Here is a 228263-nt window from a genome sequence, read left to right as displayed (position 1 = left end):
GGCCGCCGTCGGCCGCAGGCCGGGCCGGTACCGCGCCATCAGCAGGGACAGTTCTTGCACGCTCTCCGGTGGCTGCTCCGCGCCCAGCGCGCGGGCGACGCGCGCCGTGTCGGCGAGGTAGGCGTCGCAGCCCGCGGAGTCCAACGGGCGCCTGCCGTAGCGCTGGTGGGCCCGCAGGAAGCAGTCCGCCTCGGCGATGTGCACCCAGGTCAGCAGCTCCGGATCGTCGGCCCGGTACGGCACGCCGTCGGCCGTCCGGCCCCGGATGCGGCCGTGCACCTCGCGCACGCGGGCCACGGCTGCCTCGGCATCGGCGCTGGTGCCGAAGGTGGTGACGGCCAGGAAGGTGCTGGTCCGGTGCAGTCGGCCCCACGGGTCGCCCCGGTAGCCCGAGTGGGCGGCCACTGCGGCCATCGCGAGGGGGTGCAGGGACTGGAGCAGCAGGGCGGCGAGTCCCCCGATGAACATCGAGGCGTCCCCGTGCACCCGCCGGATCGGCCGCTGCGGGGCGAACCAGCGAGGTCCCGGGGTCGTGTGGATCCGCGCCCTGTTCTCGGGCCCGTCGGGCCCGGCCACGCGCAGGAAGACCACTTCTCCGGCGTGGCGTCTGATCCGCCGGACGGTCGTCGTCGCCCTTGCCATGCGCCCAGTATGGGCCGCTCCGGGCGCACGGCGCAGGGGGTGGTGTTCAGATGATGTGGATGCGTTCCAGGGCGCCGGACGCGTCGCGGACCATCAGGTCGTTGCCCTTGGCGCGTTCGCGCTCGATGAACCCGAGCAGGAGCACCGCCCGGTTGATCACGTCGGACTTGCTGACGCCGGTCGCGGCGGTCAGCTCGGAGACGATGGTGACGGCCGGAGGGCACAGGGTGACGGAGTACCGCTCGCTGTCGGGGTGAGGGGGAAGCTGTTCCATGGCGAAGCCCTTCCTGTCGATGAAGAGGTGCACCATAGTTGCATCAATACTGCGCGATTTCGCACCGATTATTGACTGCCGGGCTCGGCGGACCGGCCACCCCCGGGGCGCCGGGCCGATGCCGTGGCCCGGCGCCCCGGGTGGCAAGGCGTGCGCTGCGGCCGAGTCTCACAGCCAGCGGGGCGGGAAGAACCCGTAGTAGCCGCCGAGTGCCTCGCGGTAGTCGGCGTCCTGCAGGTGCACGTCCCGAACGAACTCGGGGGCGTTCTTGATCTGTTCCTTGGTCAGTCCGACCTGGATGCTCTCCTGCTCCACATCGATACCGGTGACGGTGCCCGCCGGGAGGAGGACCTCCTTGCCGAAGATCCATGGGCCGGTGTCCACGACCAGGTAGGCGGATCCGACCTCGTCGGAGTGCTTGTCGACCTTTCCGATGGTGCCGTCGGTCGCCTCCACCTTGTAGCCGGACAGGTCCACATCCGCGAGGCGGCCAATGGTGAGGCGGTAGGCCCAGACGTTCTCTGACATGGGGGAACAGCTCCCTTCATCGATCCGTGTCCGTCACGGCGCGCCTGCCCCGGGGTGTCCCGGCTACACCTCCGCCCGCGATTCCCTTCGGGGCGGCCCGGGCTGACGGCGCGTAAGGCGGTCAGACGAGCTCGATCTCGAAGACGCCGACCGCGACGAAGGCGGCCGCGGCGAGCACCAGGAGCGCGAGGCGGCAGGCCGAGAGCCGCAGGGCGCGCCGGCGGGAGCGATCGGTCCTGGCCCGTGCGAGCAGGGTCGCCGTCACGGCCAGGGACGAGATCAGTGCGAGGGCGGTCGCCAGGACGGCGAGCGCCTTCTTCGACGTGGGCACGGTGGTGGGTCCGTAGTCCTCCGTGATCCCGGGCAGCAGGAGGCCGACGGCGCACAGGCCGAGGGAGGTCAGGAGGGTGGCCAGCAGGTCGAAGGCAAGGGTGGCGGACCAGCCGAGGGGCAACCGCCGCACCGGCCGCGGCCGGCGGCCCTGCCGACGGGTGCCCGGGCTCTTTCGAACGTTCACTGCTTCACTGCTTCCCCAAGGAGAAAATCCCCACGCGATGGCTGGAAGTCGCCGGTGTGGATCAGAACCTAGCGGCAGTCATGGGCGTCAAAACGGTACAGAACAGCCCATGCGGCATGTGTGCCTGACCAAGAGTTACCGAACGGTGAGGAAGCGGAAGCGGTCTATGCAGATTCTGCGCGGGGTTCTCGGGCCCGCTCAAGCTGTGGGCGAGCCGAACCACTCGGCCAGCCGGTCGAGCAGATCCTGCTGGTCATCACCGACCCACACCACGTGCCCGTCGGGCCGCAGCAGTACCGCGGGCACGTTCAGTTCCTCCGGTTCTGCCGGCCTCTCGCTGACGTCGACGACGTCGACGACGTGGTCGACGCGGTCCGCCCAGCCCGCCACCGAGAGCCGGCCGGTCCCGTCCAGCAGCAGCCCGCGGCCGCCGTGCATCAGCTCGTAGAGGCGACCCTTCTCGAGCGCGATGTCCCGCATCCGCCGGCCGAGCAGTGGGTGGCCCTCGCCGAAGTCGTAGCGCACCCCGATGGCGGTGATCTTCTCGATCAGGTACCGGTTCACGTTCTCGAACTCCATCAGCTCGGACAGCAGCCGGCGCACCGCCCGGGCGCCGGGCTCCGTGGACATCAGCTCCATCTGCGCGCGGGTGTTGTCCAGCACGTCGGCCGCCACCGCGTGCCGTTCGGCCTCGTAGCTGTCCAGCAGTCCCTCCGGAGCCCAGCCCCGTACCTCGGCCGCCAGCTTCCAGCCGAGGTTGAAGGCGTCCTGGATGCCGAGGTTGAGGCCCTGCCCGCCGGTCGGCGGATGGATGTGCGCCGCGTCGCCCGCCAGTAGCACCCGGCCGACCCGGTAGCGCTCGGCCTGCCGGGTGGCGTCACCGAACCGCGACAGCCAGCGCGGTGAGTGCACGCCGAAGTCGGTGCCGGCGACGGCCCGCAGTCGCTCCTTGAACTCCTCGAAGGTCGGCGGGACCGCGCGGTCCTCCGCCACCCCCTCGGCGGGCACGACGACGCGGTACACCCCGTCCCCGAAGGGCGCCGCGCCGAACCGCTTCTGCGTCGTGCGCACCTCGGCCATCACGGCGGCCAGCGTCTGCGGCTCCGCCGCCAGCTCCATCTCGCCCAGCAGGGTCTCGACCCGGGACGGCTCGCCGGGGAAGCCGACGCCGAGCAGCCTGCGCACGGTACTGCGGCCGCCGTCGCAGCCGACGAGATGGCGCGAGCGCAGCTGCGTACCGTCGGCCAGCACGGCGGTCACCCCCTCCTCGTCCTGGCTCAGCCCGACGAGTCGGCAGCCGCGCCGGATCTCGGCGCCGAGCTCGGTGGCGTGCTCGGCCAGCAGGCGATCGGTGACGGGCTGCGGGATGCCGAGGACGTACGAGTGGGCGGTGTCGAGCCCGTCGGGCCACGAGGTGCCGAGGCCGGCGAAGAAGCCGCCCACCTAGAACTGCTTGCCGTGCGCGAGGAATCGTTCCAGCAGGCCGCGCTGGGCCATCACCTCGATGCTGCGCACGTGCAGGCCGAGCGCGCGGACGTACCGGGCCGGCTCCGCCTCCTTCTCCAGTACGACGGTCCGCACACCGTGCAACCTCAACTCGGCGGCCAGCATCAGCCCGGTCGGTCCGCCGCCGACAATCATCACGTCGATCAACAAGGTCCCCCATACTCCGCGAAACCCTGATTTCGTCAGGTTCCGGCTTCGAACGGAGATTGTGCAGGACTGCAGGGGCCTTGCCGCAAGGCCCCCGGTGCGCTATATGTTGAGAGTGGCAAGGAGTGGTTACCTCCTTGCCCTTTCGTTTTTGTCGCCCGGGTCCGGGGCGCGGGGCTACGCTCCGCAGATGGAACGCGCAGAGGTACTCAAGCGGGTCGTCGGCATCCTCACCGACGCCCAGGACATCCGCCGGGCCGCCGAAGCCGGGGAGGACGCGGACGAAGCCGAGCTCCCCGAGCCGACGGCGGGCGTGGCCACTCTGCTCCTGAACGAGATGCTGCCGTCGATCCGCGTCCCGGCCGACGCGTCTCCGCAGCAAGTGGCGGCGCTGGTCGCGGAAGCGCTCGGTCCGGCCCTGCACACCATGGTCTCCGGCTTCAGCCTGGCGTTCACCAGCCTCGCGATGGTGCACGACAGCGGGCGGACGGACATCTCCTCGATCGGCGTCCTCCAGCAGCTCGCCCTGGAAATCGAGGCAGGGACCTACGACGAGGGCCAATAGAGCCCCGCCGACGGTCCCTGCCCGTTCGACCTACGACCGGACGCCGTTACTCCGCGTCGTCGTCGCCCGTTCGGGTCATCTTCCGCTCCTGCAGCCGCCTCAGTTCCTCCGGAGTCTTGCCGCTGACGCGCTTGCTGGCCTCCGGGTGGACCGGGTCCGGACCGGGGTGCTCCTGCACCTGCTCCTCACGACCCTTACCCGGCTTCTGACGCTTGCTCTCCATACCGCTCATGGCTGCCGCTCCCTCGCAGATCTGATGGACACCGGATCCGGACACCGTCCGCCTACCCGCGAACGGCCCGGTCACCCTCCTCTCACGACCCATCCTGAAGCCCTCGGACCCCGTCGGCCACGCCATGCGTCATCCGGCCCAGCAGCGGGAAGGCGCCCCGCATGACGGAAACGATCAGTAGTCTCGCCACCCGTTTCGTACGCCGTCGCCGCGAGCCGGTCGCCGTCCAGGCCCTGCGTTCCACCGCGGCGGCCGTGATCAGCTACGTCGTCGCGCTCCGCCTGAGCAGCGAGCCGAATCCACTGACCGCCCCGCTGACGGCCCTGCTCGTCGTCCAGGTCACCCTGTACTCCACGCTGACCACCAGCATCCGCCGGGTGAACTCGGTGGTCGTCGGCGTGCTGATCGCGATCGGCTTCAGCGCCCTGGTGGGTCTGACCTGGTGGAGCCTCGGCCTGTTGATCCTCGCCTCCCTGGTCGTGGGCCACCTGGTGCGCGTGGACGAGTTCGTCCCCGAGGTCGCGATCAGCGCCATGCTCGTCCTCGGCGTCACCCAGGTCACGGACACCGCCTGGGACCGGGTCCTGGAGACGATCATCGGCGCGGTGGTCGGACTGCTGGTCAACCTGCTCCTGGCACCCCCGCTGTGGGTCGGCCCCGCGGGCGCCGCCATCACCGACCTCGCCCAGCGCATGAGCCGGCTGCTCGACCACCTCGGCGAGGACCCCGCCGGCCCGGCGCGGGTCGAGCAGGCCGCGGCCCGGCTGCACGAGGCACGCCGCCTCGACAACGACATCGCGCAGGTCGACGCCGCCCTCCGGCAGGCCGAGGACAGCCTCCGGCTCAACCCGCGCGTCAAGGAGGGGCTGCTCTTCCGGCTGGTCCTGCGCACCGGCCTGGACACGCTGGAGATCTGCGCGGTGGTGCTCCGCGTCGCCTCCCGGACCCTGACCGACCTGGCCAAGGCCCGCCCCGACGGCCCGCTGTTCGACCCGGCGACGGCGGCCGCGCTGCGGCAGGTGCGGCGCCACACGGCCATCGCGGTGGAGAGCTTCGCCCAGTTGATCACCGCGCAGGTCAGCGCCAACGCGGAGGAGGCGGAGGCCCGCCTGACGGGGGAACTCGCCATTGCCCGGACGTACCGCGACCGGCTCGCGGAACTGCTGCTCGCCTCCGCCCGCGAGGATCCGGAGCACTGGCAGCTGCGCGGCGCGCTGCTCACCGAGATCGACCGGGTGCTCGACGAGCTGGGCGTGGACAAACGCTCCCAGCGCCTGCTGGAGGAACTCGACCGGCACGCCCGCACCCGGCGCGGGAGCTGGAAGCCGCTGAAGCGGTCCCGGCAGGACTCCGTGTGAGGGAAGGTGGAGCCATGGTGCACGTACTGGGCAGCAGGATGCTGCTGCGACCGACGGATCCCGAACGCTCGCGCGCCTTCTACGGCGACACCCTGGGGCTGGCGGTCTACCGCGAGTTCGGCATGGGCCCCGAGCGCGGCACGGTCTACTTCCTCGGCGGCGGCTTCCTCGAGGTGTCGGGGCGTGCCGACGAGCCGCCCGCACCGGGGCTGCGGCTGTGGCTCCAGGTCGCGGACGTCCACGCGGCGTACGAGGACCTGCGCAGCCGGGACGCGGAGGTCCTGCGCCCTCCCCGCCGCGAACCGTGGGGCCTGATCGAAATGTGGATCGCCGACCCCGACGGCGTCCACATCGCCGTGGTGGAGGTCCCCCCGGACCACCCCCTGCGCTTCCGCCCCTGACCGCCCGCCAGGACGTGATCGGAGCCTGGAGGGTCGCCTTCTCTTCGGGGGTGCTCGCCAGGACGTCCGTCCAGTACGGGTGCGCTTCATTCCTGGTGCTAGCCATCGTCGTTCGTCCAGGACACGGACACCTGCAGATGACAGTTCGCCTTGCTCTTGGTGATCACCGCGCCGGCCTCGACGGCGAGTTCCACGCCGAACTCCACGGTGATCTGGTCGGGTCGGGCCTTGCGCAGCTGCTCGAGGGCTGCCTGCGCGACCTGGGTGACCGACTCCAGGGCTTCCTGCAAGGTCTGCGGTACCTCACGGATGACGTCCCCGATGCGACCGGCTTTCACCGGTCCCTCGAGGCCGTCTGTCGACTCCACCAGTACGGAGCCCCCGCCCTCCAGTGGAATCCGGGCCAGAGATGTCAACGTGGCTCCTCGGTCACTCGCGGGCACATCAGGGATCCCGTCCAGCATCCGGTGGTCCGGGTCCGGGCCGCAGCTCGGAGTGAGCCGTACGAGGAGGCATGTCCACATCCGAAACGCCACACGAGGTGGTCCCGTGAACGGCCGGACACGCCCTAGCGGGCGCTGCCGAGGTCGCGGTCGGCGGCGGAGCCCCGGAGCATCAAGGTGGTCTCCTCGATACGGCTGAAGCGGCCGTCGGCGGCGAACTCGCCGAACAGGTAGACCTCCATGCTCACCGTCGAAGCGTCCGTCTTCGTGATGTGGACGGTGTGCCGGTCGGCGTACTTGCTGCCGTCGTAGAGCTCTTCGTGCACCTGGACGCTGCCGTGGTCGACGACGCCGCGCAGGTGGGTGATGTGCTCGATGAAGCCCGCCCGGTCGGCCCATTCCCCGTCCGTGCGCTGGCGGTACTCCGGCGCGAAGTGCCGGTCGGCGGCCTCCTCGACGGTGAGGTCGCGGCTCAGGAGCAGGTCGGTGAGGGCGGCGGAGATACCGGTGCGGGTCATGGGGCTGCCTTTCGATGCGGGAGGGGATGCGTTTCGCAATGCGTGCGCTGCGCACGCTCTTTCGTCACCGTAACACCGATGCGTGCGCTGCGCACGCTATTCTCTTCTCGTGGACAACGAGATCGGGCATGAGATCGCAGACGCGCTGGGCATCCTGCTCAAGCGCACCACCCGCACGCACCTGCACCAGCAGCTCACGGAGGGCATGGGGGAGGCGGTGGACGAACTGACGTACCCCGTGCTCAGCGCCCTGGCCCGGACCGGCCCGCGCAGTGCGGCCGACCTGGCTCAGATCGCCGGGGTCGACCGCTCGGGCGTCACCCGTCGGGCCTCCCGGCTGGAGGCCGCCGGCCTCATCCGCCGCGAACCGGACCCCACCGACCGGCGCGCCCACCTCCTCGTACTGACCGACGGGGGACAGCTCGTCGTGACGGAGCTGCGTGCGCGCCTGGCCGCCCGCATCACCGCGAGCCTGGCCTCGTGGCCCCCCGGCGAGGCCGAGGCGTTCGCCCGCCACCTGCGCCGCTTCATGACGGAAGGCCCCTTCGCCTAGGCCGTCTCTTCCGGATCTTGCCGGGCCCCGGTACTGCTGCTCACGGAGATCTGAGTACCTGCGCCCAGGCGCAGCCGCTCCCCGCCCGACTAGCCTGCGGGCCATGAGCTTTGTGAAGCAGGAGACGGAAGAGAGCCAGCAGCGAGCACCGGAGACGGGCCCGCGGCCGAGCGGCTGGGTGCCTCTCGTTACGGGCGCCGCAACCGTCGCGATGATCGGCTGCCCCTTCCTGCCCGAGGGACTCCCGGCGTGGCTCCGCTTCGGGCCCGTCTACTTCGTTCTCCCCGTGGCGATCCTCGCGGTCGTCCTCGGTCTGCTCGACCTGCGGCACCTGCGGGGCCCGCAGGACGACGGGGGAACGGCCCGCCGCCGGGCGCGGACCGGGGTCGTGCTCGGCGCGGTGGCCACGATGCTGCCGCTGGTGGCCGTGTGGTTCGCCTCGGCACTCCTGGGGTGATGACGACCGCGGCCGATTCGTCAGAGCGTCAGACCGACACGGGAACCCTGGCGCCGGCCAGTTCCGCCAGCGCCTCCAGCCGTTCCCGCGTCTCCTCGTCCAGCGGCACGTACGTCACGAGCCTCGGCCCGGTCCTCGGGCCGAGCCACAGGTTGGTGTGCTCCACGTGCAGCATGCCCACGTGCGCGTTGCGGATGTACTTCGCCTTCGAGACCTGCCCCCCGACCACCTCGTGCCGCGCCCACACCTCCCGGAACTCCGCCGACGCCCCCTCCAGCCGGGCCAGCAGCGTCGTCCACGCCGGCTCCGCCAGGTGCTCGGCCATCGCCGCCCGGAACCTCGCCGCCATGATCCGGTGCGTACTCGGCAGATCGACCACCGCCTCCCGCCATTCGGGATCCGTGAAGGCGAGCCACATGCAGTTGCGGTCCTCCGGCGGCCTGCTGTCCAGATCGCAGAGCAGCCGACCGTACGTGGCGTTGTACGCCACGGCGTCGTAGCGGCTGTTCTGGACGCACGCCGGGATGGGGCCCAACTGGTCGAGCAACGCCCGCACCGCCGGCGTCACACTGGGGCAGGCCGCGGGCGGCGCCGGGTCCAGGCTCCCGGCCAGCGCGAACAGGTGCTCGCGCTCGCTCACGTCGAGCAGCAGCGCCCGCGCGACCGAGTCCAGCACCTGCGCCGACACCTGGATGTCGCGCGCCTGCTCCAGCCACGTGTACCAGGTCACGCCCACCGACGACAGGTGCGCGACCTCCTCGCGGCGCAGCCCCGGCGTACGCCGGCGCGGTCCGCGTACGAGTCCGACCTGCTCGGGGGTGATCCGCTCACGGCGGGTGCGCAGGAACTCGGCCAGTTCGTGCCGGCGGACGTCGCTTCCAGGAGCCACAGTGGTCATGCCTCCAGCCTGCCGCACCGCTCATCCTGTTGCCAGGTAGTCCTGGTACCCGGATAAGCGCACTCTGGTACCCGCCAGGCAGGTGCACGACTGTCGGAGGGTGACCCAAACTCCTGTAGGCGACACGCCTGTACGCAGCACTCCTGCGCGCTCCACCCCTGCACGCAGCACCCCCGCACACACCGCCGCGGCGCCCCACCTGGGCGGCCTGGGCCTGTTCACCGTGCTCCTGGGCGCGGCCCTGCCCCTGATCGACTTCTTCATCGTCAACGTCGCGCTGCCCTCCATCGAGCACGACCTCTCGGCCGGCCCGGCCCTCCTGGAACTGGTCATCGGCGGCTACGGCGTCGCGTACGCCGTCCTGCTGGTCCTCGGCGGGCGTGTCGGCGACAGCCTCGGCCGGCGCCGGCTCTTCCTCGTCGGCATGGCCGCCTTCGGCGTCACCTCGCTCGCCTGCGGCCTCGCCCCGAACGCCTGGACCCTGGTCGCCGCCCGCGTGGCGCAGGGCGCGGCCTCCGCGCTCATGCTGCCGCAGGTGCTCGCCACCATCCAGGCCACCACCGAGGGCCCGCGCCGGGCCCGGGCCATGAGCCTGTACGGAGCCACCGGCGGCCTGTCCATGGTCGCCGGGCAGATCCTGGGCGGCGTCCTGGTCGCCGCGGACCTCGGTGGCACCGGGTGGCGCGCGGTGTTCCTGGTCAACGTACCGGTGGTGATCCTGGGACTGGTCCTGGCCGTGCGCTCGGTCCCGGACACCCGCGCGGGCCGGCCCGCCGCCGTGGACGTGCCGGGCACCCTGCTGCTCGCGCTGTCCCTGGTTTCGCTGCTGCTGCCGCTGACCGAGGGGCGGGCCGCGGGCTGGCCGCTGTGGACCTGGATCTCGCTCGGGGTGTTCCCGGTCGCGGCCGCCGCGTTCTACTTCACCGAGCGCCGGGCCGACCGCCTCGGCCGTATCCCGCTGGTGCCGCCGAGCCTGCTGAGGCTGGAGTCGCTGCGGCGCGGCCTGATGCTGCTGCTGCCGTTCTCGATCGGGTTCGGCGGCTTCATGTTCGTCCTCGCCGTGACCCTCCAACAGGGCCTGGGCATGGGCCCGGTGCAGGCCGGACTGGCGCTGGCGCCGATGGCGGTGGCCTTCTTCGGGGCCGCGCTCGCCGGGCCGCGCCTGATCACCCGCTTCGGCAGCCGGATCGTCACCGCCGGCGGTGTCATCCAGGCGGCCGGGATCGCTCTCCTGCTGGTCACCCTCCGCCAGGGCTGGCCGGACCTCGGCCCGGCCGCGCTCACTCCGGGCGTTGCCCTGGCAGGACTGGGCCAGGGCTTCCAAATGCCCGTGCTGATGCGCCTGATGCTCTCGGACGTGCCCGCCGACCGGGCGGGGGCGGGCGGCGGTGTCATGATCACCGCCCAGCAGTCCGCCGTGGCGATCGGCGTCGCCACGCTGGGAAGTCTCTTCCTCGCACTGGTCCCGACGGCGGGTGTGCGCGAGGCCGTGTCCACCACCCTGCTCGTACAGCTCGGCCTCATCGCGCTGACCGTTCTGCTCAGCCTCCGCCTGCCCCGCATGCGCTGAGCGCGCAGCATGAGTACGGAAGCCCGGGCGGGCCGAGTACGTACGCCGAGGCGCCGCGCGCGGCCGGTCGGTTCACTGTGACCATGACCGAGACCAACCGCGCGCAGGCGCCGGGCCGGCCCGCACGGCGCACGAAGCCGTGCCAGTGGTGCGGGCGTCCCGTACCGCAGCCCTTCCCGGTGGTGCGCAAGCTGCACTGCAACACCCGCCACTGGATCAGCGACGTGCGCGCCAACTTCTGGCACAGGATCTGGGACAACCTCTGAACCGCCCGGCCCGGGGCCGCCCGCACATCGACTCGCGGATCGACTCGCGGATCGACTCGCGGATCGACTCGCGGGTCGACTCGCGGATCGGCCCGAGGTTCAACCGGAGGTTCAACCGGCGGTTCAGCCGGCGGCGAGGAGGGTGAGCGTGTCGATCACGCGGTTCGAGAAGCCCCACTCGTTGTCGTACCAGGCGACCACCTTGACGTGGCGGCCGTCGACGCGGGTGAGCTCCGAGTCGAAGATCGACGATGCGGGGTTGCCCGTGATGTCGGAGGACACCAGCGGGTCCTCGGAGTACTCCAGTACGCCGGCCAGCGGCCCCTGAGCCGCGGCGCGGTACGCCTCGAGGATCTCCTCGCGCGTCACCTCGCGGGCGACGGTGGTGTTGAGCTCGACGATCGAACCCACCGGGACCGGCACCCGGATCGAGTCCCCCGACAGCTTGCCGTCGAGCTGCGGCAGCACCAGGCCGATCGCCTTCGCGGCTCCGGTCGAGGTCGGCACGATGTTGACGCCGGCGGCGCGGGCGCGACGCGGGTCGCGGTGCGGGCCGTCCTGCAGGTTCTGCTCCTGCGTGTAGGCGTGCACTGTGGTCATGAAGCCGTGCTCGATGCCGGCGAGGTCGTCCAGTACGGCGGCCAGCGGGGCCAGCGCGTTGGTCGTGCAGGACGCGTTCGAGACGATCGTGTGCAGCGCCGGGTCGTAGGCGTCGGTGTTCACACCGAACGCGAGCGTCACGTCGGCGCCGTCGGACGGCGCGCTGACCAGTACCTTCCGCGCACCCGCCTTGATGTGGCCACGGGCGGCCTCGGCCGAGGTGAAGCGACCGGTCGCCTCCAGGACGAGGTCGACACCGAGCTCGGCCCAGGGCAGCTGCTCCGGCTCCCGCTCGGCGAGCACCGTGATGCGGTGGCCGTCGACGACGAGCACGTTGCCCTCGACGGTCACCGGGCGGCCGAGCCGGCCGGAGGTGGTGTCGAAGGCCAGCAGCCGCGCGAGGGTGGCGGGCTCCGTCAGGTCGTTGACGGCGACGACCTCGAGGTCCGTCTCGCGCTCCAGGAGCGCGCGCAGCACGTTGCGTCCGATGCGGCCGAATCCGTTGATGGCAATGCGAGTCATGAGCGATGTCCCTTTCGTTCGCCACCAGGTTCGCCCCCGCTCCGTGTCCCCGACAGCGGCGAGATCGCCATGGTTCGTAAGGATCTCGCCACGTCCGAGAGGCGAGCCCCCTCGGGCCGGTGCGGGCTATACGCCCTGGGTGAAGGTGCGCCGGTACTCCGTCGGAGTGGTGCCCAGGATGCGGTGGAAGTGCAGGCGCAGATTCGCGCCGGTGCCGAGGCCGACATCGTCGGCGATCTGCTCGACACTGCGCTCCGAGCGCTCCAGCAGCTCACGCGCCACGTCGATGCGGGCCCGCATGACCCACTGCATCGGCGTGTACCCGGTGTCCTCGGCGAAGCGCCGCGAGAACGTACGGGGCGATACGCCCGCGTGCTGGGCGAGCGCCTCCAGGGTGAGCGGCTCGCCCAGCCGGTGCAGCGCCCACTCACGGGTTGCGGCGAACCGCTCGCCGAGCGGCTCGGGGACGCTGCGCGGCACGTACTGCGCCTGGCCGCCGCTGCGGTACGGGGCCGCGACCAGGCGCCGGGCCGCGTGGTTCGAGGCGGCCACCCCGAGGTCGCGGCGCAGGATGTGCAGGCACAGGTCGATGCCCGAGGCGGCGCCGGCCGACGTCAGTACGCTGCCCTCGTCGACGAACAGGACGTTCTCGTCGAGGCGGATGTGCGGATGCTTCGCCGCCAGCGCCCGCGCGTAGTGCCAGTGGGTCGTGGCCCGCTTGCCGTCGAGCAGGCCCGTGGCGGCGAGCGCGAAGGCACCCGTCGAGATGGCGGCGAGCCGCGCGCCCCGCTCGTGGGCGGCGATCAGCGCGTCGATCACCGCCCGCGGCGGGTCCTCGCGGTCGGGGAAGCGGTAGCCGGGTACGAAGACGATGTCGGCCCAGGCCAGCGTGTCGAGCCCGTGCGTGACGTGGTACGAGAGCCCGTCGCCGCCGGTCACGAGACCGGGCGCCGCCCCGCACACCCGCACCTCGTACGGCATGCTGGCGCGCGTCGTGAACACCTGCGCGGGGATACCGACGTCGAGCGGCTTGGCGCCCTCGAGGACGAGGACGGCGACACGGTGGAGGCGGGAGCGCGGCACGGGCTTCAGGGTACGGCGGGTTCGCCGAACGCACGGCCGTGCCGGCCCCTGTGCGGGAGCGCGGCGGTGGATGTGCGGTACTGCGGTGACCCGCCGGGACGCGGTGCGGGACGCGATCCGGCGGGTCGGACCCGGACCGTGGCGGCGGCAGCAGGGCCTCGGGTCCCCGGCGCGTGCCGCTCCGCTATGTCGGGTCGGTGAACCGGCGGACGAAGGCGAGGGCGGCGTCGGCGACCTCGCGCCAGCCGTGGTCGATGGTCAGGGAGTGGCCGCGGCCGGGAACCTCGGTGATCTCCGTGACCGCGTGCGCGTTGTGGGCCTGCTTCTTGTAGGAGGCATGGGCGATGGCCCAGGGGACGGTGTGGTCCTTCTCGCCGGAGATGATCAGCAGCGGTCCGCGGTCCGCGGTCCGCGGTCCGCGGTCGGCGGAGGCGGTGTCGAGGTCCGGTCGATGACGTCGTGCTTGGGGAAGACCTCGCGCAGCTGCGGCAGGATCGGTCCGGAGAAGGACTCGGCGGCCACGGTGGACAGTACGACGGGTACGTCGAAGACCCGGGCGGCCTTGGCCAGGCCCACCGTCGCGTTGATGACGGCGACGCGGTCGGTGCTGGCGGCGCCGAAGAACATCTGCGGCTGGTGGTCGACGAACAGCATCATCGCGTTGTCGGGGGTGAGCAGATCGCGGCTGGGCGCGGCGGTGACGGCGTCGAGGTCGAAGTTGAAGTCGGACATGAGGGGTTCCTCTCGGAGGCGAACGGTGTGGGAAGCGGAAGGGACCGGGTATGTGGGCGGGTGTGCGGGCGGGTCAGAGGACGAAGCACGGATCGAGGAAGGCGGGCGGCTCCTCCGGGGCGAAGCCGCGCGCGGCCCTCCAACGGCGGTGCTGCTCGGAGGCGGCGACCGCCTCCGCCAGCAGATCGGCCTGGCGGGCGCCGGCCACCGAGGGCGGCGGCGAAGCCTGGTAGCCGCCGAGGTGTGCAACCGGGCCCCACTCGGGGCTGACCGGCGGAAGGGTCTCGTCCAGGCCCTCGTACTCACCGGCGGCATACACGATCCGGCCGCCGGCCACGGTCAGCAGGGACTCGATGTGCGGGATGTCATCGGCCGGAACGGCGAAGTAGTCGTGGGACAGGACGGCGAAATCCGCGAACCGGTCTTCGCCGAGGACGCCCTTGTGTTCTTCCTCGCCAGTGAGCCGCGCCCCGCCGAGGGTGTACAGCTCCAGGGCCTGTTCGCGCGAGACCCGTTGCCCGGCCGGGCGCAGGGTCGCACCGCCGACGGTCCGACCGGTGACCAGCCAGTGCAGGGCCACCCACGGGTTGTACGAGGAGACGCGCGTGGCGTCGGTGCCCGCTGCGACGGGCAGACCGTGTCGCAGCATGTCGGTGACGGGCGGGGCGAGAGCGGCGGCCTCGGCCCCGTAGCGCTGTGCGAAGGCCGTGCCCTGGAACGGCATCCGGTTCTGCACGCTGATCCCGCCGCCCAGCGCCGCGATCCGCTCCAGGTTCCCGGCGGATACGGTCTCGGCGTGGTCGAACAACCAGTTGTTGCCGGCCGGGAAGAGTCCATCGGCAGCCAGTCTCTCGCAGCCACAGTCCCGAAAAACAGGCCATGAGCGTCGCCGCCAGCACATCGCGGGCACCGAACGCCAAGTAGCTCAACAGCAGTTGCAGGACGACATCGTTCACGAAGAGCCCGAAGCGGGGATGCGCGCCCGGATCGAAGGATGGCGGGTGGGCGGGCTGGACCTCTTCGACGTGCGGTGCTCGGGCTTCGAGGTCCGGCGGACGGCGCGGCACGTGCGCGGGCACCGGGAGCGTCCGGTGGTCTCGGTCTCCCTCCAGACCAGGGGCGTCCACCGAGCCGAGCAGGCGGGCGGGCGGTTCGTCCTGGGGCCGGAGGACATCTGTGTGTTCCACGAGCTCGCGCCGCGCGCCTACGGCTGGTCCGGTTACGGTGCCTCGCAGGCCATCACCATGGACATGGAGTATCTGGGGTGCCGGTCGACACAGTGCTGCGGGCTTCCGTTCAGCTGCGGGCCAGCCCCTTGCACGACCTGCTCCTGGGGCACCTGCGAGCGCTCTGGCGGGATCCGGGCCGACTGGAGGAGGACCCCGGAGCCGCTGCCCTTGCGAACGCCACCACCGAGCTCGTGCGGGCCCTCCTGACGTCGGCGGCGCACGACGAGCGGGACCGGCGTACCAGAGCGGCCATGGACAGTTCCCTGGTGGCCCGGATCATGGCCTACGCGCGTCGCCACCTCGCCGATCCCGATCTCGGCCCCGAACGCATCGCGGTGGAACACGCCATATCCAAGCGGCAGTTGTACGTGGTGCTCGGTCGCGCGGGAATCCGTCTCGAACAGTGGCTCATCGGGGAGCGATTGGAGGCCGCGTGCCGATTGCTGGCTTCGCCCCGCCACGCGGCACTGCCCGTTTCCGCCGTGGCAAGCCGTTGCGGCTTCATCAGCCCCAGTCACTTCACCAGGCGCTTCCGGGCGGCCTACGGGGTCACCCCGAGCGAGTGGCGGCGCCACCGGGTGCGCCCCACCGTCCCGGCCGTCGGCGGGGACGCCTGAGCGTACGGGGCAGGCTCACCGCGCCGCGGCGTGCAGGTCCCGCCAGTCGCTCGTGGTGAGGCCGTAGGCGTGTCTGAGATGCGGCTGAAGTGGGCGGCGTTCGGGAAGCCCCAGCGCCGGGCGACGGCGGAGATCGGTCGGTGGCGTGCGGCGGGTGCCGCGAGTTCGTCACGGCAGCGTTCCAGGCGCTGCGTCCGGATCCAGTCGCCCAGGCAGACGCCGCCCCGCGACAGGGTGTTGTACAGACAGCGACGCGAGATGTGGTGATGGGCCGCGATGCGTGCCGGGGTCAGGTCGTGGTCGCCCAAGTGGGTGCGGGCGTATTCCAGAATGCGCAGGTGAAGGGTGTCGTGCAGGGGTTCGGAGGCGCTCCGGTGGTCGCCGAGCCGGGCCGTGATGAGGGCACGCAGCAGCTCGATGCCCGGCCGGCCCGCCGCGTCCATGCCGTGCACGGAGGAGGGGGCGGGGTGGGCCTGGAGACGGGCGATGCGCCGTAGGCAGGTGGCGGTGAGGTCGGCCAGCGGGTCTCGACGACTGAGGCGGACCGCGGTGGCACGGTGCAACACGGCTGCCGGCAGAGCCAGTTCAGCACGCGGAATGCGGAAGAAGTGCTGGTGGATCCCGTCCCTGTTGAGCAGGGTGTAGGGGCGGGTGGTGTCGTAGAGCGCCAGATCGCCGGGTTCCAGGAGAGCCTCCCGGCCGTCCTGGACCACCATGCTGCTACCGGTGACCTGCAGCCCGACGAACACGCTCGGTTCCAGGTCGTCGCGGGCGAGTGAGGGGGTGCGGCGGATGGTGGTGGCATTGGCACGCACCGAGCAGACCTTCAGCGGTCCGACGGCGCTGATCGCACCCACGGTGCGGATCAGGCGGGGGTCCGGCTGATGCGTGATCTCCACCCGTACGACGCTGTCCCAAATGGCCTCGCGGATCGCCTCGGCCCGCTCGGCGGGGGCCATGGCCGCACTGTCGATCAACATCTGTCGGTTCCCCCCGCCCTGGGCGCCGCTCGGCCCATTTTGCGTCAGGAGAACGAGAAGGCGGATTTCGAGGTGTCGGGGTGCCGCAGCGCCCCGTCCGTCGCACGCTGGATGTATGGCGGACCAAACGGAGATCGTGATCCACCCCGTGTCGCCGCAGGGCGGGCGCAAGGTCACGGTGCACGCGCTCGGCGTGGACGCGGACCTCGGCCGGGCGTTCACGCCCGGAGACGTGTCGGAGTTCCTGCGCCGGGCCGGTCTGGAGGATGTGCAGCTGTCCGAGGACGGGCCGATCCGGTGGGAGGGCGGCGGGCCAGAGGTGTGGACCGGCGGCACCTGACGCTGCCGGGAGCCCTGGGCAGCCGGGGCAAGGGGGAAGCCGGCGGACGCCGCAGGGGCGGGGTCGGGGGACGCGAAGGCCGGTGAGGACCCGCTCGGGCAGTGGCCTTCCCGGACGGCTCGGGCGCGCACTCCCGAGCCCTCTCCCGGCGTCCGTCCCGCTCACACCGGATGCACCTGGACGAATCGGATGGCGCCCGACTCCCGGCCGGGCGCGCACGGCACCCGTGCCCGGGCGGGCCGGGGCAGCACCGGCTCAGGCGAAACGGACAATGGCGCAGGTCGTGGTTCCATGGGCGTAGAGCTTCCCGTCGTGCGTTCCGGTGACGCGTGCTTCGGCGGTCGCCGTCCTGCGACCCACGTGCAGGGCAATGCCCTCACAACGCAGGGCTGGAGTGTCAGCGAGAACGGGCCGAACCATGTGCACCCCGAGCTGCACCGTCGTGTACGACGTGGCAGCCGGCAGCTTGCTCATCACTGCGGAGCCGAGAGCAGAGTCGAGCAGTGTGGCCAGGAAGCCTCCGTGCACAGTGCCCATGGGGTTCAGGAGGTGATCGCCGGGATCTCCCTCGAACACCACACAGCCGTCACCGACCTCGAGGAGGCGGAAACCCATCGTGCTCATGATCGATGAGGGTGGGAACTGCCCGTTGACGGCTCCCTGCAGGATCTCCCGGCCGGTCAACCGCAGGAGGTCGGGCGTTGGCTCGGGGCGGGGTTCCCAGGTGTGTGTGCGCGAACGGGGGGCTGTGGCAGCGCTGTTCGTTGTCATGCCGCGAATCTAGGCCGAGCCGCCAGTGCCCGCCAGTGTCGGATCCGACATCATGAGTATCGTTTCCGACATGAAGACAGCTGTGCTGGCGCTGGATGGCGTCTTTGACTCGGGCCTCGCCGCCATCCTTGACGTGCTTCAAGCGGCCAATGCGCTCCGGAGCGAAGTGGAGAACCCGCCCCAGCCCTGGGACGTCCGAACGGTGGGGGTGCGCCGGCGCATACGTACGGGCCAAGGGCATCACGTGGATACGGAGTCGATCGAATCAGGGCAGGCATTCGACTTCCTCGTACTCCCGGCCCTCGCGGAGCGCGCACCGCGTGCACTCCTCGAGCTCGTCGCGTCCCCGCTGCACCGGCCCGCCCGGCGGCTGATTGCCGAGGCGCGTGAGCAGGGCACCGCGCTCGCTTCCTCTTGCACCGGTACTTTCCTACTGGCCGAATCGGGTGTGCTGAACGGCTTGCAGGCCACGACGAGCTGGTGGCTGTCACCGGTATTCCGCCAGAACTATCCGGCCGTGACTCTCGACGAGACTCGCCTGGTCACAACCTCCGACGGCATCACGACGGCGGGAGCCGCCTTCAGTCACCTCGACCTGGCCCTCGCCCTCGTGAGGATGCGCAGTCCCGTACTGGCCGACCTGGTGCGACGGTTCATGGTGATGGACGACCGGGAGTCGCAGGCTGCCTATGCGATTCCCAGCGCTCTGGCCCAATGCGATCCGCTTGTTTCGGCGTTCGAGACATGGGTGCGCGGTCGCCTGGGCCAACCACTGTCCGTCTCCGAGGCGGCGCGGGATCTGGGGGTGAGCGAGCGAACCCTGCAGCGGACGATGGCTCGAACGCTGGGCTGTACGCCTGTCCGTTTCATCCAGGATCTCCGCATCGAACGCGCCACCTTCCTGTTGCGAACGACTCGACTACCCCTCTCGGAAATAGCCGGTCGGGTGGGTTATGAAAGTTCGGGCGCCCTGCGTTCTGTGCTGCGCAGACGTGGGACCGGTTCCCGCGATCAGCGTCCATGACCGACGCAGCTCCCGGTCGGCCTGCCCGGTCGAAGCAGCCGTCCCCGTGCATCGGCTACCGGGCGTCGACGAGGGCGACGGCCTCGGCGAAGTCGGCGAACGCGGGTTCGAAGGTGCGGGCGGCGACGAGGAACATCGAGCGGTCCGTCAAGGCTCGGGCGAGGCGGGCGGGGTCGTCGGGCAGGCGGCGGGCGAGTGCTACGCCTTCGTCGAAGTGCGGCTTGAACCTTTCACCGAAACGATAGGGGTGGTCGCCCTCGCGGAGGGCCGCGCGGATGCTGATTCTGCGCTGGACGTCGACCAGTTCAGGCAGCCGGCCGGCCTCCCGCAGTCCTGCCGCCTTCGTTTCGAGCGCTGGCACGGCGCCGAGGAAGGCATCCCGCGTGTCCCTCGACCATCTGAGGTCGGTGCCGAACGGCGGCATCGGGGACTCGGCGCTCGCAGCCGGTTCGTCGGCCCGCCCCGACAGGGCGAACAGGGTGACCCACCACCCGAGGATGCAGCTCCAGTTCTTCGGCTCGCCCGTCGTCGCCAGTTCCTCCAGGGCGGCCAGCGCCTCCCGCCGGGTGGCCGCGGCGTCGGCCCGCCGCCCGGCGGCATCGCGCATCCGGGAGAGGTGCACCAGCTCCCAGGTGAGGATGGCCAGCGCCGTGCTCTGCTCGGCGGCCTCGCGCCGGGTCTGGTCGAGGAGCTCGCAGAAGACGGCCGATGCGGCGTCGTGCAGTCCGGCGCCCTCCAGGTTCGCCGCCCACTCGACCATGTTCCAGAAGGAGTGCTCCGGTATGCCGTTCCGGGCTGCCTTCTCGTTGAGCTCCGCGGCCTCCTGGAACCGCCCCTCCTCGGCCAGGACGTTCGCCAGCTGCCCGCTCTGTCCGGCCTCGGCCATTTCCTCGCAGGCCGCGTACCCCTCGGGTCGGCGCCCGAGGGCGAACAGGGTCGCCCGGTAGACATTCAGGGCCCTGCACAGCCGTTCCGCCCGCGACGGCGCCCCGGCCTCGATCCTCCGCGCGGCCTCGACCGCTTCGGAGGCCGGCGTCAGGTTCACCTCCGGGTCCCGGCTGCGGTAGCTCATCGAGACCAGCGCGTCGACCAGCTTCGGCAGATACGCCTGCGGGCTCACCTCCGCCAGAACCCGGTACGCATGCACCTCTTCGTGCAGGTCCAACCGGCCGGAACCCAGCAGCAGCACGCGTGCCCGCAGCACCGCGTCGTGATCGATCTTCCCCATGTTCCCCCTGTTCTCCGGATGATCCACAAAGGAGATTCTGGGAGTTGGGGAGCGGACCGGACAAGGCTCGCGAACTGTGCGTTCCGTCCTACGCAAAACGGCGCTGACCTGTCATGATGGACACATCCTCGTACTGGTCACGGGATATGTGGCCGCCAGGGGGACGGGACCTGCCGACCAACACCTCGGCCTCCCTGCATGAGGACGAGCAGCCGCCGGGCTCCCGCAACGAACTCTCCGTCGAAGATGCCCGAGCGATCGGCTGAAGGTGAGCGGCACGCGGGGCTGCCGGGCAGACTGCCTCCGGCCGAGCCCCGACGTCCCGTGACCTCGGCGGACCGATGTCACGGGACGTCCTCGGATCGGCCTTCCGGACCGCTTCCGGCTTACCGGCTGAGTGACTTGAGCGCCGCCGCGTCGTACGCCTTCAGCTCGTCGAAGCGGTTGCCGAGGACCTTCGCCGCCCACTGGGGGTCCTGGAGCAGTGCCCGGCCGACGGCGACCATGTCGAACTCGTCGCGTTCCATGCGGTCCAGGAGGTTGTCGATGTCGCCGAGTGCCGCACCCTCGCCCGCGAAGGCGCGGATGAAGTCGCCGTCGAGGCCGACCGAACCGACGGTGATGGTCGGCCGGCCGGTGAGCTTCTTGGTCCAGCCCGCCAGGTTCAGGTCCGAGCCCTCGAACTCCGGGAGCCAGTAGCGCCGGGTGGAGGCGTGGAAGACGTCCACGCCCGCCGTCGCCAGCGGGGCCAGGATCGCCTCCAGCTCCTCCGGGGTCTGCGCGAGCCGGGCGTCGTAGGCCTCCTGCTTCCACTGGGAGTAGCGGAAGATCACCGGGAAGTCGGCCGCGACGCGTTCGCGGACCGCCTTGACGATCTCCGCGGCGAACTTCGTACGGGCCACCGAGCTGCCGCCGTAGGCGTCGGTGCGGCGGTTGGTCCGCTCCCACAGGAACTGGTCGAGCAGGTAACCGTGGGCGCCGTGCAGTTCGACGCCGTCGAAGCCGATCCGCTCGGCCTCCGCGGCGGCGTCGGCGAAGGCACCGATGACGTCGTCGAGGTCGGCACGGGTCATCGCCCTGCCGGTTCCCTCGGTGCCGTCGACGCGGATGCCGGAGGGGCCGACGGCGGGGGCGTCGGTGTACGGCGCCTCGCCCTGCTTGCGCACCATGCCTATGTGCCAGAGCTGCGGCACGATCGTGCCGCCCGCCTCGTGCACGGCCGCGGCGACCTTGGCCCACCCCGCCAGCTGGTCCTCGCCGTGGAACCGCGGCACCCGGTCGCTCTGCCCGGCGGAGTCGTGACCGACGTAGGTGCCCTCGGTGACGATCAGGCCCACACCCGCGGCGGCCCGGCCGGCGTAGTACGCCTGCACGTCCTCGCCGGGCACGCCGCCGGGGGAGAACATCCGCGTCATCGGGGCCATCACGATGCGGTTGGGGACGGTCAGGCCGTTCAGCTTGACGGGCCGGGACAGGATCTCGGCCGCGCGGGAGGCGGTGGACGTGGTGACGGTCATGCGGGTCCTCCGGATTGAGGCTGTGGCTCGTCGGATGGCAACGAGAAGTGCATAGTACACACGCTATGTATCATGCATATTGCCGTGTCCGGCCGTCGCGCTGCGTCGCCGGCAGACCGAGCCGTGCAGGGGTCCGCCGGTCCCCGGGTTCACAGGTCCGCAATAATGGAGCGCCGGAAGGAGCGGGAGGTGCAGTGCTTGAGAAACTGGAGCGGGAGCTGATGCTGCTCTCGCGGCACCAGGTGCTTGCCCGGCGCGAGCGCGACCCCGAACGCCTGGAGCGGTCGGCGTACCTGCTGCTCAGCCGGATCGACACACAAGGCCCCATGTCCATCGGACAGTTGGCGGAGGCCTTCGGGCTCGACACCTCGACCGTGAACCGCCAGACGGCCGCGCTGCTGCGCTGCGGACTGGCCGAGCGCGTTGCGGACCCGGACGGCGGCATGGCCCGCAAGCTGTGCATCACCGCTGAGGGCGGGCGCCGGCTCGCCGAAGACCGTGAGGTCAACCGGTCCTGCCTGGCCCGGGTGGTCGCCGACTGGTCTCCTGAGCAGGTGAAGGAGCTCGAGGACGTCCTGATCCGGCTCAACCGCAGCGCCGAGGCCCTCGAAGGACGCTACTGGCCGCGCACGGAGGAAGACGACACCCGCGCCGCAGGTCACCCGTCGGTCCCGCACGAATCCCCGACTCCTGCTCCGCAGACACCCGCGACTCCCGCGCCGTAGGTACGCCCGCGGCCTGCCCCGTGGAAACGCCTGCGCATCGGGCGAGGCCCGGACCCGGCAGTGGTGGAGCGGCGGGTGTGGCTGGTGAGGGGGACCCTGTCCGCTCAGCCCGGCGAGGCGAGGCTCGGGCTGGAGCGGGCCTGTTTCGTTCAGCGCGGGCGGGAGGCTCTGGTGTGCCCCTCGGCCGCGTCGCCGGGCTGCAGGCGTGGCCCGGAGCCGCACGGGCCTGCCCGCACAGCCGGGTGTGGGGGGTGTACCTGGATACACCCCCTTCCGGCACCCACGTGCAAGGACGGCCCCGGCCCCGACCGGCAGAGTCGAACACGGGGCGTGACCGTCGCGCCGCCAGCGATCCGCGGGGAGGCCGGGCATCATGCCGGACCACAAGCAGGGCCAGAAGCAGAAGCAGAAGCAGAAGCAGAAGCCGGAGCAGGAGCACGAGCAGGGGCAGCGGCGAGCGCAGCGCAGCGGATGGGCGGCGCAGACAGGGGTGTTCCTCGCCGTCGCCCTCGTGGCTGCGGGACTGTGCGGAGCCCTCCAGCCCGCGACCGGCATACCGCCCGAGGTGCTGCAACTGACCCAGTTCGGCCCCGTCCTCGCAGTGGCTGCCGTTGCGCTGCTGTGGCCCGGACGGATCAGGGACCGGCTCGTGGGGACCCTGCCCGCCCGCAGCAACGGACCGGCAGACCACGAGGCCCGGCTGCCCTCCGGCAACCGGGCCGCCCTCCTCCTCACCGCCGCCCTGATCACCGCACTGTCCGCCGGCGGCGCCCTCCTCACCTCCGGCTCCCTCCCCGTCACCAGCCCCCGAGCCCTCGCACACCCCCTCACCCTGCTCGTGACCGCCCAACTCGTCGGAGCCTGCGCCGAGGAGATCGGATGGCGCTGCTACCTCCAGCCACTGCTGCGCACCCGCTTCGGCCCGGTGACAGCCTCCGTCCTGGTCGGGACGGCCTGGGGCCTGTGGCACGTACCGGCCCTCACCCAGGGGCCGGCCTACGCGGCCGGATTCCTGACCGCCACCGTCGCGATGTCCGTGATCCTCGGCCTGGCCCTGGAACGCGTACGGAGCAACCGGCTGCTGCTCGCGGGCGGCTTCCACACCCTGGTCAACCTCGGCATGCTGTTCGTGACGGACGAGACGTCCCCGGCAACAGCGCCGATGGCGGTCTTCGGCGCCGCCTGCCTGGTCGCAGCACTCCCGTGGATCACCTCCGCCCGCCGGGCGGCGGCCACGCCGGATAGGATCACCGCCGCAACAGCGAACGGAACGCGCTGACATGACGGAACCACAGGTGGGCATGGCACAGGCAGACAGACGCCCTGGCATCAGCCTCAGGGGTGCCCTCGCCGACATCGGTCGCTGCCAGCTGCTCTCGCTCGCCGCGCTCGCCGTCTTCGGAGCCGGCACCCTCGTGGTCGGTGCGCTGCTCCTCCTGCCCGTCGGTATCGGCCTCCTCCTGCTCCCGCCCGCCGCAGCGGCCCTGCGCCGCACCTCCGACCGCTACCGCGGCTGGGCCGTCCGCTGGACGGGAACCGTGATCAGCCCACCGCAACCGCTCCCACCCCGTCCGACCCCACCCGAGGACACCACCGGCCGTCACCGACAGGCCCGGGCCCTCCTCGGCGACGACGGGTTCTGGCACGATCTGCGCTGGGCCTGGGCGGAGCCGTGGACAGGCGCACTGCTCGCCGCCGTGCCCCTGGCCCTCGTCGAGTACGGTCTCTTCGGCGCGGCCGTGCAACCCTTCACCTGGCGGATCCTGGGCGACGGCAACTGGTACGCCTTCATCCTCGTCGACTCCACCCCGACGATGCTCGCCGCGCTCCTGCTCGGCCTCGGATTCATCGCCGCGGGACTCAAAGCGGCCCCTGCCACCCTGCGGCTCCACGCACGCTGGAGCAGACGCCTGCTCGCCGCCCCGCACACCACCGAACTCGTCCGCCGCATCGAACACCTCGCAGGATCCCGCGCCGACATCCTCGACGTCCAGGCCGCCGAACTGCGCCGCATCGAGCGGGACCTGCACGACGGGGCACAGGCACGCCTCGTCGCCATGGGCATGACCCTCGACGAAGCCACCCGGCTCCTCGACCGCGACCCCCCGGCCGCCCGCGCACTCCTGCACGAGGTACGCGCCACCTCCCAGCGGGCTCTCCAGGACCTCCGCGAACTCGTCCACGGCGTCCTGCCCCCGATACTCGCCGACCGCGGGCTCGGCGACGCGGTCCGCTCGCTGGCCCTCGACAGCCACCTCGACGTGCACATCGAGGTGGCCCTGCCCGGCCGGCTCCCGGCCCCCGTGGAATCAGCCGGCTACTTCGCCGTCGCGGAACTCCTCGCCAACGCCGCCAAACACTCCGGCGCCCCCGAGGTCCGTATCCGCCTCAGCCACACCGCCGGCGCCCTGCGCGCCACGGTCACCGACGAAGGCCGCGGTGGCGCCGACCCCGACGGAAGCGGACTGCAAGGCGTACGCCGCCGCCTCGACCCCTTCGACGGAACCCTCGTCCTGCACAGCCCGCCGGGCGGCCCGACCACCGCGACCTTGGAGATACCGTGCGCGTCGTCCTCGCCGAAGACCTCTTCCTCCTCCGGGACGGACTGACCCGTACCCTCCAGGAACACGGATTCGAGGTGATCGCCGCTGTCGACAACGGCCCCGCCCTGCTCAAAACACTCCTCGAAGAACAACCGGACGTCGCCGTCGTCGACATCCGCCTGCCCCCCACCTTCACCGACGAGGGCCTTCAAGCCGCCCTCGAAGCACGCCGATCCCGGCCGGCGCTCCCGGTCCTCGTACTCTCCCAGTACGTCGACCAGCTCTACGCACACGAACTCCTCGCCGGAGGCCAAGGCGCCATCGGCTACCTCCTCAAGGACCGGATCACGCACACCACCCAGTTCATCGACGCGGTACGCACCGTCGCCGCAGGCGGTACGGTCATGGACCCGCAGGTCATCGCACGGCTACTGGTCCGTAGCGACGCCCGGGGCACCACCGCGCAGCTGACCCCGCGCGAACTGGACGTACTGGCCCTGATGGCCGAGGGCCGCTCCAACGCGGCCGTGGCGCAAACCCTGTTCATCAGTGAGAGCGCCGTCGCCAAACACACCGCCGCCATCTTCACCAAACTCCGGATCGAACCATCCGCGGACGACAACCGCCGGGTACTGGCCGTCCTGGCCTACCTCAAACGGTAGGCGGCGGGGAGCCGGTCCGGATCGCCCAGGTGGCCGACCGGGGCCGCAGGCCGGCCCTGCGCCGGCTTCGCCCTGCCCTCCCGGCCCCCGGGTGGGCGCCCCGCCACGGTGAGGAAGTTCCGGCAAGTCGTGGCCCAGAAGCTGAATAGGGCCGCCGGTACCGGCCAGGAGCGGGGGAAAGGGTTTGGACGAAGTGAATGGAGGCACGACGATGAACTGGCGCCAGGAGGCCGCCTGCCGGTGGGAAGATCCCGATCTCTTCTTCCCCGTGGGCTCCAGCGGCCCGGCCGTCATCCAGATCGAGGAAGCCAAGGCGGTGTGCCACCGTTGCCCGGTCATGGAGAGCTGTCTTCAGTGGGCGCTCGAGGGAGGCCAGGACCTCGGTGTGTGCGGCGGCATGAGCGAGGACGAACGACGTGTGGTCAAGCGGCGGGCGGCTCGGGCCCGCGCACGATCGGCGGACTGAGCCCGGCAGGCAGCTGCGGTGCGCCATGTTCCTGCCTGCCTGCCTGCCTGCCTGCCTGCGTGGGGCGGGGCGACCGCATGGATGCCGAGCGGGAACGGCTCCGGCTGTTCCTGCCGATCAAGGCCGACGATGTGGCAGCAGGACGAGGCACCGTGGCAGATCCGTCCGGCCCGCTCGGAGGAGGCGGTGGAGGACGTGAGGGCAGCCCGGTACGCCCGCAGGGCGTGCCACCCCGGCCCCGCGCCCGGAAAACCGCGGGCCGCCCGGGGACACGGCCCACTACGATCGGGCCCGCGCGCACCCCACCATCTCACCCACCTCGGCCGTCCCACGGAGGCACCGATGACACTGGCCCCCACGCGGACGCCCGCCCACCCCGAACGGCTGGACCGGGGACATCCGTTCCGCCAGTGGAAGACCTGGCGGATACCCGGGACCGAGCTCACCCTCACCGGGTACTCGCGCGCCAACGACAAGACGTTCTTCCACATCCCGGAGCTGCGCTGCGCGCTCGACGCCGGACTCGCGGAAGGGCGTCAGCCGGAGACCGTCTTCCTCACCCACACCCACCACGACCACTCCAAGGACCTCGACTACCTCGCGGCCCGGCCCGACGGGGTCGACATTCACCTGCCCGCCGCCGCGGCGCCGTACGTGGAGACCTTCCTGCGGGCCTCCGCCGAACTGAACCACGGCACCGCCTATGATCCGGCCCTCGCCGCGAACTGCCGCCTGCACGGCGTCCGCGGCGGCGACGAGTTCACCTTCGGGCGTCGTGGCCACCACGTACGGGTGGTGGAGTGCGTGCACAAGGTGCCCTGCGTGGGATATGCGTTCTCCGAACGCCGCAAGGCGCTGCTGCCCGAATACGAGGAACTGCGGCGCGACCTGGCCGAACAGGGCCGGGGCGGTGAGTTCGGACGCGTCCTCGCCCAGCGTCGCAAGGAGGGCGCCGAGGTCGAACAAGAGGTGCGCAGGCCGCTGTTCGCCTTCCTCGGAGACACCCACGTGAGCGTCTTCGAGGACAATCCCTGGCTCTTCGAGTACCCGGTGCTCATCACCGAGTGCACCTTTCTCGACGACGCCGAGCTGGAGCGGGCCGACCGGGTCGGACACACTGTCTGGAGCCGGCTGAAGCCCGTCGTCGAGGCCCACCCCGAGACCCTCTTCGTCCTCACCCACTTCAGCCTGCGCCACTCGGACCAGGACGTCCTCGACTTCTTCGGCGACGAGCGGCCCGGCAACGTACTGCTGTGGGCGCACCCGGACAGCCGACTGCCCGAACAGCACCAGCACGGCTGACCCGCACCGGCTCCCGGTCGTCCGGCTCCCGGTCGTCCGGCTCCCTGTCCGGCCCCCGTCCGGTCACAGCCTCACAGTCCGGCCAGCACATCACGCAACCGGCGGGCCTGTACGAGTAGTTGGGACGAACCCGGTCGCTGCGCCAGCGCCGTCACCTCGGGCAGCTCGCCGCGCGCACCCGACAGCCGCGCGCAGTCCGCCGCGACGGCCAGGAGCGCCCCGTGCACCTGCGGCCGGGTGTGGGCCAGCAGGCCCGGGAGCGTGCCGGTCAGGACCGCCCAGACCGCACCGGCGCCCTGCGGCGCGGCGGCCGCGGCCCGCAGTGACGCGATCAGGAGGGTCACCTTCAGTGTGCCCAGCCCCACGAGTTCGGTGAGCTCACGGCCGAGCAGCTCCCCGTCGAGCCTGCCCCGCGAAGCCAGCAGTACCAGCGCCCGCACGGCGGCCTCCCGGTCCTGCTCGGGGACGGAGGCGAGCCCATAGGCGACGGCCAGATGCACGGCGGGTCCGGCCGGGCCGTCGGTCGCGGCGAGCGCCTCCAGAAAGGCGGGGGCGCCGCTGCCGTCCTGGTCGGCCGCCGATGCGACGCCCGTCAGCAGCCGGGCCGCCGCCGTCTCCGGGTGCCAGGGGAGGGTCGCGACCGTATGGGCGTCCCGGCGGTCCGGGAGCGACCAGTGCGGACAGGACAGGTGCGGCTCGAACTTGCGGAACAGCGACCAGAAACGCCGGGGGAACGCGCCTCGGCCCTCGATCGCCTCGTGCCCCACCAGGATCCGGCGGCCTGTCCGTGCTCCCCGGCGCCTGCTGGGACGTTCGGGCACGCCGGCCTCACGCTCCCGCCACCACGCCGGCCGGGGCAGACCGCCCTGCCGGAGCCAGTCGGCCACGCGGACGCCCTCCGCCAGCCGCAACCCCTCGGCGGCGCGTACGGCGTCCGGATCGACCGGGCCGCCGATGCGCAGCAGTGCCTGCCCCAGGTCCGCAGGCCCGGGCCGGACGCCGAGACGCTCGTACTCCGCGAGACGCGCGACCAGGTCGTACGGCGCCACCGCACCGGTCGGCCAGCTCGGCGTGGACAGCAGGAACGGGACGGGATCACCGGCGCGCAACCGTGCGGCGACCTCGGCGGTCCGCGCCCCGGCCACGTAGTCCAGGGCCACGTGCTGGCACAGTTCGAGCCAGCCCGCCGCCCCGGCGTTCTCCCAGGACTCCGCCGCCCGGACCGGGCCCACGGAGGCGCCGACGATGCTCGCGATGCACCCCACCTGTGGGTGCGGCTTCATCCGGGACTCGCGCGGTACGGAGCCCAGCGCGGCGACGAGTGCGTCCCTGTCCCGGAAGCTGTGACTCACGACGCCGCCCAGCACACGCTCGAACGACTGCACGCCGGGATCGCGGCGGTCGGCCAGTACCGCAGCGACCTCGTCGGCGAGCGCACCCACTGTTGGTGCGGCGAATTCCCCATCGATCATGTGACGCAGGCTAGACCGCCCCACCGACAGCGCCGCCCGGGGGCCACGGGCGCGGAGCTACCGGTCCTGGGAGAGGCGCACGAGCTCGGCGAAGGAGCCGTTCAGCCGCACCAGTAGGTGGAGAGCGGCCAGTACCCGTACGACTGCGTCCGGGGGCGGAGCAGCCGGATCTGGCCGACCACGTGGCGGCGGCTCCCCAGCGGTGGCGCTGATCGCGTGCGCGTGCCGCAGCGCTCCCGGGGGCAGCAGGAAGGGAGGTCGGCCGGATCCGGCCGGTACGGGGGTCGGCCCCCGGAAATCGATTGCGGGGAGGCCGTGGATGATGCCGATGGCTCGTGCGTCGAGGTACGTGCTGCCCGGAGTCGTGTCGGCGTCCGGCCCTACCGCTGCTGACGGGCGGGCAGGGCCGGCAGGGCGGGCGGTGGGCGCGCCCGGGTGGGTGAACCGGGCGGTGGGATGCGACGACGTTGCCGTATCCGCCGTGACATGGTGGTGCCATGGTCATCAGCGTTCGTCCGGCTTCGGTCTTCGAAGACGTCCGTGCCGTCCTCGGACCGAAGTCACCCGGGGCCAACGTCTGCTGGTGCCTGAGCTACAGGATCCCGTCCGCGCTCAACAACGAGCTGCGCGGGCCGGCCCGCGGGGACTACGTGGCCGAGCTGTGCCGTGGCGAACCCCCTCCCGGGGTAATCGCCCACGACGGTGGCGAGCCGGTCGGCTGGGCCGCCGTAGCGCCGCGTGCGGATACGTCGTTCGCACGCAGCCGCACGATCCCACAGGTCGACGACCTCCCGGTCTGGTCGCTGTGGTGCGTCCGCGTACGCCCCGGCCACCGCGGCAGGGGGATCTCGCACGCCCTCATCTCCGGCGCGGTCGAATTCGCCCGTGCTCGGGGCGCACCGGTGATCGAGGCCTACCCGCTGGACAACGGTGGGGCCAAGGTCGACCTGACGATGGCGTACGCCGGGATCCGCAAGAATTTCGAGCGCGCCGGGTTCGTCCACGCCGCGGACACCACCTCGGTGCTGGCCGGTCATCCCCGGATCCTGATGCGGCTCGACCTGCGCTGACGCGGAGCGTCTCCGTCCGGAGCCTGCGTCTGTGTCCGTGCCTGTCTACGCCTGCGGGGAGGTGCGGGTGCGGACGTCGAGGGCGTTCAGGGCGGCGGGCCACGGGAAGTGGAGCGGGGCGTCGGGGTCGGCGGGGTCGGGGGAGTAGCCGGCTTCGCCGTGGAGGAGTTCGACTCCGGCGTTGCGCAGGGTGTTCAGGGAGACCTCGAACTGCGGGTGCGCGGCGAGTGCGGTGTTGGTGCAGGGCATCGCGACCACGGGCATGCGCTTTCCGGTTGCCTCGGCGGCCAGACCGATGACGAGGTTGTTGGTCAGACCGAGGGCCCAGGAGTTCATGCTGTTGAAGGTGGCGGGTGCGAAGAGGAGGGCGTCGGCTGCCGGCCATACATCGGGTTGGCCGGGGAATTTGTACTGCCAGCGGACCGGGTGGCCGGTGAGGGCGGCGAGACCGTCGAGGCTTTCGGACAGCCAGTGCGCAGCGGTGGGGGTGAGGCCGAGGCACACGTCCCAGCCGCGGGTCTGGGCGTCCTCGATGACATGGGCGATGTCGAAGACGGGCGGGGCGGCGGAACAGAGCAGGTGAAGAGTCCTCGTGGTCATGCGGCCATATGATCACATTGTTTGACCTTGATCGCGCTATCCGGAACGGCCACCTTTCCCGCGGACGTACTCGGTCGGGTACGGGCGCCGCCCGAACCGGACCGTACCGGTCTCCTCGGCCGACAGCGGCGTGGGATGCCGGCCCGCACCGCTGTCGGGCGGTGCGGGCCTCGCAGCCGTGGGGTCAGGGCCGCCGACCGCCTCGGCGGAACTCGTGGACGACCTGGATCTCACCGACGATGTGGGCGTTGAACTCGTCGAGCTCCTCGGCCGGCACCCAGAGCCGAACAGTTCAGTGACGCGTTCCTCCTGGAGGCGGAACGGCACGCGGCCTGGGGCGCCGCACAACTGGAGGCCCTGACCCGGTTCATGCCGGAGGGCCCCTGGACGGCCGACCTTCCGTCCTGCCTGTACCGGCAGGGCGGCCTGGAGCTCCGGATAGCCGTCCTCGGCACGTACGACATCAACGAGCATTCCTGGATGTGGGGGTGGGCCAACCCGGGGCTGCGCGGCAGCGAGGTCGTGGCGCTGACCGGCGCGGTCGAGCGCTACGGACGGGCCCACGGGATTCCCGAGTTCACCCGGGAGACCGAGGCGCCGGGGTACCTGGGCCTTTCCGCGGGGCCGGACACACGGGTGTACTTCCTGCCGGACGACCCGCGGGTCCCCCGGGCGGCGCTGGACACGGTCGCGCTGCCGCGGGAACTGGTCACCGGGGCGAGCCTGATCGGCCGCTCGGCCCGCCGGGTCGTCACCGGCTACCTGGAGTACCACGCGCTGCCCTGGCGGGAGGACGGGAACCGCATCCTCACCGATCTCCCGGGCGGTGGCGGGGCGGGAATCGCCTTCGACGCCGCGGGTCGCATCTCCGGGGTGCGCCTGACCATGACCTGAGCGACCCGCCACGCACGCTCGCCGAGACCGGGTCGAGTCAGGTCCGGTTCGGGGTCAGGGGCAGCCGGGCGACGCGCTGGTCGCCGGCGAGTTCGCCGGTGGGGTGGAAGCCGAGGCCGAGGTAGAAGGGCTCGGGGCTGTTCGCGCCGGTGTTCCAGCTGACGTACGCGTGGTCGACGCCGCGGGCGCGGATCTCCTCGGTCACGGCATGCACGGCGAAGCGGCCGTACCCCTTGCCCTGGTGGCCTGCGTCGATGTTGAGGCGCCAGAGCCCGCTGCGCCGGTCGTCGGGGTCGGCGGCCGGGTCCCACACGATGTCGTGGAAGGCCATCACGAAGCCGACGACCTCGTCGCCGTCGACGATGGCACGCGGCCAGGCGGTGGCGCTGTGCACGTAGGCCTCGGCGAGGGACTTCACCACGGGGGAGACCAGGTGCGCCTGGTCGGCACGTACCTGTATCGCGCAGACCGCGTCGAAGTTGTCGGCGGTGACGGGTTCCAGGCGCAGCGCGCCCGGTGCGGGGGAGTTCAGGGCTGGCATGCCCCTCAGCGTATCCCCGGCCCCGCCCGGCCCGGCCCGGCCCCGCAAGGCCCGGCCAGGTCCCACCCGGACCAGCTTCGCACCGTGAAAACCGGGTGCGGCCGCTCGCCCCGCCCTGGGATCATCCCGGGATGGTCCACCGACTCGAATCCCTGGTCATCCGGCACGCCCACCGCATCCCCTGCCCCGCAGGACCCGTCGGGGAAGGCACAGGCGCGGCGCAGCAGTTCGACGCCGCGCTGATGTCCGTGGGCTTCAAGCTCTCGGCCGAGTTGCTCGCGCACCTGTCGGGCCTCTCCGAGGGCGCGGTCGTCGAGACCGCCGTACGGACGCTGGGCACCGTCCGGGAGATGGTCGGCGACCACGTACGGCACAACGCGTACTTCATCGACTTCCCCGCCAACGTCCCGGACACCTTCGACTTCTGGATGAGCTGCATCGCCGACGCGCTCGCCGACGACGAGACGCGCACGAGCACGCTGGACCGGCTGAGCACCGGTGTGGTGGACCTGCTCACCCTCCCGTCGTACGGCAACTACCGCCACACCTACGCAGAGATGCTGACCCACCACGACGAGCTGATCGCCGCGGCGGGAGACCGTATGACGGTCCTGCACCCGGGCGGCGCCCTCGACGACGAAATCACCGCCCTCTACCTGGCGTTGGCCGGCAGCACCACCCCTCTCGGCGAGGACGGCCTGAGCGACCTGCAGGACCTCGCCGGCCACTGCGCCGACGGGCCGCAGCCCGAGGACATCCCCGTACGGGAGAACCGGGCGGTGGTCAACCGGGCCCGGCTGATGGCGGGTGCGGGACTGCTGCTGGACACGGTCACCGATGTGCTCCGTCTGGCCTGCTCGCTCGTGGGCGGCGACGTGACCCTGCAGGAGCCGACGCGGCTGCGCACCCTGCCGCGGTCGGTACGCCGGGCGCTGCTCGCGGGCCTCGACGCGGTCGTCGCCGCGGCGCCGGCCAAGCTCGCCGACGTGCACGCGCACCGCGAGATGTGGAAGCGGCTCGGGGAGCGGCTGCACCCGCACGAGTACCCGCAGTGGCCGCACGCGGCCGATGTGTTCGCCGTCGCCCGCGGCGACAAGAAGGCGCGCTCCCTGGACAGCCGGGTCGAGGAGCTGCTCGCCCGCGGCGACACCACCGCGGCGGTCGAACTGCTCAAGGCCGCTCCCGGCAAGCTCTTCCGCTCCCTGGACCAGCTGCTGCGCGACTCCTCCACACAAGAGGAGCGCGACGTCGTCGTGGCCGCCGCCGAGCAGGTCGTCCGCGATGTCTCCGGCCGGGTCGTGCTGTCGGTGCGTCAGCACCTGCACAACCGTGAGCAGGAGACCGGCGAGCAGCGCGTGTTCGTCAACCGCCTCGGCCGGGCCTGGGTCACCGACGACACCCGCCGGCCGGTGTTCGCGCCCGAGCGCAAGCGGCTGATCGCCGCGCTCGATGCGGAGCTGCGCCGCCGGCTGCCCGCCGAGGCCCACCTGCTGATCGACCCGGACGTCCTGGACGTGGCGCTGCCGCTCAGCGGCAAGGCCACCGCGTCAGGGCTCGGTGTGCTGCCGCGCGGCTCGGTGTCGCGCATCGACGGAGAACTGCTGCGCTTCTTCGTGTACTGGAAGCAGAGCGAGCACTCCACCGACTACGACCTGTCGGCAGCGCTGCTGAACGCCGACTACTCGACCGCCTCCTGGCTGTCGTACACCAACCTGCGCGGTGTCGAGGGAGCGCACTCCGGCGACATCACGAACGCCCCCGACGGGGCATCGGAGTTCATCAACCTGCGCCTGGGCGCTGTGCGCGCCGCCTGCATCGTGCCGCAGATCAACATCTACTCCGGAGAGGGCTTCGAGGAGGTGGCGGAGTCGTTCTTCGGGTTCATGCTGCGCGAGGGCGAGCAGCAGGGACGCCCGTTCGAGCCGCGCACGGTACGCGCGAAGTCCGAGCTGCGCGGTCCCGGCCGGGTCGCCCTGCCGCTGGTCTTCCTGCGCGGTTCGGACGGCCGGTGGCGCGCCAAGTGGCTGCACCTCTACCTGAAGGGGGCTCCGTCGTCGAACAGGGTCGAGGGCAACCGGGCCACGGTCGCGACGCTGCTGCGCGGCATCGTGGAGCGCGAGCAGCTCACCGTGCGCCACCTCACCGAACTGATGACCGGCAGCACGACGACGGTCACCCTGTGGGACGGCAAGACGGTTCCGGCGGAGCCCGTCACCTACATCGGCCTGGAGCGCCCCGCCGGGCTGCACCCGCAGTCGCGGATCGTCACTCCCGAAAACCTGCGTGACCTGATCCCCGCCTGACTGTTAACGTGGCCGTGGCGAGGCCATGAAGGGGCTTCCTTCTCAAAACTCCTTGAAACTAGTCCCTTCGCTTTCCTCGCCGCCGACTTGAGGCCTTCGGCCGCCCCGCCTGAACGCGGGACGGCCGGAGGCCTTTCGCATGGCCGCCGGCCCCGCTACCCCGTCAGGCCAGGAAATCGGCGACCAGCTCGGCGAAGGCCTCCGGAGCGAGGACCTCGACGCCGAGTTCGGCCGCCTTGACCGCCTTCGAGCTCGGCTTGCCCCCGGCCGACGGTGCGGAGACCAGGATCGAGGTCTTCGGGCTGACGCTGCTGCCCGCGCGCCCGCCCGCCTTCTCGATCAGGACGTTCATGGCGTCCCGCCCCCGGCCCTCCAGGGCACCGGTCATCTTGCCGGTCACCACCACGACCTTGCCCGCGAGCGGCCCCGACTCCTTTGCCGCAGACGTGTCCTGGGGCTCGGTCATGTTGACCCCCGCCGCGGCGAGCTTGTCGATCACCGGGGCCAGCGCGGCGATCTGCTCGACGATCACCGGCGCCTTCTCCGGTCCGATGCCGTCCACCGCCTGCATCGCCAGGGCATCGGCCCCGCGGACGGCCTCCATCGTGCCGAAGTGCCGGGCGATACGGCGCGAGATGCTGCGTCCGGTCCCCAGAACGCCCAGTGCGCAGACCACCCGGTTCAGCGGCCGGGCCTTCGCCGCCTCGATCTGCTCCGCGAGCTTCGCGGCCCGCTTGGAGCTCCCGGAGGCGGTGGTGAGCTGCTCCAGGGACAGGCCGAACAGGTCGGCGACGTCCGTGACGTCACCGGCATCGACCAGGGCCTTGACGTACGTTCTGCCGAGCCCGTCGATGTCGAGCATCTCGCGCCCGGCGGCGTACTCGATGAGCGCAGGGAGGGCGCAGGCCGCGCCCTTGGCGCAGCGCCACCGCTCCTGCGTCTTGTTGATCTCCCCGCCGCAGCTCGGGCACTCCTGAGGAAGCGGTACCTCCACCGCTCCCGCCGGGCGGAGCGGCACCACGGCCGCCTGGACGCGCGGGATGATGTCGCCCGCCTTGTAGACCGTCACCGTGTCGCCCAGGTGGAGGTCCCGGCGCCGGATGTCGGCCGGGTTGTGCAGCGTGGCCCGGGTCACCGTGGACCCGTCGATCAGCACCGGGGCGAGTATCGCGGTCGGGGCGAGCACTCCGGTCCGGCCGACCTCCCACACCACGTCCTCCAGGACGGTCTGCCGTTCGACGGCAGGGAGCTTGAAGGCGACGGCGAAGTAGGGGAAGCGATTGCCCAGGCCCGCCGCCTCCTGCTCGGCCGCGTCGTTGACCTTGATGACGACCCCGTCGATCCCGAACGGCAGCCCGGGGCGCAGAGCGGCGATCTCGTCCACCCGCTGCTGGGCCTCGGCGAGTGTGGCGACCACGTGCAGCCCGGCCGGGGTGTCCGCGGTCGTCCGTACGCCCGCCCGCGCGACCGCGGCCAGCACCTCGGCGTGCGTGGCTCCGGCGGGCAGGAACGCTTCCCCGTCCAGTTCGACCGCGCCGTACGTCCGACACGTCATCATCAGCCGGTACGGGCGGTCCTTCGCCCTCAGCGTGCCGGCCGTGCCGTTGCGGGGGTTGGCGAAGACCTGCGCGCCGTGTGCGGTGCGGACCTCGTTCGCCGCCTCGAACTGCTCCTGGGTGAACAGCACCTCGCCGCGCACCTCGAAGGTGGCCGCCACCGGCAGTTGCTCGGGCAGGCCCTCGATCTGCCCGATGACGTGGCTGACGTCCTCACCGCTGCTGCCGTCGCCCCGGGTGATGATCTGCACCAGCCGCCCGGCCTGGTAGCGGGCCGCCACGGCCGCGCCGTCCAGCTTCGGCTCGACGGTGAACCCGCCGACCGGCTCATGGCCCAGCCGGCGCTGCAGGGACTCGCCCCACGCCACCAGGCCGTCGGCGTTGAACACGTTGTCCAGGCTGAGCAGCCGGGTGGTGTGCGCGATGTCCCCGACCGGGGCCGCGCCGTCACCGACCTGCCCGGTGGGGGAGTCGGCGACGACCTCGTCGGGGTGCTCCGTCTCCCATGCCAGCACGGCGAGCCGCAGCTGGTCGTACGTCGCATCGTCCATCGCGCTGTCGCCGTCGGCGTAGTACGCCCCCGAGGCCGCGCGCAGGCGCTCGAGCGCGGCCTCGTAGTCGGAGCGGCCGGACAGGACGGGGAGGCCGGGCATGCTGGACAGCGCCTGAACGGCGGAAAGGTTCGTCATGTCAGTGATCCTCTCGCGAGGCACTGACAATCGGGCCGGGCACCGCGCACACCTCCCGCCCGCCCGAGGTCGTACGGTCCGCGGGCCCCTCGTCCGCGGTCGGGCGCTCGGCCCAGAACGCCCCCGGACGCCGCGCGCCGGGCGAGCATCACCGGCACGAGGACGTTCTGCAGTCGCGCCGCGGCCTGCGTGTCCCGGACGCACGGCGCCGCCCTCATCACGATCACCAGCACGGTGAGCGACTGGCGGACCAGCGTGTTCGCGGTCGGATCAGCGGCGCCGGCCCGTGCCCCCGCCGCCGGCACCCGCCGTGCCGCCGGAGCCCCCGGCCGCGTCCGCCAGCTGCCGCTCGGCGGTGTCCAGCAGCATCTCCAGCGCGACCGGGTACGCGCTGTGCGGCATCCGGGCGGCGAGCAGCCCGGCCGTGGCCGCGATGTTCGGGTACGCGTCGGCCGGCAGCCGGGCGTACGTCGACTCCCACCGCTCCTCGTCCGACTCGCGCGCCTTGTCGGTCAGTGCGAGGGAGCCCGCGTCGAGCGCGGCGAAGGCCAGGGCCTGGTCGATGTAGGCGTGGTAGATCCGCACCGCGTCCGCATCGGGGAACCCCGCGCCGCGCAGGCTGCCGAGGATCGCCTCGTCGGTCGCGATCTCCCGCGGCCGGCCGGTCACCCGGCTCGCGGTCAGCAGTGCGGCCTGGGGGTGGGCGAGGTAGGCGCCGTGAATGCGGAGCCCGAGCGAGCGGAGGTCGTCGCGCCACCGCCCGGTGGGGGCCCAACCCGCGAGCGCCCGCCCGATCAGCTCCTCGCCGATGGCCAGGGTCAGTCCGTCCATGCCGTCGAAGTACCGGTACAGGGTGCTGGGGTCCGCCCCCAGAGCGGCGCCCAGTCGCCGGGCGGACAGGCCCGCACTCCCGTGCTCGCGCACCATCCGCAGGGCCGTCTCGACGATCAGCCGCTCGGAGAGCACCGTCCCCTGCCGGGTCGGGCGCCGCCGCCTGCGGGCCTCCTCCGGAACCACGTCCTTCGCCATCGCCCGACCTCCCATCCTTATGCCAACAGCATTGACCTTAACTCGGGACGGCGGGTTGCATCAGCCCCCTGAGGCGCACGCCTCACAGAGAAAGGACCTCGCCATGCGTGTTCTGCTTGTGGGAGCCGGCGGTGTCGGGAGCGCGATCACCAAGATCGCCGCCCGCCGCGACTTCTTCGACCACTTCGTCGTCGCCGACTACGACCCGGCCCGCGCCGAGGCCGCCGTCGCGGCCCTCCGCGGCGAGGAGCAGCGCTTCAGCGCCTGCCGCATCGACGCCTCCGACGAAGCGGCCGTCACGAGCCTGCTCGCCGAGCGCGGCTGCGACGTCCTGATGAACGCCACCGACCCGCGGTTCGTGATGCCGCTGTTCAACGCCGCACTGGCGGCGGGCAGCCACTACGTCGACATGGCCATGTCCCTCTCCCGCCCGCACGCCGACCACCCGCACCGCGAATGCGGGGTGAAGCTCGGTGACGAGCAGTTCGAACGGGCCGAGGAATGGGAGAAGTCGGGCCGTCTCGCCCTCGTCGGCATGGGCGTCGAGCCCGGCCTCTCGGACGTCTTCGCCCGCTACGCGGCGGACCGGCTCTTCGACGAGATCGAGGAGATCGGCATCCGCGACGGCGCCGACCTGACCGTCGAGGGCTATGACTTCGCCCCCTCCTTCAACATCTGGACCACGATCGAGGAGTGCCTCAACCCACCCGTGGTCTACGAGCGCGAGCGCGGCTGGTTCACCACCGAGCCCTTCAGCGAGCCGGAGGTCTTCGACTTCCCCGAGGGCATCGGCCCCGTCGAGTGCGTCAACGTCGAACACGAGGAAGTCCTGTTGATCCCGCGCTGGGTCGGGGCACGCCGGGTCACCTTCAAGTACGGCCTCGGCGACGACTTCATCGGCAAGCTCAAGACCCTGCACGCCCTGGGCCTGGACTCCACCGACCGGGTCGCGGTCCGAGGCGAGGACGGCAGCGAGGTCCGCATCTCGCCCCGCGACGTGGTCGCCGCCTGCCTGCCCGACCCGGCGACGCTCGGGGACCGCATGACCGGCAAGACCTGCGCCGGCACCTGGGTCAAGGGCACCAAGGACGGCCTGCCCCGCGAGGTCTACCTCTACCACGTGGTCGACAACCAGTGGTCGATGGCCGAGTACGGCTCCCAGGCCGTCGTCTGGCAGACCGCCGTCAACCCGGTGGTGGCCCTCGAACTCCTCGCCACCGGCGTGTGGGCGCAGTCCGGCGTCCTGGGCCCCGAGGCACTGCCGCCGCAGCCCTTCCTCGACCTGCTCACCGCGTACGGTTCCCCGTGGGGCATGCGCGAACAGGGCAACGGGGCCGGGGCCGCGGGCCGCTGACCACCGGGCGCTCCGCAGGGGCGGCAACACGGCGTGCACGCCGTCCCTCAGGCCGCCGGTGCGTCCGTCATCCCTCGTAGGGGTCCTCCAGTACGGGGATGCACGGCGACATCGCCGACTCGGTGTGCCGGGTGACGATCCCGCGGACCATCCGAAGCACCCGGACCTCGTTCTCGTGCCCGGGATCCTCGTCGTCGCGCACGTGAAGCAGCCCGTACGAGCCGGGGGCGATCTCGCCGACGTGCCGGAACAGGTCGAGGACCTCGGCAGAGGAGTGGGCGTGGTTGGCGAAGCCCCCGATGTGCACGAAGGCCTCACCGTTCATCCACCGGAGGTCGAGCAGACAGGGACTGGCGATCCCGTCGATGCGGCGCCGAAGCCCCTCGACGATCTCCGCCAGCCGGTCGGGATCGTCGTCCATGGCACTTTCATGAACCGTGATCCACCCGTGGTACTCAAACATGCCGCGACCCTATCGAGCTGCGCCGCCACGGCCGACGGGCCGCCCGCCCGGGGGCGACGCCCGTTTGACATGGTCCGAGGACGTGCCAGGGTGGTAGGTGGGGTCGATGTTGGGAGGTTCCGCATGGCTTCCTGTTCGGCATGGGGTTCCGTAGCGAGGCAACTTCCGCTGAGGCTGACGGCCGGGACGTTCTTTCTGAACTCCGCTCTGTCGAAGGTCCGCGCGGACGAGGCGACCGCTGAGGGGCTGCAGCAATTCGCCGCCACTACCTACCCGTTCCTGGGCAAGCAAGACGCCCAGAAATTCGTCCGGTTGCTCTCCGCCGGCGAGTTCGCCATCGCCGCTGCGCTGCTCGTGCCGGTCGTCCCTGCCGCTGTCGCCGGAGCTGCACTGACCGCCTTCTCCGTCGGCACGCTGGGGCTCTACCTGCGTACGCCGGGGATGCGGGAAGAGGGCAGCCTGCGTCCCACAGAGCAGGGGATCGCGCTGGCCAAGGACGTTTGGCTGCTGGGCATCGGGGTCTCCCTCATCGCGGACGGTGTGAACGGACACCACTGATGATGTTGGTGGTGGTGCTGCTCGACACCCGGTGCCGAGCAGCACCACCGCGAAGGCTGTTGTGCGGAGCCCGTCGCAGAGACGGTGAAGTCCCGCGGGGTTTGGGGGCCCGGCCTTGAGCCAGGCCGGACGGCGTCAGCGCCGGGACGCTCCGAGGGTCTGGTCGGCCGTCTCGAAGCGGTGCTCCGTCGGCTTCAGCTCTTCGTAGAGGTAGCCCCTCGTGGTGCTCCCACAGTGGGCCGCGCCCCTCGTTGCAGGGGACGCTACTGGGCCCCCGGCCGGTGCCCGCGGGCGGGTCGGCAGGGCAGGTGAGATTACGCATCGGCTCCGCCCAGGTGCCCGCTCAGGGGAGAGCAGCGAGCTCGCGGCTCAGTACCTGGAGGTCACCTCGCGCAGACGGTCCGGCAGACCGAAGAGGGGGAAGAGGCGGTCGGTATCACGGTGAGCCGCGATACCGCTGATCCGGTCGCCGCGGAACTCGACGAATCGGCCCGGACCCACTGCTGGGCACTTCCCGCGGACCGCCCGACAGCGCACAACCCGGCTTGGAGGCGTTGCAGCGCCGAACCGGACACCTCGTGACGACGTCGAACCCCGGCTCCCGGACCGGCGGGGCAGGGACCACGGCGGCGGTGTCAGTCTGCTGAAGTATCCTTCCCGCCACCACACACCGACCGACTGCAAGGACCAAGAGAATTGACCGGCCTGTCTGCCTTCCCGCTGCCCTTTCATGCTTCCCGTTCCATATCGTTCGCGACACCCCGAACGCTGCGGGAACTTCAGATGATGCAGTGCAGCGCGCTCATTCGGGCGAAGCCCGGTTGGTTCGACAAGATGAACGATGCCGAAATCGTCGCCAGGTGGACGCAAGAAGCGGTTGCCCAGGGCCTCACTGAAGCGCAGGTTCGCTACGTGCTTGCCGAACTTCAGCATTACGCCGCGTTGCGCGACGGACGAACGGGCATCGAGGTATCCGCCGTCGACGGTGTGTGGCACTCGGACGCGCTGGTCGACGACAAGCTCAGGTCCCGGTTGCGCGAGGCGGTCCGGGTTCTGGAAGAGGTCCCCGCAGCAGAACAGGACTGGCATCCCGGATCCGACGACCAGGTACTGGATCTGGTTCATCCCTCACTGTTCTGCCTGGTCAGAGAAGTGAGCGGCGCGCCCGAGAGGGCTTGGCGGAACCCGACCAACCGCTACTCGAAGTACGAGTTCTCGGAGAAGTTCCAATGGCTTCCCACGGACGTCGACGTCAATGACAACGGCGATGTCGCCTTCCGTTCGTACGTCAACAACGTCCACCCCGAGACTCATCACGAGCTGGCTTCCGTGCTGCCGGACCTGTTCGCCCGCTTCCGCCCGCTGCTGGAGAACGTGCTCACCGATCTGCGTCATCCGCGACCCCCGCGGATCGAGGTCGATCCTTACGGCTGGTACGACTCGAAGCCGAAGTATCCGAGCAAGACCTCCTACAGCGATGACGGTGCCTACGCAGAAGCCCTCCGGGCGTGGGGAGAGGCCCACGACCACTGGTGGGAAAACCGCCGCCCGGTCATTCCGGACGCCCCGGTCTTCACCCCGCCCGAGTTGCCCGAAGAGTCTGCCCGGGTCGACCTGCGCGGCCGCCGCCTTCAGGTGATCGTCAAGCTCGCCACCGTTCATCTCACCCCGGACAAGCCCGAGTACGCAGGCGGCTCCTGGCATGTCGAGGGGATGTTGAACGAGCGGATCGTCTCGACCGGCATCTACTACTGGGACAGCGAGAACATCACCGAGAGCCGGCTGGGATTCCGGGCGGCACTCGACGACCCGGACTACGAACAGAACGACGACGACGGTCTGCGTGAGGTCTATGGCCTGGAGGACGAAGACGCACTGAATCAGATGCTGGGATCGACATCGACGTCGGCGGGACGGTGCCTGGCGTTCCCGAACGTCCTGCAACACCGCGTCGACTCATTCCGCCTCACGGATCCCACCCGCCCGGGGCACCGCAAAATTCTTGCGTTCTTCCTGGTCGACCCGTCGGAAAGCATCGTCTCGACTTCCGATGTGCCGCCGCAGCAACCGTGGTCCGACGCCTCGACCATGACGCTTGAACAGGCCAAGAGCTACCGCGAAGAACTCATGCAGGAACGCAAGTTCTTCGTCGACGAACACAACGAGCAGCTCTACGAACGGGAATTCTCCCTCTGCGAGCACTGAGCCACGCCTGCGGACGAATGGTGCCGATGCGGCGGGCTCGGGCTCCAAGGCCGCCGCATCGGGCGTAGCCGGTGACGACCGCATCACGGGGGGTCCCACCGCCCGCTACACCCAGTTGACCTCCGCCCGCGCCAGCAGGGGGTCGTCGGTCAGCTGGAACAGCGGCACCGCGAAGTTGCCGGAGCGGAACCTGCCGCCGAAGTGCAGGCCGAGCACCCGGTGGTCGGCGAGGTCGAAGACCGGCGAACCGCTGTTGCCACCGAGGGTCGAGCAGTCGTGCGTCATCGTCGAACCGGCTCCGTCCGGGACCAGTCCCGTCGCCGTGCCCGGCTGGAGCCGCTTCACGTTGTAGATGTCCATGAAGATCCGGCTCATGGCCTCCGGCTCGTTGCGGCGGCCGTCCGCCGCCGGATAGCCGACCACGTACACGGGACGCCCCGCCAGTTCCGCCGGAGCGTCGCCCGCGACCGCGAGCGGCGTGGGCAGCACGCCACCGCCGCGCGTCGAGGGGGAGACCCGCAGCAGTGCCATGTCGACGTCCGGGTGGATGCCGATCACCTCGGTGACGTCGAACTCGAACGAGTCGTCGTCGGCCGCCGCGCCGAGCTCCTCGGCGGTGTCGACGCGGGCGCCCATGCCATGGCGGAAGGTGAACCCGCCCTCCCCGTCCGCGCGCGTGAACTCGGCGGCGACGTGCCGGTTGGTCATCACGGCGAACGGTGAGACCAGGAAGCCCGTGCCCAGCCAGTCCAGTTCCGCGAGCCCCGTGACCTCCACCCGGCCGACCCGGGCGATCGACTCGCGTATGCCCGGCCGCAGGCCCTCCAGCAGCGCCCAGTCGCCCGGGGGCGAGGCGAAGTCCTGGCCCTGGACGAGGATCGCCGGGCGGCCCTCGAGCAGGACGATCGCCTCCACCCCGAAGTCCTCGTCCTCGTCCACGTCCCCGCCGCGGCCGGCCGCCAGCTTCTCCAGCCCGCGCACCCCTGCCTCCAGCACCCCCGCCCGTTCCTTCAGCGCGGCGCGTCCGATCCGCCCCGCCGTCTCCTCCCGGGGCGCGAGCTCCTCGGTGGACTCGGTGATCTCCGCCTCCAGCCCCTTGCGTACGCGTGCGGCGACCTCCAGCAGGTCCTCCTTGAAGACCTGCTCGGGTCCCGTTGCCACCGGTGATCCGCCACGCATCTCACACCTCCAGTGCCTGTCCCTGCCGCGCCAGCGACGACTGGGCCGCAGCGATCTCCTCGTGAACCTGCGCGCTGTGCTCGCGCAGGTGCTCCATGACGGCGCTCAGCTGCGTGCCCACGTTCACGAAGGCCGTGCTCTTGCCCTGGAAACTGACGTCGGACACCCGGCGCGTGCCGCGATGCAGCGCCACGACGGTCCAGTCGTCGGTCAGCACCGGCGACCCGGAGGAACCGCCCCGGGTGTCGGTGAAGTACCGCACGTCCCGGTCGTCCGCGTCGAAGGCGAGGTTGTTGCGCAGGGCGATCCGCTTCGGCTCGCCCCCCGGGTGCTGGATGATGTTGACCGGCACCGGCGTGTCCTTGGGCACCGCAAGTGCCTGCGTGGCGACGCGGAGGAAGGGCCGGGGCCGCGCTTCGGCCAGCCGTAGCACCGCGTAGTCCAGTTCCTCGTCCCAGGCCGCCAGTTCGCTCGCCGCGGCATCCTCGGCCGTCGGGTCGTCCTCGCTGACGTAGTCGAAGCGGCAGCGCGCCCCCTGTGCCTGGAGCCGCAGGTCCGTCGGGTCCGCCAACTGCTGCTCGCCCGCGCTGCGCTTGCGGGCGTTGATCACGTGGTGGTTCGTGACCAGCAGGCCGGGGGCGATGAGCCAGCCGGTCCCGGTGTGCGGCAGGGCCACCGGCTGGAGCAGCGCGCCGCCCTGGTACGGCAGCACCTTGACGCGCGCGACCGACGCACCGGCCAGTGCGCCGCCGCCGAGGAACTCGAAGGGGACCGTGTCGTCCCGGAAGACGATCTCTTCCTTGGTCTCTCCGGTGGGTACGTCGGATGCCACGTCGGGCTCTCCGGCCGCGTCGCGCGACACCCGGTCCAGGGCTTTCAGGAACACGTCGCGGGCGGCGGCATCGGTGAGCTGGTCGGCGGCGTTCGCGAGCCACCGGGCGAGCGGCACACTGCCGTCGATCAGCCGTTCCACGCGGTTCATCTCATTGAGGTCCGACTGCACCTGCGGGCCGGGCGCCGCGAGGAGCGGCAGCGAACCGCGGTACTTCGGGAGGACGCCCGCGAACAGAAGGGGACGCCGGGCCGGATCGGCGAGGTCCGATTCCACCGCGGTGTCGCGCAGCCGTACGACGTCGTCCTGGGACAGATACGGGTCGCTCATGGTCGATCAGGCCGCTCTGTGGCCGTTCCCTTCGACGGGGGTGGGGGAGCCTCCTGCCGGACCTGCCGCGGCCCGGTATCCGGCGGCCGGGTCGCCGTCGGCCGGGCCCTGTGCCAGGTGCCGCTCGGCGGCACGGGTGGCCGACCCGGCGCCGGCGGGGGCGCCCGAGGCCATCGCCGCCGCCACCCCCGAGGCGAGCTCGCCACTGCGGTCGTCGAGGTGCAGCAGGGCCCCGGCCAGCCGGTCGAGCGTGCCGCGCGCCCGGGCGGTGCGCAACATGCCCAGCACCCCGGTGTGCGTACTGCCGGAGGAGTACGCCCCGTCCGACGGGCCGGCGGCGTCCTTCAGCAGGCCCAGCAGCGGGCCGCGCAGCTCGGGGCGGCTGGCCACCACGCGCTCGATGGCCTGGGCGAGGTACTCCAGGACCGCCTCCTCGGTCTCCGGGAGGCCCACCACGTGCAGGGTGCGTTCCAGGACCCCGGGATGGTCGCGGGCGACCGCGGCGGCCGCGGCCCGCACCAGCGCGGGCCGGCGGGCCAGTTCGGCGTTCGGCAGCTGCCGCAGCCGCCCGGCGAGCCTGCCGTCGATCTCTCGGTTGTGCGCCTCGGTGCCCGCCGCCAGCCGTGCCCGGCTCAGCAGGGCGCCCAGCGACTCGAAGTCCCTTCCCAGGCTCGTGGCGGCCTCCTCGGCCTCGGCGAGGTCTTCGTCCGCCTCGCTCACGTCGCCGTCCGCCTCCGCGAGCCGGGCCGACAGCAGCAGCAGTTCCAGCCGCAGCTCGGGGAAGCCGGCCGCGTCGGCGCCCTGTACGGCGGCTTCGGCGGCCGCCCTCGCCTCCGGCCGTCGGCCCAGCCGGTCCAGGGTCTCCACCCACAAGGGGTGCAGAGGACTGCCCGCGGTCCACGGCTGCCGCTCCTCGAGCCGGACGGCGGCCGCATCGGTGTATCCCTGGGACAGCAGACCCTCCACCTCGCGGGCCGCGATGCGCTCCCAGTCCTCCTGGTCCGCCTCCGCCATGACCTCGTCCGGCGTGTGGCCGCCGAGGCGTCCCGAGAGGTAGGCGGCGGACCGTCCCGCCATGTCCTCCTCGGCCCCGGCGAGCAACCGCTCGACGCCCGGCACCCAGCGCAGCTCCACTTCGCGGGGGCTCTCGTTCAGCCGCAGCCGGTGGTAGATCTCCTCCGCCCGCGCCTCGAGACCGTCCTGGGCCGCGTAGTACGCGATCGCCAGCCACCCCACCGCGCGCATCTGGTCCGTACGGGCCCGGTCGGCCAGCCGTAGCATGATCGCCCGCAGGTCGGACCGGTGGCACACGGTCCCCGGACCTGCGGACTCCACCAGATCGAGCCGGGACAGCAGCTCGAAGAGGCGCTCGGCCTCCTCGTCGGATTCCACCACGAGCCCGCACGGCGCGGCGAGGACCTCTCTGATCAGCCGGGGAGTGATGGCCCGCAGCCCCAGTCCCGCCTGGGCCAGCGCGCGGACCTCCGGGTCGCGGATGCGGCCCAGGAGGCGCTCGTACAGGGTCCCCTGGATGAGCATCTGGTCGACCGTGCGGAAGAAGTGCCGGCGGCGCCTCGGCAGGCTCTCGATCAGCGCGTTCAGGGACTGTGCCCCGTCGTCGTCGGTGGCGCCGTCGCCCCCGCCGCCGCTCCTGTCGCTTTCGGCCGCCTGCACGGCCGCCCGCGCGGCCAGCTTCAGGCTCAGCGGGTGCCCGCCCACGCGCTCGGCGAGCTTCTCGGCCAGCCGCTCGTCCGCGACGCCGCAGGACACCAGCAGGGCCACCGCGGACTCGTGGTCGAGGTCGCGCAGCTCGATGGCCAGCGGCTGCACCGCCCGGGCCGGATGCCTCTCGAGCAGCCGCCCGGCCACGACGGTCCGCAGCCGTGGATGGACCTTCTGGAGCCCCGACCAGACGCCCCACATGCGGCCCAGCTCGGGGGAGCCGCTGTACTGGGCCTCCTCGAAGGAGTCGATCACCAGTACCAAGGGCGGCTGCTCCGCCGCGGGCACGCCCACGGCGGCGACGACGAGGGTCGCGAGCTGTGCCGCCAGGACTCCCTCGCGGGCGGCGGCCACCGCGTGCAGCCCCGACATGGAGAGCCGTCCCATCGTGGCCCGGGTGGTGGAGAGTCCGTAGAGCTCGTCCACCGTGTCCTCCGCGGTGCGGTGCACGCCCGCCGCCCCCTCGCATTCGTGGGCCAGTGCGTCGAAGGCGGCGCGTTGCTGCGGGTACTGGATGCCGAGCTGCCGGGCCATCTCCGCGATCAGCGTCGCCGGTTCGTGGACCGACAGCGTGGGCCGTTCGAAGTCGATGTAGGCGAAGGGGAATCCGGTGGGGTAGTCGTGGAGGCTCTCCAGGAGGAACTTCGCGAGCAGGGTGCTCTTGCCGACACCGCCGAGCCCGTGGATGAGCACGGGCCGTTCCGTCTCGCCCGCCCGGGACACCTCGCTGCGGATCTGCCGCAGCCGCTCCGGCAGCGTGCCGGTGGGCAGTCCGATGTACGCGCGCAGTTGGGCGAGTTCGTCGGCGCGCCCCTGGATGGGGCTCTGCACGAAACGCTCCAGCGGTTGCAGCAGCCGCGCCCGCTCCAGCAGCCCCTGGACCGCGGTGGTCTCGGGCAGGCCGGTGACGCCGGGAATCTGGGCGAGCCACAGGACGGCCTGGAGCGTGTGCGGCAGCTCGTTCGCATCCTGCCGGGTGAGGTCCGGGGGGTCGCCCCCGAGGTAGGCCAGGACGGTCTGCTCGGGTCCGGGTCCGGGCGGGATCCGGTCCAGGTTGGCCATCAGGGCTCGGCGGGCCTGCTGAGGACCGGTGAAGCCGCGCAGCGTCGTGTCGCGGATCTCCGACTTGAGCACCCAGGTGCAGCTGTTGCGCGACCCGGCGGTCCGGCAGTCCTGGACCAGCTCCGCAGCGGCTCGCCCCGAGGGCTCGGCCTCGCCGGGCAGCCGCAGCTGCGCCGGGTCGAACAGGGTCAGCAGCGAGGCCGCTTCCCGGTAGGCACGGCGAAGGTCCGACACGGGCGCGGGGCCGGGGGAGGCTGCTGCGGCGCACAGCCGCTCGCGCAGAAGAGCACCGAAGTCCTGGCCCGGGGCCAGGGACCGGTAGAGGCGCACGGACTCCTCCGCCGCCGTGCAGAGCTTGCGCATGTAGCTGTCCGGGCCGGGGGCGTCGCCGGCCTGCAGGACGGCGGGGACGGCGGCCTCCACGAGGGCGGCCGTCCGCTGCTCGTCCGGAGGCGCGGCCGGGCCTGCCGCGGTCGGGTCTGCCGTTTCGCCCGGGGAGGCCGGTTCCGTCGCCTCTGCTTCTGCCGCAGCCGTTTCCGTACCGGCCGCTTCCGTCGCAGCCTCCGTGAAGAACTGCAGGTAGAACTGCCGCAGATCCTCCGGACCGAGCTTGCGCGCGATGTCCCGGACCTCGTTCTTGCGGATCTCGTACGGAAGCTGGCGCATGGTCGGCGAGTACCCGAGCAGTACGAGCCGGGGCGCGGCGTCCGGCCGTACGGGCCTGTGCTCGTAGATGGTCAGGGCCAGCTTGCCGATGCAGTCCCAGACGTCTGAATTGACGTCGAGCTTGTCGCACTCGTCGAGGACGAACCAGTACTGTCCGCTCGCGGCGGTGGCCTGGCTGACGATGCGGTGCAGCGCCGTTTCCATCTCCGGTAGTGGATCGTTCAATTGTGTCGGATTCAACGGCGCGAGGGCCGCGTGCGGGTCGCCGACGAACTCGGAGAGCCGGAGGATCACCTGCTCCGCGGTCGAGGCGCGGTTCAGCGTCAGCCGGACAGGGCGGAAGCGGGAGTGCAGGCCGATGTGCCGGATCAGGTGGTAGGTGTACGAGCGGCCGCTGTCCGGTTCCCCGTCCACCACCAGGACCGTCTTGTCGGGGTCCTCGATGAACTCGCGAAGCCTGTTCCTCAGGTCCGTCCGGTCGATGAACACGTCGGTACCGTTCCCGAGCACCATCGAGAGGAAATGGTCCCGGGGTGAGATGTGGAGCCGGGCGGCGTGCTCCAACTCGCACTTGAGCCGCAGGGCCTCCGCACCGGCCGGTAGCGAACTCAGCGAGTCGAGCCGTACGAGGGTCTCGAGGAGGCGGAGCTGGGTGTCGATGCCGTCGTTGCGGACGGCCTCGACCAGGGCCACGGCGTTGTCGCTGGCCACGTAGCTGAGCGGGATCCTGCCCACGAACTCCGGTGTGAATCCGAACTGCACCAGCCGGGAACGGGGTTCACCGGCAATGAAGAGGTGGTCGCGCACCCATTCGGTGACGAGGCCCCACTCGGTATCCTTGGGAGACATACCGCACCTGCACACCCGCCGAAGCGGCGCGTAATGACGGACTGCCTGATACCTGCAATGGTTTCACTCGGTCTGTCCGGCCGCAACGCGGCGCCCGGTGACCCTGTGGAGCCGGGCCGCCGCGCCAGGTGGCGGGCGGCCCGCGCCGCTCAGCCCCCCAGGGCCATGTCCTCGTAGGACTCCAATCTCCGCCAGCGCTCCTCGGGCGCGCGCGTCACGGGCATGAGGTCCGCCGCCGGCAGCGGTCCGAGGTCGAGTCCGGTCAGCTCCGCGATGTCCGCCACCGGCACCTGGAACGTGCGGTACGCGCCGAGCGGGGGCGGGTCACCGGGCTTGGCGCCGGCCATCGCCCGCTCGCGGTCCCGGCTGAGGTCGGGGCTCTGGTCGAGGATGTACGCGGTCGAGGCCAGCGCCCCGCCCTGGATGAAGGCGGCCACCTTCCAGAAACGCAGCGGCACCTGAATGCCGCGGTAGGGCGGGTCGGAGTCGTGGAGGACGGGGCCGGTGAAGACGCTCAGCTTGCGGTCGAACCGGGCCGCGTGGTCGAGCAGGTGGTTCTCCAGCCCCTGCCACAGCTGCTTGCCCTGGTTGAAGACGTCCTGCTGCGGGGCCGCATTGGTGAAGTGGAACGTGTCCGTGTTCGCGCGGCCCGCCTCCGCCGCCGCACCCCAGACCGGGTCCAGGCGGCGGACCAGGTGCCCGCGGTCCAGGGGGTTGTCGCGGTAGACGTCGTTGCCGGCCTGCTGGGACTCGGGCACCCGGGGGTCGAACGTCCAGGCGTCGTCCCGGGGTACGTCCTCCAGGAGCTTCTGGCCGTCGATGCAGACGGCGGTGGAGGCGGCCAGCCTGCGGTCGGGGCGCAGGACGACGGTGAAGTGGGTGTAGGGGAGGACCACGGTGTCGACCGAGGTCGAGGCGGGGAGGGGCAGCGGGACGACGGGCCCGAGGAAGGCCTCGTCGTAGCCGGTCCGGTCGGCGAGGGCGTCGGGGCGCGCCGCGGTGCCCGCCGCGCGGTCCGGCGGCGTCTCAATTGCGTTCATGTGATGGGAATACCGCGCAGAGATGATCATTTACGGGGGTGCGGCACGGGCCACCCGAACAGCGGCCACCCACCCGTCGCCCCTCGGCAGGCCCGATCGGGCGGCTTCCCTCCCGCCCCGGTTCGGACGGGGCGGGCCGCGGAATCCATCCTCCGACCCCCTCCGCCCGGCGCGCCCCGAGGAGCCCCCGTGCCCACTGGCCTTTCCCTGCACATCGGCTTGAACAAGGTCGATCCCGCTGCCTACGACGGCTGGGACGGCACACTCCTGGCCTGCGAGAACGATGCCCGAGACATGGCGGCGGTAGGCCGCGCCGCGGGATTCGAAGACACCCTCGTCCTCACCGGCGACGGCACGGTGGAGAACATCACCGGCGAGCTGCGCGCGGCGGCCGCACGGCTCAAGGCCGGGGACATCCTGCTCTTCACCTACTCGGGCCACGGCGGCCAGATGCCCAACACCACGGGATCGGACGTCGAGCCCGACCGGCAGGACGAAACGCTGGTGTTCTTCGACCGCCAGTTCCTCGACGACGAGCTGTACCGCGAGTTCCGGCGCTTCGAGGAGGGCGTCAGGATCGTCGCCCTGCTCGACTGCTGTCACAGCGGCAGCGCCATCGAGTCCGTGCATGAGCTGCTGACCCCCGAGGCCATGCGGTCGCACTTCCAGACGAGTGACCCGGACGGACTGGAGGCGGCCTCCCGCATGATGCCGCTGTTCAGGCAGCAGCAGGCCTTCGAGCAGCACCGGGACCTGTACGAGGGGCTTCAGCGCGAGCTCAGGGAGGGCAACGGCGGCGGCCCGACCCCCGGCGCCGTGCTCATCGCCGCCTGCCAGGACAACCAGGTCGCCTCCGACGGCGACGTGAACGGACTGTTCACCGCACAGCTGCTGAAGGTGTGGAAGGAGGGAGCCTTCCGGGGCGACTACCGCACCTTCCACCGGAACATCCAGCAGCGCATGCCCGCCATCCAGAGCCCGAACTTCTACACGACGGGCAACCCCTCCGAGGAATTCCTCCGGCAGAAGCCGTTCACGGTCTGAGCGCCCCTGGCCAGGCCGTCTCTTCCGGATCTTGCCGGGCCCGCGAGATCCGGAAGAGACGGCCTAGCGTCCGTCCGAGGCTCGGCCGGCATCAACCCGCGAGGGCAACTTCTTCCCCCTCAGCGCAGTCACTTCTTCGGTCAGTTCCCTCACTTGGGCGGACAGCGCCCCGATCTGCTTGCTCAAGGCCGCCAGACCGTCCTCCCGGCCGGCACCACCGCCCCCGTTGACCGCGAGGCTCCGCGCCAGGGCGATCCCGGTCGGGACCCCGCTGATCCGGATGCCCACCTCCTGCCATGCCGACAGCACGGCAAGCTGTTCGGCGCTGCCGCCCCCGTACAATTGCTCGGCCTTCCGGTAGGTGGTATCCGCGAAATCCTGGAACCGAGTGTCGGCTTCGGAAGCCTTGAGCGATTCGTACCAGATGACTCCGGGAGCGCCCCAGGCGAACCCGCCGATGCGCGCTGCCGCCAGATAGAACGCTCTGTTCGGTATTCCGGAGTTGATGTGAACCCCGCCGTAGTCCCCTCTCTCGCTGTCCGGCAGGTTGGCGAAATTGCGCATGTGGTCCGGCTGGGGGTCCTTGCCGAACAGGGCGTTGTTGTAGGCCTGCCCGGGAGCCTTCATCGACCGCAAGGCGTCGGCATCGACCTCCGGCGTGAACACCTCGGCCCCGATCAGCCAGTCCGCCGTCTCGACCGATTGGTTCAACGACCACTGCTTGACCAGCGTCCCGAAGACGTCCGACATCGACTCGTTCAACGCACCGGACTGATTGTGATACTCCAGCCCCGCAGTGAACTCGGTGACTCCGTGGGTCAACTCGTGTGCGATGACGTCGAGGGAACCGGTGAAGTCGGTGAACAATCTTCCGTCCCCGTCGCCGAAAATCATCTGGCGTCCGTCCCAGAACGCATTGTTGTAATGCGTGTCGAAGTGCACGTAGCCGTCGAGACGCATTCCCCGGTCGTCAAGTGAATTGCGCTGAAGTACCCCGCGGAAGAAGTCACGCGTGGTGGCGAGTCCGTCGAACGCCCGGTTGACGGACTCGTCCGTGGAAGCCGGTCCATCCTCCGACCTGGCCAGCTCGGCAGAGGGGAGGAACCTGCCGTGCCGGCAGTCGAAGACGGTTCGTCGGCCATTACCGGCGGTGGCGCCGATCACGGACGCCCGGACCGACCTCTCGCCACGCAATCGAGCAGTGCTCAGCAGGGAGTCCAGGGCGGCTTGACGCACCTCACGGTCTTCGCTCTCCAAGAGCTTGTAGAGGATGTGCGGGGGAATGATGCAGTTGAGGCGGCGGTTCCTGCTCATGGAATATCTCCTGTGCAAGAGGAGCGCGGTGGTACGCGGCGGAGAATGCCCAGCCTGTTGCCAGACGTTCCCCGATGGCCCTTCCTCCTCCAGCGGCGCGCACCGTTGACGGGGTGAGCCGGGTCGGTGAACCGAGAAGGTGAACCGAGAAGTGGATGTCCGGCCATCGCAGAGGCAGGCAAGGACGCGCTGGGCGATGGGCGGCAGAAGCGCTCGGCGGCCACGACAACGGTTCTCGCGGCCCGCCACACTGATGTCAACATTTTCCCGCCGGCCCGGGTGACCGGCAAACGCAGCGCGAGTCATGCCCGTACCGTTCGGTCGGCTTCATCGCGGCCGGCGATCGGACGAGGCGGGGGACGAGGGCTACGGCTGAGCTCACCTGCGCAATCGCTACGCTGACGCGGTATCAAGCACCGCTGCGCCAGGGTGCGCTCGCCGCCGTGCCGGGGGAAGCTGGTGGTGACGGGTTGGTGTCGCTCGTCCTGGCAGGAGTCCCCATGCGCATACACGAGCTCTCGGGCCCACTGACGTCCTGGCGTCCCCTGGGTCGTGTGGCCGCGGTTCTCGCGACTCTCGTCGCCCAGTCCCTGGCCCTCGGGGCGGGCCCGTCCCACGCCGCCGTGCAGTACTACGAGATCCGTACCCCGACCGGCATGTGTCTCAGCGTCGCGGGGTCCTCGGTGCGTAGCGGCGCGGACGTCGTCCAGTGGAACTGCGTGGGGATCACCGACCAGCGATGGCGGGTCACCAACGCGGCGGACCGGCCCTTCGGAGAGCTGGAGGACCGACCGGTCGGGAAGCGCACCGACCACATCCTGTTCGTCAAGCTCCGGGCCCAACACAGCGACAAGTGCCTCGCCCTGGCGGGGGACCGGTTCGAGAAGGACTCGGACGTCGTCCAGGCGGACTGCTCGGACGTGGAGGCGAGCACGGACTGGACACTGAACGGCAGCGGGAACCTCTTCCTGATCGAGAGCGAGCACTGTCTCGGCGTGCCGGACGGAAGCAGTCGCCGCGGCGCGCCCGTAGTGCAGCAGGACTGCGACGGCAACCCGCAGAAGTGGCGGTTCGACCCCTGGGAGTGAGGCCCCCGCCCCGGCTCTCTGATGCCCCCGCATTCCCCCGCGCCGGTCCGCGCGGTGTGTCCCTCGCTCGCAGCAGGGCCGGCGCTGTTGAATCGATACATGACCAAGCGCGACGATTCGGCTCTTTTCGGTAATCGGTTCCTGACGGTGCCCGCTCCCTCGGAAACCTTCCCCGAGCAAGGCATGCCCCCCACCGATGCGATGAGGCTCGTGGATGTGGATCTCGCCATGGAGGGCGACCCGCAGCGCAACCTCGCCACGTTCGTCACCACGTGGATGGAGCCGGAGGCCCAGCGGCTGATCGCCGAGAACCTTCACCGCAATTTCATCGACCATGCGGAGTACCCGATTTCCGCCGAGATCGAGCAGCGCTGTGTGCGCATGCTCGCCGACCTGTTCCATGCGCCGGGCAGGACGACCGGATGTCGGACCCAGGGCTCATCCGAGGCGATCATGCTCGGCGCGCTGTCGCTGAAGTGGAAGTGGCGCGAGCGCCGCCAGGCAGCCGGCCTGTCGACCGACCGGCCCAACCTGATCTTCGGGGGCGACGTCCACGTCGTATGGGAGAAGTTCTGCCGCTACTTCGACGTCGAGCCGCGGATCGTGCCGCTCGCCGAGAACAAGTACACGATTGGCCCCGAAGACGTGGAGCCCCACCTCGACGAGAACACGATCGGCGTCGTCGCCGTCCTCGGCACCACCTTCACCGGCCACATGGACGATGTCGTCGGGATCGACAAGCTCCTGCGGGACGTCCGCAAAAAGCGGGACCTCGACATTCCGATCCATGTCGACGGCGCCAGCGGCGCCTTCGTGTGGCCCTTCCTCTACCCGGAGTCGAAGTGGGACTTCCGGCTCGAACAGGTCCGTTCGATCAACGTCTCGGGACACAAATACGGACTGGTCTACCCCGGCATCGGATGGCTCGTCTTCCGCGAGGAAGCCGACCTCGCCAAGGACCTCGTCTTCTACGAGAACTACCTGGGCAAGACCGACGCGACGTTCACGCTGAACTTCTCCACCGGCGCGTCCATGGTGCTCGCGCAGTACTACAACTTCGTGCGCCTCGGCCGCCAGGGCTACACCTACATCATGAAAATCATGCAGGAGAACGCCCACGCGCTGGCGGACAACCTGCGGAGCAGCGGCCGCTTCGAAGTGATCGGGAGCGACCTCGAGCAGCTGCCGCTGGTCGCTTTCCGCCTCGCCGGCAAACACGACTACGACGAGTCCGACATCGCCTGGCAGCTCTCGGCCGAACGGGGCTGGATGGTGCCCGCCTACACCCTCCCGCCCAACGCGGAGAACGTGAAGATCCTGCGCGCCCTGGTCAAGGAGACCCTGAGCCGCGAACAGATCGACCGCCTGACCCAGGACATCGCCGACGCATGCCGCACCCTGGACGACAAGGGCGCGGCCCACGGAATCGAGCGGGCCCAGGTCAAGCGCGGCACCGGCTACTGACCCACCGTGACACAGCAGAACTCCCGTACGGCCGTCCTCGGCGACACCTGGGTCGGGAGCTGATGCAGCGCAGGCGTCACGAGCCCCGAGGCCTGTTTCCGTAGGATCCGTGCGGGCCGCCGCACCCGGGCTGCCCGATCAGAGGCCGGGCGCGGCGGTGGGGCAGGGGTCAGGCGGCGGCGAGGCTGATCTGGTCGTTGAAGATCACCCAGTGCTGGCCGCGGTCGGCGGAGTCGCACGGCTTGGTCGAGATGTTCGGCGTCTGCCAGGTGTTGGCCAGGCAGTAGGCCGGAGCGTAGGTGAGGGAGATCTGCTGGCCCGAGACAGTCCAGTACTGCCCCTGATCCTTGGAGTTGCACGGCTTCACCGAGACGTCCTGAGCGTTCCACGTATTGGCCAGACAGTAGCCGCGCGCGTTGCTGAGCGAGATCTGCTGGCCCGAGACGGTCCAGTGCTGGCCGCGGTCGGCGGCATCACACGGCTTCGTGGAGACATTCGGGGTTTCCCAGGCGTTGGCGAGGCAGTAGAGGCCCGGAGCGCGCACGGACGGGGCCGCGGTGTCCACGGCCTCTGCCGCGACGGCCGGCAGGAGGGAGGCGGTCAGGGCGAGCGTCGCGACGGCGAGCGTCTTGCGGAGTGCGATTGCCATGGGGCGAAATCCGTTCTTGCTGTGGGTGGGGGATTCGCGCACGACCACGAGGTGATCTCCCGACTCGGACCCGAGCGCAGGGCAATTGGTAGCACCACTTGTTGGTTGGCCAACGGTTTCTGCGCGGCCCGTTCATTCCAATGAGTCTGTAGGTGCGATGACCCGACAGATATCCGAGAGTGGCGGAACGGGATCGACCGGCATGTGGGGATATCCCGCCCTGAACCTCCCGAACGGCGACCGCATGGTCACCGCGATGCCCTCCGCATGTCACGACACCGGTGCGACGACGCGGAACACGAGGGTTACGACCAGCCTGGCCGGGTCGGTCTGGATCGTACGGAATGGGACGGGTTCGGCACCGGGAGTGACACCGACGGAGGATCCAACGCTGAACGGCATGAGTCGCCGTCCCGGCCGCGACCGAGCCCCGACGTCCCGTCCCCGATCCCCAGAGGCCACCGCGCATGCACCCACCAATCGGCAACCCGGATCACGACACGATGGAGCTCTTCCTCGGTGATGCGGGCGCACCCGGTACCGGTACGGCGCCGGAGCCGCCGGCCCCGGTGTTCGTGGACACATCGGGGCGCAGACAGCGCCGGGTGCGCCGCTGGGGTTACCTGCTGGTGGTACCGGCCGCCGCCTACGTCGTCCTGCTCATCAGCACCCTGCTGGGCGGACCCACCCTCCAGTCGCCGTTCCTCCCCTCCGCCCAGGCTCCGCAGACCCCCGCGCCCGAGCGGACGGCCGGGAGCCGCACCGCGAGCCCGTCCCCCCGCGGTGCGGTGAGCGGGAGCCCGCGACCCGCCCCGGCGGCCTCGCGCAGTGCTGGACCCTCCCCGGCCGCCGCGAACAGGACCAGCTCTGCGACCCCCGACACCGGACCGGCTCCGACGAAGGCCGGCACCGGACCGGCAGACCCTGTTCCGTCGCCTCCCGGCGGGGGGCGCGGCCGGGGCACCGCGCCGCCGGGCCAAGGCGGAGGCAAGCCCACCGGCCACCCCTGAGCCCGTCACGCCGGGCGTGGTCCACCCCGGCGCCACCACATGCCCCAACGCCGCACCGCACCGCACTACGCAGCAGGCAGGAAGATCCGTCCCTTGTCGAAGAACCGTCGCCGCCGCCCCAACGGCAGGCACAGCTCCGTACGCAACGTCCCCCTGCGTACCCACTGGCTGCTCCTGACCACCCTCGTGCTCACCCTCTCGACGGCGCTGCTCCTCCAGGGCTACACCCAGCACCTGTTCGACTCCACCCCCGACGGGGCTCCCCGTGAGCGGGGTCCCGGAACCGCAGTCCCGGCGGGCGTCAGCTCCGGCGGGCCGGTGATCGAGGGCACGGCCGGCCGCACCGCCACCCCGGCGGCCCGCACCATCGCATTGACCTTCGACGACGGCCCCGACCCCGTCTGGACACCGAAGATCCTCGATGTGCTGCGCCGCAACGACGTGCCGGCCACCTTCTTCACCGTCGGCACCCGGGTCGCCGAGAACCCGGGCCTCGCCCGCCGGATCGTCGACGAGGGCCACCAGATCGGCCTGCACAGCTTCACCCACACCGATCTCGGCACCGCGTCCGCCTGGCGGCGTTCCCTGGAACTGCGCGAGACCCAACTCGTCATCGCCGGCGCCACCGGCGTTACCACACCCCTGCTGCGGCCGCCCTACTCCTCCACCAACAAGGCGCTCGGCGACGCCGACTGGAGCGCCGTCGTCCAGGCCGGACAGGAGGGGTACCTGACCGTCCTGACGACCCTGGACAGCCAGGACTGGCGACGCCCGGGTGTGGAGCAGATCATTGCCGGCGCCACCCCGAAGGACGCTGCCGGGCAGATCGTGCTGCTGCACGACGCGGGCGGGGACCGCACGCAGACGGTCGCCGCGCTCGAACAGCTCGTGCCGCGGCTGAAGGCGTCCGGCTGGAAGTTCGTCACCGTGGGCGACGCGGTCGCCCTCCCCGAAGTCGTGCAGCCGGCCGGGACCGCGGACCGGTGGCACGGCCTTGCCCTCATCACCGCGATCCGCACCAGCGACTGGATCATCGAAGCCCTTTCGTGGCTGCTGTGGGCGGCGGGCGCGATCAGTCTGCTGCGCGCGGTCGCCGTGTTCGTCGCCGCGAGGCGGCACGTACGGATGCGCCGCAGGCCCTGGGGCGCTCCGGTCACCGAACCCGTCAGCGTCATCGTCCCCGCCTACAACGAGAGCGCCGGCATCGAGGCCGCCGTCCGTTCCCTGGTGGCCTCCGACCACCAGGTCGAGGTCATCGTCGTCGACGACGGCTCCACGGACGGCACGGCTGACATCGTCGAGGCCCTCCGGCTGCCCGGCGTACGGGTCATCCGGCAGCAGAACGCCGGAAAACCGGCCGCCCTCAACACGGGCATCGCCGCCGCCTACTGCAATCTGCTCGTCATGGTCGACGGCGACACCGTCTTCGAACCGGACGCCGTCCGCATGATCGTCCAGCCCTTCGCCCAGCGCCGCGTGGGCGCGGTCTCCGGCAACGCCAAAGTGGTCAACCGGGGCGGGCTGCTCGGACGCTGGCAGCACATCGAGTACGTCGTCGGCTTCAACCTCGACCGCCGCCTGTTCGACCTCGCCGAGTGCATGCCCACCGTCCCCGGTGCTGTCGGAGCGTTCCGCCGCGAGGCGCTGCTGCGGGTCGGCGGCGTCAGTGACACCACCCTCGCCGAGGACACGGACCTCACCATGGCCCTGTGCCGCGACGGCTGGCGCGTCGTCTACGAGGAGCGGGCCAAGGCCTGGACGGAAGCCCCCGCATCGCTCGGTGCCCTGTGGAAGCAGCGCTACCGGTGGTGCTACGGCACCCTCCAGGCGATGTGGAAGCACCGGGGTGCCCTCACCCAGCGGGGGCAGGCCGGAAAGCTGGGTCGGCGCGGTCTGGGCTACCTGCTGCTGTTCCAGGTCCTGCTGCCCCTGCTCGCGCCCGTCGTGGACGTCTTCGCCATCTACGGCCTGGTCTTCCTCGACCCCCTGCGCATCGTCGGCCTGTGGACGGCGTTCCTGCTCCTCCAGGTCCTGATGGGGCTGTACGCGTTCCGCCTGGACGGCGAGCGGCCGGGGCCGTTGTGGAGCCTGCCCCTGCAGCAGTTCGTCTACCGCCAGCTCATGTACCTGGTCGTGATCCAGTCCGTCTTCACCGCTGTCGCCGGGTCCCGCCTGCGCTGGCAGCGAATGGATCGCTACGGCAGCCTCAAGGTGCCCGTCACCGCGTCCGAGGCTCCACTGTCGGACCGGTTGTCCGTGCCGGGGGCCCCGTCTGCCCCTGAGCCCTGGGCCGCTCCCGCGGCCTCGCCGTACGACGGCTACGACGCGGACCCCGCCTGGGCGTCCCACCCTCCTGAGCCGGTCCCGTACAGCTCGCAGGACCACATCTGGCCGTCGCAGGGGCACCGCGACCTGTAGGCACCGGCTCCGGGGTTGTTCCGTTCGGCGAAGCCTCGTTCGGCGGCCGCTGGTCGAACTCGGGGTTGCAGCCCTCGGACCGGGGTCAGGACTTCGGCACGGTGTTGATGTAGTGGGTGCCGGCGCTGTAGAAGCCGTCCACCGTCTTTTGGACATCCGCCGGGGAAACGGCTTCGTCGGCCTTGTAATAGAACCAGTTGACCTTCATGTCCCATGTGCGCGGACCGCCGGTGAAGGGGAGGTCGATGAGCCAGTTGCTGAAGTGGATGTCCATTTTCTCGCGCGGGACGTATTTGCCCGAGCTGGTGAACAGTTCCTTGCCGTCCAGGGAGTAGGTGACCTTCCCGTTCATGGCGGTGATCATCATGACGTGCCAGCCCTCAAGGCGTTGCTTGAGCGTGTGGTTGACCCGGTCCGGCGGATCGGCCTTGTACCAGCTGACGTTGTCGAGTCGCGGACCCACCGAACCCCAGCCGCCGTTCGGCAGGTACTCGTGGTCGAGTTCGCTGTAGTTCGCCGAGGAATCCGAGGAGGAAATCGGAAAGAAGGTCTGGACGACGTGGTCGCCGTTGCGACCGCTCGTGGGCTTGTCGCTCAGGTGGACCCGAGCGGCGAAGGTCCCGTTGAAGAGGGGGGTGCCGGTGCTCTGCACCTCGACCTGCTTGGTGCCCTGCTTGGTGCCGTCGGTGGAGGACTGCAGCTGCAGGACCCTGCCGCCCTGGGCGGTCGTGTCGGAGGGGAAGCCGGCACCGGCGCTCGACCAGCTGTCCTTGATCCCCGGGCCACCCCCACCGGTGCGCACCTCCCAGCCGTGGGCGGCGAGCGAGGGGTCGTCGGGGCCGCTGTAGTGGAAGGTGTCGAACAGGGTCCCCGGCGGCCCGGAAGGGGTCGGCGAGGCGCTGCGTGCGGGCGCGGCGGCATCGTCACCGGGGCCGCCGGAACACGCGGCGAGTGCGCACAGGAGGACGGGCAGCGTGAGCGCGGTCCATGCGCGGCGACGACGGGTGCGGCGGGGCTGGCTCACACGGGCTCCTTGGGGCGTAGAGGCGGTACCTGGACACGCCCTGTGCATGAGGATCAGTGGCTGATCACACGAGGGGGTCATCCTAAGGTTCCGGCTGACCGTCGGAGTGACCGCCGGAGGGCAACGTTCGTGCCCCCGCCACCGCGGTTCCGGCGAAACGGCTCAGGCTGAACACGTACCGATCATTGCCCGGCGAGCATATGAGCAGACTACTAACCGGTATGACCAATTCCATTTCGATCCGATCACGACACCGGGGCGGATCGTGTCAAATGAACACATCGGGCCCAAGTCGACTCAGGCCGGTGCACTAGCGTTCGCCCTGCGATCCCGCGTTTTACGTGCCCTGCCATGAAAGGCCCCCGCAAGGTGCGCTCAGTCATCACTTCCATCGAACGCGGGTCGGCGCACCAGGCACAGCCTGAAATGTCCGAGTCGAGCTTCGAGGCGCCCGCTCCCTCACCGGTGTTCGTCTCCGGGACGGGCCTGCGCGGCCGTCTCCTGCGGGGCTTCGGCTGGCCCGTCTCCGTGGTCGGCGCGCTCCTGGCGGTCGCCATGGGCAGCAGCCTGATCGGTATGCAGGCGGACGCCCCGGCGATGGGCATCCCCGCACAGCCGTCGCGGCCGCCCGCCTCGTCGCCCTCACCCGCGCCGTCGCTGTCGACCGCCCGGTTGTCCGCGTCGTCCCCGGCGTCCGCATCGTCCCCGGCTCGGACGGCAACGCGGTCCGCCGCACCCCGGACGCAGACGTCGGCCACCCCGTCGAAGCCCACGGTCGCCTCGTCCAAACCCAGGACCACCGCGTCCCACGGGGCAAAACCCTCGGGCCCACCGTCCAAGCACCCCTGATCGCCCGCACCACCCATCTCCAGGAGCGTCATTGTCCCGCCACCAGCGCCGCCGGCAGTCCCTGCTGAGGCCGCGCCGACTGGCCGCGCCGCCGTTGCGCTTCTTCATGCCGCTGTCCCTGCTGGCCTGCCTGCTCGCGCTGCTCGTGCTGCGCGGCCTGGCCACCAATGAGGCGTTCCACGACTCCCGGATCGCGATCTCGGTCGACAAAACGACCGTGCCGGGCAACCTGCTCAAGGGCGGTCCGATCATTGACGCGCGTGGCACCAAGAACGCGCAGCCCGTGAGCTATCGCATTCCCGACCGCACCGTGGTTCTGAGCTTCGACGACGGTCCCTCGCCGGAGTGGACGCCGAAGATCCTGGAGGTGCTCGCGGCCCGCAACGTCCGTGCGGACTTCTTCGTGACCGGCGCCATGACCACACGACACCCGGACCTGATCCGGCAGATCGTCGCGGGTGGCCACGAACTCGGGGTGCACACCTTCACCCACCCCGATCTGGTGTACCAGTCCCACGCCCGGATCAGCTGGGAGCTGGCGCAGACGCAGCTGGCGCTGGCCGGCGTCGCGGGTGTGCACAGCGCGCTGTTCCGCCCGCCGTACTCCTCCGACGCCTCGGCGCTGGACGACTGGAACTACCCGGTGATCAAGTACGTGGGCGCGCGCGGCTACCTCACCGCGTTCATCGACCGCGACACCGACGACTGGAAGCGTCCCGGAGTCGAGGAGATCGTCAAGGCGGCCATGCCGTCCAAGCCCGGTGCGGGCGCGCTGATCCTGCTGCACGACGCGGGTGGCGACCGTACCCAGACGCTCACCGCCCTCGGGCAGATCATCGACAGGCTGCAGGCCCAGGGCTACCGCTTCACCACCATCTCCGACGCACTCGGCGCTTCCAGCGCCACCGTGCCGGTGCAAGGGTTTCAGCTGTGGGCGGGCAAGGGGTACATCTGGGCCACCCAGGTCGCCGTTCTCACCCTGCCGGTGCTGGTCGCGCTGCTGGCCGTCGTCGGCTTCCTCAACTTCGGCCGGTTCGCGCTGATGCTCGTTCTCGCACCGATCCACGCCCGCCGCTCCAAGCGGCGGGACGCCTGGGGACCGCCGGTCACCGAGCCGGTCACCGTCCTGGTCCCGGCCTACAACGAGCTCGAGTGCATCGCCAACACCCTCAACTCCCTGGCCGCCAGTGACTATCCGATCGAGGTGATCGTCATCGACGACGGCTCGTCGGACGGCACCGCGGACATCGTCGAGGAGATGGACCTGCCGTTCGTCCGGTTGATCCGCCAAGCCAACGGCGGCAAGTCCAGCGCGCTCAACACCGGGATCGCGGCCGCCTCGCACGACATCATCGTGATGATGGATGGCGACACCGTCTTCGAGCCGTCCACCGTGCGCGAGCTGGTCCAGCCCTTCGGAGACCCGGCGATCGGCGCGGTCGCGGGCAACGCCAAGGTGGGCAACCGCGACAGCCTGATCGGTGCCTGGCAGCACATCGAGTACGTCCTCGGCCACAACCTGGACCGCCGGATGTACGACATGCTGAACGTCATCCCGACCATCCCCGGCGCGGTCGGCGCCTTCCGCAGGGAGGCCCTGCAGCGGGTCGGCGGCATGAGCGACGACACCCTCGCAGAGGACACCGACATCACCATCGCGGTGCTCTGCGACGGCTGGCGGATCGTCTACGCGGAGCACGCGCGCGCCTGGACCGAGGCGCCCGCCAGCCTCCAGCAGCTCTGGTCCCAGCGGTACCGCTGGAGCTACGGCAGCATGCAGGCGATGTGGAAGCACCGCGGCGCGGTGACCGCCCGCGGCCCGGCCGGGCGCTTCGGCCGGCTCGGGCTCCCGCTCGTCGTGCTGTTCGGCGTGGTCGCCCCGCTGCTGGCGCCGCTGGTCGACCTGTTCCTGCTGTACGGCGTGCTGTTCGGCGACGCCCCGATCACCCTCACCAGCTGGGGCGGCTTCATCCTGCTCCAGGCCGCACTGTCCTGGTACGCCTTTCGGCTCGACCGCGAGAGGCCGTGGCACCTGATCAGCCTGCCGATCCAGCAGCTGGTCTACCGGCAGCTGATGTACATCGTCCTGTTGCAGTCAGCGATCACGGCGATGACCGGTGGCCGCCTGCGCTGGCAGAAGCTCCGGCGCACCGGCGAGGTCGCTGTACCGGTGGAGGCCCGACCGTGACTGCTTTCATCGAATTCGAGCGCACCCAGAGCACCCTGCAGTTGAGAGTCCCCGCCGATCTGCGACAGGAGCCGGAGCCCGAGCCGGAGTCGGAGTCGCAGCCGGAGACACCGTCCGAAGGCAAGGGCGGTCGGGACCGCTATCTCGACCTGCTGCGCGCGCTGGCGCTGGTTCGCGTGATGCTCTACCACAACTTCGGCTGGTTCTGGCTGCCCCTGGTCTTCCCTTCGATGGGCGTGATGTTCGCGCTCGCCGGCTCGCTGATGGCCCGCTCGCTCAGCCGTCCGGCTCCCGGCCGTCCCGCTCTCGGCGTGATCCGCGGCCGACTGCGCCGGCTGCTGCCGCCGATGTGGCTGTTCGGCGCCGTCCTGATCGCCCTCCAGATCCTCGATGGCTGGGGCCCTCACTCCGACGGCCACCCCACCTGGTGGTGGACCAAGCTGGCGTACTGGATCCTGCCGCTGAGCACTCCGCCGTACGCGGACGACCTGCCCGGTTTCCACGGTCTCGTGGAACACACCTGGGCCGCGCAGATCATCGTCCCGCTCTGGTACCTCCGGGCCTACCTCTGGTACGTCCTGCTCTCACCCCTGATGCTCCGGGCACTGCGACGATTCCCGGTGGTGACGCTGTTCACCCCCCTGGCGCTGGTGATCGTGATGAACACGGTCTTCGTCGACCAGGAGTTCGTCTACAGCCGGGTCTGGGAGACCGCCAACGACTTCACGATGTTCGGCTCCTGCTGGATCCTCGGCATGGCCCACCAGGAGGGGCTGCTCAAGAAGATCCCGCAGTACGTACTGCCGTCCATCGCGCCGCTGGTCATGGTCGCCGGCCTCTGGTACCTGCAGACCCGGCCGGTCGACCCGACCGAACCGACCGACATCGAGGCCTGGCCGATCGCCCAGGCCCTGTGGTCCCTCGGCTTCGTCGCCATCCTGCTCCACGTCAGCCCGTCCTGGGATCGGTGGCCCAGGCCGCTGGAACGCTGGAACGGCCTGGTCAGCCTGCTCAACGCACGCGCTGTCAGCGTCTACCTCTGGCACCAGATCGCGCTGGTGGTCGCCATTCCGCTGATCGACCCCCTCTGGAGCGTCCCCTTCTTCTACAAGAACCTCCAGTGGCTGCTGGCCAGCCAATGGTTCACGCTGATGGTGGCGATCCCGCTGCTCGGCCTGCTGGTGCTGACCTTCGGCTGGGTCGAGGACGTGGCCGCCAAACGCTCGCCGCGCCTCTTGCCGTACGCGCGCCGTCAACGGGGCAGGCGCCGGGCCGCCGACTGACGGGGGCTGCGCCCGGCCGGCCGAGAAACCCGTACAGGGCCTGCCCCTCGGCCGGCTCGGGGCCGGCCATCTCAGGGCCGCCGGATACGCGGGCCGGGTACGGCCAGGACAGCCCCAACGGCCGCTTACGCTCTCAGCGCCAGGCGGGGTGCCCTTCGGCAGCGGTGTCGGTGGTGAGCGCGCGCTCGCCGGTCCTGTCCGTGCGCACGGCCCAGATCACGGGCTTCTCGTACGGCCCGCGGACGAAGGCCACCCACTTGCCGTCGACGGACCAGGAGGGGTCCATCTCCTGGGCGTCGGTGGCGACCAGTTCACGATCGTCACTGCCGTCGGCGTTCACGAGGCGGATGTCGCCCTGAGTGCCTTTGGCGTAGGTGCCCGCCGTGTAGGCGAAGGTGGTGCCGTCGGGCGACCACACCGGGTCGAGCGCCGGATGGGGCAGCCGGGTCACCTGCTGCGGGGCGCGGTCCGGGGCGGCGGGGTCGACCACGTGGATCTGCCAGTCATCTGACGGTGTCTGCATGCAGACCGCGATGCTCCTGCCGTCCGGTGACCATGCGGGATCCTCGACCTGGCCCCGGCCCGAGGTGAGCCGGCGAGCCACGCCGTCGGCGACGCCGACCACGAACAGCTGCTGCACACCGTCCTCCTTGCGCAGCACGGCGAGCCGGCTGCCGTCCGGCGACCAGGACACCCTGCCGCCGGCGACGGAGGTGATCCGCCGCGGGTTCGAACCGTCGGCGTTGGCGGTCCAGACGGCCGTGCCCTCGGGGGTGCTGCGGGTGAAGGCGAACGACCTGCGGTCGGGGGACCACTGGGGCAAGGTGTCGCATGCGCCTGCGCCCCCGGTGATGAGCACCACGGGCTTCTCCGTCGCGGCGTCCCTGCGGGCGATGACGCTGTGGCACGTCGCGGGCCAGCCCGGGGCGGTGTCCTGCCGGATCAGCAGGGGATCGGCCGGGAACGCGGCAGGGGCAGGGGCGGAGCCGGTGGGTGTGGCCGCGCGGTCCTTGGAATTGTCCTTGGCGGAGTCCTTCCAGGGCTGCCAGACGAACACGCCGACGGCCGCGAGGGACGTCACGAGCACTGCCGCCACCACCGCGCGGCGCCGCCGGGGCTTTCCCGACACCGCCTGCGGCCCCTCCGCGGGGGCGGGGGAGAGCCGAGCCGAGGGCCCCGTCACGGTGCGCGACTGGTCCGCACGGGGCTCCGCGACGACGAGCGGGGCGGCGTCCGGTACGGGGAGTTCCTGCGCGGTGTCCGACGGGCTGGCCTGCGCGGTGGGAAGCACCGCCGGTTCCGGGACGTCGTGCGCGGTGTCCGACGGGCTGTCCGGCGGGGTGGGCAGCACCGCCGGTTCCGGGGCCGGGAGCAGCTGCGTTGCCGCCTCCGGCAGCCAGGAGCCACCGTCCGGGTGCCGGACGGTCAGAGTGCCGAGGAAGGCGGCCGGGGTGGGTCTCGCCGCCGGGTCCTTGGACAGACAGGCGCCGATGGCTTCGCGGAGTTCACCGGGCACCGCGGTCAGGTCCGGCTCCTCGTAGACCACCTTGAAGTGCCTGGCCGCGGACGGGCCGTCGCCGAAGGGGGCGCCGCCCGCCGCCTGGGTGAGCACCACCCCCAGAGCGAACATGTCGACCGCAGGGGTGAGCGCCCCACCGCCGGTGAGCTGCTCGGGCGCCAGGAATCCGGGCGTGCCGATCTGCAGGCCGGTCTGTGTGAGGGACGTTCCGTCCAGGGCGCGCGCGATGCCGAAATCGATGACACGCGGTCCGTCCTCCGCGACGATGATGTTGGCGGGCTTGAGGTCGCGGTGGATGACTCCCGCCCGGTGGATCGCCTCCAGTGCCTCGGCCAGCCCGGCGGCCAGGACGGTGAGCGTGTCCAGGGGAAGCGATCCGACGCGCGCGAGTACCGCTTGCAGGGTGGGACCGGGCACGAAGGCCGTCACCAGCCAGGCCGGCTCCCCGTCCGGGTCGGCGTCGACCACCGGCGCGGTGTGGAAGCCGCCGACCCGCCGAGCGGCCGCGACCTCATCGGCGAACCTGCGCTTGAACCCGGGCTCGGTGCTCAGCTCGGGACGTACGACCTTGACGGCGACCGCACGGCCGGACCGGGAGCGGCCCAGGTAGACCACGCCCATGCCCCCCTGGCCGAGCCGTCCCACCAGCCGGTAGCGGCCCTCGCCGAGCGAGGTGGGATCACCCGTTTCGAGCGGCTTCATTTGTCCCCCGTTTCACACCTTGCGCGATACAGCCCCTCTCCCTACCTGTTGCGCCGACCAGCAGTCAAGCGAGGCCTGTGCGGAGACCCGACAAGGATGCCTTTGGCAGCCTTTCTCCTGGTCGGCGGGGCACGCGCGGGCCGTCGCGGTGTTTCCCCTCGCGGCGCACGTGTGGCCGATGAGGGGGGATCTGCCCCCTCAGGCTCCGTCGTCGGTGGAGGGCGCGAGCGTTACCAGGTGGTTGTGCACGCTCACGATCCCCTCGACGGCCTGCGCGAGGCGCGTGGCCATCGGGATGAGGTGTGCGTCGCGCACCTTTCCGGTGAGCGTGACGACCCCGTGGGTGACATCGACCTTCAGCGCCTTCCGAGAAACGGGGAAGAGCGGCTCGACGACCTCGTGTCGGATCTCGGCGGCGAGCTCGTCGTCGGAACGGAGGAAGACCTTGAGGAGGTCGGCGCGGCTGACGGTACCGTCCGCGTCGACGACCGGGAGGCGTTTGACGTGCCGCTCGGCCATGAGTCGGGCGGCCTGGGGGAGGGTGGCGGTGGGCCGGACGGTCACGGCCGGACTCCTTGAAATCGGCATAGGGGGTGACCGCCACGACGTCGTGGGTCGCGGGCCCGCGTACCGGCGGCGGCGAACCCGACGACGACCACGGCGTTGCGGGGGTCGGGGAGAACCCGCCTCAGGTGGTGCAGGACGCGTCCGCCCGTGGCCATGCCGGCCGAGGACACGATGACGGCCGGCCCGGTGGTGCTGTTGATGTCGATGGACTCCTGAATGCTGCGGGCCGCCAGGAACGGCTCCGGGCCGATCGCGGATTCGCCCTGGGCGAGAACCTCCGGCCGCAGCTCGGGGGAGCGGGTGCGCAAGGCGTCCCGGTAGACGTCGAGGGCGGCCAGGGCCATGGGACTGTCCACGTGGACGGGAACGTTCGGCGGCAGGATGCCCTCGCGTCGCAGGCCGGCGAGTTCATGCAGGACGACCTCGGTGCGGTCGATCGCGAAGGCCGGGATCACCACGGTTCCACCCCGACCCAGCGTTCTGGCGATCACGGCGCCGAATTCCCGCTGAGCCGTCACGTGATCATGGCGTCGGTCTCCGTAGGTGGACTCCATCAGCAGCACGTCGGCACCCGAGAACGGCTCCGGGGGGAGCAGCAGGGGGTGGCCGGGACGGCCGAGGTCGCCACTGAATGCGAGGGTGTGTCCGTCCTCCAGCGTGAGGTGGACCCAGGCGGAGCCGAGGATGTGGCCGCCGTGCCGCAGTTTCAGCTTCGTCCCGGCAATGATCTCGACCTCCTCGCCCACCGGCACGGGGTCGAAGTACGTGACCGTCCGGTCCACATCGCCGTCGTCGTACAGCGGAGAGGCGGGCCGGTGTTTGGACCAGCCGTGCTCGTTGGCGTGCCGGGCGGCCTCCATCTGCAGCTTCGCGCTGTCACGCAGAACGATCTCGGCGAGGCGAGCGGTACGGGAGCTGGCCAGAATCGGCCCGCGGAAGCCGTGCCTGACCAGGCGAGGCAGGTAGCCGCAGTGGTCCAGGTGGGCATGGGTGACGACCACGGCATGGATGTCGGAGGCGTCGCACGCCAGCCTGTCCCAGTTGCGCCGCCGCAGGTCCGCGAAACCCTGGAAGAGACCGCAGTCGACGAGGATGCGGGCGTGATCGCTCTCCACCAGGAACTTGCTGCCGGTCACGGTCCGCACGCCCCCGAGGAAGCGCAGCAGCGCCGGGCGGGCGGAGGAGGGCACGGCGGTCGGGGCTGTCTCGGCCATGGCGGCAGCCCTCCTTTCGAGGCGGGTACCGGTCTTCACCATCCCATTCGGCGTATGGCGCGGGGAGGGGGCCGACGGGCCCAGGACGGGGACCGACCGGCCCATGCGCTCGGGACGGACGTCGGGCCAGCCTGGCAGTGTTCCCCACTGGACGAGCGACAGGAAGCAGGGCGAAAGTCATGAAGGCACTCGTCTTCCAAGGCCCGGGGCAGACCGCCTGGCAGGACGTCCCGGACCCCGCGATCAAGGACGCCGCCGACGCGATCGTCCGGGTCGATGCCGTGACCATCTGCGGCACCGATCTGCACATCGTCAAGGGCGATGTACCCGAGGTGACGCCGGGCCGGATCCTGGGGCACGAGGCTGTCGGAACCGTCGTCGAGATCGGCGGAGACGTCCACACCGTCCGCCCCGGGGACAGGGTCCTCATCTCCTGCATCTCCTCGTGCGGCCGGTGCAGCTACTGCCGCGAGAGCCGCTACGGCCAGTGCCGCGGCGGCGGTGGCTGGGTACTCGGGCACACCATCGACGGCGCGCAGGCCGAATACGTCCGGGTGCCCTTCGCCGACCTCTCCGTCCACCTGCTCCCCAGCGCCGTGGAGAGCCACGACGCGGTGCTGCTGGCCGACATCTTCCCCACCTCGTACGAGGTGGGCGTACTCAACGGGAAGGTGCGGCCGGGAGACACGGTCGTGGTGGTCGGAGCGGGTCCGATCGGCCTCGCGGCCATCGCCACGGCCCGCCTGTACAGCCCCGGGCGGATCATCGCCGTCGACCTCGCCGAGTCGAGGCTGGCAGCGGCCCGGGCCTTCGGCGCGGACGCGACCGCCGGAGCCACCGAGCAGCCGGAACAGCTGGTGGCCGACCTCACCGACGGGCTCGGTGCCGACGTGGTCATCGAGGCGGTCGGCGTACCGGAGGCCTTCGAGATGTGCACCCGGATGGTTCGCCCCGGCGGCCGGGTCGCGAACATCGGCGTCCACGGCAAGCCCGCCACCCTGCACCTCGAAGACCTGTGGATCAAGGACGTCACCATCACCACGGGGCTGGTCGACACCTCCTCCACCCCGATGCTGCTCCGCATGATGGCGGCCGGCCGCCTGCCGGGTGGCGAGCTGGTGACCCACCGCTTCGAGCTGGGACAGATGGAAGAGGCGTACGACGTCTTCTCCCGCGCCGGTGACACCGGTGCCCTGAAGGTCGTACTCGGCGGCCCCCAGCACGACGTGGTCGCCTCCGCGGCCGGGCACGAAACCGACGGGGCGTGACGGCCATGAACACCGGCACACCGGGATCCGCCTCCACCGCGACGCCTGCCGGACGAACCGACCTGGGACGCCGGATCGCCGCCCGCCGCGAGGAACTCGGCCTCAGCCGGGAAGAGCTGGGCGAGCGCTGCGGCAGTGATGCCACGTACGTCGCCTATCTGGAGGAGCGCGCCGCGTCGCCCGCCATCGGCTCCTTGCTGCGCCTCGCCGACGGGCTGGAGACGACCGTCGCGGAACTCACCGGAGCGACCGCCGACCATCCGCCCGGCCGGGGCACCAGCCTGCGCGACGCGCACCTGGTCGCGCTGACCTACGACGAGTGCCGACATCTCCTGTCCACGCACGGCATCGGCAGGGTCGGGGTCTTCAGCACCCGGGGGCCGGCCATCTTCCCCGTGAACTACGTGGTGGCCGGCGGTGAGATCGCCTTCCGCACGTCCGAAGAGACGGCCATCGCCGGGGCCGCCGGGACCGAGGTGGCTTTCGAGGTCGATCACATCGACGAGGTCATGCACACGGGCTGGAGCGTGATGGCCGTGGGCGAAGCGAAAGGCATCACCGATGCCGCTGTCATCAAGCGGCTCGATGCCGTGGCCCGCTCGCTGCCCTGGGCCGGCGGCGACCGGACCCATTGGATGAAGGTCACGCCGACCCGGCTCACCGGACGCCGAGTAGTGCACCGTTGAGCGCCTTCGGGGCGCGCAATCACGCGCGCCTGCTGCGCAGTTCGGGCGGGGAGGTTGCCTCCCACGTCTTGTGCGGGCCCGGTCCATGGCCAGCTCGGCGAGCGTGGGGGTGCGGGGAGGTGTCGAGTCGATCGCGGAGCAGAGAGCCAGGCGTCGGCCCGAGTCGAGAATCAAGGGTGGCTGAACGACCGGGACCGGCCCTACCGGTCCCGGTCGGGCCCGTCAGGCTACAGCGGCCAGAACAATGTCGATCAGCTGCCGCTGGTCCTCGGTGAGGTACGGATCCTGTAACTCCACCAGCTTGCTGTCGACGCGGACGACGTAGCTGAAGCCGTCAGGAACGGGGCCCTGCCCCGCAGGGCTCTCACCGCTGAGCGCACGCTCGGCCAGCCGCTCCAGCTCGAGCTGGTCGCTGCGGCACTCCGTTTCGAGAGAAGCGGTCTGTTCCCCGCCCGCAAACCCGCCGGTGCGTGTGACGGTGATCAGCATGGTGAAACCTCCTTGAGCAGAACACCGCCTTGTCGGGCGTTCGGCCGGAGCTGCTGGGCCCGGAGGCGGTGCATGGACGTAGTCGGCCTTCGCCTGCCCGCAAAAACCCCGTCCACCGCCCCTCCGCGTCCTTCCGGCGCAAGTTGTCCGGAACACGGCCGGTCGAGACGGCTTCGGGCCAGGTCTGCCGCGCTCGGCGAATTCTTGGTCACGGTGGTGGCCGTCCGGGGCACGCCCGCGAGGGATGTCGCCCTACCTGCGAGGTGCGCGGCGGGGCCGGTCACGTGGATGTCCTTCCATGAACCACAGCCATGGATCATGATTGCTGCACCGTAGCCACGAGTGCGGTCGAAGCGTGCATCGGTCGAACCCGTTGAGAACCGGACACGAGACACCAAGGAACCCGAGATGCGTACCCTGATCAGCACGGCTTTCCTCTCGCTCGACGGCGTCGTGGAGGGCCCAGGCGGCGAGCCCGGTTACCGGAACTCCGGTTGGACCTTCAAGGACGTCGAGTTCCTCCCCGAGGCGTTCGAGATCAAGGGCCGGGAGCAGAAGGAAGCCTCCGCGATACTGCTGGGCCGGACCAGCTACGAGGCGTTCAGCCAGGTGTGGCCCGACATGGAGGACTTCGCCGACTACAAGGTGATGCCGAAGTACATCGTCTCCACCACCCTCACCGAGGACGACCTGGTGTCGAACTGGGGCGAGACGACGATCCTGCGTTCGCTCGACGAGGTCGCCGCGCTGAAGGAGACCGAGGGCGGCCCGATCATCGTCCACGGCAGTGCCTCCCTGAACCAGGCCCTGTCGGACGCCGGCCTGATCGACCGCTACCACCTGCTCGTCTTCCCGCTGCTGCTCGGCGCGGGCAAGCGGCTCTTCAGCACCACCGACAAGGACACACAGAAGCTGAAGCTCGTCGAGCACGAGGTGTACGCGAACGGGCTGCAGAAGAACGTCTTCGACGTCGTCCGCTGACAAAGCGTTGTATTCGCCTCGCCGTCGCGGCGCTCGACCGTGTACAGCCGAACGGCAACGGGACGACGGCCGCCGTGGGCGGGGCCGCGGTCAGGCGGCCTTGCGGTTGCCCTGGTGGTCGCAGGGCAGGTCGGAGGCCGGGTGGTTGGTCGTGAAGTCGCGGGTGGCCTGTCGTTCGGCCTCGGTGATCGCCGTCGGCCGGACGCTGATGATGCCGCCGAAGGGGCGGTCGACGTCCCGGATGATGCACAGCGTGGTGGTCAGCAGCGCGGTGATCACGATGAGCGTGATCAGTTGGCCGCGGTTGTTCCTGCGGGGCAGGCAGATGCCGAGGGCGACCACTGTGATGGCCAGGGTGGCGAGGAGGAACCAGAGGATGGCGCTGGGGATGCTGGCGGTTGCCTGGGTGAGCCGCTCTTCGCGCTCGTCGGAGCGCTTGTTGTCCGCGGCGACCAGCATGCCGAAGACCGGCTTGCCTTCCAGGTCGCGAAACGCCTGGCGGAAGTCGGTCGACCAGACGCTCGGCGTGGGGGAGCCGTGTCCTTCGGCCATCGCCGGCCACTCCTGTCGGCGCACGGCGCGGGCGTAGCAGACCGCGTCCGCCTGGATCCGTGCCCGCTGTGCTGCGGGTGCGTACTCCGCCGTCTCGACGAGCTGGTCCAGGGCGCGGGCCTCGCCGCGGGACGAGACTTCGGCTTTGCCGTAGGAGCCGTTGGCCGTGACCAGGACGAAGGCAAGGAGCAGGACAGTCAGCGTCAGGAGGGGGCCGACGAGGTCTTTGACGGCCATGCCCGTGTCGTCGTCCTCGTTGAGGAGCCGGGGTCGCAGGTAGCGGTTGGCGGCGAGACCTGCGATCAGGGCGAGTGCGGCGACGACGATGACGAGGGCCACGGGCGGATGCCTCCGAGGGACGGCGTGCAGGTTCACGGTGCGGGCGACCGTCGCGATCATGGCGCGATGTGCCAGGGGAGCGGAACAGGGGAAACGATCGTTCGCCCCCGCACGGGGGAACGCCATTGGGCCGGCGGGAGCAGCCGCATCGGACCGAGGCCGCGGGAGGCGGATCGCGTGCGCCGCCGGCCCGTGTCGTTTCGTACGGCGGGCCCGCAGGGGCGCCCACCGGGGTCGCCCTCGCCGATACCCCGGGGAACGCCCTGGCCGGCTGGTTCGGCGAGGATGCAGCCAGCGTCACCGGGCTGACCGCCCGGGCCCGGCTCACCCGCTGCCGCTGCACCGATCGCCACGGGACCACGGAGCGGCACGTCCGCGGCGGCACGGACGTGGAGTTCACCCCCGCTCCTCAGGCCGTTACCTCGCCGAGGGGTGGCGGCCGTGGGCTCCCCGTGGTGCCGGGGACAACGCGGGGAGCCCACGGCCGCCGACTCCCACCCCGGTACAGCGCCGCCACCGCCAATTGACGGGACAGGTGCTCTCATCCACGTCCTTCTGCGTGCACACGTGATCCGTCTCCGTCGAACCGTGCGTGGTCACCCCGCACGGAGTGAACGTCGACTCGAACGTGCCGTCCTTGTCCGGGTGGACCGGACCGGGCTCACCGCGCAGCACTCCCATCGCCTGATCGGTGCCGATCTCCAGGCGGACGACCGAGGAGTGCACCTCCTCGCCGTCCTTGAACGTCACCACACTGCGGTGACCAGGTGACCAGGTGACCTGGTGCCGGGTTGATCGTTTCCGGGGTGAGGGCGGCACCCGCCGCTCCTCCGGCTTTGCGCAGGAAAGTAGGTTCGGGTGGACGCCATCACGGCCAAGCGGCACATCTTCTCGATGCTGGACGTCGACGGCGACGGGGCCATTTCCCGCCAGGAGTACCTGGCCCGGCCCGAACGCGCGGCAGCGGCCCTGGGCCGGGCGGGCGACGACCCGCTCCTGTCCTTGGCGCGCACCGCGCACGAGAGGGTGTTCGCTTCGATGGACGCGAACCGGGACGGCCGGGTGACCTTCACCGAGTACGAGGCGTGGGCGGGCGCGGAGGCCTTCGACGAGGTGTGCAGGCCGGCTCTGGGATCACTGTTCGACCTGGCCGACGCCGACCGCGACGGCCACCTCGACCGGGCGGAGTTCACCCGGCTGCGCCAGGCCCTGGGCAACCCCGCAGACAACGCCGGTGCGGCCTTCGACGCGCTGGACGAGGACCGTGACGGCCGTATCGACCGGGACGCCTACCTGGCACAGATCCGTTCCTTCGTCACTGACGGATCCTCCCCCGTGGCGCGGGCTCTCCACGCGGAGGCCGGTCGCTGACGACACGACGACCGGCGGCGCTGCGGAGACGCACCCTCTGGCGTGAACAAAGCCCCGGACTGGACCGCGTAGCTGTCCGTCGTCCGTGAGGCTGCCGTGCCCCTGCCCGAACGGCTGGCCACGTTCTCGGCCCGCACGGCCGGGCAGCTGACTGCCACGCCGGCATGCCGCTACGTCCAGAGCCACCGCCACCAGCTGTGAGGGCTGAACCCCTCCTCTCTCCACCGCTGCGGCGGCTACCGTGGCGGTACAACCCGTTTGGAGGATCCCGTGAGCACTCAACCCGTCGACCACGTACCCGTCCCGCCGTACGCGCCCGCCCCCGGTGCTGCGGCCGAACTCCGTGCGCAACTGCGCGCGGACCGCCGGGCGGAGATGTGGGTGCCGGCGTTCGAGCGGGACTGGGCCAAGGCCCTTGAGGATGCCCACGACTCCTTCAGCCTCACCCCCTTGCACGAGGTGGTGCGTACCTGGCAGCTGCGCGTCGCCGCGGCCCCGGCCGTCGACGCCTTCATGGACTCCGGCCGCGACGAGTCCGGCTTCGTGGACCTGGACGACGTCCTCGGTCGGCGCCGGTGACCGGTCAGCAGTGGGCGGTACGTCTGTCCCCGCAGGCCGCGAAGACGCTCGCCGAGCTTCCTGACCCGGTCCCGGCGGTCAGGGCCTGGTGGAGCGCGGCACAGGCGGCCCGCTCCAGTTGCAGGTCGGCATAGGTGCTGCGCAGGTCCTTCGGCGTGGCGAGCAGCTCGCCGGTTCGGGTGAGTCATTCCTTCCGGTTGCGCTCGTGGGCCCCGAGGGCTGTGACAGCGGCAGTGATCGACAAGGCCGCGAGCAGTGCGAACAGAGCGGGGTAGCCACCGAGGGGTCCGGCCAGGACCGCGCCGGCGAAGGGGGCGAGGGCGGCTGCAGCGTGGGCCGGTGCGCCGAGGAGCCCCGAGAGCCGTCCGTAGTGGGTGGTGCCCCAGCGGTCGGTGACAGCGGTGGCCTGGAGGAGGGTGAGATTGCCTCGGATCACCCCGGCGAGGACGGATACCGCGATGAGCAGGGCATACGGGCCGGCCACGGTTGCGAGGGCCGCGGTGGTGAGGGCGCCGAGTGCGATCAGGGTGACGGTGCGGGCGGTGACGCCCAGGCGGCGGGCGAGGGACGCGTACAGGGTGCGGCCGAGGGTCTGGCCCGCGCCACCGAGCCCGAGGGCCCATGCGGCCTGGGTGGTGGTGTAGCCGCGTTCGATCAGGAGGGGGACGAGGCCGATGACGACGGCGTACATGGCGAACGCGGAGAGGGTGAAGGTGGCGGCCAGCATCCGGAACGCCCGGCTGCGCACGACTTGCTCGTGGCCGCCGGTGAGGTGCGGCGGGCTCGGAGGGGCCGGTGGCCAGGGGGCTTTCAGGGCGAGCGCGTGGGCCGGGACGGTCAGGACGGCGAGGATGCCGGCGAGCACCACGTAGGTGGCGCGCCAGGACATGTGGTCGGCGAGTATTGCGGTCAGGGGTGCGAAGACGGTGGAGGCGAGTCCGCCGGCAAGGGTGACGATCGTGAGTGCGCGGATGTGGTCGGGGGCCCACCAGCGGGTGAGGGCGGCGAAGGCGGGCTGGTAGAAGATGGCGGCCATCGCGGCCCCGGCGAGAAGCCACCCGGCGAAGAACAGGGGGAGGTTGGGCGCTGCGGCGATCACCAGCAGGCTCAGGGAGCCGAGGACCGAGCCTGCGGTCATGACGGTACGGGGGCCGCGGTGGTCCAGGACGCGGCCGACGTAGATCCCGGCCATGGCGGAGACGACGAGGGCGGCGGAGAACGCCGCGGTGGTCGCTCCCGCGCTCCAGCCGGTGTCGGCGGTGATGGCGGGATTGAGGACGGGGAAGGCGTAGTAGACGATGCCCCAGCCGGTGATCTGGGTGAGGCAGAGGGCGGGCAGGACGGCGCGTGGCCGCGACCGGTCCCCTGTTCCGGTCGCGGCCACGCCGGCCTGGGTGTCGGGCACGGTTCAGCAGCCGCCGGAGGAGGCGGGCGCACTGCCGATGGTGAGGGTGGCCGGGGCTGCGCAGCAGCCGCCACCGGTCGCTTCGGCGGCCTCCGGCTCGTCGAACAGGCCCGCGCCGCCGCACACCCCGGTTTCGGGGAGGGTGAGTTCGACGCGCTCGGCGGCTTCCTGGTCGCCGGCGAGGTGGGCGGCGATGGAGCGGACCTGCTCGTAGCCGGTCAGGGCGAGGAAGGTGGGAGCGCGGCCGTAGGACTTCATGCCGACGAGGTAGACGTCCTTCTCCGGGTGGGAGAGCTCGCCCACGCCGTGGGGGTAGACGGTGCCGCAGGAGTGCTGGTTCGGGTCGATCAGTGGAGCCAGCTCGACCGGAGCCTGGAGGCGCTCGTCCAGGCCCAGGCGCAGCTCGCCCAGGAAGGACAGGTCAGAGCGGAAGCCGGTCAGGACGATGACTTCGTCCACCGGGTCGAGACGGCGGCCGTCCTCACCGATGACGTTCACTCGACCCTCCCCGTCCCGCTCGAAGGCGTCCGTGCGGAAACCGGTGACCGCGTCGGCGTAGCCGCCGTCGACCGCTGCCTTGGCCGCCAGGCCGAGGGCGCCGCGGGCGGGCAGTTGATCGGCCGCGCCGCCACCGAAGGTGGAGCCGGAGATTCCGCGGCGCACGATCCATGTGGCGTGGGTGCCCTTGCCGTCCTCGGACTTGGCGAGATCGGCGAGGTGGGCGAGGGCGGTGAAGGCGGAGGCGCCGGAGCCGATGACCGCGGTGCGCCTCCCGGCGTAGCGGGCGCGGACCGCGGGGTCCTTCAGGTCCGGGACCCGGTAGGTGATGTGGTCGGCGGCGGCCTTCTCGCCGAGGGCGGCGAGTCCGCTGCCGCCTGCGGGGCTGGGAGCAGACCAAGTGCCGGAGGCGTCGATGACGGCGCGGGCGAAAAGGCGGTGCTCGTGGCCGTCGGCGTTCTCGTAGTGGACGACGAAGGGCTGGGTGTCGCGGTCGGCGTCGACGATGCGGTCGCGGCCGGTGCGGGAGACGCCGGTGACGCGCGCTCCGTAGCGCACCTGCTCGCCGAGCACGTCGGCCAGCGGCTGGAGGTAGCGCTCGGCCCAGTCACCGCCGGAGGGGTAGGCGTCCTCGGCGGGCTTGGTCCAGCCGGTCGGGGCGAGGAGCTTCTCGGCGGCCGGGTCGACGAGCTCGCCCCAGCGGGAGAACAGCCGCACGTGAGCCCACTCGCGCACGGCGGCCCCGGCGAGCGGGCCGGCTTCCAGGACGAGGGGCGTGATGTCGCGGTCGAGGAGGTGGGCGGCGGCCGCGAGTCCGGCGGGGCCGGCCCCGATGACGACGACGGGCAGCTCGGTGGTGGTCTCGCTCATGGCATGTCTCCGGGTCTTCGTACCGACGGGTGGGTGGGCGGGACTTCAGGTGTCAGCAGCAGTCGGCGCCGGTGGCGACGGCCTCGCTCTTGGCCTGGGGGGCGCAGCAGGTTCCGGCTGCTTCCGCGCTCTCGCTGGTGCCACAGCAGGGTGAGGACTGGGCGGGCGCCACCTCGGCGGCGTTTGCGGGGGCGGAGCCGCAACAGGAACCCGCCTCGGTGCGGTTCGTGCTGGTGGGGGTAACCGGCTCATTCATGACGACTTCCTCTTGTTTCGAAGTTTGTCTATGGCTTGCGTGATCAGAATGGCACCTGTATCGATAGACGTCAACATAGACATTCATCTAATTCCCGGCGTTGTCGTGGAGTGCGTGGAAGCCGTCGTCATCGGAGGCGGGCAGTCGGGGCTTGCCGCCGCGCATGGGCTGGTCAGGGCAGGGCTGAAGCCGGTGGTGCCGGAGGCGCCGGAACGGGTGGGGGGGTCATGGCCGCACTGCTGCGACAGCCGGCCCCTGTTTTCGGCGGCCCAGTTGAGGGCGTTGCCCGGCAGCGGTTCGGCGGGGATAAGGCTCCGCCCGCCCCGCCGGTCCTGGATGACGGCCGCTACCGCGCCGTCCTCACCGCCGGCGCCCCCGATCGGCGGCAGATGTTCACTCGCCGCGCCGACGACCTCGGTCACGTGGGTCGATGGCACTGCAAAGCGGCTGGACGCGTTGATCCTCGCCACCGGATGCCGCCGCCACTGGCCCTGCCTCGCCGGGCTCGACGGCGCCCTGCCTGTCCTCGAACACGCCGCGCGGGGTCGGTCGGGATGTCGCCGGGGCGGCATCCCGACCGGCCGTCCACCTGGCCCGCAGCTGCCCCCTGCCCTCTTGTTTTGATGTGTGTCAACATAGACGTATGTCGAATGCGAAGGTTCTGCCGCTGCTGGAGCCCGACGTCGTCGCGGCCTGCTGCCCGCCGCTGAACGAGCGCCCGATGTCGGCCGACGAGGCCGAGGTCGCGGCGAAGATGTTCAAGGCTCTCGGTGACCCCGTGCGCCTGCGGCTGTTCTCCGCCGTCGCCTCCCACGAGGGCGGGGAGGCGTGCGTGTGCGACATCTCCGACGTCGGCGTCTCCCAGCCCACCGTCTCCCACCACCTCAAGAAGCTGAAGGAGGCCGGGCTGCTGTCTTCCGAGCGCCGTGGAACGTGGGTGTACTACCGGGTCGAGCCGTCCGTGCTCGCCGCCATGGGCGCGCTGCTGGCCGGCGCCGCGAAGACGGCGTGACCGCGGTGCGGATCGAGGTGCTGCTGCCCAAGCATGCCGAGCAGGTGTTGGGCATCTACCGGTCGGGGATCGACGAGGGCAACGCCACCTTCGAGACGCAAGCCCCCGAGTGGGCCGCTTTCGACAAGGCCAAGCTGCCCGGCCACCGCTTCGTCGCCGTCGAGGACGGCAGGGTTTTGGGCTGGGTAGCGGCGAGCGCGGTATCGGACCGGTGCGCGTACGCGGGTGTGGTCGAGCACTCCGTGTACGTCCACCCCGCCGCCCGCGGCCGTGGCGTCGCCCGCGCCCTGCTGGACGCGCTGATCGCTTCGACGGACGCGGCCGGGATCTGGACCATCCAGTCCGGGATCTTCCCCGAGAACACCGCCAGCCTGGCCCTCCACGCACGAGCAGGCTTCCGCGTCATCGGCACCCGCGAACGCATCGGCCGCCTTCACGGGGTCTGGCGCGACGTCGTGCTGCTGGAGCGTCGCAGTTCCGTGACGGGCTGAAGCATCAGCGAGACCAACCTGTTCAAACAGGCCTTCGCCCAGGAGTTCCGACTAGGGCCTGCCGGCTCACGCGAGGAGGCCGGCGATCGCCCGGGCGGCATCTCGGGCCGGCCGCCCCACCCCGATGAGGGTGGCGGATGCCGGGCCGGTCCAGTTGCCGTAGCCGAGCAGGTGCAGGCGGGACTCGTCCGCGGCGCGGGTGCCGTCCACGGCGATGCGGCCGCGGGTGCCGCGCAACCGCAGGGAGGCGAATGGGGCGAGGGCGGGGCGGAATCCGGTGCACCAGATGACCGAGTCCGCCTCGGCCCGGGTGCCGTCGGCCCACTCGACCCCGGTCGGCGTGAGGCGTGTGAACATCGGCCCGGCGTTGAGGAGTCCGGCGTCGCGGGCCGCGCGGACGGGCGGGACGGCGACGATGTCGCCGAGGGACGCGACGCCGCCGGTGTCGGTGCGGCCTTCGTCGAGGGCGCGGCGGCGGGCGGTCGCCGCGTCGAAGAGGGCTCGACCGTCGATGTCGTCGGCCAGATAGCGGGGCGGACGCTGGGTGACCCAGGTCAGGTCGATGCCGGCGTGGGCGAGGTCGGCGGCAATCTGCGCGCCGGAGTTGCCGCCCCCGACCACGACCACGCGCTGCCCGGTGATTGGACGGGCTGCGGTACTGCACGGTGTGCAGCTGGCGGCCACGGTAGTCGCGCCGGCCGGGAACGGCGGGCAGGAAGGGGCGGGTCCAGGTGCCGGTGGCGCCGATGACCGCCCGGGCGGTCCAGGGTCCGGAGTCCGTCTCCACCCGCAGACCGGACCCGTCCCGGTGCACGCCCTCGACCCGCGTGCCGCGCCGGACGGGGAGTTCGTACCGCTTCTCGTAGTCGGTGAGGTAGTCGACCACCTGGGCGGGCGTCCGGGTAGGGCTCACCCTGCTGGACGGGCATGAGCCGCCCGGGCAGGGAGGAGTACTGGGCCGGGGAGAAGAGGGGCAGGGAGTCCCAGGTGTGCTGCCAGGCCCCGCCGGGGGCTGTCTCGGCGTCGAGGATGACGTGCTCGATGCCCAGACGGCGCAGGTGGTAGCCGGCGGCGAGCCCTGACTGGCCGCCGCCGATCACCACCACGTCCGTCCGCTGCGTCATACCGAGGGCGTTCCGTTGTCCGTCGTGCCGCGCATGAAGATGACCGCCACCAGGGCGAGGCCCACCACGGCGCCGACGAGTTGCATGCCGATGAAGCCGGGCACCGAGGCCGGGGCGATGCCCGCGAAGGTGTCGGTGAAGGCGCGGCCGATGGTGACGGCCGGGTTGGCGAAGGAAGTGGAGGAGGTGAACCAGTAGGCGGCGCCGATGTACGAGGCGACGGCGACGGGGGCGAAGCGGAGACGGTCGGTGCGGGCCAGGCCGAAGATCAGCAGGATCAGACCGGCTGTGGCGACGACCTCGCCGAGGAGGAGGTTCCCTGCGGAGCGGTCGTGGGTGGACCACTTGACCAGCGGTTCGCCGAACATCGCGTCCGCGAGGATCGCGCCCGCGATAGCGCCGACGATCTGCGAGGGCACGTACGCGGCCAGCTCGCGGGCGGTGACGCCGGCGCCGCCGCGGCGGGCGGTCCACCACTCGGCCAGCGTGACGGCCGGGTTGAAATGGGCGCCGGAGATCGGGCCGAGGAGGACGATCAGCACGCCGAGCCCGAAGACGGTGGCGGTGGAGTTGGCCAGCAGCTGCAGCGCGACGTCGTCGGTGAGGTCGACGGCCTGGATGCCGGAGCCGACCACCACCGCCACGAGGGCGGCCGTGCCGACCAGCTCGGCGGCCGCCCGGGCGACCAGCGGTGCTCTGGGCGGGGTGGCGCCGGGCGCCGGCTGCGGAGCGTCGGCGGTTATGGCGGACTCCGCGGCGGGGGCGGTGTCGGCGGGCACGGAGGCGGTCAAGGCAGGTTCTCCTCGGGCGGGTGAGGCAGGAAGCGGGTTACGGGCAGGCCCGCTTGAGGTTCGCTTCGGCGGTGGCTCGCGCGGTCCGAGCGAGGTCGGCGAACTGACCGGCGAGGGCTTCGATGACCTCCGGGCGCAGGCGGTAGTAGATGTACCTGCCGCATGGCTCCGTCTCTACGACCCCCGCCTCCCGCAGTACCTTCATGTGGTTGGAGAGGTTCGTCTGCTTGGCGCCCGTCTCCTCCACGAGGTGGGTGGTGCAGAGCGTCTCGCGGGCGAGCAGGGTCACGATCCGGAGCCTGAGAGGGTCGGCCAGAACCCGGATCAGATCAGTGTCGACTGACGTCATCATGGACTGATACTGTCACATCAGTTGGAGCTGACACCAGCCCGTACTGACCCTATTGGCTCCTTTGAACGGGATCGCCATGCCCTCGTCTTCCTCGCTCCTCCTGCCGGACGAACGACTGGCCGCCGGGGCCGCCCGCCTCGCCACCCGATACGCCGGCCGCTTCGCGCCGGAAACCGTGCTGCGCCTGCTCGCCCGCAACGCCGGGCGCTCACAGACGGCCGCCGCCCTCCTCGCCCGCCGGGCGTGAGCGCGTCACGGTCTCCTCCGCGGACATCCACCCCGCAGGCGAGGCGGGTGCCGCACATCGCCCAGGCCCTCACCGAGGCAGGCTCCACCGAGCTGCTTACCCAGCTCGCCCCCTGAAGCCCCACAGATCCCCACCGCAGTCGCCTCACCCCAAGGAAGAACAGATGTCCTCCGCTCCTGCCGCCTCCGTCCTGTTCGTCTGCATCCACAACGCGGGCCGCTCCCAGATGGCGGCCGGGTTCCTGCGCCACCTCGCGGGCGACCGCGTCGAGGTCCGATCCGCCGGATCCGTGCCCGGCGAGCAGATCAACCCGGCCGCGGTGGCCGCCATGGCCGAGCTGGGGATCGACATCTCCGACCAGAAGCCGAAGGTCCTCACCCCGGAGGCCGCCCGGGCTTCCGACTACATCATCACGATGGGCTGCGGGGATGCCTGCCCGTACTTCCCCGGCAAGACCTACCTCGACTGGCAGCTCGAGGACCCGGCCGGCCAGGGCGTCGAGGCCGTCCGTCCCATCCGCGACGAGATCAAGGCCCTCATCGAGGGTCTGATCGCCGAGATCGACGCCAAGTCGAAGGCCTGAGGCGACGCGAAGTGACGTGGGACGCCGAGGTGCGCGGTGCGGGAACGGCGGACGAGAGCGACGGCCTGCTCGATCACCACGGGAAACGCCCGCATCCGCAACTCCTGCTTCGAGTCGTGCAACCTCCCGCCGCAGAGCCGCACCCCCCGAGAGTTGCACCACAGCTGATCCATCCGAGCAGAAAGCGGTGCCGCCGGAACGTCGTACCTTGCACAAGGGGGATCCGCACCGGGCGCAGGGGCCGGTCCGGCGGGGCGCCCGGGTGGAGATCTGCGGGCGGGGCTTGGCGGTGGTCTGCTCGCTCATGCCGCTCCCTCCCCTTCTGCCGGTGCGCAGGTGTGGGTGCGGGCGGCGTGCCGCAGCTCGACGCCGCCGGCCCGCCAGGCGGTCGAGGCCGCCCAGTAGGGGTGGGTGCACAGCTCCCCCGAGAGGGCGATCAACCGGCGCCGCAGCGCGGTCGTACCGGCCCCGGCCGGGGACCGCGCCAGCTCCAGGTAGGTCTGCTGCCACGCCTTCTGGAGCGTGATCAGGTCCTCGGGGAAGCGGAACGGTGGTCTCACACCCCAAGTGAAACACGTGTTCGATTTTCTCTGCGAGTGCCGCGCCCCTGGTCATCGGCCGCACTTGTGCCTGAGCGTTTTACTTGGCCCCTGAGCGCTCTAATTGGTTCTGACCGCGCTTCCGTGATGGCTACGCCATCTGCGGGTGCTGGAATCGACGGCCCAGGCGATCACTCGCGCCTTGAACTTCGCAGCCTGAGCAGGTCTGCAGGACCGTTCCGCCAGGGGATGACGTTGTCATGGAGACGGAATCGCTTGAAGGCGTTCTCTTCCCTGGCCTGGATCTCGTAGTGCGCCAGGCCACCGTCGTCGGGGAAAGCTTGATGGTCGATGCGGCTTGCTGCGGACCGCCAGGGCCCTGTCCCCAATGTCAGCATCCTGCGGCACGCGTCCACAGCCGGTACTGGCGTCACGTTGCCGGCCTACCCGCTGGCGGCCGTCAGATGATCGTCCGTCTCCATGTTCGCCGGTTCTTCTGCGATCAGATCCAATGCCGGCGCCGGACATACGTGGAACAAGTGGCTGGCCTGACCAAACCGAGGCTGCGGACTTCGACGCCGGCCCGGTCGGCGATGAGGGCAGTCGCGGCGGAGCTCGGCGGCCGCCCAGGCCAACGCCTATGCACGAAACTGCGGATCCATGGTCGGCGGACAGCCCTACTGGGACAGCTGACGGCTCGGCCCGTGCCGACCCGGGCCCCTCGGATACTCGGGATCGACGAGTTCGCGTTCCGCAAGGGCCGGACCTACGGCACCGTCCTCGTTGACGTCGAGTCCTCCCGACCGGTGGACGTGCTGCCGGATCGAGAGACCAGCACGGTCGCCAACTGGCTCCATGAGCATCCCGGCGCCGAGATCATCTGCCGAGACCGCCTGATGGCATTCACCAAGGCCATCAGGCAGGCCGCCCCGGACGCGCTGGAGGTGGCAGATCGCTGGCACCTCCTACAGAACCTCTCGACAGCCGTAGAGAAGACCTGCCGCCGGCACCGTGACTGCCTCCGACGGCCCGCCGGACCAGAGGCCAGCCCACCGCCTGATACTCCTCTTCTGAACCGGATCCGACAACGCCACGCGGAGGTCAACGAACTCGCCGCCACCGGCATGTCGCTGAACGCCATCGGCCGCCACCTACAACTGGATCGCAAGACGGTCAGGCGCTACCGGAACAAGGATCTACCAGGGCTTATCGCCTCGGCTCAGGACCGCGGGCACGGAGTCCTCGACCCATTCATCGAGCACGTGCAGCACCGCTTCCATGCAGGCTGCACCAGCTCCATGCAGCTCTACCGCGAGGTGCTCGCCCTCGGCTACACCGGCGGGTACCACGTTGTGCACCGTTACGTGGTGACCATCCGGAAAGGCATCGCGGTCCCCGCGCGCTCGGTGACTGCCCGCCCTCGCGATATCACCTCATGGATCATGCGCCCCCAGGAGTCACTCAACAGCTCCGATGTTGCCCAGCTCGACGCTGTGCGGAGTGCCTGCCCGGAGATCGCTCTGGCCTGCGACCTCGCGCGGGAGTTCACCGACATGCTCCGCCAACGCCGCGGGCACCTGCTGCGGGACTGGATTCAGAAGGCCGCGCTGGGCGGCCCAGATGCGATCGGCATCTTCGCTGGATCCGTCCGCCAGGACCTGCACGCCGTCACCGCCGGCCTCACCCTCCCCTACAGCTCCGGCATCGTGGAAGGACACGTCAACAGAATCAAAACGATCAAGCGGCAGATGTACGGTCGTGCTTCGTTCGCCCTGCTCAGGGCCCGCATCCTTCTTGATCCATAGCCGAAGACCTCGCCAAACAGCGGCGGCAGCCGGCGTGATCCCCGCCCGATCACGCACCTGGCGGGGGAGGAGAAGATGACGGCATGAACATCGAACAGGCTTTCACGGAACTCGGGAACGCCGAGGAGGTGCCTGGCCTGCCTATGGCCTGGCGATGGTCACCCATGTCGCGCTTCATGTTCTCCCTCGCCATGGACACTGACGGGCAGTGGGCCTACCAGATGAACTCGCTGGACGTCCACGACGAGGGGCTGACCAGGGCTGTTCTTGAGTTCGCGAGGCAGCACCGGCTCGGGCGCGGACCGGGCTCCCGACCTTTTACGATTGCCGCCGGCTTCTCCTACGGGACCTACCGGTTCGACGTGGTGGTAGCGGCTGCGCCGTCCGTGCACGGCTACCACCATGGGCGGAACGAAACCCTGAACGAGGTCGTTTCAGCAGTCTTCCCGGCGTACCAGTGCGAGTTCCGCGGGGACGAAAGCCCGGATGAGGCCCTTCTGCGGTTCAAGCGCATGCTGCGGCCGACGATCATCTCCCGGCCCCCGGCTCCGTACCTGCGGATGCGCTACGAGAACACCCGGACCGACGGCGGCAGCGTGGGCCCGTCGCGTGGGTTCACCACACACGACGTGCTGCTGCGTGAGCTCAGGCTCCTCGAAGGCGCACCGGGGAGCTTCGTTGAGTTCGAGAACGCCTCTGGTCAGGTGTGGAACGTCGAGTGGAACGGTTCGTGGCTGGTGAACGGCGCAGTCCAAGACGCACCGCCCTCCGAGGCCTGGGCGACATCGGTTTTGGGGTGGCCGTAGGAGTCTCGACGGCCTACGTCCCCCTTCAGCCGTAGTCGTCACGGAAGCGCGGTCAGAACCCTCTAATTGGCCCCGTGGAGCGGCGTAGGTGGCCCGCAGGGTAGCGGGAGCGGCCAGATTCGGGGCAGTTTCCGCAGTACTGCGAACGGAAGGGCTGGCCGCGAGTGTGCTGGTGCTGTGGTGTCCCCCCTTGACCAGGCGAACCCGGACCGGGATCCAGTCTGGTCCCACAACTGCTCGCTCACAGACCTTGCAGTCCTGCACACGGTGCCCGAGACGACCGAGGAACTTGACGCCGGCGCCGACTGGGCCCGCCGGTGGGTCACCGTTTGGAAGTCGGCCCAGGGAGACATCGCCTGTCCTGTTCGGGATCTCGATACCTTCAAGTGGTCGGCCTCGCGCCCCGCGCGGGCGTTTACCTGGCGGGCTGGGCAGCGGCACCGGCCCGGTCTGGCGTACATGTCGACGACGGGGAGGCTGCACGGTTTCGAGAGCTTGGCCGAGCGGCGTCTGCTCTTAGCGCTCGACTTCGTGGGCGGCGCGGCCGAGGTGCTGTCGCAGCCTTTCACCCTGAAGTTCATGACCCGCCGGGGCACCGTGCGGCACACCCCGGACTTTCTGGTGCTGTTCCACGGCACCGCGCTGCTGATCGACGTCCGGCCAGCAGATCTGATCGAGCCGGACGACTTGGTCAAGTTCGCTGCTGCCCAGCAAGCCGCGGGAGCAGCCGGATGGCAGTACGTCGTGGTCGCCGGGTGGCAGCCAAGGCCCTGGGCCGCGCTTGAAACGCTGTCCGCCCGGCGGCGCTCGATGTCCGACCCGCTGGGGCTGGCCTCCGAGCTCCTGGAACTGGTCTCTGATGAGCCGCGGCGGCTGAGCGGGCTCGTGGAGGCCACGTCGTGGCCGGCACTCGCTCGGGCCTACGTGCTTCACCTGCTCTGGTCGCGGCGGCTGGCCATGGACTTGAGCTTGCGGCTGGGTGACGAGTCGTGGATCTACCTGCCGAGGAGGGGCTGATGACGCAGGGTGGCCAGGTGCGGCGGGCAGAAGACCTCACCGAGCACGATCTCGCCCGAGCTCGGATCCGTCAGGAGCACTTGCTTGAGGTCGAGACCGGTTACCGGAGCGGGAGCCGGTTTTGGGCCCGGCCGGGCGAGCCGCAGCCCGCGTTTGATCCCGCGCGGACCACGTTGACGCAGCGGCGGCTTGCGAAGGTCGCCGAGCTGAAGGAAATGGACGGGCATGAGGCGAAGCAATTGGGCCTGGAGCGACTCAGTGTCCGCACGCTGAAGCGGATGTCCGCGCAGCATTCCGAGTGCGGGCTCGCCGGACTGGCCGACGGTCGGTGGACACGCGCGCGGTCTGGGCATCGTTCCATCACGCCGGAGGTGGAGGAGGCGATCGTGGCGGTGCACGCGGAGTCACTGCACCGCTCGAGGATGAGCATGACCTCGAAGGAGCGGCTGATCCACCAGTACGTGCGTGAGCGCTTTCCCGACCGCGAGGTTCCGGTACCGCACCGCACGACCTTGTCGAAGGTGTGGCGGGAATGGTTCGGGCCGGGCGGCGCTCGCCAGCGCTACGTCCGCTCGGCGGCCGCGGCCGCCGAGACATGGATGCCGGAAACTGCCGTGCACGTCAGCCGGCCGGGACAGGTGGTGGTCCTCGATACGACGCCGCTGCCGGTGAAGGTGATGGACGACGTCTTCGCCGAGCCGATCACGGTGCACCTGACGATCGCGTTGGACGCCTGCACCCACTCGATCGTCGCGTTCCGCCTCACTCCGGGGGCGGAGTCGTCGGTGGAGGTGGCAATGCTGCTGCGGGACGTGCTGCTGCCGCTGCCGATGCGGCCGGACTGGGGCCCGGAGACGGAATGGCCCTACCCCGGCGCCCCGGCGGCGCTGGTGGCCGAACTGGCCGGGCACCCGGTCGCCGGGCTGCCGTTCTTCGCTCCGGAGACGGTGACCAGCGACCACGGCGCCGTCTACAAGAGCCACCACTTCGTCCAGGCTGCGGCGAGGCTGGGGATCGATTTGCTGCCAGCGCGGGCGATGCGGCCGCAGGACAAAGCCGCCTGCGAGCGGACCTTCGCCGGAATCCAGTCGCTCCTGCTGGAGCTCCTCCTCGGCTACCGCGGCATCGACGTTGCCGACCGCGGCGCCGACCCGGAGGGCGACGCGACATGGACGCTGTCGGAGATGGAGCACCTGCTGGCCACGTGGATCGTGAAGGTCTGGCAGAACCGACGTCTCGACCAGTACGCGCCCGCTTGGGATCCGGGCGGCCGGCACAGCCCGAATACCCTCTTCGCCGCCGCGGCCGCGAGGGATGGGATCTGCGTGGAGATCCCGCAGCCGGAGCTCTACTACGAGCTGCTGCCCGTGCACTTCGTACGGATCGACACCCGGCGCGGCGTGAAGATCAGCGGCCTCTGGTACGGCGCCCGCAGCCCGGTCCTCGAACCGTATCGGGGCCGCCCGTCGGGCAGGGGCGGGCGGCACGTGGGGAAGTGGGCCGTGCACCGCGATCCCCGGGACTGCCGGCAGGTCTTTATCGAGCTGGACGGAGCCTGGCACGAGCTCCTTTGGAACGGGCTCCCGTCCGGCCAGGAAGTGCCCGCCTTCTCCGACGCCCGCGTCGGAGATGTCCTGCGGCAGGCCGCCAAGGCCGGGCTCAAGCCCCGCAGCGACGCCGAACTGCTGCCGGTGCTTCTCGGCTTGGTGGCCGCCAAGACGCCGGTGGACGCCTGGCCGACCCAGATGACCCGGCAGCAGAAGACCGACCGGGCCCGCGAACTGGCCCGGGCCCGGGCTGCGGCCCTCGACCGGCCAGCACCAGAGCCGCCCCCAGGACCTTCACCGGCGGACGCCCGGGCTCTGCACAGGCAGGCCACCGCCGCCGTGGAGGCAGACCGGCGGCGCCGCCGCATGGCCGCCGTCTCCGTCCCGCTGCAGGCGCCTCAGCTCCTGGCCGATTCACTCAGGGCCAAGAACCTCTTCCTCCTCCCCGACGAAGAGCGGGACACACCTGAGGAAGCGGGCACGGGGCGGGCGAGGGAGGAGTCATGAAGCAGGCCGGCGCCGGGCTCGGGCTGAGCGTTCCCGCGGCGCGAGACCAGGTGGCGGGCTGGGACACGTGGCGACGGGCACGCCACGCCTTCGTACCGGCGCCAGCACGGACATTCGGCCAGTGGCGAGCGATGACCCCACTGGAGCGATCCGCCTTCGACCTGCACCGGATGGCCACCCACGCCAACCTCCCGCTCCTCGACACCCCGATGAGCCAGAGGGTCGACCGGCTACTGAGCGCTCGGATCCGCACCAACGCCTTCAAGGCCAAGCCGTCCACCCGCGCGGGAGTGATGATCAGCGGCGGCGGCTACCAGGGCAAGACCGAGACCACTTGCGAGATCGTGGCCGCCTTCGAGGACTCCTGGCGCGCCCTCCACCACCAGGTCCACCCCGACGCCTCGCCCGGGACCCGCGACCTGTGGGTGCCGGTCGCCTACGTGCAGACCCCGGTGACTGCGAAGCCGAAGAGCACCTGCAAGGCAATCTTGAACTTCTACGGGGCGCCCACAAAGAACATGGACCTCCCCGACCTGATCCGGCAGGTCGCCGCCTCCCTGACCGACCACGGCACCAAGGTCCTGGTCCTCGACGACATCACCCGCCTGCGGATGCACCGCGCCGACGACCAAGACACCCTCGACCTGATCCGCGCGTTCATGAGCATGAACGTCACCCTCGTCCTCATCGGCGTCGACATCCCTGCCTCCGGCCTCCTGCGCGAAGGCCGCCTTGATGCGGCATCCGGGCAGGGTGTGCTGCCCCCGTCCCGGCACGCCACCGCACACGGCTTGGAGGCCACCCAGACCGAGCGCCGCTTCGACCTCGTCGAACTCGACCGCTTCCGCTACGACACCGACGAACAGATCACCGCCTGGACCACTCATCTCACCGGCGTGGAACAGGCCCTCCGGCTGATGAACGCCCCACCGGGCATGCTCACCTCGGGCCGCATGCCCGAATACCTCTTCGCCCGTACCAACGGCGTCGTCGGCCTTCTCGAACGCCTCATCGAGGACGGCTGCACCGAAGCGATCACCAGCGGCGCTGAGCGCCTCACCGAGAACCTCCTCGACGCCCTTCCGCTCACCCTGGCCGGAGCCAGCCGCGATGCCGAAGCAGGCGAGATCCCGGCCGTCCCCGCGGCTCCCACCCGCCGTCCGCGTGCCGGACGGCGACGCAACACCGCGTTCGATGACCACGGCCCCGCCGCCTCGGACACAGCATGACGAACACGCCGCTGCCCAGAAGCCTCGACCCCGTGACCAACGAACTGCTGCCCGGCTACCTTCTACGCCTCGCCCACCGGCTCGCCCTCCCACCGCTGGACCTCGGCCACCTCTGCGGCCTCACCACCGGCCCGATCTTCCCGGCCCGCCACCTTGTCCGCCTTGACGCCGCCCAGGCCCAGGAAATCGCCGACATCTGCCGCCTCCACCCCGCCGAAGTCCACGCACTCACCCTCGCCGGGCAAGCCCCCGGCTACACACCGCTGCGCATCGACTACCTCGGGCGGCACCAGAGCTCCGTCACCATGGCCAACGACGGCTGGGTGCTCACCGCCTTCAGCCGCTACTGCCCCGACTGCCTGACCGACACAGCCCAGCTCCCTGGCGGACCCGTCTGGCAGGGCGCCTGGCGCCTCCCGCACACCTTTCTCTGCGAGCGGCACAACCGACTCCTGGCCTGGCAGTGCCCCGCCTGCCACGCGCCGGCGTTCTCCAACGGCTACCGCTCCGACGGACGGTGGCGACCCACACAGCTCATCCCTGCCCCGGGGCAGCGTCTGAACCCAGCCCGCTGCCGTCACCGTGCCGGCTCTGGCCGTGCCTCCGCCTGCGGCCAGCCACTCGACCAGCCCACCGGAGAACACCTGCCGCGGCCCACCCCGGCCATGACGCACGCCCACCGCCGGCTAGCCGAAGCCGCCACAGCCGGGGCCGATCACGAGGTGACGAGCCTCGGTCAGCGGGTGTCCGCCCAGTCGTTCTTCAACGACGTCCGGGCGACCGTCTCGGCCATCCGCGGCAGCTGGCCCCTAGCCTGCGAGGTCTTCGCGGAGCTCGGGTCGATGGACGCGGTCACAGCCCACGTCGATGCTCTCCGCCGCCCCCACCCCGAGCGGACAACGGCGCTGGGGGACGGACGGGTCGCTCGAACCTTCGGACACCCGCCCGCCGACCCGCTCCCAGCAGCGGCCCTGATGGCCCTCACCGTGGCGATCCTCGATAACCCGAACGGGCACCACACCCTCGCGCCGCTCCTGTCCGCCCTGCCGTCGACGAGCACCGCCCACATCCGGCTCCGCCAGCACGCCACCCACTGCTCACCCACGATGACCGCGGTGCTCCGCGGGGTCGTCCGGCTCCCACAGAAGGCTGTTGGAAAGCCTGCCCTCTTCCCCCAGCCCGCCACCCACCGGGGCAGACTCGACCCCCGCACCATCCCCGCTGTCCTGCCCGAGCACTGGACCACCCCGCTCGACGAGCTCGACGCGCCGAGACGGCAACTGCGGCGGGACGCGGCGATCCGACTCGTCCAGATGGCCACCGGCCGCTCCCGCCGGTCCGCCGCCCTCTACCTCGGAATCCCCCTGGGGTCGCTGCACTCCGCCACCGTCACCATCCGCCCCTGGCAGAAGGAACCAGGCAACGCCGTGGCGTACCAGAATGCCCTTCACCGCGTCGCCGAGATCGCTATCGCCGACGGCGAAGGCGACCCGCGAGGTGCCTCGGCCAGGTGACGGGGTCTCCATGATGGGGCGGTGCTGCCCCAGCCAGCCTCGGCTCTGAGGGTCGAAGTTGGCCCGAAACATTTCAGTTGGCCGACGGCGCTGCAGAGGGCCACCACAGCGCACGGAGGCATGCGGCAAGATGCGGCGCATGACCCTCTCATCGCGTTTCACCCTGCCGGGCCAGGTCCGAGCTGTGGCCGCGGCGGATCCCTCCGGACCGCTGACTGTGACCAGCTACGGTGCGAATCCCCTGGCGACCGTCATCACGAGGGTCGACCTCTCTGGCAAGGTGGCGTGGCAGCGGAGCTACCCAGGGACAGGCAGCCCGCAATCCCGTCTGTCCACGGACGGCACGCTGTGGATCGCCTACCCGGATCGCGGCGGTCGGCTCCTGGAAGGTGTTCTGCCGGACGGATCCACTGGGCCCACCACCCGCCCGGAGTGCCGCCCGGACGAGGAGATCGGGGCATTCGTCCTCCTCGACGACGGGTTCGTCATTTCCTGGGTCAGCGCTTCCCGCCTGGTCCGTGGAGAACGAAGCCAGCCCACGTCTGTACCGGAGCCTCGCGTGGCCCGGTACACGCGAGAGGGCGAGTGCCTCTGGTCCACGCCGATCGCGCTTGGTGCGGTGTCGTTCCCGGGTGTGATGGAGATGGGAGACCGGACCGGATGGGAGATCCGGCCGCGTAGACCTTGGGTCCCGGAGGAGATCGGCGTAGACCACTGGGAGCCACTGCTCGTCTCGGCCGACCGGATCGCGGCCAGCTTCACCGACACACGGGGCGGCATCGGGCGGACGTTCTTCCTCAACCTGGACAGCGGCGAGACCATCTCGGCCACCTCTCCGGCTCCCACCGGCCGAAAGGCGATAGCGGGACCTGGCCAGTTCCTGATCGGATCCCAGGGCTACGGCGCGTTCACGACCGGTCTCTTCGGCCGCCACGGCGCTGAAACCGCGCGCTGGGCCAGCCACGGGGCCATGCTCGTCGACAAGAACGGCAGCCCCAGTGGCCCCGAGCTCGAAAATCACCTGCCTTCGAGATCACGCTTCCGGCGACTCGCACCGGACAACACCCTCGTGGACGGGCCGACGCTGACGGGCTACTACACGTCCCACCCCGCGATGGACTGCGAGGGAACCACGGTGTTCTGGCGCGACGGCAAGCTACTCGCCGTGGACACAGACCTCGCCGGACACGAACTGTTCGCCATGGATGACAGCCGAGCTGTCATCGGTCGTGCGCTACTGCTGAGCGAAGGCAGCGTTGTCGTCTCCCTGGACGACGAGGTCCTGGTTGTCCGCACACCGCTGGGGCCCCTGGCAGAGGGTCCCTGGCCGTGCGGGGAAGGGAACCTCCAGGGCAATCCTCTGCTGAGCTGAAACGTTGACGTTGCGTCGGCGGAGGCTGAGGCCGAGCGCGTAGTTGCGCTGGCGCTGTAGCCAGCGGCCGGACCCCCGCAGGAAGCGTCCCTATGAGGTCAGCGGACCGGCTAAGCCAGGGTCTCGACCGGTTCGCGTACGCACGCGCGCGAAAAGGAGATGCTGGCTCCTGGCCTGCGCAGGCAGGATCTCTCCATGTCGACCGACGTCAGCGGAATGATCGAATGTAGGCCGGGGGCCCGCCTATGGGGACCCTACGACGAGGACTCCGTGTGGGAGGTCGGCATCGATCTCTTCCTCCTCAACAGAGGCAACGCCTACGACGGCCTGGCCTGCCTCTTCGGAATCCGAAACTCCTACGCCTTTCGTCCCCTGGCCGAAGATCGTGGCTTCCCGGACGACGCCTCGGATGGGCTGCGCAGCGTGTTCGCCGGCTACGGCGGCCCCCACGATGTGCACGGGACCACCTGGCTGACCTGGGCCGAGCTGGAGACCACGGACTGGCAGGAAACCAACGCCTCAGGCACACGAACCCGCTACTCAGCCGCAGGTATCGACACCGACTGGGGCCGGGTCTGGAACGTCATGAGCATCCTCAGCGAAGTCCACGGAGCGGAGAACGTACGCCTCGTCGTTTGGTTCCACTGATCTATGGCCGCCTGCGCGTCAGTGTTGGCCCGTGCGCCTCATCGTCTGGTTCCGCTGATCGGCCAAGCACCTGGTTGAAGGGCCAGGGCTCGGACGGCTGCCCCTAGACTCCGACGATGATCGAGATCCTCGAAGACCTGGACCTGCTGTCCCGGCCGAACCTCGACCTCGCCGGTGTCGAGGTGAACGGCATCGCCCTGGGAGCGCGGGCCGCGACCATTCCACGGCAGCGCATTGTGGGTGGCCTGTCTTCCGTCATCGCCCGGTACCGCGGTGGGACCAACATCGAAAGCGAGTACTACGACGCTGATGGACGGAGCCTGACGCTGGACGAGGTCATCGAAGACGTTGTCCGGTCGGACGGATTCCTCTACGGCGCCGACAAGATCAACTACAAAGTGTGCGCCGGAGCAGTGGTCGGCTTCGCGATCAGCGGCCCACATCTGTCCCACTTCGCACACTTGGCCTCGTACGAGGAGTTCCTGACGGTGTTCGGCCAGCCTGATCGAATACACGAGAACGAGGCATATGGCGACCTCATGAGTTACGAGACCTACTACTGGGGTGCCCGGAAGCATGTGACGTGGGACGCCTGGGAGGACCGGGTGAGCTTCATCAACCTGGGCGACTTCGAGGGGAACAGTCCCTCGCAATGAACTCCTCGCTCTCCAGAACGGCCAGGATGACCCGCGCGATCCTCGGAGAAGCCGCGGCCCGGCCTGAGCGGTGTAGTGGGTCAAGCGGGCCAACTATCTCGCTCAGTCACAGCACTTGTGACAACAGGGGGAACCATGCGGGCTCCCTGCGCCCACCAGAGCCCTACGACCATGTCGCGGGCATCAACACGGTCAACGTCTCCGGCTCCACCGTCCAAGCCACCTACTGGCCCGGCGACCCGCTCGTCGAAATGGGGCCCAGCGGGATACTCCGTATCCGTACCCTGCCGGTCTCGGACCCGTTCGGCCTCGCGACCCGCGGTGACCGGCTGCTTCTGCTCGGCGGGAGCGAGCGCGGGGGTCCGGTCGGCCTCGGAGTCGACCGGCTGCCGGGCCGCCCGGGCGGGCCGCCGATATCCTGGGACCGACATCGGGGGCTTTCCTCATCAGGAAGGCAGCACAATGCGGCGTCGATGCCTCACGCTCCTCGCAGCCCCGCTCCTCGCCTCCTCGGTGGCCCTCGCCCCCGCCTACGTGGCGCAGGCCGGAACCGCTGGGACGGGCGGGGTCAAGCAGGCGGTGAAGGTCACCAAAGTCGAAGTGGTCACCCTGTTGAAGCCGGGGGAGACCGTCGAGTGCAACGGCACTCCCGTGGCCATGGCCTTCGACGGAAAGATCACGGCGACCGGGCCGGGCACGGTCCGTTACCACTGGACCGTGAACGCCAGCCGCGCCCGGGTCTCCCCGGGATCCTTCGCCTTCGGCGCGGGCACCTCCACCAAGGTCGTCCTTCAGGTCGTGGACATGCCGGCGCCCAGGAACGCCAAGGCGGTGACCGGGTACGTCACGCTCCACCTGCCGGACCAGAAGAAGAGCGTCCGCAGCGAGCAGGTGACGTTCCCCTGCAAGAAGTGAGAACAAGGCGGAGGCGGCTGCCAGCGAGCCCACCGGCAGGTCCGGGGCGCCCTCCACACGTGTCCTGGGGCCGTACGGAGCCTCCGTCCGCGGGCCCTGTAGTGTGCAAGTGTCGCGTGATCGAGATCGAGCAGGGTGGGTTCATGGGAAGGCGCAAGATCCAGGACGAGTCGGAGGTGATCCGATGGTTCGAGGAAGGGCGCACGTATCAGTGGATGATCGAGGAATACCGGCGCAAGTACAACATCGAGACTGTCGTGTCGATGTGGGGCAATTTCCGGCGTCGGCGAGGTCTCGATCGGCGAATCGTGCGGAACGATGACCTCATCCCCTGGTTCGTGAAGGAGAAGCACCGCTGGGCCTACCCGCTGGCGATGCTCCGGGCCGAGGGCCGACGCCGCGCCGGCAAGGAGCTGACCGAGAGGGACGAGTCCCGGCTGGCCTCCTGGCTGGACGTGTTGAAGAAGAACGGTTCGGTAGTGCACTACGACGAGGGCACCGAGGAGGGATTCTCCTACGTCCCTCGCCGGGCGGGCGACAACGACATCATCCGTCGGCCTGACACGAAGACCACGCCGCGCCCCAACGCCAACAAGGGGTAGACCGGCGAACTCACGACAGAGTCCTGGCACTACTGCGCCCAGTGGAAGCCGAGTTCGGCGAGGTGCGTGGAAGTGAGGTACGGGGCCGCGTCGGGCCCCAGCGGCGACGAGACCGCGTATTCGGTGTCCCCGGTCGGCTCGGCGGGAGGTCGGCCGCCCCGTCTCCCCGCGGGCCTGATCCGGCCCGCGGGGCCCGGATCACAGGTCTCGTCGGCGCACGACTGACACCGCCAGGATCACGGCCAGGACGGGCCAGAGTCCCAACCCTGTCCAAGCCTCGGCCGCTGTGGGCAGCGCGCCGCCGGTGCGGGGGTGGAGCTGGGAGAGAGTTCCCCGCCAGGCGTAGTACGGGAAGTAGCCGAAGAGCTCGTTCGCCCATTGGTGCACGGTCGGTTTGAAGAACCCGGGCAGGACCACGAGCAGTCCGCAGGTGATGACGACGGATATGGCGGTGTGCCGCAGCAGCGCGCCCAGACCGAGGCCCACCAGTGCGGACACCGGTGCGAGCGCCGCGTTCGCAGCGAGGACGCCGGGGACTCCTGGATCGCCGACCGAGAGGCCGATGCCCCGGCCGGACAGTACCGCCTGGCTCAGCGTGAACGTCCCCAGGGACACGAACGCGCCGACGCCGGACATCACGGCCGCGAGGACGACGGCCTTGGCCAGCACCACGCGGTGGCGGGCCGGCACCGCGGTCAGTGTGGCGCGGATCAGCCCGGAGGCGTACTCGCCGACGATCGACAGCGCCCCGGTGGTGCCCGCGCCGATCATCAGCAGCGCCACCCCCGCGCCGCTCAGCGCCTCCGACATCGGGTCGTAGTGCGAGCGCTGGACCGGACCGTACTGTGGCCAGCTGTCGTAGGTGTCGAGGCTGCTCTGCAGGGCGAGCCCGAGCAGGATCAGCGTGCCGAGTCCCCATACCCAGTGGGTCGAGCGCAGCGCCCACAGCTTGATCCACTCGGCGGCGACAAGGTCCCGCCACCGCACGCGCGGTCCGTCGCCGTCGGGCGGGCGGGCGATCGCAGCCGACCGGGACCGCGTCATGAGCGAGGTCACGGCGCTCACCGGCCCGGTACTCGGCGCGGTCGGCGGTGAGCTCCATGAATGCCTCTTCCAACGATGCTCTACGGGGGACGAGTTCACTCAGCCTGAACCGGTGCTCGAAGGCGAGCTCGCCGATTCGGTCCGCGGTCGTCCCGGTCACCGTGAGCGCGTCGGGGCCTTCGGGCCGCACCTGCGCGCCCTCGGAGGCCAGCAGCGCTGCCAGCAGACCGGCGTCCGGGGTGCGGACGGTGACGTGCGTAGGGGCTCGGGTGCCGCGCGCGGCGAACGCGGCGACGCTCTCCTGCGCGATCAGCTCGCCCCGGCCGATCACCGCGAGGCGGTCAGCGGTGTTCTCCATCTCGCTCATCAGATGACTGGAGTGGAGGAGGCCCTGGTCCTGTACAAACACCAGCCGGGCACCCTCAAAGGGGACTGGAAGTACCTCCATCGACGCACCGGAGGCAATATCAGCTCACTCGCGGAACTCATCCGCGAAGCTGCCGCCGACGCAGTACTCACCGGAACCGAGCGGATCGACAGGAAGGTCCTTGCGAACATCCTGATCAACGAACACGCGCAGAGCACGTACGAGAACAACTGGCAGGAAGACCCTGATCCGCCCACACCCGGCGACAGCAAGAATTCCGACGATGAGGCCGACCAGGCCGTGGCCAGCTAAGTCATCCTGAACATCCGCGCGAAAAAGGGGGAGCCGACACGGGTCTGTCGCCGGTCGACCGGCAGCAAACACGATCTGATCTGCGACGGACGCGGCACCCCGCCCCTGCGGACGTCCGCCCTTGGCAGGCCGGAATCGCAGGTCAGCACCCGGTCGGCGGGGCCGGGCGCCACCACCCAAGGGGGCACACGTTGACGAACAACTGCAGCCTTCGCTGACTCGGCCGTACCGCGATGTTCAGGCCGGTACGCGGCGTCAGCACCACTGCTGGTTCCGCTGTGGTTGTTTCGCATCGCTCGAGTGCCTCAGGCTTCCCCGTCCGGGTGATCGGCTGCCCGGCAGATCTGAAGGCAGGTTCGCGCCGCTGTGACAGGGAGGTCCTGTCGCAGGCCAGGCCTGACCACGGCCGCCCTGGCACCTCGATTGCGCAAGTGAGTGCAGCTAGCCCAACCGCGCCTGCAGCCCACCAGCAATCGAGTGATGCCGAAGGGTTCCCTAATGCGCCGTGTTGCTGAGGACACTTAACTGGGCTCGTGAATGACGACACAGGCTCAAGGTCTCAGCATAATCAGTCTTGCGATCTATCGGTTTCGCGCGTGCGATGGTGGCAGAGGGGGATGTCGGGGGTTCCAAGAGAGAATGCCGAGCAAGACAGGCCAGAGCCCTGGGAACTTGTGATTGTTTTGGCTATCGGGGCTGCCACCATTGTCGGTGCCGTTCTCACGTTCCTTTCGCTCCAGGAGGAGAGCGCCGCTGTGGATGACGACAGGCGCGCCCAGTTGGAGACTGTGGAGGTCAAGTCCGATTTGGTGAGGGCCGATACTCAAGTGCGCCATGAGCGAGCCATGGTTGGTCACTACCGTCAAGTTAACGCAGAGGCGGACAGGCTGGAGGCTGAGGCGACGCAGGATTTGCCTGATGCGTCCCAGCTTCGCGACGAAGCCAGCTTGATGAGAATGGTGGCTGATGCCTCCAGCCTGGTGAGCTTTGATTGGAGCAGGCTTGAAGGGACTGGGGCGAACGCGAAGTACAACTATAAAGGACGCGTCGAGGATATTCTGCAGACCACGGAGTATTTGAGTGTTCCGAAAAGTCAGCCCGTCTTGACAGCTGCTGCGGCTGATCGGCACCGTGCGCGAAGCGAGCGATATGCGCTTTGTGTTGTTGCAACACTCGTGCTGCTCGCGCTCCTTACAGTGGCGCGGATTAGCCCCGTGTGGCCGCGGCGATGGATCGCAGGTATCAGTATGGTCGCCGGTGTCGTGGTGATCCCGATGTTGGTTTTCACTGAATGGGGTGTCTGACATGCCCAGCCATCGTGACCAGGATTTGAGTGTGCCGGATGTCGATCCCGTTGAAACACCGTTCAAGCGTCGGCTGGCACTTGCCGTCGCGCTAATTGCCTTGTTCGGCAGCGTCCTGGGGTACGCGGCAAACCTCGCAGGTACGCGAGAGGATGAAGCTGCTCGTGAGGCGCAGAGGAATGCGACGCTGGCGATGTCTCAACAAAGCGCGGCCGCGGCGGAGTATTATGATCATCTCGGTGGATTCGCTGCGGTAGCCGCATTCAAGCAGCGGCAAGATATCGCTGACGCCCGGGCGGATCTGCTATCTATTTCAGGCGAATCCGCCAATGCGGATCACTGGAAACAAGCGTACGGCAGGCTGGCGGATCTGGCACCCAAGTTGCAAAATGAGACGAGTTTTCAAAACTCGGCTCGTGTCGAGGCGGCGAAGTCGATCGTGAAGCCCACTCTGGCACGACTGCACCAACAAGCAAGCCACCAAGTGGCGGCAGACTGGGGCGATAAGGCAAGCGCCTACATCGGCGGAATCACCTTGCTGGCCATCTCTCTCGCCCTCTTGGGGCTGTCTGCAACAATCACGCCTCGGATTCGTCCGCTCTTCTGTTGGCCAGCCGCCGGCATCACCCTTGTGACGCTTTTCGGTTTCATGGTCGTCGTACTCAAGCCGGTCCCGCACATCTCTGAAAGTGCAATGAAGGCCGTTGCCGAAGGGGACCGCCTGACCGCGCTGGGTGAGCACCAGAAAGCCATGGTTGCCTACACTCGTGCGATCCGGGACACCAATAAGTATGCCGCGGCTTACCAAAGGCGTGCTGCGGCTCGGGCCCTGTCCGAAACTCCTGATTCCCTGTACGTCATCAGCGTCATCAGCCCTAAGGCCCGGAAGGAAAACATCGCCGACCTCGATCGGGCCATGCAGTACGGCGACAAGACCCTCTTGGACCTTGTCAACCAGGGCGCCAATTACTTTCACCTTGCAGACTACAGCAAATCGGAGGAGCTGACACGCCAAGCCCTTTCGTTGAACGGCGATCTGCCGATCCCGCGCCTGAACCTCGCTCTGGCGATGTCAGCACAGGGGCGGAAGAAGGAAGCAGAGAAGGAATTCCGGCGTGCAATCGCCATCTTTGAAAAGCGCTCACCCCTGGAGCGCAGAGAGCTTTACGCATCCGCCAGGACGGTACTGGAGACTTTGCTTCTTCAGCAGCCTGGGAGGCTCGATTCAGTGCGTAGCTTCCAGGGCCTGCTCGTCGAAAGTGAAGCCGCTGCTCTCCTCCCCGGAACTCGAATCCCTGCTGGTAGTGCATCCGTACCGCAGCTTGGGCTAAGCTTTGACGGGCCGGAGATTGATGTCTCTATGACCTACAAAGATATCCCGCAGAATGCTCTCGTGTCGAAGATTTTCTACTTCCGTCGAAACCCGGATAGTGCCTGGATTCAACGTCATGACCTCAGGACATTCGAGCGATTCAATCTCAAGGAGGACGGAAGTGCCCAGTGGGATGGACTGATTGAACTCCGATGTCCTTCAGCCGGTGACTACCGGGTCGATCTCTACGTCAACGATCGGCGCTTGGCCACTGCCCAAACAACCCGTCAATCCAAATCGGGAAACTTGCGCGCATACGCCGATCCATTCGGTGGATTCACTCTTTGTCAACCAGTGACATGGAAATCTTCCACAAACATCGCCGGTCGCCTCAGCCTCGAATCTCCGGACCGTGCGCAGCGGCTTACGGTTCAGGCAGTACCGCTTGCCCTTCCTGTAGAGGAAGGCGAGAAGCTTTCCGAGGCGGCTATCGCAAAGGTGGGTAATCGTTTTCAGGCTGAAGCGATTCGAACTGATCGTCTTGCATCGGCAGTCATCGGTGGAGCATCTGGCGCCCTCGAAAAGTATGAGATGAAGAAAGGCCGTACGGCTTTTGTGTGGGCCTCCATTCAGAGTGATGGAATGTTGCGCACTCTGGTGGGTGAGTATCGCGCCGGTCTTGATGACCAGCTGATCGTTGACCTCCTGAGGCGCATTAAATTCTCTCCTAGAAGAGCAGCATGAGCGACTGCCCTACGCATTTCGAACGGCCGGGTCGATGTGCAGGAATTCGAACGCCTCGGGAACTTCGGAAAGAAATCGAGGACACCGGCAGCACACTGGCGGCCTGAGGGAGAGCCCGGCCAGACCTCCTGGGAGGCGCCGCCGGGGCAGAGACCCCCGGCGAGTACCCTGGGTGAGCGGGGTGGGTCGCCTGGTGAGTACCCGCGGGCCTGTGTGCCTCCTGTGGCCGAGGTCGGCAAATTGGCTGCACGAAGTTCGTGGACAGGCGAATGTCCAATCTGGCTGCCGTCTACCTCAGGCGTTCGGAATCCGATCAATCGATCCGGGGACGCGGTGGGGATGATGACCGGCGTATCACCGGACCTCAGTCGATACTGAAATCTTTCCTGCGGTCCGACAAAATGCTCGTCCTCATCGGGCGCGGCCTGTCCAACGCCGAGCTCGCCGAGCATCTAGGCATCGGTCCGGGGACCGTCAAGACACATGTCAGGAACCTGCTCACCAAGCTCGGCGTCCGCGACCGCGTGCACCTGTTCATCGCCGCTTACGACGCGGGCCTGGTCACCCCAGCACGTTGACCGCCGGGCTCCGCCATCGGCCGCAGGGCCCGCCCTCACGGGCACCAGGAGCCGCCGCTCCGGCTCGCCCGGGCCTCCACCGTGTAGCCCTGCTCCCCGTCGAATGCCCAGGACACGCCGAGATACGAGGTGGCGCCGTCGATCTGCCTGGTGAAGCAGAGCCCGATCCGTTCGCCGGCCGGGTCGTGGTGCCGGGCGGGCCCGTCCGGCTCGGGCGGTGCCGGCAGCCAGCCGTTGCGGGCGGCGGCCGCCCGGTAGTGGGCGACGACGTCCGCTCGGCGAGCGGGCTCGGTGTACCCCCGGCCGAAGTACGAGAAGCGGTCGTCGTCGTCGCAGCCGGAGTAAGATCCCTCGTCGGCCCGTGCTCCTTGCGGGGTGCCGAGCGTCCGGACCTGGGCGGCCAACGGCTCCTGCAATGCAGCGTCCGCGGCGGTGCAGCCGTAGATCCCGCCGTTGAGGGCCCACCAGCCACCCGTGACGGTGAGCGTGCCGAAGACCAGTCCGCCCGCAACCACGGACGCCCCCACCCGAAGATCGTTCACGGCGGGAGCGTACCGGTCGGCAGCGGCGGGGAGAACCCGGGCACCCGTACCGTGAGCGGCAAGGCTGCCCCGGCCCCTCGGACGGAGTTCACGCCCACCGGTGGCAACTGAACGATCTTCTTCGGTGCCGGCCCGGGATGTGCCGGCCGGTCACCAGGGGGGGCGGGACGTGGACGCTGATGGTCCGGCCGGTCCGGCCCGAGATCCCGGCAGGCGGTCAGGGTGCGAGCGCCGACCAGGCGCTCAGCCCCAGCTTGCCCGTGTTGCCCAGGTCCACGGGCGCGCTCAGCTGCAGCGTCAGCCGGGGCGCGCCCGGCTTGGGGACGAGTCCAGCACCTGCCCCTCGGCGGCGGGCACGGTCGAGTCGGTGACCAGGTTGCGCCACAGCAGCCCCGTCGTGCCGGCCTGGCCCGGCTGGAGCGTCACCCGACGTGGCGGCGCGTCCCCGCCGGCGGCGGGCGAGGTCACGCCGTTCGTTCCGTGCCCGATGTCCACCTGGAGGGGCCGATCCTCGCTGTCCAGCAGCCGGATCTCCGGGTAGCCCTCCAGCACGTACGCTGCTGAACCGCAGTTGACCAGTTGGAAGTCGGCCACCCGAAGCCCCATCGCCGCGTTCCCCTCACCCTCGGCCAGCCGCACCCCGCCCTCCGGGCAGGGCTCGGCCCTCCCCGTCGGCAGCGACTCGCCCATCGCCTCCATGACCGAGTCGCACCCCACCAGCACCCACGCCAGCGCCAGGGCGCCCGCCCCCGCCACCGCACCGATCCGCTTCGCCCGCCCCTGTCCACGCATCCCTCGACCCTACGTCCCAACTGTGCTGCCCTGTCGGTGTGGTTCGGCATCTCGATGTGCGTGCGGTGCCTGTCGGGGCTGAGCTGTTCAGTCCCACTCTGCTGCCGCGGGCACCGGGGCAGCAGGGTCCACCTCATCGGATGTCGAGCACGTCGGCGACCGGGCGCCTCGGCGTCGCGGGCCCCTCGGGGCCGTAGCCGAGCCGGATGACCATCTGAACGTGGCTCATCGACGCGCCCGGGTCGCGTACGGTCCAGCGGAGTTCGGGCCATTCGAGGGGCTGGGACGTCATGGAAGTGACCAGACCGTCGGCGGTGGCCTGGAGCAGAACCCGCTCAAGGGCCTGCCCGGCTCGCAGCCAGTCCGCGGGCGTATCCCCGGACGTGCCCAGCAGGGCGAGGTGCGGGCGGCGTTCGAAGACGGCCCAGCCTCGGCCCGGTACGGGCTCCGAGCGGCCGAAGTCGCGTACGAGGGCTCCCCGACCGGACTGCTTGGGGCCGAACGCGTAGGCGGGGATGCCGTCCGGCCGGACCTGCTGGTCCGTGGTGCCGGCGTGCGTCCAGGACTTCGTCTCCGCCCGCAGCGTCGGGTCCATCTCCTCTCGGTGCTCGGAGTCGTGGACCAGGCCGAGGACGGTCTCGGCGTGCCAGGCATCCGGTACGGCCAGGCGACATCCCTCCAGGAGCGCGGCGGAGCGCAGTCCGTCCAGCAGGGCGGGAGGTATCTCCTCCTCGGAGAAGGGGAACCGGCTCGAATGGCGGCGCCGTAGGGCGGGGTGCAGTGCGGCCAGCGCCGGGTCCGTCACTTCGGGCCTGCGAAGGTGCACCTCGGCCAGGAACCAGGGATCGTCGCCGTCGGGCAACAGCCGTACCGCAGGCTCCCAGCCGGCCCGGGCGGCCGACACCCGCAGGTTGAACAGCGCGGCGGCGCAACCCAGATGGAGGGCGCGGTGATCAGGGTCGGCGTGGGCCATGGCCCGGGCGGGGTCGCCGTACAGTGCGACGATTCCGCTCTCGGGGTGGTGGACGAACTTCCAGGGCTGGGCGTTGTGCATGGACGGAGCCGTGACGGCGTCCGCGATCAGGGGGAGAACTTCGGCCGTTTTCGGGAGGGTCGTGGTCATGGGACTTTCCTGCCTGTGCGGTGGACCTCGGCCGTGGGCGATCCCGGCGACCGGGGAGGTCGCGTGGTGCATCACGATGTGCGCCATCGATCCGATGTGGGCGCTGTACGCGCGTTCGCCATGAGGCCCGCCTCCTTCACCCGAGGGGCTTCCCACTGCCTCCTCCAGTTTGGTACAGGGAGGGCATCGCCGCCGAGGGGCCGACCGGCCCTCCACGGGGTCCGATCGGCTCCGCCCGTGCACGGTGGCGGAGAAAGCTGCCCGGCGGGCTACGCGGGCCGGCGGCGTCGAACTGCGCGGTGACGTCGCTGCCGGCGGTCCCCCGACGGTCACCAGGGCATGCCGTGCGTGGCGCGCTCGGGTGGCGTGAGCAGGCGGTCGTCGACGCGGGCGGTCAGGTGGGCCGCGACCGCGACGACTCCGTCGAGCCGTTCGGCGAGGCGGGTCAGCACCGGGATCTGGCTCTGTCGCTCAAGGGTCCCTTCCAGAGTGACAATACCGTCGACGACGTGGATCTCGACCGCGTCGGCGCTGAGTCCCATGGTGTCGGTGAGGACGTCCTCGATGACGCGGCGGCGTATCTCCGAGTCAGGTCGGAGGAAGAGCCGCAGGAGGTCGCGGCGTGTCACGATGCCGACGAGCCGGTCCTCCTCGTCCACGACCGGGAGCCGCTCCACACCGCGGCGGGACATCAGCCGGGCAGCCTCCGCGGCGGTCTCGTCCGCACGGACCGTCACGGCCGGCGCCGACATGACCTCACCGGCCGTGAACGTCGCCGGTTCGGGTACGCCAGCGCCCTCCACAGCGTCCGGCTCGATCAGGGCTGCCGCGCCCTGCCGGTTCACCAGGTCGCTCTCGGAGACGACGCCGATCACCCGGTCCTCCGCGTCGAGTACCGGAAGTCCGGTGATGTCGTGCGACGCGAGCAGCTTGGCCACCTCCTTGAACGTCGTGTCCGAGACGGCGGAGACCACCTCGTCGGTCATCAGGTCTCCCACCTTGATGTGCTTCATAGGGGCACCTCCGGCCGCGTTGCGTGATCACGGGTGGTTGTTCGAGATCCACGATGCGTCGGTCGACACGGTGCCGAGCAGGGCCGAACGGGCCCCGGAAGGGGCCGGTCGGACCCACTCGGAGGGACGTCGCCGCGCAGGGTGCCGACGACAGGGACCTTTGGTCCCACGACGGTCCTGAGTGGCCCTCTGCGAGCCGTCTCCGGGGGTGTCAGCGTGGGAGACGACCCCGAGTGGGTCCTGCGCGAGGAGGAATCATGAACAGCACCGGCAACGGATCGGAATTCGACAGAGTCGTCGTCGGCGTCGACGGCTCGGAGCCTGCGCGTCGGGCAGCCCTGTGGGCGGCGGCCGAAGCCGATCGCCGTGGAAGCCCGCTGCACATCGTCTACGCCGCCGACACCGAGGGCCGGGACCTGTACGTCTCGGCGGACAGCATCGAGTATGGCCGTGGCGCCGGGCGCGAACTGCTCGACGAGACCGCCGCAGCGGTCGCGGATCTGCATCCGGGCCTGCACGTGACCACCGAGTTCAGCAGCAGTGCACCGCCACCAGCCTGCACCGGTCTGCCGCCCGGCACGGCACGATCGTGGTCGGCAACCGGGGTCTGGGCGGGTTCAACTCCCTGTTGCTGGGCTCCGTCGGGCTGAAGGTCGCCGCAGGGGCGCAGACGCCCGTCGTCGTGGTCAGGGGAACCGGCGACGCGACGACCGGTGTGGTGCTCGCCGCCGTCCGTGACGAGCACGACCTGTACAGCGTCCGCCACGCGGCGCGCGAAGCCCGGATCCGCAAGTGTGAGCTGAGGCTCCTCCACGTGTGGAACATCCTCGAGTCGGTCGGAAGCGTCGTGACCATGCTCGATGACGTCGAGGAGATCGCCGGTGAGCAGATCCGGCACCTGAACGCAGTGACGGACCGGATCCGCGACGAGTTCCCGGACCTGACCGTGGAGGCGGACGCGGAGAAGAGCGTCTCGGTGTCCGGAGCACTGGTGGAGGCATCGCACCACGCGGACCTGCTGGTCATGGGCGGGCGACGCTCGCACGACGCCATGGGGCCCACCCTCGGGTGGCACACCCACAGCCTCCTGCACCACGCCCATTGCCCCGTGCTGCTCATCCCGCGCACCGCTGACCGGAACGGGAACCACCCCCGTCGTCCCGGTGCTGCCGTCGGCGGCTGAGGCGCGTCAGCCGGGGCGGGAGCGGTGGCTCCGGGCTACCGTGAGAAGGGAAGACGGGGTGCGCCCGGGGCGCCGCTGGAGGTATGCATGGGCGGGGATGACCACGCCGCCGCTGGGCCGAAGGCTCCGCGTCTGAAACTGGACGAACTGCTCGACGAGCTCCAGCTTCGCATCGACGAGGTGCGCGGCACCCGGGACCGGGTCAACGGGCTCCTCGAAGCCGTGATGTCCGTGGGCCGGGAACTCGACCTTCCCCAGGTGCTGCGGGGCATCGTCGAAGCGGCAGTGGTGCTGGTGGACGCGGAGTACGGCGCCCTCGGCGTCATCGGCGACGACCGGAAGCTCGCCCAGTTCCTCCCGGTCGGGATCAGCGACGAGCTGCGCGCCCGGATCGGTGATCTGCCCTCCGGCCACGGCATCCTCGGCGAGTTGATCCGCCACCCGGAACCCCTGCGCCTCGGCGAGTTGTCCGAGCATCCCGCCTCGTACGGCTTTCCCGCACACCACCCGCCCATGCACTCCTTCCTCGGCGTTCCCATCAGGGTGCGTGAGGAGGTGTTCGGCAACCTGTACATGACCGAGAAACGGGGCGGCGGCGACTTCGACGAGGAGGACGAGACGGTCCTGTCGACGCTGGCGGTGGCAGCCGGCATCGCCATCGAGAACGCCCGCCTCTTCGAAGAGGTCCGACTGAGGGAGCGCTGGCTGGCCGCCAGTTCCGAATTCACCAGCGAGCTCCTGTCCGGTTCGCCCGAGAGCCAGGTGCTGGAAGGGATGCTGGAGCGGGCCAGGGACATCACCGGATCGGACATCGGGGTGTTCTACCGGATGGGCCAGGCCGGGGAACTGCGCGGCTCACTGGCCCTGGGAGAGGGCGCCGAGACGCACCGCGGCATCGTGCTGCCGAGCAGCGAAGGGACCCTGGCCGCGGCCGCCCTCGGCGAGGAGGACGGCCTGGTCACCGTTGCCGACGCCGAAACCGACGACCGGATCACCGCCCAGTCGGAGCGTTGGACGGGCTTCGGCCCCGCCGTCGCCGTCACGGTCGGTACTCAGGAGAAGCTGGCCGGTGTTCTGATGCTGGCCAGGCGCCGGGGCCGCTCACCGTTCTCCGCCGCAGCGGTGGCCGCGTTGCCCGGCTTCGCCGGGCAGGCCGCGCTCGCCCTGGAGCTTGCCGACCGGCGCAGGGACGCCGAGCAGATGAGCCTCCTGGAGGACCACGACCGCATTGCCCGGGACCTGCACGACCTCGCGATCCAACGGCTCTTCGCGACCGGGATGACCCTGCAGAGTGCCCAGCGCTTCGTCGAGCACCCGGAGGCGGCTGAAAGGCTGGCCAGGGCGATCGACGACCTGGACGCCACCATCAAGATCATCCGTTCGACCATCTTCGGGCTTCGAGAGCGGGAGGCGCCCGGAGCGGCACCCAAGCTTCGGCTCCGCGTCGTCCAGGTCGTGGACACGGCCACGAGGGCCCTGGGCTTCGCGCCCGCCCTGCGGATGGAAGGCCTGATCGAGACCGACGTACCGCCGGCGGTCGCGGACGAGGTGCTCGCCGTGATCGGGGAGGCGCTCACCAACGTGGCCCGCCATGCTCGGGCCACCCGGGGAGAGGTCTCCGTCACCGCCGCCGCAGGCGTCCTCACCGTGACGGTCGCAGACAACGGGATCGGTATCCCGGAGGTCGGCCGGCGCAGCGGCCTGCGCAATCTCGCGGAGAGGGCCGAGCGGCTCGGCGGTGAACTGTCGGTGGCGCCGCGTGGCCCGGGAGGGCGGAGCGACCGGGGGACGAAGCTGGAATGGCGGATCCCGCTGTCGGGATCCCTGCCGAAACCGCCCCGCTGAGCGTCCACGGCAGTTCTCACTGGTGACCCTTCTCGTGCTCATGAACCTGGGCGGCGATGACGGCGGCCTGTACCCGGCGCTCCACACCGAGCTTTCCGAGCAGCCGCGAGATGTGGTTCTTGACCGTCTTCTCGGACAGGTAGAGCCGCTTGGCGATCTGTGCGTTCGTGAGGCCCTCGCCGATCAGTTCGAGCACGGAACGCTCCCGCTCGGAGAGGGCGGCCAGCCGGGCGTCCTCGGGGGCCCCGGCCGTATCCGGGTCCCTCAGGGAGTGCATCAGGCGGGCGGTCGTCGCCGGGTCCAGCATGGACTGCCCCGTGGCGACCGTCCGTACCGCGGAGACGAGGTCGGAGCCCTTGATCTGCTTGAGGACGTAGCCCGCTGCGCCGGCCATGATCGCGTCGAGGAGTGCTTCCTCGTCGTCGAACGAGGTCAGCATGAGGCACGCCAGCTCCGGCATGCGCGAACGGAGCTCGCGGCAGACGGTGATCCCGTCGCCGTCGGGCAGCCGGACGTCGAGCACGGCGACGTCCGGGCGCAGCGCCGGCCCGCGGGCGAGCGCCTGCTCGGCGCCGGAGGCCTCGCCGACGACCTCGATGTCCGGCTCCGCGTCCAGCAGGTCGTGCAGGCCGCGGCGTACGACCTCGTGGTCGTCGAGGAGGAAGACCCTGATGGGCGCCCCGGACGGGACAGAGGGGGCTGGTGCCTCGGACATGTACGCCCCTGTGGTCGATCCGCTCTGCGTGTGTCTCGTACGCATTGTCTCAGGGGCCGGCCGGAAGCACCGGTTCATCCCCGGCCCCCGCGGTGCCCGGGGAAGGCCTCAGGCCGCAGCGCCTTCGGCTCCGGCCAGCTCCATCCGTACGTCCACGACGCCCTCGACGGCGCGGATCGCGCGGGCCGTCAGCGGTACCAGGGCGCGGTTCCGCAGGGATCCGCGCAGGGTGACGACACCGTCCTGGACGGTGACCTCCAGGCGCACCGGGGGAACGAGCTCGGCGAGGACCGCGTCGCGGATCTCCTCCTCGATCTCCTGGTCCGGGCGCAGGAACACCTTGAGCAGGTCGCTCCTGCTCACGACCCCTTCCAGCATGCCCACGCCGTCCACGACGGGGAGGCGCTTCACGTGCTTGCGGGCCATGACGCGGGCCGCCTCGGCGATCGTGGCGTCGGGGTGCACGGTCACGGCCGGGCTCGACATCAGCTCCTCGGCCAGCACACCCCCGGCCTTGGAGGCCTCCTCCAGTTGCTCCGGGAGGAGCGGGTCGTCCTGCCGGAATTCCTCCTTCGGCAGGAGATCCGCCTCGGAGACCACTCCGACGACGCGGCCCTCGCCCTCCAGGACGGGGACGGCGCTGACGTTCCACTGGTGCATCAGCTCGACGATCTCCTTGTACGAGGCCTCGCGGCCGATGGCCACGGCCGTGTGGCTCATGACGTCGCTGACGGTGTACCGGGACGCGGACATGGTGTGCTCCTTCGTGCTGCCATCGGGGCCGACCGGCAGTCCTGGTCGGATGAGAGCGCGAGCGCGGCTGCCGTGCGGGCCGTAGGGGTCGAGCGCGACTGCGATCCGGGTGGGGGACGGGGTGGCCATGGAGGCCTCCCCGTTCGAGTCCACTTCCAGTATCGGAGGCTCGGTTCCTGCGAGACATGGGCCGACCGGCCCGGGAAACCGCTCCGGCGGACCGATGGGCCCTGTCCCGACCGTGCGGGCGAGTGAATCACTGCTGATCAGTACGGCCAGGCCCAGCCGGCGATCTCCGGCAGGTCCGTGCCGTGTTCGCGGATCCAGTCGTGGTGGCGCAGGCGCTGGTCGGCCATGGCCTGGCGCAGGCCCTCGGCGCGGCCCGCGAGGCCGGGGACGCGGTCGATGACGTCCATGACGAGCCGGTAGCGATCCATGTCGTTGCGCACGACCATGTCGAAGGGGGTGGTCGTCGTGCCGGACTCCTTGTACCCGCGCACATGCAGGTTCGGGTGGCCGGTACGGCGGTAGGCCAGGCGGTGAATCAGCCACGGATAGCCGTGGTAAGCGAAGATCACCGGCCGGTCGGTGGTGAAGAGGGCGTCGTACTCGGTGTCCGTCATGCCGTGCGGGTGTTCCTCATGGGGCATCAGCCGGGCGATGTCGACGACGTTGACGACCCGGACGGCCAGCGAAGGGAGGTGTTCGCGCAGCAGGGCTGCGGCCGCCAGCACCTCCATGGTGGGTACGTCCCCGGCGCAGGCGAGGACGACGTCGGGCTCACGAGTGCCGCGGTCGGTTCCCGCCCACTCCCACACGCCGGCTCCGCGCGTCACGTGGGTGCGGGCCTCGTCCATGGGCAGCCAGTCGAAGCAGGGCTGTTTGCCGGCGACGATCACGTTGACCTGATCGCGGCTGCGCAGGGCGTGATCGGCCACGGCGAGCAGGGTGTTGGCGTCCGGCGGCAGGTAGACCCGTACGACTTCGGGACTCTTGTTGAGCACGTGGTCGACGAAGCCGGGGTCCTGATGGGAGAAGCCGTTGTTGTCCTGGCGCCAGACGTGCGAGGTGAGCAGGTAGTTGAGGGATGCGATCGGAGCCCGCCAGGACAGTTCGCGCGAGGTCTTCAGCCACTTGATGTGCTGGCCGACCATGGAGTCGACGATGTGCGCGAAGGCCTCGTACGTGGAGAAGAGCCCGTGGCGGCCGGTGAGGAGGTACCCCTCCAGCCAGCCCTGGCAGACGTGTTCGGACAGGATCTCCATGACCCGGCCGTGCCGGGACAGATTTCGGTCGGTGACCTCCGTGATGCCCTGCCAGGCCTTTCCGGTGGCCTCGTACAGGTCGTCCAGGCGGTTGGAGGCCGTCTCGTCCGGTCCGACGACCCGGAAGTCCCGCCGCTCGGCGGTGTCGTGCATGATCCGGGTGAGGAAGTGCCCCAGGACGCGCGTCGGTTCGTGGAGGGTGCTGCCCGGCTTGTCGACGGGGACGGCGTGGGCGTCGAGCGCAGGCATCGGCAGCGGCCGCAGCAGCCGGCCACCGTTCGCGTACGGGACGGCGCCCAGGCGGCGGTCGCCCTCGGGGACACGGGCGAGGACCTGAGCGATGGGGCGCCCGTCGGCGTCGAAGAGCTCCTCCGGCCGGTACGAGCGCAGCCAGTCCTCCAGCTGCCTCAGGTGCTCGGGATTCTCGCGCACCCCGGCGAGCGGGACCTGATGGGCGCGCCAGGTGCCCTCGACGGGCTCGCCGTCGACGGTCGCCGGTCCGGTCCACCCCTTGGGGGTGCGCAGGACGATCATCGGCCAGCGCGGGTATTCCCGGCCCGGATCGGCGCCGCCGGTCCGGGCCTCCCGCTGGATGAGGGCGATGCGGTCGAGGGCGTGCTCCAGCGCGCGGGCCATGGCCTGGTGCACCAGGGCGGGGTCGCTGCCGGTGACATAGAGGGGCTCGTGGCCGTAGCCGCGCAGCAGGTCGTCGAGATCCGACTCGGGGATCCGGGACAGCACCGTCGGGTTCGCGATCTTGTAGCCGTTCAGGTGGAGGATCGGCAGAACGGCGCCGTCGTGGACCGGGTCGAGGAACTTGTTCGCGTGCCAGGACGCGGCCAGCGGACCCGTCTCCGCCTCGCCGTCGCCGATCACGCACGCGACCAGCAGCCCGGGGTGGTCGAAGGCGGCCCCGTAGGCGTGGGACAGGGCGTACCCGAGCTCGCCGCCCTCATGGATCGAGCCAGGCGTCTCCGGTGCCACATGGCTCGGCACGCCGCCCGGGAACGAGAACTGCCGGAACAACGTGCCCATGCCCGCAGCGTCCCGCGTGATGCCGGGGTAGGTCTCCGTGTACGTGCCCTCCAGCCAGGAATTGGCGAGGACGGCAGGTCCGCCGTGGCCCGGACCCCAGACGCACAGGGCGTCGAGGGATCGCTCCTTGATCGCGTGGTTCAGGTGCGTGTGCACGAGATTGAGTCCGGGGGAGGTGCCCCAGTGGCCGAGGAGCCGGGGCTTGATGTGCTCCGGACGTAGAGGTTCGACCAGCAGCGGGTTGTCCATGAGATAGATCTGGCCGACCGCCAGGTAGTTGGCTGCGCGCCAGTGGGCGTCGAGGTCCGAGATGGGGTACGCGGTCATGTCCGCTCCTCCGTGCGGCGGTCCGGAACGTTCGTCGACTGAGCCGATGTCAACTGAGCCGATGCCGACACTCTGCACCCGCCCGGCTTCCGTCCGCGAGGGGAGGACCGGCCCTCGGCGAGGGACTGTCGGCCCCTGTGCGGCACGGACCACCGCGGCGAAGGTGGGTCCAGCGGCGCCGGCTCCCCCGGTCGGTGCCGCTCCCCCTGCCGCCCGACCCCGATGCCGCGCGCATCAGTACGGAGGACAGACCTGTGAAGCGCACCCTCGTCGTCGGAGTGGACGGATCCCCGGAAAGCCGGGCCGCGGCCGACTGGGCCGCTCGCGAAGCCGTCCGGCGCGACCTGCCCCTGCACGTGGTCCACGCCTGGCTGTGGCAGCCGCTCGCACTCCCGCTCGTCCAGGACCGCAGCTCCGAAGCCCGTCGCGCCGAGGACATCCTGAGGGAGGCCGAGGGCGAGCTCACCCACCGGTACCCGGGGCTCGCAGTCACCGCGGAAGTCCTCTCCGACGCGGCGGTGCCGGCTCTGCTGCATGCCGCCAAAGGAGCGGAGCTGCTCGTTCTCGGCACCCGCGGGCACAGCGCACTGGTCGGCTTCCTGCTCGGTTCCTACGGCCAGCAGGTGATCGCCGCCGCCGAGTGCCCCGTGGTCTCCGTACGCTCCGCGCACGGCCGGCCAGTGGCCCTGCCGGAGCTGGGCGAGGTCGTCGTGGGCCAGCAGGGCGGCGTGGAGGAGTCCGCCGAGGTACTGCGCATCGCCTTCGAGGCGGCCGCCGCACGTGAGGTCCCGCTGCGCGCGGTCCGCGCCTGGAGCCTGCCCCCGGTCTACGGTTACAGCCCGGGCTCGATGTGGATCGCCGACCGGTTCGGTGGCCTGGAGCCGTACGAGAAGGCGGCGCTGGAGCAGGCGCTGGAGCCGTGGCGGACGAGGTACCCCGAGGTGGACGTCGTCGAGCACGTGGAGCGGGGCAGCGCCGGCCACGTACTGCTGACCGCATCGTCGGACGCGCAGCTCCTCGTCGTCGGCCGCAGGATCCGCGAGTCGTCGGTAGGGATGCGCATCGGATCCGTGGCCCATGCGGTCCTGCACCATTCGGCCTGCCCGGTCGCGGTGGTCCCGCACTCCTGACCGGGCCGGGGGTGGGGGAGCGGAGGGGGCGGGGTGCGCGACTGTACGGTGCGCCCTGCCCCCGCCCACCCGTCACGGCACCCTTTACTCAGCGGCCGGGACCGGGTGCCGGCTCGGAGGGGTCAGCGCATGGCTGGCGATGACGGCGGCCTGTACACGACGCTCCACACCGAGCTTGATGAACAGTCGCGAGATGATGTTCTTCACCGTCTTCTCCGCAAGGAACATCCTCTTGCCGATCTCCCGGTTGGTGAGGCCCTCGCTGACCAGGACGAGGATCTCCTTCTCCCGGTCGGTGAAGCCCGGCAGACCGGGGACCTGCTCCTCCTTGGGGACGTCGCCGCGCATTCGGGCCATGAGCCGGGTCGTGGCTCCGGGATCGAGCATGGACCGTCCGGACGCCACCGTCCGGACGGCGGTGACCAGGTCGGTGCCGGAGATCTGCTTCAGCACATATCCGGAGGCCCCCGCCATCACCGCGTCCAGCAGCGCCTCCTCGTCGTCGAACGAGGTGAGCATCAGGCAGGCCAGCTCGGGCATGCGCGAACGCAGCTCACGGCACACGCTCACCCCGTCGCCGTCCTGGAGCCGGACGTCCAGCACCGCCACCCGGGGGCGCAGCGCGGGAATGCGGATCAGCGCCTGTTCCGCCGTGCCCGCCTCACCGACCACGGTCAGATCGGGCTCGCCGTCCAGCAGGTCGTGCACTCCGCGGCGCACGACCTCGTGATCGTCGAGCAGGAAGACCGTGATCGGCGTCTTCGCAGGGGTGGGGGCACCGCTGTCGGTCATGACGCAACTCCTTCGCCGGGATCGTCCTGGGCGCACGGACATCGGCATCCTGCCTGCCGGCGGGGCCGGACGGACAGGGCCGATCGGCCCTCATCCGTCCGTGCTCGGCTCGGTGGGAGCCCGGTCGGCCCTCCGAAGAGGGACCTTCGGCCCTGCCCGGAGGGCCTGCCGGACCTTCCCGGGTGCACGCGCCACCGGATGAACTGATGGCGCACGCGGGACGGCGCGACTCGACGGAGCCGCAAGCAGCGCGGAGGATCCCATGAGAACCGCCTTGATCGACCTGAGGACCATGACGCGTGACGACCGCGGTCTGGAAGTCACCCTGTCCGGCGAGCTCGACTTCTTCACGGCGGAGCAGGTGGAGCCGCGCCTCCACGAACTCGCACGGGCCGGCCACCGGAACCTGATTCTGGACCTGTGCGACCTCTCCTTCTGCGACAGCGCCGGAATCGACCTGTTCATCCGTCTGGAGCGTCGCTGTCGTGCATCGGGAACGCGCCTCCTCCTCTGCGATGTGCCGCCCCCGGTGGTCAAGTCCATGCGGGTGCTCGGTGCCGACAAGGACCTTCGGCTCGTCGTCACGTGATCGCGGCGTCGTTCGAATCCGGAGCCCTGATGGGGACCGTTCGGCCCAGGATCCCTCACCGGATCGGGAGGGAGGCCGGTGAACCGAAAGCCGCAAGGACCGATTTGGTACTCGACGAAGGTGCGCATCATGGACCAGGACGGCACGGCGTGCGCCGACGGGACGGGCCGTGATACGACGCCTGCCCGGCGGATGCGGGAGCTGGACCGGGCCGAGGCGCTCCGGCTGGTGGCGACGGTGTCCCTGGGACGCATCGTCTTCACACAGCACGCGTTGCCCGCCGTCCGCCCGGTCAACCACCTCGTCGAGGACGGGGACATCATCATCCGGATCCACGACGACGGTGCGCTCGCCTCCCTCGTGGCACCCGCCGACGTGCCCGGCGTGGTGGTCGCCTACGAAGCGGATGTCATAGACCCCGACACGCACCTCGGGTGGAGCGTGGTCGTCACCGGGTACGCGAGCCCGGTGGCCGACGCCGGCGAGGTGCACCGCTATGCGCAACTCCTGCGCCCCTGGGTGGCACGGCCCATGGCCGGCGCTCTGCGGATCCGGCCCGATCTCGTCACCGGATTCAGGCTGGAGGCACAGGCACAGGCACAGGCACAGGCACAGGCGCCGCGGCCCGCGTCGGCCGCCCGGGACACGTAGCGACCGTGGCGTCAGCTCCCGGTGGGCAGCGGCGCCCGCCAGACGAACCTGCTGCCTCCCTCGTCGGGCGCGTCGACGGTGAAGGCTCCGCCCAGGCCCTCGGCCCGCTCGGCGAGGTTGCGCAGGCCGCTCCTGCGACCCTGCGCCGGAATGCCCCTGCCGTTGTCCGAGACGGTCAGGGTGATCTCCCCCGATCCGGCCTTGAGGATCACGCCGACCCGGGTCGACCGCGCGTGGCGGGCCGCGTTGCTCAGCAGCTCGCCGAGCACCGCCATGACGTGGTCGGCGATCTGCGGCGGCACGTCCGTATCGAGCAGGCCCTCCATGCTCAGACGGGGCGGATGGCCGAGGGCCGTGGCCGCGTCGCCGACGGCCCGGGCGGCGCGAGCCCGCAGTCCGGGGCCGCTCTCGCGATCCTTCGTACGGAGCCCGAAGATCGTCGAACGGATGATCTTGATGGTCTCGTCCAGATCGTCGACCGCACGACCGACCCGCTCCGCAGCACCCTCGTGCTCGACGAGGCGAGCGGCACTCTGCAGGGTCATGCCGGTGGCGAAGAGCCGCTGGATGGCGAGATCGTGCAGGTCGCGGGCGATCCGGTCACGCTCCTCCAGCAGGGCGATCTGCTCGGCGTCCCGTCGCCGCTCCGCCAGCTCCAGGGCCAGCGCCGCCTGACCCGCGAAGGCGACGAGCGGCTCCAGTTCCCCTTCGCCGAACGCGGGCTCTCCCCACGCGCGCGCGAGCAGCAGGACACCCCTGCTCGCTCCGGCAGCGGTGCCCAGCGGCACCGCCACGGCAGGGCCCAGTCCGTCCTGCACCTGGACATCAGCCGTATACCGGTCATCGTCGCAGGCGTGCAGGGACGCGACGGACCGGCCGGTCCGGTGCGCGGCTCCCGAGAGCGTTCCCGCGAGGGGGACGACGAGACCCTGCCGTGCTTCGCTGTCGGCGCCGACCGCGAACTCGACGACCAGGCCATCGGCTCCGGCCACCGGCATGGAGATGTCCGCGAGCCGCGCCGCGGTGATCTCCTGCGCGCGGCGGGCGATGAGCTCCAGCACTGCCGGGCGCGAACTGCCGGACAGCAGGCTCTCGGTGATCTCCGCGTTCGCCCTGAGCCACCGCTGCTGGCGCTGCGAGCCCTCGTACAGCCGCGCGTTGTCGATCGCCACGCCCGCCGCCACCGAGAGGGTGGCGATCACCGTCTCGTCCTCGGTGTCGAAATCGATTCCCCCGCGCTTGTCGGTCAGGTAGAGGTTGCCGAACACCTCTTCGCGGACCCGGATCGGCACGCCCAGGAACGTGCGCATGGGCGGGTGGTGAGGCGGAAACCCGTAGGAGGAGGAGTGCGCGCCGAGGTCGGTGAGGCGCAGGGGCTCCGGGTGGTGGATGACTTCCCCGAGCAGGCCGTGGCCGGCCGGCAGGGGGCCGATCTCGGCGATCTCCTTCTCGGTGAGTCCGACCGTGAGGAACTGCGAGAGCGTCCGTCCGTCAGGGCCGATGACGCCCAGCGCGCCGTACTCGGCGTCGACCAACAGCGCGGCGGCCTCCACGATCCGCCGGAGCACCTGGGCGAGATCCAGCTCCCGTCCGACCGACACGACGGCCTCCAGCAGGCTGTGCACCCGGTCGCGGGTACCCCGCACCGCGTCGATGCGCACATGGAGTTCGTCGAGCAGCTCGTCCAGCCGCATCCGCGGCACCTGAGTCAACGGATCCCCCACACTCACGCGCTTCCCCTCCGCCTGCCGGTGCCGTCCCCCGGGGGTCAGCGTATCGACACGCCCCGGACCGGAGGGACATCGTTGCGCGCGGATGCCTGCCGTGACTGACTTGATCTCGGCACTGGACGACGACGAGGAGGGGACGGCCGTGGGCCTGAAGAAGGCGGTCTACGAGAGCGAGCTGCTACGGCTCCAGACGGAGCTGGTCAAGCTTCAGGAATGGGTGCGGGCGGAAGGCGCCCGCCTGGTCGTCGTCTTCGAGGGCCGCGACGCGGCGGGCAAGGGAGGCACGATCAAGCGCGTCGCCGAACACCTCAACCCCCGCGTCGCGCGCATCGCGGCTCTGCCCACTCCGACGGAGCGGGAGCGCACGCAGTGGTACTTCCAGCGGTACGTCGAGCACCTGCCCGCCGCCGGGGAGATCGTTCTGTTCGACCGCAGCTGGTACAACCGTGCCGGTGTGGAACACGTCATGGGTTTCTGCACGCCGGCCGAGCACCAGCGCTTCCTTCGCCAGTGTCCGGTCTTCGAGCGCATGCTGGTCGAGGACGGGATCCTGCTCCGCAAGTACTGGTTCTCCGTGAGCGATGCGGTCCAGGAGGAACGCTTCCGCCGCCGTGCGGAGGACCCGTTGCGGCGCTGGAAGCTCTCTCCGATGGATCTGGAGTCCCTGACGCGCTGGGAGGCGTACTCCCGGGCCAAGGACGAGATGTTCGTCCACACGGACGCCTTGGACGCCCCGTGGTACGTGGTCGAGAGCGACGACAAGCGCAGCGCCAGACTCAACATGATCGCCCATCTGCTGTCCTCCGTTCCCTACACGGACGTGGCCCTGCCGTCGCCGGCCCTGCCGCCCCGTCCCGCTTCCACGGGCTACGAACGACCGTCCAAGGAGCTTCAGACCGCAGTGCCCGACCATGCGGCCTCTCTCGGGAACGGCTGAATCAGGATTGGCTGGGCCGTACGGATGGCCGAGGCAGTCCGGGGGTGCGGCGCGTCGACGCACCGATCCGGGTCTGCTTGTCTGGGCGGCTGAGGATCAGCCTGCTTCGCCGTGATGTGTGTGGACAGATGAGTCAGCTGGATCTGGCGCGGTTGCAGTTCGCGACGACGTCGATCTACCACTTCCTGTTCGTCCCGGTGACCATCGGGCTGAGTCTGCTGACGGCCCTGCTCCAGACCGCCTGGTACCGGGGCGGGCGGGCCGAGTACTTGCGGCTGACGCGGTTCTTCGGGACCTTGCTGGTGATCAACGTCGCCGTCGGCGTGGTGACCGGTCTGGTCCAGGAGTTCCAGTTCGGCATGGACTGGTCGGGGTACGCCCGCACGGTGGGCGATGTGTTCGGGGCCCCACTGGCGATGGAGGGCCTCGCGGCCTTCTTCCTGGAATCGACCTTCCTCGGCCTGTGGATCTTCGGTTGGGACAAGCTGTCCAAGCGGGTCCACCTGGCGACGATCTGGGCCGTGGCAGCCGGCAGCGCACTGTCGGCGCTGTTCATCATGGCGGCGAACTCCTGGATGCAGAATCCGGTCGGCTACGCCATCGACCCGTCCAGCGGCCGGCCGCAGCTCAACGACGTGTGGGCGCTGTTCACCAACCCGGTCTTCCTCCGCGGTTACGTGCACGTGGTGCTGGCCGCGCTCATACCGGTTCGATGGTCATGCTCGCCGTTTCCGCATGGCACCTGCGCAAGGACCTCCGCGCCGACGACGGGGCCCACGACGGGGCCGGCGCCGACAACGGCGCCGACAGCGGTGGCGGCGACGGGGTCGGCCCGCACACGACGAAGCATTCGGGCGCGGCCTTCCGTCTGTCCGCCCGCCTGTCGCTGCTGGTCTCGTACCCGCCCTGCTCTTCGCCATGCTCGTCGGCAGCGAACTGGGCGTGACCGAGGGCAAGTACCAACCGATGAAGATCGCCGCCGCCGAGGCGCAATGGGAGACCTGCCAGCCCTGCTCCTTCTCCCTGTTCCAGATCGGCGGAGGCAAGAACGACCAGACGCCCACGCAGATCCTGGAAATCCCCCACTTGCTGTCCCTGCTGGCCACCAATCACTGGAACGGCAAGGTCCTCGGTATGGGCCGTGCCGATGCCGTTCGCCATCAACACCGCCGGCTGGCTCCTCACCGAGAACGGACGCCAGCCATGGATCGTGCAAGGCCTCCAGCTGACGAAGGACGGCGTCTCCTCCTCCGTCAGTACCACCGAGGTGGCCATCAGCATCGTGGCCTTCTTGCTCCTCTACGCCGCACTGACCGTGGTCGCCGCCGTGCTGATGACACGTCACGCACGCAAGGGCACTGACCCGACGGAGCAGGACGACCAGCCCGCCCCCGAGATGACCTACTGAGGTCCCGAGCCGCCGAAGGGCCCGCGATGCAATTCACCACCCTCTGGTTCGTCCTCATCGCCGTACTGTGGATCGGCTTCTTCGTTCTGGAAGGCTTCGACCTGGGCGTCGGCATGCTCACGGACTGCTCTCCCGCGACGAAGCGGGCCGCCGGGCCGTACTCCACACCATCGGACCGGTATGGGACGGCAACGAGGTCTGGCTGGTCACGGCGGGCGCCGCGATGTTCGCCGCCTTCCCGGGCTGGTACGCCACCCTCTTCTCCGGCTTCTACCTCGCCCTCGTCCTCCTCCTGGCCGGACTCATCGTCCGTGGGATCGCCATCGAGTACCGCGACCGCGTCGACGGCGCGGGGTGGCGACGGACCTGGACCATGCTGCTGACCGCCGGCAGCCTGACCGTTCCCCTGGTCCTCGGCATCGCGCTCGGAGACCTGCTGCACGGCGTACCCATCGGCGGCGACCAGGAGTACGCGGGCACCTTCGCGGACCTGTTCACCGGCTACGGCGTCTTCACCGGAATCACCCTGACCGTGCTCTGCCTCCTGCACGGTGCGACCTTCCTCGCCCTCAAGACCAGCGGGGAGATCCGCGACAGGGCGCACCGGCTCGCCCGTCGCACGGTCCTGCCCGCCGGCCTCGTCGTCCTCGCCTTCGTCTTCTGGACCCGCTCCGTAGCCGCCGGGGGCATCCTCGTCAACCTCGTCGAACTCGCCGCCGTACTGGCCGTCGCCGCCGCGGCCTGGGCCGTCAGCAGCGGCCGCGACGGCTGGGCCTTCAGCGGTACCACCCTCGCGATGGCCGCAACGGTGGCCTCGCTGTTCACGGAGCTCTACCCGAGGGTCATGGTCTCCAGCACCAACAGCGCCTTCGACCTGACCGTGCACAACACCGCGTCCGGCCCCTACGCACTCAAGGTCATGACCGTTGTCGCCCTCGTCCTGCTCCCCGTCGTCCTCGTCTACCAGGGCTGGACCTACCACGTCTTCCGCAAGCGGATCTCCGCCGACCGATGAGAGGCCGCGGGCCTGAGGATGCCCGATGCACCAGGACCAGGACGTGCCGGCACAGCGGCCGCCACGACCGGTGACCTCGGCATCCGGATCCGTCCGGCACGGATGTGAGACGAGGCAGCACCGCCCGGTGCGGTGACCACAAACGATCACCGGGTCGGTCACCCTGCCCGGGACCGAGGACGACCCCACCGGCGGTGTCGTTCACGCCGTACCCGGGCACGTTCCCGACGCTGCGCGGCCAGCACGTCCGGGTGTCGCTTGTTCGCGTTGCGCCGCCGCAGATACGCTTGCAACTCCCCACCGGCCGAACTCCGATTCGGCCTCGGGCCTCCAAGATCCGTGGAGAAAACGCATGAGCGATGTGGGCATCGGCACCGGCAAAGTGGTTGTGAACAGGGCGATGTCGCTGGACGGCTTCATCGCCGGTCCTGGCCACGCGATGGACTGGATTGCCGAGTACCTGACTGCGGACGTGTTCCCGGAGGTCATGGCGGCCACGGGCGCCATGCTCGTCGGCCGGGGCACGTACGAGGTCGCCAAGGGCATGGCCGACCAGGACACCACCTACGACGGGGGAGCACAGTTCGTCCTCACCCACAGGCCGCCCGACGAGCCGGACCCCACCGTCACATTCCTCACCTGTGGACTTGAGGAAGCCGTTGCCACGGCACGCAGCGCCGCGGGCGGCAAGAACCTGGAGATCCTCGGTGCCGACGTGGGCGCCCAGTGCCTGCAGCGCGGGCTCGTCGACGAGATCCTGGTGTACGTCCTACCGGTGCTACTGGGCGACGGCGTCCGCTTCTCGCCCCCAACCCTCGGCAGGATCGACCTGGAACCTTTCAGCAACACCCAGTCGGGCGCCATCACGATGCTCCGCTTCCGTGTGCGACCGTAGGCGCGACCCTCCAACAGCCAGTGCGGTGACCACGAACTGACGACGAAGATCCATCGTGCTGCCGACGGCCACTGTCGTCCCCTTGTCTTCGTTCTGACCGGCGGCCGGGCGGGAGGTGCACCCGCCTTTGTGGACGTCATGGCCGCCCTGCGTGTTCCGCGTCGCCGTGGACGGCCCCGGACCGGGCCGGACGTTCGCAGGCATCTTCCTCTGGTCGGCCTGCTGACTCGGGGAATCTGCCTGGTGTCGGCTGGACGTGGATCGGCGCACGCATGTCGGAGGCTGCTGGCAGCATCGCGCTACGAACGGCATCCGTACCACCCCGCCGCGGCCGTTCGACGTCACGGCGGTCTTCCCCCAACTGGCCCTGCCGGCACGCACGGCGACCCGGCCGCATCCCCGCCCCGGGTCGTCCACGCCGCACGACTGCCCCGGGTCTGCTCCGAGTGCGGCACCGAGGCGGTGCCGCTGCTCACCATCGCGAGCACCGAATGGAGCTCGGGCAGCGAGAGCTGGATCCCCGAGGAGGGGCGGACCGATCCCACGCCACTCCTCCCCGGCACCCCGCCGGGAAACATCACCATGATCGTCGTTGCGAGCGGCTACGACCTGCAGCTCCACGTGTGCCCGGAGTCCCCGGATCATCCGCACATCGAACTGATCCAGTGAGCAGACCCTGCAGTCCTCCGCGACGCCACGTACACCGCGGGAGCGGTGGGTGAGCTTCGTCGAACTCACCACCGAGAAGCCTGTGCAGCCTGGGCATAGGGATCGACACCGCGGTCATTTCTCCGGTCAGCAGCCCTGCCCGACGACCAGATGATCCAGACGAAGGGCCCTGGACCATCCATCCCCGGCGCCGGACGCCCACCGCCCAGGGGATCCGGCTTCAGGCCGGCGAGAGGTTCGCCGGGGGCGAGAAGACCACGGTGATCGCGAAAGAGCTGCGGGTGAGCGTGGACCCCACCCTGAAACCTCAGTGGTTGTTGTCAGAGATCCGTTTTCTCGCCTCGCGCGTCCGGCGCCCATCCGGGCGCTCCGTCCCTGCCTTGAGGCGTTCGCGACGGTTCATCGCGCTTCCAGGATGCTGCATTCCGAGCAGTCGGGAGATGGCAGCCCACTGCATGCCGTCTGCCCGGGCGTCATCGATGGCTGCGAGCTCCTCCCTGTCCAGCACCGCGCGAAGGTGCCGCACGATGGTGAGTCGGATTCCGGCCTGGTCACCGCGGTGGCGCTGCCCGCAGGTCGCCGGAGGTAGCGCGCAGTGGAACCGGCGGGCGTAATCCAGAATGCCAATGGCATCTTGGTAGTCAGGCCAGAGAGCAAGACATGGATCTTCGACGCCACGATGCATCTCAAAGAGGGTGGCCAGGAGACCTCGCAATTCTGCAGGTTCTGGCGGGTGCGGGCTTCCTTGGGGCACTCCCCGATCTTGGCAGGGCCATCGCGCCCTTTCCAGCCCGGCACGCACATTGCGGCGCAATATGCCAGCGGCAGCTACTGAGGTTTTCAGGGTGGGGTCGGTGGTGCGAGGGCCAGGCCGGTGGCGGTGAGGCAGCCGTCGATGAGGTGGGGCCGGAGTTGGATTCGTCGCGCTCGAGTGCTCTGCGGGCGGGTGCCTGCCAGGACCAGCCGTGCCGCTCCAGCAGCCGCCACACCGTCGCCACCGACAGGCTCACCCGCAGACGTCGGCGGATCACTTTCTGGACCCGGTCAGAGGCCGGCGTTCGTCAGCGAAGCCGTGCGCCGACGGGCCCTTGCCGAGTTCCCTTCGAGCACGGTGAACTGGTCATCGGTCACGGTCGCGGAGTTCGCCGGACCCGCCGAGCGCAGGGACTCCATGCCGCCCTCGTGCCGGGCGCGGCGCCGGCGTTCCACCGATCGCACGCTCACCCGCGGCTCGGCGCGTTCCAGCCCGGCAGGCCGAAGCTGTCGCAGGTCCCGCCGAGCCGGAGGGCGGCGCCGGCCCGGTACGCGCGGGGTGCTGGACGCCTGCGCCGCCGCTCAGGAACTCCGCCCCGGTGTCGCCGCCTACACGCTTCTGCGCGCCATCGGAAACCTCTGCATCACCGGCCCCGGCTACGGCCAGGCCGACGCCAAGGGCATGGTCGCCCTCCTCCTCGCCGGATGCCGCAGCAAGGTATGACGACTGTCTCAGGGGACAGTGACAGGCGACGTCACCGCTGGTCGATCGGGTCCGACCAGGGACCGGCGTCGAATGAGGCCTGAGAGACGATGCGTCTGTCGGTAGACGACCGAATGACGGAAGGCGCGGGACGCGACCAACGACTCCGGGCTTTTCGGGGCCTGACGACAACTCGGATCCCATGAGATCCGATGGCGTTGACGACAGGGTTGGACGACAGTCGAGGCCCGATGCGCCGACGGGAGCGAGGAACGCCGCACGGTGCGCGTGCGGCCCACGCCCACATCGTCTTTTTCGCCGCAACTGCACGCCGTTGCCGCGGTCTTGTCGGAAGATCACAAGTTCCGCGATGGCCGGTCGGCTCCAGGCTAGGCTCCCGCTCCGGGTTCCTCGGCACGTGCGCCATGCGGGCAACCATGCCGAACGCCCGGGCCTGCCATGAGATCGCCGTCCGCCCGCGGTTGTTCTCAGCGCAAACCGACCACCACGTCCAAGACCTCGCACGGATCGGCCGGCAACTGGAGGAAGCCGTCGCGGTCGTGCTGCCGTATCACACCCCCGCACCGCACCCCGCTCACCGGCCGTTGCCGCAGCACCTTCGGCCGCCACCGCGCCCACGCAACGACGTAAGCCCCCTGGCCCTGCCCTCGCCCCGCAGTCCCTCTGACGGAAAGCCCTGCCCTGTTGACCCTGGCCGAACACCCGACCACCGTCCCACCGCTCGCCACATACGGCGCAGTACTGGGCAGCCGACACGTTGTCCGCCTGCTCGGCGGCACTCTGATCGGGCGCCTGCCCAACTCCATGGTTCCGGTGGGGCTCGTCCTGTGGATCACCGGCGGCGGGGGGTCGCTGGCCTTCGCCGGAATGCTCGCCGCCCTTTACGGACTGGCGTCCGGGCTGTCCCAGCCGGTCAAAGGCAGGCTGATGGACCGCTACGGTCAAACCCGTGTGTCAACACCGGCGGTGCTGCTCAACGCCGGCTGCCTGGCAGCGCTCCCCTTGATCCGGGCGGGCGGGCATCCCGCGGCGGTGACCGCGGTGGTCGGGCTCGCGGGTCTGGTCACACCGCCGCTGGAAGCAGGGCTTCGCGCGCTTTGGCCCAAGGTCCTGCCTGACTTCGGGCGGCGCCGAGTCGTCCAAGCCCTCGACACCGGCTCGCAGGGCCTCCTCTACATCGCGGGCCCCCTGCTCGCCTCGTGGCTGGCGACCACGCACGGGCCCGACACCGCATTGGCCGCGACCGCCGCCCTCGGGCTGGTGGGCACGGCGGTCGTCCTGACCGCCACACCGTCGCAGACCTGGCGTCCTGCCGCCGCGGTGACGGAAAGAGGACGGCTGATCAGCACCGGCCTGGTCCTGCTGCTCACCGCGCTGGCAGGAACGGGGTTCGCGTTCGGAGCGATGAACGTGTGGGCCGCAGGCATGGCGGCCACCCACGGGCGGGCCATGCTCTGTGGATTGCTTCCTGCCGTGTTCTCCACCGGCAGCTTCCTGGGCAGTCTGATCTACGCCCGCCGGGCATGGCCCGGCACGACCAAATCCCAGCTCATCACCACCAGCGCCCTGTTCCTCCTCGGCTGGGCGCCCCTGCTGGCCCAGCCCGATCCCCGCACAGCCCTCGCCCTCACGGCGATCCCGGGGCTGTTCTTCACCTTGATCATCACCAACGGCTTCCACACCGTGGACGCTCTCGCCTCCGCCTCCCGCACCACCGAGGCGTACGCCTGGCTGATCCTGTCGGTCAGCACCGGGCAGGCGGCCGGAACCGCGCTCGCCGCAACCCTCGCCGCCCACCCCGATGTTCTCGCCGCGCTCCCCACCGGCGGCGCCGCCATCGCGCTGACCATCCTCATCCTTGCCCGCCGCAAGCTCGGCCCGGGCCGTCGCCTCGGCCGCCACCGGCGTCCCCGACAACAAGGACATCCTCGCCCAACGCCGCCACCGACTCGATGGCGAGCGGCGTGCACGCGCTCGCTGCTCTTGGCGTCGACCGGCTGTGAAAGGGCGCTACGCGCCCTGGCCGGTCCCACTCGAGGGAATCGGCGTCGCCATCGGCGAGCGCCGCTTGACCACCCGGCGGCTCGGTTAAGGTTCCGAGTAAATGGCGTTCGCTGACGCTCCCTTGAACACGTTGGTGATGGACCAGACCTTCCCGCTGTCGGGTATGGAGAAGGACGACTGCACGACGACTCCGGCATCTGCATGCGCGTGAGAAACGCCACCGGTGGGCACGGTGCCGAACGGACACGGCACCACGATCCTCGAAATGACGCGGGGGTCGCCATCGGGTCCCCAGCCCGGGGCGACCAGCCACCCGTCCACAGGGCGGGAACGGGCGCGGGCCGGGTGATGCCCACCGGGAGCCCAGCCCGGCCCCGCGGGGCTCCCCGCTCCGTCGGTGGACGGTCGACCAGCTTCGCCAGGGTCTTCCCGGCTCGACCCGGCTGCTACGACACCTCCGCCGAAGCCGCGGAACGGCTCCGCCGGAACTGTAGGCCCCTCCCTCCCAACACGGCGACGGCGACGCCTTCAAAAGTCGTGAACATCCATCGCCTTCTTGACCTCCTACGGCTGGCGAAACCCAGCAACAAACGCTGTTCCTGGAAGTGAACGACGCCACCGAGTCGACCGTCCGCTGCGGACACTGCACCCCCCAGCCCCCTCGCAATGCGCTTTATGGTGAGATCTGAATGCGCGTCGAGTAACTGGAAGGCTGTGTGCCGGTCTCCATGTTCCTCACGAAGCACCTGGCGTAGATCTCCTCGCCTCCTAGTTCTGTGTCTATGTCACTGCTCCTTACGGAGAAAGTTGCCGTGCGGCTTTGGTTGACAGCGTTGATATTGGCGTGCCTGCCTCGCTTGACGAGGTCGTCATCATCGCTATCCTGTTCCCAAATGTCGCACCAAGATTGAAATTGGAATTGGTTTGTCTGATCGAACCTGGTGAAGTTCAAGTTGTAGTCGACCTTCATGTCCCACAGGGCGCCGCCCGGGCGCTGACTAACCCCGTAGAGTGTGGCACCGTTGATCCCCAGTGTTGGGACGAGGTGCGGAGCATCCTCCACGGACGCCGCGGAGGACGCTGTTGCCACGGGCACACTCCCCATAAGTGCCAGTGCTGCCGCCGCGGATACGATTGCTTTGCCAGTTCGCATGGTTTCCTCCAAGGGGTAACCTTCGCCGACCTGCATACCTAACCAGAGGTCTTGTCGAACTGTCGAAGGCGCCACTTTCCGATGACGCCAGCGTTTTTCTTCGCCGCATCCACATCCGCACCAGCAGTAGTTGAAGTGCCATCCATGTCGGATGCGGCCGACTGCATCAGGAAGTTGATTCGTACACCTGATAGTTCACGGGGCAACATATGTGTCGCGTTCCGCGATGTTGCGGCCAAATTCAGATTACGCCCGGCCTTAACGGGTAGCAAACAAGGTTCCAGTCCATCAGGGGCCTGACCCGACCGTGATCATCAGCGCCAAGGGCTGTACCGGTGTCCCACGCGCAGACGGTCCTTTCCCGAGCCGCCCCGACGGGAGGTCCGCACGGGGCACCGGAATCCCGGATCGGTTCTCACAACCCGCTCTCACTCAAAGCCGGGGAACGGAACGCCTTCTTGTGGGAAGCGGGTTGTGAGAACGTCCCGGTCCTGACGGACCTTCACGAACATGCTTAGGCCGACGCCGAAGACGTCGAGTTCCACCGGTGCCCGCGGTGCCCGCGGTGCCCGCGGTGCTCGGCCGCGTCGGGCTCGCCGTGCCGCTCGCGCGGTGGCGCCGTCGCCGGGACTCACCGCATCGGCCGGTTCACCAAGGTGCCCCGGCTCTCGAAGCTGCTGCGGGTCCAGACCTCGGCCGACCGCGGCCCCGACCAGCCCCGGCGGCGGGCCCAACCGACCCGGCCGCCACCGCCACCTGCATGAGGGACCTCGTCGCCGGGAGATCACCCGCAGCTGCTTTGCACCCCGGGTCACGGATAGGAGGCCGGGGCCGAGGCCCCCGCGAGTTCGCGGAAACTGAAGCTGCTTCAGCGGGAACCCGAGGGCCCAGGGGGGCAGGCTGGCGGCCGAGGGAGATCCTCTGGCTCCGCGAACCGACCAACTGATCATCTATCAGATCCCGTCCGACTTCGAGAGATCCTCCGCCACCGCAAGCAGAGCGCTGATCAACCAAGTGGTCATTTATCAGACGGGCTCTAGCGGGGGAGCATGCGGAGCGCGGTGGAGAGCACTTCTCCCGTCTGTGCCGCACGGAGGGGGCCGGGGCAGGAGTGGCCGCCCCATGCCCGGCCTCCCATGCTGTGGATGCCGAAACCCCGGCCGAGCGGTGTGGAGGCCTGTTCGAGGCGCCACCCGTGCTGCGCCACGCCCCAGGTGTAGATCCGGGCGACGGCCTCCACCTGCTGCGCGGTGAGAGGACGGCGCGCGAACCCCGAGGTCTCCACCGAGAGCCACAGCGGGTTTCCGGTGCCCTGTGCCCATGCCCGGTCGGACGCGGAGACGTACTGCTCTATCTCGCCGGACTGCGAGACCCAGAAGTGCGAGGAAGACTTGACGGCGGGGTCGCTGAAGCGCTCGTGGAGCGAGTTCTCGCCCTCCTGCACGTGCAGGATCAGACCCCGCATCTCCGTGAGCCCGCCCGGCGTGAAGTTCACCGACAGCGGTTTGCGGGTGGCGTCAGGCATCCATGCCTGCCCCGGTACGGGAGGCTTCTCGGCAGGCGCTCCCGGACGGACCTCGCCCTGCTCCTGTTCCTGCAGGTCCACCGCCCGGGCGGGGCGCGGGTCCGGGCCGCGGAAGGCGGCGGCGCCGGCAAGGACGGTGGCGGTGAGTCCGCCTCCGGTGCATGCCAGCGCGGTGCGGCGCGACATCAGCGGTGGCTTCGGTTTCCGGTGGGTCACGTGGCTCCGTACGGACGGGGCGGGGATTTCTGTTCTACAGCGGCATGTTTGCCTCCGCTTTTCATCGGAATGGGACCGAATGATGACCGTTTCGAGACAACGTCCGGGTGATGCCGGCGAGTTCAAGGTTCGAGGGAACGCGGCCGGCCTGCCGGCCGTCCGTTCTGCTCTGCCTCTACTGACCCGCCCGGGTCACGGCGCGCCGCGATGACGACCCGCGTACGTGTCGCCGGGAGCGGGAGCGGGAGCGGGCGCGGTCGAGCGCTCAGGCGCTCCCGTGCAGTGCGGTCAGCACGCGGTCGGGTGTCAGGGGGAGTTCGCGCAGACGCTGTCCCGTGGCGTGGGCGACGGCGTTGCCGATGGCAGCGGCCGTGCCGACGATGCCGATCTCCCCGATTCCTTTGCTGCCCATCGGGTTGAGGTGCTTGTCGTGTTCGTCGATCCAGTGGGCCTCGATGTCCGGCACATCGGCGTGTACCGGAACGTGATAGGCCGCCAGGTCGTTCTCGGTGAAGTCACCGAATGCCGCGTCCACGGTGCTGTGTTCGGTCAGCGCCATGCCGAGTCCCATGACCATGGCGCCCTTGAACTGCGAGCGCGCGGTCTGCGGATTGAGGATGCGGCCGGCGGCGAAGACGCCGAGCAGGCGTCGCACCCGTACCTCTCCGCTGACCGTGTCGACCTGGACCTCGGCGAAGTGCGCGCCGAACGCGTGCCGGGCATAGGGGGACTTCTGCTTGGCCGATTGGGTGGTGTCCGCCGACGCCGACAGGCCCTCGGCCGGCAGCGGCCCCCGGTGGCTCCCCAGCCGTGCGGTCAGGGCGGCGCAGGCGTCGTGGACGGCCCATCCCCAGGACGCCGTGCCGCAGGAGCCTCCGGCGAGAGACGCTGCCGGCAGCCCGGTGTGCCCGATGGCGACGGCGACACGGCCGACGGGGACCCGCAGGGCGTCGGCGGCCACCTGGGCCAGGACGGTGCGGGCGCCGGTCCCGATGTCGGTGGCGTTGATCTCGACGAGGTAGCCGCCGTCGGGACGCGCGTGCGCGCGGGCGGTGGAAGGAGCGACCAGTACGGGGTAGGTCGCCGAGGCCACCCCGGCTCCGATGAGGTACGGGCCCTCGTGCCGCGGGGCCCGGCTCCTCGCCCAGCCGAACCGTTCGGCGCCCTCGCGCAGACACTCCACGAGGTGGCGGCTGCTGAACGGACGGCCGCTGTCCGGTTCGGACGCGGGTTCGTTGCGCACCCGCAGTTCGACCGGGTCGATGCCGAGGGCGTCGGCCAGTTCGTCCATCGCCGATTCCAGGGCGTACATGCCGGGGGCCTCCCCGGGCGCGCGCATCCACGACGGGGTCGGCACGTCGAGGGCGACGGCGCGGTGCGTGGTGCGGACGTCCGGTACCGCGTACATGACGCGCGCGGGCACGGCGGCCTGCTCGACGAACTCGCGGACACGTGAGGTGTGGGTGGTGACCTCGTGGGTGAGGGCGGTGAGGGTTCCGTCGGCGTGGGCGCCCAGCGAGATCCGGTGCAGGGTGGGTGCGCGGTGGCCGACGGTCGCGGGCAGGTGGCCGCGGGGCAGCGCGAGCTTGACGGGCCGGCCGTAGTGGAGCGCGGCCATCGCGGCCAGGACCACGTGGGGGCGCGGGGTGCCCTTGGAACCGAAACCGCCGCCCACGTGTTCGGAGACGACCGTGATGCCGTCCTCGGGGAGCTTGAACAGGGAGGCCAGCGCGGCGCGGACGGGTCCCGCACCCTGGCTGGAGTCGTGCACGGTCAGGTGGTGGCGGCCGGCGTCCCAGTCGGCGGTGGCGGCGTGCGGCTCCATGGGGTGGTTGTGCAGCGGCGGCACCGCGTACGTGCAGTCGATCCGTACGGGGGCGGCGGACAGGGCCGTGTCCGGGTCGCCCTGTTCCCGGTGGCCGGGGTGCCCCCCGTTGGCCTCGTCCGGGGTGTAGGCGTCGGGGTGGTCGGCGCGGAGGATGACGTCGTGCGGTTCGCTCGCATACGTGACCCTGACCTCGGAGGCGGCGGCGCGCGCCCCTTCGAGGGTGTCGGCGACCACGAGGGCCACGTACCAGCCGCGGTGGGGGACGCGGGGGTCCTGGAGCAGTTGCAGCGTCGGGTCCTCGGAGGCGCCCAGGCGCGGCGCGTCGAACGGGGTCAGGACCCCGATGACGCCGGGCAGGGCGGCGGCCGCGGTGCCGTCGACGGCGGTGACGCGGCCGCTGGCGACGGTCGCCGGCACCGGCCAGGCGTAGGCACAGCCGGGCGGGGTGTGCTCGGCGGCGTAGCGGGCGGCACCCGTGACCTTCTCGCGTCCCTCCCGCCGGGGCACGGGGCTGCCGAGGGCGTTCGTGGGGTGCATGGCGCTCCCTGTCTGGTCGAATCGGTGCGGATCGGTGCGGATCGGTGCGGATCGGTGGAGAACCGTGCGGGCGGACGGCGGACGGCTACGGCAGTCGCTCGGGTGGCTCCCCACCACAGGCCTGCGCCAGGGCCGCGAGAGAGTCCCGGGCGAGGTTGCGGGCGAGGCCGACCTTGAACGCGTTGCCGCGCAGTGGCCGAGCCTGCGCCAGCTCCGCGTCCACCGCCCGGAGTACGTTCTCGTCGGTGAGCGGCGCACCCGCCAGCAGCTGTTCGGCAACGGTGGCGCGCCAGGGGCGGTGGGCGAGTCCGCCGAAGGCGAGGGCGACGTGCCGCACCCGGCCGTCGGCGAGTTCCAGTACGGCGGCGACCGAGGCGAGGGCGAAGGCGTACGAGGCCCTGTCGCGGGCCTTGCGGTAGAGGGAGACGGCGCCGGGCGCCGCCGGGGGCAGGACCACGGCGGTGACGATCTCCCCGGGACGGATGAGGGTGTCCTGCTCGGGGTGGGCTCCGGGCAGGCGGTGGAACGCGGTCGCCGCGACCTGCCGCGGCCCCTCCGTGTCGCCGTACAGCTCGATGCCGGCATCCAGCGCGGCGAGCGCCACGGCCATGTCGGAGGGGTGCGTCGCGACGCAGTGCTCGGAGTGGCCGAGGACGGCGAGGTCGCGGTACGTGCTGTCACGGGCGCCGCAGCCGGTGCCCGGGTCGCGCTTGTTGCAGGGCTTGGACACGTCCTGGAAGTACGGGCACCGGGTGCGCTGGAGCAGGTTCCCGCCGGTGGTGGCCACGTTGCGCAGCTGCCCGGACGCACCGGCGAGCAGGGCCTGGGACAGCGCGGGATATCCGCTCCGCACGAGGGGGTGCGCGGCCAGGTCGGCGTTGGGCACGGTGGCTCCGATACGGAGTCCTCCCGCGGGCAGTTCCTCGACCCGGTTGAGCGGGAGCCGGGAGATGTCGATGAGGGTGGTCGGCGTTTCGACGTCGTGCTTCATGAGGTCGACGAGGTTGGTGCCGCCGCCGAGGTAGCGGGAGCCCGGACGGCAGGCGTGGGCATCCACGGCTTGCTGGAGGCTGGTGGCCCGGACGTAGGCGAAGGGCTTCACACGATCACATCCGGACGGGGAGGGATTGCCGACGAGGAAGGGGCGGTGACGTCGGCGCCGTTCATCCCGGCGCCCACCTCGGCGACGGCTTCGACGATCCCGTTGTAGGCACCGCAGCGGCAGAGGTTTCCGCTGAGCCGCTCGCGGATCTCATCGGTGGTCAGGGTGACGGGGCCGCTCGGTGCCGCGGTGCCGGTGACGTGCGAGGGCTGCCCGTCGGCGGCCTCACCGAGGACCCCGACGGCGGAGCAGAGCTGCCCCGGTGTGCAGTAGCCGCATTGGAAGGCGTCGTGCGCGAGGAAGGCCCGCTGGAGCGGGTGCAGCGTTCCGTCCGCGTCGGCGAGACCTTCGACGGTGGTGACCTCGGCCCCGTCCTGGGCCACGGCGAGCAGCAGGCAGCTGTTGGCGCGCCTGCCGTCCACGAGGACGGTGCAGGCGCCGCACTGCCCGTGGTCGCAGCCCTTCTTCGTCCCGGTCAGCTCCAGGGTCTCGCGCAGGGCGTCGAGCAGGGTGACGCGGTGGTCCACGTCGAGGTCACGGTCCGTGCCGTTGACCCGGAGCGTGACCCTCGAACGGTGAGCGCCGTCCGGGGCGCTGTGGGGCGGCCCGCCGCCGGGGTCGGATCCGGAACCGGCTTGATGCATGGGACGTGCTCCGCTCGCAGCCACGACTGTCCTTCATGTCCGTTACGGGTGTATATCCTCTCGGCTGCCCAGCCTCGGACATTCCACGCGCTCCGGCGTCCTGGGCGCGCCGTCACGGTCGGGAGCCGATCGATCCGTTCGAGGGAAGGGGGGTGGCCATCCGCCGTGAGCCGGGTAGGTGCAGGGGGTGGGGGCAGGGGGTGAGCGGAGGAGGTGGCGATCACGGCTCGTCCCGTACGGGCCGGTATCCGGTCGCACTCAAGGCCGAGAACGGCATCCTCACCCCCGCAGGCCCGGATGACGCGGCGGGCATGGACGCCTTCCGCCGCACGCCTCGCACCCGACACCGGACTGCCGGGCACCGGCTCACCCCACGAGGTCAGGCGCCCGCAGTACGGCGGACGGGATACCCCACGCGTCGACGAGGCCGACCGCGAGGGGACGCACCTTGCGGCACAGGTCGTTCACCTCGCGGCTGATCGCCTTGGAGCGCTGGACGGTCAGCCGCCCGTGCTCCATGAACCACGCCCGGTCCGCCTCGATCGTGGACAGGGCGAACAGGTCGCACAGGAGCGCGAGCGCGGCCTTCTCGCCCCCTTCGGGCAGCGTGCGCACCTTGTCGACGAAGGCCTCCGTCACCAGCCGCTCGACGTGTGCGCGCGCGAGTGCGATGACGTGGTCCTGCACCTGCGAGAAGACCGCGCCGGGATCGCGCTTCTGGTCGATCCCGCGTTTGATCCGCCGGGCCAGGCCGGCGAGCATGTGTTCCTCGCGGAAGCGGACCATGGCGAGCTGGTACTCCGAGTCGAGCAGGCCGGCTTCCCGGTCCCACTCGTCGCCGCCGGGCAGCAGGTCGCGTACCCGTTCCAGCAGTTTGTGGGCCGACGTCCGCTCGATGACCGTCTCCACGGCGAGGTTGGTGACGTAGCGGACCATGCCGAGCTGGTCGAGGTCCTCGAACTCGCTCGCATGGTCGGTGAGCAGCCCCTTGGCCACGAGCTGCAACAGGACGTGGTTGTCGCCCTCGAAGGTCGTGAAGACGTCGCTGTCGCCCTTGAGGGCGGCGAACCGGTTGACGGCGAGATAGCCGGCGCCGCCGCACGCCTCGCGGCATTCCTGGACGACCCGGGTGGCGTGCCAGGTGCCGAGCGCCTTGATGCCCGCGGCCCGTGATTCGAGCCGGCGCCGCGCCCGCGCGTCGTCCTCCGTGCCCGAGAAGACCTCGTGCAGCTGCGTACGCACGACGTCCTGCGCACTCCCGCTCATTGGTCCAGACCTATTGACGGGTCTCGTCGCCGTCCCTACGATCCGGTCCGGCAGCCCCACATGTCCCCACCTCACCCGAGCCGGGCGTCACTCCCCACGCGCTGGTCACGACCATGGCGCTCGGCGCGAAGGGAGCACAGCATGTTCCGTCGGAGGCCACGCACTCCACATCCGTCCGGCCATACAGGTCCTTGCCCGTCTCCCGGCCGCGACGAAGGCCACCGTTTCCGCCACGCCGAGCAGGGACCGACCATCCTGATGCGTTCCCTCGCCGGGGCGAGCGCCGCCGCCCTCATCGCTGCCGGGATAGCCGTGGCCGGCTCCGTCACGGCCGGGGCCGCTACCGCGGAATCGGTGGCCAACTCCGGTTTCGAGAACGGGCTCTCCGACTGGACCTGCTCCGGCGGATCCGGTACGACCGTCACCGGCCCGGTTCACTCGGGCGCCTCCGCGCTCAGGGCCACGCCGACCGGCCTGGACAACGCCCAGTGCGCCCAGACCGTCAGCGTGCAGCCCAACTCCCAGTACACGCTGAGCGCCTACGTCCAGGGCAGCTACGTCCACCTGGGTGCCACCGGCACCGGAACAACGGGTGCCGCGTCCACCTGGACGCCGAACACACCGTCGTACGGCCGGCTCAGCGTCGGCTTCACCACCGGGCCGACCACCACCTCGGTGACCGTCTATCTGCATGGCTGGTACGGGCAGCCCGCCTACTACGCGGACGACGTGTCGCTCGCGGGCCCCGGCGGCAGCAGCCCCACTCCCACGCCGACTCCCACGCCGACTCCCACGGCGACGCCCACACCCACGCCGACGCCCACACCCACTCCCACTCCCACACCCGCGCCGACAACGACGCCGCCCGGCGACACCTGCCCCCCGAAGCCCAGGCCGTCGGGGAAGGTCCTGCAGGGCTACTGGGAGAACTGGGACGGTGCCCTGAACGGCGTCCACCCCGGCATGGGCTGGGTCCCCATCACGGACAGCCGGATCGCCGCGCACGGCTACAACGTCATCAACGCCGCCTTCCCGGTGATCCTCTCGGACGGCACCGTCCTGTGGCAGGACGGCATGGACGCCAACGTGAAGGTCTCGACCCCCGCCGAGATGTGCCGGGCCAAGGCGGCCGGGGCGACGATCCTGATGTCGATCGGCGGCGCCGCAGCAGGGATCGACCTGAGCTCCAGCACGGTCGCCGACCGCTTCGTCGCGACCGTCGTCCCGATCCTCAAGAAGTACAACTTCGACGGGATCGACATCGACATCGAGACGGGCCTTTCCGGAAGCGGCAACATCAACACGCTGTCCGTCTCCCAGGCCAACCTCGTGCGCATCATCGACGGCGTCCTGGCTCAGATGCCCGCCGGCTTCGGCCTGACCATGGCTCCCGAGACCGCCTACGTCACCGGCGGAAGCGTCACGTACGGGTCGATCTGGGGCTCCTACCTGCCGATCATCAAGAAGTACGCCGACAACGGGCGACTGTGGTGGCTGAACATGCAGTACTACAACGGCAGCATGTACGGCTGCTCCGGCGACTCGTACCAGGCCGGAACAGTCCAGGGCTTCACCGCCCAGACCACGTGTCTGAACAACGGCCTGGTCATCCAGGGCACCACCATCAAGGTGCCCTACGACAAGCAGGTGCCCGGCCTGCCGGCCCAGGCGGGTGCGGGGGGTGGCTACATGTCGCCGAGTCTCGTCACCCAGTCGTGGAATGCCTTCGGCGGTTCGCTGAAGGGGCTCATGACGTGGTCGATCAACTGGGACGGCTCGAAGGGCTGGACCTTCGGCGACAACATCAAGTCCCTCCAAGGCCGTTGACGCCCCGCTGCGTCCCCACCCACCGACCCGAACGGCACCTGGGTCCGCGCCCGCTCGGGCGCGGCAGGGGAGCCTGTCCCGAGCGGCAACGGAACGAGCCCGGGCGGGGCTGCGGACCGACCGAGCCCCCGCGGCCCATGGCGCAGCGCCCCCGCCACCGCACAGCGGTGGCGGGGGTGGGGGTGGGTTTCTCCCGTCGGGAAACGGGCAGCGGCCACGACGGGACCGTTCAGGCGAGGGAGAACCTGTGCGGGGACACTCCCCGGAGGTCGTCATGACGCAGCGCTCCACCGCACGGGATCTGCTGGCAGAGCACGGGCGGACCCATGCCGAGGAGGCGGGCATCCGTATGGGGAACACGCCGATGCCGCTGTACCAACTGCTGACGCTGTGCCTGCTGTTCTCGGTCCGCATCAAGGCCGACATCGCGGTGGCGGCGGCCCGCGAGGTGTACGCCGCGGGATGGCGCACGCCCCGGGCCATGGCGGCGTCCTCCTGGCAGGACAGGGTGGACGCACTGGGCCGCGCGCACTACCGCCGCTACGACGAAAGTACGGCGACGGCACTGGGAGAGGCCGCAGCCCTGGTTCTCGACCGGTACGGAGGGGACCTGCGCCGCCTGCGCAGTGCCGCAGCTCAGGACCCGGGCCGCATCCGCGAACTGCTCCAGGAGGTCCCGCGGATCGGACCCGTGGGCGCCGACATCTTCTGTCGCGAGGCCCAGGGCGTGTGGCCCGAACTGAGCCCCGCCTTCGACCGCAGGGCTCGCCGGGCCGCGGCCGGACTCGGCCTCCCGCGGACCCCCGAGGGCTTGGCGCGTCTGGTGAGTACCGAGGACCTGCCCAGGCTGGCGGCGGCCCTGGTCCGCACCGAACTCTCCTCCCCGAGGTCCTGACGGCATCCACCTGACGGCATCCACCGGACGGCGTCACGCGAGCCCGCCCGGTCCGGGGCACGCTGCGGCGTCGGGCAACGCCGGCGGCGATCTCGGTGCGGCGCTGGTGGAGGCGTCGGCGAGGGCGCGCAGCAGGTGCGACTCGACGCCGGTCAGGGGGTGGGCTCGCGGCTGAGGAGGCCGCGGGGGAGCCCGTACGGCAGGCGGGGGCGCCGAAGCCTCGATACGACGGAACCAGGCTGGTCCATCCCCCCATCCCACGGCTCGGGCCGGGCGAACCCGTGGCCGCCCCACGGAAATTCCGGAGCGCGGACGCGCCACGGGCACGGCGTGCCGCAGGTACCACTGCGCGCCCCGCGGGAATACCTTCCGTAAGCGCGTCGTCACGCCGCGGACGACTCCCGCCCCACCCCGCCCTGGACGAAGGGATCCCACGTGTCTCCAGCCGGTAACCGTCCTCCGCGCCCGACCGCCGCCGCCGTCATCGCCGCGGACACACCCGCCGGGCCTCCGGCCGCAGCCCCGACGACCGCCCGGGCGCTTGGCATGCTGATGGCCGCGACACCGTGCGGGGCCCGTGACGCGCACCGGATCCTCGCGGCGGCCGCAGACCTCGTCCGCACGACCCCCGACGCCGTGGCGGCGGCCGTCGTCGAGGGCTCCTGCGGCACTCCGGTGCCCGTGCACGTGGAGCGGGCCGTGCGCCGGGCGATGGAGGCGGCTCGTACGTCCGGGCGGCCGGCGGGACCGCTCGTCGGGATCCTGCCGGCCAGGACCAGGGTCGAGGAGGTCCTGACCCGGTTGCGGGGCTGCCGGGCCCGCCTCGGAGTCGCGCCCGAGGACCCCGCGGCGCTCCGCGCCATGGACGACGCCGCCTACACCCTGTGTGTGCTGATGGGCCGGTCGACGGTGCACGAGGCCCTCCTCGCGGCCGAGGCCCACCTCGCCCGCCCTGCGACGTAGCAACGCGCTGGGCCGTGGCGCGTGCGTGACGGCGGCCGGGGCGGGCAGACGCCGGTACGGACGATGCCGAACGAACGAGAGGTGTGACGATCCCATGACCGAGTACGAGCGGTCCCGTACGATGCCCGCCCTGCCGGAGCACGTGTTCGACCAGGCGTCCAACGTCGGGCAGATGGACCAGTGGCTCCCGCGCGAACTGCACGTGCACGCCGACGAGCTGCCTGCCGTGCGTGTGCGCGAGGACGGTGCCGAGGGCGACAAGGCGGCCGTTCTGCGCGCCAGGGCGGACCAGATGCGGCTCGAATGGGGGAGTCGCGAGAACGGCGGGTACAGCGGGTGGCTCCAGGTGGCCGGTCATGACGGGGGTCCCGCCGAGGTGAAGGTCCATCTCTCGTTCCTCACCGGGGAGACCGATCCCGGGGAGCGCGCGGCGAACGACGCCCTCGACAGCAGTCTCGCCCGCCTGGAGGAGCAGGTGCGCCTGCGCGTCGACGGCGCGGCGGGTTGAGCCGCCGCAGCCGGTGCGAGCGGTTCGGGTACGGGCGGACGCAGTGCGGGTCCGGTGGATCCGCCACCGCGAGCCGGTCCTCCACGTACGACGTGTCCTCCTCGAAGCGGGGTGGGCGGCGCTCCCACAGTGGCTCGCAGGGGCCCACGAAGGAGCAGCTGTACAACGAGGCGAAGCAGTGCAACATCGAGGGCCGTTCGAAGATGGACAAGGCCGAACTCAAGCGCGCCCTAGGCCACTGACCCCGCCCGGGACCCGCGCGGCGGCCCTGAGCACCGCCCCGCCCGCCGGTCAGCGGCATCCGACACCGCGTCGCTGCTTCAGATGGGCGGAGGGGACGAAGCGGGATGAACTGGGGTCGACTGGGGCGGGCCGGGCTGGGTAGGAGCCCCGTACGGGGTGCGGTCCGGCCTCACCCCGTACGGGGTGCGGTCCGGCCTCCCGGCCCCGCAGGGGCCGTACCCCGGCCCCTGCGGGGCACAGCGCGAAGCAGCCCGTCCGCGCGGCGCCCGTGTCAGCTCATGGCGCGGCTTCGCAGGCGGCCCCGGTTCGCCCGGCCGGTGAGGCGCCGCTGCTCCCGCTCCGCCCAGCGGCGGACGCGCTCGGGGTCGAGCGGGACGCCGTGGCCGACATGGAGCTTCGTGGGGTCGAGGGCGAGCATGGCGCGCAGGCTGGCCAGGTTGTGCAGGGGATCGTCGTGGAAGGGCGGGTTCGCCGGCTTGCCGGGGATGAGACCCATGAAGGAGTTGGCCACGAGGTCGCCCGCCACGAGGTCTCCGCCTCCGGTCAGGACGGAGACGGAGCCCGCCGTGTGGCCGGGGGTGGGCATGATCCGGGCGTCGAGCCCGAAGTCGGCCAGGCCGGTCTCACCGCGGATCAGGACCCCGGGTTCGAACGGATCGGCCGGGACGTGCAGCTTGCGGTTCCGGTTCATCAGGCGGCCCATGGGGCCGGTCGGCAGGTACGGCATGCGGGCCCGGCCGGTGCGGAAGGGTTCGAGGTCGGCGACGTGGCCGGCGACCGGTGCGCCGGTGAGGCGATGCAGCTCCGCGGCGGAGCCGAAGTGGTCGATGTGTCCGTGGGTGATGACGATCAGGGCGAGGTCGGATGGGTCGACGCCGTGGCCGGCGATCCGGTCGCGGATCAGGCTTCCGCTGCCGGGCGTTCCGGCGTCGACGAGGACGGGGCGTCGGCCGAGCAGGAGGTAGGCGTTGACCGCGTGCTTGCCGAGCACCGGTATTGGAATGATCTTCGTGCGGGACATGGGGCTGGAGCCTTTCGGGTACGGGGCCGGGCGTGGGCATGCCTCGGTGTCCGCCGGTCGGTGGGCGGTCGGGGGAAGGAGAGAACGGGGTGGAGGGCGGGGCGGAGGGCGGGGCGGGTTCAGCGGAAACGGCGGCGGTATTCGGCCGGGGTGGTTCCCAGGTGACGCTGGAAGGTCCGATGCAAGGTCTGCAGGGAGCCGAGCCCGCTGGTGGCGGCGATCTGGGGCAGACCGGCGTCACTCTCCTCGAGGAGCCGGCGGGCGGTCTCCAGCCGCGCGGATTCCACGTACGCGGCGGGCGTGGTGCCGGTGCGCTGCGCGAAGAGCCGGGAGAAGTGGCGTGTGCTGAGACTGGCGCGCCGGGCGAGTGCCTCGGCGGACAGGTCCGCCGCGGGGTGTTCCGTGATCCACCGGCGCAGTTCGCCGATGCGGTCGCAGGTGGGCTCCGGTACGGAGAGCGGCACGCTGAACTGGCTCTGGCCACCGGAGCGTTTGACGTACATCACCATCATGCGGGCGGTCGCGAGCGCCAGGGCGTGTCCGTGGTCCTCGGCCACCATCGCCAGCGCCATGTCCATCCCCGAGGTGATCCCGGCGCAGGTCCACAGCGAACCGGAGCGGACGAAGATCGAATCGGGATCCACGCTGACCTCGGGGTGGTCGGCCGCCAGCTGCGCGGCCGTGAGCCAGTGCGTCGTGGCGGACCGGCCGTCCAGCAGGCCCGCCGCCGCGAGGAGATGGGCGCCGGCGCACACCGATCCGGTGCGACCGGCTCCCGGCACCGCTGTACGGAGCCAGTCCCTGACCTCGGGGTCGACGACGGCGCGAGCGCCGCCCTCCTTCGGGTGGGTGACGGCGCCGGACACCAGCAGGGTGTCGACCCGGCCCGTCACCTCGTCGAGCCGCAGGTCGGCAAGGAGCCGGACACTGCTGGAGGTCGTCACGGGGCCGCCGTCCGCCGTCGCGATCTCAACGGTGTAGCGGGGGTGTTCCTGCTCGGCCACCCGGGAGGCGACCGAGAACACCTCGGCGGGTCCTGTGACGTCCAGGAGCTCCACGCCGGGGAAGGCGACGATGACGACACGGTGGGGTGCGGGCATGCACTGATCCTCTTTCCTGCGCCCCGTGTCCGCAATGACGAGGTTGTCTCAGATCCGGCCATCGGCTCGACGGGGGACGGCCTCCCCGCGTCCGAGGAGTACGGCCGGCCCGCGACGGGTGGCGGCCAGGACGACGCGGTCCTCCGGCTTGAGCACGTACCCCGGGTGCAGGTCCCAGACCAGGCCCGACGGCCGGGCCGCCCCTTCTGCGGGGGCGGAGGCGAGTCGGGGCGGCGGTCCTCCGGGGAGGCGGTGTCGAGGGCGAGGACCCGCCAGACACCCGGGCGGAACGACTCCGCGATGGTGCGGCCCTCCAGAAAGGGGTGGCCGGCCACGTCCACGGCGGCGAAGAGCAGGACCGCCGTTCGACACCGCCCAAGGATGCCTTGATCGCAAGGCCGGATCAGCCTCGGCCGCGCCCTCGTTCCGTCGCGTTGCGCGCCTGCCGCCGAGACCGACTCCGCTGCCGGGTCCGTACGATCAGGACCACGGCCGAGGCGGCGAACAGCCCGGCGGTGATCAGCAGCCAGCGGGCCAGGAAGCCGTCCGCCGGGAGGGCGGTCGCGGCGGTGTAGTGCCCGACCTGTTCGAGGATCAGCGGCCACCAGACCAGGAGCAGGACACCGGAGACGAACGCGGGCACGCGGACGTGGTTCACGCTCACCCGTGCCGCGGGCCGGCCGTCATCGGATCCCCCGATGAAGAGGGCCTGAGCCGCCCGGTCGGTGAGCGAGTAGAGGGGGAGCAGGACCAGGTCGTGGAGGAGGGCCGCCCCGACGAACCACAGGGCCACACCGACGGTGTCGCCCTCGAACAGGCGCAGTCCGGCGTAGACCGCGAGGGCGAACGAGGCAAGGACGAGGAGCAGATGCAGCGGGGAGGCGCCGTAGCGGCGGCGGAAGGCGGTCGGAGCGCTCATGCCGGCTCTCCGAACGTCAGGCGGGTGACCCATTTGGTGTTGTGCACTCCGGGTGCCCCGGGCACGATGATCCGCGCCGGATAGCCGTGGTCGGGCGAGAGCGTCGCCCCGTTGACCCGGAGGGCCAGGAGCGAGCGGCTGTCGCGGACCTGGTTGTCGCGCAGCACCGCCGAACGGAAGGAGCCGCCCCGCTGCACCGACTCCACCAGCACCTCGGGAGTGCGTACGCCGAGCCCGACGAGCGCGGCGAGATCGGTGAGCCGGACCCCGCTCCACTGCTGGTCGGTGGTGGACCAGCCTTCCACGCAGGCGATGGGCAGGGCCGCCTCGTGCTGCGTCATGGTCAGCAGCTGCCGGTACGTCAGGTCGACCTGCCGTCCGGGGCCACGTACGGTCAGCCGCCAGGCGGGGCCGACATCGCTGGGCCGGATGCCGACCGACGTGGCGGTCTTGTTGACCTGGAAGCCGTTCGGGCCCGAACCCGGGTCCCGGCCGTGCGGTGCCAGCAGTGCGGTCTGCCGCCACCATCCGCCGATGCTCTGCCCCGCCGTGACCACCAGCAGCGCCACCGACCCGAGCCCGACCATGGCCAGCGCGCCCCGGCGCGAGATGGTCGGCGCCGCAGGCCGCGGCGCGACCAGCCCCGCCGCCTCCTCGGTACCCGCCGCGGGCTCCCCGAGACGGCGCCTGAGGGCGCGGAGCGCCCTGGGCAGCCGGAACGTCACGTGCACCACGAAGGCACCGATGAACACCCAGGCTCCATAGAAGTGCAGGGTGTAGAAGGAGCCGGGGAAGATGTAGTGCAGCTGTACGTTGAGGATGCCGGTGACGAACTCGAAGCCGGCGCCGCCGACCAGCAGAAGCAACGACAGGCGGTCGACGGCGTGGCTCACCGAGCGGATCGGGGGCCACTCGAACAGCTTCGGAATGACCGACCACAGCTTCGCCAGCAGCACGGGCACCAGGACGACCCCGAGCGTCACGTGGACGCCCTGGGTCAGCCGGTAGAGCCAGTACGGCGACGTCGGCCAGGAAAACAGGTAGAAGCCGAGCCACCCCTTGTCCGGCGTCTGGTCGTTGACCGCCGCGAGATCCGGGTTGTACGCGGCGTACGACAGCAGGCCCGTCACGAACAGCACCGTGATCCCGAACAGCAGGACCAGTCCGAACACCGCGGTCAGCCACGGGCCGCGGAGCGGGCTGCGCCAGAACTCCGGCCGCGCCGGCCCCGGCGGAGGCCCCGCGGACCCCGCGGACTTCACGCGTGCACCCAACCGCGCCACCGGCCCGGGACTCGTCTCCTCGGCGGCAGCAGACTTCCCGGGTGTGGCGGCCCTCCCCGCCGGGCCATGCTCCGACGCGCCGTCGGCGTTCCCGGACGCGCGAGCGTGCGGGTGCCGCGGGGTGCCGCCCGGCGGCTGCCCGCTGCTGCTCTCACCCATCAGGAATCCTCCGCCCACTGCCGTGCCGAGCTCACCGGACAGCCACTCTCACCGAGGAGGTTCGGCTCGGAGCCGAGCAGCACGCGTGACACGCCGGAAACGCTCTCTTGGGCCTGACCGGCGAACCTGTTGAGACGTGGGCCGGCAACGTCGGGACCGCCTCCGGCCGCTCCGAGACCCGATCGCGTTACACGTCCCGCAGCGCCGAGGACGGTCGAGCGGCCGCCCGAAGGCCTGCCGCACCGGCTGAGTGCGAGCGCCAACGCCGGTCCGAGCGGGCGAGGGGTTGCCCGCCGCGCGCGGCGCCGGGAGGGTGGGCGCATGCGTCGACTGCTGCGGCTCGTACCGTTGTTGCTGTTCACCGTCGGCTGCGGGGTGGTGCAGTCCTCCGAGGGCGAGGCGACGGACGCCGCACGGGAGGTGGCCAGGAAGGCGGGGCAGCGCCTCTACGGTCAGCGTCCGCGCACTGCGGAGGAAGTCGGGCGCTCCGCTTCCGGCATCGACGGGGTGGAGGTACTGCAGGTCACGGGTACCTCGACGAACGAGGGGAACGGCATCGAGGTGGTCGTCCGCACGTCCGGTTCCGCCTACAACGGATGGCTCGACGCCGAGCCGGTCTCCGTGCGGCGCTGTTTCGCGGTGCGGGTATCGCCCGAGTCGCAGTGGCGTGAGGATCCCCGTGACGTGGACTGCCCCGACGGCCCCCCGCCGGCCTTCGCCCCGCCACCCGAGCCGCCCCGGCTGCCGTACGAGGAGCTCCGCGCGAAACTCCCCCGGGTGCCGGACGGCGGCCGGGCGGACGAGGCCGAGGTGCGGCGTACGCTCGCCGCCCTGGACCTGGATCCGGCGATCCGTACCGAGGTGAAGGCCGACGGCGGCCGGGTCGGCGTTCTCCTGGCGGTACCGGGCAACGGCTCCGACGCGCAGGACTGCCTTCTCGCGCGCGTGGACGCCGGAGCCACCGAGGTCTGGGTGCCGCCCCGGATCCAGCGGATGCCCGGAGAGGGCGGCTGCACCGTCGGCAATGCCCTGGACCCGAAACCGTCACCGCACTGAACGGTCTGCCACGGCGCCGGGGCGTGTGGGCGATCCCCGGGCAGGCTCCGCAGAGGTACCGCGGGCCCGTTCGCAGCCGGTCAATTGTAGATGGATTCCGGTCAACCGAGGGTGGGTTTTTCGGCCGCATGGTCGGATGTCCCCCTCTGCGGGATCCGGCGAGTGCGAGGCGCAGCATGGCAGCGACGACCGAAGAGCCTTTCAGGGCTCTGCTGGAAGCGGCACCGGACGCGATGGTGATCGTGGACGATGCCGGGATGATCCGTTTGGTCAATGCCCAGACCGAGGCCCTGTTCGGCTATCCGCGGCAGGAACTCCTGGGGCGGCCCATCGAGGTGTTGGTGCCCGAGCGGTTCCGCGGTCAGCATCCCCGGCACCGGCTGGGTTACGCGGCCAGCCGCCAGGTGCGCCCGATGGGCGCGGGTCTCGAGCTGTACGGTCTGCGGCGCGACGGGCGTGAGTTTCCCGTGGAGATCAGCCTGAGCCCGCTGGAGACCCCCGAGGGGCTGCTGATCTCGGCGGCCGTGCGGGACGTCAGCGAGCGCCGGGCAGCCGAGGAGCGCTTCCGGGCCCTGCTGGAGGCGGCTCCCGACGCGATGGTGATCGTCGATGAGAGGGGCATCATCCAGCTGGTCAACGCCCAGACCGAGGCGCTCTTCGCGTACGCGCGCGAGGACCTGCTGGGGCGGCCCGTCGAGGTGCTCGTACCCCACCGGTTCCGCGGCCACCACTCCGACTTCCGCAACGGCTACTTCGTCAACCGTCAGGTCAGACCCATGGGCGCGGGGCTGGAGCTGTACGGGCTGTGCCGGGACGGGCGCGAGTTCCCGGTCGAGATCAGCCTGAGCCCGCTGGAGACCCCTGACGGGACCCTCGTCTCCGCGGCCATCCGCGACGTCACGGAGCGCAAGGCCGCCGAGGAGATGCTCGCCCGGCTCTACGAGCAGCAGCGCCACGTCGCTCTCACCCTCCAGCGCAGCCTCATGGGTTCACCGCCGGACGTGCCGGGGATGCCGACCGCGAGCCGCTACTTCCCCGCCCGGCAGGGCGCCGGGGTGGGCGGGGACTGGTTCGACCTGATCCCGCTGGGTGGCGGCCGGGTCGGCGTGATGATCGGCGATGTGATGGGACGCGGGCTGGACGCTGCCGCGGTCATGGGGCAACTGCGGTCCGCCTCCCACGCGCTGGCCAAGACGGGAATGCCGCCCTGGCAGCTGATGCGTGCCCTCGACGCGGTGGTCAGCGAACTCCCGGACCAGTTCGTCACCTGTTGCTACCTCGTCGTGGACGCGGACTCGGCCGAGATCACCGTGTGTTCGGCCGGCCATCTCCCGGTCCTGCTGGCGGCTCCCGGCGGCGAGGTGAGCCGGTTGCCGGTCGAGGTGAGCGTGCCGCTAGGGGTCGGCGAGGTACCCCACCACGAGAGTCGGCACGCCGTCGAGCCGGGCTCGGTGCTGGCGCTGTACACGGACGGCCTGGTGGAGACACCGGGCAGCGACATCGAAGCGCAGGTCGACGGGCTCGCCGCGGCGCTGGAGAAGAGCCTCGCGACGACCGCATCCCTGGAGGGCGCGGCGGACCGGTTGCTGACCGATCTGCTCCCGGATGCCAACGACAACCCGGACGACGTCACCCTGCTCCTGGTCCGCATCCCCGCAACACCCGCCACCGCGCGGAGCGTCGTCCTGGACGCCGCCCCGAGCAGCGTGGCCGAAGGCCGCCGCTTCCTGCGTGCCACCCTGGCGGAGTGGGGCAAGGACGACGAGCAACTGCGGGAGACGGCCTGCCTGCTGGCCTCCGAGCTGCTTTCCAACGCCGTCCGCCACGGCAGCGGGCCCGTACGGCTCAGGCTGAGGCAGGCCGGTCGAGAACTGGGCGTCGAGGTCTGCGACGGAAGCCCGGTGCTTCCCCAAGCCCGTTTCGCCGCCCCGGACGCGGAATCGGGCCGGGGCCTGCTCCTCGTCGACTCCCTCGCCAGCTCCTGGGGCACCCTCCCGACAGCGGACGGCAAGGCGGTCTGGTTCTCCCTGCCGCTGCCCGCCCCGCGTCGCTGACCGTGGGCGTCGTGGTGACGAGAGGGGGTGGCCGCGGCTTCGCGCGGCCGCCCCGCTCACGGACCCTCACCCGCTCCGCGCCGCCCGACCGGGCATGCGGATCGGGAAGGCGTCAGTGGAATTCCACGTCGCACACGGACAGGAAGAACTCGCCGGTCTTGCGGCCGTTGCCGCCGTCAGGGGTGTCCGGGCCGCCGTGACCGCCCCAGACATGCACGATCGCAGCCCGTCCGCTCCGGGTCGGGAGGGTGGCGAACTCCCAATGGGTGGAGTCCTCCTCCCGGTGGGCCCCCTGGACCTCGACCAGGAACGGAACGGGCTCCAGGTCCTCCCACGAGAGTCCGCGGCGGGGATCCCACCCCTCGCGGGTGAGGAACCAGCGGTGCGACCAGGTCTCGTCCGTGTGATAGGCCGTGTAGTCGTACGAGAACGTGTGGCTGTCGGCGGAGCCGTCCAACCGGGTCGTGGGCCAGTCGCCGATATCCGCGCCGGGCACCAGGTCGAGACCTGCGAACGCCGGGTTCCCGGTGGACGCGACGGTGTTGCCCTCAAAGAACTTTCGGTACTCCAGATAGCGCAGGGCGTGGTTCCAGGGGTAGTCGGCCAGCATCCGGTCCGCCCCCGGCAGCACCTCCTGCCAGGTGGTGCTGGTGTTCTCGGCCCGGGCCTTCGCACAGATCACAGACGGGTCCTCGTCCCTGATCGCGGCGGCGGCCCGGCTGCGCGGGTCGTCCATCGTGCCGTGACGAGGAGCGGTGTCGGTGTCGGTCCGCGCGCCACGGGGCTGTTGCGGGGCGGACCAGGCCACCGCGGCCTTCGTGGCCACGGTGACCTCGTTGGTGAACGCGGTGAACGAGCCGTCGACCTTGGCCCGGATCTTCACCCGGTACTGGGGGTCGGGTTCCTCGCCCAGGTCCACCCAGTGGGAGTTGGACGGGGACCAGTCCCAGGCCGGCCAGTGGAGGAACACCGTCTGCCGTGCCTCACCGTTGATCCACACCTCGTAGACGTGCGGATAGGGGGCGTTGCCCTCGTTCCAGTCCGCCGGCGGGGGCCAGGTCCCGTGGTCGGGCCGGTTGTCGCCGATCTGCCACCGCAGGTGGATGCCGAACACCTGGTGGTCGCCGTCGGATCGGTGCTTGATGTCGGCCAGGAGCCCCGAGGGTGCCTGGATGTTGGCGCTGCTGCTCATGAAGTCCTTCTCATCCGGATTCGAAGGAGCTCGGCGGAGCGGACAGCCATGCCGCTTCTCCTTCGAAGAAGGCGGATCTTGACCTCTTGACCCTTGCGGGTTCCGGCACGGTTGTTCGGCCGCGCCGCACAAGTGATCGTTTCTGCACACCGGCCCGCCACTCGGACGGCCCAGCACGCCACCCCGGCCGGAGTTCGGCCGCGGCGGCAAGGTGCGTGCGAAACGAAGGGGGATCGCATTTTTAGGTCATCTGACCTAAACTCTGGGGCATGATCACCGAACCGCACGACCAGCTGCGCCTCGACCCCTCCGGCCCTGTACTGATCACCGGCGGATACGGCACCGTGGGCGCCGAGATCGCCCGCATCCTGGGTGTGGACACCCCGACCCTGCTCACCGGCCGCAACCCCGACCGGGGCGAGGCGCTGGCCGCCGAAGTCGGGGGCGAGGTGCGTGCCTGGGACCTGGCGGACCCCGCCCCCTTCCGGGCGGGCGTCCGGGCCGTCATCAGCTCGGTCAACGACCCCGAGGACCGCGTGCTGATCGCCGCAGCGGCCGCCGGTGTGCCCTACGTCGACATCACCCGGTGGACGGGCCGCCTGCACAGAGCCGTCACCGTCGCCGCCCTGCACCGTCCGGTCGCCCCGGTCCTGCTGTCCTCCGCCTGGATGGGCGGGGTCAGCAGCCTGGTGGCGTCGGCGCTGGCCGAAGAGCTGGGCGGCGCCGAGCAGGTCGAGATCGCCGTCCGGTGGGACATGGCCGACCGGGCCGGGGCGGATTCCGTCGAGTTCATGGACCGGCTGGGCGTGGCCTTCGAGGTGGTCGACGGCGGGCGACGCAGGCTCGCCTCCCCGATGACGGAGTCCCGTACGGTCCGCATCGACGGAACACCCGTACGCGTCGCGCGCATCGACACCCCGGAACAGTTCACCCTGCCGCTGACCCTCGGCACCGCCACCGCAGCCACCCGCATCGGGTTCAGCTCCCCGGCCGCGACCCGGGCGCTCCTCGCACTGCGGGGTACGGGATTCTTCCGCTGGGCCGGCGGGGAGCGCTGGGCCCCCGCGCGCCGGGCCCTGCTCCACTCGCCGGGCGACGGCGGAACGGCGCGGCTGCGCGTGGACGTCACCCATGGCGGGCGCACACGCACCGCGACCGTCACCGACCCGCTCGGCCAGCACCACCTGACGGCGGTCGGGGCCGTCGTAGGCCTGCGCCGCGTCCTCGGGACCGACGGTTCGCCCGCTCCCCGGGGCGTGGTGTTCCCGGAGCAGCACCCGGATCCCGCCCGCGCGGTCGAGCTGCTCACCGCACACGGCGTCGGTCTCTCCTTCGATGGGACCGACGGCGTCGTCACGGGCCACGGGCGGGCCGGAACACGGGCCGCCGCATGAGCGCCGCAGCCGGACCCACCTCCAAGGGCCGCCAGCGGCGTACGGAACTCCTCGACGCGGCCGAGCGCGTCCTCACCGGCTCCGGAGGGGCCGAACTGACCCTGCGGGCGGTCGCCGAGGAGGCCGGCGTCCGGCTGGGCCACCTCCAGTACTACTTCCCGGCCCGTTCCGCCCTCCTGTCGGCGCTCCTCGACCGTATCCTCGCCTCGTCCCTGGAACGCGTCACCGCCCTCACCGTCGCGCACACGCACGGCACCGACCGCGAAGCCCTGCTCGACGCCGTCCTCTCCGACCACGACGACCCGCGCCTGGTGCTGCTGTTCACCGAGGCGTGGGCACTGGCGGCCCACGACGAGGAAGCGGCCGCGGCGGTCCGCGCCTTCTACGACCAGTACGTCACGCACGTGGCCGCGTTCCTCCGGGACCAGGCGCCGGACCTGAGCGAGGCCGAAGCGCGCCACCGGGCCGAGGTGTTCGTCATGCTGATGGAGGGGTCGGCCCTGTTCCGTTCCGGCCTCACCGGCCGCCGCACCGCCGGCACCGACGCCCGCCTGCGCTCGACGGCGCTCGCGCTGCTCGGGGGCGCCGTCCACCGCTGAAGCCCCCGCCGGACGGCGGATCTCGCCGAATACCGGGATGGCCATGCGGGCCTGCGTGCGCCCCCGGCCGAAACGCCCGGCGCAGGCTCCTCTCCCGGTGCTTACAGGAACGCGCCCCGAGCTGGGCCTTTCGTGCCGTCCTTTAGCCGAAGTTGCTTAACCAGCTCCGTCGCGAGGCCGGCAGCACTATCGTCCACATCTCCTCATGACCTCCAGCCCTGCCAGAGTCCGTTCCGTCGCCCCGGTGGCCCGACCCTCCAACTGCTGTCCCACTCCACCCAGTTCCGGGCGGCGGCGCCACCGCTGGTGACCGCCACTTCGGAGACTGACTGTTCATGCACACCGGATCGCCTACCGCGAGGACGTCACTGACCGTCCTCGCGCTGGTCGCTGCCGTACTCGCCCTGGTCCTCGGCGGGGCGGGCTCGGCCTTCGCGCACGCCGGCCTCAGCGGGTCCGACCCTGCGGACGGCAGCGTCCTCCAGACGGCTCCCACGCAGGTCACACTCACCTTCACGGAGTCGGTCAGTTTCTCCGACGACTCACTGAGAGTGCTGTCTCCGCAGAATGAGCGTGCGAACCCACGCCCGGCCCAGCACGTGGACGGCAAGGAGAACACCGCACGGGTGGAGCTGTCCGACGAACTTCCCCAGGGCACCTACACGGTGGCCTGGAGGGTCGTCTCCGCCGATGGGCACCCGATCTCGGGCGCGTTCGTCTTCTCCATCGGCAAACCGTCCGGCACCGCCGTCGTGGTGGAGACCGGCTCCCTCGACGACACGGCCGCCGGGCGCCTGTACGGCTTCCTTCGCTATGTCGCCTACAGCGGACTGGCTCTGCTGGTCGGAGCCGCCGCCTTCGTCCTCGTGTGCTGGCCCACCGCGGCCGCGATCCGTTCGGTGCGCAGACTGCTGGCAGTCGGCTGGGTGGCACTGGTGGTGGCCACCGCGGCTCTCTTGTTGCTCCGCGGCCCGTACGAGACGGCCGGCGCGCTGACATCGGCGTTCGATCCGTCCCGGCTGGGCCGGACCGTCACCGGGCGGCCAGGGATCGCACTGATCGTACGGCTTGTCCTGCTCGCAGGCGCCGCGGTGCTGCTGAGGCGGCTGGCCGTACGACTCGACCGGCACGATGACGGAGAGGTGCCGGGTGACCTCGGCGGCCGTGTCCGCCTGGCCGGGGCAGCGCTGGCCCTGGCCCTGGCGTTCACTTGGGCCTCCGCGGAACATGCCTCCGCCGGCATCCAGGTGCCGCTGGCCATTCCTGTTGCCGTGCTGCATCTGCTGGCCATGGGGGTCTGGTTGGGCGGCCTCATCACGCTGGCGGTCCTCCTTCGGCGCCGGGAGACCGGCAGCAGTGACATCCCGGCGTCCACGATCGGGCGCTTCTCCACCCTGGCCTTCACTGCCATTGCCGTGCTGGTCGGCACGGGGGTGTACCAGTCCTGGCGGCAGGTCGGATCGTGGGAGGCGCTGTCCACCACGTCGTACGGCAGGATCCTCGCAGTGAAGATCGCCGCAGTGCTTCTCGTGCTGGGGGTGGCGTACTTCTCCCGCCGTTGGACGGCCCGCCTCGTTGACAAGGCGTCCCCGGCCGCGGAACCGCCGGTCGTGCTCATGCTCGTGCCCGATCCCGAGCTCGTGCCCGAGGCGGTGCCCGTGCCCGGGCGGGTCAGGGTCGTTCAGGCCGCCGGTGCGCCGCCTTCCTCCCTGGGAACAGAACCCGGCAGGACGTCCGATGCCGCTGCCGGGGGTGAGCCGGGCGACGCCACCGGGCCGCCCGGCGTCGAGACCGACGGGTACCGGCGCAGCCTGCGCCGCACGGTGGCCGTCGAAGCCGTACTCGGCGTCGTGGTCCTGGCGATCACGACCTTGCTCACCGGAACCCAGCCCAGCCGCGCCGCCGACGACAGGGCACCGACGGCCACCGCTCAGCAGCCGCAGGCGAAGGTGGTCACGGTCCCGTTCGACATGGGGACGGCCAACAAGAAGGGCACGGTGCAGATCACACTGGAGCCGGGACGCGTCGGCGAGAACACGGTCGAGGCCGTCGTGTTCACCGCGGACGGCGGCCTCGCCACCGTCCCCGAACTCCGCCTCACCCTCACCCAGGAGGATCTCGGGATCGGCCCGCTGGACGCCAAGCTCAAGAATCAGAAGGGGTACTGGGCCGCCTACGACCTGCGGCTGCCGATGCCCGGTGTCTGGACGCTGAACGTCACCGTGCGCACCACCGACATCGATCAGGTCACCGTGCGCGAGACCGTCCGCATCACGTAGGCACCGCGGATTCGGGTCTGCCTGCCGGCCGGGAACGTCAGGACCGCCGCCGCGTCCGACAGGCCGCGTCCGACAGGCCGCGTCCAACAGGCCGGGGCCGTCGCACGGCACACGCGTGCGACGGCCCCGGCCGTTCCTGTCAGGCCCCGCTGCCGTTGCGGCGCCGCCACCAGAAGGCGCCGGCCGCGACGAGCAGGAGCACGGCCGCGACCACTGCGACGACGGTGCCGGTACTGCTGCCGGCCTCCTGCGCGCTCGCCGCCCCGACGGGAGCCGACCGGGTCGCCGCCGCCGACGCCTGGGCGGACGGGACGATGCTCGGGTCCGGAGACGGCGTGGGGCTCGGCACGATCAGCCGGGCTCCGGGGGCCGCCGCCTTCAGCTCGAGCAACGGAGCCGGATTGTCGACCTTCTCGCCGCTCGTGGGCACCTCGATCCAGCGGGAGACCTTTCCGTCGCTGTAGGTCTCCAGGGTCTTGAACGCCAGGGCCTTCTCATCGGGCAGCTGGCGCACGGTGATGCTGTACTCGGCATCGGTTCCGGTGGCCAGAGCCGGGCCACCGATCGCGTACCCGTCCGGGGTGGCCGTCAGCTTCCACTCCTCGGGAGCGTCCTTGAGCGTCACGGCGTCCGGAGCAATGCCCTTCGGGAGTACGACCCGCAACTCCGCGATGCCCGCGCTGTCCGACTCCGCCTCGGAGGTGAACGACAGCGTGACGTTCTCGGCGAGCGCGCGCGGATCGGAGGCGGTGACCTCGGCGTGCGCCGCGGCCGGCCCGGCCGTCACACCCACGGCCGCCAGGGCGGCAACGGCCGCGAAGGCCAGCCTGCGGATGTGGAGCCGGATATGTGATCCGTTCATGATGGAGGAACCCTCTCGGTACGCGGACGGGCCTCACCGTGCGGGTGAAGGGCACGTCAGGATGGGGGGAACGTCTCCTGCACATCCGGCAGGAGGCCCCCTACGCACCACCGCGTGCCAGAGCATCGTCATCACCATCGGCCGTACGGCAAGCCTGCTGCGTTCAACGGCCCCGACCACCCGCAGACCGGGTCGGAACCACGGCCGTCGGCCGGCACCGAAAGCCGCGACGGCCGCAGCGACCGCCGACCGGGCCCACCGGGCCACCCTCTCCGGCACACGGCTCAGCACTTGATCCGCCCGGTGCATGAGCAGAGCCATCACGCATGCGGCCACGCAATGAGTAGCAGCCATGGGCCACGCCACGTGGTGTGCGCCGTGCCCGATCTCCAGCACGCCGTCGTGTGCTTCGGCGTGCCCGCCAGGTGGCTGCCTCTGGAGGGACAGAGCCCTGTGCAGGAGCAGCTGAGCCAGCACCGTCGCCGCAAGCACGTACCGACCGGGCAGCGACCGCCGGGACACCCGCCACGAAAGAGCGAAGGTGGCCAGCACCCCCAGCGTCGCCCGCCGCCAGGACACCGGGTCCTCCGAGGTTAGGTGATGGCCCACGACCGCCAGCACCGAGCTGAGCAGCGTGAACACGGCAGCCCGCAGCCACCGTCCGCCCCGCCCCGCGGGCCGCGGACACGAGCGCATCCCTGCAGCGGCATCGGCCATGTCGGGGCCATCATCGGACGCACACCGCAGCAGTCGGCCCCCAACTGTCAATTGCGGAGCAGTTTTCCCGGGTCCGCGTTGCTACGCTCCGGAACCGGAACGGGATCCGACACCGGGCGGCCCGTCGCCGGGGGCGGTCAGGGTGTGCAGCCGGGCCCGCAGGGCGGTCAGCCGGCTGCGAAGCCGCTGCTGCGGCGTGGGCGGCAGACCGCGGGAACGGCCGCACGCGTAGTACCGCTCGACGTAGTACTGGCCGGCGCTCAGCACGGTCCTGACGGCGACGTACCAGAGGGTGGCGACCATCAGCAGCGGGATCACCTGGTAGTTCTGGTTGTAGGTCAGCTGTACCGAGTACAGCAGGTCGTGCACGGCCAGCACGCTGACGATGCTGGTGCCCTTGAGCGTGCCGATCAGCATGTTCCCGGCGGTCGGCACGATCGACCGCATCGCCTGGGGAACCACGATCCTGCGCAGGGTGCGCCGCCTGCTCAGGCCGAGTGCCTGGGCGGCCTCGGTCTGGCCGGGGTCCACGGAGAGGATGCCGCCGCGCACCACCTCGGCGGCGTACGCGGATTCGTGCAGGGTCAGGCCGATGACGGCGGTGAGGGTCGGGCCGAGCAGGTTCACCGTCTTGATGGTGAAGAGCTGGGGTCCGTACGGGATACCGAGGCCGAGCGTGGGGTACAGGGCGCCGATGTTGAACCAGAACAGCAGCTGTACCAGCAGTGGTGTGGACCGGAAGATCCCTGGTTCCTAGTTTTCCCACCTGGTTGGTAGGCATCTTGGCAGAGGTGGACACCCGCCCCAAGAGGGTGACCGCATGGTGGACTCTTGGCTCTCGCTATGTGAGAGCGTGCAGGTGGGAAGGGTGAGGGAAGGGGGAGGGTTAGGGATTGGTCCAGGCCCCGGGGGTATCGGCCAGCGCCGATACGTCGGCGGGCAGCTCGCCGGACGCGACGTCGGCGAGGGACACGCCGTCGAGGATCTCGCGCACGTTGGCCCGCAGTGCGATCCACAGGGGGAGCAGCGACTCGGCGGGGCCGGTGTAGGACAGGTCCGGCGGGCGGACCCCGCGCACCGAGACGAGCGGTCCGTCCACGACGCGGATGACATCCGCGATGCTGATGGACCGGGCCGGCCCGGCCAGCCGGTAGCCGCCGTTGCCGCCGCGCTGACTGAGTACGAGACCGCCCCGGCGCATGTCGTTCAGGATGCCCTCGAGGAACTTGTGCGGGATGTCCTGGGCGTCCGCGATGGCTTCTGCCTTCACCGGCCCGTCATCCTGTGACGCGGCGAGCTGCAGCGCGGCACGTACCGCATAGTCCGCCCTGGCTGAGATCCGCATAGGGACATTATCCGGCATGGAATCGGCCCGCGTCGGTCACGGGTGGCCGCGGACTGCCGGGCGGGTGGCAGGCCCCGGGCGGGCGGGGAGCTCGGGTCGCGGATCCTCGCCCCGAGCGGCGCCCGGCGGGTCAGGGAAAGGCCGCCGCCACCGGGTGGTGGGAGCCGTTGAGGTAGTGCTCACCGATGGAGCGCAGGCGGTGCGCGACCGGGCGGTGGGCCGTCAGGACCCGGGCGTTGCGCCAGAACCGGTCCAGGCCGGGGGCGTCGGCGAGCTCCAGCACCCGGGCGGTGATGTGCAGGGCGGCCCTCGACATCACGGTCTCGGCGGTGGCGACCAGGGCGGCGACGCCCGCGGGCACCTCGGGGTCGAGCTGAGCTCCCGCAGCGAGGGCCCGCGCCATCACGTCCGTCGCCCGGTCGACCACGGCGGTGGCCGTCTGGGCGGCAGAGGCGAGTTCCCCGTACGCCAGGAAGAGGTCCGGGTCCTCACCGGGCAGTCGGTGTGCGTGGCCGCCCCTGCTGAGATCGCGTGCTTCGGTGAGGGCGCCCTCGGTGATGCCGAGGGCGACGTGGCACAGGGCGAGTCGCAGCGCCGGCTCCGCGAGCCCCGTGAACGGCGCCGTCGACTCCTCGTCGTGCGGTCGCCGCCCCAGCACGTGCCCCGGAGTGATGGTGACCCTGTCCAGGACGACCTCGCCCGCGCCGGCGACCCGCTGCCCGAGGCGATCGCGGGCCGGTTCGAGGCTCACGCCCTGTGCGCCGGGTGGGATCCGTACGACCAGGACGTCACCGGTCGCGGTGCAGACGGCATCCACCACGATCTGGTCGGCTGCGGCCACCGCCGTGTCCACGGACCGGCGCCCGTCCAGCAGGTAGCCGGTGGCGCGCGGCCTCAGTGTGAGGTCCGGTCCCACGGAGACCCCGTGGGGTGAGGGAGTGCCGACCGACCCGGTCCACAGCCACTGCCCGCGCACGGACTCCTCTTCCAGGGCGGTCGCGTGCTCGTGGCTCGCGTAGAAGCGTCCGCTCCAGGCGTGTACGTAGTGGCGGGCGAGTACGTCGCCGACAGAGCTGTCGGCTGCGGCGATCTCCCGTATGACGGCGCATCCGGTAGCCCAGTCCACTCCGCGGCCGGGTCCGGGCGGGGTGAGGGCCGCCGGGAGACCGGCCTCGCGCAGCCGGGCCGCCTCGTCCAGTGGCGGCCTGCCCGCCTGATCGCGGACGATGGCGTCCGCGGCGAGGTCGTCCGCCACATCGCGGGCGGTACGCAGGAGCGCGCGGCGCCGCCAGTCGGCGGATTCGGGGCCGGAGGGGCCGGGCGTCGTCCCGATGGGCCTCACCGGCAGCATCCGGTACGGCTGTGTCGCGCTCGGGCTGGACGGACAGCGGTGCCATGGGGGATGGCGGTGGTCATGTCGGCTGCTCCGGGGGCGTTGTCGAGTGGCTTCGGCCGGTTGCTGGGAGGGGCGGGAGGCGTGCCTGACCGTGGCGCCGCGCCCGGTCCGCATGCCGCTCGGGTGATGGCGGTTCCGCAATTCCCCACCTTTCCCATCGGATTGATAGGGATACTCACCCGAAGCGGCCTTCCCGGCAAGAGCATGACCGAATGCTGGACGGTTCGATCTTGATATGAGAGACGATGCAGGTCAGGGGGTGGATGGGATGCCTTCTCCTGGATATTTCCTATGGAATCAGTAGGGAAGTATTGACGCATGCCCGCCACGCACTTCACGATGTCGTCATGTCCCCGTCGCAGCCGTTGCTCGTACGCCGCAGGCACGTTGACTTCCGTCGCGTCGCCAGCGCCGTCTGCCGACCCGTTTAGGGCTTCTCCGACAGGGCGTTTCCTCGACGCGAGCCGGTGATCCGGCTGCCGCTTCCTTCCGTGCGCCGTGCGCCGTGCGCTGTGCCTGCCGTGCCCCCGGTCCTGAGAGCCGTCGGGGTCCGCCAGGCGTGCGCCGCGCCGACCCCCGCGGTCGACCCCGGCACGGAAACCCCAAGCCCTGTCGTGCTCGAACACCCGGTATCCGTACCTCGATCCGCGCAGCCGAAGGGGCTCACCGTGACCACTGCTGTTCCCGCACCCGCCATCCGTCGTTCCCCGACCCCGCGCCTCCAGCTGGTCGGTGACCGTCCGTCCGGCGCCTTCGTGACCCAGGGCGGTCGCGTCGGATACCTCGTCTACCTGGCGGCCGACGTCGACCCCGTGGCCGTGATGGAAGCGCACGGCATACGCCCGGAGATCCGCTCCCTCGATCCCCGGACGTTCCCGGCCCGTGAGCCGGCACCGGCGCAGGCGCCGCACTCCGGCCCCGTCCAGCCCGACGACGCCATCCGGGTGGACCACGCGCGTCGGCTGGTCGAGGTCGACGGACGCCAACTGGATCTCACCTACCTGGAATTCGAACTCCTGGCCCACCTGCTGTCCCATCCGGGCACGGTCCACACGCGTGATGCCCTCATCTCGGCCATCTGGGGTTACGGGAACATCGGCGACGGCCGCACGGTCGATGTCCACGTGGCCCGCCTGCGCCGCAAGCTCGGTCCCGCCTACCGGGGCCGCATCTCCACCGTGCGCAGCGTCGGCTACAAGTACGTTCCCCACCACCCGTAGCCCCCCGGGGGCGGGCCGTCGAGGGGGCTACGGCCGCCACCGCAAAGCCCGTTTCATTTCGCCGGAAGGCATTGTGTGTACGGCGGATGAAATTGCCGCATGCTTCTCCGGGCGTCGATATCAGGACCGTTGAACCGTTGACAGCCCTTTCCGCGCTGCCGTCGCCGGCGGGCTCGCCGGGCCCGTCGCGGCGGCCATCAACCACCTGATCGAGAGCGGCCGGAACGGACAGCTCTCACCGACTGCAACCTGTCCAACGAGGCAGTCACCACCGCGGAGGCCGACCCGCCGGGCCTGCCGGTGACCAACTCCTGAATCCTCCGGCCTTCGTCCCGTGCCACGGACGGAGAGCCCGCCCCATGAGTACGAACGCCGGTCCCCGGGCCGGTGAGGGCACGACGGTCGGGCACCCTGTGCCGCCGCCGTCCTTCATGGCCGTCCGTGCACCCGGCAACACCGCTGCCAACTTCTCTTCATATTCAGGTCATTGTATGGCGCCACTATCGGGCGTAGCGTCTCGAAGGGATATGGGTGACGGGCTTTCTCGTCCCGCCCGCCCGACCCCCTCATACGTCCTCATATTCGGCGACGTGTATCGGCCTCCTTTTCGCACGGCCGATCAGGAAGGCGTAATTCGACGTGTCCTCATCCCCGCCCGCACCTGCATTCACCATCGCATCGGGATCCTCCGATCCGCTGCACCTCGCCGTCGCGCTCGGCGGCGCGGGGCGGCACCCGGCCGCCTGGCGTGAGCCGGGTGCCCGGCCCGGTGGGCTCTTCACGGCCCGTTACTGGGCCGACGCCGTGTCCGAGGCCGAAGCCGCACTGCCCTGGGTACGGAGCATCCGCACCGCCGAAGGGGCCATTGCCTTCCCCACCCCTGCCGAGGCCCGCGCCCTGCCCTGGACCGACGCCGACCGGAAACTCGTCGCAGACCGCGTGGAAACCCAGTTCGTCGGCTCCCCGCGAACGGTCGCCGACCACCTGGACCGACTCCAGGAGGCGACCGGGGCGGACGAGTTGCTCATCACCACCATCACGCACGACCACACCGACCGGGTCCGCTCCTACCGGCTGCTCGCCGAGGAGTGGCAGCGCCGCTCAGGCTGATCGCGTTCGCCCTGCCGCACGGACGAACGGACGAACGGACGGACGGACGGAAGGACGGAACGACGGACGCTGCGGGCCCTGCCACCGGTCGGAAGACCGGTGGCAGGGCCCGCGCTCCCACCTGCACGTGCGCAGGGACGGCCGCTATTTCACCGAGCCCGCCATCACCCCCTGGACGAAATGCCGCTGGAAGGCGAAGAACACGATCAGCGGCACCACCAGGGACAGGAACGCCCCCGGCGCGAGGACACCGATGTTGCTGCCGAACTGCCGCATCTGGGACTGCAGCGCAACCGTGAGCGGCTGGGAGCCGCTGTCCGCGAAGAGCAGCGCCACGAGCATGTCGTTCCAGACCCAGAGGAACTGGAAGATGGCCAGGCTCGCGAGGGCCGGCCGGCCGAGCGGCAGCACCAGCCGGGTGAAGATCCGCCACTCGCTGCCGCCGTCCATCCGGGCGGCCTCCAGCATTTCGCGGGGTATCTCCGCGAAGTAGTTGCGCAGCAGGAAGATCGCGAACGGCAGTCCGTAGGCGACGTGGAAGAGGACGACGCCCGCCACCGTGCCGAACAGGCCGACCGTGCCGAAGAGTTTGGCCACGGGCAGCAGCCCGATTTGCACGGGTACGACGAGCAGTCCGACGACCACCAGGAAGACGGCGTCCCTGCCGGGGAACTCCAGCCATGCGAAGGCGTATCCGGCCAGTGCCGCGATGGCGACCACCAGTGCGGTGGTGGGCACGGAGATCAGGACCGTGTTCCCGAAGGCTGCCGCGATGCCGGAGTCCTTCAGGAGGGCGGCGTAGTTGTCCAGGGAGAGCTGGGACGGGTCGCTGAGGGCGGTCCACCAACCGTCGGACGCGTTGTCCCCCTCGGAGCGCAGGGAGGACAGGAGCAGGCCCGCCAGTGGGGTGATCCATACGAGGGCGACCAGGATCAGTGCGCCCTGGACGAGGGAGTTGCTCAGCAGGCGCGACAACAGGTGCCCCTGCCGCTGCCCCTGCCCCTGCCCCTGCCTCTGCCGCCGGCGCCCTGCGGTGCTCGGGACGCTCATGCTCCACTCCTTCGGAAGCGCCGGATGTTGAAGACCATCGCCGGGACGACGAGCAGGAGGAGCACCACGCTGAGCGCGCTGCCGAGCCCCTGGTCGTTGCCGCCGCCGAAGGACACCAGCCACATGCGGGTGGCCAGCACGTTCGCCTCTTCCTGGACCGGCCCCGGCGCGATGATGTAGACGAGGTCGAAGACCTTCATCACGTTGATCACCAGGGTCACGAAGACGACGGTGAGCACCGGGGAGAGGAGGGGCACGGTGATCTTGCGGAAGATCTGGCCCTCGGAGGCCCCGTCCATGCGCGCCGCCTCCAGCGCGTCCCGGGGGATGGCCGCGAGGCCGGCACCGATCAGGACCATCGCGAAGCCGGTCCACACCCACAGGTAGGCGCCGATGATGGCCGGTGTGACCAGCGCCGGACCGAGCCAGTTCACCCCCTGGTACGGGGCCGCGAAGTTGGCCGCGGGCAGCCTGACGGTGTAGTCGCCGTCGGCGAGCCCGGTGAGGCGGAAGGACCCGTCGTCGGCCGAGACGGTGCTGGCGGCCACCCGGCCGTCCCGTACGGCCTCGACGGTCATGCCGGGCAGTCCGTTCTCGCCGGCGTCGATGCGCCCCGGTACTCCGGCGCCTCCGGGGGCGAAGTCGAGGTAGACGACGCCCCCGATCCCGTCCGTTGCGGGTGCCGCGGCAGCCGCGGCCTTGGCTGCGGCGGGTACCGCGTCCGGTGCCACACCGATCAGGCCGAGACTGACCGAGCGGCCGGGGCGCACGGTCCCCTCGGTGCTGTACGGGCCTCCCGCGCTGCCCGTCAGCCCCTGGCCCTCCCGGGCCCGGGCCGTCGGATAGGCGGCAGCGTCCCCGAAGCTGTCGTGGACGCCGACGACTGCGGCGTTGAGTACGCCCCGGTCCGGGTCCTGTTCGTAGGCGAGCCGGAAGATGATGCCCGCGGCGAGGAAGGACACGGCCATCGGAAGGAAGAGCACCAGCTTGAACGCGGTTGCCCAGCGCACCTTCTCGGTGAGCACGGCGAGCATCAGCCCGAGCCCGGTCAGCAGGGTCGGGGCCACCACGACCCAGATGGCGCTGTTGCGGATCGCCTTCAGCGTGGCCGGGTCCTGGACGATCGCGACGTAGTTCCCCGCTCCTACGAAGCGGTCGCCATCGGCGTCGAAGAGGCTGCGGCCGAAGGAGAAGAGGACCGGGTAGACGACCAGCGCGCCGAGCAGCAGCAGGGCCGGCAGGACGAAGACCACCGCGAGGCGGCGCTTCCTTCGCCGGGCCAGGCGTCGGCCGTCGGCCGGCGCCCGGGCGGCGCCGGCGCGGGCCCGGTCGCGGGCCCGGTCGCGGGCGGTCATGGTGTCAGCCATGCGGGGCCCCTCAGTTCCCGTAGGCCTTGGCGGCCTCCGCCTCGAGCTTCGCGGCCGTGCCCTGCGGGTCCGACGGGTCGCGCAGGAAGTCCTGGAGGAGCTTCCACTCGCCGGCGCCCTTCGTACCGCCGAATGCGGCGGGGGCCTGGTCCGACATGTCGAACCGGATGGAGTCGCCCGCCGCGATGAGCGAGTCGGCGGTGCCGCGGGTGATCTCGTCACCGTACGCGGCGATGCCGACCTCCTTGTTCGGGGACAGGAAGCCGCCCGCCCGCGCCCAGACCTCGGCGGCCTCGGAGCCGGACAGGTACTCGACCAGCTTCATGCCGGCCTTGCCGTTCTTGCCGTCCTTGAGGACGACGGCCGCGTCGCCGCCGCTGACGACCGGCGCCTTGCCCCCGTCGACCGCGGGGAACGGGAAGAACTTGGCGTCCGTCCCGAGCTTCCTGCCGAACTGGTCCTTGGCGACACCACCGACGAAGTCCCCCTCGTAGACCATGCCCGCCTTGGGCTCGGGGCCGAAGACCTGCGCGACGGACGTGGGGAAGTCGGTCCCGAGAGCCGTCTGGGCACCGCCGGCGACGAGTTGCTTGTCCTTGAACAGGTCTCCGAGGGTGGTCAGCGCCCTGACGACGCTCTCGTCGGTCCACTTGATCCGGTGCTGCGCGAGCTGGTCGTACTTCTCCGGCCCGGCCTGGGAGAGGTAGATGTTCTCGAACCAGTCGGTCAGGGTCCAGCCGTCCTCGCCGGCTATCGCGAAGGCGGGGCGGCCGGAGTCGGCGAGGGTGCGGCCGGCCTTCAGCATGTCGGCGTAGCTCTTGGGCTCGTTGACCCCGGCCTGGGCGAAGGCCTCGGGGGCGTACCAGACGGTGGACTTGTGGGCGGCCTTGAAGTAGAGGCCGTAGTAGGCGCCGTCGACGGTGCCGTAGTTGCGCCACACCGGGGCGAGGGTGGATCCGGCGCTCCGGGCGGTCTGCTCGGACAGCGGGAGCAGCCAGCCCTCCTTGGCGAACTGCTGGAGCACGCCCACCTGGGGCACCATCACCACGTCGGGTGCGTTGCCGCCTTCGATCTTGCTTCCGACGAAGGTGGAGACGTTGTCGCCGGAGGGCACGAAGACCGTCTTGGCACCGGTCTTCTCGGTGAAGGCGTCCAGCACCTTCTTGAAGTTCTGCTGCTCGCTGCCGGTCCAGACGCCTGCCACGGTCACGGTCTGGCCGCTGAGTTCACCGCCGCTCGCGGGTCCGGTGGTGCCGCCGCAGGCCGTGGCACCGAGGGCGAGAGCGAGGGCCGCCGATGCGGTGGCCGCGGTCCGCCGGGTCGTCGTGCTGGGTCGTCGCATGAGAGGTCCTTACGTCGAGGGGTTGCGCGCGGGGAGGGAGGACGGGGGTGCGGAGGGGGAACGGGAAGGTCAGGTCAGGGGGCCGGGCATTCGGCGGTCCACCAGGCGGCGGTCGCCGCGGGGAGTACGCCGTCGGGGCACGGGCCGCTGGCGAGCAGCGGAGTTCCGGCGACCGGTGCGGGCACCGGCTCCGAGCCGAAGTTCACCGCGCAGACCAGACCGTCGCCGCGGACGACGGCCAGTACCTGCGGCGGCGCGTCCAGCCAGCGCAGGGCGCCGTCACCGAGTTGCGGCAGGGTGCGCCGCAGCTGGAGACCGTCGCGGTAGAGGTGCCAGAAGGAACGGGTGTCGGCCAGGGCGCGGTCGGTGGCGTGCTCGGCGAACCACTCGGGCTGAGGCAGCCACGGCTTGGCGCCGCCCGCATCCCGGGTGAATCCGAACGGTGAGGCGTGCCCGGACCAGGGGAGCGGCACGCGGCAGCCGTCCCGCACGTGCTTGCGGCTGCCCGTGCGGAGGAAGATCGGGTCGGTGAGCACCTCGTCGGGCAGGTCGAGGACCTCGGGCAGGCCCAGTTCCTCGCCCTGGTAGACGTAGGCGGCGCCAGGCAGCGCGAGCATCAGGAGGGCCGCGGCGCGGGCGCGGGCGGCGCCCAGTCCACTGCCTTCGACTCCGGGCTCGCCCGCGTAGCGGGTCACCGTGCGGACCTGGTCGTGGTTGTTGAGGACCCAGGTGACCGTGGAGCCGGTCCCGGCGATGTCGCGTATCGCCTCGGTGATCGTCGAGCGGAAGGCGTCGGCATCCCAGGGCGCGCTGAGCAGGTCGAAGAAGAACGCCTGGTGCAGTTCGTCGGGGCGGACGTACTCGGCGTGCTCGCGTGCGGTGGGTACGGACACCTCGCCGACCAGCAGCCGCTCGTGGCCGTCCCGGGCGGTGTACTCCTCGCAGACCGCGCGCCAGCGCCGCCACACGTCGTGGACCTCGGGCCGGTTCCAGGCGAGCTGGTTGACGGCGTCGCGGGCCCGCTCGTCGGCTGCGGGATCGTCCGAGTCGGGCAGCGCGGGGTGCTTGAACAGTCCGGCGGCGACATCGATGCGAAAGCCGTCGACCCCGCGGTCCAGCCAGAAGCGCAGCACCTGCTCGAAGTCGTCGCCGACGGCGGGGTCGCGCCAGTTCAGGTCCGGCTGCTCCGGAGTGAAGAGGTGCAGGTACCACTCGCCGGGGGTGCCGTCGGGCTCGGTGGTCCGGCTCCAGGCGGGACCGCCGAACATGGCGTGCCAGTTGTTGGGCGGCTCCGCCCCGTCCGCGCCGCGGCCGGGTGCGAAGTGGAAGCGCGAGCGTGCCGGGCTTCCGGGCTCCGCGGCGAGCGCGTCCCGGAACCACGGGTGCTCGCTGGAGCAGTGGTTGGGGACGATGTCGAGCAGCAGCCTGAGCCCGAGGCGGCGGGCGTCGGCCACCAACCGGTCGAACTCGGCGAGGTCGCCGTAGACCGGGTCGACACCGCAGTAGTCGGCCACGTCGTATCCGTGGTCGTGCTGCGGCGACGGGTAGAACGGGCTGAGCCAGATGCCGTCGACACCGAGCTTGCGCAGGTAGGGCAGTCCGGCCCGGACGCCGGCCAGGTCGCCGATGCCGTCCCCGGTGCTGTCGAGGAAGCTGCGGACGTAGACCTGGTAGATCACCGCGTCACGCCACCAGGGCGCGGGTGCGGGGGCGGTCCGGGAGGGGTGGCCGGTGTCGGCCGGAAGGGTGCTGAGCATCTCGCGTCGACCTGTCTGCTGAATGCGAGAGCGCTCCTGATCGGTGCGCTGTTATGCATGCATGTTAAGTAGCAGCGACTGGAAGGTGTCAACGATGTGTCCAGAAACAGTGGAAAGCTGGGGTGTTTTGTACGGAAACATCCCGGTGCACGAAGAAGGGCCTCTACTTAACATGTAAGTAGAGGCCCTTGAGGGGGTGCAGAAATGGAGGGACGCGCAGTACGCTCAGCCCCTGCGGGAAATGGCCCCGAGCTCGCGCGCGAGCCGCGCCGTCGCCTCCTCGGGCGTCTGGCGCAACGCCATCACGTCCTGCGCCACCGCCTGCACCGCCAGGCTCACCTGGTCGTAGCGCGGACTCTTGGGGCGGGGCACCGCCGACAGCAGGCTCTGGCGGAGCGTGGGCAGGTACGGATACGCGCGGACCAGCTCGGGATCCTCGTACAGCGCGGCGCGCACCGGCGGCAGCGAGCCCTTGGTGAGCACCTGCCGCTGGACCCGTTCACTGGTGAGGTACGAGATCAGGTCCGCCGCCGAGGCCGGATGCCGCGCATGGCTGCTCACGGCCAGGTTGGAGCCGCCCAGCACACTGGTGCCGGGCCCGTCGGGTCCGGGCAGCGGCACGGCGCCGAACCGGCCCGCGATCTTCGATCCCTCCGCGCTGGCGTCCGCGTACACGTAGGGCCAGTTCCGCAGGAAGAGCAGCCGGCCGTCCTGGAAGGCCTGCCGCGACTCCTCCTCCTTGTAACCGAGCGCCTCGCGGGAGATCCAGCCGTCCCGAACGCCGTCCGCGAGGAACCGCAGCCCGGCGCGCGCCGCGTCGGAGTCCACGCTCACGCGGGCACCGTCGTCGCGCAGGACCGAACCGCCGGCCGAGTGCACGGCCTCCGTGACGTTGACGGTGAGCCCCTCGTACGGCAGGAACTGGCCGGCGTAACCGTCCAGCCCGTACTGCGGGGCGATCGTGCGCGCCTGGCGCACCAGATCGGACCAGGTGCGCGGCGGCTCCTCGCCCGCCCGGTCCAGGATGTCCTTGCGGTAGTACAGCAGGCCCGCGTTGGTGACGTACGGGACCGCGTACAGCCGGCCCTCGAAGGTCGCGGTGTCGACGACCGGACGCAGGAAGGCGTCCAGCGGGAAGCGGTCACGGGGGAGGGGGGAGATCAACCCGGCCGCGGCGAACTCGGACGTCCAGGCGACGTCGATGTTCAGCACGTCGAACCGGTCGCGGCCCGATCGCAGTTCGCTGATCATCTGGGCCCGGGTCTCGTCCGCGGAGTCGGGCAGCTCGACGAGCGTGACCCGCTCGTCGGGATGCGCCTCGTTCCAGTCGTCGAGGAGCGGGGGGAGGTAATCCGTCAGATCGCCCGCCGTCACGAGCGACAGGGGCCCGCGGTCCCCGGAAGCCGTCCCGAATGCCCCGGAGGTCGCTCCCGCGTCGGCCCGGACGCCGAAACCGGTGTAACCCGCCAGTACGACCGCCCCGACCAGGAGAGCTCTACCCGCGGCACGCATCCACCGCATAGATTCCTCCCAGTGCACGATCCGGCTGCGCCGCCGACCATCGTGGCCTATATATACCCGTTAGGCATGGGCGATACTAGACGTCCAGGCAGACGAGACGGACGGCGGCGCAACTCGGCCCGCTGTCGAGTGAACCGTTGACTACGGAGCGGGAAGGAGGGGGAGCGAGTGCGGCTGGCGCTCCTTGCGCTCCTCACCCGTAGCCCTGCGCACGGTTACGAGCTGAAGCAGGACCTTGAGAAGCTCCTGGGCGCCGCGTACCCTCAGCCCAACGTCGGCCAGATCTACGTCACCCTCGGCCGGCTGGAGAAGAGCGGCCTGATCGAGGGCGAGGACGTCGAGCAGTCGGGACGGCCCAACAAGCGCACGTACAGGCTGACGGACGCAGGGCGCGAGGCCGTGCAGGCCTGGTTCGAGGAAACCGCCGAGGAGCCCCGGGTACGGGACGAGTTCTTCATGAAGCTCGCCCTCGCACCGCAGTCGGGTCTGGCCGATCCGGTCGCACTGATCAACAAGCAGCGGCGTCAGTACCTCAACACCATGCGGGACCTGTCCAAGCTGGCCGCGGCGGAGGACCGCGACAACAAGATCTCCCAACTGCTGATCGAGGGCGCCATGCTGCACCTGCAGGCCGACCTCGACTGGCTGGAACGCTGCCAGGAGGAGCTGGAATGAGCGACGACGCCACCACCATCGCTCCCGGCGAGCCCATAGTGCGGGCCGAGGGCCTGACCAAGACGCACCACGGCGAAGGCGTACCGGTGCACGCCGTACGCGGGGTGGACCTGTCTGTCCAGCCGGGCGAGTTCGTCGCCGTCACCGGACCGTCCGGAGCCGGAAAGTCCACGCTGCTGCACCTGATAGGCGGCCTCCAGCGGCCCGACAGCGGGAAGCTGTGGCTCGGGGGCGAGCGCGTCGACGCGTACCGCGAGGCCCGCTGGGCAGTCCTGCGGCGGCGCAGCATCGGCGTCGTCTTCCAGTTCTTCAACCTGGTTTCCAACCTCACCGTCGCCGACAACGTCGAACTGCCCGCCCTGCTCGCCGGAGCCTCCCCGAAGGCCGCCCGCGCATCCCGCGCCGAGCTGCTCGCCGACCTCGGCCTCGAAGGCCGCGAACGGTCCATGCCCGGCGAACTGTCCGGCGGCGAACAGCAGCGCGTCGCGCTCGCCCGAGCGCTGGTCAACCACCCCGCCCTGCTGCTCGCGGACGAACCGGCCGGCAGTCTCGACAGCAAGGGCACCCGCGAAGTGCTGCGGTTGCTCTCCCGCTTCCACCAGCGCGGCCAGACGATCATGATGGTCACCCACGACGCCCGGATGGCCAGCGCCGCCGACCGCGTCATCAGCTTCTTCGACGGACGAATAGCCGACGACGCCCACCTCGGCGGCGGACACCGCCCGCCCGCCAGAGGCGTCTCGGGCGTACTGGACCTGGAACCGGAACCGAAGCGGTGACCGTGCGGGCCACCTTGCGCTGGGCACACGCCGACTTCCGCGCACACCGCGGCGAAGCCCTCTTCGTCGTGCTGGCCAGCGCCGGGATCATCGCCTCGCTCCTGCTCGCCGGCGCACTGTTCAGCTACGCCGCGAACCCTTGGCAGCGCGTCTTCAACCAGTCCCACGGCGCGCACATCTGGCTGCACACCCGCGCCGGGGCGGACATGGCCGCCCTGTCCCGCGTCGAGGGGGTCGCCGCCCTCTCGGGGCCCTACCGCACTGCGGCGACGACGGTCGAGTCGCGCGGCGCCCGGGTCGGAGTGACGCTACGTGCGGCCGGGGCGACGCCCCCGGAGACCGGGCGGCCGCTCGTCACCACGGGCAATTGGCTCACCGGCCCCGACGAGGCCGGGAGCAGCGCGGACGCCGGAGAGGGCGCCGGGGCGGAGGGCGGTGCGGCCGCCGGGAACGGCTCCGTCGTACTGGAAGCCTCGGTCGCGCGGGCCCTCTGGGCGGAACCGGGCGACACGATCCGGGTCACCGGCCCGGACGGCGCCCCGCACACACTGCGGGTGACCGGGATCGCCGAGGTGGCCGAGCCCCGCTACCACCCGGGCGGCAGCCCCGGCATCGGCTGGGTGCTGTCCGACACCCTCGACGGGATCGCCCACGCGGACACCGGGCAGAGCGTGGGCCTGCGCCTGGCCGACCCGGACGACACCGACTTCACCGTCCAGCGCGCCGTGACCGTCCTCGGGGCCGACCGCGTCGCCCAGGTCACCAAGTGGCAGCAGGCGCGCGCCGAGGCGGGCGGCGACGACCGGCTGCTCGGGCAGATGTTCGCCGTCTTCGGGCTCGGCGCGCTGCTCGCGGCGGCGCTCGCCGCCGCCGGAACCATCGGCGCCCGGGTCCGCGGCCAGCTCAGGGACATCGCGATCCTCAAGGCGGTCGGCTTCACCCCCGGCCAGGTGACCCGCGGCTTCCTCGTCCAGCACCTGGCTTTCGCCCTCCTCGGCGTGGCCCTCGGCACGGCGGCGATCGCCCTGCTGGGCGCCCGGATACCCGGACGGATCGGCGAGGCGGCCGCGGTGTGGCCGGACCTGCCCGGCCACACCGCACTCATGATCGGCGTCCCCTGCGGAGCGGTGCTGCTGATCGCGGCCGCGACCGGACTCTCGGCCTGGCGTGCCGGACGGGTCCCGCCCGTGCCCGTGGCCCGCGCCGCACAGCCGTCCGCCGCCCCGATGACCGCCCTCGGCAGGCGCGCCCTCGGCGTACGCGTGCCCCCGGCCCTGGTCCTGGGATGGCGCGCCGCCTTCCCGCGGCGCGGCCGGACCCTCGTCCCCGTGGCCCGACTCGCCCTGCCGCTGCTCCTCATCACCGTCGCGCTCGTCGCCTGGTCGACGCTGGACCAGTTCCGCAGCCGCCCCGCGCAGATGGGACTGCCCGCGGCACTGACCGTACGGGCCGGACAGCCGGCCGCTTCGTCCGAAGCGGAACTGGAGCGGGCCCTCGCGGCCGTCCCGGACGTCGCCACGGTCCACCCGGGGGCCGAGATGGCGGCGCTCGTGCCGGGGCAGACCGGAACGATCACGCTCCGAGGGCTGGGTACCGCCCGGGACCCGTACCCCGCCAAGGTGGTGGAAGGACGTGCCGTCAGCGGCCCGGACGAGGCGGTGGCGGGGCAGGGGCTGCTCGACCTCCTCGGCGTGCGGGTCGGCGCGTGGGTCCGGATGACCGTCGAGGGACGGCCGCAGATCCTGCACGTCGTCGGTCGCACCATCGAACCCGAGTCCGGCGGCCGGGTGATCACCACGACCATCGACGCACTGCGCGAGCGCGACCCGGAACTGCGCTCCGACTTCCACGCCCTGGTGCTGCGCGAGGGTGCGGACCCCCGGGCGGTCGGCGCCGCGCTGGCCGGGACGGCGGGAGGAACGCTGGAGGTCCGGGAGACACCGAACCCGGTCGACCGGCTGGAGCCGGCGCGCGGAGTGATCGCCGCCCTGATCGCGGTCCTGGCCCTGATCGGCCTGATCGAACTGCTGACACTGATCAGTACGGGTGTCCGCGACCGGGGCCGTGACCTACTGGCGCTGAAGGCGATCGGGCTGACGCCCCGGCAGATCGGCTCGATGATCGTCACGGCCGCCGGACTGACCGCCCTGGCATCCGCCGCGGCCGGCACGGTACTGGGCCTGCTGTCCGGCAGATGGCTGGTCGACACCCAGGGCGCGTCGAGCGGCATCGGCGCGGGCATCGCCCAGCTGCCACCTCTGCCGGTGATGCTGATCGTGATCACCGGGTCCGTGCTGGGCGCGGTGGTGGCGGCGGCCGTACCGGCGACGCGCGCGGCCCGGCGCCGACTGGCGGACTCCTTGAGCGAAACTCTCTGACGGGCCACGGGCCACGGGCCATGGGCCATGGGCCACGGGCCATGGGCCACGGGCCACGGGCCACGGGCCACGGGCCACGGGCTAGCGGTGGTGGGCGGCATGGAGTCGAGACAGGGTGCGGTGGCCGCGTTCGGCGACCTCGGGGTCCTGGTGGCCGGCGCCGTACGCGATTCCTGAGACCGCGTCGAAGGCGGCCTCGCAATCCAGCCTGAGTTCCTCGGCGGGCGCGAGCGTCCTTCCGTACCCGTCGAAGAAGGCCGTACGCAGGTCGGACCGGCCGGCCCAGGTGTCGCCCAGGCGCACCATGTCGCGGGTGGCGGTGGCGTACTCCGATCGCTCGAAGTCGAACAGAGCCACCTCGCCGTCATCGGCCAGGAGCACGTTGCGGTACTGGAGGTCCCCGTGCGTGGGCACCAGCACGGGCCGCGGGAGGTCCTCGTAGGTGCGGACCAGGCCGAGCACCAGCTCCTCGTCCCCGGCGGCCAGGCAGGGCCGGGCCTCCTCCAGGTGACGCTTCACCGTGCCCGCGGCGGTGGACGGTCCGGCGGGCCGCTCCGGGGTCGAGCGGTGCAGGGCAGAAGCCAGGCGGCCCAGCTCCCGGTGGAGGCAGACCTCGGCCGCGGCGTCGAGGACCGCCCCGTGCGGTGACCGGCCCGCCAGTGCCGTGACCACGACGGCCCGCGCCGCCGGGTCGGCCGCGACGAGCCGGGGAGCCCCCCGCCCGAGCACGGGTGCCCACGCGCGGTACGCGGCCACTTCCCGTTCGTGGAAGGCCGGCCCGCGGTGCTGCTTGAGGTACCAGATGCCGCCGCCGGAACCGGTGAGACGCCACACCCGGCTGCCGGTGCGCGCCCACGAGGCGTCGGCCGCCTCCGCGATCCGGCCGACGGCGCGTTCGGCGAACTCCCGCAGCCGGGGCGGCAACTCCATGCCGTCCGCGGGCGGCCCCGGCACGAGACGGGTGCGGTCGGCGCCCTCCGCCACGTACCGGACGGGGTCGCCGGGCTGCTGGAAGTGCACGGCGGCGGGCAGGCCGGCGCGGTAGGCGTCGAGGCCGGCGCGGCAGTACGCCACCATCGGATGCGGCAGACCGTCCAGCGGGTACCAGCCCATGCCGTCGCACCGGTCCGGCTCCATCACCCGGGGCGCTCCCGACCATCGCCGTACCTCGAAGAGGACACCGATCCGCGAGCCGGCACCCTGGGGAGGCCGATGGTGGACCGTGACCGCGGCGGCCACGTCCTCGGCCGCGATGACGACGCCGGTCTCCTCGCGGGCTTCGCGGATCACCGCCTCGGCCATGTCCTCGCCCGGTTCCAGATGCCCGGAGGGCAGGTGCCACAACCCGGTGGCGTACACCGGCCCGGACCGGCGCGACAGCAACACCTCCGGGCCGGATCCGCTGTCGCGGCGCAGGACGAGGTGGACGTCGACGGGCACGGTGTGCCGAGGGCCGCCGTGGGCCACCGGTTCGGACTGGGGCATCCGTCTCCGATCGTCGGCGTGCGGCCGAACAGGGCGGTGTCATTCGTGCGGGGGCCGATGGCGTGGTCGACTGACACACAGCACCACGATTCCTCGGCCGGTACGTCCGCGCTACCGATTCGGGGACACCCGGGCACCATGGGGCGGGAAGGGTCAGGCGAGGAGAGACGAGGAGGGGCGAGACGGTGAGAGGCGAGGACGATGGCTGAGCGCATGATCGAGACGACGGGCATCAGGCTCTGCACCGAGTCGTTCGGCAATCCGTCGGATCCGCCCGTACTGCTCATCATGGGGACGGGGGCTTCGATGCTCTGGTGGGAGGAGGGCTTCTGCCGGATGCTCGCCGAGGGCGGCCCCCGCTTCGTGATCCGCTACGACCACCGCGACACCGGTAGGTCGGTGACTTATGAGCCGGGCCGCCCGGGCTACAGCGGTGCGGACCTGGTCGACGATGCCGTCCGCGTGCTCGACGCCCACGGGATCCCGGCCGCTCACATCGTGGGCGTATCCGCCGGAGGGGCGCTCGCACAGCTGCTCGCACTGGAGCACGCACGGTGCGTCCTGTCGCTCGTGCTGATCAGCACGTCCTCCGCCGTGCCCGGGGACAGTGACGGCGACCGCGAGCTGCCTCCGCCGACCGAGGAGTTCATGCGGTTCGTCTCGACCGTGGATGTGGACTGGTCGGATGCCGACTCGGTGATCGACTATCAGGTCGCCTACGCGCGCGTCCTCGCAGGTGGTCGGCGCCCGTTCGACGAGACCGCCGCCCGGGGCCTGGTCCGACGCGACGTGGAGCGCGCGAACGACTTCGCCGCGGCCCGCAACCACGACTCCCTTCCGGACGGCGAGCCCCCACGAGCACCCCTGTCCTCGATCGCGGTGCCCACGCTGGTGATCCACGGGACCGCCGACCCGATGTTCCCGCTCCGCCACGGCGAGGCACTCGCGGAAAGGATCCCGGCCGCAGGGCTGTTGGCTCTGGCGGACGCAGGCCACGGGGTCGAACGAACCGACTGGCCGACGATCGTCGCCGCGATCCTCGACCACACAGGAACGGGCACAGGCACGGCCGACCGTGCTTCCTGACGTCGAGGGCCCGCCGCCGGGGCACGGTGCCGCGATCAGTGCGAAGGCAGCCAGCGCTGATGGCATGCACGGCACGGGCCAGGACCCCAAGGGCCGGGGCTAAGCGTTCCTTGCCCGCATCCGATCCACGAAATAGGCACCCAGACCCACCAGCAGGGCCGCCCCGGCCGCGTAGACCGGCAACCACAGCGTCGTCGTGGCGGACAGGCAGTCGGCAACGGCGGTATGGCTCTGGACCTCCTGAGTACGCGCCAGGGCGGCAGCGTCGCGACCGGCCAGGTTCGCCAGCGCCGCCTCGGTCCGGATGCTCTCGTACCTGCCCAGGGCGGGACACCTGGCGCGCGTGCCGGGCATCGGGAACAGCCACGCCCAGCGCTGCAGCACGGGGGCCAGGGTGATCGCCACGCACAGGCCGACGACCAGCGAATACGCCGCCAGGTTGCCGACGTAGGCAGATCGGAGGCCGGGCGTGGGCGTCCACTGGGGAAGCCGGTAGAGGGTGAAGAGCACGACAAGAAGGGTCACGCCGATGTACGTCGCGAACCACTGCCACGAGCCTTGTGCGAGTACGGCAGTCAGCACCGCCCCGAGCGCAATGCCGATGACCCCGGGCTGGCCGGCAACACCACGGCTCGCACCGGTGGATGCCGAGCTCCGGGCACCTTGGATGCTGGGTTCGTCCACGGTTTCTCCTGCCTCGTTCAGCCCCCAGCATCTCGGCACACCGCTCCGTCGGCCAGGCACCATGCCGGAACGACCCGAATGCCTGGCCCGGTCGCCACCCGACCCGGCTCGGTGCCGGGTACTCGATCTGCGCATACCGAAGCCGTGGTAGACCTGGCCGTCGCCGAACTCGCCCGCGAGCATGCCGACCCCGGCGCGGCTGCCTGGGCCCGTTCCCTGTGGCGCGAGCCGGCACAGCCCGCGGACGTCCGGGTGGCCGCCGCGCTCGCCTGGCTCTGCCTCGTGGACGACCCCGTTCCGGACGACCTGCGCACGGTGCTCGACGCTCTCGCCACCGCCGCCGATCCGGCCGGCGCCCTCGGCGGCGTCCCGTGGATCGCGCACGTGGACGACGCGCAGGGCCTCGCCCGCACCCTCGACCAGATGCTGAACGACGCCGCACCGGGCGCCATCGACCAAGACCCCTGGGCCTGACCCCGCGTCGTACGGGCGCCACGATCCGTCCGGCCGCGCGCCCGAAATCCCCGACGGCTTGGCCGGTGAGGTGTTCCAAGGCTCCCTCGACTCCATGCCGCCCGCCGGTCCGCAGGCGCGGCACGCCGTCCTGGCCGGACCGGGACGACCGGCTCCCGACGACGACACCGACGTCCCCCTCGTGCCGACGCATCCGCAGACGGGGGGCGAGCTCTGGACCCCGCCCGCCCCGGCGGCGTGCCGGGTGCCCCTGCCGTTCGGGGTCTGGCTGTGGCTGACCCGCCCCGAGCCGTACCTGCCCGTCCCCGCATCGGGCGCCCCGCCCGACGGCGTCCTCCGCGACGACTGCGACCCGCCCGCACCGGGCCCCCGCCACCCGTTCCGGGTCGACGCGGGGAACGCTCCGGCGCACCCTGGTGCGGCTACCGAACGTCCGCAGCCCGTGGCTGGATGCCGGCGATGTGGAGTGCAGCCAGGACGTTCGTGGACTCTGGTGAACCCGAAGTCTCCTCAGTCGGTTGGGTAATTGATGCGCACTCACTCCGACGAGCCGTGCGCTAGGTTGCCGTTCATGATCGAACTCGGACCTGTCAACTGGCCGCCTGCCGCGATACCGACCGAACGGCTCGTCCTCCGTCAGTCGGATGCCCGGGACCGTGCGGCGTTCATCGAGCTGTTCGCATCGCCGGAGGTGGGCACCTACATCGGCGGCTCCCGGCCGCGTGACGAGCTCGAACGCGCAGTGCCCGAGGTGCCCGGGCGGCGCCCCGGCTGCTTCGTGGTCGATGCCGACGGAGCGATGATCGGCATGATCACGCTCGATCGGCGCGACCCGGAGCGTCCGGGTCACGTACGTCCCGATGCCGCGGAGGCCGAGCTCGGCTACATGTTCCTGCCGCAGGCGTGGGGACGCGGGTACGGCGCCGAGGCGTGCGCAGCGGCGCTCGACTGGTTCGACCACGCGCTCCCCGGCGAGCCGGTGGTCCTCTGCACCCGGACCGCCAACGATCGCGCGATGCGCCTCGCGGCGAAGCTGGGGTTCACCGAGGTGGAGCGGTTCGAGGAGTACGGCGCCGAGCAGTGGTTCGGCGTCCGGTCCCCGCTCACGCAGTCCGGCTGATCCCGGGCCCGCCTCCGCACCCGCCCCGCCCCCGCACCTCGTCCACCACCGAACGCGAGGTCGCATTCCCGCCAGCCAGAGCGTGCCCGCACGCGAGAGAGTCGGTGACGGCTCGCGCTCCTGATCGCGAGCCGGTCCCTCCGACTGACACTCCGCGAAAGGCGCAACAGATGCATGTGGTCCCCGGGCTCAAGGTCCTGTACTTCGGAACTCCGGTGGTGTTGATCAGCTCACGCAACGAGGACGGGACGGCGAACCTGGCGCCGATGTCCTCCGCGTGGTGGCTCGACCGGTTCTGCATGCTCGGGCTGGGCAACAACGCCCTGACGACCGCGAACCTGCTGCGGGAGGGGGAGTGCGTACTCAACCTGCCCTCTTCGGCGATGGCCGATGCCGTCGACCGGATCGCGCTGACCACCGGGAAGCCGGACATGCCCGACTACAAGGCGAAGCAGGGCTACCGGTACGAGCCGGACAAGTTCGCGGCCGCCCGGCTGACCGAGCAGGCATCGGACCTGGTAGGGCCGCCCAGGGTCGCGGAGTGCCCCGTCCAACTGGAGTGCAGGGTGGTCTCGGCCCACCCCTTCGGCGGCCACGATCCGGACGCCACTGCCTTTCAGGTCGAGGTGCTGCGCGCCCATGTCGAGGAGGGTCTGGTCATTCCGGGGACTCACTACGTGGACCCGTTCGGCTGGGACCCGCTGATCATGAAGTTCTGTGAGTTCTTCGGAGGCGGAAGCAGCCTCCGTCCGTCGAAGCTCGCCACGGGCTGGAACATGCCGCACCGAGCAGCATCGACGGCAACGTGAACGTGAACGGGGTACGTTTCGCTCACCGTCCGAAGCCGCCCCCGACACTACGCTCAGGACGTGGGAGAGCCCGAGCAGCGCGTCGAAGGCGCAGGACCGTTCACCACCCGGCTCACCTGGCAGCGCCCCGAAGGCGAGACGGTGGTCTGGGACTCGCGCCTGGCGCGCAGGCGCGGGACACTGTCCGTCCGCGGCCCGGGAGATACGGCCGACCGGCCCTCGCCCGCCGGTCCGCAGGCGTTGAGCCGCCTGCGCAGGCTCAACGCCATCGCTGCGAGCGCGTTCGTCATCGGCGGGGCGCTCTTCGCGCTCGGCGCGGCCATCGCCCAGTTCGGTGGGGGTGATCCGTTCCAGAGCGCCTGCGTCTACTTCGCCGGGGGACTGTTCTTCAACACCGGGGGCTACGCCTCGCTCCTGCAGGTACTGAACGCGCCCCGCAACGCTCCCGAAGGGCGGTTCCTCGGCACGGCCGACTGGAGGTGGTGGGGGTACGAGCCGATGCGGTTGGACTGGCTGAGCACGTTCGTCCTCTTCGTCGGGACGCTGGTGTTCGGGATCAACCTGCTGGACTCCTTCCTGCAGGGGCTCACGGTCCAGCAGGTCAACCGGCTGATCTGGACCCCCGACGTCATCGGGTGCGTGCTGTTCCTCATCTCGGGGCATCTCGCGTTCGTCGAGATCTGCCATCGCTCCCGGATCTGCTTCCGGTCGCGCAGCCTCGGGTGGTGGATCGTCGCGGTGAACCAGTTCGGTTCGCTGCTCTTCATGGTCTCGGCAGTGGCCGCCTTCACCCGCCCCGGCACCGGCGACCTCGTCAACGTCGGCGTCGCCAACTGGGCGACGCTGACCGGCGCCCTGAGCTTCTCGATCGGCGGTGTGCTCCAGTTCTTCGAACGGCCGTAGGATGCCGCACCACGGCAAGGAACAGAAGAAGGCCGCGCACGCCCCGGACGGCCGTGTGTCAGCTCGGGCGCTCGTAGTTGGTCAGGACGCAGCCCTCGGTCTGGGCCTTCTCCAGCCGGTAGCCGGCCGGCGCGGTGAAGCCGGTCTCGCAGTTCAGGTACAGGAACTGGAGCTGGTACAGCCCGCGGCGGACGTTCGCGTTGTTGGTCTCCACGGCGATGTTCGTGCCGACCAGCAGCTTGCTCGCAGTGGCCTTGAGGCGCCCGTCGTCCTGCAGGTCGGCCAGCTGCGCCGCCTTGGCCTTGGTCTGGAGGGTCTTCATGTCGGAGACGGTGTCCAGCCAGTTCAGGTTGTGCGCGCGCCGCTCCCCGCCGAGCTGGCCGCAGACCGCTCGCTGCGTGACGCCCCAAGCGCTCGCGGGGCCGTCGACGACCGGCATGTAGTCGATCGACTGGACCTGCTCGTCGGTGACCTTCATGCTCGTGCAGTCGACCGTGTGCGGGCTGACGAGCTTCTGCAGCTCGGCGATGTTGTCGGCGCTCGGCAGGCCCAGGCTGCCGGTGGACGGCTGGCCCGGCTTCGCGGCACCCTCGGTGGAGGGGTCGCGGACCGCCCCGCGGTGGGGGCTGCCCTGGCCGTCGGGGCTGTTGACGTAGTCGGTGAGGAAGCAGCCCTCGACCAGGGCCTTCTCCTTCTTGAACCCCTCCGGGACGAAGACGTCGGGGTTGCAGCTCAGGATGCGCAGGTCGGAGTTGGGCGGGTCGACCAGGGACACGGCGGTGGCGGTCTTGAGCGCGGTCAGGGCGAAGGTCTTGCCCACGACCGTGCGGCTGGCGAGGTCGGTGTTGTCCCGGCCCTCGGCGAGCAGCTTTGCGGCGTTGTCCTTGGCGGCCTGCTGGAAGGCCTTCATGTCCGGGGTCAGGAAGAGGACGGTCTCGCCCTGCGCCTTCTTGTCCGTGCAGACGCCGCGCTCCGTGATGCCCCAGTCCCCGGCGCCGATGAACCCGCTCAGCGGCACCCGGCTGTCGTTCGGGTCGGTGCTGAGGTTCTCGCAGGACGTGTACTGCTGTACGTGGGCCTGCGCCCCGGCCAGCGTGGCGGGCGCGGCGCCGGCGCTGGCGGCCGTGGGGGAGGCGGGGGCGGCGCCCCGAGCGCTCGCGGCGGGCGGGCCCGGCTTGGGGGAGTCTTCGCAGGCGGTGGCGAGGGTGGTGAGCGCGGCGAGGGCCGCGGTCGCGGCGGATATCCGCTGGAGGCGCATGGGTGTCTTCCGTCGGCTGGACACGGCTCGGGGGGATGGCGTGCCCATGCTACAGAAAATTGATCTTGTGGCAGGTCGAGGTGAGTTGGGGGAGGCGGCGTGGGAGTGGATAGAGCCCTGGCGAGTAGGTGTTGGAAGAGGTCCAGGGCCTGGTAGAGGGTCAGGTCCTGGCAGGGGCTTTTGAGCAGGTCCGCTGTTCGGTGAGGAACAGGTGGGCGGCGGTGACGCGGGTGACGTGGCGGTGCCAGCCGGTGAACGAACGTCCCTCGAAGTGGTCCAGTCCCAGAGCGGTCTTCAGTTCGCGGTAGTCGTGCTCGATCCGCCACCGGGCCTTCGCCAGCCGGACCAGGTCCTTGGCGGGGATGTTCGCGGGCAGGTTCGAGATCCAGTACTTCACCGGCTCCGCCTCTCCCTCGGGCCACTGCGCGATCAGCCAGAGCAGCGGAATCGTCCCGTCGGCCGCCGGTTTCGGGCGGCGGCCGACGAGGCGGACCCGAAGGAGCACGAAGTGCGAGCTCATCGCGGCCATGGAGCCTTTGCGCAGGTCAGCGTCCGGCCACGGCTTCTTCCGGCAGCCAGCACGTGGTCGCGTAGGGAACGTGGCCGGGTGCGGTAACGGGGCAGAGGGCGGGGCCCGAGCCCGCTGTAGGCGGGCTGATGCGGCTCGGCATCCGCACCGTGGGCGGTCATCTCACCCTTCACCTGCAGGACGTAGGCCAGACCCCGGCCTTCCAGGCCGTGACGGAAGTCGGCGTTCGCGCCGTAGCCGGCGTCGGCGACCAGTGCGGCGGGCCGCAGGCCGATCGCGGACAGCTCGTCGAGCACATCTCCAGCGCGAGCTGCCACTTCGCGCGGTGATGTTCGCTGTCGGGGATCCGGCAGGCAGCCCGGCGTGCAGCGGCCTGGGGCCCGTCCCATGCGGAGGGCAGGAACAGCCGCCATGACAGCGGGCACGAAGCCGTGTCCGAGGCGGCGTGGACGCTGACACCGATCTGGCAGTTGCCGACCTTGCCCAACGTGCCGGAGTACTGGCGGGCCACCCCGGGCGAAGCAGTGCCGTCCTTGGGGAAACCGGTGTCGTCCACCACCCACACCTCAGGGCGGACCACAGCCACCGCCCGCCAGGCCAGTCGGGCCCGCACGTCAGCGACCGGCCAGGTCGAGGACGTCATGAACTGCTGCAACCGCTGATGGTCCACCCCGAGACGCCCGGCCATCGGCTGCATCGACTTGCGTCGGCCGTCGAGCAACAGGCCCCGCAGATTACAACTGGCCCTTCTCCAGCCAGTCCCGCCGCACCAGCGGCGCGAACACCTTGGAAGCGAACTCCTCCAACCGGACCCGCACCGCCACAAGCTCCCCAGCCCTCATACAGCCAGCGAACTACCCAACACCCGACGTGACAAGACCGGACAACAAAGCACTACTGGGTCGTGTCGGCCGGCCTGGACCTGTACGCCAGGGCCGGGGCGAGCACCTCGGCGTCCCGGCCCGGTCACGAGCACGCTCGTGCCTGAGCTGCGGGTGGTGCCCCGACCGGACCAGGAGCCGCTGCGGGTGCTGATGATGTGCGACCACCGCCGGCTCGCCCCGGCACTGCATCAGGGGCTGCAGACCGAGGGTTTCGCGACGGACGTCGTCCAGGACTCTGTCACCGGCCTGTTTCCGGCCCGCAAGCACCCGTACGACGTGGTGGTGCTCGACCTCACCGGTCCGGCTGCAGACCCTGGTCCGGCGCAACATCGTCGAGCTCTGCATCAGCTACTTGCGCAAGAAGGTGGACACCTCGTTCGGGCGCAACAGCAGCGAGACCGTGCGGGGGTTGGGGTACCGGTTGTCGAGTTGAGCGTCGGGGCGGATTTTCGGTGATTGCCGGAGGAACTGTTCAACTGCGGCCGTCGACGTCCCGGAGCCGGTCGTCTACCGTAGCGAATCGCCGATCTGTCGGGGAAAGCTGGTTTCCACTGGTGGACGGCACTTTTGAAGGTTCACTTGTCTTGCGAGGGGGCACCAATGAGAATCCGCAACGCCATTTCCGCAGCGGTCGTAGTGGCGACCGCTACCGTTGGCATGGTCACCGCAGTCGGCGGCCCGGCCCAGGCCGCTTGGGTGCCACCGTTCAGGAAATGCACGTCATTCGATCAGAATGGATTCAAGGGCGACGTCTGTGTGGACCGGGTCGGCCTTGGACCACAAGAATTCCTCGGCCAGGGCAACATCCAGGAATTCCCCAGCAAGTGCGCCAAATTCCGGGTCGACGTCGTTGACCCCGATGGCACGGCGGTGCGTTCCGTGAACAACATCCCCTGCACCACCGGGGCGGTTGGTACCGCTCGATATCTCGCCGAGCTGCACGTGAACGGCAGGGCGTATGCCCGTCTGGTCAGCCTCGACAGCGCAGGAAACACGCTGCTGTCGGTCAACTCGGAGATCATCGTCTCCCCGTTCGACAACCACTGAGGGGCTAGGGCGTTTCTTTCGGATCATCGGAGCGTTGGTTGATGTGTGTCGTTGACTGACGCTCAGTGGGCCCGCATTGAGCCGCTTCTGCCGGACCGGACGCCTCGGCGGGGTGGGCGGTGGCGGGATCATCGGCAGGTGATCGACGCGGTCGCGTTCAAGTACCGCACCGGCACGCCGTGGATGGACCTGCCCGAGCACTTCGGCTCGTGGAAGGGCGCCCACAACCGCCTGCGGATGTGGGCCGCGGACGGGACCCGGGAGAAGGGTTTCACCTCTCTGCTCGCCCAGGCCGAAGGCGACCTCGACCGGGTCGTCGTGGTCGACTCCACGATCGTCCGGGCTCAACAGCACGCCGCCGGGGCCCGTCAAAAGGGGGCCCCGGCCGGCGAGCCGCCCGACCACGCCCTGGGACGCTCCCGTGGCGGACCGACCACAAAGATCCACCTCGCCGCCGACGGCCGCTGCAGACCGCCGGCCTTCGACCGCGAGGCCTACAAGCAGCGGAACACCGTCGAACGCTGCATCAACAAGCTCAAGCAGTGGCGCGGCCCGGCCACTCGATACGACAAGACCGCCACCATCTACCTCGCCGGACTCCACCTCGCCGCATCTTCATCCGGTCAGCCAGGTGATCCGAAGGACACGCCCTGGTCTCCACTGCCGCGGCTCTGGCGGTCCAAGAACTGGACCAGCCGTATTTCCGACCGTGCGATCCGTTCCCGTTGTTCGCAGGGAAGCGGGGCGAGGGCGTCGACGAGGACCCGCTCGCGGGAGACGAACACCATGTTCCCCGAATAGATCCTGCACCCCGAGCACCAGGCGAGCCCGATGCAGCGCTCGAACAGCGGGGACTGCGGCGGATAGAAGCGGTACTGGTAGGAGCGAACGGGCGTCCCACAGGCGGCGCACACTCGTCGGTCCCCGTCGTGGACCGTGTCCCAGGTCCCGACCTTGCGCCAGTAGTGCCGCCCGGCCGGTGCTCTTCAAGTCGTCATGCACGCATTCTCGCCCAGCCCGAGGCGTGCGCCCACCCCGCACCGACAGGATCCGAAGGAGCCGGCCTAGTCCCGGCCGCCGCCGGCGTCGTCCAGGGCCGTGATGACGGCTCCGCCGTGCAGCCGCGCCGTCCGCGTGGCCCGGGTCGTCGGTGCCGGTGCCGGTGCCGGTGCCGGTGTGGTCAGGGAGCGGCCGGAGGCTCGGGTGCGGACCGGACCGGTGGCGGTGATCTCCGCGACCTCGCGGCTGCCCGCGGCGAGCGGGTAGGGCCGGCCCGACGGCGCGCGCCACACCGTGCCCGCGAGGATGTGCTGCCCGAAGCGGCCGCAGGCGGCGGTGGTGCGGGCCCGTGTCACGGACACCGACGGCCCGGTGGGCGGGCGCAGGCGCTCGGGTCAATGGCAGCCCGGCTTCGTGGCCGGGCGAGGGGGTGCGGGGTGGGGGCAAGGTCCGCTGCTGACGAGGTATCGGCGTCGATGGCGGGCAGGTCAGTTGACCGGGCGCGACACGGGTGGAGCCGCCTGACGATCAGCCGAACCAGCGGGCCGTCCAGGAGCAGCAATGGCGCTGAACCTGCGACGAGGGTCAAGCCATGAGTAGGCGGAGGCCGAGGTCTGCCGTGTCGAGGTCGGCGAGGTCGCTGTTGCGCTCGGCCCACCGGCCGGAGTCGAGGTCGTCGCGGAGGCTTCGTACCGCCCGCTGCTCGGCGTCCGGCCCGACCCTCGTCCACACCGACATGGCGCGGCGCACGTGCTCCTCCAGATACGCCCCCGGTCTGCGCCAGTACGCCTCGAACAAGCCGTCGGCGCAGTCCCACGGGACGGGCACCGGCTCAGCGCGGGCGCCGATCGCGTCGGCCATCCTGGCAAGCGACGGAAAATCCGCGAGGACACCGGCGAACTCGGGCAGGTAGTCGCGGGTGAGCCAGAACCGGTCCTGCCATCCGGGCTCGTCGGTGTCGAAGGTGAGCACCACCACGCGGCGGGCCACGCGCCGCATCTCGCGCAACCCCGCTAGCGGGTCCCCCCAGTGGTGAACGGTGGAGACGGCCATCGCGACGTCGAAGGACTGGTCCTCGAACGGCAGGCTCTCCGCGGCGGCGGCCACGCACGGCGCCGAGCCGGCAGGCCGTTGCCCCCGCATGACCTCCGACGGCTCCACCGCCGTCACCTCGCGATCAGCCGGCTCGTAGGAGCCGGTGCCGGCCCCGACGTTCAGCACCGTCCGCGCGTCGCCGAGTGCGTCCCAGATCCGCGCGGCGATCCGCGGCTCGGTACGCCGCGTCGCCGTGTAGGCGCCGCCGATCGCGTCGTACAGCCGTGCACCGAGCATCCCCAGTTGCTCCTCCGGTGTCACCTTCAGTCCCCTCGCCCGTGCCTCGAGTTCCCGGTCAATGGCCGCCACCATGGCGTCAGCACGATCACGCCGCTCCAGCAGCAGGCCGCGCAGTCGGCGCAGGTGCGCGACCGCGTCGGTGGACGAGTCGCCGACCAGTTCCGCAACCTCCCGCAACCCGAAGCCCAGCCGCCGGTAGGCCAGCACTTCCCTCAGCCGCTCGACGTCACCCGCCGAGTAGGCCCGGTAACCACCCGCAGTCCGCGCCGACGGACGCACGAGCCCGATCTCGTCATAGTGATGCAGCGTGCGGACGCTCACGCCGGCCAGCTCGGCCACGCGCCCCACGGTCCAGTGATCTTCCACGGCACCGACTATGCAGCCTGACGTCACGTGAGGGTCAAGAGCCCCACTCATGACAGCAAGAGCCGAAGCGGAGCCGTAGCCGCACACCGCGTTACTGTCAGAAACGGTCATTTGTGAGAGTGGGGGGAGGCTCGAACGGGAGCCTCCGAACCTCTACGGACATCCCAAAGCCGATGCCGTCCAGGGAGAGCGGTGCCTGAGGCGTGTCGTTCACCAGCCCCTGGAACCAGGCGGGCACCGGCAGCAACGGCCGGACGGCCGCCCACTTTGCGTCCGTCATGACCGCCGGATACCGGCGCACCCGGTCCGGATGGCCGGCCGCGTTGCCGTACACGTGTGCGAGGAAACGCACGACACGGCGGGCGAGTTGAAATCAACGAGCTCGAGCTCGGGCACGTACAACAAAGACAACAGGCCCTCCGGGAACCACTCGGAATGGGATCGCACCCCCGCGGCACCTGGAGGCCCTGCTTTCACGCGCGGAAACCGCCGCAGTCACCCGATCACGACTCCCGTTCGATCGACAGCCTTCGAGATCGTTACGGGCAACAACCACTTACGTGTCCGGATGCTCCGGAAGGGCGAGCCAGTCCGACCAGGAGATCTCGCGGCCGAGGAAGCGCGGCTGTTCGAACGGCCATTCGGCGGCGATCCACTGCGGCACCAGCGCGTCGAGGGCCTGCTCGACCTTGCTGCCCACCAGCTCGTCCACCACCCACCAGGAGATCTCGCCGTCCGCGCCGGCCCTCTCCGGTGGGTCGATGTAGACACAGCCGAGCAGAGCTGTCTCCGCCGCGTCGAACAGCGCGTAGTTGAAGGACTGGTGTGCGGCGATCTCCTTCTCGTGCCGCAACAGGTCGGCCTGGTCGGCCTCGTAGGTCATGGTGGCCGCGGGCCAGCCCCAGGCCGGGCCGAAGATGGTCCACAGCCGCTCGCGCGAACCCATCACAGCCGGATAGTCGAGCGGGGTGTCCGCCTCCCGGATCGGCCGCAGGTGATGGCCACCGCCCGGCAGCGGTACCAGGACGGGGTGGACGAAGTCATCAGGAAGCCAGCTCATGGCGCCCGACCGTAGCAGCACGCGGCCCTCCGCTCCCCTGGATTTTCCCCGTATCGATTCCAACCGCACCAAGGCCTGCGGGTCCGCTCCGAGCGTCCCCGGAAAGTCCTGCGACGAGTACCCGATCGCCACCTCGGAGCAGGGGCTGAACGCCGGAGGGACACGGCGGACCCACCCCGGCTGCGGGTTCACCGGCGTGCCGGCCGGGACCGGCCGCGTCGGCGCCAGCGTGTGCGTGATCGCTGCGACGGAGAACGGCTCGCAGGTCGGCACGAACACTCAGTTCTTCCGGCGCGATCGCGTCCTTCAGGGCTACCCGTTCAACGTGGTCGTCCAGTAGGGGCAGTGCAGGCGCCGGCCCGGCCGGGGCGGCGCCGTTGCGTGGCGGCCGAGCCGGTGATTACCTCGCCTGGCAGCGGCTGCGCCGTACGAGACGAGGAGCGGTGATGACGATCCACCAGGCTCCGGTCTTCGTCAACGAGGGAGCTTTCGGGATCTTCGACGACGGCGAAGCACCCATCGAAAGCGCTGTCTGGTCGGCGACTTGATCGCCCCGATGTCCGCAGGGGCGATGGTGCGGACCGGCATCGACACCGGCAACGTGCGAGTGGAGGTCGGGCCGGTCCTCACCACCGGTGCCGGTGCCGTGGTTGCCGCGGCCGCCGGAGCGCAGGGCCTGCTGGACGGCTCGATGCGCGCGCAGCACACGCGAGTGCCGGTCGAGGGAGGTGGGCAGCGAGAGGTAGGCCGGACGCACGAGTTGGGGGTAGCGCTCAACGATGACGGCCTCGGCGTGCCGCACGGAGGCTCTGGATCCTTTTCGTAGTCCCGCGATGCGGGCAACGCGTGAATCATGGGATGGTCACATTCCGCGCCGAGGGCGGTGGTGTTCTCGGGGTGGGGTGTGGAGTGGATACGGTCTGTTCATGGATCTGAATGGGCCGGGGCGGCGGCGAGGGCATGTTCTGCTGATAGCGGGGGATGTGGCGGTGCGCCGCCGGGCGGTGCAGCTGGTTCCCAGCGCGAATCTGGCGGCGCTGGCGATGGTGCCGGCTTCGGTGCTGCTGGGCAGTGAGCTGCCGACCGACACGGTGTGCCTGGACGGGTCCCGTGATCCGAACACGGTTCTGGCGCGGCTGCGTTCGGCGGCGGCCGCCCCGGGTCCGCTGCTGGTGTATCTGTCGGGCCGTCTGACGGCGGATCGGCGCGGGCGCCGCCTGTACTTCGCATTGGCGGGGACCACGGCCTCGGCGGTGCGCTACACGGCGGTGCCCTGGGAATGGCTGGGCGGCGAGTTGCGGGCCCGTCCGGCGGGTCTGACGACGGTGCTCCTGGATCTCGCTGCGGACCGGGACGCGTGGCCGTTGCTGCGGGAGTACGGGAGTCTGCCGGTTTCGCCGTGTGCGGACGTGTACGGGGTGGTGTGCCCACCGGGCTTCGGGGCGGGTGATGGATTGGTGAGCGGCTACACGCGGCAGTGGATCGATCAGTTGCGGCGTTCCCCGGTGCGGCCCTCGGACGTGCAGCTGCATGCGCTCGCGGCAGGGGCCGCGGGGTTGCCGCCGGGTGCGTTGGTCCTGCCGACCGCCCGCGAGCTGGGTATGCGCCCCGGCCCGCGACCGCAGCAGCTGCCGGAGCAACCACCGGGACAGCACGCGGAGTCGTGGTCGAAGGAGGGGGAGTACCTGCCGGGCCGGCCCGTCCCGCACTCCGCTTCCCGCTCCGGCTCCGCTCCTGTCCGGGTCCCGGATGCCGGTCCGGCCCGGGACGTCGTACCGGGCGTGATCCCGGGCGTGATGCCGGTCGGCGACGCCGCCGTGGTCCCGGCGGCGGTGACGGGAGGGGATCCGCGGCCGTACATCCATGCGTTGGCGTCGGAGGGCCGGCACGGTGAGGCGGCTGCCCTGGCGGGGGCCTGGGAGGAGTACGTGCGGGGCGTGTACGGGGGGTCGTCGTCGCAGGCGGTTGAGTGGGCGGAGATCCGTGCGGATCTGGCGCGGATGGCGGGTGATTTTGCACTGGCGGCGCGGTTGTGGATGGGGGCGTGCCGGGTTCGGCTGGCAGGGCAGGGCCGGGGCGAGCCGGAGGTGCTTGCGGCGGCGGCAGGTGCTCTGTACTGCTGGACGCGGCTGGGGGAGAGGGAAGCGGTGGTGGAGGTGGGGGTGGAACTGGTGGCTGTGCTGCGGGAGTTGCCCGGGCTGGATCCGCGCTATCTGGAGCTGGCTCGGGCGCGGCTCTCGGCGTGGGAGGAGTCCGGCCTGCCCCGTCCCGTCCGTACCTGAGCCCGCAGCGGCGGGGCGGCAGGAGCGGCCGCTGCGGGTGCTGGCCGCGGCCGCCGACTCCGTCGCCCCGCTTTCCTCCCGCCCGGACGCGCCCCTCACCTGCCGTGGCAGGGGAGTCGACCCGGACGCCCTCGTCCGCCACCGGAGCGAGACCCTCATCGCTGCCCCGCTGCGCACGCTCTGGAAGATCCAGACCGATGTGGAGCGCTGGCCGTCCTGGCAGCCCCCCGTCGAGACCGTGCAGCGGCTCGACCACGGCCCCTTCCGCAAGGGCTCGGCGTTCCGGTGGAGGATGCCGATCCCTCCCAATCCGTCAACTCCCGCCACCGGCTTGGAGATCACATCGACCGTCCGGCAGATCGAGCGTGACGCGTGCATTCGCTGGACCGGTCCCGCGATCGGCGAAGGGCTGCGTATCGACGGCGTCCACGTGTGGACGTTCACCAGGGTCAGGGGCGGTGTCCTCGTGCGGACCGAGGAGACCCACACCGGGGCCGAGGTCGAGGTCGAGGCGAACGTCCCCGTCGCGACCCGGCTCCTGCGCGAAGGCCTCGAGGCGTGGCTGCACAACCTCAAGGCCGAGGCCGAGGCGCAGACCGAAGCGCGCGCCGCCGCGGGCTGACGCGGCGGCCGGGTCAGGCCGTCCAGTCGGGGGTTCGCTTCTCGCAGAATGCCCGAGCGCCTTCGGTCGCCGTTTCGGTGTGGAAGACGGGGGCGGTGAGCGGGTCCTGGGCGATGAACGCGGCGTGGTCGTCGAGGCCGCGGGTGGCCCGGACGACCTGCTGGGTGGTGCGGACCGCCTGCGGGGAGTTGGCGCGGATCCGTTCGGCGAGGGCGAGCGCGCCGTCCAGGGCTTTGCCTTCGCCCGTGAGCTGGTTGACGAGCCCGTGACGGGCGGCCTCCGGAGCCGTCAGCGGGGAGGCGGTCAGCAACATTTCCATGGCCAGGTGATGGGGGACGCGGCCGGGGAGGCGGATCGCTCCGCCTTCGGAGGCGACGAGCCCGCGGGCCACTTCCGGCAGTGCGAAGAACGCCGTGTCGGCTGCAGTGATGAGGTCGCAGGCGAGGACGAGTTCAAAGCCGCCCGCGACCGCGGCTCCTTCCACGGCGGCGATGACCGGCTTGGACCGGTCGGCGCGGGTCAGCCCGGCCAGCCCCCGGTCGGCGACCCGGGGGACGCCCTCGGTGGGGAAGGCCTTGAGGTCCATGCCGGAGCAGAAGTGGCCGCCGGCCCCGGTCAGGACGCCGACCTCCCATCGCGGGTCGTCCTCCAGCATCCGGAGTGCAGCATCCACGCCGCCGGCGAGGGCCTGATCGACGGCGTTGCGTACGTGGGGCCGGTTGAGGGTGATGACCAGGACCCCGTCGCGCGACGAGGTCAGCACCGGATCCGTGGAATGCGTGTTCATCATGTCCTTTCCGAGACAGGCGACAGGCTGCAGGCAGGAGGCGACAGGGCGACAGGGCGACAGGCGGGAGGCTATGCCCGCCGTACCAGGGGCAGCGCGACGAGGCCGCGCATGACGCGGGCCGGCCGCCAGCACAGTTCGTCAGCCGGTTTGGCCAGCTGCACGGGCCCGAGCCGCCGCAGCAGCAGGGGGAAGGCCACCGCGCCCTCCAGACGGGCCAGGGCCGCGCCGATACAGAAGTGCGGCCCGTACCCGAACGCGAGGTGCTCGTTGGCCGTCCGCCCGAGGTCGAGGCGGTCGGGCTCGGTGAACCGCTCCCCGTCGCGGTTGGCCGACCCGATCAGGAGGCTGACGATCTCCCCAGCGCCGATGACCTGGCCGTGCAGCTCGATGGGCGCCGCCGCGCACCGGAACGTGGCGTCGCGCACGGGGGAGTCGTAGCGCAGGAGCTCCTCGACCGCGCTGGCGACGAATCCCGGGCCGGGATCCGGCGCGGCAAGCCGCGCGGCCTGCTCGGGATGGTCCAGCAGGGCGAGCATCCCGTTCCCGATCAGGTTCATCGTGGTGTCGTGCCCGACCAGCAGCAGGAGGTACGCGGTCGATCGCAGCTCTTCCTCACTCATCGCCCCGCTCTCGTCGCCCGCCCGCACCAGCGCGCCCAGCAGATCGACCCCGCTGCCCCCGCTCCCGGACCTCTTCCCGTCGATCAGGGCGTCGAGCAGATCGTGCAGGTCCCGTTCCGTGCGAGCGGCGTCCGTGGACGTGCCGGGGGCGATCGTGGACATGAGGGTTTCCCTGGTCGCCGTCGTATCGAGGCGACCGGGGACGCCGAGGATCGCGCAGATCATCCGGAACGTCAGCGGCGCCGCGAAGTCCGCGATCAGGTCCACGTGCACGCTGTGCTCGATCCGGTCCAGCAACCGGTGCGCGACACGGGTGATGAAAGGTTCCAGCAACGCGATGCGGCGCGGTACGAACGCCGAGTTCACCAGCGCCCGAAGGCGGGTGTGGTCCGGCGGATCTGCGTGCACCAGGTGCCGGTTCAGCCCGGCCGGCCCCGGTACGTATCCGGGGACGCGGCCGGGGTGCTTGCTCAGACGGGTATCGGTCAGCAGGGCCCGTACGTCTTCGTAGCGGGAGACCTGCCACAGCGCGGGCCGGCCCACGCGCCGTTCGACATGAGCCGGCGCGCAGCGGCGCAGCCACGCGAAATACGGGTACGGGTCACGCAGTCGGGCCGCCACCAGCTCGGCGGGCGGATCTGCGGGGACGTGAGGGGGCAAGGAATCTCCGACGTGAACGGATTGATCAACACCCCACCAACGAAGCCGGCCCCGCCCGGAAACGGCAGCGCACCCCTCACCCGGCGCAACACGGCTCCGCCCTGAAGGACTAGAGCACGCCCGGCGCACGCGACGGCCGTCACCACGGACGCCCGCGGCCCGAGGGGTCCCAACGTGCTGCTGCTGTCGGGGGAGCAACAGCGCGTGCCGCGCGTTCGGTGGCACGCGTGGTGTGCGCGGGTGCGTCGGGTGAGTGTCTGCGCTCCCTGTCGGGGGCCGGGTGCGGGCGGCAAGGTGGTGGTCGGTGATCGGCAGAAACGATGCGGCCCGCGGCGGGAACCGTGCGGGCCGGATGCGGGGGCTGCTGCTGGAGGCCTCCGTGCGACGGCCGGACGGCTGCTCGCACGGCGGCAACCGGGACAGTGTTCCGGGGGAGGGCTGAGGATGGACTCGTTGGACTCGTTGGACTCGTTGGACTCGTTGGGCTCCAAGGACACACTTCGTTACGAGGGCCGCGTGGCGGTGGTGACCGGCGCGGGCCGCGGGCTGGGAAGGGAATACGCGCTGCTCCTCGCCGCGCGCGGTGCCCGGGTGGTCGTCAACGACGTCGGGACCGGCATCGACGGCCGCGGAGCCTCCGGCTCGCCCGCGCACGCCGTGGCCGAGGAGGTCCGGGCGTCGGGCGGCCATGCGATCGCGGATGTCCAGGACATCGCCACCACGGCCGGCGCCCGGGCGCTGACCTCAGCAGCCCTGGAGCAGTGGGGCCGGCTGGACGTCCTGGTCAACAACGCGGGGATCTCGATCCTGCGCCCACTCGGCGAGCTCTCCGACCAGGACTGCAGCCGCGTGCTGGACACACATGTGGGTGGCACCTTGAACATGCTGCGCGCGGTGTGGCCGCACATGGCCGGCTCCGGATACGGGCGGATCGTCAACACCTGTTCCGATGCCCTGTTCGGGGACACCGGACTCAGCGTCTACGCCGCGGGCAAGGGCGCCGTGCTCGGGCTGACCACATCGCTCGCGGCCGAAGGAGCCGGCCTCGGCATCAAGGTGAACGCGGTCGTACCGATCGCCGCGACCCGGATGTCCCTCGAAGCTCTCCAGGGCGACGAGCAGATGACCGCCGTGCTGAGCGACCTGTTCCCGGCCCGGCACGCCGCAGCCGTCGTTGCGTTCCTGGCCCACGAGTCCGTTCCCTGTACGGGAGAACTGCTGCACGCGGCCGGCCGCCGGGTGGGCCGCGTCTTCCTGGGCGTCACTGAAGGAGTCGTGTCCGAGGAGGATCCGACTCCGGAGTCGGTCAGCGAGCACTTCCCCCGGATCCGCCGCACCGAAGATTTCCGCACGCCGCACAGCGTGGGTGCGTCCATGGCCTTCTCCCTCGCCCGCCTGGGCGTCGGCGGCGCCGAGCCCCTCGCCCTCGACCTCACGACCCCGGCCGCCCGGCAATGAGAACCGCTCCCGCCGCACCGATGCCCGATCGGAAAAGGCCGCACAGCATGCCCTGGCCACCGGCGCCGACCGCATCGGCCCGCCACGAGGTTCGTACGGCTCGGCCTCGCCGATCGCCGTGCCGTGCCGTGCGCGCGGCGGCCCGCCCTGACCGGGATCGCCCGCTTCGACACCCCGGAGAACCCATGCCCCAGGACATCGACTTCGACCTCCCGCCCGTCTCCGGGGTCAGTCCCGATCCGGAAGGCGCGCGTCGGCGGAACCTGGAGTGGGTGCGCCGCACGGGCCTGGTCAGCGGTGACCGGTCGCTGGACTGGTATGCCTCGTGGGACATGCCGAGGCTGGCCGCCCTGGGCTACCCGCACGCCCGGGGCACCGCCCTGGACCTGTGCGCGGACGCGATGGGGTTCTTCTTCGTCTTCGACGACCAGTTCGACGGCCCCCTGGGGCGGGATCCGGCCCAGACCATGCGCGTGTGCCAGCAGTTGATCGACATCGTCCACGGCGCACCGGCAGGCCCCCGTGCCGACGCCTGTTCGAGAGCCTTCGCCGATGTCTGGGCCCGCAGCACCCGAGGCGCCCACCCCGCCTGGATCGCGCGGACCGCACACGAATGGGAGTACTACTTCGCCTCCCACGCCCACGAAGCGACAGGCCGCCTGCGCGGCACCCCCGCCGACATGGAGACCTACCTCCAGGTCCGCCGCGGTATCGCCGGCACCGACCTGCCCCTCTCCCTCGGCGAGCGCGCCGCAGACATCACGGTCCCTGCCGGGGCCTTTCACTCCCCGCAGCTGCGCATCATGCGGCAGGCGGCGATCGACGTCACCTTCATGTGCAACGACGTGTACTCGCTGGAGAAGGAGGAGGCACGCGGCGACATGGACAACCTCGTCCTCGTCCTGGAGCACGCCCGGTCCCTCGGCCGAGACGAGGCCGTCACCGCCGCCCGGAACGAAGTGGACCGGCGCATCGGGCGGTTCCGGGAGCTTGCCGGGCAACTCCCGGCGCTGTGTACCCGGCTCGAACTCTCCGACGGTGATCGCGCCGCCGTCAGCACCTACGTCGGTGTCATGACCGCGTGGATGAGCGGATACCACGCCTGGCAGACGGGGACCCTGCGCTACCGCACCGCGCCACAGATCGTGCCCGTGTCCGGTCCCGGCTATTTCGACCAGATCCTGAATACCGGACGCTCCCCCCGCCCCGTGCCGGAGACCCTTCACCTGGAGCAGATGACAGCGCGACCACGACGGCCCCGCTGATGCCGTCTTGTCCCGCTCTCGTCGACGCCGGTGCTCAGACCGATGGAGGCGTCTTTGTTCCCGCCGCCGGTGACGCCGGTTCCGGAACGGAGCCCCGGTGCGGCTCGGAGTCGCTCACGGCGGACGGCAGCCGGGCAGCGTGGAGGCGCTGCCGCCTGAAAGCCGGGACACCCAACAGTCCGAAGCCCAGGGCCGCTGCTACGAGGTGGCCGATCGTGGTGAAGTCCGGCAGCGGGCCGGTCGTCCAGTCGGCACCGCCGAGAGGCCATGCGAGTACGAAGGCGGCCCACGGCAGGCGGCCCAGGCGCGGCAGGGCGAGTGTGCCGATCGCCAGCACGGTCTGGGCGCCGTAACTGACCCCGAAGTCCAAGGCCTGCCGCACGTCCGCCGGATACCAGCCGTGCTGCAGCGCGACGGAGATGACGACAGCGGTGAGCAGGGTGGCCGCGACATGTCCGCCGAGGAACACGGCTGCGGCGCGCGGCGCTCCCCACCGGTGCTCCGCCCAGGCCAGGAAGCAGCAGACACCGAGGCCCAGGGTGATCAAGGTACCGATGAAGTCGGTCGAGGCGACATCCGTGAGCGTGCCGTCGAAGAACAGCACGCTGCCGATCAGGGCGGACACCGGATGGTCCTGCAGGTTGTCCAGGTTGGTGCTGACATGGCCCAACACGGTGGCCGCCCGATCGGTGGACCCGTAGATGACCCAGGCGTGGCCGACCAGGAGCAGGCAGACATAGGCGGAGGTCAGCGGCGCACGGCGCGGGTACCCCCGCACGACGCGGAGCGGTCCGGTCAGAGGGGCCCACAGAGACTGAGAGTTCATACCGTGGCATTCTCCAGGGCGAGCCGAAGGCGGGGAGCGGCGGGTGATGTGCCCGACCCGTGCGGGCACATCACGCAGGCCTGCGGCCTTCGCCGATGTGGTCGAACCCGTCGATCACCTTGCCGCCGCGCACCTGGGCCGGGTCTCCCGGACGGTCAGCCGTTCGCCGCGGACAGCAGGACGTCCACCAGCCGGTCGGCGGCGTCCGGCCTCCCGTACGCGCGAGCCCGCTCCGCCATCGACGCCCGCCGCCCGGGATCGGTCAGAAGCGGGCCGAGCGCATCTCCGAGGGCCTGCGCCGTGACCTCGCCGAGCAGGGCCACCGCAGCTCCCGCGTCGGCCAGGTGCCGGGCGTTGTGCGCCTGCTCGTTCCCCGCCGACGTGGCGAGCGGCACGAACACGGCCGGCTTCCCCAGCGCGGTCAGCTCCGCCAGCGTTCCGGCGCCGCTCCTCGACAGGACCACATCGGCCAGCGCGAGCACGTCCGGCAGCTCCGGCCCCACGAAGCCGGTCAGGTGGTACCGCCCGGCCAGGACCGGATCCAGAGCGGCGGCGGCGGTGCGGAGCTCGTCCACGTTCGCCGGGCCGCACTGGTGGATCACGTTCGCGTGGCTCAGCAGCCAGGGCAGCACGTCCCGGACCACACCGTTGATCTGCTGGGCGCCCTGCGCGCCGCCGGTGACGTAGACCGTCGGGAGCCGCCGGTCGAACCCGTACAGGGCCAGCGCCTCGATCGCCTTGTCCGGGTGACCGGTCAGCACCTCCGGCCGTACCGGGTTCCCCGTGACGACCGCCCGGTCCCGCACCTCGGCGGGCAGCAGGGGCAGCGACGAGTCGGAGGACACGGCGATCCGCGTCGCCGAACTCGCCAGCTTCCGGTTGGCCAGACCCAGCCGGACCGTCTGCTCGTGCAGGACCAGCGGACGCTTGCACAGTCGCGCGGCCAGCCCGGCCGGCACCGCCACGTACCCGCCCGTCGCGAGCACGACATCCGGCTGGAACTCCGACACGATCGCCCGCGCCTGCGCCACACCGAGCGGCACCCGCGCCATGTCCTTCACGTTCGCGGCGGACAGCATCTTGAGCGGGTTCGACGAGCGGCGGATCTTCCCCGTCGCCACGGTCCGGAACGCGATGCCCTCCGCGGGAGCGACACGCGCCTCAAGGCCGTCCGCAGTCCCGATCCACAGGACATCCAGTGTGCCGCCCGTTGCCGCGAGACGCCCCTGCAGGGTACGGATCGCCGTCAGAGCCGGATAGGTGTGACCGCCGGTCCCCCCACCCGTCACGAGCAGCCGGAAGGAACGCGAGTTCGAGGAAGTGTTCACCCGGGCAACCCTACTGTCCACGGGCGCTCGAAGACGGCGCGGGAGGGTGCCTGTCGCCGGCCGGGTCAGCAGCACTGCAAGACGAAGCTCGCCTTGTCGAAGCGGCCCGCAGCAAGGTCGGCGGGGCGGATCAGCCAGTAGAGGCTGCCCACGTCGCCCCACATCATCTCCGCCGCGTCGTCGGTGTCGATCTGTGCGAGCAGTACCCACCGGGCAGCCTCGTCGCCCATGCGGGCGTCGTGCCAGGAGGTGCCGGGGCCGAGCACCGCGTGGGCGATCTCCCACTCCACGGCACCCTGTACGGGCACGGGGTGGCCTCCGAGCCGGTGTGTCACGTCGCCCGCGTCGGAGTCGAGCTTCTCGAGGGCAGTGGTGAACGGCCGTGCGTTGACCGGGTGGTGGCGCCACTGCGGAGAGTCCACGACCTCCCCGAACGCGGCCCGGACGCTCGGGGCGTCATACGCCGGCACGGTCATGCCCGCCTCTGCGGTCAGCGGCACCTCGGGGTACGGAGGGAGCTCGGGCGGGGCCGGGTGCGGGCGAGTGGGGGTGCCTGCCGGTATGTGCAGCACCTGGGCGCCGGGCCGGGTGTCGGGGTCCGAGGCATGGACGAGGGAGTCACCGCAGTCGAGCCGCCCGTCGTAGTGGAAGAAGAGCAGCGTGCCGGAGTCGGGCAGGGCGAGCCCGCAGTCGCCGGCTGCCGCGAGGGCCGCGCAGTCGATCGAGGCGACGTGGGACAGCGGACCGTTTCCCTCCCACGTGGGCCACGGCAGATCGAGCGGCAGTTCCGGGAGTCCGCCGAGCCGTCCGGCCACCGGTCCGTCGCCCGCGTGGGCCATGCGCCGGCCAGGGGCAAGCAGGCCGATCCACCGTGCGGCGTCGTCGGCCGGGAGGTGGCGGTGGGCGAGGTCGTGCAGGACTTCGGCGGGAGCGTGCGTCATGAGCCGATCATGCACGAGGGCACTGACAGGCCGGACCGGCCCTGTGGACCTGGCCCGGCGGTGCGCCGGACCGCCGTCCGCAAGCGGTCTGCACCCGAACTCACGCCGTGGCTCGGCGCTCTGGCGCAGGACCCGGACACGCGGGTCCGGGAGCTGATCGCCCAACAGCACCACAACCGCACCCCCGCCGTGCTGGCCCTGCTCGCGGCCGACCCGGAACCGTGCGGGCCGCCGCGGCTGCCAACGCGTTCACCCCCGTCCGCCGGTTCACCGAACCGGCCGCCGACCCGAGCCTGTACGTGCCTACAGGACGGGCGCCGAAGCTCGGCCGCCCGAGCTACCAGCGTGTCTACCGTCGGCTGAGGGAGGGCAAGCCGCTGTTCCGAAGTGCCGCGGGAGACACGCCTGCTCCTTGACGACCGGCCGTCCGGGCCGTCGCAGGCGGCGAGCACGACCCGACGCGGTCCCCGCGCGGCCGGGCCCGTCGGTGCGGCCTCCACTGCCGGTGCGCCCGGCCGCAGGAAGGGATGCGGCGGAAGGAACGCCTCCGCTGCCGTCCGCCTCTTCCCGGGCGAAGAACGCCCCCGGCGGTCCCGACTGCCGTCCGACAGGAGAACCCCGCCGTGCCGCTCCCGTCCCGCCGCACCCGCACATCCGCCCGCGCACTCCGTATCGTCGGCACGCTCGCCGTCGCCCTGGTGGTGCTGCTGTCGGCCGGGGCCGTGGTCGCCGTCCGGGAGGGCCGCGCGGCCGGGTTCCTGCCCGAGCGCAGTTGGGGCCCCTGGACCGACGCACGGATCGAAGGCTGGTCGACGCACGTACGGGTCAACACCTGGGGCGACGCGGCCCAGGCCGACATCCACTTCGGCAAGGCCGAGGACCTCACCCTGAACGCCTACGGGAAGACGGCCCGCGCGACCAGCATGATGCGGCCCACCGTCTTCACCCTCACCCCCGACGGCAGACTCACCGCCCGCCGCCTGTCCACGCCGTGAGCGGCAGGGTTGATGCGGGCCGTGCGTCCCCCGATAGTGGAGAGCGGACACACAACTCGAAGAGACCGGTCATCGGGAGGGACGAGCCAGGATGAAACGCGTTCTGTCACTGATCAGTTCCATGGTTGTGGGCATCGGCCTGGCGGTCGCGGGGGCCACCCCGGCGGCCGCCGATCCGTACGACTGCCGCAATTGGTACCAGTCGAGCACCACCGCCGCAGGCACCTGCACCAACGGAACCGGAGAGTTCCGCGTCTACACCCGGTGCAACAGGCCCCTCGCAAGGGACTACACGGTCTACGACCCGACGTGGCGGCGGGTGGGCACCACGAGCACGGCGATCTGCCACAGCGGTGGCAAGCCGTACGGCGCCGGTATCCAAGTCCACTGACCGCGAGTCCACGCCACTGGAGTGAACCGCGGCTTACGGATCCGGGGCGTTCACCGGACACCACGCCCAGGTGGCCGCGTTCCAGAGAAGCGGAACGTCAGTCGATCTGGAGCTCGCCCATCCGACTCCAGCCGGTCGCGCCCTCGATGGTGGTGCTGACGATCTCGGGCGTACGGGTCACCATCGGTCGCATGGTCTCCAGCGCGGCGCCGAAATGCTCGGAGGTGACGTGCGCCTCGGCGGCGTCGTCCTGGAAGGCTTCGACCAGGACGTAGGTGTTCGGCTCCTCCAGACTGCGTGACCACTCGAACCAGAGGTTCCCGGGTTCGGCGCGGGTGGCGCGGGTGAACGGCGCGACCTTGTCGGGCCACGCGTCGACGTATTCGGGCTTGACGGGGAATTTCACCACAATGAAGATCACACGGGCATTCTATGCAGGTTGATTCGCGGCGCGGGACCCGGTCCGCCGGCCGCGCGACGGGCGATCCGCAGGAGAGCTCCTACCTGCCGAGCAGCGGCAGGGCCGGGAACGTGTGGTCCTGCCAGATCAGGCGGGACGCCTCCTCCGGGTAGGTGGCGAGGTCCGGCCGGGTGTCGAAGAGCCGTACGAGGCGCTGCTCCGTGTCGTACGCGGGCCAGCCGGGGTCGCCGTGGGCGGCGAATGCCGTCCAGGCGGCCCGCATCCGCGCGGACAGCTCTTCCGCCTCCGGGAACGGGCTCTCGCCGATCAGCACGGCGGGCTGGCCGCGGTCCAGGTTGCCGAAGACCAGAGGCACGTCGAGGCCGTGGCAGGCACCGAGGGCGCCGCCCATGCCCGGAGCGGACCAGGTCAGCTCATAGACGTGGGCGCGGCCGCCGGCGGCGGTCTGGGCCCGGGCGAGGTGGAGCGACGGCATGCGGAACAGCCAGTCGGAGTTGACCAGCTCGTACAGCTCGTCCGGGCCGGCCGCGGGAAACGCGTCGCGGTAGCGGCGTGCGGCGTCCCGGCCCGGGCCGAAGACGTCCAGGGCGCTCTCCGCCTGCTCCGGAGTGACCTGGCCGAGCATCCCGTCGAGCGCGGCGAGCAGCCGCGTTTCGTCGCGGGTGTGGCCGATGAGCAGTTCGACGTCACGGCCGGCGCCGTCGGCCAGGGCCTGCCAGGGAGTGACCGGCAGGACGTCTCCGTCGACGACCGGCGAGAAGGGGATCGCCCGGTGCGCGACCGGACCCCAGCGATCCGCCCACCGGTCCATTCTGGCGCCGACCGCATCGCCGGCGGCGGACAGCCGGACGGGGTCCACCCCGGACAGGTCGCCCATCGTGGGCACCGCCCCCAGCTCGGCGGCACAAGCGGCAGCGATGTCGGCGGCGAGCTCCGGCGCGAAGAACGTGCCCTGCACGCTCTGTGCCACGGCCCGGCCGAAGAGCCCGGCCGCGCGCGGCATCGCCAGCAGCGCGGCGACCGATCCGGCGCCCGCCGACTGGCCGAAGACCGTCACACGGTCCGGGTCGCCGCCGAAGGCCCGGATGTTGTCGCGCACCCATTCCAGGGCCGCCACCTGGTCCAGCAGGCCCCGGTTGGCGGGCGCCCCCTCGATCTGCCCGAAACCCTCCAGGCCCACACGGTAGTTGAACGTCACCACGACGACACCGCCGTCACGTGACAGGCGGCCGCCGTCGTACTCGGGAAGACCGGACATGCCGATCGAGTAGGCGCCGCCCTGGATCCACACCATCACCGGCAGCCCTGTGCCCGGGTTCGGTTCGGGCGACCAGACGTTGACCGTGAGCCAATCGTCGCCCGCCGCGTCCCGCGCCAGCTCGTCCATACCGAAATGGCCGCCCTGAGGGGGTGGTGGCCCGTACGACACCGCTGGGCGTACCCCGTCCCATCCCCGTACGGGCCGCGGCGCGGCGAAACGCAGCGGGCCGACCGGCGGCTCGGCGAACGGGATGCCGCGGAAGACGGCCACACCCCCCTCGCGGCCGCCGCGCAGCGCCCCGCCCGCCACGCGGACCTCGGGCGTGGATTCGGACGGCTCGGACGGCTCGGACGCGGCGATGGTCATCACGGCTCTTCCTCGGGGCGGCCTGGACGTTCCGGGATCATCCCGCTGCCGCACGATGCGTGCCAGTCATTTAAGGGGCGGCCATGACGATGTCGGCGGCTGCGGCGGCCTCCGTCGCGGACCCCGGGAGGCGGCCGTCGTGGCGCGAGGCGAAGGCGCCGGCGCGATCCGGACCCGAGTCGTGAACGACCGGCTCGCGATGCGGGCGCAGGGTTCCTGGGTCCCCACCGTGAGCTCGGCCCGTGCGCCCGATCGGCGTGCAGGCGCGTGCAGGTGGTGAGTTCCGCCTCGGCCGTGCCGCTGAGGTGGACCGAGTGGTTCCGGACAGGTTTTCGATGGTGCGGGTGCCGATGAGAGAGGCGGCGGCTCTGGTTCTGCTTGATGCCGGGGCGGTAGGCAGGTGGCCGATATTCGACCGTATGTTCCGGATTTGCGAACCCCTGACATCTCGGCGACATATCCGTACGCTACGGTAACTTGACTGTCCGTTATTCCCCGGGCATCCCTTGAATCCCTCGGTCACCCACCGCCCGGGCACTCCCATGCCCTCGGTGGACCGCTACGGAGAACAACACACATGAGCGCCACCGCATACAGCCGAATAGAAGCCTTAGGCGTCTACCTTCCGGCAGCAGTCCAGACCACCGACCAACTCTCCGCCCTGGTCCCGGGGTTGGGGGAGGTGGACATCGAGAAGATCACCGGGATCGCCGAGCGGCGCGTGCACGACCCGGAACCGGCGGCCGGCGAGGACTCGTTCGGGATGGCGCTGTCCGCCGCCCGGGACGCGCTGGAGTCCTCCCGCTACCGGGCCGAGGACCTCGACATCGTCATCTCCGCCTCGATCACCCGCTTCAAGGACGGCAACCGCTTCACCTTCGAACCGTCCTTCGCCGCGATGCTGGCCAAGGAGCTGGGTGCCCGCTCCGCCATCCACTTCGACGTCTCCAACGCATGCGCCGGAATGATGACCGGCGTATGGCTGCTCGACCGCATGATCCGCTCCGGTGCCGTGCGTCGCGGCCTGGTCGTCAGCGGCGAGCAGGCCACGCGCGTCGCGCAGACCGCCGCACGTGAGATGACCGACTCCTACGACCCGCAGTTCGCCTCGCTCTCCGTCGGGGACTCGGCGTCCGCGGTCGTGCTCGACGTTTCCACGGATGCTGCCGACCGCATCCACTACATCGAGCTGATGACCTGCTCCGAGTACTCGCATTTGTGCATGGGCATGCCCAGCGATCGCACCCCGGGCATCGCCCTCTACACGGACAACAAGAAGATGCACAACCGCGACCGGCTCAAGCTGTGGCCGCGATTCCACGGGGACTTCCTGGCCAAGAGGGGGCAGACGTTCGCCGGTGAGGAGTTCGACTACGTCATCCAGCACCAGGTCGGCACCCGTTTCATCGACTACGTCAACCAGACGGCCGAGGCCGAATTCGCGGCCCCCATGCCCCCCTCCCTCGCTGTGGTCGAGCGGTACGGAAACACCGCCACGACCTCGCACTTTCTGACGCTGTGCGAGCACCTCAGGGCGGGTGGCGCCCGACCCGGGGCCAAGTACCTGATGGTGCCGGCCGCCTCCGGTGTGGTCACCGGTGCCCTGTCCGCGACGCTCACGAACGTGGGGGTCTGAGCCATGGGCATGGTCATCACAGCAGCCGGCACCGCCCTGCCGGACACGTCCGCCCCGGCTTCCGTAGTGGACCTCGCGGGCCGGGCCGCCCGCGGCGCCCTGGCCCGGGCACGGGTGTCGGCATCCTCGATCGGCGTACTCATCAACGTCGGCGTCTACCGCGAGCACAACACCTTCGAACCGGCCATGTCGGCCCTGGTCCAGAAGGAGGTCGGCATCAACCTCGACTACATCGCCGACCCCGAACCGGCCGCCGGCTTCTCCTTCGACCTGATGAACGGCGCCTGCGGCGTACTGGGCGCCGTCCAGGTGGGCCAGGCCCTGCTGGAGACCGGGAGCACCGAGCGGCTGCTGATCACCGCCGCCGACGTCCACCCCGGCGGCGACGCGGACCGCGACACCGGCTATCCGTACGCGGACCTGGGCGGCGCCCTCCTGCTGGAGCGCAGCGCCGACCCCCACGCCGGCTTCGGGCCGGTACGCCACTACACCGCCGACCGGCCCACCGATGTCGAGGGCTACCTCGACACCGACACCATGGGCCGGCACGGGCGGACCACCATCACCGTCCGGCGCGAGCCGGGCCATGCGGAGCGGCTGGGCGAGTTCGCGGCGAGTGCCGTCGCCGACTACGCGCAGGAGACCGGCATCGACCTCGACCGGACGCTGGTGATCGGCCCGTCCGAGACCGCTGACGACGCCGGGGCGAAGGGAGAGCCGCACACCGCCGCGCCGGTCCTCGGCTACCTCCGGGCGCTGGACGGCGTACGCCGTGACGACTACGAGCAGTTCCTGTTCGTGTCGGTCGGCGCCGGCCCCAGCGCGGCCTGCGCCCTCTACCGGCCCGAGGGGTGGTGAGCTCCGTGCCGCAGACGAGGCCGACCGGCGGCGGCCCTGCCGTTGAGCAACCGGCCGCCGACATGGACAGCGTGGCCGGCCGGCTCGAGCGGAACGCCCGCGCCTTTCCCGACAAGCCAGCCGTCATCCACCCCGACGGCCGTACCCCGAGCAGCTCAGGCAGCTACACCACCATCACCTACGGCGAGTTGCAGCAGACGGTCGAGGAACTGGCCCGCGGATTCCGGCGCGCCGGGATCACCCGGGGCACCAGGACAGTGCTGATGGCCCCGCCCGGGCCGGAGCTGTTCGCCCTCTGCTTCGCGCTGTTCCGGGTCGGGGCCGTGCCCGTCGTCGTGGACCCCGGCATGGGCGTACGGCGCATGCTGCACTGCTACCGGGCCGTGGGCGCCGAGGCGTTCATCGGGCCGCCCCTCGCCCAACTCGTGCGCGTCCTCGGCCGCCGCACCTTCGCCGGGGTACGCGTGCCCGTCACCCTGGGACGGCGCCGGCTCGGTCGCGGCCACACGCTCGCCGCGTTGCGCACCACCTCCGCATCCGCGAGTCGTGCGGACGCGGCGGCACTGACCGGCGGTGACGACCTGCTGATGATCGGCTTCACCACCGGAAGCACGGGCCCCGCCAAGGGGGTCGAATACACCCACCGCATGGCGCTGTCCATCGCCCGCCAGATAGAAGCCGTCCACGACCGTACCCGCGACGACGTCTCCCTGGTCACGCTGCCCTTCTACGGAGTGCTCGACCTCGTCTACGGATCCACCCTGGTCCTCGCGCCGCTGGCCCCCGCCCGGGTCGCGCAGGCGGACCCGGTGCTGCTCGTGGACGCGCTGGAACGATTCGGCGTCACCACGATGTTCGCCTCGCCCGCCCTGCTGCGAAACCTGGCCGGCCACCTCACCGGCACCGCCCGCGGCCGCCACCCCCTGCCCGACCTGCGCTGTGTCGTGTCCGGCGGAGCCCCGGTCCCCGACGCGGTCGTGGCCGCGCTGCGCCGCGTACTCGACGAGAAGGCGAAGATCCATGTGACCTACGGGGCCACAGAAGTACTGCCGATCACCTCGATCGAGGCGGCCGAGATCCTGGGCGACGACGACGTCGTCGACATCAGCCGCCAAGACGGCGGTACGGCGGCCCGCGCCGCCGCGGGCGAAGGGACCTGTGTCGGTCGACCAGTCCCCGGCACCCGCGTCACCGTCGTCCCTGTCACCGACGGCCCGCTCGCCCGCCTGGACTCCACAACGAGCCTGCCGACCGGGCACGTCGGCGAGATCCTGGTCCACGGCGAATCCGTCAGCCGGCGCTACCACCGAGCACCCGACTCCGACGCCGCGCACAAGGTGACCGAGGAACGCCCGGGCGGCGAAGCCTCCCGCATCTGGCACCGGACCGGCGACCTCGGCCACCTCGACGCCGAAGGACGGCTGTGGTTCTGCGGGCGCGCCGTGCAGCGGGTCCGTACCGGCCACCGGGACCTCCACACCGTGCGCTGCGAGGGAGTCTTCAACGCACATCCCCTGGTCCGGCGCACCGCCCTGGTCGGCATCGGGCCGGCCGGCGCGCAACGGCCCGTGATCTGCGTGGAGACCGAGCCCGGTGAGGGCGGGGCAGCGCTCGACGAAAGCGCCTGGACGAAGCTGGTCGCCGAGCTGCGCACGATGGCCGAGTCTCACGCCGCGACCACCGGCCTCCAGGAGTTCCTGCGCCACCCGGCCTTCCCCGTGGACATCCGGCACAACGCCAAGATCGGCCGCGAGGAGCTGGCCCGCTGGGCCGAACGGCAGCAGGCCTCCTCCACGCCGTCCCCGGGGCAGCGTGCGGCCCGGCTCGTGCCGCTCGCCGGATGGGCGTACCTCGTCGGCGGGGCCGTGTGGGCCGCGACCGCGGGAGTCCCCGACCTGCCGGTGCTGCGCTGGCTGTGGTGGGTCGACGCCTTCCTCAGCATCGGCGTGCACGCCGCGCAGATCCCGCTCGCGCTGCCGCGCGGCCGGGCCGCCGGACACGGGACCGCCTCCGTGGTCGGACGCACCATGCTGTACGGCGCGACCTGGTGGCGGGCGCTGTGAAGATCCTGATCACCGGAGCATCCGGCTTCCTCGGCGGGCACCTGGTCGACGGCGCGCTGCGCCAGGGACATCGGGTCCGCGCCCTCGTACGGCCCGGCAGCGATGCCGTACGGCTGCACTCCCTGCCCGGCGTCGAGGTCGTCACCGGCGACCTCACCGACGAAGGTTCGCTCGGGCGGGCGGCACAGGGCTGCGAGGCGGTCCTGCACAGCGCGGCCCGGGTCGTCGACCACGGCAGCCGCGCGCAGTTCGAGGCCGCCAACGTCACCGGCACGCAGCGGCTGCTGGCGGCAGCGCGGTCGGCGGGGGCGCGGCGGTTCGTGTTCGTCTCCAGCCCGAGCGCGCTGATGAGCGTACGTGAGGGCGACCGCCTCGGCATCGACGAGAGCACCCCCTACCCGGAGCGGTGGTTCAACCACTACTGCGAGACGAAGGCGATCGCCGAACAGCACGTACGGGCGTCCGACGGACCGGAGTTCACCACCTGCGCCGTACGTCCGCGCGGCATCTGGGGACCGCGCGACCACGCCGGATTCCTGCCGCGGATGGTCGACGCCATGCGCGCCGGCCGGCTGCCCGACCTGTCGGGCGGCAAACGGGTGCTGGTCTCGCTCTGCCACGTCGACAACGCGGTGGACGCCTGCATGCGGGCCGCGCTCGCGCCCGCCGGGCGGGTCGCAGGCAAGGCCTACTTCGTGGCCGACCGCGAGGAGACGGACCTGTGGCCGTTCCTGGCCGGGGTCGGCGCCCTCTTCGACTGCCCGCCGCCCGCCCCGCGCATCCCGCTCGTCCTCGGCCGCGCGATGGCCGCGGCGGTCGAGACGGGCTGGCATCTGCGCCGCCGGGCCGCGGGCAGCGGCAGCGGCAGTGTCAGCGGCGGAGGAGGCGGCACGGCCGTGGCTCCGCCCCTGAGCCGCTACATGATGGCGCTGCTGACCCGCTCGACGACGTACGACACCAGTGCCGCCCGGCGCGACCTCGGCTACACGGCTCCGCGCACCCGGGCCGACGGGCTGCGAGCGCTGCAGGAGTGGGTGACGGCGGTGGGCGGCGTCGGGACCTGGACCGCGGGCCCGGCCGCCTGGCCCGGCAGCGACCGCACCGCATCGGCCGGCCCCGCACCCGACCACACCGAACAAGGGATCACGCAGTCATGACATCCGATCAGGTCGATGCCGGCACCCGTGCGGGCGCGGGTGCCGGCACCGGCGTTCGATACCGGCGTGCGGTATCGCCCACCGAACGCCTCTACCTCTCCGCGGGTGACGCCCGCGGGGCCATGGCGCTGCGCATCGTCGTCGAGGGCGACGGCTTACCCGACCCCGAGGATTTCCAGGCAGCCCTGGCACGGGCCGCGGAGTCCTGCCCGGGGTCACGGCTCGTGCGCTCCGGGGCGATGTGGAGCGCCGAAGGGCCCTTGCCGCAGGTGCGGTACGAGGGACCGCGTGCCGGTGCGTACGCCGACTCCGCGCCGGGGACGTTCGAGTTGCCCGCCGGGCCGTCGCGGCGGGCGGAGCCGCCGGGCTGCGAGGTGCTGATCGTGCCCGGCGTGCAGGGGAAGGCGCCCACCACACTCGTCTTCAGCGCCTCGCACGCCCTGATGGACGGTCACGGCGCCCTGACCTGGGTACGGGAGGTCTTCCGGGCCCTGCGCGGCGAGCCCGCGCGCCCCGCGCTCGACACGGACACCGACGCCGGGCTGCTGCGCCGGCTCGGCAGCGCCGGGCCGCGGCCCACGCCCAGTCCTCCCCGCCGCTCCCCGCTCGGCACGGGCGGCGGCGACCGCCCCCCTTACCGGTCGCTGTGGCTGCGCCGCACCCTGCCCGGCCGTCATCCTGCGCTCACCGCCCGCCTCGCCCAGGCCCTGGCCGACGCCGCACGGAACGACACCCGTGTGATGGTCCCCGTCGACCTGCGCCGCCACTGCCCCGGCATCGCGGCCACGGGCAACCTGAGTCTGCCGCTGTTCCTGGACCTGTGCCCGGGGGCGGACTGGACGGCCGCGCACACCCGCCTGCTGACCGCCCTGGCCGAGCGGCGCGAACTCGCCGCCGGATTCGAGACGGCCCTCGCGCCCCTGCCGCTGCCCGTGACCGCCGGACTGCTGCGCACCGCCCAGGCCGTGGCGTCCCGGACCGACCGGCACCTCGCGTCGGCCGTCGTCTCCCACCTCGGCCGCCTGGACCTGGCGGATCTCTCCGGCGGCGGCTTCACGGCGTCCACGGCCTATGCACTGCCGGTGCACGCCCCACTGGTCCCGCTCTCCCTGGTCGCCGCCGAGAGCGGCACGGCGACCGAGATCACGCTCGGCGTCCGCGGCGGCGGCCGGGACCTCGCGTCCCGCGCCGCGGAGTTGCTGGACACCGTCCTGGCCGGCTTCGAACCCGAGGGTACGGCCCCTCCGGCGACCGCATCCCCTGTCGCGTCCGCGCCGATTCCGGTGCACGGTCCCGTTGGAGCGGGCGCCCGGGCCATCGGCACCGCACCACGGGCGGCGCGGCCGATTCCGGCCGCCCCGGACCCGGCGGCCGCCGGGCTCACCGTCGTGGACGCCTTCCGCGCCCAGGCAGCCCGCACCCCCGACGCGCCCGCGCTGGACGGGCCCGAGGGCGTGGTCACGTACGCCGAACTCGACCGGCGCTCCGACACCGTCGCAGCCCGACTCGCGCGGCGCGGCACGGGGCGCGAGGACCTGGTGGGGCTGGTCGTGGACCGCACGCCCGCAGGAGTGTGCGCCCTGTGGGGCATCCTCAAGGCGGGCGCCGCCTACGTGCCGCTCGACCCCGGGCATCCCGGCGCACGGATCAGAGAGATCCTCCAGGGATCCGGGGTCGCTCTCTGCCTGACCGGGCGACACCTGGTGGAGGATCTCGCCCCCTTCGTACCCGGGACCCTGCTCGCGGTCGAGGACCTCCTCGACAGCCCTGCCCCTGGCCCGGCCACCGGCCCCGCCCCGGACACGGATGCGGACGACGCCCGCGAGACGCGTGCTGCCGGACCCGCCGCCGCAGAGGTGCGGCCCGCGGACCTCGCGTACGTCATCCACACCTCCGGCTCCACCGGCCGCCCCAAGGGTGTGCAGATCGAGCACGGAAGCCTCATGGGATTCGTGCGCTGGATGAGCGGCGTCTGCCGGGTCACCGGTCGTACGCGCTTCGGCTTCGCCTCCTCCTACGCGTTCGACATCTCGTGCTTCCCCCTCTTCCTGCCGCTGCTGGCGGGCGGTACGGTCGTCCTCGCTCCCGGCGCACCCTCACCCGCCGCCCTGCGCGAGCTCGTCACCGAGCACCACGCGGACACTCTTGCGCTCACGCCCTCCCACCTCGGCCTCCTAGGCGCCGCAGGCGGCGGTGACGCGTCCATGCACCGCCTGCGCACCCTGCTGCTGGGCGGCGAGCCCCTCACCCCCACCGCCGTGCAATCCGCACAGACCGCATTCGGGGCGGATTGCCGCGTGATCAACGCGTACGGGCCCACCGAGGCGACCGTTGCCGTGCTCGCCCACACCCTGAACGGCGGCGAGACCGGCGCGACCGTCCCGATCGGCCTTCCCGGCCCGTACGCCCGGGTCGACCTCGTCGCCGACGACGGCGAGTGCATCGGCACCGGACCGGGCGACACCGGCCGCACCGGCGAGATCCTCGTGCGCGGGGTCCAGGTGGCCCGCGGCTACCTCTGGCCGTCCGACGGCCGCCCCTCACCCTTCACCACCGGCCCCGACGGCGTGCGCGCCTATCGCACCGGTGACCTCGGACGCCGACTCGCCGACGGCGCCGTCGAGTTCGCCGGGCGCATCGACGAGCAGGTGAAGATCGCAGGGCACCGCGTCGACCCGGCCGAGGTCGTCGCCGCCATCGAAGCCCACGGAGCCGTCCGCCGCGCCGTCGTCGTCCCCCGCCGCCGCCCGCACTCCACGGCGGCCGTGCTCTGTGCCTACGTACTGCCGGACGACAACATCGACCCCGCGGTACGCGCGGATCTGGCCCGCGCCCTGCGGGCCGAGCTGGCCGGGACGCTCCCGGCGTACCTGGTCCCCGCCCATGTCGTCGTGATCGACACACTGCCCAGCACGGTCAGCGGCAAGGCCGATCTCGACGCGCTCCCCGACCCCTTCGCCCACACCACGCCGGTCGCAGCACTGCCCGTCACCCTGGAGGCGCGGGTCAGGCGCCACTGGGCGGAGATCCTCGGCGTCGACGGCGAGCTGCTGTCGGCGGACTCCGACTTCCACGCCCTCGGCGGCGATTCCCTGGCCCTCGTCGAGATGCTCACCGCTGTCTCGTCGGACCTGCTGACCCCCGGCCAGGCGCAGCGGTTCACGGGTCGTCTCGGCTGCCTCGTAAGAGACCTGACGCTCGAACAGGTCTGCGTACACCTGACCGCCGCCCGCGAGGAGGCCGCCGCATGATCTTTGTCGGAGAGGGAGCCCTGCTCCGCCGCGCCGTCACCCACGCGGCCACCCGAGGCCACCCGGTCGACCTGGTCTGCTCCGCCGACCCGCTGGACGCCGCGGCCGCCGCCGCCCCCCACCTCGCGGCGGCCGACATCAACGCCCACGCCGCCGCGCTGGCCCGGGCCTGCAGCGACGGCATCGTCTGGTCCCTCAACAACCGGCAGATCTTCCGAGAGCCGCTGCTCCGGGCCGACGGCCTGCGCATCCTCAACATCCACAACGGTCTGCTGCCGCGACATCGCGGACTGCCCTCCGTAGCCGTCCTGTTCGCGCTGCTGCACGGCGACACCGAGTACGGAGCCACCGCCCACGAGGTCGACGCCGGTATCGACACCGGCCCGGTCCTGGCCGAACACCGCTTCCCCATCGGGCCCGAGGACCGCTACCACCAGGTGATGCTCCGCGGGATCCGCGCCTGCCACGCCCTCTTCGAGCAGATCCTCCCGGCCGTCGCCGCCGGAACCAGCCACCCTGCACGGGCTGCGGCGGCGGAACCGTCCGCGTACTACGGCCTGCGCGCCCTGGACCGGCTCGACACCTATCGGGACCACCCCGGCTACGCCCGCGCCACCGACCTCGGCCCTTTCGCCGCCCACGCTCCGGAGCTCACCCGGGCACTGCTCCCGCATCGAGGATGATGGCTCCTTGAAGATCAGCGACAAGCAGCGGCAGGATTCCTGCCGCCTTGTCCGACGGGGAGGATGACAACCGTGCAGGAAGTGACACGTCACGAGGTCGGCGAGGACCGGACCGTTCGCGCCCTGGAGAACATCGACAGCCGGACCTTCGGCCGCTGGCACAGCCTGCGCCACGACAATCTGTCCATCAAGGGAATTCAGGAGACGGGTGACGAACTCCTCGACCACGTAGGCGCCCTGACCTGCCGGGATCCCCAACTGGAAAGCGCCCCGGGTCGGCTGGTGCTGCGTACGGCGGCAGAGTGCGCGCTCGGTGTCCTGACCCTCGGAACATGCCCTGACGGGGACTTCGAGGTCTACTTCCCCCTCATCGGCGAGGAGCTCAGCAGCGAGGACTTCGCCTTCGGCGACGCGGTGGACCAGGCACCCACGGCGCAGGTCTGGGTGGACGCCTTCGCACTGAGCGTGATCACCGGTCTGGTCCGGGAACCGGCCCGGATGATCGGTCCTCTGCTGAAGAAGGACTACGCTCCCATGTTCCACTCCGGACTGCCGCACTCGTCCCTGAGCTCGGTCTCCGACCCGGCCGAACTCGCCGAGATGGACGCACTCTGCGCCTACCTCCACCTGGTGGAGACGCCGCGGTCGCCCTGGGTCGCGTCCGGGACGCCGCCGCTGCGCAAGCCGGAGGACGAGGAGCGCGTCACGGCGGCCGCTCGGCTCGACGAAGCGGGCACGCTCACCCCGGACCAGCGGCTCCTGCGCGTACTCCTCGACGACGACCGGCCCGCCTTCGAGCGGGCCCTGGCCGGCCGCCTCCTGGAACACCGCGACGGTGCCGGGCCGGACGCCGCACCGAGGACGCTGCTGCCGGTCGGCGCCGTCGCCCTGGCGGCCCTCGCCGTCCAGGCACACGGCTGGGAGCTGAACGTGCGCTCCGGCTACCTGCCGACGGGCCTGCTGCGGGCCCCGAACCAGTAGGGGGAGCACTCAGCAGCCGCCACCGGCCGATGCGTCCACCCGGCCGGTGGCGTCCCGTACCGCTCAGGTCGCAGTGGCGAGGACCGGAAATCATCATCAGGGCGCACGGGTCGGGGGCGGGGCGCCAGCAGGATGTCCGTCATGGCACACGCACAAGCACAAGCACAACCGCAACCGCAAGAACTCGGAACCCTCGCCCAGCAGACCGCGGACCGGCTGGCCGAGCAGCGCGTCGGCGCGGTGGTGGCCGTGGTGGCGGGCGAAGTCGTCGAGATCCGGGGCGCGGGCAGCACCGGTGCCGACCACCGACGCACCGTGCCCGGCCCCGACACGCTCTTCGAAATCGGCTCGGTGACCAAGACCTTCACCGCCCTGACCCTGGCCCGCCTGGCGGCTGCCGGCGCGGTGGGCCTGGACGAGCCGCTCGGCGACCTGCTGCCCGACGGGACACACGTACCGTCACGGGACGGCCGACCGATCACTCTGCAGCACCTGGCCACCCACACCTCAGGCCTGCCGCGACTGCCCAGGGGCATGCTGCTCCGGTTCCTGCTGCGCCCCTCGACCCCGGATCCCTACGTCGGCTGCACGGCCGACGTCCTGCTGTCCGGGCTGGCCCGTACGCGTCTGGGGGCTGCGCCGGGGAAACGGTTCCGCTACTCCAACCTGGGAGCCGGACTGCTCGGGCTGGCCCTCGCCCGCCGGGCCGGAACGGACTACGAGACCCTCGTCACCCGGGAGATCTGCTCCCCGTTGGGCATGACGGACACTGTCGTGACCGTGGACGATGCGCGCTCGGAACGCGCGGCCCAGGGCCACGACCGCCGCGGGCGGCCCACCACGCCCTGGAACCTCGCCGACCTGGCCGGAGCGGGTGCCCTGCGGTCGACCGCCACCGACCTGGTGGCTTTCGTACGGGCCCAGCTCGACGCCGGTTCCGTCCCCCCGGAGATCGCCGAGGCGATCCGCCTGAGCCGGAGCGTCGAGCACCGTACGAGCCCCTTCGCCTGGGTGCACCTCGGCTGGATGGCACACCGCCTCCACGCCAAGCAGGGCGGCCACCTCCAGATCTGGCACAACGGAGGAACCGGCGGATTCTCTTCTTTCGTGGGCTTCGACCCGGAGAAGCAAGTGGCCGTCATCGCCCTGGGCAACACCCAACGCCCGGTGGACCAACCCGCCTTCGAGCTCCTGCGCACCCTGCAGGCCGCACACGTCCGAGCCGGGCTGAGACTCGCCCACCCCGGTCGGGCCGGACCGACCGGGGCGTTCTCACGCTCCGGAAGGAGCCCGCACACCGCGCCGGTTGAACGGCAGCCTCCCGAGCACGAGCGCCATCCCGCAGGTGTTGGTGAGGGCGGAGAACACCAGGCCGCCCCCGATCGCCCCAGCCAGCAGCGAGAAGGCCGGGTGGAGCAACAGGCCGAGGGTCAGGCCGAGCAGCACCAGGGAGCCGGCGCCGAGACGAACCTGCCGTTCCATCGCCCACACCGCCCGCGCCGGGGTGCCGTTGCCCGGGTAGTGGAGGTCGTGACCGCCGGCCGCCCAGGCCACGGTGCCGCCCAACAGGCTCGACGCGGGGATGCCGTGCGAGGCCAGCGTCGCCACCGCGTTCTCGGAACGGGCACCGGACGCGCACACGACGAGCAGGGGCTTCGCCGCGGAGGCCCGGCGCAGCTCCGGCAGGCTTCGTGAGAGCCGGTCGAGCGGGACGTTCACGGCGTCCGGGAGGTGGCCGGACGCGAACTCGCCCGGGGCACGGACGTCGACGACGGTCAGTTCGGTCACCTGGGGATGTGCCTGGCTGACGTCGAGAGAGGCGGAAACGCTCATCGGACCTGGTCCTTGGCAGTGGGGGCGGGGCGTGCACACGGCCGGGCCCGGCGACGGCTGGCCGGCAGAGCCATGCGGGGATGCTAGGCCCCTGCGGGACGGCCCGGCCTCGAACCGCCGGACCTGCCACACGACCGCCATACTCCGGAAACAACCGCGCCGACCGGGCTCTGCTCCCTCTGACCCTCTGACCCTCTGACCCCTCTGCTCCCTCTGTTCTCTCGACCCTCTCCGGCACCTCCGGCCCCTCCGCTCACGAGGTCACGCACGGCGCCTCCAGGGGACGCCAAAGTCATCCGCTCAGAGCTGTGTTGCGAGGAAGCGGAGCCGGACCGCCCGCACCTCGGGCTTTGTGTCCCAGGACGTGGCGTGTGCTAAGAAATGGCTCCTCGAAGCCGACCGGCCCCCAGTCATGGGGACGGGGCGCGCGATGCGTGCGGGCTTCGCCGTAGGGACAGGGGTGGCGGGGTGTACCGATCCGTGATCTTCGTGCACGGCACGGGAGTGCGCGCGAAGAAGTTCTCCGAAACGCTGACAAAAATCAAGGGCAAGCTGCAGGGCCAGGCTCCCGATCTGGACGTCCGCGGCGTCTACTGGGGCGACTCGCACGGCGTCCGGCTGAATCTCGGCGGGCTGTCGATCCCCGACTACCACCGTACGCACGGCGCCGAGAAGGAGAACGCCGAGGACGCGCGACTGGGCCACTGGGCCGTCCTCTACCTGGACCCGTGGTACGACCTGCGGCTTCTTCGCCTCGCCCCCGACGCCACCGCCCGCGACGAACGGGCGTTCCTGGCCACGGTGAACGGCTATCGGCCGAGGCAGCAGACGGCGACGGCCCTGCGCGGCGCCGGACTCGACTCCTACTTCGACCTGGCCCTCGCCGACCTGCGCCGCGCCCCGGAGCTCCGTACGGCTGCCAAGACCGTCGACCGGTCCGGTGTCCAGCACCGGGCCGCCGTCGCCATCGGGCTCGTCGCCCACACCCTCGCGGCCGCCGAGCGCGACGGCAGGGCGACCCCGGTCGGACAGGTCCGCGACACCCTGCACTCCCACGTGGTCGGTGACCTCTCCGCACAGGACCGGGGTGCGGAGAAGCCCTTCAAGAAGGTCGCCGTGTCCCTCGCGGCACCGATCGCGACCTGGTACGGCCAGCAGCACCGCGGCGCCATGAGCGACGGGGCGGCCCCCCTCACCGGCGACATCCTCCGCTACCAGGTGCACGGGAGAGGCATGCGCGAGGAGATCGCCGCAGTCGTGGCATCGGCCCCCGGCGACGCGGTCACGCTGATCGGGCACAGCCTCGGCGGCATCGCCTGCGTCGAGCTGCTCGCCGACGCGGAGGGGTCGGCGGGAGCGGGCAAGGTCGACCAGCTCATCACCGTGGGGAGCCAGGCCTCGCACCTCTATGAGCTCGACGCCCTGGCCTGCCTGCCGTTCGCGCGGGAAGGCGAGCTGCCCGCACAGTTCCCCGAGCGCTGGCTGAACGTATTCGACCGCAGGGACTTTCTGTCGTATCCCGCCCAGCCGGTGTTCGGGACGCGAGTGCAGGACCTGCCCGTCGACAACAGGCAGCCGTTCATCGAGTCGCACAGCGCCTACTGGGACAACGACGCCATGTGGGAGGCCGTCACCGCATGGATCGGTTGAACGAGGGACCGGTGGACGCCGCATGTGTCACGGCGGTCCTCGTCGGCATCGAGGTCTACGTCGACGGCGACGCGTACAGCGAGCTTCCCGGCCCGGCCCGCGACGCGCTGCGCTTCGCAGAGTGGTTACGGGCCTGCGACGTCCCCCCGGAGAACATCGCCCTGTTGCTGGCCCCCACGCCCGACTTCGCGGAGGAGGCCGCCGACCGGGCGGCTGCCCTCGGCATCGCTGTCAGGCCGGCCTCCGCCGACCTCGTGCGGAACACGTTCGTCGAACTCGACCGCACTCGCCGGCTGCTCTTCACGTACTGGGGCGGCCACGGTGTCATCGCTCCGACGAGCATGAGGCGACACCTTCTGCTCGCCGAGTCCACCGAGCGGGACCCCCAGAGCCTGCTCTTCGACGATCTGCGCCGCTACCTGCTCTGCGAGGACGAGGAACACGTCGACCTGACACGGCAGATCTTCATCGTCGACACCTGCGGCTGGTACCTGAAGCGGCGGGAACGGGAACCGGTTCCCCGGCTCTTCCCGCAGGGCGACCTGTCCGACAAGGAGATCGACCAGTACTTCCTGTTCGCCAGCCGCGACGGCCAGGGAGCCATCAACGACGCCGGACTCGGCACGACCGAATTCGCCGAACAGGTGCTCGGGTGCCTCCACGCCGGCCCCCGCATCCTCCCGCCGGACGTCGATGACCTCACCCGGCACGTGGACAGGTACTTCTCCGACCCCGCTCGGGCCACCGACGTCACGCAGACGCCCGTGAGCATCCGCAACCGCACCTATGCCGGATCCGAACGAGATCTGGGCAGCGCACGGCTCCGCGAACGCCGCGTGCTGCCCGTCGCCCCCGGCCACCTGCAGGACGCCCTCGGCCGACTGCACGAGAGGTCCACCCGGCACGTGGGACGGTTCGCGCTGTCCAAGTCCGGCATCGGAGCCCACGCCGGACTCCACGCCATCAACGTCGGCTACCAGACCTCGGACGTGAGCGCGGGTGTGCCCAAGCGGGCGGTGTACGCGACCGTGCGGCATTTCTACGACGCGATCCCGGACGGCCGCCTCGTCGTCCGCGGCCCCGCCGGGTCCGGGAAGACCGTGCTCGCGGTCCACCTCGTGACCACGCTCCTTGAGAGCCGGGCGAAGGACGAGCCGGTGCCCGTCCTGCTCACCCTCGTCAACTGGCGCACCCCAGCGCCCGAGTCCCGGCCCGACGGCACGCAGGCCGGCTACGACCGTCTCGTACGTCACTTCGAGGCATGGCTCGCCGGCCAGTTGCTCACGCAGAACCTGTGCGACGACGCGGAGACGGCGAGGGAACTCGTCGCGGGGCGTTGGATTCTTCCGGTCCTCGACGGCCTGGACGAGGTGCACACACCTCAGGGCGCCGAAACGGACGGGCCCGCCGTGCACCTCGTCGCGGCCATCGACCGCTATCTGACGGCCAACAGCGACCGGCCCGCACCCGTTGTTGTCACCGTACGCGCCACGGGGGACGATGACACACGGCCCGGTCTGCCCTCAGCATGCGTGGTGGAAATGCAGCGACTGTCCGTCCCCGAGATCGTGGGCGCCCTGACCGACGGGGTCCCGGGCTACACGACGGACGCGCGGTGGGAGGCCCTGCGCGCCGATCTACGACTCGGCGAGGGCAGTATCGCAGCCCGCCGCCTGGACTCCCCGTGGAAGCTCGTACTGGCGGTCAAAGCGGTCACCGGGCCTCGCCCCGAAGTGCCGGTCACGGAGCTGGTCCACGCCCTGGTCCGGCAGGGCGACGGGGCGGACGGGGCGCTGCACGAACGGCTCCTGGCAGCCTTCGTCCCGGCCGCCTGCGGAGACGCTGTGGTCGCCGAACCCCGGCCGCCGGACGCGCCGACGGCCGTACGCTGGTTGGCGGAGCTGGCCCGGCACCTCGGCCGACACGCGTCCGAGGACCTCACTCTCAGCCGCATGTGGGTCATCGCGGGCGAGCGGCGGGTGCGCGCGGTGCAGGCCGTGGCGCACGTCGCCATCGTGCTCTTCTTCTGTGTGGCCTGTCTGCTGGCGGCCGTTGGCGGACCCGGCCATGCCGTGACCACGCTGGGACACCTGATCGACGGGACCGCCGACCTGTCGGGCGCCACCACCCGCCGATTGTGGGCCGCCGCCCTCTTCACCGTCGTCGTGACGGCGGTGGCCGCCGCGACCGGGATGGCGCACCGGACCTGGGTGCCGGTCGTCACCCGCCGTACGCGGGGCCTGCGCGAGCGTTTCGAGGGCCCCAAGCGGGTCCGCCTGCCGCTGAGCGTCCTGTCGGGCCTGGAGATCGGCGGCGCCATCGGCTCGGCGTTCGGCCTGGGGACGTTCCTGCTCTTCGGGCCGGTGTGGGGACTTGCGATCGGCGGGGTGATCGGCGTGACCCTGGGCTACGGAATGGAGGCCAAGGTCGGCCTGGACCGCACCTTGAGCGGCAACTTCTTCCCCGCCTACTACTGGGTGTGGGACGGTTTGGGACTGCTCGTGGGGGCGGTGACCGGCACGCTCGTCTTCTGGCTGATCGACTACCCACCGCTGTCGGGGACGGCCTTCGGCGCGACAGTGGGCTTCTTCGCGGCCTTCGCCGTCGGACTGATCGGCTGGCTCCGGTACGTCATCGCCATGACGCTGATGCACCGGCGGAACCTACTGCCCTGGAAGGTGGCGGCGTTCCTCGACTGGGGACACCGGGCGGGAGTGCTGCGCGTCCACGGGGTCTCGTGGCAATTCCGGCACGCGGAACTCCAGCATTGGCTGGCGGCCCAGCGCGAGGAGCGGCCGCCGCGGTCCCGGCGCCCGTCGTCGCAGCGCTGGCGAAGGCTCCTGGCGCGTGTCGTACCCAGGGTCGAGTGACGCGCGCCCGCCTCGGAGGCCGGCCGCTCCAACAGCGCGCCGTGACTCCACGACACGGAGGGCTCAAGCACCGCCGAGCAGGCGCGAGCCCGTCAGGAGGGGCGCACGATCGCCACGGCGGGCGGGAGTACGGCGGGGCGGTCGAGGAACGCGAGCACGGCCCGCTTCGCCGGGAGGTAGATCTCGGGCAGGTCGATCTCCGGGAGGGTGATCTCGCCCTGCCGCACGAAGCCGAGGCGGTTCAACAGGGCGAGCGCCTTGTCGTTGGAGGCGTCGGGCTCGGCCACCGCGCGCAGGACGGCCGGGTCGCGGAAGGCGAACCGGATGAGCGACCCGACCAGGGTCCTGCTGAATCCGGGCCGGGGTCGGCCGGTCACCGGGGCCAGCATCAGATGGACCCCGATATCCCCCTCCTGCACTGCGTAGCAGTCGCTGACCCGGTCCTCGGTGGGCTCGTACGTCTGGAAGAGCGCCACGGGCTCGTCGTCCAACCGGACCATGAACGCATGGTGCGTGTCGCGGCGGTCCACGTCCTCGTAGATCTCCTGGACCAGTTCCCGGCTGGCGCCGTTCATGCCCCAGAACTGCGCGCGCTCCTCGACGACCCAGGAGTGCAGCACGGCGGAGTCCGCGACGGGGTCGACCGGGGTGAAACGGACCGTGCCGAAGCCTTCGACGGTCTCGGTCAGGACGTCCGCGCGCGGGGAGAGGAGGACAGTGGACTCGGGTCTCATACGGGTTCCGTTTCTGCTCGGTCGGCAAGGACCGGCGAGGGCGCGGAGCGCTCGCACAGCCCTGTGGTTAGGGTGCCCTAAGTGTAGGGGTTCCTGGAAGGAGCTCATCAGGGGGCTCCCCGGGCTGGTGCGAGGGGGTCCGGCCCCGCCCGCTGCATGGACGCTTCAGGTTTCGACGGCGGCCGGCCAGAGCGAGGTCGTACGGGTCCTCGTCGTCGTCGAATATCAGGGAGGTGGGGTAGAACTCGCGGGGCGGTCGGTCCAGGAGCTCCCGGACGACAGCGCCGATGTCGCCGTCCCAGGCGGCTGTGTGGTCGACGTACGCACGGACGTCGTCGGCCAGGAAGGGCCGCTGGCGCTCGAACGTGCCGGGAGCGGCGGCCGCGCGCCACTGGGTGGTGCCCGCGGCGTCCCGCAGGGCGATCGCGCCGCCGTCGGGGGCGTCGACTTCGACCCGGCACACGTCGCTGCCGTCGAGGCCGACATGGACGAGGCCTCCCTCGGGGTTCGGGAAAGGCGCCAGGCCGTGCCCGCCGTCGAACCCGGTGATCCAGCGCTCGGAATCGGTGAGGGGCTCGGAGTGCGGGACAGGGGTGAAGGAGCCGTCGGTGCGCACCGCGGGCGTCGAAGCGGTCGGTCCACTCGTAGTCGTCGTGGGCCCGCTGTGCGACATGCGGGACACCGGCGCTCCGGTCAGACGGTGGTGCCGCGCCCCGGGGCGCTGCTGGGGCGGGTGAGTGCGAGGGCGGCGGCGTGGCCGTGCGGGGCGGGGAGGTCGACGAGGGTGTAGTCGGCGAGGGGCGGGGGAGTGGCGAGGGTGCCGACGTACGGGTCGACGAGACCGAGGGCGAGGCCGGTGCCGGTCGCCTTGAGACAGGCCTCCTTACGACTCCAGAGGCGGGCGAGGGCTTCGGGACGTTCGGCCGGCGTCAGCGCGTCGAGCTCGGCGGTTTCGTCCGGGTGGAGGGAGTGGATGACGTCGGTGACGGTCTCGGGGCTCGGCGTTTGCTCGATGTCCACGCCCACGGGCAGCGCGGCGAAGGCGATGTAGGCGATGTCGCCCGTGTGGGAGAGGGAGAAATGCAGGGGGTTGCCGCTGACGGCGGGGCGTCCGTGGGGTTCAGCGCAGCAGGGGCAGTCCTCCCGGGTGAGGGGGACCGCCTGCGGGGGCAGGCCGAGGTAGCTGCCGAGGAGGACCCGTACTCCGAGGTGGGCGGCGAGGTAGCGGTGGCGGAGCCCGGGGAGGCGCAGGCGCCCGGCCTTCTCGCGTTCACCGGCGTCGAGCACGGTGGGTGCGTCCTGGGTGCGGAAGCCGCCGAGGGTGTCGGCGGTGGTGTCCAGGGACCACACGACGGCGTCGGTGCCGGTGGGGGCCGGTCCGGTCAACGGGGCGCCGGCGCCGAGCTGATTCACGTACTCGATCATCTGACCGAGGGTAGACCAGGTGACGGGGAGACCGGGTCCCGCCGACCGCACGGTCCGGTCGGCGGGGGCCGGTGGCGGGGGCCGGTCATCCTGCGCGCCGTCGGGGCCGGCCCCGTCCACCGTGTGGCACTGCGCCGGTGTACGGGGCGGCTCCTCCGGCCGGTCGGAGCGTTCGGTCGTTACGCGGCTTCGCTCCAGGCTTCGTCGTTCCCGCGCGCGGTCCGCAGGGCGCGGCCCCACCACAGCAGGTCGTCGAGCAGTACGGTCGCGGCCTGTTCGGCCCCTTCGTGGTCGCGGGGCTGTCCGGCCTCGTCGAAGGGGAACTGGTGGAAGCTGACCGTCTCGCGGACCGTAGTGGCGTGGAGCTCGGCGAAGACCGGGCGCAGTTGCTCGACGGCGCGCAGGCCGCCGGACAGGCCGCCGTAGGACACGAATCCGACCGGCTTGCGCCGCCAGACGCGTCCGGCGGTGTCGATGGCCTGCTTGAGGGATGCGGGGAAGGAGTGGTTGTACTCGGGGGTGAGTACGACGTAGGCGTCCGCCCCGGCCAGCTGCTCGACGAATGCCCGCCCGCGGGGTGAGAGGTCGGAGGTCCAATGGGCCGGGAGATCGGCGTCGGCGAGGTCGGCGACGGTGAGTTCGATGTCGGTGCGGCGACCGGCGACGGCCTCGAACCAGCGGGCCACGGTGGGTCCGAAACGGCCTTCGCGGGTACTGCCGATGATGAGCGCGATACGCAGTGGAGTAGTCATGCCCCTAGGTTTAAAACCTCAAGTCCACTTGAGGTCAAACGCCGACGTGCCGAATTCTTCGTGGACTTCGTGGACTTCGTGGACTGCGTGGCTGTGCCGGCGGTGGCGGCTGTGGCGGGTGTCGTCGTCAGGGGCGGCGGGCCAGTGCCGTAGGAGCTCCCGCCGATTGCGCTCCTTCCGACTCCAGGGTCAGGCGGTCCGCCTCCGTCATGGTGAGTACGTACAGGTTGCCGCGCGGGCAGTTGAAGACGGCGGCAGGGTCGGTGGGGTGGCTGGTCACGGCCTCGAAGACCGCGTTGTTCCCGCGGATCTGACGCAGTTGGAGGGCTTCGGTACAGCCCAGGTTCCGGCCGGTGGAGGTTTCCTTGACGTCGCTGACCTGCCGGCCCACGAGCTCGCCCACTGCTCCGCCGTTGAGGGTGACCGTTACTGCGAACGCGCCCGTCCGCGCGCGGGAGATGCCGTCCGCGTCGGGGCTTCCGGGCCCGGTGCCGGCCCAGGTACCGGTCCACGTCGCGGGCAGTGCGCCGGCCGCGGCAGTGGCCGTCGCCGTCGCCGTGGGTGTCGGTGAGGTCGGCCCGGACGAGGATCCGTGGGGAGCCGTCCCGTCTCCGTCGCCGCGCCCGAGGAAGGCCACGGCGAGGGCTACAGCCGCGGCCACGACGACGGAGCCCGCGGCCGCCCCGGCCCCCCGGGACCGCAACAACGCCTTCGCGTTGGTCGGCGGGGCGGGGGAGGAGGGCGTGGTCCCGTCAGCCGGGTACGGAGACAGATGCGGTGCGGGCGCCGGTAGCGGTACCGGTGCAGGCGCCGGCGCCGGCGTCGGCCCGTGCGTGCCGTGCGTGCCGTGCGCGCCGGGCGGGTGCGTGGGCGGTCGTGACTCCGTGAGGAGCTGCCGGAGTTCGGCCTCCCGGCGCCCGGCCTCCGCCACCAGCGTCCGCGGGACCACGGCACCCCAGCCTTCCTCCTCGCCACCGTCCAGACGCGCGGCCACGTCCGCGGCGCTCGGGCGCTGCTCGGGGTCCTTGGCCAGGCATTCCCTCACCAACGGAAGAAGTGCCTCGTGCACACCGTCCAACCGGGGCTCGTCGTGCACGATCCGGTAGAGCAGGGCCGGCAGGTCCAGTTCCTCGTCGGCCGCCAGGAAGGGGCTGCGGCCGGTGGCTGCGTGAACGAGTACCGCGGCGAGGGAGAACACGTCGGCCGGAGCCCCGGCCACCGCGCCGGTGGCCTGTTCCGGTGCCAGGAAGCCGGGGGTGCCGATGACCGTACCGGTGCGGGTGTGGCGCGGATCGCGGACCGTCCGCGCGATACCGAAGTCGATGAGGAACGGCCGCTCGGCGCCCAGCAGTACGTTGGCCGGCTTGATGTCGCGGTGGACGACTCCGGCCGCCCGCACGCTCACCAGCGCGGTGGACAGCTCCCACCCGAGACGCGATACGGCCGCGGCCTCCAACGGCCCCTGGCCGCGCACCCAGTCGCCGAGCGACGGGGCGGGCACGTACTCGGTCGCCAGCCACTGCGGTGACGCTCCCGGCGGGCTGAAATCGACCACCGACACCGTCCACGCACACCGCACCCGGTCGCTGGTGCGTATCTCCCGGTCGAAGCGCTGCGCGAAGTCCTCGTCCTGGCTCAGCTCCCTGTGCACGGTCTTGACGGCCAGCGCCCGCCCGGACGCGGTTCTTGCCAGGAACACCTCGCCCATGCCCCCCGCGCCGAGCCGCGCCAACAGTCGGTATCCGCCGATCTCCAGCGGGTCACCCGGTCGCAAAGACTCCACCCATGCCCCCCTGCACCCACGACCGCCAGCCGGTCCGCACCGCACGGACCGCCCCACCGGTCATCCTGGGATGGACCCTAGAGGACGACCCCGCACCCCCGCCGCTGCAGGGCCCCGAGCCGTGGTGTGTCAGCGGAACGTCGGGAGCGAGGCAGCGCGATGTGTCGGTGGCAGAGCGACGTACCCGATGCGCATCTGCTGGCCGCGGACGGCATGTTCGCCGAACTCCGCGCCCTGGCACCCGGGCCGGAGTACCGGGCCGCGGACGACGTACATCCGACGCCGGCCGGTCATGCGACACTCGCCGCGGCCCGGCTGCGCCTGGTCGAGTGACAGCGCATGGACGTGCACCGGGGCGGCCCGTCCCGAGGGCCGCATCCGACCGGCGACGAGCCCGCCGGGTGCGGCCCACCTGACGGCGGCCGGGTGGCTACGGCTGCTGGGGCAGGGCGGCCTCCGGCTGTGCCGGGGTCGAGGTGACGGGGCTGTAGTAGACGGACCGGCCCTGCTTGGAACGCTCCAGCAGACCGCGGGCGACGCCCTGTTCGAGGGTGTTGCGGACGACCCCCGCCTGGACCGTGCGGGCCGGGTGGGCGGCGCTGACCGCCTCGGCCACCTCGGCGGCCGACCTCGGCTCCGTCCCGCCGGCCAGGACCGTCGTGACGAGTTCGAGCCAGGAGGGGCTGCCCGTCTCCTCCTTCACCGCGGTGTCACCGGTGGCCTTGCTGACGGCCTTTCCGGTGGCCTTGCGGGCACGGGGCGCCTTCACGGCCGCGGCCGCGTCCGCTGCTCCGGAGCCGGCCTTGGCTTTGACCTCGGCCTTGGCCGTGGTCGCGGGAGCCTTCTTCTCACGAGAACCCGAACCCGAACCCGCACCCGCGCTGCGTGCCGTCGGCACCGCGGCCCGCTTCGTACCGCGCGCGGCCGGGCGAGCTGCGGCGGACGCCGCGGCCACGCCCAGTGCGTCCTGCATCCTCAAGAGGACCTTCTCGCTCTCCTCGAGCTCCCCGATCTCTTGTTGCAGTCGCTGCAGTTCTCCTCGCCGCTGTTCCTGCGCCGCCTGGTTCGCCGCGAGATCACCGGCGATCTGCTCGGCGTAGTCGTCCTTGACGCGAGTGACATTGCTGCCTGTGCTCATGAGTTCCTCGATGTCTGTCGTGTGGAATGCAGGGACGCGAACGGCCTGCACTACTACGTGCGCCACGTGCACTACGTGTACCCGTGACACCCGATCATGTACCGGATCGGACAGGGGGAAACACCGGGGGAGTGATTCATCGTCGGATGAGGGCCGCGTAGAGCAACACAGTTGGGGTGGGAGCCGGCCCGTTTCGGGGCCCCGACCCGAGGCATGGAACTGACGCTGCCTAAACTGAGCCGGTGATCAGCCCCGACGCCGCAGTCCGCTCCGCCGTGGAGTCCTTCGACACGGCGATCGCCGAGCGGAGCATCTCGCAACTCGAGGCGGCCTACCAGGGCCTTGCCTCCTTGCCCCGCCACGCCCTGGCCGAGCACGCACGCGAGCTGGGACCCCACCTTGCCGAGCACCTCGACGACATGCCCCAGTGGCATGCCGCGGTCTACGCCGTGTTCGTGGGCGCCCTGGTGGAGTGGAACGCGGACGCCCTCGTGTGCGCCCGCCCCATCCTGTCGGGTCTGCGATCCGCCATGGAGCAGGCAGTGGAGTTCGCCGAGCTCTGGGAACAGCACCACGACGAGGACCAGGAGCCCCCCGACCCGTCGGGCATGCCGAGCCCCGAGCAGCAGAAGGCCTTCGGCCCCGACTACGCAGACGTGTGGCACGCCCCCTACTTCGGTTGGCTCACCGTGCACCGATGGGAACAGGCAGCCGTCGCCGTCCTCGCGGACCTCCGGGTGCGGGCCGGCCTCGACGGCCCGCACCCGTTCGCCGACCGCGCCGAACTGGTGGAGCTGACCCGGCGCCTGGAACCGCACATCGGGGATCTGCAGTGTGCCCAGCGCGCCCTCCTGCTCCTCGACGACGAGCCATTGCTGGTTCTGGATCGTGCCTCGGGGCGGGCCTTCCGGCTGCGGATGGGCGGGATAGCCGACAACTACCAGCTCCAGACCCTCCTGGGCGCACTCCTCATCGGTGGCGGGCACCTTCCCGGCGACGCCCCGAGCCCCGTAGCCGTCGCGCTGAGCACCGACGCCCCGATCGACATGCACCGGCCGGACGAGCTGCCCGGCACGCTGGAGTGCTTCAACTTCTCCGAACCCTCGGGGCGGTGGATCTGGAGCGCAACCACCCCTGACCGCATTCCCACGGCCGACGGCGTACGCCGCCTCGTCCTGGACCCACCGGTCATGCGCCACCACTACAAGGCCGTACGGTTCCTGCCACGCGTCCCCGGCCGTCTCGAACTCCAAGCGGTCCTGGAGCCGGACGAGGCGGCAGCCTTCTTCCCGGACCTGCAGGAACTCGTGTCCTGGCAGGAAGCGAGCCGGCAGGCCGCGGACGGCTACTGACCCGAAGCACTCACTCCGGCGGCCGGCGTGACCGGTTGCCCCGGGGCATAGTGGTGGGCTCGTTGACGAAGTCGTCCAGGAAAGACGACGAAGCACTCGCCGTGCTGCTCGGCCTGGTCACCGGTCGGCGATCGGGCCTGACGGCGACCACGGACACGGCGAGTGAGACGGCGGCGGCCAAGGTCCGGCGTGTGCTGCCCGAGCGGCTGCGCCACAGACTCGACGGTGCTCGGCTCGCTCGCCTTCACGGAGCCGCCCGGCAGGGCGGCCGCAGCCCCGGAACCCGCAATCCTCCTCCCCGTGGCCGACGCGGTGCACCATCACCGGCCGATCGCGATCCGGACCCTGCCCGGCTCGTTCGAAGCACCCGTCGGAATGGATCCGGCGGACCGCGCCGTTTCAGTATTCGCCGTCGAGGGACTTCGCGGACTCCGCTTTGAAGCACTTCGAGACGACTTTGAAGAGGATCATGGGGTTGCCGGTGGCAGACTTCTTGCTGCCGGTGACGTGGAGGGCGAATTGCTCGGCATCGTTTTCGGCATAGATCTCGGGATCCTGTGCCTGGCTCTTGGCCTTGCCGTCCTTGGTGATCTTCCAGCCGTTTTCGTTGAGCGCTTTGCGCAGGTTGGTGATGCCGGTGTCGACTTGTTCGTCGGTGATTTCGTAGACCGACCAGGGGTGTGACATGGAGAACAGATCGTCGCCGTATTCGCGGCAGCGGGTGACGCTCGGGCCGGGTTCGGTCACCTTGCCCTTGACGCCGGTCATTTCGAGAAGGCTGCTGGAGACCTGCTTGGTCTTGGTGCGGGCCGGCTCGGGGTCCATCCGTGCCGGTGTGTAGTTGAGTTCTTTCACGTTCGAACACCCCACAGACAGTGTGGACAGCAGGCCGGTGAGGGCGACGGCGAGTGCGGTGGCCCTGATCGTTTTGGTGGTTCGGCGGGTGCGGCCGGTTGCCCTGATCTCAGCCACGCTGGACCTTGTCGTAGCGGCCGGCGACCACGTTCGCCTGGTTTTCGATGCTCAAGGAGTGGTCTCTCCAGTAGTCGGTGTGGCTGTCGGCGTCGTTTGCCATGATATTCGCTCCGAAGGCTTCGTCGGAGGGTACGTTCGATCCCCATACTGTGCCGAACGGCAGCATGTCCTCCCACCAGTCGGTGGGGCCGCCGAGACCAGCGACCTTCCCGCCGAGGGGCACCTGGTCGTCGAGGGTGGAGGCGGCCTGGGACCATACGTGGCCCTCGCCCGCGTCGAGGTCTTTGGCGTGTTCGACGAGCATGCCGGGGCTGCCGACCGCGATCATGTCGTCGGCGCGCAGGTCGCCGGCGTTGGAGGCGGCGCCCAGGACGGTGCTGCCGTAGCTGTGGCCGATGATCGTGGTGTGGCTCTTCTCGTCGCCGCCCTGGAGGTTCTCCAGGCCCTGCATGAAGCGGTTGAGGTCAGGGGCGGCGGTCTCTGCATAGTGCTTCTTCATCGCTTCGGGGACGATGCTCTGCGGGGCGTCGTATCCGATCCAGGTGATGGTGGACACGTCCTGGCCGGGGGCCTTGGCGTGGGTCTCCTTCCACAGTTCGCTCATGTGGTGGATGTAGTCCTCGGACTTGGTGATGTCGGTGTAAGTGCCGGGGACGAAGACCGCGGTGTGGTCGGCGGAGTCGGGGTTGCCGTTGGCGACGATGGCCCGGCCGCCGCCGCCGGTGTCGAAGCCGAGGAGGTAGGCCTCGGGCAGGCCTTCCTTGCCGGTCGCGTTGAACCGGTCCTGGATGGCGTTCATGCCCTTGAGGTTCTTGTCGAGGAATTCCTTGTCCTTGGCGTACTTCTTGTCCCATTCCGACCAGGCGGGGTTGAGGACCACCGCCGGGTAGTCCCGCCCGGAGGGAACGTACTTCTGCGGCTGCGGGGGTATCGCGTTCAGCCGTAGCTGGAACTCGCCGTGCTTCTCGGCCAGCACGGTGCGGTTGGCCTCGTCACGGACCACGGAGGGCAGCCCGTCCATCGCGCCGACCTGCGCCCCGTTCAGCGACAGGTACGCCGACTGCTCGTCGGGGGACAGGCCCTTCCACCAGTCGGCGTTCGCCTTGGGGTCGCTGCCCTTGGGCGGCGGGGGCTTGATGTGATCGAGGTAGTCCTTGGCTCCCGCACGCACCTCGCCGGTGTCGGCCTGGACGTCGGCCCAGTCGGAGTCGGAGACGGTCAGGTCGTCGTCGGCCTTGAGCTTGCGCAGGCGGGGCGCCCACTGGGTGTCGGCTTCGGTGGCCTCGGCGACCGCCTGGGCGATCCGGTTGGCTATCTCGACGGCCTTCCCGAAGTTCGGGTTGGGGTGGATGTTCGCGGCCTGGCGTTCCAGGGCGGCGGAGAGGTCGTTGGCGTCCTTGGTGGGGTCGATGACGTTCCCGGACGGTTTGCCCTTGGCGCTGCCGGTGACCGTGCCGCCGTCGGGGAGTTTGCCGTCCTTCTCGGTGCCGCCGGGCGGATAGCTGACGGAGCCGTCGGCGCCGACGGAGAATTTCTGGGCCTCGGCATCGCTGACGGCCGCGTCCAGTTTCCGTTTCGCCTCGGTGAAGGAGGCGGCGAGCGCGTTGAGGGAGGTCGCGGCGAGCCCGCACTCGACCTGCGTGTAGTGGAAGTTCTGGGCCAGTCCCCGAAGTTGGACCAGGGCCTCGTTCACCGCTGCCCCGCTGAGCCCGGTACGCAGCCGGGCGGTGATCTGGCCCTCGGCGCTGCCGTAGGCGTGGTCGGCCATCGCGCTGACCGACTGGTATCCGTCGGCCGCCTCGGTGAACTCGGAGGGCTTGAGTGCTTTCAGCGTTGCGTAGTCCATGCCTGCTCTCACCGGCCCCCGTTGTTGCCGCCGGTGGCGGGCGTGTCCTTGTACGTGTCGCTCATGCGCGCGAACTCACCGCGCATGGTTTCGTCGTTGGCGACCTGCCCCTTGCCTGCCGAGATCATCGGCCCCTGCAAAGTGGTGCATTTGCCGACGAGAGAGTCGAGGTACGTCTTCCACGACGTGTACAGCTCGGCCTGGGCGGTGGCGCTTTCCACACCGGTGACGGCGGCGCCCTTCTGGCCGGTCTCGAAGTCGGTGAGCGCCTTCTTGATGGCGGTCACCAGCTCGCCGACGTCCTCGCTGCCCTTCTTCCAGACCGCCATGTCGGACTTGAGGTCCTCACCACCGCCACCGCCACCGGAGTCGGGTGCGGCACTCGCCAGCCGCATCTCAGTACCGGCCGCGGTGCCCTGTTTGAGGCCTGCCCACTCCGCGTCGAAGGACGTCATGCTCACCCGAGCCCCCGTAACAATCTGCGAATGCAACGATCGAGCGATCATCCTACGAGTCCTCGGCGCGGGCGCTACCCCCACCCCGCCCCGCAGCGACGGCCGCGACCGATGCCCCCCGGGCTTCGTGCCGGTATGCCCCCGTTGCCTCCGGGCCGGCCCCGGCCGCGGCCCGGCGCCGGCCTCGCGTACGACATGGGGGCGGGCGACGCGGAACCAGGAGGTGCAAGACAGGCACGGCTTGGCTTGACGGCCCGGTGGCCGACCTCAGGCTGGCTTGCGCCACACGGAGATGTGCTTCGTGGAGTCCTGGGTGAACGGCGACCCGTCCCAGTCCGCGACGCGACGTTCCCTCTCGAGCCCGGCGATCCGTGCCATCAGATCGAGCTCTGCCGGCCAGGCGTAGCGGTGCCGGGAGTTGTCACGGCGATAGTCGCCGTCGTCGCCGTCGCGGGTGAAGTGGTGCGAGACGAGGATCTGCTCGACGAGGTCGAAGGTGTCGAAGCCGAGATGCTGCTCAGAGACATCGAACGGCACGGCGACCCGGCCGGGCGGCAGGAACCGCAGCGGCGGCACGCCCAGCTCGATCACGAATCGGCCGCCGGGTTCCAGATGACGTGCGGCGTTGCGGAAGCAGTCGACCTGCTCGTCCTGCGTGAGCAGGTTCGTGATGGTGTTGTGGACGAGATAGACCAGGGTGAACCCGCCGGGAACGACCGTGGTGGCCATGTCCCCGATGACCACCGGGAGCGTGTCCCCGTCGATCTTGCGCCGCAGCACCGCTGCCATGTGCTCGGACAGCTCGATGCCCACTACCGGCACGCCGCGTTCCCGGAGCGGGACGCCCACTCGTCCGGTCCCGATGGCGAACTCCAGCGCCCGGCCGTCCCCGGCGAGCTCGGCGAGGAAGGCGAGAGTCGGTCCGAGAACGGCGGCCGAGGACGACTCGGTCTCCTCGGCGTCGTAGCGCTCGGCGGTCGCACGGGTCCACAGCTCACTGAGCCCTTTCAGGCAGGCCACCCATCGGGTGACGTCTCTGGCCGGGCGGGAGGGCCGCAACACCAGCGGCTCCCGTGCCGTTGAGGGAGGTGTTCGAAGTCTCAACCCACCGGCACAGGAGCCCTGTTGCTCTCATTTCCTGCCGCACTAACCTGCCGCACGCCCTCGTCGAGCGGGTCACGATACTCATCGTCACCCGCGAAGGCGACCGCCGTTGCCCCCCGCACCAGCGTGCGTTGGTTGCCCTGGCGTATCCGCACACGCACGACATCCTCGTATGGATCTCGGCGGGGGTTGGGTATCTCGGTGGGAGCTGCCCGCGAGTACAACAGCCGTGGTCGACCTCCTTGCCGCCCAGGCGCCGGGTCTGCTGAAGGTTTTTACGCGAGAGCGAACCGAAGTTTGTGCTGCTGCAGGGGACCCGCGCTGAGCGTGACCGCGTCGGCGACAGCCGCGCCGACTACTCAGTCAAGCACCGCCGGCACGGCGTGAGCGTCCAGGTCGTCACCGACCCGGGCGGGCACGTGTTGCGGGTCTCACTGGAACTCCCGAGCCGGGCCCACGAGCTGACCGCCGCCCGCACGCATTGCATCATCGGGATCTGCGATGGAGGGGCCCTGGGCATCAAGCGAGCGGATGTCCTCCGTGGCCGGCTTGGCCTGGGGGCATAACATCGCGCTCCCATGGCGAGACGTGGTATGCATGGAGAGCCTGATCGTCTTGGTCTACGGTCTCCGCACCCCCGACGGCGGAGGGATCCAAGCGGATCGTGGCGAGAGACTCGCGCTGGTCTCGGAAGTTCTCCATGATCCCGGAGAAGTCCTTCAAGAGGCCCTGATCCAGCATCAGTTTGGCCAGCACCAATTCCCCACCCGTTCGCGGCTCGTCCTGCTCGCTCGCCCGAATGTTCCTCAAGAGGACGAGAACGTCAGCGACGGTGTCGGGGCTCGATGCCCAAAGGTGATTTCGGAGGTCGCGCGACTCACTTCCATGCTCAGGCCGCACGGTGGGTTGTGTGGGCACGATGAGCTCCTCAGGCAACATTCCTGGCAACTTCCAATACTCAAGCCCGCCCCGCACAGCCTCCGCTACGGACTCCTGAAGCTCCACGGGGAGCGACGGCACGTCTGCGACGAGTTCGGCGATTTCGTCCACCGCCGCCGCCTGCCACAGGGCATCGAATCGATCGATCTGCTCCTCTGGAGTGGTTCTGCGGGCACGCGCACCCAAGACCTCAACAAGCGAGTCCAAGACGTCCCGGCTCGGCAGTACCGGGCTGGTGAACGCGGCATGGAGTGTGCTTCGCGAGGCCCGTGTCGACGCATCCATGGCCTGGAGCATCACACTCAGAGACGGCCGCCCCGCCCAGAGGTGGAGTGTGTGCAGCGCATCGTTCAGAGCCTTCAGCGACCCCTCTGGCAACTCCGGCCTCTTGAACAGACCCGGCTTCCCCATAGCATGCCCCCTGCGTCCAGAACCGTCCAGAACCGTCCACCAGCATCTCACCTCGTACGCAGCCGTCGGATTGCTTCGTACTACGTTCGGGTTCGTGGGAATCCGTAGCTGTCCGTCTCCATGCGTCCTAGCAGGTCACAGCCTCGTGCACCCTGGTCTCACAGAGCAAGTCACCACGACTTGGGGGAAGTTGACATGTACGAGTTGCTGAACCTCGCCCTCGAAGGGCTCCTCACGAACGTGCCATCGCAGATCCTCGGCAGCGCAATAGGAGCCGGCGTCGCTATCGCCTGGAAGCGGTGGCAATGCCGCCGGCAGGAGCCGCCGCAGAAGTAGCATCATGGCCCCCTCTGCCGAGTTGGCAGAGGGGGTCCTTCTTTGCCCCTGTGCGCACTTGGGCAACACGCCACCGGACGTGCCCGCCTGGGTGTCCGGGCAGGGGCGGACGCGCGTGGGGGCGCGCCCGCGAGGTGAGTGCCTGTGCTGATGGGAGGGTCGGGACACGGGGGTCCGCAGTCGTCCGCCGGTGGTTCGGGAGAGAGTTCGGACACCGGGGGCGGACGCCTGCACGGACAGAGGCGGACAAGTCCGGATACTGAGTGTTTCAGCATCGCCTATCCAGGGTGAGGACGGCCTTGGTGATGACTGTCATGCGGTTCGGGCTGATGCGGGCTCTGCGGACGATCTGCCAGGACTTCAGCCGCGCCATGCCGCGCTCGACGGGAGCTCTGGCCTGGGCGAGGGCACGGTTGACGGTGCGCTGGGTGGGGGTGAGTTCACCGCTGGGTGGGCGTTTGAGTCCGGTGGTGACCCATGGGCCGGCGCCGTGGTAGGCGCGGTCGGTGAGGATCGGGACACCCTGGCGCTCGCAGATCCGGATGATGCGGTGGGTGCGGGCTGCGGTCAGGTCGTGGGTGCGGCCCGGCAGTGCGGGCGAGATCCACAGCACTTCGCCGACGGGATCGGTGACGACCTGGATGTTCACGCCGTGCCGGCGCTGCTTGGTGGAATAGTCGGCTCGGCTGTCGCCGACGCGGTCTCACTCGGTGAGGGTCCCGTTCAGCAGGACGAAGTCCGGATCGTGCTCGCGCAGCGTCTTGAGCAGGCCGGGAGCGAGATCGGCGAGCAGGCCGGTGACGGCGGCGACGTATGCGTGGGCGGCGGTGCCGACGGATATCCCGAGCCCGGCCGCGATGCGGGCGAGGGCGTCGTGGCGGCGCAGGTACACCAGAGCGATGAGCGCACGATGGTGCGGCGGGAGCTTGCACCGCCGGTCACCCTCGCGCGTGACGACGAGCATCGTGACCCACTCGACCAGAGCGTGAGGGAGGTTGAGTGCGGCAGGACAGGGAACCAACAGGGCTCCTGTGCTGGTGGGTTGAGACTTCGAACACCTCCCGCAACGGCACGGGGGCCTTGTGTGTTGCGGCCCTTACCTCGACCTCACCGGCGTCACCCGAGCAGTGGCCACGCTGAAAACGCTCACTGCTCGTCACGGGCGGCCACTTTGCCGGGTACTGAGGGGCGCTGTCGATGTATTTACCTCGGGCACCGCCCGGCTCGGGACGCACGGTCACGACAGTGGTGCGGTCGTTTCGTCGGGGTCTTCAGCGGATGCCGGTGTTCTCTGCACGGGACTGCATCTTTTGGAGTACTGCGCTTTCGGCCCTGTGGAGGAGGATTCTGCCGTGCCGCTGGGACAGGGTTGATCCGTGCGAGTAATCATCGGGTACACCGTCGAGAGCATCGGCTACGTCGTAGGGGCTCAGGGGTTTGTCAGTTTCGTTTCGCAGGCCTTGTTCGGTACGGAGTGGGGTTGGATGCACAAGGTTGTCGACCTTCCGTCCACGGCATACCTCGGCGTCGTCGCTGTGGGGCTGGCGCTCGTTGTCGTCGGGGTGAAGATGCGTAAGGCGCCCCAGCGCCGGGAGGTCGCCTGAGCAGTGGGCATTTCGGCCCGCGGCTCCCACATCCCGTGTCGTAGCGGTCGAAGCGTGCAGGGCGGCTCTCGCCGTGTGGCCCCTGTTGGAGAGCGTGTTGAGGGCCGGCGTGTGGCGGTGGTGGTGCCGGGGCCGAGGTGGGAGGGCCTGTGGCCGTCCCGCGCCCGCCCCGTGGAGGCGGATCGGGATCCTGGTACCGGCGGATTCGGTCGTGGGCGGCGGAAGCGGGACGAGCCCGATGAGGCGTGGCTTCTTAGACCGTGTCCTATGTGGTGAGGCGGAGAAGCCGTTTGTAGCAGCAGAGGGTGGCGGCGA

198 protein-coding genes and 25 pseudogenes (1 of these 223 running past the window's edge) are annotated in these 228263 nt (G+C 70.8%); 119 read left to right on the top strand and 104 right to left on the bottom strand.

Going from position 1 to position 228263, the window contains the following annotated elements; all coding sequences use genetic code 11:
• From IE257_RS17420 to rox, 5 genes and pseudogenes are all read right to left on the bottom strand, one after another.
• A protein-coding gene (locus tag IE257_RS17420; protein ID WP_189969607.1) for an oxygenase MpaB family protein crosses the window boundary here: on the bottom strand, window positions 1–642 show its 5' portion. Its footprint begins 249 nt before the window's first position; the window shows 642 of its 891 coding nt (coding positions 1–642); the start codon lies at window positions 640–642; the stop codon falls past the left edge of the window.
• Window positions 643–688: 46 nt separating this feature from the next.
• Window positions 689–952, bottom strand: coding sequence for a hypothetical protein (locus IE257_RS17415; RefSeq protein ID WP_229920443.1), 264 nt, complete (start codon window positions 950–952; stop codon window positions 689–691).
• Window positions 953–1084: 132 nt separating this feature from the next.
• A complete protein-coding gene (locus tag IE257_RS17410) occupies window positions 1085–1444 on the bottom strand; it encodes a PRC-barrel domain containing protein (protein ID WP_189969605.1) in 360 nt (119 codons plus the stop codon).
• A 121-nt stretch (window positions 1445–1565) separates the two neighbouring features.
• Window positions 1566–1961: a hypothetical protein gene (locus IE257_RS17405; RefSeq protein ID WP_189969604.1), complete on the bottom strand. Its 396-nt coding sequence runs from the start codon at window positions 1959–1961 to the stop codon at window positions 1566–1568.
• Window positions 1962–2159: 198 nt separating this feature from the next.
• A pseudogene (gene rox / locus IE257_RS17400) lies at window positions 2160–3614 on the bottom strand (rifampin monooxygenase).
• 190 nt (window positions 3615–3804) lie between these two features.
• Here rox and IE257_RS17395 point away from each other — a divergent pair.
• Complete coding sequence (locus IE257_RS17395; RefSeq protein WP_189969601.1) at window positions 3805–4179, top strand: hypothetical protein; 375 nt, start codon at window positions 3805–3807, stop codon at window positions 4177–4179.
• A gap of 46 nt (window positions 4180–4225) precedes the next feature.
• Here IE257_RS17395 and IE257_RS17390 read toward each other — a convergent pair whose 3' ends face one another.
• A complete protein-coding gene (locus IE257_RS17390) occupies window positions 4226–4411 on the bottom strand; it encodes a hypothetical protein (protein ID WP_051779309.1) in 186 nt (61 codons plus the stop codon).
• Between the two features lie 161 nt (window positions 4412–4572).
• On the opposite strand from IE257_RS17390, the gene IE257_RS17385 reads away from it, so the two are divergent.
• Window positions 4573–5769 (top strand): FUSC family protein, encoded by a 1197-nt coding sequence (locus IE257_RS17385; protein WP_189969599.1) that lies wholly within the window; start codon window positions 4573–4575, stop codon window positions 5767–5769.
• 14 nt (window positions 5770–5783) lie between these two features.
• On the top strand, window positions 5784–6170 hold the full coding sequence (locus IE257_RS17380; protein ID WP_189969597.1) for a VOC family protein: 387 nt from the start codon (window positions 5784–5786) through the stop codon (window positions 6168–6170).
• 98 nt (window positions 6171–6268) lie between these two features.
• Here IE257_RS17380 and IE257_RS17375 read toward each other — a convergent pair whose 3' ends face one another.
• Both IE257_RS17375 and IE257_RS17370 read right to left on the bottom strand, forming a co-directional pair.
• Entirely contained in the window at window positions 6269–6586 is a 318-nt protein-coding gene (locus IE257_RS17375) for a CU044_2847 family protein (protein WP_189969595.1), read from the bottom strand.
• Window positions 6587–6738: 152 nt separating this feature from the next.
• Entirely contained in the window at window positions 6739–7131 is a 393-nt protein-coding gene (locus IE257_RS17370) for a nuclear transport factor 2 family protein (protein WP_189969593.1), read from the bottom strand.
• A gap of 109 nt (window positions 7132–7240) precedes the next feature.
• Here IE257_RS17370 and IE257_RS17365 point away from each other — a divergent pair, with 109 nt between their 5' ends.
• Window positions 7241–7684 (top strand): MarR family winged helix-turn-helix transcriptional regulator, encoded by a 444-nt coding sequence (locus tag IE257_RS17365; RefSeq protein ID WP_189969591.1) that lies wholly within the window; start codon window positions 7241–7243, stop codon window positions 7682–7684.
• A gap of 103 nt (window positions 7685–7787) precedes the next feature.
• Window positions 7788–8141: a hypothetical protein gene (locus tag IE257_RS17360; protein WP_229920442.1), complete on the top strand. Its 354-nt coding sequence runs from the start codon at window positions 7788–7790 to the stop codon at window positions 8139–8141.
• Between the two features lie 28 nt (window positions 8142–8169).
• Here the strand turns inward: IE257_RS17360 and IE257_RS17355 are convergent, their stop codons facing one another.
• On the bottom strand, window positions 8170–9039 hold the full coding sequence (locus IE257_RS17355; RefSeq protein WP_189969589.1) for a helix-turn-helix transcriptional regulator: 870 nt from the start codon (window positions 9037–9039) through the stop codon (window positions 8170–8172).
• A gap of 100 nt (window positions 9040–9139) precedes the next feature.
• Between IE257_RS17355 and IE257_RS17350 the strand changes: the two genes are divergently transcribed.
• On the top strand, window positions 9140–10609 hold the full coding sequence (locus IE257_RS17350) for an MFS transporter (RefSeq protein WP_189969586.1): 1470 nt from the start codon (window positions 9140–9142) through the stop codon (window positions 10607–10609).
• Window positions 10610–10692: 83 nt separating this feature from the next.
• Window positions 10693–10875: a hypothetical protein gene (locus IE257_RS17345; protein WP_189969585.1), complete on the top strand. Its 183-nt coding sequence runs from the start codon at window positions 10693–10695 to the stop codon at window positions 10873–10875.
• A 123-nt stretch (window positions 10876–10998) separates the two neighbouring features.
• On the opposite strand, the gene gap is transcribed toward IE257_RS17345, so the two are convergent.
• The 4 genes and pseudogenes from gap to IE257_RS17325 form a co-directional block, all read right to left on the bottom strand.
• Window positions 10999–11997: a type I glyceraldehyde-3-phosphate dehydrogenase gene (gap, locus tag IE257_RS17340; RefSeq protein WP_189969583.1), complete on the bottom strand. Its 999-nt coding sequence runs from the start codon at window positions 11995–11997 to the stop codon at window positions 10999–11001.
• Between the two features lie 126 nt (window positions 11998–12123).
• Window positions 12124–13080 carry a GlxA family transcriptional regulator gene (locus tag IE257_RS17335; protein WP_189969580.1) on the bottom strand — a complete coding sequence of 319 codons (957 nt, stop codon included), beginning with the start codon at window positions 13078–13080 and terminating at the stop codon, window positions 12124–12126.
• Window positions 13081–13518: 438 nt separating this feature from the next.
• Window positions 13519–13812: pseudogene (locus IE257_RS17330) on the bottom strand (cysteine hydrolase family protein); the annotation flags it as partial.
• A 73-nt stretch (window positions 13813–13885) separates the two neighbouring features.
• A pseudogene (locus IE257_RS17325) lies at window positions 13886–14701 on the bottom strand (amidohydrolase family protein); the annotation flags it as partial.
• Window positions 14702–14786: 85 nt separating this feature from the next.
• On the opposite strand from IE257_RS17325, the pseudogene IE257_RS38365 reads away from it, so the two are divergent.
• A pseudogene (locus tag IE257_RS38365) lies at window positions 14787–15011 on the top strand (AraC-like ligand-binding domain-containing protein); the annotation flags it as partial.
• A 65-nt stretch (window positions 15012–15076) separates the two neighbouring features.
• The gene (locus IE257_RS17320) at window positions 15077–15658 is read left to right on the top strand and encodes a helix-turn-helix domain-containing protein (protein WP_229920441.1); all 582 of its coding nucleotides are present in this window, start codon (window positions 15077–15079) and stop codon (window positions 15656–15658) included.
• Here IE257_RS17320 and IE257_RS17315 read toward each other — a convergent pair.
• Window positions 15583–16638: an AraC-like ligand-binding domain-containing protein gene (locus tag IE257_RS17315; protein ID WP_229920440.1), complete on the bottom strand. Its 1056-nt coding sequence runs from the start codon at window positions 16636–16638 to the stop codon at window positions 15583–15585. The two genes, IE257_RS17320 and IE257_RS17315, sit on opposite strands and share 76 nt — an antisense overlap.
• Before the next feature lie 115 nt (window positions 16639–16753).
• Here IE257_RS17315 and IE257_RS17310 point away from each other — a divergent pair, with 115 nt between their 5' ends.
• A complete protein-coding gene (locus IE257_RS17310) occupies window positions 16754–16978 on the top strand; it encodes a hypothetical protein (RefSeq protein ID WP_189969576.1) in 225 nt (74 codons plus the stop codon).
• A gap of 255 nt (window positions 16979–17233) precedes the next feature.
• Here IE257_RS17310 and IE257_RS17305 read toward each other — a convergent pair whose 3' ends face one another.
• On the bottom strand, window positions 17234–17749 hold the full coding sequence (locus IE257_RS17305) for a PaaI family thioesterase (protein WP_189969574.1): 516 nt from the start codon (window positions 17747–17749) through the stop codon (window positions 17234–17236).
• Between the two features lie 70 nt (window positions 17750–17819).
• Between IE257_RS17305 and IE257_RS17300 the strand changes: the two genes are divergently transcribed.
• Window positions 17820–18773: a GlxA family transcriptional regulator gene (locus IE257_RS17300; protein ID WP_189969573.1), complete on the top strand. Its 954-nt coding sequence runs from the start codon at window positions 17820–17822 to the stop codon at window positions 18771–18773.
• 55 nt (window positions 18774–18828) lie between these two features.
• On the opposite strand, the gene IE257_RS17295 is transcribed toward IE257_RS17300, so the two are convergent.
• Entirely contained in the window at window positions 18829–20001 is a 1173-nt protein-coding gene (locus IE257_RS17295; protein ID WP_189969571.1) for a hypothetical protein, read from the bottom strand.
• Window positions 20002–20387: 386 nt separating this feature from the next.
• A complete protein-coding gene (locus IE257_RS17290) occupies window positions 20388–21518 on the bottom strand; it encodes an NADH:flavin oxidoreductase (RefSeq protein ID WP_189969569.1) in 1131 nt (376 codons plus the stop codon).
• A gap of 221 nt (window positions 21519–21739) precedes the next feature.
• Between IE257_RS17290 and IE257_RS17285 the strand changes: the two genes are divergently transcribed.
• From IE257_RS17285 to IE257_RS17260, 6 genes are all read left to right on the top strand, one after another.
• A complete protein-coding gene (locus IE257_RS17285; RefSeq protein ID WP_229920498.1) occupies window positions 21740–22243 on the top strand; it encodes a MarR family winged helix-turn-helix transcriptional regulator in 504 nt (167 codons plus the stop codon).
• 373 nt (window positions 22244–22616) lie between these two features.
• Window positions 22617–23522: a CPBP family intramembrane glutamic endopeptidase gene (locus tag IE257_RS17280; RefSeq protein ID WP_189969567.1), complete on the top strand. Its 906-nt coding sequence runs from the start codon at window positions 22617–22619 to the stop codon at window positions 23520–23522.
• A 1-nt stretch (window position 23523) separates the two neighbouring features.
• On the top strand, window positions 23524–24852 hold the full coding sequence (locus tag IE257_RS17275; RefSeq protein WP_229920439.1) for a sensor histidine kinase: 1329 nt from the start codon (window positions 23524–23526) through the stop codon (window positions 24850–24852).
• Window positions 24804–25448, top strand: a complete 645-nt coding sequence (locus IE257_RS17270) for a response regulator transcription factor (protein WP_189969565.1) — start codon at window positions 24804–24806, stop codon at window positions 25446–25448. Before IE257_RS17275 ends, IE257_RS17270 begins: the two co-directional genes overlap by 49 nt.
• 211 nt (window positions 25449–25659) lie before the next feature.
• The gene (locus IE257_RS17265; protein WP_189969563.1) at window positions 25660–25914 is read left to right on the top strand and encodes a WhiB family transcriptional regulator; all 255 of its coding nucleotides are present in this window, start codon (window positions 25660–25662) and stop codon (window positions 25912–25914) included.
• Between the two features lie 342 nt (window positions 25915–26256).
• Window positions 26257–27216 (top strand): MBL fold metallo-hydrolase, encoded by a 960-nt coding sequence (locus IE257_RS17260; RefSeq protein WP_189969561.1) that lies wholly within the window; start codon window positions 26257–26259, stop codon window positions 27214–27216.
• A gap of 71 nt (window positions 27217–27287) precedes the next feature.
• Here the strand turns inward: IE257_RS17260 and IE257_RS17255 are convergent, their stop codons facing one another.
• A complete protein-coding gene (locus tag IE257_RS17255; RefSeq protein WP_189969559.1) occupies window positions 27288–28688 on the bottom strand; it encodes a hypothetical protein in 1401 nt (466 codons plus the stop codon).
• Between the two features lie 497 nt (window positions 28689–29185).
• On the opposite strand from IE257_RS17255, the gene IE257_RS17250 reads away from it, so the two are divergent.
• Window positions 29186–29758 carry a GNAT family N-acetyltransferase gene (locus tag IE257_RS17250; protein ID WP_189969556.1) on the top strand — a complete coding sequence of 191 codons (573 nt, stop codon included), beginning with the start codon at window positions 29186–29188 and terminating at the stop codon, window positions 29756–29758.
• 45 nt (window positions 29759–29803) lie between these two features.
• Here IE257_RS17250 and IE257_RS17245 read toward each other — a convergent pair whose 3' ends face one another.
• Both IE257_RS17245 and IE257_RS17240 read right to left on the bottom strand, forming a co-directional pair.
• Window positions 29804–30358: a flavoprotein gene (locus IE257_RS17245; RefSeq protein WP_189969554.1), complete on the bottom strand. Its 555-nt coding sequence runs from the start codon at window positions 30356–30358 to the stop codon at window positions 29804–29806.
• A gap of 184 nt (window positions 30359–30542) precedes the next feature.
• Window positions 30543–30647, bottom strand: a pseudogene (locus tag IE257_RS17240) (ADP-ribosylation/crystallin J1); the annotation flags it as partial.
• Between the two features lie 20 nt (window positions 30648–30667).
• Between IE257_RS17240 and IE257_RS17235 the strand changes: the two are divergent.
• Window positions 30668–31252: a DUF6882 domain-containing protein gene (locus IE257_RS17235; RefSeq protein ID WP_189970139.1), complete on the top strand. Its 585-nt coding sequence runs from the start codon at window positions 30668–30670 to the stop codon at window positions 31250–31252.
• A 37-nt stretch (window positions 31253–31289) separates the two neighbouring features.
• Here the strand turns inward: IE257_RS17235 and IE257_RS17230 are convergent, their stop codons facing one another.
• Window positions 31290–31793: a GNAT family N-acetyltransferase gene (locus IE257_RS17230; protein ID WP_189969552.1), complete on the bottom strand. Its 504-nt coding sequence runs from the start codon at window positions 31791–31793 to the stop codon at window positions 31290–31292.
• Between the two features lie 131 nt (window positions 31794–31924).
• On the opposite strand from IE257_RS17230, the gene IE257_RS17225 reads away from it, so the two are divergent.
• The gene (locus IE257_RS17225; protein WP_189969550.1) at window positions 31925–34096 is read left to right on the top strand and encodes a TerD family protein; all 2172 of its coding nucleotides are present in this window, start codon (window positions 31925–31927) and stop codon (window positions 34094–34096) included.
• Between the two features lie 163 nt (window positions 34097–34259).
• On the opposite strand, the gene ligA is transcribed toward IE257_RS17225, so the two are convergent.
• Window positions 34260–36341, bottom strand: coding sequence for an NAD-dependent DNA ligase LigA (ligA, locus tag IE257_RS17220; protein WP_189969548.1), 2082 nt, complete (start codon window positions 36339–36341; stop codon window positions 34260–34262).
• Between the two features lie 270 nt (window positions 36342–36611).
• The gene (locus IE257_RS17215) at window positions 36612–37370 is read right to left on the bottom strand and encodes a TetR/AcrR family transcriptional regulator (RefSeq protein ID WP_229920437.1); all 759 of its coding nucleotides are present in this window, start codon (window positions 37368–37370) and stop codon (window positions 36612–36614) included.
• A gap of 103 nt (window positions 37371–37473) precedes the next feature.
• Here IE257_RS17215 and IE257_RS17210 point away from each other — a divergent pair, with 103 nt between their 5' ends.
• Window positions 37474–38724: a saccharopine dehydrogenase family protein gene (locus tag IE257_RS17210; RefSeq protein ID WP_189969546.1), complete on the top strand. Its 1251-nt coding sequence runs from the start codon at window positions 37474–37476 to the stop codon at window positions 38722–38724.
• Between the two features lie 67 nt (window positions 38725–38791).
• Here the strand turns inward: IE257_RS17210 and IE257_RS17205 are convergent, their stop codons facing one another.
• Window positions 38792–39187 carry an Imm7 family immunity protein gene (locus IE257_RS17205; protein ID WP_189969544.1) on the bottom strand — a complete coding sequence of 132 codons (396 nt, stop codon included), beginning with the start codon at window positions 39185–39187 and terminating at the stop codon, window positions 38792–38794.
• Between the two features lie 123 nt (window positions 39188–39310).
• Here IE257_RS17205 and IE257_RS17200 point away from each other — a divergent pair, with 123 nt between their 5' ends.
• Entirely contained in the window at window positions 39311–39745 is a 435-nt protein-coding gene (locus IE257_RS17200; RefSeq protein ID WP_189969542.1) for a hypothetical protein, read from the top strand.
• A gap of 696 nt (window positions 39746–40441) precedes the next feature.
• Window positions 40442–41950, top strand: a complete 1509-nt coding sequence (locus IE257_RS17195) for a DUF4246 domain-containing protein (RefSeq protein ID WP_189969540.1) — start codon at window positions 40442–40444, stop codon at window positions 41948–41950.
• A 105-nt stretch (window positions 41951–42055) separates the two neighbouring features.
• Here IE257_RS17195 and IE257_RS17190 read toward each other — a convergent pair whose 3' ends face one another.
• The 4 genes from IE257_RS17190 to IE257_RS17175 all read right to left on the bottom strand — a co-directional run bounded on the left by IE257_RS17190 (window position 42056) and on the right by IE257_RS17175 (window position 49630).
• Window positions 42056–43111, bottom strand: a complete 1056-nt coding sequence (locus IE257_RS17190) for a trypsin-like serine peptidase (RefSeq protein ID WP_308278686.1) — start codon at window positions 43109–43111, stop codon at window positions 42056–42058.
• A 19-nt stretch (window positions 43112–43130) separates the two neighbouring features.
• Entirely contained in the window at window positions 43131–44291 is a 1161-nt protein-coding gene (locus IE257_RS17185; RefSeq protein ID WP_189969536.1) for a trypsin-like peptidase domain-containing protein, read from the bottom strand.
• Between the two features lie 6 nt (window positions 44292–44297).
• Window positions 44298–48590, bottom strand: a complete 4293-nt coding sequence (locus tag IE257_RS17180) for an AAA family ATPase (protein WP_189969534.1) — start codon at window positions 48588–48590, stop codon at window positions 44298–44300.
• Between the two features lie 149 nt (window positions 48591–48739).
• Entirely contained in the window at window positions 48740–49630 is an 891-nt protein-coding gene (locus IE257_RS17175; protein ID WP_189969532.1) for a DNA/RNA non-specific endonuclease, read from the bottom strand.
• Between the two features lie 189 nt (window positions 49631–49819).
• Between IE257_RS17175 and IE257_RS17170 the strand changes: the two genes are divergently transcribed.
• A complete protein-coding gene (locus IE257_RS17170) occupies window positions 49820–50674 on the top strand; it encodes a caspase family protein (RefSeq protein ID WP_189969530.1) in 855 nt (284 codons plus the stop codon).
• Window positions 50675–50737: 63 nt separating this feature from the next.
• Here IE257_RS17170 and IE257_RS17165 read toward each other — a convergent pair whose 3' ends face one another.
• Window positions 50738–51988, bottom strand: coding sequence for a M4 family metallopeptidase (locus tag IE257_RS17165; protein WP_189969528.1), 1251 nt, complete (start codon window positions 51986–51988; stop codon window positions 50738–50740).
• Window positions 51989–52488: 500 nt separating this feature from the next.
• Here IE257_RS17165 and IE257_RS17160 point away from each other — a divergent pair, with 500 nt between their 5' ends.
• The gene (locus IE257_RS17160) at window positions 52489–53076 is read left to right on the top strand and encodes an RICIN domain-containing protein (protein ID WP_189969526.1); all 588 of its coding nucleotides are present in this window, start codon (window positions 52489–52491) and stop codon (window positions 53074–53076) included.
• A 99-nt stretch (window positions 53077–53175) separates the two neighbouring features.
• The gene (gene gad / locus IE257_RS17155) at window positions 53176–54540 is read left to right on the top strand and encodes a glutamate decarboxylase (RefSeq protein ID WP_189969524.1); all 1365 of its coding nucleotides are present in this window, start codon (window positions 53176–53178) and stop codon (window positions 54538–54540) included.
• Between the two features lie 169 nt (window positions 54541–54709).
• On the opposite strand, the gene IE257_RS17150 is transcribed toward gad, so the two are convergent.
• The gene (locus tag IE257_RS17150) at window positions 54710–55189 is read right to left on the bottom strand and encodes a ricin-type beta-trefoil lectin domain protein (protein WP_189969522.1); all 480 of its coding nucleotides are present in this window, start codon (window positions 55187–55189) and stop codon (window positions 54710–54712) included.
• 467 nt (window positions 55190–55656) lie between these two features.
• Here IE257_RS17150 and IE257_RS17145 point away from each other — a divergent pair, with 467 nt between their 5' ends.
• Window positions 55657–56199, top strand: a complete 543-nt coding sequence (locus IE257_RS17145; RefSeq protein WP_189969521.1) for a hypothetical protein — start codon at window positions 55657–55659, stop codon at window positions 56197–56199.
• Window positions 56200–56238: 39 nt separating this feature from the next.
• Complete coding sequence (locus tag IE257_RS17140) at window positions 56239–58617, top strand: bifunctional polysaccharide deacetylase/glycosyltransferase family 2 protein (protein ID WP_189969519.1); 2379 nt, start codon at window positions 56239–56241, stop codon at window positions 58615–58617.
• Window positions 58618–58702: 85 nt separating this feature from the next.
• On the opposite strand, the gene IE257_RS17135 is transcribed toward IE257_RS17140, so the two are convergent.
• Window positions 58703–59641, bottom strand: a complete 939-nt coding sequence (locus IE257_RS17135) for a glycoside hydrolase family 16 protein (protein WP_189969517.1) — start codon at window positions 59639–59641, stop codon at window positions 58703–58705.
• 426 nt (window positions 59642–60067) lie between these two features.
• On the opposite strand from IE257_RS17135, the gene IE257_RS17130 reads away from it, so the two are divergent.
• The 3 genes from IE257_RS17130 (at window position 60068) to IE257_RS17120 (ending at window position 63961) form a co-directional block, all read left to right on the top strand.
• Window positions 60068–60490 carry a hypothetical protein gene (locus tag IE257_RS17130; RefSeq protein ID WP_189969515.1) on the top strand — a complete coding sequence of 141 codons (423 nt, stop codon included), beginning with the start codon at window positions 60068–60070 and terminating at the stop codon, window positions 60488–60490.
• A gap of 94 nt (window positions 60491–60584) precedes the next feature.
• Window positions 60585–62678 carry a bifunctional polysaccharide deacetylase/glycosyltransferase family 2 protein gene (locus IE257_RS17125; protein ID WP_372453081.1) on the top strand — a complete coding sequence of 698 codons (2094 nt, stop codon included), beginning with the start codon at window positions 60585–60587 and terminating at the stop codon, window positions 62676–62678.
• Window positions 62675–63961 (top strand): acyltransferase family protein, encoded by a 1287-nt coding sequence (locus IE257_RS17120; protein WP_229920436.1) that lies wholly within the window; start codon window positions 62675–62677, stop codon window positions 63959–63961. Before IE257_RS17125 ends, IE257_RS17120 begins: the two co-directional genes overlap by 4 nt.
• A 133-nt stretch (window positions 63962–64094) precedes the next feature.
• On the opposite strand, the gene IE257_RS17115 is transcribed toward IE257_RS17120, so the two are convergent.
• The 3 genes from IE257_RS17115 to IE257_RS17105 all read right to left on the bottom strand — a co-directional run bounded on the left by IE257_RS17115 (window position 64095) and on the right by IE257_RS17105 (window position 67963).
• Complete coding sequence (locus IE257_RS17115) at window positions 64095–66182, bottom strand: protein kinase domain-containing protein (protein WP_189969513.1); 2088 nt, start codon at window positions 66180–66182, stop codon at window positions 64095–64097.
• A 198-nt stretch (window positions 66183–66380) separates the two neighbouring features.
• Window positions 66381–66746 carry a BON domain-containing protein gene (locus IE257_RS17110; RefSeq protein ID WP_372453076.1) on the bottom strand — a complete coding sequence of 122 codons (366 nt, stop codon included), beginning with the start codon at window positions 66744–66746 and terminating at the stop codon, window positions 66381–66383.
• Window positions 66743–67963, bottom strand: a complete 1221-nt coding sequence (locus IE257_RS17105; RefSeq protein ID WP_229920435.1) for an MBL fold metallo-hydrolase — start codon at window positions 67961–67963, stop codon at window positions 66743–66745. The genes IE257_RS17110 and IE257_RS17105 overlap by 4 nt, the downstream gene beginning before the upstream one ends.
• A gap of 179 nt (window positions 67964–68142) precedes the next feature.
• On the opposite strand from IE257_RS17105, the gene IE257_RS17100 reads away from it, so the two are divergent.
• The gene (locus IE257_RS17100) at window positions 68143–69231 is read left to right on the top strand and encodes an alcohol dehydrogenase catalytic domain-containing protein (protein WP_189969511.1); all 1089 of its coding nucleotides are present in this window, start codon (window positions 68143–68145) and stop codon (window positions 69229–69231) included.
• 5 nt (window positions 69232–69236) lie between these two features.
• The gene (locus IE257_RS17095) at window positions 69237–69917 is read left to right on the top strand and encodes a helix-turn-helix domain-containing protein (RefSeq protein WP_189969509.1); all 681 of its coding nucleotides are present in this window, start codon (window positions 69237–69239) and stop codon (window positions 69915–69917) included.
• 222 nt (window positions 69918–70139) lie between these two features.
• Here IE257_RS17095 and IE257_RS17090 read toward each other — a convergent pair whose 3' ends face one another.
• A complete protein-coding gene (locus IE257_RS17090) occupies window positions 70140–70406 on the bottom strand; it encodes a protealysin inhibitor emfourin (RefSeq protein ID WP_189969507.1) in 267 nt (88 codons plus the stop codon).
• A 408-nt stretch (window positions 70407–70814) separates the two neighbouring features.
• On the opposite strand from IE257_RS17090, the gene IE257_RS17085 reads away from it, so the two are divergent.
• Window positions 70815–71387: a dihydrofolate reductase family protein gene (locus IE257_RS17085; protein WP_189969505.1), complete on the top strand. Its 573-nt coding sequence runs from the start codon at window positions 70815–70817 to the stop codon at window positions 71385–71387.
• A gap of 90 nt (window positions 71388–71477) precedes the next feature.
• Here the strand turns inward: IE257_RS17085 and IE257_RS17080 are convergent, their stop codons facing one another.
• Window positions 71478–72338: a bestrophin-like domain gene (locus tag IE257_RS17080; RefSeq protein ID WP_229920434.1), complete on the bottom strand. Its 861-nt coding sequence runs from the start codon at window positions 72336–72338 to the stop codon at window positions 71478–71480.
• Between the two features lie 798 nt (window positions 72339–73136).
• On the opposite strand from IE257_RS17080, the gene IE257_RS17075 reads away from it, so the two are divergent.
• Together IE257_RS17075 and IE257_RS17070 are read left to right on the top strand one after the other, a co-directional pair.
• A complete protein-coding gene (locus tag IE257_RS17075; RefSeq protein ID WP_189969503.1) occupies window positions 73137–73649 on the top strand; it encodes an EF-hand domain-containing protein in 513 nt (170 codons plus the stop codon).
• Window positions 73650–73919: 270 nt separating this feature from the next.
• On the top strand, window positions 73920–74228 hold the full coding sequence (locus IE257_RS17070; RefSeq protein WP_189969501.1) for a DUF6247 family protein: 309 nt from the start codon (window positions 73920–73922) through the stop codon (window positions 74226–74228).
• Between the two features lie 184 nt (window positions 74229–74412).
• On the opposite strand, the gene IE257_RS17065 is transcribed toward IE257_RS17070, so the two are convergent.
• The 3 genes from IE257_RS17065 to IE257_RS17055 are packed head-to-tail and all read right to left on the bottom strand — an operon-like array spanning window position 74413 to window position 77257.
• Window positions 74413–75633: an MFS transporter gene (locus tag IE257_RS17065; RefSeq protein ID WP_189969499.1), complete on the bottom strand. Its 1221-nt coding sequence runs from the start codon at window positions 75631–75633 to the stop codon at window positions 74413–74415.
• 3 nt (window positions 75634–75636) lie between these two features.
• Window positions 75637–77001: an NAD(P)-binding domain-containing protein gene (locus IE257_RS17060; protein WP_189969497.1), complete on the bottom strand. Its 1365-nt coding sequence runs from the start codon at window positions 76999–77001 to the stop codon at window positions 75637–75639.
• Between the two features lie 52 nt (window positions 77002–77053).
• Complete coding sequence (locus IE257_RS17055; RefSeq protein ID WP_189969495.1) at window positions 77054–77257, bottom strand: hypothetical protein; 204 nt, start codon at window positions 77255–77257, stop codon at window positions 77054–77056.
• A gap of 30 nt (window positions 77258–77287) precedes the next feature.
• On the opposite strand from IE257_RS17055, the gene IE257_RS39460 reads away from it, so the two are divergent.
• The 3 genes from IE257_RS39460 to IE257_RS17040 are packed head-to-tail and all read left to right on the top strand — an operon-like array spanning window position 77288 to window position 78760.
• On the top strand, window positions 77288–77881 hold the full coding sequence (locus IE257_RS39460; protein WP_373301830.1) for an NAD(P)-binding protein: 594 nt from the start codon (window positions 77288–77290) through the stop codon (window positions 77879–77881).
• 19 nt (window positions 77882–77900) lie between these two features.
• On the top strand, window positions 77901–78269 hold the full coding sequence (locus IE257_RS17045; protein ID WP_189969492.1) for an ArsR/SmtB family transcription factor: 369 nt from the start codon (window positions 77901–77903) through the stop codon (window positions 78267–78269).
• The gene (locus IE257_RS17040; protein WP_189969490.1) at window positions 78266–78760 is read left to right on the top strand and encodes a GNAT family N-acetyltransferase; all 495 of its coding nucleotides are present in this window, start codon (window positions 78266–78268) and stop codon (window positions 78758–78760) included. Before IE257_RS17045 ends, IE257_RS17040 begins: the two co-directional genes overlap by 4 nt.
• A 66-nt stretch (window positions 78761–78826) precedes the next feature.
• Here the strand turns inward: IE257_RS17040 and IE257_RS17035 are convergent.
• The 3 genes and pseudogenes from IE257_RS17035 to IE257_RS17025 all read right to left on the bottom strand — a co-directional run bounded on the left by IE257_RS17035 (window position 78827) and on the right by IE257_RS17025 (window position 81027).
• Window positions 78827–79884, bottom strand: a pseudogene (locus tag IE257_RS17035) (ArsO family NAD(P)H-dependent flavin-containing monooxygenase).
• The gene (locus tag IE257_RS17030; protein ID WP_189969488.1) at window positions 79881–80675 is read right to left on the bottom strand and encodes an aquaporin; all 795 of its coding nucleotides are present in this window, start codon (window positions 80673–80675) and stop codon (window positions 79881–79883) included. Before IE257_RS17030 ends, IE257_RS17035 begins: the two are co-directional and overlap by 4 nt.
• Window positions 80676–80712: 37 nt before the next feature.
• Entirely contained in the window at window positions 80713–81027 is a 315-nt protein-coding gene (locus tag IE257_RS17025) for an ArsR/SmtB family transcription factor (protein ID WP_189969486.1), read from the bottom strand.
• A gap of 76 nt (window positions 81028–81103) precedes the next feature.
• Here IE257_RS17025 and IE257_RS17020 point away from each other — a divergent pair, with 76 nt between their 5' ends.
• Entirely contained in the window at window positions 81104–81274 is a 171-nt protein-coding gene (locus IE257_RS17020) for a hypothetical protein (protein ID WP_189969484.1), read from the top strand.
• Between the two features lie 163 nt (window positions 81275–81437).
• On the top strand, window positions 81438–81857 hold the full coding sequence (locus IE257_RS17015) for an arsenate reductase ArsC (protein WP_189969482.1): 420 nt from the start codon (window positions 81438–81440) through the stop codon (window positions 81855–81857).
• 302 nt (window positions 81858–82159) lie between these two features.
• Here the strand turns inward: IE257_RS17015 and IE257_RS17010 are convergent, their stop codons facing one another.
• Entirely contained in the window at window positions 82160–82417 is a 258-nt protein-coding gene (locus IE257_RS17010; protein ID WP_189969480.1) for a DUF8825 domain-containing protein, read from the bottom strand.
• Between the two features lie 239 nt (window positions 82418–82656).
• Here IE257_RS17010 and IE257_RS17005 point away from each other — a divergent pair, with 239 nt between their 5' ends.
• The 11 genes from IE257_RS17005 to IE257_RS16955 all read left to right on the top strand — a co-directional run bounded on the left by IE257_RS17005 (window position 82657) and on the right by IE257_RS16955 (window position 95014).
• Window positions 82657–84201, top strand: a complete 1545-nt coding sequence (locus IE257_RS17005) for an ISL3 family transposase (RefSeq protein WP_189969478.1) — start codon at window positions 82657–82659, stop codon at window positions 84199–84201.
• An 83-nt stretch (window positions 84202–84284) separates the two neighbouring features.
• Window positions 84285–85007, top strand: a complete 723-nt coding sequence (locus IE257_RS17000) for a hypothetical protein (protein WP_189969476.1) — start codon at window positions 84285–84287, stop codon at window positions 85005–85007.
• Window positions 85008–85274: 267 nt separating this feature from the next.
• Entirely contained in the window at window positions 85275–86024 is a 750-nt protein-coding gene (locus IE257_RS16995; protein ID WP_229920433.1) for a TnsA-like heteromeric transposase endonuclease subunit, read from the top strand.
• A complete protein-coding gene (locus IE257_RS16990; RefSeq protein ID WP_189969474.1) occupies window positions 86024–88078 on the top strand; it encodes a DDE-type integrase/transposase/recombinase in 2055 nt (684 codons plus the stop codon). The genes IE257_RS16995 and IE257_RS16990 overlap by 1 nt, the downstream gene beginning before the upstream one ends.
• Window positions 88075–89307: a TniB family NTP-binding protein gene (locus tag IE257_RS16985; protein ID WP_189969472.1), complete on the top strand. Its 1233-nt coding sequence runs from the start codon at window positions 88075–88077 to the stop codon at window positions 89305–89307. Before IE257_RS16990 ends, IE257_RS16985 begins: the two co-directional genes overlap by 4 nt.
• Window positions 89304–90821, top strand: coding sequence for a TniQ family protein (locus IE257_RS16980; protein WP_209468449.1), 1518 nt, complete (start codon window positions 89304–89306; stop codon window positions 90819–90821). The genes IE257_RS16985 and IE257_RS16980 overlap by 4 nt, the downstream gene beginning before the upstream one ends.
• A 139-nt stretch (window positions 90822–90960) precedes the next feature.
• Window positions 90961–92193, top strand: a complete 1233-nt coding sequence (locus tag IE257_RS16975) for a hypothetical protein (protein ID WP_189969468.1) — start codon at window positions 90961–90963, stop codon at window positions 92191–92193.
• 195 nt (window positions 92194–92388) lie between these two features.
• Window positions 92389–92841: a hypothetical protein gene (locus tag IE257_RS16970; RefSeq protein ID WP_189969466.1), complete on the top strand. Its 453-nt coding sequence runs from the start codon at window positions 92389–92391 to the stop codon at window positions 92839–92841.
• A 116-nt stretch (window positions 92842–92957) separates the two neighbouring features.
• Entirely contained in the window at window positions 92958–93497 is a 540-nt protein-coding gene (locus IE257_RS16965; RefSeq protein ID WP_189969464.1) for a hypothetical protein, read from the top strand.
• A gap of 462 nt (window positions 93498–93959) precedes the next feature.
• On the top strand, window positions 93960–94412 hold the full coding sequence (locus tag IE257_RS16960) for a hypothetical protein (protein WP_189969462.1): 453 nt from the start codon (window positions 93960–93962) through the stop codon (window positions 94410–94412).
• A 116-nt stretch (window positions 94413–94528) separates the two neighbouring features.
• Window positions 94529–95014, top strand: a complete 486-nt coding sequence (locus IE257_RS16955) for a hypothetical protein (protein ID WP_229920432.1) — start codon at window positions 94529–94531, stop codon at window positions 95012–95014.
• A gap of 198 nt (window positions 95015–95212) precedes the next feature.
• Here the strand turns inward: IE257_RS16955 and IE257_RS16950 are convergent, their stop codons facing one another.
• Complete coding sequence (locus IE257_RS16950) at window positions 95213–96058, bottom strand: ABC transporter permease subunit (RefSeq protein ID WP_229920496.1); 846 nt, start codon at window positions 96056–96058, stop codon at window positions 95213–95215.
• A gap of 10 nt (window positions 96059–96068) precedes the next feature.
• Window positions 96069–96437 (bottom strand): annotated as a pseudogene (locus IE257_RS38360) (DUF8746 domain-containing protein); the annotation flags it as partial.
• Window positions 96438–97492: 1055 nt separating this feature from the next.
• Here IE257_RS38360 and IE257_RS16940 point away from each other — a divergent pair.
• The 3 genes from IE257_RS16940 (at window position 97493) to IE257_RS39190 (ending at window position 100675) form a co-directional block, all read left to right on the top strand.
• Window positions 97493–98041 (top strand): hypothetical protein, encoded by a 549-nt coding sequence (locus IE257_RS16940; RefSeq protein ID WP_189969457.1) that lies wholly within the window; start codon window positions 97493–97495, stop codon window positions 98039–98041.
• Entirely contained in the window at window positions 98034–100097 is a 2064-nt protein-coding gene (locus tag IE257_RS16935; RefSeq protein ID WP_189969455.1) for a tetratricopeptide repeat protein, read from the top strand. Before IE257_RS16940 ends, IE257_RS16935 begins: the two co-directional genes overlap by 8 nt.
• 269 nt (window positions 100098–100366) lie before the next feature.
• Window positions 100367–100675, top strand: a complete 309-nt coding sequence (locus tag IE257_RS39190; protein WP_189969452.1) for a response regulator transcription factor — start codon at window positions 100367–100369, stop codon at window positions 100673–100675.
• 35 nt (window positions 100676–100710) lie between these two features.
• Here IE257_RS39190 and IE257_RS16925 read toward each other — a convergent pair whose 3' ends face one another.
• From IE257_RS16925 to IE257_RS16910, 4 genes are all read right to left on the bottom strand, one after another.
• The gene (locus IE257_RS16925; RefSeq protein ID WP_189969450.1) at window positions 100711–101217 is read right to left on the bottom strand and encodes a hypothetical protein; all 507 of its coding nucleotides are present in this window, start codon (window positions 101215–101217) and stop codon (window positions 100711–100713) included.
• A 297-nt stretch (window positions 101218–101514) separates the two neighbouring features.
• Complete coding sequence (locus IE257_RS38940; RefSeq protein WP_189969448.1) at window positions 101515–102009, bottom strand: DUF4232 domain-containing protein; 495 nt, start codon at window positions 102007–102009, stop codon at window positions 101515–101517.
• A 133-nt stretch (window positions 102010–102142) separates the two neighbouring features.
• A complete protein-coding gene (locus IE257_RS16915) occupies window positions 102143–103132 on the bottom strand; it encodes an Acg family FMN-binding oxidoreductase (RefSeq protein WP_189969446.1) in 990 nt (329 codons plus the stop codon).
• Window positions 103133–103461: 329 nt separating this feature from the next.
• Complete coding sequence (locus IE257_RS16910; protein ID WP_189969444.1) at window positions 103462–104145, bottom strand: CBS domain-containing protein; 684 nt, start codon at window positions 104143–104145, stop codon at window positions 103462–103464.
• Between the two features lie 257 nt (window positions 104146–104402).
• Here IE257_RS16910 and IE257_RS39185 point away from each other — a divergent pair, with 257 nt between their 5' ends.
• From IE257_RS39185 to IE257_RS16900, 3 genes are all read left to right on the top strand, one after another.
• Window positions 104403–104795, top strand: coding sequence for a universal stress protein (locus IE257_RS39185; protein WP_308279496.1), 393 nt, complete (start codon window positions 104403–104405; stop codon window positions 104793–104795).
• On the top strand, window positions 104735–105328 hold the full coding sequence (locus IE257_RS39180; RefSeq protein WP_308279497.1) for a universal stress protein: 594 nt from the start codon (window positions 104735–104737) through the stop codon (window positions 105326–105328). The genes IE257_RS39185 and IE257_RS39180 overlap by 61 nt, the downstream gene beginning before the upstream one ends.
• 87 nt (window positions 105329–105415) lie before the next feature.
• On the top strand, window positions 105416–107173 hold the full coding sequence (locus IE257_RS16900; RefSeq protein ID WP_189969442.1) for a sensor histidine kinase: 1758 nt from the start codon (window positions 105416–105418) through the stop codon (window positions 107171–107173).
• A gap of 16 nt (window positions 107174–107189) precedes the next feature.
• On the opposite strand, the gene IE257_RS16895 is transcribed toward IE257_RS16900, so the two are convergent.
• From IE257_RS16895 to IE257_RS16885, 3 genes are all read right to left on the bottom strand, one after another.
• A complete protein-coding gene (locus IE257_RS16895) occupies window positions 107190–107888 on the bottom strand; it encodes a response regulator (protein WP_189969440.1) in 699 nt (232 codons plus the stop codon).
• Between the two features lie 108 nt (window positions 107889–107996).
• Complete coding sequence (locus tag IE257_RS16890; RefSeq protein ID WP_189969437.1) at window positions 107997–108641, bottom strand: CBS domain-containing protein; 645 nt, start codon at window positions 108639–108641, stop codon at window positions 107997–107999.
• Between the two features lie 266 nt (window positions 108642–108907).
• Complete coding sequence (locus IE257_RS16885) at window positions 108908–111268, bottom strand: phosphoketolase family protein (RefSeq protein WP_189969435.1); 2361 nt, start codon at window positions 111266–111268, stop codon at window positions 108908–108910.
• A gap of 254 nt (window positions 111269–111522) precedes the next feature.
• Here IE257_RS16885 and IE257_RS16880 point away from each other — a divergent pair, with 254 nt between their 5' ends.
• On the top strand, window positions 111523–112398 hold the full coding sequence (locus IE257_RS16880) for a universal stress protein (RefSeq protein WP_189969433.1): 876 nt from the start codon (window positions 111523–111525) through the stop codon (window positions 112396–112398).
• An 84-nt stretch (window positions 112399–112482) separates the two neighbouring features.
• On the opposite strand, the gene IE257_RS16875 is transcribed toward IE257_RS16880, so the two are convergent.
• Window positions 112483–113190 carry a response regulator gene (locus IE257_RS16875; RefSeq protein WP_189969431.1) on the bottom strand — a complete coding sequence of 236 codons (708 nt, stop codon included), beginning with the start codon at window positions 113188–113190 and terminating at the stop codon, window positions 112483–112485.
• A 262-nt stretch (window positions 113191–113452) separates the two neighbouring features.
• Between IE257_RS16875 and IE257_RS16870 the strand changes: the two genes are divergently transcribed.
• Both IE257_RS16870 and IE257_RS16865 read left to right on the top strand, forming a co-directional pair.
• The gene (locus IE257_RS16870; RefSeq protein WP_189969429.1) at window positions 113453–113779 is read left to right on the top strand and encodes an STAS domain-containing protein; all 327 of its coding nucleotides are present in this window, start codon (window positions 113453–113455) and stop codon (window positions 113777–113779) included.
• A gap of 129 nt (window positions 113780–113908) precedes the next feature.
• A complete protein-coding gene (locus IE257_RS16865) occupies window positions 113909–114430 on the top strand; it encodes a pyridoxamine 5'-phosphate oxidase family protein (RefSeq protein WP_189969427.1) in 522 nt (173 codons plus the stop codon).
• A gap of 11 nt (window positions 114431–114441) precedes the next feature.
• Here the strand turns inward: IE257_RS16865 and IE257_RS16860 are convergent, their stop codons facing one another.
• The gene (locus IE257_RS16860; RefSeq protein ID WP_189969425.1) at window positions 114442–116124 is read right to left on the bottom strand and encodes a sensor histidine kinase; all 1683 of its coding nucleotides are present in this window, start codon (window positions 116122–116124) and stop codon (window positions 114442–114444) included.
• A 178-nt stretch (window positions 116125–116302) separates the two neighbouring features.
• On the opposite strand from IE257_RS16860, the gene ppk2 reads away from it, so the two are divergent.
• The 8 genes and pseudogenes from ppk2 (at window position 116303) to IE257_RS16830 (ending at window position 121084) form a co-directional block, all read left to right on the top strand.
• The gene (gene ppk2, locus IE257_RS16855; protein WP_189970126.1) at window positions 116303–117097 is read left to right on the top strand and encodes a polyphosphate kinase 2; all 795 of its coding nucleotides are present in this window, start codon (window positions 116303–116305) and stop codon (window positions 117095–117097) included.
• 128 nt (window positions 117098–117225) lie between these two features.
• Window positions 117226–117792: pseudogene (locus IE257_RS38345) on the top strand (cytochrome ubiquinol oxidase subunit I); the annotation flags it as partial.
• A 23-nt stretch (window positions 117793–117815) separates the two neighbouring features.
• Entirely contained in the window at window positions 117816–118043 is a 228-nt protein-coding gene (locus IE257_RS38340) for a hypothetical protein (protein WP_229920430.1), read from the top strand.
• Window positions 118016–118505: pseudogene (locus IE257_RS16845) on the top strand (cytochrome ubiquinol oxidase subunit I). The gene IE257_RS38340 and the pseudogene IE257_RS16845 overlap by 28 nt, the downstream one beginning before the upstream one ends.
• 26 nt (window positions 118506–118531) lie before the next feature.
• Window positions 118532–119520 (top strand): annotated as a pseudogene (gene cydB / locus IE257_RS16840) (cytochrome d ubiquinol oxidase subunit II).
• Between the two features lie 352 nt (window positions 119521–119872).
• A complete protein-coding gene (locus IE257_RS16835) occupies window positions 119873–120415 on the top strand; it encodes a dihydrofolate reductase family protein (RefSeq protein ID WP_189969421.1) in 543 nt (180 codons plus the stop codon).
• A 36-nt stretch (window positions 120416–120451) separates the two neighbouring features.
• Window positions 120452–120610: pseudogene (locus IE257_RS38335) on the top strand (IS5/IS1182 family transposase); the annotation flags it as partial.
• A 267-nt stretch (window positions 120611–120877) separates the two neighbouring features.
• On the top strand, window positions 120878–121084 hold the full coding sequence (locus tag IE257_RS16830; RefSeq protein WP_189969419.1) for a hypothetical protein: 207 nt from the start codon (window positions 120878–120880) through the stop codon (window positions 121082–121084).
• A 307-nt stretch (window positions 121085–121391) separates the two neighbouring features.
• On the opposite strand, the gene IE257_RS16825 is transcribed toward IE257_RS16830, so the two are convergent.
• The gene (locus tag IE257_RS16825) at window positions 121392–121769 is read right to left on the bottom strand and encodes a hypothetical protein (RefSeq protein ID WP_189969417.1); all 378 of its coding nucleotides are present in this window, start codon (window positions 121767–121769) and stop codon (window positions 121392–121394) included.
• Window positions 121770–122001: 232 nt separating this feature from the next.
• Window positions 122002–122311: pseudogene (locus tag IE257_RS39610) on the bottom strand (helix-turn-helix domain-containing protein); the annotation flags it as partial.
• Window positions 122312–122396: 85 nt separating this feature from the next.
• Here IE257_RS39610 and IE257_RS16810 point away from each other — a divergent pair.
• Both IE257_RS16810 and IE257_RS16805 read left to right on the top strand, forming a co-directional pair.
• A pseudogene (locus tag IE257_RS16810) lies at window positions 122397–122561 on the top strand (TetR/AcrR family transcriptional regulator); the annotation flags it as partial.
• Between the two features lie 684 nt (window positions 122562–123245).
• The gene (locus IE257_RS16805; protein WP_229920429.1) at window positions 123246–124679 is read left to right on the top strand and encodes an MFS transporter; all 1434 of its coding nucleotides are present in this window, start codon (window positions 123246–123248) and stop codon (window positions 124677–124679) included.
• Window positions 124680–126754: 2075 nt separating this feature from the next.
• Here IE257_RS16805 and IE257_RS16800 read toward each other — a convergent pair.
• From IE257_RS16800 to IE257_RS16780, 5 genes and pseudogenes are all read right to left on the bottom strand, one after another.
• Window positions 126755–127429, bottom strand: coding sequence for a peptidoglycan recognition protein family protein (locus IE257_RS16800; protein WP_229920428.1), 675 nt, complete (start codon window positions 127427–127429; stop codon window positions 126755–126757).
• A 295-nt stretch (window positions 127430–127724) separates the two neighbouring features.
• Entirely contained in the window at window positions 127725–129824 is a 2100-nt protein-coding gene (locus tag IE257_RS16795; protein ID WP_189969412.1) for a xanthine dehydrogenase family protein molybdopterin-binding subunit, read from the bottom strand.
• 85 nt (window positions 129825–129909) lie between these two features.
• Window positions 129910–130926, bottom strand: coding sequence for an FAD binding domain-containing protein (locus tag IE257_RS16790; RefSeq protein WP_189969410.1), 1017 nt, complete (start codon window positions 130924–130926; stop codon window positions 129910–129912).
• Complete coding sequence (locus tag IE257_RS16785) at window positions 130923–131570, bottom strand: 2Fe-2S iron-sulfur cluster-binding protein (RefSeq protein WP_189969408.1); 648 nt, start codon at window positions 131568–131570, stop codon at window positions 130923–130925. The genes IE257_RS16790 and IE257_RS16785 overlap by 4 nt, the downstream gene beginning before the upstream one ends.
• Window positions 131571–131936: 366 nt before the next feature.
• A pseudogene (locus IE257_RS16780) lies at window positions 131937–132824 on the bottom strand (acyl-CoA dehydrogenase); the annotation flags it as partial.
• 270 nt (window positions 132825–133094) lie between these two features.
• Here IE257_RS16780 and IE257_RS39605 point away from each other — a divergent pair.
• The 5 genes from IE257_RS39605 to IE257_RS16755 all read left to right on the top strand — a co-directional run bounded on the left by IE257_RS39605 (window position 133095) and on the right by IE257_RS16755 (window position 137271).
• Window positions 133095–134663 (top strand): carbohydrate binding domain-containing protein, encoded by a 1569-nt coding sequence (locus tag IE257_RS39605; RefSeq protein ID WP_189969406.1) that lies wholly within the window; start codon window positions 133095–133097, stop codon window positions 134661–134663.
• 274 nt (window positions 134664–134937) lie between these two features.
• Window positions 134938–135558 (top strand): endonuclease, encoded by a 621-nt coding sequence (locus IE257_RS16770; protein ID WP_189969403.1) that lies wholly within the window; start codon window positions 134938–134940, stop codon window positions 135556–135558.
• A 435-nt stretch (window positions 135559–135993) separates the two neighbouring features.
• Window positions 135994–136521, top strand: coding sequence for a DUF5133 domain-containing protein (locus IE257_RS38330; RefSeq protein WP_229920427.1), 528 nt, complete (start codon window positions 135994–135996; stop codon window positions 136519–136521).
• 94 nt (window positions 136522–136615) lie between these two features.
• Window positions 136616–137029, top strand: a complete 414-nt coding sequence (locus IE257_RS16760) for an SRPBCC family protein (protein ID WP_189969401.1) — start codon at window positions 136616–136618, stop codon at window positions 137027–137029.
• Window positions 137026–137271, top strand: a complete 246-nt coding sequence (locus IE257_RS16755; protein ID WP_372453156.1) for a hypothetical protein — start codon at window positions 137026–137028, stop codon at window positions 137269–137271. The genes IE257_RS16760 and IE257_RS16755 overlap by 4 nt, the downstream gene beginning before the upstream one ends.
• A gap of 272 nt (window positions 137272–137543) precedes the next feature.
• On the opposite strand, the gene IE257_RS16750 is transcribed toward IE257_RS16755, so the two are convergent.
• The 5 genes and pseudogenes from IE257_RS16750 to IE257_RS16735 all read right to left on the bottom strand — a co-directional run bounded on the left by IE257_RS16750 (window position 137544) and on the right by IE257_RS16735 (window position 141574).
• Window positions 137544–138293 carry an MBL fold metallo-hydrolase gene (locus IE257_RS16750; protein ID WP_189969399.1) on the bottom strand — a complete coding sequence of 250 codons (750 nt, stop codon included), beginning with the start codon at window positions 138291–138293 and terminating at the stop codon, window positions 137544–137546.
• 119 nt (window positions 138294–138412) lie between these two features.
• Window positions 138413–139393, bottom strand: coding sequence for a GlxA family transcriptional regulator (locus IE257_RS16745; protein WP_189969397.1), 981 nt, complete (start codon window positions 139391–139393; stop codon window positions 138413–138415).
• 48 nt (window positions 139394–139441) lie between these two features.
• A pseudogene (locus tag IE257_RS38325) lies at window positions 139442–139752 on the bottom strand (hypothetical protein); the annotation flags it as partial.
• Window positions 139753–139796: 44 nt separating this feature from the next.
• Complete coding sequence (locus IE257_RS16740) at window positions 139797–140312, bottom strand: hypothetical protein (RefSeq protein ID WP_229920426.1); 516 nt, start codon at window positions 140310–140312, stop codon at window positions 139797–139799.
• Window positions 140309–141574: a molybdopterin-dependent oxidoreductase gene (locus IE257_RS16735; RefSeq protein ID WP_209468450.1), complete on the bottom strand. Its 1266-nt coding sequence runs from the start codon at window positions 141572–141574 to the stop codon at window positions 140309–140311. Before IE257_RS16735 ends, IE257_RS16740 begins: the two co-directional genes overlap by 4 nt.
• A gap of 501 nt (window positions 141575–142075) precedes the next feature.
• On the opposite strand from IE257_RS16735, the gene IE257_RS16730 reads away from it, so the two are divergent.
• Window positions 142076–142810: a translation initiation factor IF-2 gene (locus IE257_RS16730; protein ID WP_189969394.1), complete on the top strand. Its 735-nt coding sequence runs from the start codon at window positions 142076–142078 to the stop codon at window positions 142808–142810.
• A 176-nt stretch (window positions 142811–142986) separates the two neighbouring features.
• Window positions 142987–144864 carry a PAS domain S-box protein gene (locus IE257_RS16725; RefSeq protein ID WP_189969393.1) on the top strand — a complete coding sequence of 626 codons (1878 nt, stop codon included), beginning with the start codon at window positions 142987–142989 and terminating at the stop codon, window positions 144862–144864.
• 112 nt (window positions 144865–144976) lie between these two features.
• Here the strand turns inward: IE257_RS16725 and IE257_RS16720 are convergent, their stop codons facing one another.
• Complete coding sequence (locus IE257_RS16720) at window positions 144977–146056, bottom strand: lytic polysaccharide monooxygenase auxiliary activity family 9 protein (RefSeq protein ID WP_189969391.1); 1080 nt, start codon at window positions 146054–146056, stop codon at window positions 144977–144979.
• A gap of 269 nt (window positions 146057–146325) precedes the next feature.
• On the opposite strand from IE257_RS16720, the gene IE257_RS16715 reads away from it, so the two are divergent.
• The 3 genes from IE257_RS16715 to IE257_RS16705 all read left to right on the top strand — a co-directional run bounded on the left by IE257_RS16715 (window position 146326) and on the right by IE257_RS16705 (window position 150328).
• Window positions 146326–147450 carry a saccharopine dehydrogenase family protein gene (locus IE257_RS16715; protein WP_229920425.1) on the top strand — a complete coding sequence of 375 codons (1125 nt, stop codon included), beginning with the start codon at window positions 146326–146328 and terminating at the stop codon, window positions 147448–147450.
• Window positions 147447–148049, top strand: a complete 603-nt coding sequence (locus IE257_RS16710; RefSeq protein ID WP_189969389.1) for a TetR/AcrR family transcriptional regulator — start codon at window positions 147447–147449, stop codon at window positions 148047–148049. Before IE257_RS16715 ends, IE257_RS16710 begins: the two co-directional genes overlap by 4 nt.
• Window positions 148050–148384: 335 nt before the next feature.
• Complete coding sequence (locus IE257_RS16705) at window positions 148385–150328, top strand: copper resistance CopC/CopD family protein (protein WP_189969387.1); 1944 nt, start codon at window positions 148385–148387, stop codon at window positions 150326–150328.
• Window positions 150329–150467: 139 nt separating this feature from the next.
• On the opposite strand, the gene IE257_RS16700 is transcribed toward IE257_RS16705, so the two are convergent.
• From IE257_RS16700 to IE257_RS16685, 4 genes and pseudogenes are all read right to left on the bottom strand, one after another.
• Entirely contained in the window at window positions 150468–151190 is a 723-nt protein-coding gene (locus tag IE257_RS16700; RefSeq protein ID WP_189969385.1) for a DUF1775 domain-containing protein, read from the bottom strand.
• Between the two features lie 798 nt (window positions 151191–151988).
• Window positions 151989–152648, bottom strand: a pseudogene (locus IE257_RS16695) (amino acid ABC transporter permease); the annotation flags it as partial.
• Window positions 152649–152793: 145 nt separating this feature from the next.
• Window positions 152794–153252, bottom strand: a complete 459-nt coding sequence (locus IE257_RS16690) for an RrF2 family transcriptional regulator (protein ID WP_189969383.1) — start codon at window positions 153250–153252, stop codon at window positions 152794–152796.
• A 130-nt stretch (window positions 153253–153382) separates the two neighbouring features.
• Window positions 153383–154594 (bottom strand): acyl-CoA dehydrogenase family protein, encoded by a 1212-nt coding sequence (locus IE257_RS16685; protein WP_189969381.1) that lies wholly within the window; start codon window positions 154592–154594, stop codon window positions 153383–153385.
• Window positions 154595–154893: 299 nt separating this feature from the next.
• On the opposite strand from IE257_RS16685, the gene IE257_RS39440 reads away from it, so the two are divergent.
• From IE257_RS39440 to IE257_RS16675, 4 genes and pseudogenes are all read left to right on the top strand, one after another.
• Window positions 154894–155079 (top strand): putative leader peptide, encoded by a 186-nt coding sequence (locus IE257_RS39440; RefSeq protein ID WP_373301828.1) that lies wholly within the window; start codon window positions 154894–154896, stop codon window positions 155077–155079.
• 237 nt (window positions 155080–155316) lie between these two features.
• Window positions 155317–155868, top strand: a complete 552-nt coding sequence (locus tag IE257_RS16680) for a winged helix-turn-helix domain-containing protein (protein WP_229920424.1) — start codon at window positions 155317–155319, stop codon at window positions 155866–155868.
• A 672-nt stretch (window positions 155869–156540) separates the two neighbouring features.
• A pseudogene (locus IE257_RS39170) lies at window positions 156541–156696 on the top strand (LLM class flavin-dependent oxidoreductase); the annotation flags it as partial.
• A pseudogene (locus IE257_RS16675) lies at window positions 156697–156978 on the top strand (LLM class flavin-dependent oxidoreductase); the annotation flags it as partial. It lies immediately after the preceding pseudogene.
• Between the two features lie 144 nt (window positions 156979–157122).
• On the opposite strand, the gene IE257_RS16670 reads toward IE257_RS16675, so the two are convergent.
• The 5 genes from IE257_RS16670 to IE257_RS16650 all read right to left on the bottom strand — a co-directional run bounded on the left by IE257_RS16670 (window position 157123) and on the right by IE257_RS16650 (window position 164015).
• Window positions 157123–158028 (bottom strand): carbohydrate ABC transporter permease, encoded by a 906-nt coding sequence (locus tag IE257_RS16670; RefSeq protein WP_189969379.1) that lies wholly within the window; start codon window positions 158026–158028, stop codon window positions 157123–157125.
• On the bottom strand, window positions 158025–159383 hold the full coding sequence (locus IE257_RS16665; protein ID WP_189970115.1) for an ABC transporter permease: 1359 nt from the start codon (window positions 159381–159383) through the stop codon (window positions 158025–158027). The genes IE257_RS16670 and IE257_RS16665 overlap by 4 nt, the downstream gene beginning before the upstream one ends.
• Window positions 159384–159405: 22 nt before the next feature.
• The gene (locus tag IE257_RS16660) at window positions 159406–160737 is read right to left on the bottom strand and encodes an ABC transporter substrate-binding protein (RefSeq protein WP_189969377.1); all 1332 of its coding nucleotides are present in this window, start codon (window positions 160735–160737) and stop codon (window positions 159406–159408) included.
• Between the two features lie 74 nt (window positions 160738–160811).
• Window positions 160812–162494, bottom strand: coding sequence for a glycoside hydrolase family 13 protein (locus IE257_RS16655; protein ID WP_189969375.1), 1683 nt, complete (start codon window positions 162492–162494; stop codon window positions 160812–160814).
• Window positions 162495–162719: 225 nt separating this feature from the next.
• Window positions 162720–164015: an ABC transporter substrate-binding protein gene (locus IE257_RS16650; protein ID WP_189969373.1), complete on the bottom strand. Its 1296-nt coding sequence runs from the start codon at window positions 164013–164015 to the stop codon at window positions 162720–162722.
• Window positions 164016–164183: 168 nt separating this feature from the next.
• Between IE257_RS16650 and IE257_RS16645 the strand changes: the two genes are divergently transcribed.
• The 3 genes from IE257_RS16645 to IE257_RS16635 are packed head-to-tail and all read left to right on the top strand — an operon-like array spanning window position 164184 to window position 167847.
• The gene (locus IE257_RS16645) at window positions 164184–164690 is read left to right on the top strand and encodes a PadR family transcriptional regulator (protein WP_030389516.1); all 507 of its coding nucleotides are present in this window, start codon (window positions 164184–164186) and stop codon (window positions 164688–164690) included.
• Window positions 164687–165469, top strand: a complete 783-nt coding sequence (locus IE257_RS16640) for an ABC transporter ATP-binding protein (RefSeq protein ID WP_189969371.1) — start codon at window positions 164687–164689, stop codon at window positions 165467–165469. The genes IE257_RS16645 and IE257_RS16640 overlap by 4 nt, the downstream gene beginning before the upstream one ends.
• A 2-nt stretch (window positions 165470–165471) precedes the next feature.
• Window positions 165472–167847, top strand: a complete 2376-nt coding sequence (locus IE257_RS16635; protein ID WP_189970113.1) for an ABC transporter permease — start codon at window positions 165472–165474, stop codon at window positions 167845–167847.
• Between the two features lie 81 nt (window positions 167848–167928).
• Here the strand turns inward: IE257_RS16635 and IE257_RS16630 are convergent, their stop codons facing one another.
• Window positions 167929–169332, bottom strand: a complete 1404-nt coding sequence (locus tag IE257_RS16630; RefSeq protein ID WP_189969369.1) for an NUDIX domain-containing protein — start codon at window positions 169330–169332, stop codon at window positions 167929–167931.
• Window positions 169333–169533: 201 nt separating this feature from the next.
• Here IE257_RS16630 and IE257_RS16625 point away from each other — a divergent pair, with 201 nt between their 5' ends.
• A complete protein-coding gene (locus tag IE257_RS16625; protein WP_189969367.1) occupies window positions 169534–170418 on the top strand; it encodes an alpha/beta fold hydrolase in 885 nt (294 codons plus the stop codon).
• Between the two features lie 99 nt (window positions 170419–170517).
• Here IE257_RS16625 and IE257_RS16620 read toward each other — a convergent pair whose 3' ends face one another.
• On the bottom strand, window positions 170518–171102 hold the full coding sequence (locus tag IE257_RS16620) for a hypothetical protein (RefSeq protein ID WP_229920422.1): 585 nt from the start codon (window positions 171100–171102) through the stop codon (window positions 170518–170520).
• 144 nt (window positions 171103–171246) lie between these two features.
• Between IE257_RS16620 and IE257_RS16615 the strand changes: the two genes are divergently transcribed.
• The 4 genes from IE257_RS16615 (at window position 171247) to IE257_RS16600 (ending at window position 174408) form a co-directional block, all read left to right on the top strand.
• A complete protein-coding gene (locus IE257_RS16615; RefSeq protein ID WP_229920421.1) occupies window positions 171247–171576 on the top strand; it encodes a hypothetical protein in 330 nt (109 codons plus the stop codon).
• 571 nt (window positions 171577–172147) lie between these two features.
• Window positions 172148–172696, top strand: coding sequence for a GNAT family N-acetyltransferase (locus IE257_RS16610; RefSeq protein WP_189969365.1), 549 nt, complete (start codon window positions 172148–172150; stop codon window positions 172694–172696).
• Between the two features lie 170 nt (window positions 172697–172866).
• Window positions 172867–173505, top strand: coding sequence for a flavin reductase family protein (locus tag IE257_RS16605; RefSeq protein WP_189969363.1), 639 nt, complete (start codon window positions 172867–172869; stop codon window positions 173503–173505).
• A 60-nt stretch (window positions 173506–173565) separates the two neighbouring features.
• Window positions 173566–174408 (top strand): hypothetical protein, encoded by an 843-nt coding sequence (locus IE257_RS16600; protein ID WP_189969361.1) that lies wholly within the window; start codon window positions 173566–173568, stop codon window positions 174406–174408.
• Between the two features lie 58 nt (window positions 174409–174466).
• Here IE257_RS16600 and IE257_RS16595 read toward each other — a convergent pair whose 3' ends face one another.
• Both IE257_RS16595 and IE257_RS39600 read right to left on the bottom strand, forming a co-directional pair.
• Complete coding sequence (locus IE257_RS16595) at window positions 174467–175666, bottom strand: hypothetical protein (RefSeq protein WP_189969359.1); 1200 nt, start codon at window positions 175664–175666, stop codon at window positions 174467–174469.
• Between the two features lie 160 nt (window positions 175667–175826).
• Window positions 175827–177037, bottom strand: a pseudogene (locus IE257_RS39600) (IS701 family transposase).
• Between the two features lie 367 nt (window positions 177038–177404).
• Between IE257_RS39600 and IE257_RS39430 the strand changes: the two are divergent.
• The 3 genes and pseudogenes from IE257_RS39430 to IE257_RS16575 all read left to right on the top strand — a co-directional run.
• A pseudogene (locus tag IE257_RS39430) lies at window positions 177405–177512 on the top strand (winged helix-turn-helix domain-containing protein); the annotation flags it as partial.
• A gap of 167 nt (window positions 177513–177679) precedes the next feature.
• On the top strand, window positions 177680–178126 hold the full coding sequence (locus IE257_RS16580; protein WP_189969358.1) for a hypothetical protein: 447 nt from the start codon (window positions 177680–177682) through the stop codon (window positions 178124–178126).
• 45 nt (window positions 178127–178171) lie between these two features.
• Window positions 178172–178738: pseudogene (locus tag IE257_RS16575) on the top strand (IS5 family transposase); the annotation flags it as partial.
• Between the two features lie 452 nt (window positions 178739–179190).
• On the opposite strand, the gene IE257_RS16570 reads toward IE257_RS16575, so the two are convergent.
• The 3 genes from IE257_RS16570 to IE257_RS16560 form a co-directional block, all read right to left on the bottom strand.
• The gene (locus tag IE257_RS16570; RefSeq protein WP_189970228.1) at window positions 179191–179487 is read right to left on the bottom strand and encodes a hypothetical protein; all 297 of its coding nucleotides are present in this window, start codon (window positions 179485–179487) and stop codon (window positions 179191–179193) included.
• 223 nt (window positions 179488–179710) lie between these two features.
• Window positions 179711–180808 (bottom strand): MerR family transcriptional regulator, encoded by a 1098-nt coding sequence (locus IE257_RS16565; protein WP_189970109.1) that lies wholly within the window; start codon window positions 180806–180808, stop codon window positions 179711–179713.
• 574 nt (window positions 180809–181382) lie between these two features.
• Complete coding sequence (locus tag IE257_RS16560; protein WP_189969356.1) at window positions 181383–181886, bottom strand: GNAT family N-acetyltransferase; 504 nt, start codon at window positions 181884–181886, stop codon at window positions 181383–181385.
• On the opposite strand from IE257_RS16560, the gene IE257_RS16555 reads away from it, so the two are divergent.
• Window positions 181885–182226, top strand: a complete 342-nt coding sequence (locus IE257_RS16555; RefSeq protein ID WP_189969354.1) for a NucA/NucB deoxyribonuclease domain-containing protein — start codon at window positions 181885–181887, stop codon at window positions 182224–182226. The two genes, IE257_RS16560 and IE257_RS16555, sit on opposite strands and share 2 nt — an antisense overlap.
• Before the next feature lie 60 nt (window positions 182227–182286).
• Here IE257_RS16555 and IE257_RS16550 read toward each other — a convergent pair whose 3' ends face one another.
• On the bottom strand, window positions 182287–182688 hold the full coding sequence (locus IE257_RS16550) for a hypothetical protein (RefSeq protein ID WP_189969352.1): 402 nt from the start codon (window positions 182686–182688) through the stop codon (window positions 182287–182289).
• A gap of 181 nt (window positions 182689–182869) precedes the next feature.
• On the opposite strand from IE257_RS16550, the gene IE257_RS16545 reads away from it, so the two are divergent.
• Together IE257_RS16545 and IE257_RS16540 are read left to right on the top strand one after the other, a co-directional pair.
• On the top strand, window positions 182870–184168 hold the full coding sequence (locus IE257_RS16545) for a hypothetical protein (RefSeq protein ID WP_229920420.1): 1299 nt from the start codon (window positions 182870–182872) through the stop codon (window positions 184166–184168).
• Window positions 184169–184205: 37 nt separating this feature from the next.
• Entirely contained in the window at window positions 184206–184790 is a 585-nt protein-coding gene (locus IE257_RS16540) for an SRPBCC family protein (RefSeq protein WP_229920419.1), read from the top strand.
• 13 nt (window positions 184791–184803) lie between these two features.
• On the opposite strand, the gene IE257_RS16535 is transcribed toward IE257_RS16540, so the two are convergent.
• Window positions 184804–185580, bottom strand: coding sequence for a crotonase/enoyl-CoA hydratase family protein (locus IE257_RS16535; RefSeq protein WP_189969350.1), 777 nt, complete (start codon window positions 185578–185580; stop codon window positions 184804–184806).
• A gap of 68 nt (window positions 185581–185648) precedes the next feature.
• Window positions 185649–186860, bottom strand: coding sequence for a cytochrome P450 family protein (locus IE257_RS16530; protein WP_189969348.1), 1212 nt, complete (start codon window positions 186858–186860; stop codon window positions 185649–185651).
• A gap of 304 nt (window positions 186861–187164) precedes the next feature.
• On the opposite strand from IE257_RS16530, the gene IE257_RS16525 reads away from it, so the two are divergent.
• From IE257_RS16525 to IE257_RS16515, 3 genes are all read left to right on the top strand, one after another.
• The gene (locus IE257_RS16525) at window positions 187165–187302 is read left to right on the top strand and encodes a hypothetical protein (RefSeq protein WP_189969346.1); all 138 of its coding nucleotides are present in this window, start codon (window positions 187165–187167) and stop codon (window positions 187300–187302) included.
• 2 nt (window positions 187303–187304) lie between these two features.
• Window positions 187305–188318, top strand: a complete 1014-nt coding sequence (locus IE257_RS16520) for an SDR family NAD(P)-dependent oxidoreductase (RefSeq protein ID WP_229920418.1) — start codon at window positions 187305–187307, stop codon at window positions 188316–188318.
• A gap of 185 nt (window positions 188319–188503) precedes the next feature.
• On the top strand, window positions 188504–189583 hold the full coding sequence (locus IE257_RS16515) for a terpene synthase family protein (RefSeq protein ID WP_229920417.1): 1080 nt from the start codon (window positions 188504–188506) through the stop codon (window positions 189581–189583).
• Between the two features lie 34 nt (window positions 189584–189617).
• Here IE257_RS16515 and IE257_RS16510 read toward each other — a convergent pair whose 3' ends face one another.
• From IE257_RS16510 to IE257_RS16500, 3 genes are all read right to left on the bottom strand, one after another.
• Window positions 189618–190409, bottom strand: a complete 792-nt coding sequence (locus IE257_RS16510) for a rhomboid-like protein (protein WP_229920416.1) — start codon at window positions 190407–190409, stop codon at window positions 189618–189620.
• Between the two features lie 155 nt (window positions 190410–190564).
• Complete coding sequence (locus IE257_RS16505; protein WP_189969343.1) at window positions 190565–191737, bottom strand: UDP-N-acetylglucosamine--N-acetylmuramyl-(pentapeptide) pyrophosphoryl-undecaprenol N-acetylglucosamine transferase; 1173 nt, start codon at window positions 191735–191737, stop codon at window positions 190565–190567.
• A gap of 65 nt (window positions 191738–191802) precedes the next feature.
• Complete coding sequence (locus tag IE257_RS16500; RefSeq protein ID WP_189969341.1) at window positions 191803–192678, bottom strand: YwqG family protein; 876 nt, start codon at window positions 192676–192678, stop codon at window positions 191803–191805.
• Between the two features lie 623 nt (window positions 192679–193301).
• Here IE257_RS16500 and IE257_RS16495 point away from each other — a divergent pair.
• Both IE257_RS16495 and IE257_RS16490 read left to right on the top strand, forming a co-directional pair.
• Complete coding sequence (locus tag IE257_RS16495) at window positions 193302–193673, top strand: hypothetical protein (RefSeq protein WP_189969339.1); 372 nt, start codon at window positions 193302–193304, stop codon at window positions 193671–193673.
• Window positions 193674–193764: 91 nt separating this feature from the next.
• The gene (locus IE257_RS16490) at window positions 193765–194064 is read left to right on the top strand and encodes a hypothetical protein (protein WP_189969338.1); all 300 of its coding nucleotides are present in this window, start codon (window positions 193765–193767) and stop codon (window positions 194062–194064) included.
• Window positions 194065–194161: 97 nt separating this feature from the next.
• Here IE257_RS16490 and IE257_RS16485 read toward each other — a convergent pair whose 3' ends face one another.
• Together IE257_RS16485 and IE257_RS16480 are read right to left on the bottom strand one after the other, a co-directional pair.
• Window positions 194162–194485, bottom strand: coding sequence for a putative quinol monooxygenase (locus IE257_RS16485; RefSeq protein ID WP_189969336.1), 324 nt, complete (start codon window positions 194483–194485; stop codon window positions 194162–194164).
• 79 nt (window positions 194486–194564) lie between these two features.
• Window positions 194565–196112 carry a carboxylesterase/lipase family protein gene (locus IE257_RS16480; RefSeq protein ID WP_189969334.1) on the bottom strand — a complete coding sequence of 516 codons (1548 nt, stop codon included), beginning with the start codon at window positions 196110–196112 and terminating at the stop codon, window positions 194565–194567.
• A gap of 577 nt (window positions 196113–196689) precedes the next feature.
• Here IE257_RS16480 and IE257_RS16475 point away from each other — a divergent pair.
• The 8 genes and pseudogenes from IE257_RS16475 to IE257_RS38310 all read left to right on the top strand — a co-directional run.
• On the top strand, window positions 196690–197748 hold the full coding sequence (locus IE257_RS16475; RefSeq protein ID WP_189969332.1) for a 3-oxoacyl-ACP synthase III family protein: 1059 nt from the start codon (window positions 196690–196692) through the stop codon (window positions 197746–197748).
• Between the two features lie 9 nt (window positions 197749–197757).
• Window positions 197758–198606 carry a beta-ketoacyl-[acyl-carrier-protein] synthase family protein gene (locus tag IE257_RS16470; RefSeq protein WP_209468451.1) on the top strand — a complete coding sequence of 283 codons (849 nt, stop codon included), beginning with the start codon at window positions 197758–197760 and terminating at the stop codon, window positions 198604–198606.
• Between the two features lie 5 nt (window positions 198607–198611).
• On the top strand, window positions 198612–200669 hold the full coding sequence (locus tag IE257_RS16465) for a fatty acid CoA ligase family protein (RefSeq protein WP_229920415.1): 2058 nt from the start codon (window positions 198612–198614) through the stop codon (window positions 200667–200669).
• On the top strand, window positions 200666–201826 hold the full coding sequence (locus IE257_RS16460; protein ID WP_209468452.1) for an NAD-dependent epimerase/dehydratase family protein: 1161 nt from the start codon (window positions 200666–200668) through the stop codon (window positions 201824–201826). Before IE257_RS16465 ends, IE257_RS16460 begins: the two co-directional genes overlap by 4 nt.
• Window positions 201823–205077, top strand: a complete 3255-nt coding sequence (locus IE257_RS16455; protein ID WP_189969326.1) for a non-ribosomal peptide synthetase — start codon at window positions 201823–201825, stop codon at window positions 205075–205077. Before IE257_RS16460 ends, IE257_RS16455 begins: the two co-directional genes overlap by 4 nt.
• Window positions 205074–205760: a formyltransferase family protein gene (locus IE257_RS16450; RefSeq protein WP_189969324.1), complete on the top strand. Its 687-nt coding sequence runs from the start codon at window positions 205074–205076 to the stop codon at window positions 205758–205760. Before IE257_RS16455 ends, IE257_RS16450 begins: the two co-directional genes overlap by 4 nt.
• A 63-nt stretch (window positions 205761–205823) precedes the next feature.
• Window positions 205824–206741: an immunity 49 family protein gene (locus IE257_RS16445; protein WP_372453159.1), complete on the top strand. Its 918-nt coding sequence runs from the start codon at window positions 205824–205826 to the stop codon at window positions 206739–206741.
• A 132-nt stretch (window positions 206742–206873) separates the two neighbouring features.
• A pseudogene (locus IE257_RS38310) lies at window positions 206874–207911 on the top strand (serine hydrolase domain-containing protein); the annotation flags it as partial.
• Between the two features lie 102 nt (window positions 207912–208013).
• Here the strand turns inward: IE257_RS38310 and IE257_RS16440 are convergent.
• Window positions 208014–208574, bottom strand: a complete 561-nt coding sequence (locus IE257_RS16440) for a rhodanese-like domain-containing protein (protein ID WP_189970100.1) — start codon at window positions 208572–208574, stop codon at window positions 208014–208016.
• 468 nt (window positions 208575–209042) lie between these two features.
• Here IE257_RS16440 and IE257_RS16435 point away from each other — a divergent pair, with 468 nt between their 5' ends.
• Both IE257_RS16435 and IE257_RS16430 read left to right on the top strand, forming a co-directional pair.
• A complete protein-coding gene (locus IE257_RS16435) occupies window positions 209043–210224 on the top strand; it encodes a lipase family protein (RefSeq protein WP_189969320.1) in 1182 nt (393 codons plus the stop codon).
• A complete protein-coding gene (locus IE257_RS16430) occupies window positions 210212–213094 on the top strand; it encodes an NACHT domain-containing protein (protein WP_189969318.1) in 2883 nt (960 codons plus the stop codon). The genes IE257_RS16435 and IE257_RS16430 overlap by 13 nt, the downstream gene beginning before the upstream one ends.
• A gap of 92 nt (window positions 213095–213186) precedes the next feature.
• Here IE257_RS16430 and IE257_RS16425 read toward each other — a convergent pair whose 3' ends face one another.
• The 5 genes from IE257_RS16425 to IE257_RS16405 all read right to left on the bottom strand — a co-directional run bounded on the left by IE257_RS16425 (window position 213187) and on the right by IE257_RS16405 (window position 217788).
• Window positions 213187–213828 (bottom strand): GNAT family N-acetyltransferase, encoded by a 642-nt coding sequence (locus IE257_RS16425; RefSeq protein WP_189969316.1) that lies wholly within the window; start codon window positions 213826–213828, stop codon window positions 213187–213189.
• Between the two features lie 67 nt (window positions 213829–213895).
• Entirely contained in the window at window positions 213896–214501 is a 606-nt protein-coding gene (locus IE257_RS16420; protein WP_229920414.1) for a hypothetical protein, read from the bottom strand.
• 20 nt (window positions 214502–214521) lie between these two features.
• Window positions 214522–215253 (bottom strand): 4'-phosphopantetheinyl transferase family protein, encoded by a 732-nt coding sequence (locus IE257_RS16415; protein WP_189969312.1) that lies wholly within the window; start codon window positions 215251–215253, stop codon window positions 214522–214524.
• A 179-nt stretch (window positions 215254–215432) separates the two neighbouring features.
• Window positions 215433–216005: an NADPH-dependent FMN reductase gene (locus IE257_RS16410; protein ID WP_189969310.1), complete on the bottom strand. Its 573-nt coding sequence runs from the start codon at window positions 216003–216005 to the stop codon at window positions 215433–215435.
• A gap of 127 nt (window positions 216006–216132) precedes the next feature.
• A complete protein-coding gene (locus IE257_RS16405) occupies window positions 216133–217788 on the bottom strand; it encodes a serine/threonine-protein kinase (RefSeq protein WP_189969308.1) in 1656 nt (551 codons plus the stop codon).
• 159 nt (window positions 217789–217947) lie between these two features.
• On the opposite strand from IE257_RS16405, the gene IE257_RS16400 reads away from it, so the two are divergent.
• The gene (locus tag IE257_RS16400; protein ID WP_229920413.1) at window positions 217948–218121 is read left to right on the top strand and encodes a hypothetical protein; all 174 of its coding nucleotides are present in this window, start codon (window positions 217948–217950) and stop codon (window positions 218119–218121) included.
• 97 nt (window positions 218122–218218) lie between these two features.
• Here the strand turns inward: IE257_RS16400 and IE257_RS16395 are convergent, their stop codons facing one another.
• Window positions 218219–218926 (bottom strand): hypothetical protein, encoded by a 708-nt coding sequence (locus tag IE257_RS16395; RefSeq protein WP_189969306.1) that lies wholly within the window; start codon window positions 218924–218926, stop codon window positions 218219–218221.
• Window positions 218927–219168: 242 nt separating this feature from the next.
• On the opposite strand from IE257_RS16395, the gene IE257_RS16390 reads away from it, so the two are divergent.
• A complete protein-coding gene (locus tag IE257_RS16390; RefSeq protein ID WP_189969304.1) occupies window positions 219169–220278 on the top strand; it encodes a hypothetical protein in 1110 nt (369 codons plus the stop codon).
• Between the two features lie 83 nt (window positions 220279–220361).
• Window positions 220362–220704: pseudogene (locus IE257_RS38305) on the top strand (transcriptional regulator); the annotation flags it as partial.
• Here IE257_RS38305 and IE257_RS16385 read toward each other — a convergent pair.
• The 4 genes from IE257_RS16385 to IE257_RS16370 form a co-directional block, all read right to left on the bottom strand.
• Window positions 220678–221250 (bottom strand): hypothetical protein, encoded by a 573-nt coding sequence (locus IE257_RS16385; protein ID WP_189969302.1) that lies wholly within the window; start codon window positions 221248–221250, stop codon window positions 220678–220680. The pseudogene IE257_RS38305 and the gene IE257_RS16385 sit on opposite strands and share 27 nt — an antisense overlap.
• Complete coding sequence (locus tag IE257_RS16380) at window positions 221243–223099, bottom strand: alpha/beta hydrolase (protein WP_189969300.1); 1857 nt, start codon at window positions 223097–223099, stop codon at window positions 221243–221245. The genes IE257_RS16385 and IE257_RS16380 overlap by 8 nt, the downstream gene beginning before the upstream one ends.
• 8 nt (window positions 223100–223107) lie before the next feature.
• Window positions 223108–223560, bottom strand: a complete 453-nt coding sequence (locus tag IE257_RS16375) for a hypothetical protein (protein ID WP_189969298.1) — start codon at window positions 223558–223560, stop codon at window positions 223108–223110.
• 261 nt (window positions 223561–223821) lie between these two features.
• Window positions 223822–224613 (bottom strand): class I SAM-dependent DNA methyltransferase, encoded by a 792-nt coding sequence (locus IE257_RS16370; RefSeq protein ID WP_229920495.1) that lies wholly within the window; start codon window positions 224611–224613, stop codon window positions 223822–223824.
• Between the two features lie 66 nt (window positions 224614–224679).
• On the opposite strand from IE257_RS16370, the pseudogene IE257_RS38300 reads away from it, so the two are divergent.
• Window positions 224680–225161: pseudogene (locus tag IE257_RS38300) on the top strand (helix-turn-helix domain-containing protein); the annotation flags it as partial.
• A 16-nt stretch (window positions 225162–225177) separates the two neighbouring features.
• On the opposite strand, the gene IE257_RS16365 reads toward IE257_RS38300, so the two are convergent.
• Complete coding sequence (locus IE257_RS16365; RefSeq protein ID WP_189969296.1) at window positions 225178–226008, bottom strand: hypothetical protein; 831 nt, start codon at window positions 226006–226008, stop codon at window positions 225178–225180.
• A gap of 604 nt (window positions 226009–226612) precedes the next feature.
• Window positions 226613–227365, bottom strand: a pseudogene (locus tag IE257_RS16360) (transposase).
• Window positions 227366–227720: 355 nt separating this feature from the next.
• Here IE257_RS16360 and IE257_RS16355 point away from each other — a divergent pair.
• A complete protein-coding gene (locus IE257_RS16355) occupies window positions 227721–227948 on the top strand; it encodes a hypothetical protein (RefSeq protein WP_189969294.1) in 228 nt (75 codons plus the stop codon).
• Window positions 227949–228263 lie beyond the last annotated feature (315 nt).

This window comes from Streptomyces avidinii, assembly GCF_014650695.1.
GTDB classification, from domain to species: domain Bacteria; phylum Actinomycetota; class Actinomycetes; order Streptomycetales; family Streptomycetaceae; genus Streptomyces; species Streptomyces avidinii.
Note: the sequence above shows the minus strand (reverse complement) of the source record. Positions and strands in the feature narration are given on the sequence as shown.

What these genes read in the sequence shown, in the direction of transcription:
- IE257_RS16895 (WP_189969440.1), bottom strand. Translation starts at nt 107,888, where the DNA reads ATGTCCGAGGCACCAGCCCCCTCTGTCCCGTCCGGGGCGCCCATCAGG.
- IE257_RS17275 (WP_229920439.1), top strand. Translation starts at nt 23,524, where the DNA reads ATGACGGAACCACAGGTGGGCATGGCACAGGCAGACAGACGCCCTGGC.
- IE257_RS17285 (WP_229920498.1), top strand. Translation starts at nt 21,740, where the DNA reads ATGCTGCTCTCGCGGCACCAGGTGCTTGCCCGGCGCGAGCGCGACCCC.
- IE257_RS16535 (WP_189969350.1), bottom strand. Translation starts at nt 185,580, where the DNA reads ATGATGAACACGCATTCCACGGATCCGGTGCTGACCTCGTCGCGCGAC.
- IE257_RS17015 (WP_189969482.1), top strand. Translation starts at nt 81,438, where the DNA reads ATGTCCTCCGCTCCTGCCGCCTCCGTCCTGTTCGTCTGCATCCACAAC.
- IE257_RS17415 (WP_229920443.1), bottom strand. Translation starts at nt 952, where the DNA reads ATGGTGCACCTCTTCATCGACAGGAAGGGCTTCGCCATGGAACAGCTT.
- IE257_RS16500 (WP_189969341.1), bottom strand. Translation starts at nt 192,678, where the DNA reads ATGACGCACGCTCCCGCCGAAGTCCTGCACGACCTCGCCCACCGCCAC.
- IE257_RS17305 (WP_189969574.1), bottom strand. Translation starts at nt 17,749, where the DNA reads ATGACAACGAACAGCGCTGCCACAGCCCCCCGTTCGCGCACACACACC.
- IE257_RS16610 (WP_189969365.1), top strand. Translation starts at nt 172,148, where the DNA reads ATGATCGAACTCGGACCTGTCAACTGGCCGCCTGCCGCGATACCGACC.
- IE257_RS17245 (WP_189969554.1), bottom strand. Translation starts at nt 30,358, where the DNA reads ATGACCACGAGGACTCTTCACCTGCTCTGTTCCGCCGCCCCGCCCGTC.
- IE257_RS16965 (WP_189969464.1), top strand. Translation starts at nt 92,958, where the DNA reads ATGATCGAGATCCTCGAAGACCTGGACCTGCTGTCCCGGCCGAACCTC.
- IE257_RS17355 (WP_189969589.1), bottom strand. Translation starts at nt 9,039, where the DNA reads ATGACCACTGTGGCTCCTGGAAGCGACGTCCGCCGGCACGAACTGGCC.
- IE257_RS16710 (WP_189969389.1), top strand. Translation starts at nt 147,447, where the DNA reads ATGAGCGCCGCAGCCGGACCCACCTCCAAGGGCCGCCAGCGGCGTACG.
- IE257_RS16745 (WP_189969397.1), bottom strand. Translation starts at nt 139,393, where the DNA reads ATGCCCGCACCCCACCGTGTCGTCATCGTCGCCTTCCCCGGCGTGGAG.
- IE257_RS38340 (WP_229920430.1), top strand. Translation starts at nt 117,816, where the DNA reads ATGCTCGCCGTTTCCGCATGGCACCTGCGCAAGGACCTCCGCGCCGAC.
- IE257_RS16425 (WP_189969316.1), bottom strand. Translation starts at nt 213,828, where the DNA reads ATGAGACCCGAGTCCACTGTCCTCCTCTCCCCGCGCGCGGACGTCCTG.
- IE257_RS16475 (WP_189969332.1), top strand. Translation starts at nt 196,690, where the DNA reads ATGAGCGCCACCGCATACAGCCGAATAGAAGCCTTAGGCGTCTACCTT.
- IE257_RS16870 (WP_189969429.1), top strand. Translation starts at nt 113,453, where the DNA reads ATGAGAACCGCCTTGATCGACCTGAGGACCATGACGCGTGACGACCGC.
- IE257_RS17265 (WP_189969563.1), top strand. Translation starts at nt 25,660, where the DNA reads ATGAACTGGCGCCAGGAGGCCGCCTGCCGGTGGGAAGATCCCGATCTC.
- IE257_RS17310 (WP_189969576.1), top strand. Translation starts at nt 16,754, where the DNA reads ATGGCGGACCAAACGGAGATCGTGATCCACCCCGTGTCGCCGCAGGGC.
- IE257_RS16665 (WP_189970115.1), bottom strand. Translation starts at nt 159,383, where the DNA reads ATGACCGCCCGCGACCGGGCCCGCGACCGGGCCCGCGCCGGCGCCGCC.
- IE257_RS39460 (WP_373301830.1), top strand. Translation starts at nt 77,288, where the DNA reads ATGGCTTGCGTGATCAGAATGGCACCTGTATCGATAGACGTCAACATA.
- IE257_RS16415 (WP_189969312.1), bottom strand. Translation starts at nt 215,253, where the DNA reads ATGATCGAGTACGTGAATCAGCTCGGCGCCGGCGCCCCGTTGACCGGA.
- IE257_RS39190 (WP_189969452.1), top strand. Translation starts at nt 100,367, where the DNA reads ATGTCCAATCTGGCTGCCGTCTACCTCAGGCGTTCGGAATCCGATCAA.
- IE257_RS16975 (WP_189969468.1), top strand. Translation starts at nt 90,961, where the DNA reads ATGACCCTCTCATCGCGTTTCACCCTGCCGGGCCAGGTCCGAGCTGTG.
- IE257_RS16985 (WP_189969472.1), top strand. Translation starts at nt 88,075, where the DNA reads ATGAAGCAGGCCGGCGCCGGGCTCGGGCTGAGCGTTCCCGCGGCGCGA.
- IE257_RS16770 (WP_189969403.1), top strand. Translation starts at nt 134,938, where the DNA reads ATGACGCAGCGCTCCACCGCACGGGATCTGCTGGCAGAGCACGGGCGG.
- IE257_RS16910 (WP_189969444.1), bottom strand. Translation starts at nt 104,145, where the DNA reads ATGAAGCACATCAAGGTGGGAGACCTGATGACCGACGAGGTGGTCTCC.
- IE257_RS39440 (WP_373301828.1), top strand. Translation starts at nt 154,894, where the DNA reads ATGCAGGTCAGGGGGTGGATGGGATGCCTTCTCCTGGATATTTCCTAT.
- IE257_RS17090 (WP_189969507.1), bottom strand. Translation starts at nt 70,406, where the DNA reads ATGCTGATCACCGTCACACGCACCGGCGGGTTTGCGGGCGGGGAACAG.
- IE257_RS17280 (WP_189969567.1), top strand. Translation starts at nt 22,617, where the DNA reads ATGCCGGACCACAAGCAGGGCCAGAAGCAGAAGCAGAAGCAGAAGCAG.
- IE257_RS17055 (WP_189969495.1), bottom strand. Translation starts at nt 77,257, where the DNA reads ATGAATGAGCCGGTTACCCCCACCAGCACGAACCGCACCGAGGCGGGT.
- IE257_RS17095 (WP_189969509.1), top strand. Translation starts at nt 69,237, where the DNA reads ATGAACACCGGCACACCGGGATCCGCCTCCACCGCGACGCCTGCCGGA.
- IE257_RS17200 (WP_189969542.1), top strand. Translation starts at nt 39,311, where the DNA reads ATGGCTTCCTGTTCGGCATGGGGTTCCGTAGCGAGGCAACTTCCGCTG.
- IE257_RS17020 (WP_189969484.1), top strand. Translation starts at nt 81,104, where the DNA reads ATGCCCTCGTCTTCCTCGCTCCTCCTGCCGGACGAACGACTGGCCGCC.
- IE257_RS17160 (WP_189969526.1), top strand. Translation starts at nt 52,489, where the DNA reads ATGCGCATACACGAGCTCTCGGGCCCACTGACGTCCTGGCGTCCCCTG.
- IE257_RS16970 (WP_189969466.1), top strand. Translation starts at nt 92,389, where the DNA reads ATGTCGACCGACGTCAGCGGAATGATCGAATGTAGGCCGGGGGCCCGC.
- IE257_RS16650 (WP_189969373.1), bottom strand. Translation starts at nt 164,015, where the DNA reads ATGCGGTGGATGCGTGCCGCGGGTAGAGCTCTCCTGGTCGGGGCGGTC.
- IE257_RS16700 (WP_189969385.1), bottom strand. Translation starts at nt 151,190, where the DNA reads ATGAACGGATCACATATCCGGCTCCACATCCGCAGGCTGGCCTTCGCG.
- IE257_RS17145 (WP_189969521.1), top strand. Translation starts at nt 55,657, where the DNA reads ATGCACCCACCAATCGGCAACCCGGATCACGACACGATGGAGCTCTTC.
- IE257_RS16605 (WP_189969363.1), top strand. Translation starts at nt 172,867, where the DNA reads ATGCATGTGGTCCCCGGGCTCAAGGTCCTGTACTTCGGAACTCCGGTG.
- IE257_RS17080 (WP_229920434.1), bottom strand. Translation starts at nt 72,338, where the DNA reads ATGATCGCGACGGTCGCCCGCACCGTGAACCTGCACGCCGTCCCTCGG.
- IE257_RS16950 (WP_229920496.1), bottom strand. Translation starts at nt 96,058, where the DNA reads ATGACGCGGTCCCGGTCGGCTGCGATCGCCCGCCCGCCCGACGGCGAC.
- IE257_RS16900 (WP_189969442.1), top strand. Translation starts at nt 105,416, where the DNA reads ATGGGCGGGGATGACCACGCCGCCGCTGGGCCGAAGGCTCCGCGTCTG.
- IE257_RS16785 (WP_189969408.1), bottom strand. Translation starts at nt 131,570, where the DNA reads ATGCATCAAGCCGGTTCCGGATCCGACCCCGGCGGCGGGCCGCCCCAC.
- IE257_RS16715 (WP_229920425.1), top strand. Translation starts at nt 146,326, where the DNA reads ATGATCACCGAACCGCACGACCAGCTGCGCCTCGACCCCTCCGGCCCT.
- IE257_RS17410 (WP_189969605.1), bottom strand. Translation starts at nt 1,444, where the DNA reads ATGTCAGAGAACGTCTGGGCCTACCGCCTCACCATTGGCCGCCTCGCG.
- IE257_RS16400 (WP_229920413.1), top strand. Translation starts at nt 217,948, where the DNA reads ATGTGTCGGTGGCAGAGCGACGTACCCGATGCGCATCTGCTGGCCGCG.
- IE257_RS17085 (WP_189969505.1), top strand. Translation starts at nt 70,815, where the DNA reads ATGCGTACCCTGATCAGCACGGCTTTCCTCTCGCTCGACGGCGTCGTG.
- IE257_RS17175 (WP_189969532.1), bottom strand. Translation starts at nt 49,630, where the DNA reads ATGAACGCAATTGAGACGCCGCCGGACCGCGCGGCGGGCACCGCGGCG.
- IE257_RS16835 (WP_189969421.1), top strand. Translation starts at nt 119,873, where the DNA reads ATGAGCGATGTGGGCATCGGCACCGGCAAAGTGGTTGTGAACAGGGCG.
- IE257_RS17380 (WP_189969597.1), top strand. Translation starts at nt 5,784, where the DNA reads ATGGTGCACGTACTGGGCAGCAGGATGCTGCTGCGACCGACGGATCCC.
- IE257_RS16800 (WP_229920428.1), bottom strand. Translation starts at nt 127,429, where the DNA reads ATGTCGCGCCGCACCGCGCTGGCATGCACCGGAGGCGGACTCACCGCC.
- IE257_RS17025 (WP_189969486.1), bottom strand. Translation starts at nt 81,027, where the DNA reads ATGATGACGTCAGTCGACACTGATCTGATCCGGGTTCTGGCCGACCCT.
- IE257_RS16725 (WP_189969393.1), top strand. Translation starts at nt 142,987, where the DNA reads ATGGCAGCGACGACCGAAGAGCCTTTCAGGGCTCTGCTGGAAGCGGCA.
- IE257_RS16655 (WP_189969375.1), bottom strand. Translation starts at nt 162,494, where the DNA reads ATGCTCAGCACCCTTCCGGCCGACACCGGCCACCCCTCCCGGACCGCC.
- IE257_RS16860 (WP_189969425.1), bottom strand. Translation starts at nt 116,124, where the DNA reads ATGCGGCTGGACGAGCTGCTCGACGAACTCCATGTGCGCATCGACGCG.
- IE257_RS17225 (WP_189969550.1), top strand. Translation starts at nt 31,925, where the DNA reads ATGGTCCACCGACTCGAATCCCTGGTCATCCGGCACGCCCACCGCATC.
- IE257_RS16470 (WP_209468451.1), top strand. Translation starts at nt 197,758, where the DNA reads ATGGTCATCACAGCAGCCGGCACCGCCCTGCCGGACACGTCCGCCCCG.
- IE257_RS17150 (WP_189969522.1), bottom strand. Translation starts at nt 55,189, where the DNA reads ATGGCAATCGCACTCCGCAAGACGCTCGCCGTCGCGACGCTCGCCCTG.
- IE257_RS16760 (WP_189969401.1), top strand. Translation starts at nt 136,616, where the DNA reads ATGACCGAGTACGAGCGGTCCCGTACGATGCCCGCCCTGCCGGAGCAC.
- IE257_RS17005 (WP_189969478.1), top strand. Translation starts at nt 82,657, where the DNA reads ATGGAGACGGAATCGCTTGAAGGCGTTCTCTTCCCTGGCCTGGATCTC.
- IE257_RS17315 (WP_229920440.1), bottom strand. Translation starts at nt 16,638, where the DNA reads ATGTTGATCGACAGTGCGGCCATGGCCCCCGCCGAGCGGGCCGAGGCG.
- ligA (WP_189969548.1), bottom strand. Translation starts at nt 36,341, where the DNA reads ATGACGAACCTTTCCGCCGTTCAGGCGCTGTCCAGCATGCCCGGCCTC.
- IE257_RS17180 (WP_189969534.1), bottom strand. Translation starts at nt 48,590, where the DNA reads ATGTCTCCCAAGGATACCGAGTGGGGCCTCGTCACCGAATGGGTGCGC.
- IE257_RS16960 (WP_189969462.1), top strand. Translation starts at nt 93,960, where the DNA reads ATGCGGCGTCGATGCCTCACGCTCCTCGCAGCCCCGCTCCTCGCCTCC.
- IE257_RS17290 (WP_189969569.1), bottom strand. Translation starts at nt 21,518, where the DNA reads ATGACCGTCACCACGTCCACCGCCTCCCGCGCGGCCGAGATCCTGTCC.
- IE257_RS17140 (WP_189969519.1), top strand. Translation starts at nt 56,239, where the DNA reads ATGCCCCAACGCCGCACCGCACCGCACTACGCAGCAGGCAGGAAGATC.
- IE257_RS16740 (WP_229920426.1), bottom strand. Translation starts at nt 140,312, where the DNA reads ATGAGCGCTCCGACCGCCTTCCGCCGCCGCTACGGCGCCTCCCCGCTG.
- gad (WP_189969524.1), top strand. Translation starts at nt 53,176, where the DNA reads ATGACCAAGCGCGACGATTCGGCTCTTTTCGGTAATCGGTTCCTGACG.
- IE257_RS16875 (WP_189969431.1), bottom strand. Translation starts at nt 113,190, where the DNA reads ATGACCGACAGCGGTGCCCCCACCCCTGCGAAGACGCCGATCACGGTC.
- IE257_RS17115 (WP_189969513.1), bottom strand. Translation starts at nt 66,182, where the DNA reads ATGAAGCCGCTCGAAACGGGTGATCCCACCTCGCTCGGCGAGGGCCGC.
- IE257_RS17300 (WP_189969573.1), top strand. Translation starts at nt 17,820, where the DNA reads ATGAAGACAGCTGTGCTGGCGCTGGATGGCGTCTTTGACTCGGGCCTC.
- IE257_RS16520 (WP_229920418.1), top strand. Translation starts at nt 187,305, where the DNA reads ATGGACTCGTTGGACTCGTTGGACTCGTTGGACTCGTTGGGCTCCAAG.
- IE257_RS16450 (WP_189969324.1), top strand. Translation starts at nt 205,074, where the DNA reads ATGATCTTTGTCGGAGAGGGAGCCCTGCTCCGCCGCGCCGTCACCCAC.
- IE257_RS16630 (WP_189969369.1), bottom strand. Translation starts at nt 169,332, where the DNA reads ATGCCCCAGTCCGAACCGGTGGCCCACGGCGGCCCTCGGCACACCGTG.
- IE257_RS17360 (WP_229920442.1), top strand. Translation starts at nt 7,788, where the DNA reads ATGAGCTTTGTGAAGCAGGAGACGGAAGAGAGCCAGCAGCGAGCACCG.
- IE257_RS16640 (WP_189969371.1), top strand. Translation starts at nt 164,687, where the DNA reads ATGAGCGACGACGCCACCACCATCGCTCCCGGCGAGCCCATAGTGCGG.
- IE257_RS17250 (WP_189969556.1), top strand. Translation starts at nt 29,186, where the DNA reads ATGGTCATCAGCGTTCGTCCGGCTTCGGTCTTCGAAGACGTCCGTGCC.
- IE257_RS16795 (WP_189969412.1), bottom strand. Translation starts at nt 129,824, where the DNA reads ATGCACCCCACGAACGCCCTCGGCAGCCCCGTGCCCCGGCGGGAGGGA.
- IE257_RS16595 (WP_189969359.1), bottom strand. Translation starts at nt 175,666, where the DNA reads ATGCGCCTCCAGCGGATATCCGCCGCGACCGCGGCCCTCGCCGCGCTC.
- IE257_RS17345 (WP_189969585.1), top strand. Translation starts at nt 10,693, where the DNA reads ATGACCGAGACCAACCGCGCGCAGGCGCCGGGCCGGCCCGCACGGCGC.
- IE257_RS16560 (WP_189969356.1), bottom strand. Translation starts at nt 181,886, where the DNA reads ATGAGCTGGCTTCCTGATGACTTCGTCCACCCCGTCCTGGTACCGCTG.
- IE257_RS16490 (WP_189969338.1), top strand. Translation starts at nt 193,765, where the DNA reads ATGAAACGCGTTCTGTCACTGATCAGTTCCATGGTTGTGGGCATCGGC.
- IE257_RS17260 (WP_189969561.1), top strand. Translation starts at nt 26,257, where the DNA reads ATGACACTGGCCCCCACGCGGACGCCCGCCCACCCCGAACGGCTGGAC.
- gap (WP_189969583.1), bottom strand. Translation starts at nt 11,997, where the DNA reads ATGACTCGCATTGCCATCAACGGATTCGGCCGCATCGGACGCAACGTG.
- IE257_RS17210 (WP_189969546.1), top strand. Translation starts at nt 37,474, where the DNA reads ATGCGTGTTCTGCTTGTGGGAGCCGGCGGTGTCGGGAGCGCGATCACC.
- IE257_RS16990 (WP_189969474.1), top strand. Translation starts at nt 86,024, where the DNA reads ATGACGCAGGGTGGCCAGGTGCGGCGGGCAGAAGACCTCACCGAGCAC.
- IE257_RS16885 (WP_189969435.1), bottom strand. Translation starts at nt 111,268, where the DNA reads ATGACCGCGTACCCCATCTCGGACCTCGACGCCCACTGGCGCGCAGCC.
- IE257_RS16720 (WP_189969391.1), bottom strand. Translation starts at nt 146,056, where the DNA reads ATGAGCAGCAGCGCCAACATCCAGGCACCCTCGGGGCTCCTGGCCGAC.
- IE257_RS16580 (WP_189969358.1), top strand. Translation starts at nt 177,680, where the DNA reads ATGAGAATCCGCAACGCCATTTCCGCAGCGGTCGTAGTGGCGACCGCT.
- IE257_RS17165 (WP_189969528.1), bottom strand. Translation starts at nt 51,988, where the DNA reads ATGAGCAGGAACCGCCGCCTCAACTGCATCATTCCCCCGCACATCCTC.
- IE257_RS17000 (WP_189969476.1), top strand. Translation starts at nt 84,285, where the DNA reads ATGAACATCGAACAGGCTTTCACGGAACTCGGGAACGCCGAGGAGGTG.
- IE257_RS16625 (WP_189969367.1), top strand. Translation starts at nt 169,534, where the DNA reads ATGGCTGAGCGCATGATCGAGACGACGGGCATCAGGCTCTGCACCGAG.
- IE257_RS16420 (WP_229920414.1), bottom strand. Translation starts at nt 214,501, where the DNA reads ATGTCGCACAGCGGGCCCACGACGACTACGAGTGGACCGACCGCTTCG.
- IE257_RS16890 (WP_189969437.1), bottom strand. Translation starts at nt 108,641, where the DNA reads ATGTCCGCGTCCCGGTACACCGTCAGCGACGTCATGAGCCACACGGCC.
- IE257_RS17385 (WP_189969599.1), top strand. Translation starts at nt 4,573, where the DNA reads ATGACGGAAACGATCAGTAGTCTCGCCACCCGTTTCGTACGCCGTCGC.
- IE257_RS16865 (WP_189969427.1), top strand. Translation starts at nt 113,909, where the DNA reads ATGGACCAGGACGGCACGGCGTGCGCCGACGGGACGGGCCGTGATACG.
- IE257_RS17215 (WP_229920437.1), bottom strand. Translation starts at nt 37,370, where the DNA reads ATGGCGAAGGACGTGGTTCCGGAGGAGGCCCGCAGGCGGCGGCGCCCG.
- IE257_RS16445 (WP_372453159.1), top strand. Translation starts at nt 205,824, where the DNA reads ATGACAACCGTGCAGGAAGTGACACGTCACGAGGTCGGCGAGGACCGG.
- IE257_RS17255 (WP_189969559.1), bottom strand. Translation starts at nt 28,688, where the DNA reads ATGATCGATGGGGAATTCGCCGCACCAACAGTGGGTGCGCTCGCCGAC.
- IE257_RS16980 (WP_209468449.1), top strand. Translation starts at nt 89,304, where the DNA reads ATGACGAACACGCCGCTGCCCAGAAGCCTCGACCCCGTGACCAACGAA.
- IE257_RS17060 (WP_189969497.1), bottom strand. Translation starts at nt 77,001, where the DNA reads ATGAGCGAGACCACCACCGAGCTGCCCGTCGTCGTCATCGGGGCCGGC.
- IE257_RS16705 (WP_189969387.1), top strand. Translation starts at nt 148,385, where the DNA reads ATGCACACCGGATCGCCTACCGCGAGGACGTCACTGACCGTCCTCGCG.
- IE257_RS38940 (WP_189969448.1), bottom strand. Translation starts at nt 102,009, where the DNA reads ATGCGTGGACAGGGGCGGGCGAAGCGGATCGGTGCGGTGGCGGGGGCG.
- IE257_RS17395 (WP_189969601.1), top strand. Translation starts at nt 3,805, where the DNA reads ATGGAACGCGCAGAGGTACTCAAGCGGGTCGTCGGCATCCTCACCGAC.
- IE257_RS16430 (WP_189969318.1), top strand. Translation starts at nt 210,212, where the DNA reads ATGGATCGGTTGAACGAGGGACCGGTGGACGCCGCATGTGTCACGGCG.
- IE257_RS16555 (WP_189969354.1), top strand. Translation starts at nt 181,885, where the DNA reads ATGGCGCCCGACCGTAGCAGCACGCGGCCCTCCGCTCCCCTGGATTTT.
- IE257_RS16750 (WP_189969399.1), bottom strand. Translation starts at nt 138,293, where the DNA reads ATGTCCCGCACGAAGATCATTCCAATACCGGTGCTCGGCAAGCACGCG.
- IE257_RS39605 (WP_189969406.1), top strand. Translation starts at nt 133,095, where the DNA reads ATGCGTTCCCTCGCCGGGGCGAGCGCCGCCGCCCTCATCGCTGCCGGG.
- IE257_RS16670 (WP_189969379.1), bottom strand. Translation starts at nt 158,028, where the DNA reads ATGAGCGTCCCGAGCACCGCAGGGCGCCGGCGGCAGAGGCAGGGGCAG.
- IE257_RS16440 (WP_189970100.1), bottom strand. Translation starts at nt 208,574, where the DNA reads ATGAGCGTTTCCGCCTCTCTCGACGTCAGCCAGGCACATCCCCAGGTG.
- IE257_RS16730 (WP_189969394.1), top strand. Translation starts at nt 142,076, where the DNA reads ATGCGTCGACTGCTGCGGCTCGTACCGTTGTTGCTGTTCACCGTCGGC.
- IE257_RS17230 (WP_189969552.1), bottom strand. Translation starts at nt 31,793, where the DNA reads ATGCCAGCCCTGAACTCCCCCGCACCGGGCGCGCTGCGCCTGGAACCC.
- IE257_RS17045 (WP_189969492.1), top strand. Translation starts at nt 77,901, where the DNA reads ATGTCGAATGCGAAGGTTCTGCCGCTGCTGGAGCCCGACGTCGTCGCG.
- IE257_RS16690 (WP_189969383.1), bottom strand. Translation starts at nt 153,252, where the DNA reads ATGCGGATCTCAGCCAGGGCGGACTATGCGGTACGTGCCGCGCTGCAG.
- IE257_RS16395 (WP_189969306.1), bottom strand. Translation starts at nt 218,926, where the DNA reads ATGAGCACAGGCAGCAATGTCACTCGCGTCAAGGACGACTACGCCGAG.
- IE257_RS17130 (WP_189969515.1), top strand. Translation starts at nt 60,068, where the DNA reads ATGTCCGAGTCGAGCTTCGAGGCGCCCGCTCCCTCACCGGTGTTCGTC.
- IE257_RS16365 (WP_189969296.1), bottom strand. Translation starts at nt 226,008, where the DNA reads ATGGGGAAGCCGGGTCTGTTCAAGAGGCCGGAGTTGCCAGAGGGGTCG.
- IE257_RS17370 (WP_189969593.1), bottom strand. Translation starts at nt 7,131, where the DNA reads ATGACCCGCACCGGTATCTCCGCCGCCCTCACCGACCTGCTCCTGAGC.
- IE257_RS17205 (WP_189969544.1), bottom strand. Translation starts at nt 39,187, where the DNA reads ATGTTTGAGTACCACGGGTGGATCACGGTTCATGAAAGTGCCATGGAC.
- IE257_RS17295 (WP_189969571.1), bottom strand. Translation starts at nt 20,001, where the DNA reads ATGGGGAAGATCGATCACGACGCGGTGCTGCGGGCACGCGTGCTGCTG.
- IE257_RS39185 (WP_308279496.1), top strand. Translation starts at nt 104,403, where the DNA reads ATGAACAGCACCGGCAACGGATCGGAATTCGACAGAGTCGTCGTCGGC.
- IE257_RS16660 (WP_189969377.1), bottom strand. Translation starts at nt 160,737, where the DNA reads ATGCGACGACCCAGCACGACGACCCGGCGGACCGCGGCCACCGCATCG.
- IE257_RS16515 (WP_229920417.1), top strand. Translation starts at nt 188,504, where the DNA reads ATGCCCCAGGACATCGACTTCGACCTCCCGCCCGTCTCCGGGGTCAGT.
- IE257_RS17390 (WP_051779309.1), bottom strand. Translation starts at nt 4,411, where the DNA reads ATGAGCGGTATGGAGAGCAAGCGTCAGAAGCCGGGTAAGGGTCGTGAG.
- IE257_RS16510 (WP_229920416.1), bottom strand. Translation starts at nt 190,409, where the DNA reads ATGAACTCTCAGTCTCTGTGGGCCCCTCTGACCGGACCGCTCCGCGTC.
- IE257_RS16455 (WP_189969326.1), top strand. Translation starts at nt 201,823, where the DNA reads ATGACATCCGATCAGGTCGATGCCGGCACCCGTGCGGGCGCGGGTGCC.
- IE257_RS16380 (WP_189969300.1), bottom strand. Translation starts at nt 223,099, where the DNA reads ATGGACTACGCAACGCTGAAAGCACTCAAGCCCTCCGAGTTCACCGAG.
- IE257_RS17105 (WP_229920435.1), bottom strand. Translation starts at nt 67,963, where the DNA reads ATGGCCGAGACAGCCCCGACCGCCGTGCCCTCCTCCGCCCGCCCGGCG.
- IE257_RS17100 (WP_189969511.1), top strand. Translation starts at nt 68,143, where the DNA reads ATGAAGGCACTCGTCTTCCAAGGCCCGGGGCAGACCGCCTGGCAGGAC.
- IE257_RS16480 (WP_189969334.1), bottom strand. Translation starts at nt 196,112, where the DNA reads ATGACCATCGCCGCGTCCGAGCCGTCCGAGCCGTCCGAATCCACGCCC.
- IE257_RS16410 (WP_189969310.1), bottom strand. Translation starts at nt 216,005, where the DNA reads ATGACTACTCCACTGCGTATCGCGCTCATCATCGGCAGTACCCGCGAA.
- IE257_RS16915 (WP_189969446.1), bottom strand. Translation starts at nt 103,132, where the DNA reads ATGACCACGACCCTCCCGAAAACGGCCGAAGTTCTCCCCCTGATCGCG.
- IE257_RS17185 (WP_189969536.1), bottom strand. Translation starts at nt 44,291, where the DNA reads ATGAGCGACCCGTATCTGTCCCAGGACGACGTCGTACGGCTGCGCGAC.
- IE257_RS16825 (WP_189969417.1), bottom strand. Translation starts at nt 121,769, where the DNA reads ATGCATCGTGGCGTCGAAGATCCATGTCTTGCTCTCTGGCCTGACTAC.